The organism is Reichenbachiella sp., assembly GCF_033344935.1.
Classification (GTDB): Bacteria; Bacteroidota; Bacteroidia; order Cytophagales; family Cyclobacteriaceae; genus Reichenbachiella.
Genome location: NZ_JAWPMM010000001.1, coordinates 1364388 through 1595073, shown reverse-complemented (window position 1 = coordinate 1595073; position 230686 = coordinate 1364388). Strand labels below are relative to the sequence as shown.

General features: G+C 40.0%; 198 protein-coding genes and 4 tRNA genes (2 of these 202 only partly in view). 79 read left to right on the top strand and 123 right to left on the bottom strand.

The features are described 5' to 3' along the window. A protein-coding gene (locus R8N23_RS06865) for an acetyl-CoA hydrolase/transferase family protein (RefSeq protein ID WP_318170833.1) crosses the window boundary here: on the bottom strand, positions 1 to 1126 show its 5' portion. 152 nt of this gene lie to the left of the window's left edge; the window shows 1126 of its 1278 coding nt (coding positions 1–1126); it begins with the start codon at positions 1124 to 1126; its stop codon lies beyond the left edge, outside the window. A 221-nt stretch (positions 1127 to 1347) separates the two neighbouring features. Here R8N23_RS06865 and R8N23_RS06860 point away from each other — a divergent pair, with 221 nt between their 5' ends. The 3 genes from R8N23_RS06860 to R8N23_RS06850 are packed head-to-tail and all read left to right on the top strand — an operon-like array spanning position 1348 to position 4196. Next, entirely contained in the window at positions 1348 to 2763 is a 1416-nt protein-coding gene (locus tag R8N23_RS06860) for a pyridoxal phosphate-dependent decarboxylase family protein (RefSeq protein WP_318170832.1), read from the top strand. Positions 2764 to 2784: 21 nt separating this feature from the next. Next, a complete protein-coding gene (locus R8N23_RS06855) occupies positions 2785 to 3477 on the top strand; it encodes an NAD-dependent deacylase (RefSeq protein WP_318170831.1) in 693 nt (230 codons plus the stop codon). Further along, positions 3474 to 4196, top strand: coding sequence for a hypothetical protein (locus R8N23_RS06850; RefSeq protein WP_318170830.1), 723 nt, complete (start codon positions 3474 to 3476; stop codon positions 4194 to 4196). Before R8N23_RS06855 ends, R8N23_RS06850 begins: the two co-directional genes overlap by 4 nt. Positions 4197 to 4249: 53 nt before the next feature. Here R8N23_RS06850 and R8N23_RS06845 read toward each other — a convergent pair whose 3' ends face one another. Continuing rightward, positions 4250 to 5494: a cystathionine gamma-synthase family protein gene (locus tag R8N23_RS06845; RefSeq protein ID WP_318170829.1), complete on the bottom strand. Its 1245-nt coding sequence runs from the start codon at positions 5492 to 5494 to the stop codon at positions 4250 to 4252. A gap of 131 nt (positions 5495 to 5625) precedes the next feature. Between R8N23_RS06845 and R8N23_RS06840 the strand changes: the two genes are divergently transcribed. Further along, positions 5626 to 6105, top strand: a complete 480-nt coding sequence (locus R8N23_RS06840; RefSeq protein ID WP_318170828.1) for an Lrp/AsnC family transcriptional regulator — start codon at positions 5626 to 5628, stop codon at positions 6103 to 6105. 192 nt (positions 6106 to 6297) lie between these two features. Further along, positions 6298 to 7050, top strand: coding sequence for a hypothetical protein (locus R8N23_RS06835; protein WP_318170827.1), 753 nt, complete (start codon positions 6298 to 6300; stop codon positions 7048 to 7050). Here the strand turns inward: R8N23_RS06835 and moaA are convergent, their stop codons facing one another. Continuing rightward, positions 7051 to 8061, bottom strand: coding sequence for a GTP 3',8-cyclase MoaA (gene moaA, locus R8N23_RS06830; protein WP_318170826.1), 1011 nt, complete (start codon positions 8059 to 8061; stop codon positions 7051 to 7053). A gap of 101 nt (positions 8062 to 8162) precedes the next feature. Between moaA and R8N23_RS06825 the strand changes: the two genes are divergently transcribed. Continuing rightward, a complete protein-coding gene (locus tag R8N23_RS06825) occupies positions 8163 to 9653 on the top strand; it encodes a tetratricopeptide repeat protein (protein WP_318170825.1) in 1491 nt (496 codons plus the stop codon). Here R8N23_RS06825 and R8N23_RS06820 read toward each other — a convergent pair. From R8N23_RS06820 to R8N23_RS06800, 5 genes are all read right to left on the bottom strand, one after another. Further along, positions 9646 to 11265 carry a class I SAM-dependent methyltransferase gene (locus tag R8N23_RS06820; protein WP_318170824.1) on the bottom strand — a complete coding sequence of 540 codons (1620 nt, stop codon included), beginning with the start codon at positions 11263 to 11265 and terminating at the stop codon, positions 9646 to 9648. The two genes, R8N23_RS06825 and R8N23_RS06820, sit on opposite strands and share 8 nt — an antisense overlap. 28 nt (positions 11266 to 11293) lie before the next feature. Continuing rightward, the gene (locus R8N23_RS06815) at positions 11294 to 12823 is read right to left on the bottom strand and encodes a serine hydrolase (protein WP_318170823.1); all 1530 of its coding nucleotides are present in this window, start codon (positions 12821 to 12823) and stop codon (positions 11294 to 11296) included. A gap of 138 nt (positions 12824 to 12961) precedes the next feature. Then, on the bottom strand, positions 12962 to 14044 hold the full coding sequence (locus R8N23_RS06810) for a glycosyl hydrolase (protein WP_318170822.1): 1083 nt from the start codon (positions 14042 to 14044) through the stop codon (positions 12962 to 12964). A gap of 19 nt (positions 14045 to 14063) precedes the next feature. Then, on the bottom strand, positions 14064 to 14336 hold the full coding sequence (locus R8N23_RS06805; protein WP_318170821.1) for a MoaD/ThiS family protein: 273 nt from the start codon (positions 14334 to 14336) through the stop codon (positions 14064 to 14066). 212 nt (positions 14337 to 14548) lie between these two features. Beyond that, positions 14549 to 14983, bottom strand: a complete 435-nt coding sequence (locus R8N23_RS06800; protein WP_318170820.1) for a GNAT family N-acetyltransferase — start codon at positions 14981 to 14983, stop codon at positions 14549 to 14551. Positions 14984 to 15148: 165 nt separating this feature from the next. Between R8N23_RS06800 and R8N23_RS06795 the strand changes: the two genes are divergently transcribed. The 3 genes from R8N23_RS06795 to R8N23_RS06785 all read left to right on the top strand — a co-directional run bounded on the left by R8N23_RS06795 (position 15149) and on the right by R8N23_RS06785 (position 16897). Continuing rightward, the gene (locus R8N23_RS06795) at positions 15149 to 16138 is read left to right on the top strand and encodes a DUF805 domain-containing protein (protein ID WP_318170819.1); all 990 of its coding nucleotides are present in this window, start codon (positions 15149 to 15151) and stop codon (positions 16136 to 16138) included. 227 nt (positions 16139 to 16365) lie between these two features. Continuing rightward, positions 16366 to 16536 carry a hypothetical protein gene (locus tag R8N23_RS06790; protein ID WP_318170818.1) on the top strand — a complete coding sequence of 57 codons (171 nt, stop codon included), beginning with the start codon at positions 16366 to 16368 and terminating at the stop codon, positions 16534 to 16536. After that, positions 16523 to 16897, top strand: a complete 375-nt coding sequence (locus R8N23_RS06785; protein WP_318170817.1) for a type II toxin-antitoxin system VapC family toxin — start codon at positions 16523 to 16525, stop codon at positions 16895 to 16897. Before R8N23_RS06790 ends, R8N23_RS06785 begins: the two co-directional genes overlap by 14 nt. Positions 16898 to 16922: 25 nt before the next feature. On the opposite strand, the gene R8N23_RS06780 is transcribed toward R8N23_RS06785, so the two are convergent. The 3 genes from R8N23_RS06780 to R8N23_RS06770 form a co-directional block, all read right to left on the bottom strand. Continuing rightward, the gene (locus tag R8N23_RS06780; protein ID WP_318170816.1) at positions 16923 to 17510 is read right to left on the bottom strand and encodes a redoxin domain-containing protein; all 588 of its coding nucleotides are present in this window, start codon (positions 17508 to 17510) and stop codon (positions 16923 to 16925) included. 126 nt (positions 17511 to 17636) lie between these two features. Continuing rightward, on the bottom strand, positions 17637 to 20033 hold the full coding sequence (locus R8N23_RS06775; protein WP_318170815.1) for a TonB-dependent receptor plug domain-containing protein: 2397 nt from the start codon (positions 20031 to 20033) through the stop codon (positions 17637 to 17639). Between the two features lie 57 nt (positions 20034 to 20090). After that, complete coding sequence (locus R8N23_RS06770) at positions 20091 to 21041, bottom strand: ROK family protein (RefSeq protein ID WP_318170814.1); 951 nt, start codon at positions 21039 to 21041, stop codon at positions 20091 to 20093. Between the two features lie 175 nt (positions 21042 to 21216). Between R8N23_RS06770 and R8N23_RS06765 the strand changes: the two genes are divergently transcribed. Continuing rightward, positions 21217 to 22191: a YheT family hydrolase gene (locus R8N23_RS06765; RefSeq protein WP_318170813.1), complete on the top strand. Its 975-nt coding sequence runs from the start codon at positions 21217 to 21219 to the stop codon at positions 22189 to 22191. 2 nt (positions 22192 to 22193) lie between these two features. Here the strand turns inward: R8N23_RS06765 and R8N23_RS06760 are convergent, their stop codons facing one another. The 5 genes from R8N23_RS06760 to R8N23_RS06740 form a co-directional block, all read right to left on the bottom strand. Further along, positions 22194 to 23246 (bottom strand): alkane 1-monooxygenase, encoded by a 1053-nt coding sequence (locus tag R8N23_RS06760; protein ID WP_318170812.1) that lies wholly within the window; start codon positions 23244 to 23246, stop codon positions 22194 to 22196. A 55-nt stretch (positions 23247 to 23301) separates the two neighbouring features. Beyond that, positions 23302 to 23967 (bottom strand): porin family protein, encoded by a 666-nt coding sequence (locus R8N23_RS06755; RefSeq protein WP_318170811.1) that lies wholly within the window; start codon positions 23965 to 23967, stop codon positions 23302 to 23304. Between the two features lie 91 nt (positions 23968 to 24058). After that, positions 24059 to 24190 carry a 30S ribosomal protein THX gene (locus R8N23_RS06750; RefSeq protein ID WP_318170810.1) on the bottom strand — a complete coding sequence of 44 codons (132 nt, stop codon included), beginning with the start codon at positions 24188 to 24190 and terminating at the stop codon, positions 24059 to 24061. Positions 24191 to 24239: 49 nt separating this feature from the next. Further along, positions 24240 to 26300 carry a M13 family metallopeptidase gene (locus R8N23_RS06745; RefSeq protein ID WP_318170809.1) on the bottom strand — a complete coding sequence of 687 codons (2061 nt, stop codon included), beginning with the start codon at positions 26298 to 26300 and terminating at the stop codon, positions 24240 to 24242. Positions 26301 to 26461: 161 nt separating this feature from the next. Beyond that, complete coding sequence (locus tag R8N23_RS06740) at positions 26462 to 27760, bottom strand: sugar MFS transporter (RefSeq protein ID WP_318170808.1); 1299 nt, start codon at positions 27758 to 27760, stop codon at positions 26462 to 26464. Between the two features lie 237 nt (positions 27761 to 27997). Between R8N23_RS06740 and R8N23_RS06735 the strand changes: the two genes are divergently transcribed. The 3 genes from R8N23_RS06735 (at position 27998) to R8N23_RS06725 (ending at position 30389) form a co-directional block, all read left to right on the top strand. Next, positions 27998 to 28492, top strand: a complete 495-nt coding sequence (locus R8N23_RS06735; RefSeq protein WP_318170807.1) for an HAD-IIIA family hydrolase — start codon at positions 27998 to 28000, stop codon at positions 28490 to 28492. Between the two features lie 137 nt (positions 28493 to 28629). Continuing rightward, complete coding sequence (sucD, locus tag R8N23_RS06730; protein WP_318170806.1) at positions 28630 to 29502, top strand: succinate--CoA ligase subunit alpha; 873 nt, start codon at positions 28630 to 28632, stop codon at positions 29500 to 29502. 365 nt (positions 29503 to 29867) lie between these two features. After that, the gene (locus R8N23_RS06725; protein ID WP_318170805.1) at positions 29868 to 30389 is read left to right on the top strand and encodes an NAD(P)H-dependent oxidoreductase; all 522 of its coding nucleotides are present in this window, start codon (positions 29868 to 29870) and stop codon (positions 30387 to 30389) included. 105 nt (positions 30390 to 30494) lie between these two features. Here R8N23_RS06725 and ftsZ read toward each other — a convergent pair whose 3' ends face one another. The 14 genes from ftsZ to R8N23_RS06655 all read right to left on the bottom strand — a co-directional run bounded on the left by ftsZ (position 30495) and on the right by R8N23_RS06655 (position 51061). Then, positions 30495 to 32039 carry a cell division protein FtsZ gene (gene ftsZ / locus R8N23_RS06720; protein ID WP_318170804.1) on the bottom strand — a complete coding sequence of 515 codons (1545 nt, stop codon included), beginning with the start codon at positions 32037 to 32039 and terminating at the stop codon, positions 30495 to 30497. Between the two features lie 175 nt (positions 32040 to 32214). Continuing rightward, on the bottom strand, positions 32215 to 33525 hold the full coding sequence (gene ftsA, locus R8N23_RS06715; protein WP_318170803.1) for a cell division protein FtsA: 1311 nt from the start codon (positions 33523 to 33525) through the stop codon (positions 32215 to 32217). 8 nt (positions 33526 to 33533) lie between these two features. After that, on the bottom strand, positions 33534 to 34298 hold the full coding sequence (locus R8N23_RS06710; RefSeq protein WP_318170802.1) for a cell division protein FtsQ: 765 nt from the start codon (positions 34296 to 34298) through the stop codon (positions 33534 to 33536). Next, positions 34295 to 35677 (bottom strand): UDP-N-acetylmuramate--L-alanine ligase, encoded by a 1383-nt coding sequence (gene murC, locus R8N23_RS06705; RefSeq protein WP_318170801.1) that lies wholly within the window; start codon positions 35675 to 35677, stop codon positions 34295 to 34297. Before murC ends, R8N23_RS06710 begins: the two co-directional genes overlap by 4 nt. Next, positions 35674 to 36783, bottom strand: a complete 1110-nt coding sequence (murG, locus tag R8N23_RS06700; protein WP_318170800.1) for an undecaprenyldiphospho-muramoylpentapeptide beta-N-acetylglucosaminyltransferase — start codon at positions 36781 to 36783, stop codon at positions 35674 to 35676. The genes murC and murG overlap by 4 nt, the downstream gene beginning before the upstream one ends. Beyond that, entirely contained in the window at positions 36784 to 37947 is a 1164-nt protein-coding gene (locus tag R8N23_RS06695; RefSeq protein WP_318170799.1) for an FtsW/RodA/SpoVE family cell cycle protein, read from the bottom strand. Next, positions 37944 to 39320, bottom strand: coding sequence for a UDP-N-acetylmuramoyl-L-alanine--D-glutamate ligase (murD, locus tag R8N23_RS06690; RefSeq protein WP_318170798.1), 1377 nt, complete (start codon positions 39318 to 39320; stop codon positions 37944 to 37946). Before murD ends, R8N23_RS06695 begins: the two co-directional genes overlap by 4 nt. Beyond that, positions 39321 to 40535, bottom strand: a complete 1215-nt coding sequence (gene mraY / locus R8N23_RS06685; protein ID WP_318170797.1) for a phospho-N-acetylmuramoyl-pentapeptide-transferase — start codon at positions 40533 to 40535, stop codon at positions 39321 to 39323. A gap of 3 nt (positions 40536 to 40538) precedes the next feature. Next, positions 40539 to 42005: a UDP-N-acetylmuramoyl-L-alanyl-D-glutamate--2,6-diaminopimelate ligase gene (locus R8N23_RS06680; protein ID WP_318170796.1), complete on the bottom strand. Its 1467-nt coding sequence runs from the start codon at positions 42003 to 42005 to the stop codon at positions 40539 to 40541. After that, a complete protein-coding gene (locus R8N23_RS06675) occupies positions 42002 to 44098 on the bottom strand; it encodes a penicillin-binding protein (protein ID WP_318170795.1) in 2097 nt (698 codons plus the stop codon). The genes R8N23_RS06680 and R8N23_RS06675 overlap by 4 nt, the downstream gene beginning before the upstream one ends. Beyond that, a complete protein-coding gene (locus tag R8N23_RS06670; RefSeq protein ID WP_318170794.1) occupies positions 44095 to 44466 on the bottom strand; it encodes an FtsL-like putative cell division protein in 372 nt (123 codons plus the stop codon). The genes R8N23_RS06675 and R8N23_RS06670 overlap by 4 nt, the downstream gene beginning before the upstream one ends. A gap of 2 nt (positions 44467 to 44468) precedes the next feature. Further along, a complete protein-coding gene (gene rsmH, locus R8N23_RS06665) occupies positions 44469 to 45377 on the bottom strand; it encodes a 16S rRNA (cytosine(1402)-N(4))-methyltransferase RsmH (protein WP_318170793.1) in 909 nt (302 codons plus the stop codon). After that, positions 45374 to 45817: a division/cell wall cluster transcriptional repressor MraZ gene (gene mraZ, locus R8N23_RS06660; RefSeq protein ID WP_318170792.1), complete on the bottom strand. Its 444-nt coding sequence runs from the start codon at positions 45815 to 45817 to the stop codon at positions 45374 to 45376. Before mraZ ends, rsmH begins: the two co-directional genes overlap by 4 nt. A gap of 1200 nt (positions 45818 to 47017) precedes the next feature. Further along, positions 47018 to 51061: a hypothetical protein gene (locus R8N23_RS06655; RefSeq protein ID WP_318170791.1), complete on the bottom strand. Its 4044-nt coding sequence runs from the start codon at positions 51059 to 51061 to the stop codon at positions 47018 to 47020. An 80-nt stretch (positions 51062 to 51141) separates the two neighbouring features. On the opposite strand from R8N23_RS06655, the gene R8N23_RS06650 reads away from it, so the two are divergent. After that, complete coding sequence (locus tag R8N23_RS06650) at positions 51142 to 51285, top strand: hypothetical protein (RefSeq protein WP_318170790.1); 144 nt, start codon at positions 51142 to 51144, stop codon at positions 51283 to 51285. Between the two features lie 477 nt (positions 51286 to 51762). Here R8N23_RS06650 and R8N23_RS06645 read toward each other — a convergent pair whose 3' ends face one another. The 5 genes from R8N23_RS06645 to R8N23_RS06625 all read right to left on the bottom strand — a co-directional run bounded on the left by R8N23_RS06645 (position 51763) and on the right by R8N23_RS06625 (position 57529). Next, on the bottom strand, positions 51763 to 52380 hold the full coding sequence (locus tag R8N23_RS06645) for a hypothetical protein (protein WP_318170788.1): 618 nt from the start codon (positions 52378 to 52380) through the stop codon (positions 51763 to 51765). Positions 52381 to 52416: 36 nt separating this feature from the next. Next, entirely contained in the window at positions 52417 to 54210 is a 1794-nt protein-coding gene (locus R8N23_RS06640) for an ATP-dependent helicase (RefSeq protein ID WP_318170787.1), read from the bottom strand. Beyond that, a complete protein-coding gene (locus R8N23_RS06635; protein ID WP_318170786.1) occupies positions 54188 to 55987 on the bottom strand; it encodes an ATP-dependent nuclease in 1800 nt (599 codons plus the stop codon). The genes R8N23_RS06640 and R8N23_RS06635 overlap by 23 nt, the downstream gene beginning before the upstream one ends. Positions 55988 to 56143: 156 nt before the next feature. Next, positions 56144 to 56707 (bottom strand): recombinase family protein, encoded by a 564-nt coding sequence (locus tag R8N23_RS06630; RefSeq protein WP_318170785.1) that lies wholly within the window; start codon positions 56705 to 56707, stop codon positions 56144 to 56146. After that, a complete protein-coding gene (locus tag R8N23_RS06625) occupies positions 56708 to 57529 on the bottom strand; it encodes an RNase H family protein (protein ID WP_318170784.1) in 822 nt (273 codons plus the stop codon). Between the two features lie 302 nt (positions 57530 to 57831). Between R8N23_RS06625 and R8N23_RS06620 the strand changes: the two genes are divergently transcribed. Continuing rightward, positions 57832 to 58347: a hypothetical protein gene (locus R8N23_RS06620; RefSeq protein ID WP_318170783.1), complete on the top strand. Its 516-nt coding sequence runs from the start codon at positions 57832 to 57834 to the stop codon at positions 58345 to 58347. 281 nt (positions 58348 to 58628) lie between these two features. Continuing rightward, positions 58629 to 59255, top strand: a complete 627-nt coding sequence (locus R8N23_RS06615) for a hypothetical protein (protein ID WP_318170782.1) — start codon at positions 58629 to 58631, stop codon at positions 59253 to 59255. A gap of 77 nt (positions 59256 to 59332) precedes the next feature. Here the strand turns inward: R8N23_RS06615 and R8N23_RS06610 are convergent, their stop codons facing one another. Further along, positions 59333 to 59704: a helix-turn-helix transcriptional regulator gene (locus R8N23_RS06610; RefSeq protein WP_318170781.1), complete on the bottom strand. Its 372-nt coding sequence runs from the start codon at positions 59702 to 59704 to the stop codon at positions 59333 to 59335. A gap of 194 nt (positions 59705 to 59898) precedes the next feature. On the opposite strand from R8N23_RS06610, the gene R8N23_RS06605 reads away from it, so the two are divergent. From R8N23_RS06605 to R8N23_RS06595, 3 genes are all read left to right on the top strand, one after another. Then, entirely contained in the window at positions 59899 to 61809 is a 1911-nt protein-coding gene (locus R8N23_RS06605; RefSeq protein ID WP_318170780.1) for a Mu transposase C-terminal domain-containing protein, read from the top strand. Positions 61810 to 61821: 12 nt separating this feature from the next. After that, positions 61822 to 62502, top strand: a complete 681-nt coding sequence (locus R8N23_RS06600; protein ID WP_318170779.1) for an ATP-binding protein — start codon at positions 61822 to 61824, stop codon at positions 62500 to 62502. Positions 62503 to 62567: 65 nt separating this feature from the next. After that, positions 62568 to 63461 carry a hypothetical protein gene (locus R8N23_RS06595; protein WP_318170778.1) on the top strand — a complete coding sequence of 298 codons (894 nt, stop codon included), beginning with the start codon at positions 62568 to 62570 and terminating at the stop codon, positions 63459 to 63461. A 352-nt stretch (positions 63462 to 63813) separates the two neighbouring features. On the opposite strand, the gene R8N23_RS06590 is transcribed toward R8N23_RS06595, so the two are convergent. From R8N23_RS06590 to R8N23_RS06570, 5 genes are all read right to left on the bottom strand, one after another. After that, complete coding sequence (locus R8N23_RS06590; RefSeq protein WP_318170777.1) at positions 63814 to 64893, bottom strand: hypothetical protein; 1080 nt, start codon at positions 64891 to 64893, stop codon at positions 63814 to 63816. A 39-nt stretch (positions 64894 to 64932) separates the two neighbouring features. Further along, entirely contained in the window at positions 64933 to 65823 is an 891-nt protein-coding gene (locus tag R8N23_RS06585; RefSeq protein WP_318170776.1) for a carbohydrate kinase, read from the bottom strand. Further along, a complete protein-coding gene (locus tag R8N23_RS06580) occupies positions 65816 to 67201 on the bottom strand; it encodes an MFS transporter (protein WP_318170775.1) in 1386 nt (461 codons plus the stop codon). The genes R8N23_RS06585 and R8N23_RS06580 overlap by 8 nt, the downstream gene beginning before the upstream one ends. A gap of 29 nt (positions 67202 to 67230) precedes the next feature. Next, on the bottom strand, positions 67231 to 68694 hold the full coding sequence (gene gtfA, locus R8N23_RS06575) for a sucrose phosphorylase (protein WP_318170774.1): 1464 nt from the start codon (positions 68692 to 68694) through the stop codon (positions 67231 to 67233). Positions 68695 to 68804: 110 nt separating this feature from the next. After that, on the bottom strand, positions 68805 to 71483 hold the full coding sequence (locus R8N23_RS06570; protein WP_318170773.1) for a TonB-dependent receptor: 2679 nt from the start codon (positions 71481 to 71483) through the stop codon (positions 68805 to 68807). A 338-nt stretch (positions 71484 to 71821) separates the two neighbouring features. Here R8N23_RS06570 and R8N23_RS06565 point away from each other — a divergent pair, with 338 nt between their 5' ends. Together R8N23_RS06565 and R8N23_RS06560 are read left to right on the top strand one after the other, a co-directional pair. Then, positions 71822 to 72886: a LacI family DNA-binding transcriptional regulator gene (locus R8N23_RS06565; protein ID WP_318170772.1), complete on the top strand. Its 1065-nt coding sequence runs from the start codon at positions 71822 to 71824 to the stop codon at positions 72884 to 72886. A gap of 94 nt (positions 72887 to 72980) precedes the next feature. Next, a complete protein-coding gene (locus R8N23_RS06560; RefSeq protein ID WP_318170771.1) occupies positions 72981 to 74174 on the top strand; it encodes an IS4 family transposase in 1194 nt (397 codons plus the stop codon). 125 nt (positions 74175 to 74299) lie between these two features. On the opposite strand, the gene R8N23_RS06555 is transcribed toward R8N23_RS06560, so the two are convergent. Beyond that, positions 74300 to 75004 carry a Crp/Fnr family transcriptional regulator gene (locus R8N23_RS06555; protein ID WP_318170770.1) on the bottom strand — a complete coding sequence of 235 codons (705 nt, stop codon included), beginning with the start codon at positions 75002 to 75004 and terminating at the stop codon, positions 74300 to 74302. A 180-nt stretch (positions 75005 to 75184) separates the two neighbouring features. Between R8N23_RS06555 and R8N23_RS06550 the strand changes: the two genes are divergently transcribed. Both R8N23_RS06550 and can read left to right on the top strand, forming a co-directional pair. Further along, positions 75185 to 75697 carry a hypothetical protein gene (locus R8N23_RS06550; RefSeq protein ID WP_318170769.1) on the top strand — a complete coding sequence of 171 codons (513 nt, stop codon included), beginning with the start codon at positions 75185 to 75187 and terminating at the stop codon, positions 75695 to 75697. A 3-nt stretch (positions 75698 to 75700) separates the two neighbouring features. Then, positions 75701 to 76339: a carbonate dehydratase gene (can, locus tag R8N23_RS06545; RefSeq protein ID WP_318170768.1), complete on the top strand. Its 639-nt coding sequence runs from the start codon at positions 75701 to 75703 to the stop codon at positions 76337 to 76339. A gap of 293 nt (positions 76340 to 76632) precedes the next feature. Here the strand turns inward: can and R8N23_RS06540 are convergent, their stop codons facing one another. The 3 genes from R8N23_RS06540 to R8N23_RS06530 all read right to left on the bottom strand — a co-directional run bounded on the left by R8N23_RS06540 (position 76633) and on the right by R8N23_RS06530 (position 82599). Next, complete coding sequence (locus R8N23_RS06540) at positions 76633 to 77382, bottom strand: GIN domain-containing protein (protein ID WP_318170766.1); 750 nt, start codon at positions 77380 to 77382, stop codon at positions 76633 to 76635. A gap of 157 nt (positions 77383 to 77539) precedes the next feature. After that, complete coding sequence (locus R8N23_RS06535) at positions 77540 to 82045, bottom strand: PAS domain S-box protein (RefSeq protein WP_318170765.1); 4506 nt, start codon at positions 82043 to 82045, stop codon at positions 77540 to 77542. Positions 82046 to 82248: 203 nt separating this feature from the next. Beyond that, positions 82249 to 82599: a DUF2200 domain-containing protein gene (locus R8N23_RS06530; protein ID WP_318170764.1), complete on the bottom strand. Its 351-nt coding sequence runs from the start codon at positions 82597 to 82599 to the stop codon at positions 82249 to 82251. A 136-nt stretch (positions 82600 to 82735) separates the two neighbouring features. Between R8N23_RS06530 and R8N23_RS06525 the strand changes: the two genes are divergently transcribed. Beyond that, complete coding sequence (locus R8N23_RS06525) at positions 82736 to 82912, top strand: hypothetical protein (RefSeq protein WP_318170763.1); 177 nt, start codon at positions 82736 to 82738, stop codon at positions 82910 to 82912. A gap of 94 nt (positions 82913 to 83006) precedes the next feature. Here R8N23_RS06525 and R8N23_RS06520 read toward each other — a convergent pair whose 3' ends face one another. Genes R8N23_RS06520 through R8N23_RS06510 form a run of 3 tightly spaced genes read right to left on the bottom strand, consistent with a single transcriptional unit; the run spans position 83007 to position 85076 of the window. Then, positions 83007 to 84149: a deoxyribodipyrimidine photo-lyase gene (locus tag R8N23_RS06520; protein WP_318170762.1), complete on the bottom strand. Its 1143-nt coding sequence runs from the start codon at positions 84147 to 84149 to the stop codon at positions 83007 to 83009. Between the two features lie 43 nt (positions 84150 to 84192). After that, the gene (locus R8N23_RS06515; protein ID WP_318170761.1) at positions 84193 to 84360 is read right to left on the bottom strand and encodes a Lacal_2735 family protein; all 168 of its coding nucleotides are present in this window, start codon (positions 84358 to 84360) and stop codon (positions 84193 to 84195) included. A 17-nt stretch (positions 84361 to 84377) separates the two neighbouring features. Beyond that, positions 84378 to 85076, bottom strand: a complete 699-nt coding sequence (locus R8N23_RS06510) for an SDR family oxidoreductase (RefSeq protein ID WP_318170760.1) — start codon at positions 85074 to 85076, stop codon at positions 84378 to 84380. Positions 85077 to 85357: 281 nt separating this feature from the next. Here R8N23_RS06510 and R8N23_RS06505 point away from each other — a divergent pair, with 281 nt between their 5' ends. Then, positions 85358 to 87298, top strand: coding sequence for an ATP-binding protein (locus R8N23_RS06505; RefSeq protein WP_318170759.1), 1941 nt, complete (start codon positions 85358 to 85360; stop codon positions 87296 to 87298). A 69-nt stretch (positions 87299 to 87367) separates the two neighbouring features. Here R8N23_RS06505 and R8N23_RS06500 read toward each other — a convergent pair whose 3' ends face one another. The 9 genes from R8N23_RS06500 to R8N23_RS06460 all read right to left on the bottom strand — a co-directional run bounded on the left by R8N23_RS06500 (position 87368) and on the right by R8N23_RS06460 (position 94765). Continuing rightward, positions 87368 to 88303, bottom strand: coding sequence for a mechanosensitive ion channel family protein (locus tag R8N23_RS06500; RefSeq protein ID WP_318170758.1), 936 nt, complete (start codon positions 88301 to 88303; stop codon positions 87368 to 87370). A gap of 98 nt (positions 88304 to 88401) precedes the next feature. Then, entirely contained in the window at positions 88402 to 88662 is a 261-nt protein-coding gene (locus R8N23_RS06495) for a YtxH domain-containing protein (RefSeq protein ID WP_318170757.1), read from the bottom strand. A 67-nt stretch (positions 88663 to 88729) separates the two neighbouring features. After that, on the bottom strand, positions 88730 to 89245 hold the full coding sequence (locus R8N23_RS06490; protein ID WP_318170756.1) for a DNA starvation/stationary phase protection protein: 516 nt from the start codon (positions 89243 to 89245) through the stop codon (positions 88730 to 88732). A gap of 135 nt (positions 89246 to 89380) precedes the next feature. Beyond that, positions 89381 to 90832 carry an ATP-binding protein gene (locus R8N23_RS06485; protein ID WP_318170755.1) on the bottom strand — a complete coding sequence of 484 codons (1452 nt, stop codon included), beginning with the start codon at positions 90830 to 90832 and terminating at the stop codon, positions 89381 to 89383. A gap of 71 nt (positions 90833 to 90903) precedes the next feature. Next, the gene (locus R8N23_RS06480; protein ID WP_318170754.1) at positions 90904 to 92295 is read right to left on the bottom strand and encodes a sigma-54 dependent transcriptional regulator; all 1392 of its coding nucleotides are present in this window, start codon (positions 92293 to 92295) and stop codon (positions 90904 to 90906) included. 6 nt (positions 92296 to 92301) lie between these two features. Then, a complete protein-coding gene (locus R8N23_RS06475) occupies positions 92302 to 92664 on the bottom strand; it encodes a response regulator (protein ID WP_318170753.1) in 363 nt (120 codons plus the stop codon). Positions 92665 to 92743: 79 nt separating this feature from the next. Beyond that, the gene (locus R8N23_RS06470) at positions 92744 to 93208 is read right to left on the bottom strand and encodes a hypothetical protein (protein ID WP_318170752.1); all 465 of its coding nucleotides are present in this window, start codon (positions 93206 to 93208) and stop codon (positions 92744 to 92746) included. Positions 93209 to 93293: 85 nt separating this feature from the next. Continuing rightward, positions 93294 to 93725 carry a hypothetical protein gene (locus tag R8N23_RS06465; RefSeq protein ID WP_318170751.1) on the bottom strand — a complete coding sequence of 144 codons (432 nt, stop codon included), beginning with the start codon at positions 93723 to 93725 and terminating at the stop codon, positions 93294 to 93296. A 188-nt stretch (positions 93726 to 93913) separates the two neighbouring features. Further along, positions 93914 to 94765, bottom strand: coding sequence for a universal stress protein (locus R8N23_RS06460; RefSeq protein ID WP_318170750.1), 852 nt, complete (start codon positions 94763 to 94765; stop codon positions 93914 to 93916). A 254-nt stretch (positions 94766 to 95019) separates the two neighbouring features. On the opposite strand from R8N23_RS06460, the gene R8N23_RS06455 reads away from it, so the two are divergent. The 5 genes from R8N23_RS06455 (at position 95020) to ilvC (ending at position 99829) form a co-directional block, all read left to right on the top strand. Beyond that, the gene (locus tag R8N23_RS06455) at positions 95020 to 95427 is read left to right on the top strand and encodes a hypothetical protein (RefSeq protein ID WP_318170749.1); all 408 of its coding nucleotides are present in this window, start codon (positions 95020 to 95022) and stop codon (positions 95425 to 95427) included. Positions 95428 to 95467: 40 nt separating this feature from the next. After that, on the top strand, positions 95468 to 96721 hold the full coding sequence (locus tag R8N23_RS06450) for an ATP-binding cassette domain-containing protein (RefSeq protein ID WP_318170748.1): 1254 nt from the start codon (positions 95468 to 95470) through the stop codon (positions 96719 to 96721). A gap of 102 nt (positions 96722 to 96823) precedes the next feature. Continuing rightward, positions 96824 to 97228, top strand: a complete 405-nt coding sequence (locus tag R8N23_RS06445; protein ID WP_318170747.1) for an endonuclease domain-containing protein — start codon at positions 96824 to 96826, stop codon at positions 97226 to 97228. A gap of 37 nt (positions 97229 to 97265) precedes the next feature. Continuing rightward, a complete protein-coding gene (locus R8N23_RS06440) occupies positions 97266 to 98129 on the top strand; it encodes an AraC family transcriptional regulator (protein ID WP_318170746.1) in 864 nt (287 codons plus the stop codon). 218 nt (positions 98130 to 98347) lie between these two features. Continuing rightward, a complete protein-coding gene (gene ilvC / locus R8N23_RS06435; protein WP_318170745.1) occupies positions 98348 to 99829 on the top strand; it encodes a ketol-acid reductoisomerase in 1482 nt (493 codons plus the stop codon). A 63-nt stretch (positions 99830 to 99892) separates the two neighbouring features. Here the strand turns inward: ilvC and R8N23_RS06430 are convergent, their stop codons facing one another. From R8N23_RS06430 to R8N23_RS06415, 4 genes are read right to left on the bottom strand one after another with little or no spacing between them, the layout of a single operon-like run. Beyond that, positions 99893 to 102331 carry an ABC transporter permease gene (locus R8N23_RS06430; protein WP_318170744.1) on the bottom strand — a complete coding sequence of 813 codons (2439 nt, stop codon included), beginning with the start codon at positions 102329 to 102331 and terminating at the stop codon, positions 99893 to 99895. Between the two features lie 52 nt (positions 102332 to 102383). Beyond that, the gene (locus R8N23_RS06425; RefSeq protein ID WP_318170743.1) at positions 102384 to 104858 is read right to left on the bottom strand and encodes a TonB-dependent receptor plug domain-containing protein; all 2475 of its coding nucleotides are present in this window, start codon (positions 104856 to 104858) and stop codon (positions 102384 to 102386) included. A 28-nt stretch (positions 104859 to 104886) separates the two neighbouring features. Continuing rightward, on the bottom strand, positions 104887 to 105798 hold the full coding sequence (locus R8N23_RS06420) for a FecR family protein (RefSeq protein WP_318170742.1): 912 nt from the start codon (positions 105796 to 105798) through the stop codon (positions 104887 to 104889). A 55-nt stretch (positions 105799 to 105853) separates the two neighbouring features. Continuing rightward, positions 105854 to 106372 (bottom strand): sigma-70 family RNA polymerase sigma factor, encoded by a 519-nt coding sequence (locus R8N23_RS06415; protein WP_318170741.1) that lies wholly within the window; start codon positions 106370 to 106372, stop codon positions 105854 to 105856. An 80-nt stretch (positions 106373 to 106452) separates the two neighbouring features. On the opposite strand from R8N23_RS06415, the gene R8N23_RS06410 reads away from it, so the two are divergent. Next, the gene (locus R8N23_RS06410; protein WP_318170740.1) at positions 106453 to 107919 is read left to right on the top strand and encodes a DUF4382 domain-containing protein; all 1467 of its coding nucleotides are present in this window, start codon (positions 106453 to 106455) and stop codon (positions 107917 to 107919) included. 45 nt (positions 107920 to 107964) lie between these two features. After that, the gene (locus tag R8N23_RS06405) at positions 107965 to 108753 is read left to right on the top strand and encodes a DUF4382 domain-containing protein (protein WP_318170739.1); all 789 of its coding nucleotides are present in this window, start codon (positions 107965 to 107967) and stop codon (positions 108751 to 108753) included. Positions 108754 to 109027: 274 nt separating this feature from the next. Here the strand turns inward: R8N23_RS06405 and R8N23_RS06400 are convergent, their stop codons facing one another. Together R8N23_RS06400 and R8N23_RS06395 are read right to left on the bottom strand one after the other, a co-directional pair. Continuing rightward, positions 109028 to 111427: an ABC transporter permease gene (locus R8N23_RS06400; RefSeq protein ID WP_318170738.1), complete on the bottom strand. Its 2400-nt coding sequence runs from the start codon at positions 111425 to 111427 to the stop codon at positions 109028 to 109030. A 165-nt stretch (positions 111428 to 111592) separates the two neighbouring features. Further along, positions 111593 to 111751, bottom strand: a complete 159-nt coding sequence (locus R8N23_RS06395; protein WP_318170737.1) for a hypothetical protein — start codon at positions 111749 to 111751, stop codon at positions 111593 to 111595. 148 nt (positions 111752 to 111899) lie between these two features. Here R8N23_RS06395 and R8N23_RS06390 point away from each other — a divergent pair, with 148 nt between their 5' ends. From R8N23_RS06390 to R8N23_RS06360, 7 genes are all read left to right on the top strand, one after another. After that, positions 111900 to 114677, top strand: a complete 2778-nt coding sequence (locus R8N23_RS06390) for an ATP-binding protein (RefSeq protein WP_318170736.1) — start codon at positions 111900 to 111902, stop codon at positions 114675 to 114677. 20 nt (positions 114678 to 114697) lie between these two features. Next, positions 114698 to 115987 (top strand): MFS transporter, encoded by a 1290-nt coding sequence (locus tag R8N23_RS06385; RefSeq protein ID WP_318170735.1) that lies wholly within the window; start codon positions 114698 to 114700, stop codon positions 115985 to 115987. Next, positions 115984 to 117327, top strand: coding sequence for a 1-acyl-sn-glycerol-3-phosphate acyltransferase (locus tag R8N23_RS06380; protein ID WP_318170734.1), 1344 nt, complete (start codon positions 115984 to 115986; stop codon positions 117325 to 117327). The genes R8N23_RS06385 and R8N23_RS06380 overlap by 4 nt, the downstream gene beginning before the upstream one ends. A 4-nt stretch (positions 117328 to 117331) precedes the next feature. Then, complete coding sequence (gene arsC, locus R8N23_RS06375; protein ID WP_318170733.1) at positions 117332 to 117673, top strand: arsenate reductase (glutaredoxin); 342 nt, start codon at positions 117332 to 117334, stop codon at positions 117671 to 117673. Positions 117674 to 117881: 208 nt separating this feature from the next. Next, positions 117882 to 117968: transfer RNA gene (locus tag R8N23_RS06370), tRNA-Ser, on the top strand. A gap of 150 nt (positions 117969 to 118118) precedes the next feature. Beyond that, positions 118119 to 118192, top strand: a tRNA-Arg gene (locus R8N23_RS06365). A 37-nt stretch (positions 118193 to 118229) separates the two neighbouring features. Beyond that, positions 118230 to 118303: transfer RNA gene (locus R8N23_RS06360), tRNA-Pro, on the top strand. A 339-nt stretch (positions 118304 to 118642) separates the two neighbouring features. Here the strand turns inward: R8N23_RS06360 and R8N23_RS06355 are convergent. Continuing rightward, positions 118643 to 119110 (bottom strand): hypothetical protein, encoded by a 468-nt coding sequence (locus tag R8N23_RS06355; RefSeq protein ID WP_318170732.1) that lies wholly within the window; start codon positions 119108 to 119110, stop codon positions 118643 to 118645. Positions 119111 to 119307: 197 nt separating this feature from the next. Here R8N23_RS06355 and ffh point away from each other — a divergent pair, with 197 nt between their 5' ends. Both ffh and R8N23_RS06345 read left to right on the top strand, forming a co-directional pair. Continuing rightward, positions 119308 to 120636, top strand: coding sequence for a signal recognition particle protein (gene ffh, locus R8N23_RS06350; RefSeq protein WP_318170731.1), 1329 nt, complete (start codon positions 119308 to 119310; stop codon positions 120634 to 120636). A 3-nt stretch (positions 120637 to 120639) separates the two neighbouring features. Next, positions 120640 to 121326 (top strand): methyltransferase, encoded by a 687-nt coding sequence (locus tag R8N23_RS06345; RefSeq protein ID WP_318170730.1) that lies wholly within the window; start codon positions 120640 to 120642, stop codon positions 121324 to 121326. Here the strand turns inward: R8N23_RS06345 and R8N23_RS06340 are convergent. The 4 genes from R8N23_RS06340 to R8N23_RS06325 form a co-directional block, all read right to left on the bottom strand. After that, complete coding sequence (locus R8N23_RS06340) at positions 121313 to 122653, bottom strand: MATE family efflux transporter (protein ID WP_318170729.1); 1341 nt, start codon at positions 122651 to 122653, stop codon at positions 121313 to 121315. The two genes, R8N23_RS06345 and R8N23_RS06340, sit on opposite strands and share 14 nt — an antisense overlap. A gap of 36 nt (positions 122654 to 122689) precedes the next feature. Next, a complete protein-coding gene (locus R8N23_RS06335) occupies positions 122690 to 123253 on the bottom strand; it encodes an NUDIX hydrolase (protein WP_318170728.1) in 564 nt (187 codons plus the stop codon). 55 nt (positions 123254 to 123308) lie between these two features. After that, positions 123309 to 123914, bottom strand: coding sequence for a TIGR00645 family protein (locus R8N23_RS06330; RefSeq protein ID WP_318170727.1), 606 nt, complete (start codon positions 123912 to 123914; stop codon positions 123309 to 123311). 114 nt (positions 123915 to 124028) lie between these two features. Further along, complete coding sequence (locus R8N23_RS06325) at positions 124029 to 124460, bottom strand: RDD family protein (protein WP_318170726.1); 432 nt, start codon at positions 124458 to 124460, stop codon at positions 124029 to 124031. A 101-nt stretch (positions 124461 to 124561) separates the two neighbouring features. Between R8N23_RS06325 and R8N23_RS06320 the strand changes: the two genes are divergently transcribed. Both R8N23_RS06320 and R8N23_RS06315 read left to right on the top strand, forming a co-directional pair. After that, positions 124562 to 125575: an SRPBCC family protein gene (locus R8N23_RS06320; protein ID WP_318170725.1), complete on the top strand. Its 1014-nt coding sequence runs from the start codon at positions 124562 to 124564 to the stop codon at positions 125573 to 125575. Between the two features lie 184 nt (positions 125576 to 125759). Further along, positions 125760 to 127142, top strand: a complete 1383-nt coding sequence (locus R8N23_RS06315) for a sodium-dependent transporter (protein WP_318170724.1) — start codon at positions 125760 to 125762, stop codon at positions 127140 to 127142. Between the two features lies 1 nt (position 127143). Here the strand turns inward: R8N23_RS06315 and R8N23_RS06310 are convergent, their stop codons facing one another. From R8N23_RS06310 to R8N23_RS06300, 3 genes are all read right to left on the bottom strand, one after another. Continuing rightward, positions 127144 to 127998, bottom strand: a complete 855-nt coding sequence (locus R8N23_RS06310) for a transglutaminase-like domain-containing protein (RefSeq protein ID WP_318170723.1) — start codon at positions 127996 to 127998, stop codon at positions 127144 to 127146. Between the two features lie 101 nt (positions 127999 to 128099). Continuing rightward, positions 128100 to 129728, bottom strand: a complete 1629-nt coding sequence (locus tag R8N23_RS06305) for an acyl-CoA carboxylase subunit beta (protein WP_318170722.1) — start codon at positions 129726 to 129728, stop codon at positions 128100 to 128102. 78 nt (positions 129729 to 129806) lie between these two features. Then, positions 129807 to 130598 (bottom strand): DUF4344 domain-containing metallopeptidase, encoded by a 792-nt coding sequence (locus R8N23_RS06300; protein ID WP_318170721.1) that lies wholly within the window; start codon positions 130596 to 130598, stop codon positions 129807 to 129809. Positions 130599 to 130668: 70 nt separating this feature from the next. On the opposite strand from R8N23_RS06300, the gene R8N23_RS06295 reads away from it, so the two are divergent. The 4 genes from R8N23_RS06295 (at position 130669) to R8N23_RS06280 (ending at position 132606) form a co-directional block, all read left to right on the top strand. Then, positions 130669 to 131076 (top strand): thioesterase family protein, encoded by a 408-nt coding sequence (locus R8N23_RS06295; protein ID WP_318170720.1) that lies wholly within the window; start codon positions 130669 to 130671, stop codon positions 131074 to 131076. Beyond that, positions 131073 to 132035, top strand: a complete 963-nt coding sequence (locus R8N23_RS06290; RefSeq protein WP_318170719.1) for a YihY/virulence factor BrkB family protein — start codon at positions 131073 to 131075, stop codon at positions 132033 to 132035. Before R8N23_RS06295 ends, R8N23_RS06290 begins: the two co-directional genes overlap by 4 nt. Positions 132036 to 132272: 237 nt before the next feature. Next, positions 132273 to 132515: a GIY-YIG nuclease family protein gene (locus R8N23_RS06285; protein ID WP_318170718.1), complete on the top strand. Its 243-nt coding sequence runs from the start codon at positions 132273 to 132275 to the stop codon at positions 132513 to 132515. A 6-nt stretch (positions 132516 to 132521) separates the two neighbouring features. Then, positions 132522 to 132606: transfer RNA gene (locus tag R8N23_RS06280), tRNA-Ser, on the top strand. Between the two features lie 373 nt (positions 132607 to 132979). Here the strand turns inward: R8N23_RS06280 and R8N23_RS06275 are convergent. From R8N23_RS06275 to R8N23_RS06265, 3 genes are all read right to left on the bottom strand, one after another. Further along, complete coding sequence (locus tag R8N23_RS06275; RefSeq protein ID WP_318170717.1) at positions 132980 to 133429, bottom strand: SRPBCC domain-containing protein; 450 nt, start codon at positions 133427 to 133429, stop codon at positions 132980 to 132982. A gap of 20 nt (positions 133430 to 133449) precedes the next feature. Continuing rightward, positions 133450 to 133791, bottom strand: coding sequence for a YciI family protein (locus tag R8N23_RS06270; RefSeq protein ID WP_318170716.1), 342 nt, complete (start codon positions 133789 to 133791; stop codon positions 133450 to 133452). Positions 133792 to 134145: 354 nt separating this feature from the next. Next, a complete protein-coding gene (locus R8N23_RS06265; protein ID WP_318170715.1) occupies positions 134146 to 134961 on the bottom strand; it encodes a sigma-70 family RNA polymerase sigma factor in 816 nt (271 codons plus the stop codon). Between the two features lie 729 nt (positions 134962 to 135690). Between R8N23_RS06265 and R8N23_RS06260 the strand changes: the two genes are divergently transcribed. The 4 genes from R8N23_RS06260 to R8N23_RS06245 are packed head-to-tail and all read left to right on the top strand — an operon-like array spanning position 135691 to position 138968. Beyond that, complete coding sequence (locus tag R8N23_RS06260) at positions 135691 to 136083, top strand: MarR family winged helix-turn-helix transcriptional regulator (RefSeq protein ID WP_318170714.1); 393 nt, start codon at positions 135691 to 135693, stop codon at positions 136081 to 136083. A gap of 1 nt (position 136084) precedes the next feature. Continuing rightward, positions 136085 to 137035 carry an ornithine cyclodeaminase family protein gene (locus tag R8N23_RS06255; RefSeq protein ID WP_318170713.1) on the top strand — a complete coding sequence of 317 codons (951 nt, stop codon included), beginning with the start codon at positions 136085 to 136087 and terminating at the stop codon, positions 137033 to 137035. 9 nt (positions 137036 to 137044) lie between these two features. Beyond that, positions 137045 to 137593 (top strand): hypothetical protein, encoded by a 549-nt coding sequence (locus R8N23_RS06250; RefSeq protein ID WP_318170712.1) that lies wholly within the window; start codon positions 137045 to 137047, stop codon positions 137591 to 137593. Between the two features lie 43 nt (positions 137594 to 137636). After that, positions 137637 to 138968 carry an amidohydrolase family protein gene (locus tag R8N23_RS06245; protein WP_318170711.1) on the top strand — a complete coding sequence of 444 codons (1332 nt, stop codon included), beginning with the start codon at positions 137637 to 137639 and terminating at the stop codon, positions 138966 to 138968. A gap of 553 nt (positions 138969 to 139521) precedes the next feature. On the opposite strand, the gene R8N23_RS06240 is transcribed toward R8N23_RS06245, so the two are convergent. The 8 genes from R8N23_RS06240 to R8N23_RS06205 form a co-directional block, all read right to left on the bottom strand. Continuing rightward, complete coding sequence (locus tag R8N23_RS06240; protein ID WP_318170710.1) at positions 139522 to 139710, bottom strand: hypothetical protein; 189 nt, start codon at positions 139708 to 139710, stop codon at positions 139522 to 139524. 130 nt (positions 139711 to 139840) lie between these two features. Continuing rightward, the gene (locus tag R8N23_RS06235; protein WP_318170709.1) at positions 139841 to 140881 is read right to left on the bottom strand and encodes a DNA methyltransferase; all 1041 of its coding nucleotides are present in this window, start codon (positions 140879 to 140881) and stop codon (positions 139841 to 139843) included. A 519-nt stretch (positions 140882 to 141400) separates the two neighbouring features. Beyond that, positions 141401 to 142030 (bottom strand): NAD(P)H-dependent oxidoreductase, encoded by a 630-nt coding sequence (locus tag R8N23_RS06230; protein WP_318170708.1) that lies wholly within the window; start codon positions 142028 to 142030, stop codon positions 141401 to 141403. 4 nt (positions 142031 to 142034) lie between these two features. Next, positions 142035 to 142763, bottom strand: coding sequence for a GNAT family N-acetyltransferase (locus tag R8N23_RS06225; protein WP_318170707.1), 729 nt, complete (start codon positions 142761 to 142763; stop codon positions 142035 to 142037). Positions 142764 to 142765: 2 nt separating this feature from the next. Beyond that, positions 142766 to 143215, bottom strand: a complete 450-nt coding sequence (locus tag R8N23_RS06220; protein WP_318170706.1) for a DMT family transporter — start codon at positions 143213 to 143215, stop codon at positions 142766 to 142768. A 60-nt stretch (positions 143216 to 143275) separates the two neighbouring features. Further along, positions 143276 to 143869 (bottom strand): Crp/Fnr family transcriptional regulator, encoded by a 594-nt coding sequence (locus R8N23_RS06215; RefSeq protein WP_318170705.1) that lies wholly within the window; start codon positions 143867 to 143869, stop codon positions 143276 to 143278. A gap of 143 nt (positions 143870 to 144012) precedes the next feature. Then, positions 144013 to 144807 (bottom strand): class I SAM-dependent methyltransferase, encoded by a 795-nt coding sequence (locus R8N23_RS06210; RefSeq protein WP_318170704.1) that lies wholly within the window; start codon positions 144805 to 144807, stop codon positions 144013 to 144015. 82 nt (positions 144808 to 144889) lie between these two features. Continuing rightward, positions 144890 to 145939: an AI-2E family transporter gene (locus R8N23_RS06205; protein WP_318170703.1), complete on the bottom strand. Its 1050-nt coding sequence runs from the start codon at positions 145937 to 145939 to the stop codon at positions 144890 to 144892. Between the two features lie 195 nt (positions 145940 to 146134). On the opposite strand from R8N23_RS06205, the gene R8N23_RS06200 reads away from it, so the two are divergent. The 5 genes from R8N23_RS06200 (at position 146135) to R8N23_RS06180 (ending at position 151330) form a co-directional block, all read left to right on the top strand. Further along, positions 146135 to 146593 carry a (2Fe-2S)-binding protein gene (locus tag R8N23_RS06200; RefSeq protein WP_318170702.1) on the top strand — a complete coding sequence of 153 codons (459 nt, stop codon included), beginning with the start codon at positions 146135 to 146137 and terminating at the stop codon, positions 146591 to 146593. Between the two features lie 42 nt (positions 146594 to 146635). Then, positions 146636 to 148822 carry a xanthine dehydrogenase family protein molybdopterin-binding subunit gene (locus tag R8N23_RS06195; protein WP_318170701.1) on the top strand — a complete coding sequence of 729 codons (2187 nt, stop codon included), beginning with the start codon at positions 146636 to 146638 and terminating at the stop codon, positions 148820 to 148822. A 71-nt stretch (positions 148823 to 148893) separates the two neighbouring features. Further along, on the top strand, positions 148894 to 149430 hold the full coding sequence (locus R8N23_RS06190) for an RNA polymerase sigma factor (RefSeq protein ID WP_318170700.1): 537 nt from the start codon (positions 148894 to 148896) through the stop codon (positions 149428 to 149430). Continuing rightward, a complete protein-coding gene (locus R8N23_RS06185) occupies positions 149427 to 150221 on the top strand; it encodes an anti-sigma factor (RefSeq protein WP_318170699.1) in 795 nt (264 codons plus the stop codon). The genes R8N23_RS06190 and R8N23_RS06185 overlap by 4 nt, the downstream gene beginning before the upstream one ends. A gap of 20 nt (positions 150222 to 150241) precedes the next feature. Next, complete coding sequence (locus R8N23_RS06180; protein ID WP_318170698.1) at positions 150242 to 151330, top strand: hypothetical protein; 1089 nt, start codon at positions 150242 to 150244, stop codon at positions 151328 to 151330. 20 nt (positions 151331 to 151350) lie between these two features. Here the strand turns inward: R8N23_RS06180 and R8N23_RS06175 are convergent, their stop codons facing one another. From R8N23_RS06175 to R8N23_RS06120, 12 genes are all read right to left on the bottom strand, one after another. Then, entirely contained in the window at positions 151351 to 152451 is a 1101-nt protein-coding gene (locus R8N23_RS06175) for a hypothetical protein (RefSeq protein ID WP_318170697.1), read from the bottom strand. Positions 152452 to 152530: 79 nt separating this feature from the next. Beyond that, positions 152531 to 152872 (bottom strand): hypothetical protein, encoded by a 342-nt coding sequence (locus R8N23_RS06170; protein ID WP_318170696.1) that lies wholly within the window; start codon positions 152870 to 152872, stop codon positions 152531 to 152533. A 62-nt stretch (positions 152873 to 152934) separates the two neighbouring features. Further along, entirely contained in the window at positions 152935 to 153312 is a 378-nt protein-coding gene (locus tag R8N23_RS06165) for a hypothetical protein (RefSeq protein WP_318170695.1), read from the bottom strand. Positions 153313 to 153410: 98 nt separating this feature from the next. Then, positions 153411 to 153914: an SRPBCC domain-containing protein gene (locus R8N23_RS06160; RefSeq protein ID WP_318170694.1), complete on the bottom strand. Its 504-nt coding sequence runs from the start codon at positions 153912 to 153914 to the stop codon at positions 153411 to 153413. Next, positions 153904 to 154236 (bottom strand): metalloregulator ArsR/SmtB family transcription factor, encoded by a 333-nt coding sequence (locus tag R8N23_RS06155; RefSeq protein ID WP_318170693.1) that lies wholly within the window; start codon positions 154234 to 154236, stop codon positions 153904 to 153906. Before R8N23_RS06155 ends, R8N23_RS06160 begins: the two co-directional genes overlap by 11 nt. 106 nt (positions 154237 to 154342) lie before the next feature. After that, the gene (locus tag R8N23_RS06150) at positions 154343 to 155248 is read right to left on the bottom strand and encodes a haloalkane dehalogenase (protein ID WP_318170692.1); all 906 of its coding nucleotides are present in this window, start codon (positions 155246 to 155248) and stop codon (positions 154343 to 154345) included. A 71-nt stretch (positions 155249 to 155319) separates the two neighbouring features. Continuing rightward, on the bottom strand, positions 155320 to 155709 hold the full coding sequence (locus R8N23_RS06145) for a hypothetical protein (protein WP_318170691.1): 390 nt from the start codon (positions 155707 to 155709) through the stop codon (positions 155320 to 155322). A 58-nt stretch (positions 155710 to 155767) separates the two neighbouring features. Continuing rightward, positions 155768 to 158137 carry an outer membrane beta-barrel family protein gene (locus R8N23_RS06140; RefSeq protein WP_318170690.1) on the bottom strand — a complete coding sequence of 790 codons (2370 nt, stop codon included), beginning with the start codon at positions 158135 to 158137 and terminating at the stop codon, positions 155768 to 155770. Positions 158138 to 158266: 129 nt separating this feature from the next. Beyond that, positions 158267 to 158719, bottom strand: a complete 453-nt coding sequence (locus tag R8N23_RS06135) for a hypothetical protein (protein WP_318170689.1) — start codon at positions 158717 to 158719, stop codon at positions 158267 to 158269. 91 nt (positions 158720 to 158810) lie between these two features. Then, on the bottom strand, positions 158811 to 159821 hold the full coding sequence (locus R8N23_RS06130) for a Gfo/Idh/MocA family oxidoreductase (protein ID WP_318170688.1): 1011 nt from the start codon (positions 159819 to 159821) through the stop codon (positions 158811 to 158813). 43 nt (positions 159822 to 159864) lie between these two features. Then, the gene (locus R8N23_RS06125) at positions 159865 to 160407 is read right to left on the bottom strand and encodes a DUF4287 domain-containing protein (RefSeq protein WP_318170687.1); all 543 of its coding nucleotides are present in this window, start codon (positions 160405 to 160407) and stop codon (positions 159865 to 159867) included. A 71-nt stretch (positions 160408 to 160478) separates the two neighbouring features. Continuing rightward, positions 160479 to 162686 (bottom strand): TonB-dependent receptor, encoded by a 2208-nt coding sequence (locus R8N23_RS06120; RefSeq protein ID WP_318170686.1) that lies wholly within the window; start codon positions 162684 to 162686, stop codon positions 160479 to 160481. A gap of 156 nt (positions 162687 to 162842) precedes the next feature. Between R8N23_RS06120 and tpx the strand changes: the two genes are divergently transcribed. The 6 genes from tpx (at position 162843) to R8N23_RS06090 (ending at position 173821) form a co-directional block, all read left to right on the top strand. Beyond that, complete coding sequence (tpx, locus tag R8N23_RS06115) at positions 162843 to 163343, top strand: thiol peroxidase (RefSeq protein ID WP_318170685.1); 501 nt, start codon at positions 162843 to 162845, stop codon at positions 163341 to 163343. Between the two features lie 65 nt (positions 163344 to 163408). Continuing rightward, entirely contained in the window at positions 163409 to 166237 is a 2829-nt protein-coding gene (locus tag R8N23_RS06110) for a two-component regulator propeller domain-containing protein (RefSeq protein ID WP_318170684.1), read from the top strand. Positions 166238 to 166416: 179 nt separating this feature from the next. Then, on the top strand, positions 166417 to 169620 hold the full coding sequence (locus tag R8N23_RS06105) for a SusC/RagA family TonB-linked outer membrane protein (protein ID WP_318170683.1): 3204 nt from the start codon (positions 166417 to 166419) through the stop codon (positions 169618 to 169620). Between the two features lie 11 nt (positions 169621 to 169631). Further along, entirely contained in the window at positions 169632 to 171215 is a 1584-nt protein-coding gene (locus R8N23_RS06100) for a SusD/RagB family nutrient-binding outer membrane lipoprotein (RefSeq protein WP_318170682.1), read from the top strand. Between the two features lie 89 nt (positions 171216 to 171304). After that, on the top strand, positions 171305 to 172630 hold the full coding sequence (locus R8N23_RS06095; protein ID WP_318170681.1) for an aryl-sulfate sulfotransferase: 1326 nt from the start codon (positions 171305 to 171307) through the stop codon (positions 172628 to 172630). Continuing rightward, complete coding sequence (locus tag R8N23_RS06090) at positions 172631 to 173821, top strand: DUF5009 domain-containing protein (protein ID WP_318170680.1); 1191 nt, start codon at positions 172631 to 172633, stop codon at positions 173819 to 173821. Between the two features lie 162 nt (positions 173822 to 173983). Here the strand turns inward: R8N23_RS06090 and R8N23_RS06085 are convergent, their stop codons facing one another. The 3 genes from R8N23_RS06085 to R8N23_RS06075 form a co-directional block, all read right to left on the bottom strand. Next, positions 173984 to 175123, bottom strand: a complete 1140-nt coding sequence (locus R8N23_RS06085; RefSeq protein WP_318170679.1) for a DegT/DnrJ/EryC1/StrS family aminotransferase — start codon at positions 175121 to 175123, stop codon at positions 173984 to 173986. Then, positions 175124 to 175738: a sugar transferase gene (locus R8N23_RS06080; RefSeq protein ID WP_318170678.1), complete on the bottom strand. Its 615-nt coding sequence runs from the start codon at positions 175736 to 175738 to the stop codon at positions 175124 to 175126. It abuts the gene before it with no gap. Positions 175739 to 175947: 209 nt separating this feature from the next. Beyond that, a complete protein-coding gene (locus tag R8N23_RS06075) occupies positions 175948 to 177483 on the bottom strand; it encodes a beta-N-acetylhexosaminidase (protein WP_318170677.1) in 1536 nt (511 codons plus the stop codon). A 202-nt stretch (positions 177484 to 177685) separates the two neighbouring features. Between R8N23_RS06075 and R8N23_RS06070 the strand changes: the two genes are divergently transcribed. The 10 genes from R8N23_RS06070 (at position 177686) to R8N23_RS06025 (ending at position 188468) form a co-directional block, all read left to right on the top strand. Continuing rightward, positions 177686 to 178093 (top strand): DUF3052 domain-containing protein, encoded by a 408-nt coding sequence (locus tag R8N23_RS06070; protein ID WP_318170676.1) that lies wholly within the window; start codon positions 177686 to 177688, stop codon positions 178091 to 178093. A 226-nt stretch (positions 178094 to 178319) separates the two neighbouring features. After that, positions 178320 to 178928: a hypothetical protein gene (locus R8N23_RS06065; RefSeq protein ID WP_318170375.1), complete on the top strand. Its 609-nt coding sequence runs from the start codon at positions 178320 to 178322 to the stop codon at positions 178926 to 178928. A 185-nt stretch (positions 178929 to 179113) separates the two neighbouring features. Further along, positions 179114 to 179905, top strand: coding sequence for a class I SAM-dependent methyltransferase (locus tag R8N23_RS06060; protein WP_318170675.1), 792 nt, complete (start codon positions 179114 to 179116; stop codon positions 179903 to 179905). 158 nt (positions 179906 to 180063) lie between these two features. Then, positions 180064 to 180975, top strand: a complete 912-nt coding sequence (locus R8N23_RS06055) for a DUF1837 domain-containing protein (protein WP_318170674.1) — start codon at positions 180064 to 180066, stop codon at positions 180973 to 180975. After that, positions 180972 to 183548, top strand: coding sequence for a DEAD/DEAH box helicase (locus R8N23_RS06050; RefSeq protein ID WP_318170673.1), 2577 nt, complete (start codon positions 180972 to 180974; stop codon positions 183546 to 183548). Before R8N23_RS06055 ends, R8N23_RS06050 begins: the two co-directional genes overlap by 4 nt. 330 nt (positions 183549 to 183878) lie before the next feature. Further along, a complete protein-coding gene (locus tag R8N23_RS06045) occupies positions 183879 to 184505 on the top strand; it encodes a hypothetical protein (RefSeq protein ID WP_318170672.1) in 627 nt (208 codons plus the stop codon). An 847-nt stretch (positions 184506 to 185352) separates the two neighbouring features. Then, positions 185353 to 185604 carry a type II toxin-antitoxin system ParD family antitoxin gene (locus R8N23_RS06040; protein ID WP_318170671.1) on the top strand — a complete coding sequence of 84 codons (252 nt, stop codon included), beginning with the start codon at positions 185353 to 185355 and terminating at the stop codon, positions 185602 to 185604. Further along, on the top strand, positions 185597 to 185893 hold the full coding sequence (locus tag R8N23_RS06035) for a type II toxin-antitoxin system RelE/ParE family toxin (RefSeq protein WP_318170670.1): 297 nt from the start codon (positions 185597 to 185599) through the stop codon (positions 185891 to 185893). The genes R8N23_RS06040 and R8N23_RS06035 overlap by 8 nt, the downstream gene beginning before the upstream one ends. An 823-nt stretch (positions 185894 to 186716) precedes the next feature. Beyond that, complete coding sequence (locus tag R8N23_RS06030; protein ID WP_318170669.1) at positions 186717 to 187118, top strand: hypothetical protein; 402 nt, start codon at positions 186717 to 186719, stop codon at positions 187116 to 187118. 279 nt (positions 187119 to 187397) lie between these two features. Next, a complete protein-coding gene (locus tag R8N23_RS06025; protein WP_318170668.1) occupies positions 187398 to 188468 on the top strand; it encodes a helix-turn-helix transcriptional regulator in 1071 nt (356 codons plus the stop codon). 3 nt (positions 188469 to 188471) lie between these two features. Here the strand turns inward: R8N23_RS06025 and R8N23_RS06020 are convergent, their stop codons facing one another. Next, entirely contained in the window at positions 188472 to 189056 is a 585-nt protein-coding gene (locus tag R8N23_RS06020) for a C-type lectin domain-containing protein (protein ID WP_318170667.1), read from the bottom strand. A gap of 226 nt (positions 189057 to 189282) precedes the next feature. Between R8N23_RS06020 and R8N23_RS06015 the strand changes: the two genes are divergently transcribed. After that, positions 189283 to 192162 (top strand): DUF4157 domain-containing protein, encoded by a 2880-nt coding sequence (locus tag R8N23_RS06015; RefSeq protein WP_318170666.1) that lies wholly within the window; start codon positions 189283 to 189285, stop codon positions 192160 to 192162. A gap of 135 nt (positions 192163 to 192297) precedes the next feature. On the opposite strand, the gene R8N23_RS06010 is transcribed toward R8N23_RS06015, so the two are convergent. Then, positions 192298 to 194073 carry a TIR domain-containing protein gene (locus R8N23_RS06010; RefSeq protein WP_318170665.1) on the bottom strand — a complete coding sequence of 592 codons (1776 nt, stop codon included), beginning with the start codon at positions 194071 to 194073 and terminating at the stop codon, positions 192298 to 192300. 140 nt (positions 194074 to 194213) lie between these two features. Between R8N23_RS06010 and R8N23_RS06005 the strand changes: the two genes are divergently transcribed. Both R8N23_RS06005 and R8N23_RS06000 read left to right on the top strand, forming a co-directional pair. Beyond that, the gene (locus R8N23_RS06005) at positions 194214 to 194783 is read left to right on the top strand and encodes a peptidylprolyl isomerase (protein WP_318170664.1); all 570 of its coding nucleotides are present in this window, start codon (positions 194214 to 194216) and stop codon (positions 194781 to 194783) included. 76 nt (positions 194784 to 194859) lie between these two features. Beyond that, positions 194860 to 195807 carry a threonine/serine dehydratase gene (locus R8N23_RS06000; RefSeq protein ID WP_318170663.1) on the top strand — a complete coding sequence of 316 codons (948 nt, stop codon included), beginning with the start codon at positions 194860 to 194862 and terminating at the stop codon, positions 195805 to 195807. Here R8N23_RS06000 and R8N23_RS05995 read toward each other — a convergent pair. Then, positions 195786 to 196832: a UDP-glucose--hexose-1-phosphate uridylyltransferase gene (locus R8N23_RS05995; protein ID WP_318170662.1), complete on the bottom strand. Its 1047-nt coding sequence runs from the start codon at positions 196830 to 196832 to the stop codon at positions 195786 to 195788. The genes R8N23_RS06000 and R8N23_RS05995 overlap by 22 nt on opposite strands. Before the next feature lie 7 nt (positions 196833 to 196839). Then, positions 196840 to 198000, bottom strand: coding sequence for a galactokinase (locus tag R8N23_RS05990; protein WP_318170661.1), 1161 nt, complete (start codon positions 197998 to 198000; stop codon positions 196840 to 196842). A 95-nt stretch (positions 198001 to 198095) separates the two neighbouring features. Here R8N23_RS05990 and R8N23_RS05985 point away from each other — a divergent pair, with 95 nt between their 5' ends. Further along, complete coding sequence (locus R8N23_RS05985; protein WP_318170660.1) at positions 198096 to 198806, top strand: NUDIX hydrolase; 711 nt, start codon at positions 198096 to 198098, stop codon at positions 198804 to 198806. 8 nt (positions 198807 to 198814) lie between these two features. Here R8N23_RS05985 and R8N23_RS05980 read toward each other — a convergent pair whose 3' ends face one another. The 22 genes from R8N23_RS05980 to R8N23_RS05875 form a co-directional block, all read right to left on the bottom strand. After that, positions 198815 to 199177, bottom strand: a complete 363-nt coding sequence (locus tag R8N23_RS05980) for a response regulator (protein ID WP_318170659.1) — start codon at positions 199175 to 199177, stop codon at positions 198815 to 198817. 10 nt (positions 199178 to 199187) lie between these two features. Further along, positions 199188 to 200009 (bottom strand): protein-glutamate O-methyltransferase CheR, encoded by an 822-nt coding sequence (locus tag R8N23_RS05975; RefSeq protein WP_318170658.1) that lies wholly within the window; start codon positions 200007 to 200009, stop codon positions 199188 to 199190. A 35-nt stretch (positions 200010 to 200044) separates the two neighbouring features. Beyond that, a complete protein-coding gene (locus tag R8N23_RS05970; protein WP_318170657.1) occupies positions 200045 to 200674 on the bottom strand; it encodes a hypothetical protein in 630 nt (209 codons plus the stop codon). A 17-nt stretch (positions 200675 to 200691) separates the two neighbouring features. Further along, positions 200692 to 202488 (bottom strand): chemotaxis protein CheA, encoded by a 1797-nt coding sequence (locus R8N23_RS05965; RefSeq protein WP_318170656.1) that lies wholly within the window; start codon positions 202486 to 202488, stop codon positions 200692 to 200694. A 12-nt stretch (positions 202489 to 202500) separates the two neighbouring features. Next, positions 202501 to 203526: a chemotaxis-specific protein-glutamate methyltransferase CheB gene (gene cheB / locus R8N23_RS05960; protein ID WP_318170655.1), complete on the bottom strand. Its 1026-nt coding sequence runs from the start codon at positions 203524 to 203526 to the stop codon at positions 202501 to 202503. Position 203527: 1 nt separating this feature from the next. Next, positions 203528 to 204343: a chemotaxis protein CheW gene (locus R8N23_RS05955; RefSeq protein WP_318170654.1), complete on the bottom strand. Its 816-nt coding sequence runs from the start codon at positions 204341 to 204343 to the stop codon at positions 203528 to 203530. 20 nt (positions 204344 to 204363) lie between these two features. Next, positions 204364 to 205110: a ParA family protein gene (locus R8N23_RS05950; RefSeq protein ID WP_318170653.1), complete on the bottom strand. Its 747-nt coding sequence runs from the start codon at positions 205108 to 205110 to the stop codon at positions 204364 to 204366. Between the two features lie 14 nt (positions 205111 to 205124). Then, positions 205125 to 207635: a methyl-accepting chemotaxis protein gene (locus tag R8N23_RS05945; protein ID WP_318170652.1), complete on the bottom strand. Its 2511-nt coding sequence runs from the start codon at positions 207633 to 207635 to the stop codon at positions 205125 to 205127. A gap of 5 nt (positions 207636 to 207640) precedes the next feature. Continuing rightward, complete coding sequence (locus R8N23_RS05940) at positions 207641 to 210163, bottom strand: methyl-accepting chemotaxis protein (RefSeq protein WP_318170651.1); 2523 nt, start codon at positions 210161 to 210163, stop codon at positions 207641 to 207643. A gap of 31 nt (positions 210164 to 210194) precedes the next feature. Next, positions 210195 to 213557 (bottom strand): methyl-accepting chemotaxis protein, encoded by a 3363-nt coding sequence (locus R8N23_RS05935; RefSeq protein ID WP_318170650.1) that lies wholly within the window; start codon positions 213555 to 213557, stop codon positions 210195 to 210197. A 51-nt stretch (positions 213558 to 213608) separates the two neighbouring features. After that, a complete protein-coding gene (locus tag R8N23_RS05930; protein WP_318170649.1) occupies positions 213609 to 214265 on the bottom strand; it encodes a chemotaxis protein CheW in 657 nt (218 codons plus the stop codon). Positions 214266 to 214288: 23 nt separating this feature from the next. Further along, positions 214289 to 215557 (bottom strand): response regulator, encoded by a 1269-nt coding sequence (locus tag R8N23_RS05925; protein WP_318170648.1) that lies wholly within the window; start codon positions 215555 to 215557, stop codon positions 214289 to 214291. A gap of 13 nt (positions 215558 to 215570) precedes the next feature. Then, positions 215571 to 216905, bottom strand: a complete 1335-nt coding sequence (locus tag R8N23_RS05920) for an ATP-binding protein (RefSeq protein WP_318170647.1) — start codon at positions 216903 to 216905, stop codon at positions 215571 to 215573. Between the two features lie 215 nt (positions 216906 to 217120). Continuing rightward, complete coding sequence (locus tag R8N23_RS05915; protein ID WP_318170646.1) at positions 217121 to 217591, bottom strand: SiaC family regulatory phosphoprotein; 471 nt, start codon at positions 217589 to 217591, stop codon at positions 217121 to 217123. Positions 217592 to 217799: 208 nt separating this feature from the next. Then, a complete protein-coding gene (locus R8N23_RS05910; protein ID WP_318170645.1) occupies positions 217800 to 218408 on the bottom strand; it encodes a SiaB family protein kinase in 609 nt (202 codons plus the stop codon). 119 nt (positions 218409 to 218527) lie between these two features. Next, positions 218528 to 219115, bottom strand: coding sequence for a 3'-5' exonuclease (locus R8N23_RS05905; protein ID WP_318170644.1), 588 nt, complete (start codon positions 219113 to 219115; stop codon positions 218528 to 218530). Between the two features lie 7 nt (positions 219116 to 219122). Next, positions 219123 to 220574 carry a Na+/H+ antiporter NhaC gene (gene nhaC, locus R8N23_RS05900; protein WP_318170643.1) on the bottom strand — a complete coding sequence of 484 codons (1452 nt, stop codon included), beginning with the start codon at positions 220572 to 220574 and terminating at the stop codon, positions 219123 to 219125. Between the two features lie 184 nt (positions 220575 to 220758). Continuing rightward, positions 220759 to 221925: a proline dehydrogenase family protein gene (locus tag R8N23_RS05895; protein ID WP_318170642.1), complete on the bottom strand. Its 1167-nt coding sequence runs from the start codon at positions 221923 to 221925 to the stop codon at positions 220759 to 220761. Positions 221926 to 222048: 123 nt separating this feature from the next. Beyond that, complete coding sequence (locus R8N23_RS05890; protein WP_318170641.1) at positions 222049 to 225450, bottom strand: efflux RND transporter permease subunit; 3402 nt, start codon at positions 225448 to 225450, stop codon at positions 222049 to 222051. 23 nt (positions 225451 to 225473) lie between these two features. Then, positions 225474 to 226622 carry an efflux RND transporter periplasmic adaptor subunit gene (locus R8N23_RS05885; RefSeq protein ID WP_318170640.1) on the bottom strand — a complete coding sequence of 383 codons (1149 nt, stop codon included), beginning with the start codon at positions 226620 to 226622 and terminating at the stop codon, positions 225474 to 225476. A 19-nt stretch (positions 226623 to 226641) separates the two neighbouring features. Further along, the gene (locus R8N23_RS05880; protein WP_318170639.1) at positions 226642 to 228003 is read right to left on the bottom strand and encodes a TolC family protein; all 1362 of its coding nucleotides are present in this window, start codon (positions 228001 to 228003) and stop codon (positions 226642 to 226644) included. Beyond that, complete coding sequence (locus R8N23_RS05875; protein WP_318170638.1) at positions 227990 to 228616, bottom strand: TetR/AcrR family transcriptional regulator; 627 nt, start codon at positions 228614 to 228616, stop codon at positions 227990 to 227992. Before R8N23_RS05875 ends, R8N23_RS05880 begins: the two co-directional genes overlap by 14 nt. Before the next feature lie 107 nt (positions 228617 to 228723). Between R8N23_RS05875 and R8N23_RS05870 the strand changes: the two genes are divergently transcribed. The 3 genes from R8N23_RS05870 to purL all read left to right on the top strand — a co-directional run. Next, complete coding sequence (locus R8N23_RS05870) at positions 228724 to 229539, top strand: alpha/beta hydrolase (RefSeq protein ID WP_318170637.1); 816 nt, start codon at positions 228724 to 228726, stop codon at positions 229537 to 229539. Next, complete coding sequence (locus R8N23_RS05865) at positions 229499 to 230485, top strand: TonB family protein (RefSeq protein ID WP_318170636.1); 987 nt, start codon at positions 229499 to 229501, stop codon at positions 230483 to 230485. Before R8N23_RS05870 ends, R8N23_RS05865 begins: the two co-directional genes overlap by 41 nt. Before the next feature lie 90 nt (positions 230486 to 230575). After that, positions 230576 to 230686, top strand: the start of a protein-coding gene (purL, locus tag R8N23_RS05860; RefSeq protein ID WP_318170635.1) for a phosphoribosylformylglycinamidine synthase. It continues 3552 nt past the right edge of the window; 111 of the gene's 3663 nt are visible here — the first part of the coding sequence; the start codon lies at positions 230576 to 230578; its stop codon lies off the right edge, out of view.

Genomic DNA, 230686 nt, shown 5'->3' with positions numbered 1-230686 from the left:
CATTGGCTCTGGTCGATACCACACCAGCACCTACTTTCAAAGTCGGTACAATCTTAGACAACCCTTTGCTAGTAGCAGATGATAAGGCGATGATCGGTTTGCCACCTTCTGAATAAGATGCCCCACGGATAAAATCAATTTGTCCGCCTACACCTGAGTATTGCTTGGTGCCAATTGAATCTGCACAAACCTGACCAGTTAAGTCAATTTCTATGGCGCTATTAATGGAAGTCACTTTTGGATTTTTACGAATTACAGCCACGTCATTAGTGAATGCCACATCCATCATCATTACTCCGGGATTGCCATCTACGAAATCATAGAGTTTCTTGGTTCCCATAATAAAGGCCGATACTATTCGGTCTGGATAAAGCTTTTTCATTTCTCCGGTGATAATCCCCTTCTCAACCAACGGAATCACCCCATCCGAAAACATCTCGGTATGAATACCCAATTTTTTATGATTGGTTAAGCTGGACAAAACTGCATTTGGAATGGCCCCAATTCCCATTTGCAAGGTGGCACCGTCCTCAACCAAACCGGCCACATAATTACCAATTCGCTTTTCTATGTCGGTTGGTTCCGGAACATCAACACTATATATTGGACAATCATGCTCCACCAAAATATCAAAATTACTGATGTGCATCATGCCATCACCATAGGTTCTAGGCATGTTTGCGTTTACTTGAGCAATCACCAATTTGGCACAATCCACGGCGGTGTGAGAAGCATCTACTGATACCCCCAAAGAGCAATACCCATGTTTATCCGGTGGGGAAACTTGAACGAATGCCACATCCAATGGCAATGTCTCTCTGATCATTTTCGGAATCTCACTTAAAAAAACTGGAATGTAGTCGGCTATTCCATCCTGAGTCGCCCGACGTACGTTGGCCCCAACAAAGAACGATTTTACTCGAAAACTATTTCGATACTGCTCTTCCAGGTATTTGGCTTTACACTCGGTATGCAGATGTACGATTTCCACATTTTCCAAATCCGAAGCTCTATCGCAAAGTGCATCAATTAGAATTTGCGGGGCAGCCGCAACACTATGTATAAAGATTCTGTCATTCGATTTGACATATTCAAGGGCTTCTTTGGCAGACAAGTATTTGCTCATGATTGTTCGTTTTTTTTGTAAAAGTAAGTGAAGGCAGTTGGGTAAAACATGACGAGGGTCATTCATGCCATTCAATCATATCATTCTTAAGCATTAGCATATTCCAATAAAATTAGTTTTAAAGAGATAAAATTCTAATCCTGAAATTAAGAAAACAATTGTCGCTACTCTTTATTTTCTTTGAGGGAATAACCTAGCTGAATTCATATAAACAACATTTTATGTTAGACAACAAATCCTTCAGGGAGGAAGCACACAAACTAGTAGATTGGATGGCCGATTTTTATGAAAACATAGAATCCTATCCAGTAAAATCACAAGCCAAGCCAGGTGAAGTGATTAATCAGCTACCAGTCACACCTCCGGCTAAAGGTGAATCATTTGATCAAGTATTTAAGGATTTTGAATCCATCATACTTCCTGGAATGACCCAATGGCAAAGTCCAAAATTTCACGCTTACTTTCCCGCTAATTCGAGTTACCCGTCTGTGCTTGGAGAAATGCTTACTACCACCCTTGGCGCCCAATGTATGATTTGGGAAACTTCTCCTGCAGCCGCAGAATTGGAAGAACTCATGATCAATTGGCTCAAGCCTTTGATGAATATTCCTGAAAAGTGGACCGGATGCATCCAGGACACCGCCTCCACAGCCACCTTGGCTGCCATGATTTCAGCAAGAGAAAAAAAGACCAACTGGTCCATTAACCAAAATGGATTTGACAATCAAAAAATAAGATTCTACTGCTCTTCGGAAACTCACTCTTCTATTGACAAGGCAGTTAAAATACTAGGCACCGGCATGGAAAATCTGGTTAAAGTAGAAGTAGATGAAAACCTGGCGATCATTCCTTCTGCTCTTGAATCTGCTATTAAAAGTGACCTTGAAAATGGTTTCCTACCATGTGCCGTAGTCGCTGCTGTGGGTACCACTGGAACGCTAGCTATTGATCCAATTAGTGCCATTGGAGATATCTGTCAAAAATATAATATCTGGCTGCACATAGATGCAGCCTATGCCGGCACCGCACTGATGCTTCCAGAATACCATGAAATGATTTCTGGTATCGAGAAGGCCGACAGTTTTGTATTCAATCCGCATAAGTGGATGTTCACCAATTTTGATTGCACCGTGTATTTTATACAAGACGAGGAAGCTTTAATTAAGACTTTTGAAATTTTGCCTGAGTACCTAAAAACCAGCACTCGGGGCCAAGTAAAAGATTACAGAGATTGGGGTGTGCCGCTGGGCCGTAGATTCAGAGCGCTCAAACTTTGGTTCGTGATTCGAGATTTTGGAGTAGAAGGCATTCAAACCAGACTTAGAGAGCATATCAGCTATGCCCAGTGGTTTGCTGATCAAGTCAATGAACATCCAAATTTTGAAATAGTCATTGAGCCCAAATTGAATGTGGTTTGTTTTAGAATGATCACCACAGAACAAGCTGAAAAGCAATTGGATCAACTGAATGCGAATTTAGTAGCAGCTATTAATGGCTCTGGAGAAGCTTACTTGACACATACTAAAGTCAAAGGTAAGTATGCGCTTCGAATGGTCATTGGCCAGACATATGTTCAACGCAATCACATAGAAGAATCCTGGCAGCTGATCCAAACAAAAGCCAATGCCTTGCTTTAGTTATCTTTAACTCAAAAAAAGTTGAAAAAGATAGTTGTACTCACCGGTGCTGGCATAAGTGCCGAGTCTGGCATAAGAACCTTTCGCGACGCCGACGGGCTTTGGGAGGGTCATGATGTGATGGAAGTCGCCTCTCCACAAGGATGGGCGGCCAATCGTGATTTGGTGCTTGACTTTTACAATCAAAGAAGAAAACAAGCCCTAACAGCCGAACCCAACAAAGGACACTTGGCCCTTGCAGATTTGGAGAAGGACTTTGAAGTCACGATCGTCACTCAAAACGTAGACAACCTACATGAAAAGGCAGGGTCCTCTCATGTACTTCATCTGCATGGCGAATTATTCAAATCCAGAAGTACAGTGGATGAATCTTTAGTCTACAATATGAAGGGTTGGGAACTAAACGCTGGTGACAAGTGCGAAAAAGGATCACAGCTACGTCCTCACATTGTTTGGTTTGGCGAGATGGTGCCCATGATGGACGTAGCTATTGAAGAATCGATGTCAGCCGATATCTTCCTGGTAGTTGGCACCTCTTTGGCGGTATATCCAGCTGCTGGTCTTATACATCACACCAGGCCGAACATTCCTAAGTACCTTATAGATCCCAACATGCCACAGGTGGCGCATGAACCCAATCTGTTTTTGTTTGAGGAAAAAGGAGGAACAGGTGTGCCAAAAGTAGCTGAAATCTTGAGAGCAAGATACTTATGAATCAGGACAAAATCGTCACCCAAGAACTAGGCACTAAGCTCAAAGCTTCCATCATCAGCGCTCATCCCGAAGCTCGGCTAGATCAGCCGCTCTGGGCAATCAATTGGTTCGACTTAAAACGCGCTTGGCTCTATGAACTATACAACCAGATAGTTATTAGCCATGTGAGAAATATTGGCGCCTATCCTATTTTCAAAGGAAAACTTTGCAAAGTCATTCTGGAAAACGAGCGCTTAAAAAGGGATATGTTGCTCATTGTAAAGTATCCAAAAGCCTCTGCTTTTTTAGCCCTGATTGCCAACAAACTATTTCAAGTTAAAAGCATACTTAGAACCTCTTCTGTCAAACATTTCCAAATTGGCTTTATGGAAAAACTTAATTCAGAAGATCAAAAGCCATCCCATTCTAAATACACGGGTAAACTAAAATATCTAGTACATGTTTGCGAAGGAGGAAGCAAATCAGATATTCAGTCTCTTTTAGATTTTGCTGCCTCGCTAGAGGTCTTCCCATATTTTATCGGAAGCAAATCAGCGCTCATTGGCATTCAAAAAGAAAATCAAAAACTAAAAACTCTTGACTTTATGCTGAATCATGTGTTGGTTTTTAGCAGTTATGATAATGAAGGTCTAGAATCTTTCGTGGAGACAGACCTCTACCAACAGTTCATCCATAATAATAAATCAAACTTCGCCGGGCTCTATGAAAGAAAAATATGACTTCAGGACAACACCCCGAAGCCATCATTTTTGGGTTATGCTAAATCTAAATTTTATGTTAACGCTTGTTTCAAATCCCATATTAAATCCTTGGGGTTTTCCACTCCCACGGATAGTCTGATCAGGTTTTCTTTGATGCCTATTCTCAACTTCTCTTCTGGGTTTACTCCAGCATGAGTCATGGTAGCTGGATGCTGAATGAGTGACTCTGTACTTCCAAGACTCACAGCCAGCTTGATCAATTTTAAGCTATTTATGAACCGAAAGGCTTCCTTTTCGCCTCCTTCAATTTCAAATGAAATCATAGCGCCAGCGGAGCTGCATTGCCTTTGATATATTTCATGCTGCTCTGGATCATCTTCCTTCAAAAATCCCATGTAATAGACTTTCTTTATAGAATTATGATCATTTAAATAGTCGGCCACTTTAGACGCATTAAGTGCTTGCAGTTCCATTCTAGCCTTTAAAGTTTCTAAGCTTCGCATGAGTAACCACCCCGTCCAAGGCCCTGCCATATTACCCAGGAAAGTTCGAAGCCCTTTGATTCTAGTCATGTGCTCTTTGGAGCCGAGACAAGCTCCGGCGATCACATCGCTATGCCCACCTATGTATTTGGTGGCCGAGTAAAGAACGAAGTCAGCACCATGTTTTAACGGGTGCTGCCACAACGGCCCCATATAAGTATTATCCACTGCTAGATATACAGGCTGATCTTCTTTGGAATATTGATCTGCAATCTGTCGACACATATGCATATCTATCAAACTGTTGGTTGGGTTGGCAGGGGTTTCTATATAAATCATGGTCAGACGATCGGCGTGACCAGTGTCTTTGATTATTGTTTCAATTTCTTCCTTCGAGCTATCTGGATAAAATCCGACTACATGGATTCCAAACTTCGTCAATATTTGATTGATAAAATGATCGGTACCTCCATAAACCGGCGAGCTATAAAGCAACAGATCTCCCGGCTTTAAAAACTCCATCAGGCAGGTAGAAATGGCCGACATGCCGCTCTCGAAAACAGCACAATCCTCAGCACCATCCCATAGACACAATCTGTTTTCTAAAATTTCCAGGTCGGGATTGTTAAGTCGGCTGTAAATCAAACCTAACTTTTCTCCCTTTTCTTGTTCTCTTAAGCCATAAGCTACTTCAAAAAAGGCCTTGCCTTCTTCGGCTGAATTAAAAACAAAAGTGGACGTTTGAAAGATTGGGCACTTAATGGCTCCTTCTGATAATTTGGGATCATACCCATGAGACATCATCAGACTTTCAGGGCTAAACTGCTGTTTCATTGCTGTGTTTTACAACAATAATGATCGAAACATCTACCTAAATATTTAATCATAGTTTATTAATCTATAAATTGAATCATTAGCAGTAACCATTTCCATATCATAACTAAATATTACATTAAAAGAGAAAGATGATCATAGACAATACAGATATTCAAATATTAGAAATGCTACAGAATGATGCAAAAACCAAAATGAAGGACATTGCAAATGCGATAGGCATGACCATCACTCCTGTGTATGAAAGGATAAAAAAATTAGAACGAAATGGAATCATCGAAAACTATACCATCAGTGTGAATCCAAAAAACTTAGGTTACCAATTAGTAGCCTACTGCAGCGTCACATTAAAGGAGCACTCAAAAGATAATCTTAGAAAGTTTGAGGCTGGCATTCAAGACTTACATCAAGTTCTTGAATGCAATCACTTATCAGGAAATTTCGACTACCTACTCAAAGTGGTAGTTAGAAATATGGAGGACTATCAACTCTTTATTTCTAATCAATTAGCGGCTCTGGACAATATCGGACAAGTACAAAGTTACTTTGTGATGAAAGCCATCAAAGAGAGTATATTCTCCTGTAAAAATGCGCTCTCGGAGGATAAGTAAATTACCTAGAGAATAAAGCTTTTACCTAAAACCTATTCGGCATTATTCTTAATGCTGAATATTCAACTCATAACACCCTGATATTAAGGGAATTCTGCTTGCATATTTAAATTAATTTTTACAACTTACTAGGGTTAATGAGAAAAGTTAAAACTTAGATTGCCGCTCAGCAACTATCAACCAGAATCCACTATGTCACGAAATTTAGAATTACGTAGCACTTTCCAATTTTCCGGAGAAGGGCTAGGTACACTAGCCCAACCGCAGGAAAGCCAGTTGAATCCCAAATCACAGGCTTCCGAATCAACAGAACTTATCAACAAAAACAACTATGGCGTTGCTACTTTAATGAGTAAAGCCATTTTTTCTTCATTAGGACCTGAGATGCAAGAAATGACAGAGTCTTATTGCTCGAAGCGATTAGCCTCTGTGATCAACAAAGGGTTTGATCCAGCATCAAACCTGCTATCTGTTAGAGACGCTAAATCATCTCTTGAGCACTTTGAGTTTAATTCAGAGAATGCCTTTAATGCGGGAGTCACTTCTAAATTTTATTTGCGTGAAGGTGCGCATAAAGGCCATGTAATTTTACATGTTCCCGCTTTCGTTCCAGAGCAAGAGCTAAACATACCAAAAGACGCCACCAATTTTAAAATTTGTGCGCGTCTGATATCCGTTTCCGATTTTGAAAGAAATGGAGAACAAGTAGCTGTTTCAAACAAAGTTCAACATTCAAAGGTGGGTATATATGAAACTACTATGTTACCCGTATTGAGAATTCCAACTCAGCCTTTGACTGCCCAGTTAACTATACCAACAGGAGGGTCAATTCACAATGATGTTTCGGCCGTTTTGGTGCTAGGTATTAAATTCTATGCCTATGAGAATTCGAAATTCAGTTTCAAACCTGAACATGGGATGATGAAAATCATGACGGTACATTAATCAACCGCCGATCGACGACATAGATTCTGATATATTCTTGTCTACTTTTCGGTTGCGTTCAGCAGCGAAGCCATCCTTTTCTCTTTTTTGCACCGTAGCCACTAAGATCTCTCGGAGTTCATCATCTTTTTTATTGCTTCTAAGCAGGCTCTTTATATCCAATACCCCTTCATCATAAAGGCAATTCTTAATAGTACCTGTAGCGGTCAGACGTATTCGATTGCAAGCCCCACAGAATGTTCGAGAGAAAGCCGGAATGATTCCAATATTCCCTAAATGTCCCGCAACTTGATATAAGGTGGCTGGATTGCTAGGGTCAGAATCCAATTTTTTCAGGGAAGGAAAAGCCTTCGTAAGTTCCTTCAAAATACGCGTGTGACTCCAATTTTTCTGTGAAGCAGCCATTTCAGATCCATTAAACGGCATTTCTTCAATGAACCGAACGCTGATGTTTCGATCACTGGCCAGCTGAGCCATATCAATCACTTCATGAGTGTTTTTACCATGCATCACCACCATATTGATCTTAGTGTTAAATCCACGATGAGTTAGCCCCTCCAGTGTTTTCATCACGGTATCGAATTCATCCCTTCTGGTAATCTTGTGGAAATTTTCTCTATTCAAACTATCCAAGCTAAGATTTACCCCGTCTACCCCAATCTCTTTCATTTCATCGAGGTAGGGTGCTGTAAGCACCCCATTGGTAGTAATATGAACTGCTTCAATTCCTGCAATTCCTTTTAGGTTTCTCAACAGCGAGATGAAATTCTTTCTTAAAAATGGTTCTCCACCAGTGAGTCTGATTTTTTTAATTCCCAAAGAAGCGAATACCGTAGCCAACCGAATGATCTCTTCATAGGACAGCAGTTCTTTCTTTGGTAAATAGTCAATCCCCTCCGCCGGCATGCAATAAAAACAACGCAGATTGCATCGATCAGTCACCGCTATTCTGAGGTAATCAATCTCTCGATTCCATGAGTCTACCAGTTTGGTCATAGGAGAATTTGTCATTTATTGATATTTGATTGGAGTCAGCGATGTTGAGCTCAAAGATAAGACGGAATATCTATGAAATTGGTTGACTAGCTAATCTTCAATACTTATTTTTAGGGATGCGCCAAATCCTTTCCTTGTTTATCATAGGCCTTTTAGCCCACGAGCTACCGGCCCAGCAGCAGAAAATAGATAGCTTAGAAAAAGCTGCAGCTTCCTATCTGTTTCAAGACTCAGTGAAGGTCGATTTATACAATCTTATTGCCTTCGAAGTAATAAACACTAATCCAGATAAAGGAAGGAAATATGCCACACAAGGTTATGAACTAGCCAAACAGATAGGTTATCAAAACGGGTATGCACGAGGCCTAAACCTAGTGGGCAGTTCGCTGCTCACCATCGGAGAATACGACACAGCCCTAGAGTTCTATTTGGCCTCCTTGAAGGTATATGAGCAGTCGCAATATCAAATGGGCATTTTCATCACCTACAACAATATTGGTGAGCTGTACGAAAAAAAGTTTCAGTATAAAGAAGCATTACAATACCATAAAAAATCCTTAGCGCTAAAAAACAAACACCTGCGAGGTAGAAAACCAATTATGTCCTATGTCAATCTGGGACAGATTTACTATCGATTAAACTATCTCGATTCGGCCATTAACCATTTTCAAATTGGGGAACAAATGGCCAAGGAGGAAAACAGGCCTCGAGCTATTGCCTATGCGCAAACTGGCATCGGGAAAGTTTTGGCTAAACAAAAAGACTACACCTCAGCACTTACCTTTCTTAATCAAGCCAATGAGATTTATCAACAACGAGAAGACTATTTGGGCATGTCCGGAATTGCGTTGGAAAAAGCAAAAATTTCAATAGCTAATAATCAATTTGATCAATCCAAATTATTAGTAGAGGAAACTATCAAATTTGCTGACATAGTAAATGCCAAGGAACTCAAGCTAGAAGCACTGGCTCTGCAATACAAAACAGACTCTACTTTAAACGACTTTGAGGCCGCATTTCTCTCCATGAGAAAATTGCATAAACTCGCAAGCGAAATTTTTGATATTGCGAAAGAAAAACAACTGCAAACTATTCAGGCAAAATTCGAATTTGAGGAAAGTCAACGCTTGCAAGATGAGTTATTGAAAGAAAAAGAAACGAGTCAGAAGATAGTTAGATACCAAAGAACGATCATCGCAGGAATTGCCGTCATTTTACTCCTGATCAGTATCATCGCCATATTGTTTTACTATCAGGTAAAAAAACAAGCGCGTCTCAATCGACTACTTAAAGATAAAAACCGCGAAATCAAAGAGAAGGCGCTCGAGTTGGAAATTCTCAACAACAATCTTGAGCAAATTGTGGAAGAACGAACCAGTGTAATTCAAAAGAAAGACGTTAAACTCAAAGAATACTCCTTCTTAAATGCACACATAGTAAGAGGACCATTGGCTAACATCCTTGGACTCACCAAACTCCTCAAAGGTGATATGGAGGAAAATGAGAAAAGGGAAATGATTGATCACCTCTACTATTCTGCAGACAAGCTGGATGATGTACTTACCGACATCAAAAAGAAACTGGAAAAAGGGGAAATGATCAACTAGCTTGTTTTTCTTTGAACAAGTTGACGGTAACCGAAGCCAAATCTGAATTGGGAAATTTCCGAAATTGGTTTTTATCTGGATACAAACCTACCAATTCCAGAGACTTCAAAAATTCATCAATTTCCAGAATGTATTGATCAGAATAACCATGAGTGGCATCGTATGCCGTTACCGCAGACTTCCCCAAATTTTTCGCCACCAGCTCAGGGTCAACGGTGTGCAACTCGATCAATAGCAGTCCAAATTTCCTTACAAACGGAGCCCATTTCTGAAAATGCTCAACTAATGATGCTTGAACCAGGTTGTTGCTTTTTCTCACTCCCTGATAAGCAAAAGCTCCTTTGGAGTCACTCAATATATCACCTGAGTGGTTAGGTTCTTGCCAAATTCTGTTGTGATCCAAAAATGTCCTTACATTCAGTAGATCATTTAGTTCAATACCATAGTTGCCTTTCAAATCTTGCGCAAGCAAATCAGGCCTTCCAATATCTCCCCATATGACTTTTGCCCAGATGTCGGACTGCACAAGATTGGCCTTGGTTATTTTCAAAGCCGCTTGATTGTAGTCGACTCCCACGAGTGTCAAAGGATATTCATCTAACCTCCTACCTCGCTCAGTTTGTTGCTCAATCACGTCGAAAAGATGCTGAATAAAAGCGCCGTTTCCACAGCCCATATCCAAAATACCCTTGGGTTGATCCTCAATTCGCTGATTAAATATATCAACAATAATCTCGTCCACTACTTTAAAATAAGCCGCATGTGCTCCTCCACTTCCCCATACGTTCATTGCTCGATCTACATGTTTTTCTTCCTCACCAAATTCCGTAACAAGAATTTTGGCATTCCCAAAAATCAGCTCATCCAAATGTCTGAATGTTGGTATGTAAGATACGGTGACACCATAGGCACTAGCTCTTTTAGCATAAAACAAGCCTTTTTCTGTGAATTTATATGTTCCGCCATTTTCACTAAACCAACCCAAATGAGCAAACATATTTAGCAGTTTTGTGAAACTTTCTGGATCGTTGTGAAATTCTTCCGGCTTGAAACTGGCTTCCATAAAGTACTTATGAAACATCCCACTCATACCCAAATGGACGATTGTAGGCCCTAAAATAATTCCCTCTATATGAGTCAACATTTGATCCTGAATTTCTCTTTCGTATTCATTGGTCGGCTCAGGCAAATCGTACCTATTACAATAATTTTTAAAGATTTTCTCAAGAACAAGAAAAGGCTCCAACTCAAATTTTCTAGGATGAAATCTCTCAGAAAGCTTCAATAAATCAACTACTTCCTTGTAAATGGTAACCCATCGAAATGCTGGCTCGCTTTTTTCGTTGATGGTATAGCTAATCACATCATTTTTATTGTCTACAAACTGATTAATCCAACCTTGTGAACACAATATTCTCAAGGCTACATTGAGGTAACCTTCATTGGCATTGAATCGCTCCACAAGCTCTTTAAGTGTGCTAGATTTAGCTTCGAGTAAATAACTAAGCACACCTTTTTCGTGGAGGGCATATGCTGTGGGAGCAGTACCGATTCCATCCAAATGACGGAAGAGATTTGCTCTAAGTTGGGCTTGTTCGTTTTTGGGTATCATATATCAATGATACGCAAAAAATGAGAGATTAATCTACCCTGACCGGAATCAACTCTTCGAAGAAAATATCATCATTCGGCACATCAAATGTCATTCGTTCGATATTCAAATTGTTGTCCATGTTGAACTGTACAGTCCCGAAACTGAACCATGCGTGTTCTATATCCCAATCAATTTCCCAGACATCATAATGCCAATGTTTGAGTGTAGCTGAAAGTGCTTTGGCATTCGGGAAGTTTAATCGCAACTCTCCTTTTTCGAGCGTTACCTTGATATCGCCATAGATGTCTGCCTTGTAAGTCCCTGCATATTTGCTCAGGTCAAGCGAGGGCTTAGTACCTTTCACCCGTTTGGCCTTGCGCTCAGTAATTCTTGGATCTTCTTCCGTACTACCCATATAGCCCAAATACTTTTCAGACCAGTCCGGACCATCTACACCTAAAAATTGATCCAAAGCATAATAGGTTGCCGCCATCATAGGGCTTTTCATTCCATTCGTCAATACAATTACTCCTAGCTTTTGATTAGGCAACATATTGAAAGCGGTGAGCATACCGTCGTAACCTCCAGTGTGTCCTATTCTCAGGTTGTTGTGGTAATCACTAATCCCCCAACCTAAGCCGTACCCACTGAAATGACGACCAAAATCATTCGGCTTGGTATGATCCACTACAAAATTGTTGTGCGGTGTCCACATGAGGTTTCTTGAACGAGCGCTAAACAAAGTGTCATCTTCATATACACCATGATTCATATTTGTGATCATCCATTTAGAAAGGTCTTCCACACTAGAGATCAATCCTCCCAATGCTCCGATCTCTTCCCAATCCTCCCAAACTATAGGGATGTTTTTCTCGTCCGTTCGAGCGTGTGGCGTTGCATAGTTTCCAGTGGACACTAAGGCGCTTGGTCCCGTTAGGGTTCGATCCATCCCTAACGGCGTCAAGATTCTTTCTTTCACATTCTCTGACCAGCTTTTGCCCGTCACATTGCGAATAACTTCCCCAGCCGTGATGTACATGAGATTGGAGTAACCATACCCTGCTCTAAAGTCAAAATCCGGAGGTATATTTTTGATTCTAGCCAAAATTTCTTCATTGGTAAAATCGCTTTTGTACCAAATCACATCTCCACTGAAAGTCCCTAACCCTACCCTATGACTCAGTATATCTCTTATGGTGGTATGGGCAGTTACCCATGGATCGTACAGCTCAAATGCAGGATAATAATCTTTCACTTTTCCGTTCCAATCTAATTTCCCTTCTTCTACCAATTGGGCAATGATAGCTGCAGTGAATGCTTTCGAATTGGAGGCGATGGCATACAAAGTATTTTTATCTGGCGCCTCCTTTTTCCCTACTTCCTTGACCCCGTATCCTTTCGCAAAGACCAATTCACCATCTTTCACGATACCAATACTCATACTTGGCACATCCCAATCTTTGGTCATCTTTTCGAAGTAGGCATCAAGTGCCTTAAGATCAACATCCGTGGTTTGAGCAAAAGATTGGAGGCAAACGCAAAGGGCAATTGCCAATAAAAGGATGGGCTTTTTCATGTGTTTAATTTTAGTTCGACTCCAAATTATGAATAATGGTGACCAAAATCCAAATGAGTCGTGAGTTCAGGTATGTATACGGGATGAACGGTTGTCCTTCTGAGTATAAAATTGAAAGTAAGAAGCCAAAAGTTCAATTTATCCTGCTATCTCTACCGAGTAGACCATTGGTAAATCCGAAGAGAGTTGCTTCCAATTTTCTCCGAGATCATTGGAATAGTAAACATTACCTGTCGTCGTCCCGAAAACCAAACGGTCTCCAGAAATATCTAAACAGTGTCTATAAACAATATCGAAACAGTTCTCTTGTGGCAGCCCTGCTCTTTGCTCTTTCCAGGTTTTCCCTCCATCGTCTGTTCTGCAAACTACTAAGGCTTGATCGACAGCTACACGAATTTCGTCGCTGATGCCCGGTACTACCCAAGCTTGATCGGGATTATCATGCTTAATAGCTACGGCAAATCCAAAATTGGCTGGTCCTTCTTTTTGACTGACCTCTTTCCAGTTTTTCGCGCCATCTGTGGTTACAAATATGCCGCAGTGATTTTGCTGCCAAAGCACATCAGGATTAGTTGGGCATGCCTTGAGAATGTGTGGGTCCTGACCAATTTCAGAACTTGGGTCGGGTAGAAAATCTGCTTTCAACCCTTTGTTGGCAGATTGCCAGGTCTCCCCTGCATCAAAGGACTCAAATACGCCAGCACAACTCACAGCCACATAAATATGATTGGAGTCTCTTGGATCTACTACCACCGAATGAATACCTGGATTGTCGCGTCCGCCACCGAACCATTTTTCTCGTGAGGGGTGATTCCACAAGGATTCTACCAGCTGCCAGGTATCTCCGTTGTCGGTAGACTTAAAAAGCGCACCCGGATCAGTGCCTATGTACAATACACCCGGCTTATCCTTGCCTCCGTGTGACATGGCCCAAAGGTATTTCACCGCTGCCGGCACTCCTTCTTTTACCTCCATTCCTTCAGCGAACTTAGGCGCTTCTATTTCTTTCCAGTTTTTTCCTTGATCCGTACTTCGGTGCAACTTGCAACCCCAGTGCCCGTGATCCAAGCACGCCCACCAGGTATGGCTACGTTCGTCCACTAGCGTAAGTGATACGGGAATGCCCAAAAAGTGTGTAGACTGGTGACTCCATCCATCACCGTCCTGTTGGTAGATGATCAATCCTTTTCTTGTGCCGAGTAGTAAGTTAGCTTTTGACATGAGTTTAAGTTTTTTGGGTTTATCCGCCCGAAAGGGCCTGCATAATATAGATTTCGTCTGTAGGTTTTACAGCATCACTGAGTTTGATCCGATCCTGTATCAATTCGTCTCCTATAAAGATATTGACGTGCTTACGTAATTGCCCTTGTTCATCTACTACATAGTCCTTGAGCCCTTTGAATCTACTTTCTAGCTCATCCAATATTTCATTCAGGTCCAAAGACTCCAATTCTATCTCTGATAGTTCAGGATAAAATCGTTTGAGGTTCGCGGTAAATTTAATCGTAGGCATTTGTCAATTTGAATAAGTATAATCTGCTTCGGTATCTCAGCAAGACTATACAATTTAGTAAAAGACGAATGAAAGTTGAAATTTGGGACATGGGTTGTCTCTATCTAGTTGTCGGACGAATAAATATTTGATGGACATTGTTGTAAAGCAAACATTATAATACTCCTGAAGGCGAAAATTAAGCACCATTCGTCAGACCACTCAGTGGGTAACTACCGCAAACTCAAATGAAGAATAGGATACGGCTCGCCTTGTCCGTCGAGTGGTGATCGGCCAGCGATTTGAAAGCCCATGTAGAGATAAAAATCTACAGCCTGCTTGTTTTGCTCATTCACGTCCACTTTGGTGCAGTTCAACTCTTCGATGGCGTGAAGAAGCAAAGCCTTACCTACGCCCTTTCCTCTGGTCTCCGAATGGATAAAGAGCATTTCTATATCTGTGTCATGTATACCCAGAAAACCAAGTATTCGTCCTTCTTCCTTCACACCAAACAACTGTACCGCATCAAAATACTGATCCAAAATCAATGGTTTCAATTCCAGGATTCTAGACTCGGGTAGGAAGTCATGAGTAGCTCTGACTGACCCCTCCCACACTTCTATCATTTCTTGGTAATCGGACTTGTCTAATGGGCTAATAGTATACATGCTGCAATATTAAAAAAGATTATTTCTTTGTGAATAGCACGATGCAATGAAATAGATCTACGATCGTCACCTGTTTGAAGATTAAAAATCCATTAGATTTGAGTTAGACATAATTGATATGTAGCGAGTTATGTTACATATAACTACTTTGTGCTTCATAATATTATGACTAAATATTTCTGGAATCGAGGGAGAGTAAATCGGCAAGAATTTGGAATTATTTCCTTAATTCTATGGGTCCTCTTCCTTACAGTAGGATTGAATATAAACCCAGAATCAAATGCAATCATATATTTCTGCATATTCGTTTTTTACCTCTATTGTGCGTTGTGTGCTAAAAGGTATCATGATCTTAATAGATGGGGAATCAATGGTTATGTTTGGTTTCTAATTCCTATTCTCAACCTATTTTATTTATACGAACTTCACTTCAAAAAAGGCGATGACGTCATGAATAAATACGGACCTCCATCAAAATTCAACATTTTCACCTCAAAATCTGAATCACCAATTATAAGCCAAAAGGAAGATCTTCCTCTTAAAGTAATTATCACTGAGTCTGATTATTGTCATCTGATCAAATTCAATTATGGGCAAACTACGGTTGGTTATTACTCTGTAATTGATTGGTTAGTTAACACTGGGGATTATGTTGAAGAAGGCCAAGACATTATGAAAGTGGACTTTGGAACCAAGGGAAGAGGAATAGTTCACTCAATGAAAACAGGGTATATAGAAATACGGTTTAAAGCTTTCTTAAAATTCGTTGACGATGATTTTTTATACGCTATCTATAATTGCAAGGAGAACATACCAACTCCAAAACCCAAATCAGAAAGTTTAACTCAAGAACCTGAAAGTCTTCAGATTAAACCAACATCTAAAAAAGAAGCCTGTAGTGTTTACTTGATGCATGACACTGCAAATAATTTCTACAAAATAGGTGTTTCTAAAAAACCAAAATATCGAGAAAGTACCCTTCAAAGCGAAAAACCTACAGTTGATTTACTAATCGCCAAAGAATTTCCGAATAGAGATATTGCAACTAGTTTTGAGAAGGCTCTTCATGAAACATATAAATCTAAAAGACTAAGAGGCGAATGGTTTGAATTATCTCAACTAGAAGTAGATGATTTGTATAATTCCCTTAAATAAGGAAAGCACAACATCATACATTAAAACCTGCTTTTATCTACTAGAGCGGTGGTTTGAGCTTAGTCGAGCCCCGTTGAATCTTCGATTCAGTACATGAATAAGAAAAGGTATGTGCTCAATCACAGATTCGATTATATTCGTAAGGACAAAAACCACAAAACGAACATCGGATCGTTCTGCTTAACTGATTGCAGAACTCCGAATGCAATATTTCGTATATTTGGCCTATGGTAACAGTTATAAAGAAAGGCACACCGATACAAGAGCAACTCGAGAAGTTGAACGAAGTAGCATCTAAGAAAACTGAGGGTATTTCAGCCAGTAAGTACAGCGGGATTCTAAAGAAAAAAATAAACCCTATCAGTTACCAGTCAAACTCAAGAGATGAATGGGAATAGGCTCTTTGTAGACACCAATATTTTAATTTACCTTCTAAACGGAGACCCTGAAGTCACACAAATTCTTGACGGAAAACAACTCGCAATATCAATAATAACTGAGCTTGAGCTACTGGCGGTGCCAAACTTATCGAAGAAAGAGCAGTCCTTAATCGAGCAACTAATTAATGATTGCCAAGTCATAAACATCAGTTCTGGCATCAAAAAAGTAACCATAGAAATTAGAAAATCCAGAAGGTTAAAACTACCAGATGCTATTGTGGCAGCCTCTTCATTTTATAGCAAATTACCTTTGCTAACAGCAGATAAGGCATTTGAGAAAATTGACGAATTGGATGTCATCATTTACTCTGCTGAATAATTGATCATACTATACCGCCAAAAATCTAAACCACTGCTTTCCGATTCGTCACCCCCTCCTCTGCAAACTGAGTAATCAAATCCGTAGACAATTCGTCTGTTAGGTCGCGAGCATAATGAACGACTCGGATCACACCATTTTCATCGATCAAGAATTCTGCGGGGATCGTGCTGATCGATTCATTGTCCGCCATCCAATGCACGGGCAGACTCTTCAGTTTGGCCTTGATTGCCGTTTGAATCAAGGACATGAAATGACTTTTGGCTGATTTCAATGGTGAGTTTTCTACCCCGTACAGATTGTAATATTGCTTCTCAGGATCAGCGACCATAGGAATGGTGTGTATGTCTGTATGGTACTTGCTGGCCAGGAGTCTCATTTTAGTAGACTCAAAGAAGAAGACCATTTCCATGTTCTTTTCTTTGAGCTGAGCTTGAGCAGACTCCAACTTATTGACCCTTAGGTTGCAAAAAGGGCAGCCTGCATGCCTGAAAAACCCCACAAATACGCGCTTACCTCTATAGTTTCGAAGATTGATCCGATTCCCAAAAATATCCTCCACATCAAAATTGGGTGCTTTGATGTTTCCTCTCAGTGTAATACTTCTAGCCATAAGTCAATTAATTTTTCTGTCTTCTCAATATACCGCTTGTTGAACAAACGCGAGAGACATACGAAGCCAACCTGTCGAATGGATTTACGCCAAGCCGATAAATTCAGACATTTTTATAGGGATTGACTAAAAAGTATACCGCGCACTCAGTATGCCATTGATCCCCGGTGCGCTGATACCAGAAGAATAAGGGCGATAATGCTTGTCGAGAATATTCTCCAATGCTGCTGTCGCACTCAGCTTTTCACTGATCTGATAAGAGGACCGGATGTTCAAGGTATACCAAGCCAGAGCACCTTCTGCTGTATATAGATGAGTTTTGGCCTGCTCGCTCGGCGCTAAATCCTCCCAGGTTCTTTTACCTTGGAAATTAGTGTAACCCTCCAGCATCAGTTTTTTCGTTCGGTAGCTTAGAGATACATTCCCAAACAGTGGATTGGTATGACGCAAGGGCACGTGATCTACTTCGTCTTCGCCGTCATTGTTGTTCACTCGAGCCCTGAGTACCATGCGTTCGGTAAGTTTGGCCGACAGACCAATAGAATAGCCCCATAGGTAAGCCTCCCCTACATTAACCAAGGCCTCGACATCACTTTCGACGCCATCGTAAATAATTGTTGTCTGCCCATCGAAGGTAAATGGTCTTCGCACCATGGCATCTCTCAGCTGCGTGTAATACAAACTACCTTCGATGGTGATTCTATCTGCTATTTTCCAGTTGACTCCTGTCTCGTAGTTCAAGGTGTATTCTGGCGACAAATCTTCATTTGGCACGACCACGCTACCTGGCTCCGAGTCGAAGACCTTACCTACATCGTCTACATTAGGTGATCTAAATCCGCTAGAAAAAATCAGGTTCCATCGCAAGCTCTTCACAGGACTTACTACCAAGCCAAGCGAACCACTCAACGCGTCATTTTTCAGTTCGATCTCATCATATGGAAAATTGAAAAAGGATTTATCTTCAAATTCAGATACTAGATGTACATAAGTATACCGAAGGCCTCCAGTAAAAACTACGGCGTCACTTAAACGAGACTTTAAACTCCCATAAGCCGCTGCGGACGAATACTTGCTACCGCCATCCGGATAACGTGTAGAGGTAGGAGACACCACTTCGGTAGCTACGTCTTTTAGATAGGCCGAGGAATTTACGTCATTATAAAAAAGTTCAATTCCATAGTACAATTCACTTTTAGCTGATAGTTCTTTATCCAAGTCTACATTAAGTGCATACACGTTTACTTCCTCCGATCTGGATCGAAAGCTGGTGGATTGATACTTTCGATCATTGCGACTTTCTTTTACCCGCTGGTTAGAAAGAATCACTTTCGCACCGTCGTAGAAGAAGTTGGAACTGTAGTTCGAAAATGTGATGGCATTGAGCAAAAATTCCTGAGGGCCGTAGTACCATTCTGCATTAACCAGTACATCATTCTCATCTCTTTCTATCAGTCGATCATATCGAGGAATATCCGACGAAGTGGTGTAATACAATGTGTGCATCAATTCAGATTCCTTGGAAATCCTATAGCTCAGTTTGTTCATGATGTTATACTGATGGTAGCCGGAAAACCTTTGCATATTTACGTTGTCATTTTGAACTATGACATCTTGCCCATTGACTTGCTCTATGTATTCTAGTCTTTTCCCAAAATCAGGATAGTCAGACGGTCGATTGGCACCAGCCCTCAAGTCCTCATAATCCCCATAGGTAAGACCCAGTGTATTGCTCCATTTGTTATTTTGTACGTTGACATGGAAGTGGCTCGTTTTCTCAAGGTTGGCAGTAGAAAAACGCATCATCCCAACTCCATGGGCCTGTAGCGCTTTGCTATCTGTATAAGCCGGTCTAATGGTGTGAAAATCCATGACACCACCCAATGCATCACTCCCATATGCGGATGAACCTGGCCCAAATATCACTTCAGAACCTGACAACAAATTGGGATCCAGCATAATCACATTTTGCAGGTTACCCCCACGATAAATGGCATTATTGATCCGAATACCGTCTAATACAATCAGGACGGCATTGGCTGAGAATCCTCTGATCATCGGGCTTCCTCCTCCCATTTGGCTTTTCTGAACGAAAACCTGTCCAGACTGCCCCAGCATGTCAGCCGAAGTCTGCGGATTGTTTCTTTCGATTTGCTTGGCAGAGATCGTCAGTATTTCATTAGGTACTTCTTCTCTGTCCTGCTCCCATTTATTGGCGGATATCACTACTTCGTCGATTTCTATGATTTGCTCTGTGAGATATACCGTAGTATCTGCAGTGATTCCTGCCACCAGGACTGGCTTATAGGACGGATGATCAATAATCAATCTTTCGCTAGCCGCTTCTGCCTCTAGCCTTACCTGCCCTTGCGCATTGGTGGACAAAGTGCTTTTTGAATTCTGAGATAATATAGTCGCCTTCGCAATCCCAAGCTGAGTAGCCTTATCCAGAACAGTGAGCTGCTGCGAATAGGCAATAAACGAGAAAAGAAATAGTAAAATCAGCAGGGGTAATCTTGCCATCATAATTCATTGTAATTCCAGCCCGCTAAAAGCAAAAATTACGCCAAGCTTGTCTCCTTATTTTTTAGCTAATTCTTCCCATCCCAAAGCGCCAGCACCCAAAACCGCTGCATTTCTATCCATCAAGGAAGAAGGCAGTAGTTTTACTGTTTTCTTGAAAGGCTTGAACATGAATTTTTCCATGTAATAGATCGCAGGATCCATCAGATAATCTCCAGCGTTCACCAACCCGCCAAAAAGGAAAATGGCTTCAGGGCTCGTGTGCACCACAGTATCCGCCAATTTCTGACCAAATATCTGTCCGGTATATTCGAAGGCTTTAATAGCTATGTAATCGTGGTCTCTGGCCGCATTGGTGATCATCTCGGCAGTCATGTCATTGTAACTCACATCACGCAATACACTTGGACGAGTATAATCAGCCATCATTTTGAAAACGGTCTTTTTAATCCCGGTGGCAGATACGTAAGTTTCTAAACAACCTCTTCTGCCGCACCCACAATATCGACCGTCTGGATTTACACTCACATGACCGATCTCCCCTGCGAATCCACTATGGCCATAAACGACCTCACCATTCACTACAAAGCCACTGCCTAAACCAGTACCCAAAGTGAAAACCACAAAGTCTTTCATGCCTTGGGCTCCACCAAATTTCATTTCACCTATAGCGGCTGCACTGGCATCATTGGTCAAAATGGTAGGCAGATTAAAAATTTCCTGAATCAACTTCTGAAGCGGAACATCATCACCCCAGGTAATATTAGCGGCTTGTTTGATGGTGCCATCGAAGTGATTGGCATTGGGCGCCCCTACTCCTACTCCTATAACAGATTTCCCATCAAGCATAGGTAGTACTTGTTTTTTCAGTTCGCCCAAGAAAATATCAATCTTCTCATGAGCACGGGTGGCAAAAGAACCTTCGTTGCTGACTTTACCTTTTTTATCTACAAGGCCAAATTTGGTGTATGTACCCCCAATGTCAATTCCTAGAATATAATCCGCCATATTTTTTCCTTTAAGCTCTCAAAAATAGAGTATGATCAGATGACTAGAGTCAATAAAATATACTTTTTTAACCTAAAAACAGAAGATATCATCATGATGAATTAGTCAAACCGTTAATCCTCTTCTAATTTATTTGATATAGCTAACCAACTTTATATAAATTGTATTGAGAATTATGTCTATACTCGGTTACTCTTCATACAACTCCCCTCGGGATTTCTTTAAAAATGGCTATACACAGACCATCATCCCTAGCTTATTCAGAAAAATAAAAGGGGTCAAATATGATCGGGAGCGAATTGATACCCCCGATGGAGACTTTCTTGACTTAGACTGGATTCGCTCTGGATACGAAAGGTTAGTCATCATTTCACATGGTTTGGAAGGAAACTCTCACCGTCACTATGTAAAAAGTTGTGCTCGACATTTCAACCAAAATGAATACGATGTATTAGCGTGGAACTACAGATCATGTAGCGGTGAAATCAATAGAAACCTTCGGCTCTATCACCACGGAGATACAGAAGATCTGGAGCATGTCATCACTCATGCCATTGCTACCAGAAGATATAAGAAAATTGTATTGGTGGGCTTTTCAATGGGCGGCAGTACGACGTTGAAATATCTTGGAGAAAATGGGCCAAGTGTCCCCAAACACATCGTGGCGGCAGCCACTTTCTCCGTACCTTGCAACCTTTGGGACAGTGCCCATCAACTGACCTTTCGTGAAAACTGGTTTTTCAAACAGCGTTTTCTCAAAAAAATGATCAAGAAGGTCAAGCTAAAGCACCAACAATATCCCAAAGAGGTAAACATTGATGGAATTGATGATATCGTTTCTTTTGGGCAGTTTGACGAACGCTACACGGCCCCTCTTCATGGATTCAAAAATAGTCGGCATTTTTATAGAACCGCTACTTCCGACCTCAACTACCCAGGCATTCGACTACCCGCGTTGATTGTCAACGCAAAAAATGACCCATTACTTGGTGAAAAGTGCTATCCATACAAAGCTTGTAAGTATCATGAGTTTCTTCACCTAGAAACCCCGAGAGCTGGTGGCCATGTAGGTTTCTTTAAATTAGGTGCTAAAACTTCCTGGATGGATGAGCGCGCACTTGAGTTTTTTAAAGATTACGCCAGGTTATAGCCCTACGCTTCCGACCTAGACAGTTTTGCAATTTGCTTGTGCATGACCAAAAACCACAATGGCGGAACCATAGATAGTAACATCATACCAGGATAGCCTGTTGGCATTTGAGGGCTGGCTTCATGATGTCTCAATATTTGATATTTCCTGCTGGCCAGATAATGGTGATCGGAATGCCTCGAAAGCTCAAAAAGAAACAATCGGCCTAGCGTATGGTTTGAATTCCAGGAATGCCATGGCTGCACTCGCTCATACTGACCAGACTCTTTTTGGTTACGACTCAAACCGTAATGTTCGATATAGTTGACTGTTTCTAACTGAATGATACCTATTAGCGCTGCCGCTAAAAAGCACAACATAGGTAACCATCCGAACGCCCAATAAATCAATCCTAAGAATGCCAATTGAATCACTTGAAATCTTAGCATTTCATTCTGAAAGGAAATGGGCCCTAACCCTTTCTTTTTCAGTTGAGCGGCTTCTATTTTCCATGCTGAAATATATCCCATGATCATGGATCGAAACCAAAAGAAAAAGACCCACTCGCCATGTCGAGCAGAAGACGGATCTTCATGCGTAGATACATTTTTGTGATGGCCTCTATTATGCTCAATATTGAAATGCATATAGAGCGATGTCAACAACAGGGCTTTCGCCAGGAACTGTTCAAAGTTACTCTTTCTATGTCCCAGCTCGTGAGCCACATTAATCCCCAATGCCCCACAAGTGATCCCCATGGACAATATTCTTCCAGTCAATTCCAAACTGGTGCTTTCCATTACTCCAATCACTGAAACAAAATAATATAACAGAGCAAATTGAACTGGGACTACCAAATAAAGCAGGTAATCATAGACTCGATCCTTAGCCACCAACTCCTCTTCGGCTTTTTCTAAATTTTCTTTGCTTGACGAAAAAAAGAACTCAAACAAGGGGAGCATTACATAAACTAATGCCGCAGTACCAAAAGTCCACCAACCGGATGCATTAATAGAGAAATAGGCAACTATTGGAATAATAAAGACAATGGCATACTTAAGAAATCGAATATTCATAGCGTGAGTTGTTGTATGTATCACCCATAAATATAAAGCTGAGAAATGAAGATTCCTACAATTCGCCGAAGGAGAACATATAGGCTACTGAGAAACCAATCACAATGTTTTTAGAGGTATTAGGGATACCTGAGTTTAATGACTCAAATTCAAGCAGATCACTCAAACTATAAGAAACACTACTTTCCAAAAGCAAGGTGCCGAAATCAAAATCATAAAAAGCACCGACACCACCTCTAAAACCATAGCCCAGTTTATGATCTCTGGATTCATCGAAGGCATAGACATTGGCTTGGTAATCCGGCACTTCGCTCTGTGATGAGCTTGCCAAATATTCGAAGAAACATCCAGCATTGGCAAAGAAGTGCAACTTCTCCTTTCCTGTGTGGATGTTTACCAACAAGGGCAATTCGATATAGTTTAAATCCGTGACTAGATTGGGCGATCCATCGTCAAATTCCTGAGTCCATCCTTTTTGTGTGTAGATCAGCTCGGCTTGCAAGCCAATATGATTTCGGATATAATTCATCGCAATGATGCCGCCCTGAAATCCGCCATTCATTTTCGTATTGATGTCAGAACCAAAAAATGAGTGGAAGAAATAGGCCGTGGAAAGATTATACCCTCCCTTTAAGCCCACATAGGTTTTTCTCTGTGCATTCGCTTCAAAAACCAGCATTACACTCACAATCAGGAAGAAAAAGAAAATAGTTTTTTTCATTGGATTCAATCGAACCGCTAAATTATGAAAATGGATTGGAATTGTGAGTGGGATAAAAAAAATCCTGTCCCGATGGATATCGGGAACAGGATTATTTTTTCTTCTTGGCCTTAGACTTTGCTTTCGGGGCAACCTCGGCAACCTTCTTTTTATGAGGTCGACTGACTCCATAAGACCCTTTGCTTATCTTGCCTTTTCTTGTTTTTACATCTCCTTTACCCATATTAATCGTGGTTTTGTTGTAAAGGAAAATCTAAACCATTTTCAGAGTATTACCAAATATCAACTCGCTCTTCTTCGGATCTCCACAATGGATCTCCCTGCTTAATATCAAACGCTTCGTAGAATTCAGTCATACTAGATACAGGACCATTTACTCTAAACTTGCCAGGTGAGTGAGTATCCTGAATTAAAAGTTGCTGCTCAAGTTGAGGCCGATACTTGCCTCTCCATAAAGTAGCCTGTGACATGAAAAACCTTTGTTCTGGAGTCATTCCATCTATTTTTCCTGGTCTTCCGTTCTTTTCAAAATACATCTGCAAAGCGTCATAAGCAATCAGCATACCGCCAAGGTCTGCTATATTCTCCCCAAGTGTCAACTTACCATTCACATTAAGTGTGTCTTGCACTTCGAAACCATCGTACTGCTCGACCATTACTTGAGCTCTTCTTTCGAATTCCGCAGCATCATCTTCAGTCCACCAATCTTTCAGTTCACCTTCATGGTTATATTTACGACCGCTATCGTCGAATCCATGAGTGATTTCATGACCAATTACTGCGCCAATACCACCATAATTTACCGCATCATCTGCTTTGTAATTATAAAAAGGAGGCTGTAGAATACCAGCTGGGAATACAATCTCATTGGCAGGCGGGTTGTAATAGGCGTTCACTGCTGAAGCGGCCATATGCCACTCATCGGGATCAATAGGCTGACCTAGTTTGCCCCAGTTCAATCGATTATCAAATGCATTTGCATTCCATCTGTTTTGAATGTAATTATCTTTTGATATTTCAATGCTACTATAATCTTCCCACTCATCAGGGTATCCAATTTTCACCTTCAGTTTGGTCAATTTAGTATGCGCTTCTTTCTTAGTTTCCTCACTCATCCACGTCAGTTGATCAATTCGCTTGTGCATGGCATCTTTGATATTGTTCACCATTTCTAAGCATTTCTCTTTCGCCTCTGGAGGAAAAACTTCGTCTACATATAACTTGCTCAAGGCATCTCCCAAATTGCCATTGGTAGAGTTTACCATTCGCTTGGCTCTTGGTCTCATTTCCTGCTGACCTGATAACTGCTTATTGTAAAAATCAAAAGCTGCCATTACAAAGTCGTTCGACAGGTAAGCTGTATTTGGGCTGATAAATCTTACTTTCAAATAATCTTTGATGTCATCCAGTGCAGAGCCATCCACAACTTCGGACAACTGTGAGATGTACTCTAATTGATTCACATTGATTTCGCTGATTTCTTCAACTCCAATGCCTGCAAAAAATGACTTCCAGTCTAGCCAATTGCTATTCTCCTGCAATTCAGCCAATGATATTTTATTGTAAGTGGCCTCTGGGTTTCTTCTTTCAAGACGAGTCATTGAGTTTTTCGCCAGCTTAGACTCCAAAGCGAAAATGTTCTCAGCCTTAGTTGCAGCCACAGCAGAATCCTCTCCCACCAAAACAAACAACTTAGTGATATAGGCTTTATACCCTGCGATGATGTCTTGCCCCGTCTGGTCCTCTCTGAAATAATAATCACGATCTGGCAAGCCTAATCCTGATTGAGTCACATTCATGATGTAACTATCCGTCTGTTTGTCGTCTATGCCGACATATATATTAAACAAAGGCGTAACACTAATTTTCTGCAAAGAAGAAAGTACGTTTCCTAATTCATCTTTGCTCTGAAGCTGATCGATTTGGGCCAACATTGGTTTGAGTGGCTTTGCTCCTTGAGCTTCTATTCCTAGAGAGTCCATACCTGAAGCGTAGAAGTTAGCCGCCTTTATTTCATTCGAGTTCTCATCATGCAACTCTCCTTTGGTTGCTTCTTCCAACACAAAGCTGAGTACCTTCTCATTATATTCAAACAATTCATGGAAGCTACCCCATGCCGATCGGTCAGAAGGTATTTCTGTTTTGTCTAGCCAGCCACCATTGGCATATCTGTAAAAGTCATTGTTTGGTGCAACCGTTGTATCCCTGAGATTGAGATCGAGACTTACAACTTCTGATTCTTCTTGAGCAGAATCCTGTGTGGATTCACAGCTCACTAACAAGCCCGTAGATGCCATAGCACCCACCAGCAAGTAATTTTTGAGTTTTATCATATTAGTAGGTAATTAGTTCAAAACCTGCAAGGTAGAAAATTTGCATTGGAACAAGTCAAAAAATACATTAGTGGTTGAATTTTGCTGTACACAACAAAAAAAGCCGCCCCAATCTTCCATCAGGACGGCCATCTAACCCAAATTCTTAATATTAATTTCTTTTAGCTTTTCTTCAAGCCAATCTTATGCCCTGAAAATGCATAAAACAGAATAACAGCATAACATGGCAGAAGAATCCAATAACTTCCAGTGGCAGCTGTTGCTGCGGCGTCTGCAACCCCTTCCGCAGTCAATGCAACTTTTTTTGCGTCTTCTAATGCACCATATAAAGGAGGAATAATGGCACCTCCTGAGATGCCCATAACTAATAAGGCAGAAGCAGTTTTAGTGAACTTCCCTAATCCATTCAATGCAAGAGGCCATACCGCAGGCCATACCAGCGCATTGGCGATACCTAATGAAGCCACGAATAGTACTGAGGTGAAGCCGGATGTAAACAAAATACACAACGAAAACACAATTCCCAGTGCTGCACTGATCTTCAATGCTGTATCCTGACTGATATATTTTGGAATTAATACCACACCTAATAGATAGGTCAATATCATAGCTCCAAGCGTAAAGGAGGTGAAAAACTCTGCATTATCTAAACCCAGGGTTATTCCATATTTTATAATTGAATCGCCTGCAATTACCTCTGCACCAACATAAGTAAACAGTGTCAATACACCTAGCCACAAATGAGGGAATTGGAAGATGCTTGTTTTTGCCGCTCCAGAATCATCTGTCGCCTCAGACTCAGGCGCTTCAATATCTGGAAGTGGTGCCATATTAATCAATACGGCCAGTAAGGCAAGCACACTAGCGATAACGATATAAGGTGTTACCATACCTCCTGCCATTGTATTCAACAATGTCTCTTTTTCGGCTTCGCCAACTGAAGCTAATAATTCATTTTTTTCTTTTATTCCTGATAATAAGAGGGTTCCTAAGATAATTGAGCCTAACGCACCAGCCGCCTTATTGCAAATCCCCATAATGGAAATTCTTTTGGCAGCACTTTCCATTGGTCCTAAAATCGTGATATAAGGATTCACTGCTGTCTGCAATAAAGTCATACCGGCTCCTTGTATGAAAATACCAGTTAGGAATACAAAATACGTTCTTGAAGAGGCTGCAGGAATAAATACCAAAGCACCACCTGCCATAAGCAGTAATCCTAAAGACATACCTTTTTTATATCCTGTTTTCTGAAGAATAAATGAAGCGGGCAAAGCCATCACACAAAATGAAATGTAAGAAGCCGAGGCAACCAAAAAGGACTCTGCATCTGTTAATTCACAAATGGATTTCATAAAAGGAATTAATGCTCCATTCACCCATGTAACAAATCCCAAAGTGGCAAATAATCCTGCGACAATTGAGATAGGCACTATCATACTACCCTTTTGCTCTGACATATTCAATGTTTATAAATTCTTCAGTAATTACGGCATTTCATTACAAATGAGGGCCGTACACTCTTTTGAGTTTGCCAATATAGCAATAATTCTAAACGGTAAAACTTTTATGAAGCCTCACCTTTTGTTTTTTCGCTGAAGCGTATTAGTTAGTCTCTGAAAAGCAATAAAGGATTTGTTTGAATTGTCAATAATGCTCGTTTCTTTGTGCAGAATTTGTGAACCAAAAAACAAATAATGATCAACACAGAAAACATTAAAATGCTCGTGCTTGACGTGGACGGCACCATGACCGACGGGCGAATCAATGTAACCGAAGAAGGCCATCAATTCAAACAGTTTCATGCCAGAGATGGACTGGGTATTCGCATGCTTATTAAAAAAGGCATACGTGTAGGAATTGTTAGCCATAGTTTTTCTGGAGGCGCCATACAAGCCAGAGGGAAAATGTTAGGCATTTCTCATATCTACACTGGACTGGAAGAAAAGGATGAAATTCTCTCCAAATGGTGCGAAGAATTAGATTTAGAAATGAGCGAAATCGCTTTCATTGGTGATGACCTGAACGACATCCCGGCGATGAAAAAAGTGGGGATCTCTGCCTGTCCCGCCAACGCTGCCGATGAAGTCATTTCCTATGTGGACATGGTACTCACAAAAGACGGAGGAGATGGCTGTATCAGGGAGTTTATTGATAAATATATGTCAGTCACCTATACCAAAACGGCTTAATTTTTTGGATATAAGTTCAAAAAGAAATCTACTTCTCAAAAGGAAGTCAAATTATTAATTAATCAGAGGTGTCAACTCTGTCCTAACCTTTGGTTATGCCATATATTATCCTATTTTTGCACCAAAATTGAAATAGCATGAGCGTATTAGTAAATAAAGATTCAAAAATCATAGTTCAGGGCTTTACAGGCACTGAGGGTACCTTTCACGCAACGCAGATGATCGAGTACGGAAGTAATGTGGTAGGTGGTGTAACCCCAGGCAAGGGTGGTCAAAAACATCTTGACAAACCAGTTTTTAATACGGTAAAGGAAGCGGTAGACCAGGCTGGTGCTAATGTTTCAATTATTTTCGTTCCACCTGCATTTGCTGCTGATGCCATCATGGAAGCTGCTGATGCCGGCATTTCAGTTATCATCACTATCACAGAGGGTATTCCAGTGAAGGATATGGTAGCTGCTAAAAAATATTTAGAGAACAAAGACGTAACATTGATCGGACCTAACTGTCCTGGTGTAATTACTCCTGAAGAAGCTAAGGTGGGTATCATGCCTGGTTTTGTTTTCAAAAAAGGAAGAATCGGTATCGTCTCTAAGTCTGGTACTTTGACTTACGAAGCTGCTGACCAAGTAGTAAAAGCTGGATTGGGTATTTCTACCGCTATCGGCATTGGTGGTGATCCAATCATTGGTACATCTACCAAAGCTGCTGTTGAGTTACTCATGAACGACCCTGAAACTGATGCTATCGTTATGATCGGTGAAATCGGAGGAAACTACGAAGCTGAGGCTGCTCGTTGGATCAAGGCTCAAGGCAACCCTAAGCCGGTAGTTGGCTTTATCGCTGGACAAACTGCTCCAAAAGGTAAAAGAATGGGACATGCTGGTGCTATCATAGGTGGAGCTGACGATACAGCAGAAGCTAAAATGAAAATAATGGCTGAATGCGGTCTTCATGTAGTAAAATCACCTGCTGACATTGGAGAAACCATCGCAAAAGCGATCAGCTAATTCTAGCGATCAAACAATATAAAAAACAAGAAAGGCCTGAAAATTCAGGCCTTTCTTGTTTTTTCCTCCTCTTTGAACATTTTTTTGCCCACAAAAGACCTCATTACACAAAATTTTATACGGAGATAGGGGAAACCGTATCGTTGACTGTTAGCAAGTCATATTAAGTATTATTCGAGAAAGACCCGCGCCTTAGTCAAGTGTGGGTCTTTTGAGTTTAAGGCCTACACCTCTTATTTTGATATTACTACATTCGTTTATCGCAGACTAACTCAATCTCATTACTTTGAATTTGAGAGATTTGAATAATCATAGTATTTATCAAGACTTCCTTATCTTGCGGCTCAATTATTGAAAGAAGACCTATGATCACCATCATTAGCAGTACGAATCGAAAAAATTCAGTATCCAAAAAATTAGCGCATATCTATCAAGGTATTCTTGAAGAAAAGAAAATAAATACCGAAGTTATTTATTTAGATGAATTACCTGCTGATTTCACTGAGACTGCACTTTATGATCAATCTGGAAAAAATGAGATCTTCAATGTTTTCCGAGAGAAAATGGTCAAGGCAGAAAAAATGGTCTTTATCGTACCTGAATACAATGGCTCATTCCCGGGTGTTTTAAAAGCATTTATTGACGGGTTAGCCTTTCCTCATACATTTCGAGACAAGAAGGCCGCTTTGGTAGGCATATCGTCAGGGGTACAGGGCGCGGGATTGGCCCTGAGCCACCTAACAGATATTTTCAACTATTGCGGGACGCATGTGCTTGCTCAAAAGCCCAAACTATCCCGCATAGAAGAAAATTTGACAGAAAATAATCTTTCAGAATTGTATCACAGCCTGCTCGAAGAGCAAGTGGATAAATTATTAGACTTTTAGTATTGAAATCTAACATTCTATTTGTCTTTTCGACGTGAGGAGAAATCTTAATTTTCTTTTTAAGGCTAATGAGATTTCTCGCTTTGGCTCGAAATGACAAACAAATCAATCCGGTCTATCGTGTAAAAATTTATTGTTGCCCAACTGGCTCTCATCGTCCAAATTGTATTTGGATACTAAGCTTTCAGATGAAGCAGGCACATTTTTCAAATTGACCTTTTTACGCTGATAAGCAGGTACATCGAATTTTTCTTTGTAGCTATTCGCATCTATGGATTCATCATTATTGATGCCATCTAAGCGACGACGTCTTTCTTCCGACTGTTCCATAAGAAGTATTTTTTTGGAAGGCGGGTGAGCCATACCATCCAATTCTTCCAACGGCTCATCATAAGATACATTTTTCGATTCTTCGAACAATTGTCTCATTTCGATTTCGAATGGATCTTCCTCTTCTACCGCTTTAGGCTCTGATTCTTGAGCTCTTTCCGGTTTTTCGAATGAAAAAGATTTCATTTTCAACTGAAAATCTTCTTCGAAAGTATCCTCTTTTACTTCCTGAGGCTCACTGGTAAACAAGCTGGTCTGAACATCTTTCTCAAGGTCGAAAACCTTTCTAGACGGCTCTTCAGACAATCTATTTACTTGATTGGTTGAAGCAGACATTTCATCAGCTTCATTTTCGAACCCAGTAGCGATGATCGTTACTCGAATGCTATCGCCCAATTCAGGATCAACACCGTGACCAAAGATCACTTCCGCATCATCACCAGCCAATTCTTGCATAAAGTCCGTGATTTCAGTCAACTCGTCCATTTGGAGTTCGGCCTGATCCCCTGAGATGATAGAAAGCAAGATTTTCTCAGCTCCTTCGATATTTTGATTATTCAATAGTGGAGAATTGATAGCTTCCTCCGCCGCTCTTCTGGCTCTACTTTCACCAGAAGTCTCCGCAGATCCCATTACGGCTCCACCAGAGTCTTTCATTACGGTTTTAACATCTTCAAAATCGACGTTTACATAGCCAGGAACGGTAATAATCTCAGCAATACCTTTGGCAGCGGTAGTCAATACATTATCCGCTTGCGCAAAAGCCTGATTCACAGACAAGCTACCGAATGCTTCTGTCAATTTATCATTGAGAATCATCAGCACTGTATCGCAGTTGGCTTTTAATGAATCCACGCCTTCCATCGCTTGACGCATTTTTTTCTTTCCTTCGAACTTGAAAGGAACCGTCACGATACCTACTGTAAGAATGCCTAACTCTTTAGCCACTTGAGCGATGACCGGAGCTGCACCTGTACCGGTACCACCACCCATACCAGCGGTTACAAACACCATTTTGGTGTCTTCGCTAAGCATGTTTCTAATTTCTTCTTTGTTTTCTAGAGCTGCATTCTTTCCTTGTTCAGGATTGGCGCCAGCTCCCAGGCCTTCCGTCAAGTTTACTCCGATCTGGAGCTTGTTTGGAATTGGACTGGTATTCAGGGCTTGAGCATCCGTATTGCACACGATGAATTCTACACCGGTAATACCCTGATTATACATGTGGTTGACGGCATTACTACCGCCTCCGCCTACACCGATCACCTTGATGATCGATTTGTGGTGTGTAGGCAAATCAAATTTAAAACTACTTTCTGTCATGATGTGTTTTGTTTAATCTGTTTGAAATAGTCGACAAGCGACTACCTACTTTATTGTTTATTTTCTTTATTATTCTTTGGCATTTCGAAGCTCTGCTGAGAAATCTTAATGTCACTTTTTAACTTCATTGAGATTTCTCGTATTCACTCGAAATGACAAGTGATTTCGGTTCCTATTATCGAGCTGAACCGTCCTCAAAGTCGTCTATTAATATGCCTTTTGTTTTCTCCAAAATCTTTTTCAAGATGTTATCAGAGCCACCAGAAGGCTTTTTTCTCTTATCATAATCTTTCACTACAGAATCCTCCAGGAAGTATCTGTTGTCTCTGTCGTCCAGAGCTTTAAATCCACAAAGCACCAATCCAACAGAAGTTGCGAACATTGGGCTCTTGATAGTTTCTACTTTACTCTTGCCTAAATGTTCATTAGGGAAGCCTACTCGAGCATCTAGTCCAGTCATGTATTCAAACAACTGTTTGATAGACACCAACTGCGAACCACCACCTGTGATCACAATTCCTCCTGCTAGTCTGTTTTCATAGCCACTCGTTATGATTTTGGTATGAACCATCTCGATGATTTCTTCCATTCTGGCTTCGATTACTCTCGCCAAATTCTTTACAGAAATCTCTTTCGGGTCTCTGTTTTTCAATCCTGGAATAGAAACCACCTCATTTTCATTCGCCATTTCAGCCAACGCCTGACCAAATTTGGTTTTCAATATTTCCGCCTGATGATTCAACACATTACAGCCATCTTTGATGTCTGATGTGATGATATTACCTCCGAATGGTATCACAGAGGTATGACGGATGATGTTTTCATGGAAGATGGCGATGTCTGTAGTACCGCCTCCAATATCCACCAAGCATACGCCGGCTTCTTTTTCTTCGTCGCTAAGCACAGAAAGGCTCGATGCTAAAGGCTCAAGAATTAAGTTATCAATTTCCAAACCTGCTCTTCGTACACATTTGTTGATGTTTTGAATCGCATTGGTCTGGGCAGTGATCACATGGAAGTCTGCTTCCAAGCGAACGCCAGACATGCCCACCGGATCTTTAATCCCTTCTTCATAATCCACGATGTAGTCCTGCGGCATCACATGAATGATCTCGCTCCCAGGAGGAATCACGATCTTATACATGTCATTGGTCAATCGGTTTACATCTTCGATGGTAATCTCATCATCCGATGAATGTCTGATGATAGACCCATGATGCACAGAGCTCTTGATATGCTGACCTGCGATACCCACATTCACCACGCGAATGTCGATACCAGACTGCTCCTCAGCTTCTGCGACAGCTTTCTTAATCGCATTAATAGTTTTGTCGATATTGGTCACAATGCCGCGGATCACTCCGTCAGACACTGACTTACCCATACCAAGTACTTCGAGTTTACCGAACTCGTTTTTACGTCCAACAATCGCACAAATTTTAGTTGTACCGATGTCGAGACCTACAATGATTTCATTTGTTTCCATACCATTTATCATTTACAGACGATTTGATTCTTGAATTTGAGGTTGACCGACGCATAAGTGTTCCAGCCCTTGTAGGGTAGAATTTGCTTATAGAAGGTCATTAGTTTTCTAAATTTCTTTTCGATGTCTTCAGGTCTTCCGAAGATAATTTCTTGCTTAGTTACCTGTGGTTCTAAGACTACTTCCTGATTCTTTTCCACTCGGATAGCGGAGATTTGGGCGCTCCAAAATTTATCCTGACTGATAAATTTCAGAAGTTCAAAAATTTCCAACCCTTGCTGAGAATTCTTTATATTTTCTTCATTCACCCAATGATCCTTAGCCAAATGCATCAAAACCACTCTAGCCGTGTAGTGATCTGATTCCGGTAAAATATCTCCCTCCACTCCTATGTAATAATCAGGGCCATTGTTGACTATCACTCTGGCAATTGGGCGGTTTTGAGTAACCTCAATAGACATATTCCCTTCCAGGTCGATGTAGGCTTGTGCGTCGTTCACAAACTGATGTGACTCGATTCGGTGCTCTAGTTCCTTCAGATTAAGGCTACCAAAATCACTACTCAATAAGTAATCTTTGCCTCGATCGTTAATCAAGCCCAATACATCCTCTTGATTGATAAAATAGTTTTCGAACTGATTATCAATCAATATGTGCACATCATTGATGTAGCGATCGTTTTGACGAGAATTGGTAAATCCAATAATGATTGCCAAACCGAAAAGCACCAAGCCAATTTTAAAGGTCTTCCATATGTGAATCAGCCATTTCATTTCTTTTCCAACAGGTGTTTAATGGGTGAAACTAATGTGTCAATATTTCCAGCGCCGACTGTCAATAAAACTTCTGGTTTTTGACTCTCGAAGTAAGCCAGTACATCATCCTTGACATACCTTTCCACATTCTTAAGAGTCATTTTCTCTTTGATCATATCCGAAGACACACCTTCAATAGGCAGCTCTCTGGCCGGGTAGATATCCAACAAAATCACCTCATCAGCCATGGAGAGGCTCTCGGCAAAACCATCTACAAAATCACGGGTACGAGTGAACAAATGCGGCTGAAAAATGGTCGTGATCTTTTTGTTTGGATAGAGCGCCTTTACTGATTTCAATAGGGCTCTGATCTCTTCCGGATGATGTGCATAATCATCGATAAACACCAAATCATCAGCATTGATGATGTATTCGAATCTGCGCTTCACCCCTCGGTAGGAGTTGAGTCCTTCTATCAAAGCACCGTCGTTTTTCACAGACCCACTCACCGAGGCTAGCGCTGCAATCGCATTGGATACATTGTGATAGCCAGGTAGCGCCAGTTCGAAACCTTGGATGTTGCGATCTTCACTTTTATAACCAAAATTGAATTTGGCATCGGCAATATTTAGGTGGTCAACTGTAATGTCTCCACCCTGCAATCCATAAGTTTCAACCCCAATGTTTCCATTGGGATTGAGTTCCAATTCGTGTGCTACCTTTTCCTCAATAAATAGCTTTCCATTGGCTTTAATGTTTTTAATGAAGGCATTGAATGAATCCTTCAAAGAATCTTTTGAACCATAGATATCTAAATGATCTGCATCAGTCGCTGTAATAATGGCCACATCTGGATGCAGTGTTAAAAACGAGCGATCAAACTCATCGGCCTCTACTACCATCACATCATTATTGGTACCAATCAAAAGATTAGAATCATAGTTGGTCATGATGCCACCTACGAATGCTGAGCAGTCTACACCTGCTGATTTTAGCAAATGAGCGATCATCGAAGATGTGGTCGTCTTGCCATGTGTCCCAGCCACCGCAATCGTAAACTTCGACTCCGTGAGCATGCCTAGAACTTGAGATCTCTTGTATAGCTCATATCCATTTTCAATGAAAAATTGATACTCACCCAATTCTTTGGGAACAGCTGGCGTATAGATAATCAACGCACCCTCTTTTTCATTTTTTACCTTTTCAGGTATCAAATTGACATTGTCTTCAAAGTGTATGGCAATACCCTCTTCGATCAGCTTTTCAGTTAAAACCGTAGACGTTTTGTCATAACCAGTCACAGCAAAACCATTCGCTTGAAACCATCGTGCCAAGGCACTCATACCGATTCCTCCGATCCCAATAAAATAGACGCTATGTATGTGCTCTAGCTTCATTGGATCAAAGTGATTATTTCATGAGCAATATCTTTTGCGGCATTGGGTTTTGCCATTTCTTTAATGTTGGCACTTAGGTTCTTTTGCTGCTGCTCATTGCTAAGCAACTTCAGAGTCTCGCTGATCAGGTGCTCTCCTGCGTCTTCGTCGTGAATCATTTCTGCCGCCTCACGACTTACTAACGCCAATGCATTTTTGGTTTGGTGATCCTCAGATACATTTGGAGAAGGCACAAACAAAACCGGCTTGCCTACCAAACAAAGCTCAGAGATAGACAATGCTCCTGCTCTAGAAATGACTACATCTGCAGCTCCATAGGCCCGGTCCATTTCTTTGATAAAGGGTACAACTCTCAACTTCTCCGAATCGATATGAGCGGTACGCTCTTTCATCTCTTCGAAGTAGAATTTGCCAGTTTGCCAAAGAACTTGTACATCCTCAGCCAATAGTCTCTCCACTCCTTCTGCCAATGTATTGTTGATCGTACGAGCCCCGAGACTTCCCCCAATAATCAATACCGTTTTCTTATCACTTCTAAAACCGAAATGAGAAAGCCCCTCCAGTCTCACTTGGTCAGCATTCATGATATCTGTTCTAACAGGGTTGCCAGTTTCAATAATCTTTCTCTTATCAAAAAACCTATCCATGTCTGGATAAGCCACACAAATTTTATTAGCCTTACCAGCCAACAGTTTATTTGTTATTCCAGGATAAGAGTTTTGTTCCTGGATTAATGTTGGTATTCCTTTTTTATTAGCCGCAAAAAGCAACGGTCCGCTGGCATAGCCACCTACACCAACTACTACATCCGGTTTGAATTTTCTAAGCAAAGCAAAAGATTTCCAAACGCTAGAAAGCACCTTGAAAGGAAAGGATAAATTGCTTAATGACAAGCTTCTCTGCAATCCGCTGATCCACAACCCTACAATATCATATCCAGCCTCCGGTACCTTCTCCATTTCCATACGGCCTTTCGCTCCGACAAAAAGGATTTCAGTATCCGAATGGATTTCTTTAAAAGCATGAGCGATTGCAATCGCAGGGTAAATATGCCCTCCGGTTCCTCCTCCACTGATCATCAAACGATATGTTTTCTGCTCCTTCATTTATGCTAATGCTGCTTCTGAATCTTTTCTATATTCATTTGAACTTGACGTCCCCATTTCTTCTATCTCTCCTCTGCTCACACTGAGAATAATACCAATAGCCACTCCTACAAATAGCTGAGATGTACCCCCCATACTCACCAGTGGTAAAGTCAATCCTGTAATTGGTACTAAACCAACTGCCACAGCCATATTAACCATGGCCTGCATGACCAGCGCAAAGCTGAGTCCGGCTGAAAGCAAACCTCCATAGGTCCGCTCGCTAAGAGCAACTACTCTTGTGCCTCTATACAGTAAAGCGAGATATAAAAACAAAACCACCACTCCGCCTACTAAACCATACTCCTCTATGATGATGGCATAGATAAAATCAGAATAAGGATGGGGTAAAAAATTCTTCTGTTGGCTTTTGCCTGGAGCAAATCGTACGGTACCTCCATTGGCAATAGCAATAAATGACTGTTCAGCTTGAAATGGAATATCATCGTCTGACATGAATGATTCGATTCTGCTGATAGCCGTACCAGCACGCTGACCAATGGCCAAGGCGGCCGCTCCTGCAATGGCACCTACAAGCACCAACATGGCCAGGTACTTGACTGGCACACGACCAATAAACATAACAACCATACAAGTCACGAAGATCAGGGCTGCACTAGATAGGTTGGTCATGGCGATCAATCCACAGATCAACCCTATCCACAACAACATCGGAATCAACGACTCTTTGATGTTGTCTATATTTCCTTGACGCTTAGCTAGCATAGAAGCCAGCGTTACAATCAGCGCAAAATTGGCTAAATCTGAAGGCTGAAAGGCCTGATTGATAAATGGCACTGTAATCCAGCGAGATGCTTCGTTGATGTTTACTCCAAACTTCCAGGTGATAAACAGTAAAGGAACAGATACGTATAGGGCCAATTTCGAGAGCTTAGCATAATATCTATAATCGATCTTGTGTGCCACCCACATCGCAAACCAGCTCAATAGTACCAATGAGGTATGTTTGAACAGATAATGTTCGGTATTGCCTTCCATTTGGTTGTAAGCCAATGTGCCAGTCGCACTATATACCACCAAAATACTGAGCGCAGATAGAGCAATCACGATGAACCAAATCACTGGATCTCCATGTAGGTTTCTATGTGTCCAATCCTTGATCATGCCTTAACTACCTCCTTAATTTTTTTCAATTTCAAAACTTCCTCTCTGAATAAATCCCCTCGATGCTCATAGTTGTTGAACAGGTCGAAGCTGGCACAAGCAGGGGATAACAATACCACTTCACCTGGCTGAACCAACTCATTTGCTCTGGTTACTGCTTCTTCTGCACTCTTTACTTCAATGAGAATGGTGACATCATTTTTAAATTCATTCACCAGATGGGCATTATCGGTACCCAAGCAAATCAGTGTATTCACTTTGTTTTTCACCAAAGTTTTGATCTGCTCATAGTCATTGCCTTTGTTGACTCCTCCAGCAATCCAAACTACAGGTTTGGTCATCGCATCTAATGCGTAGTAAACCGCGTCTACATTGGTAGCTTTAGAATCATTGATATAAGGAATGTCCTGGATATAACCCACCAACTCCATGCGATGAGGTGCATTTTGGAAAGTTGACAACCCTTTCATGATATCGCTAAAAGGCACTTCAAGTTGAATAGCAGCTAAAACCGCCGCCATTTGGTTGTATTGATTGTGACGACCCAAGAGCGGTAAGTCCTCGATAGGCACAATTTGAATTAGTTTTTCACAATCAAAAATCAAATAGCCTTCGAGGAAATATGCTCCGTTACTGGTTTTTGATCTAGTGGTAATTTGAATTTTGTCGCAGGACAAATCATTTCGATCTACCCGTTTGGTAATCATCTCATCATCAGCATTGAAAATGAAATGAGCACCTTTTTTCATATTTTGAACCAAACGCCATTTGGCATCTGCATACAATTCCATGTCGTGATCATAGCGATCTAAATGATCTGGAGTGATATTCAGTATCACAGCTATATCAGGATTGAAATTGATAACTCCGTCTAGCTGAAAACTGCTTAGTTCCAAGACGATTACGTCTGGATTTTCATCCACCAACAAATCAGAGAAGCTATTGCCCACATTCCCAGCACTGGCTACATTCAAGCCTGCTTCTTTTAAAATATGTGTGGTTAAAAGGGTTGTAGTGGTTTTACCATTAGAACCGGTAATCCCAATAATTTTTGCCTCTGTATATCTACTCGCAAATTCTATTTCTGAGATAATAGCCTTTCCTGCCTTTTTGAGCTCCACAATAACTGTTGCAGTTTCAGGAATGCCTGGACTCTTGATGATCTCATCGTATTTCAACAACTCATCTAAAGTATGCGCTCCCTCTTCGAAACTGGCACCCAAGGACTCTATCAGTCTTTGTTTTTGAACAGGAATCGTTTTTGAATCTGATAGAAATGTCTTCAAACCATGCTTGGTAGCCAGACGCAATGCTCCCATGCCACTTTCGCCGCTGCCTAATATTGCTACGCTATGGTTTTTATTTGCTTTCAATTATCTCAGTTTCAAAGTCACTAGTGTAAGAATGGCCAACAGAATTCCTGTCGTCCAGAATCGAGTTACGATTTTAGTTTCGTGCACACCCTTCTTTTGGTAATGATGATGCAGTGGTGACATCAGGAATACTCTTCTGCCCTCACCATATTTCTTTTTGGTGTATTTGAAATAGCTCACCTGAATAATGACAGATAAGTTTTCTACCACGAAGATTCCGCACAATACCGGAATCAATAATTCTTTTCTAACCACCAAAGCCAAAACAGCAATCACTCCACCAATAGAAAGACTTCCGGTGTCACCCATAAATACTTGCGCTGGATAAGAATTGTACCACAGAAATCCGATACAAGCCCCCACAAAAGCAGTACAGAATATTACTAGTTCCCCAGAACCAGGGATGTACATGATGTTGAGGTATTCTGCAAAAATGAGATTACCAGATACGTAGGCCAGAATAGCCAACGTAATACCAATAATGGCCGATGTGCCTGCTGCCAGCCCATCTAACCCATCCGTGATATTGGCTCCGTTAGAAACAGAAGTCACAATAAAGATGACTGCGATGATGTATAAAATGTTGGTATAATCCTCCAAGAAGTCAGGCAACAACCATTTGTAGTTGAACTCATTATTCTTGACAAACGGAATAGTTGTGATGGTACTTTTTACATCCTGATAATCTTGCGATTCCACAATAGTGGTTTGCACCGTTTGATCCGAGTCACTAAAATCGCGAACGACAATATCCTGGTGAGTTACCATTACGATTCCCACAATTAGGCCGATACCTACTTGCCCTACAATTTTGAATTTTCCAGAAAGGCCTTCTTTGTTTTTCTTTTTGATCTTTAGATAATCATCCAAAAATCCTATCAACCCCATCCAAAGGGTAGTTACTAGCAAAAGGATCACATAGATATTATCCAACTTGGCTACCAACAAGGTTGGGATGACGATGGCACTGATAATAATGATACCACCCATGGTAGGCGTACCTTTTTTCTCCATTTGACCTTCAAGCCCCAGATCTCTGATGGATTCACCCATTTGCTGCTTTTGGAGCATTTTAATAAAGTGCTTGCCGAAGAAAATGGTAATGAGTAGCGAAAAGGCTATACCTAGACCAGCACGAAAGGAGATGTATTGAAATACACCAGCTCCAGCGAGGTTGAATTGTTGATCTAAATATTCGAATAAATAATATAGCATCGCTTAACTTCTAAACAGTTCTAACATTTCCTTCAAGATCTTGCGATCATCGAAAGGCATTTTCTTTCCTTTTATTTCTTGATAATCCTCGTGTCCCTTGCCAGCAACCAAAATAATGTCATGATCATTGGCTAAGGAACAAGCTGTTTTAATCGCTTCTTTTCTATCTGGGATGACCAATGTCTTTTTTACAAAAGATTTACCTACTCCCTTCATCATATCATCTAGAATATCTTTCGACTCCTCGTCTCTTGGATTGTCATCAGTGAATATGACTTTGTCGCTCCATTTTACAGCAATAGAGGCCATTACAGGTCTTTTGTCCTTGTCTCGATTGCCACCACAGCCTACTACTGTGATCACTTGCTCGTTGCCAGACCTGAATCCGTCTATGGTTTGAAGTACATTTTCTAATGCATCAGGTGTATGCGCATAGTCCACCAAAGCAATGATATCTGAGCTGGCCTGCACCACTTCAAAACGGCCCGGTGCCGGCTCCAAGCCAGAAAGCATCATGAGCACTTCTTCCCTATCCTCGTGCAGCAGTTCAGCCACCGCATAGGCTGCCAAGAGGTTGTAAGCATTAAACTTTCCTATCAATCTGAACCAAACACTTTGACCATTGATATCTAATTCAAGTCCCTGATAGCTGTTGGTCACTACTTTAGCCTTGTAATCGGTCATGAATTTCAAACCGAATGAATAGTTGGTCGCCTTGGTGTTTTGCAACATGATTTGCCCACGTTTATCGTCCAAATTCACTAGCGCAAAGGCCGAAGCGGGCAATTCATCAAAAAGTTTCTTTTTTGAGTTGATATAGTTTTCAAAAGTCGTGTGGTAATCCAAATGGTCATGACTGATATTCATGAACACCGCTCCATCAAATGAAAGCCCAGCAATTCGATTTTGATCTATGGCATGTGAGCTCACTTCCATAAATGCAAACTGACACTTCTCTTTAACCATTTTTGCCAAAAGCTCATTCAAGCTCAAAGCATCTGGTGTCGTGTGACTCGATGGGATAATATTGTCGTTGATCACATTTTCAACAGTGGATAGCATGCCCACATGGTAGCCTAATGATCTGAAAAGCTTGTATAATAAAGTGACGGTTGTGGTTTTACCATTCGTTCCGGTTACTCCCACTAACTTCAATTTATCCGATGGGTTACCATGATAATTTGAAGCAATGATCCCTAATGCGTGGCTCGAGTTCTTGGTAGCCACGAATGTCACTTCCTTAGAGGGTTCGAAAGGCATCTCCTCGCATACCACAGCAATGGCACCACTTTTTATCGCCTGATCAATGTACTCGTGACCATCCACTTGCGTACCTTTAACAGCCACAAATAGATCGCCTTTTTTAACTTTTCGAGAATCAAACTGCACACCGGTGACTTCCAATCCCATATCTCCTGCGACTGAGGTCAAATTCACTTTGTACAATATGTCCTTTAAGAGCATCTTCATCCTAGGGTAAGGTTTATTTCGTTGGCACTATTGGTATTTGACCCTGGCACAACTGACTGCTGAGTCACACGTCCATTTCCAGAGTAAGTCACTTTCAAATTTTTATTTTCCAGGAGATATAAGGCATCTCTCAAAGTCATACCACGTACATCTGGCACCACAGATTCTTTAGTATCCAATTTGGACCAGTCTATGGAGTTGTTGTTGATTCTGGCTTTCACCCAATCTGACTCTTCTTTCAAATGATTAGAAATACCGATGGTATTACAGATCAACGAAAGGTCTTCATGCTCACCAGCTCTAATCACTGGAAATATACCCTGTACTATTTCCTGCCCCTCAAAAGGATCATTCAACTCCATATCCAGAGCGTAGATCTTATCTGCGATTTCTTTGAAAACTGGCGCTGACACATCGCTACCATAGATTCTGTATTTCTTAGGATTGTCAATCACTACGATACAGCTGTATTTAGGCTTGTCTGCTGGAAAGTATCCTGCAAATGACGTGTAATACTTATTGATGTATCGACCGTTTTTGTTATGCTTGGCCGTACCCGTTTTACCAGCGATCTGATAATAAGAATCGCTAATATTTTGTGCTGTCCCTCGTTCTACCACACCTTCCAACATTTCTCTTACTTTATTCAAAGTGATTTGAGAACAGATTTTTTTATTGATCACTCTAGTTTCGAAAGTCTCGATGGTTTTGTCAGCAGACATCACATGTTTCACCAATATCGGCTGAATCATTTTCCCATTGTTCGCTACTGCATTATAAAGTGTCAACGTGTGTAGCGGCGTCATAGTCAGCTCGTAGCCATGCGACATCCAAGGCAATGAAATTCCACTCCATGTAGAATCAGCCGGGCTTTTGATGTAAGGTTTTCCTTCACCGATCAACTGAAAACCAAGCGGTTTAGTTAGACCCATACTGGTTAGGTAATTAATAAATGTCTGTGGCTTGTCTCCGAATTCCTCTTCAATCAATTTGGCGGTTCCGATGTTAGAAGACTTCTCAAATACCTGCTGAACAGTCAAAGTTCCATATCCTCCAGGCTTGTGATCTTTCATGACCTGATCGTAGAACTGCATGGTACCATCTCCAGTATAGACCGAGTCATTGAGCCCTACACTTGACTCTTCGAACAATGCGATCATACTGGCTAGCTTGAAAGTGGACCCCGGCTCTCTCGAGCCCTGGCTTCCTACAGCATAATTGTAGTTTTCGTAATAACCGCCTCCGTTTCTTTTACTCAGATTTGAAATGGCTTTGATTTCTCCGGTTTCCACTTCCATCACTACCACACAGCCATAATCTGCATCGTTGTGGGTCAAAGCTTTGAGCAAAGCAGATTCTGCTACATCTTGCAAATCGACATTGATAGTCGAAACGATGTCCAAACCATTTTGAGGTTTTACTTCAGTACCGTCATAAACTGGCTTCCAGGTGCCACCAGAGATTTTTTGATAAAGGGCTTTACCATTACGCCCCATGAGATCCTTGTTGAAGCTGTACTCCAATCCCACAACCCCTCGGTCGTCTTCATTGATGGTGCCAATGGTACGATAGCCTAAATAAGAAAAAGGTCGAAACCTCTTGTCCACCTTTTCAAATATTACCCCGCCTTTCATTCGCCCTTCTTCGAAGATAGGCCATTGGGACATCTGTTTTTTGGTTTGATAGTTGATTTCCTTTCGGTTGAGTGCCAGATATCGCCGTCCAGATTGCCGGGCATCTATGATCCGGCGTTTGTAATCGGTGGCGGAGTAGTCTCGAAACTGTCTCGCCAACCGTTGCGACAGCTCATCTATGCCATTATTAAATACCCGATCACTAGCCAGCGATGGATCAAAAGCTACTTTATAGAAGGGCAATGATGTAGCTAATAAACTACCATTATCAGAATAGATATTTCCTCGCGTAGCTTTTACATTTCTGTATTGCAAGCCAATGCTTTCGGCTTTCTTTTTCCACTTGCCACCATCCAGATTCTGGATTTCCACGATTTTATAAATAATAGCAAACGAAAAAAGTAGCGCTACCAAATAGGCTACCCGAACTCTGAGCAATATGTTTGATTTATGGCTCATTCCTGATGTTCGACTATTTTAAATGGAGGCTCAATGCTTTCTTTCAAACCCAGTGTCATGGCCTTTTTTGCCACTTCTGATTGCTTGCTGGTGTACATGTAATCTGCCTTGAGCGTGGTATAGTCTGCTCTAAGGTCTTCTACAGCCACGCGAAGTTTAGCTGCTTTTCTGATATTTTTTTCTGCGTAATGAAGATTGCCAATGTAGATGATACATAGCACGGTACTGAATAAAAACGGCATAAGAAACTGCACAGGAAGTCCTTTATCGAAGAATTTTTCGACGTTGATGAGGTTTTCAAGAAGAGAAAAAAAGCTCCTCCGACTTCCGCCGGCGCCCTGGGAGTGTTTGTAGGTGTTAGATGCCATGGTCAGATTTTTTCTGCTATTCTCAATTTTGCACTTCGTGCACGGTTGTTTTCATTTATTTCATTATCACTTGCCGTTACTGGTTTTCTTGTGATGGCTTGAAATGGTTTATCTACATTGCCATACAAATCCTTTTCTAGCTCACCATAAATCTTTCCTTTGTTTATAAAATTTTTGACCGGTCTGTCTTCCAACGAGTGGTACGACATAATCACCAGTCTTCCTTTTTCATTCAATACTTCTGCACTTTGCTCCAGCATCTCTTCCAATGCCTTCATTTCTTCATTCACCTCTATTCTTATCCCCTGAAAAACCTGAGCGAAATATCTATTCTCTTTTCTTCGAGGAGCAAATTTTCTCAGCACCTCAAGCAACTGCTCAATAGTCTTAAAAGGAGCCAAATGCCTTTCCGAGCACAGCGCTGCGGCTAAAGTCTTCGCATTTCGCACCTCTCCATATTGACCCAAAATTCTATGCAACTCACGTTCTTCGTAAGTGTTTAGAATTTCAGCAGCCGATATGCCTTGCTTCTGATTCATACGCATATCCAAAGGGCCGTCGAATCTTGTAGAGAATCCTCTCTCTGCGGTGTTGATCTGATGAGATGAAACACCCAAATCTCCCAAGATGCCGTCGACCTTCTTAACGCCATGCAGGCGCAAGTATTTTTTCAGGTTTCTGAAATTGGTTTGAACAAATGTGAAAGAACGATTGTCTATAGCTTCAGCATTCAATCGGGCTTCATCGTCCTGATCAAATGCATACAACTTCCCTTTCTCACCTAAGTGCTTTAGAATTTCTTTGGAATGGCCACCACCACCAAAAGTGATATCCACATAGATGCCGTCCGCTTTGATCGCCAACCCTTCAATACATTCTCTCAGCATTACGGGGTTGTGATATTCACTCATTCATCTAAAAATTTCTTGGCCAAATCCGAATATTCCTCATTGTCCTCAATCAAGTATTCTTCATACAAGCCAGGACTCCATATCTCTATCGTATTGCCTGCTCCTACTACCATCACGTTCTTTTCCAGTTTGGCATGGTCTATCCAGCCTTTAGGTATCAAAAAACGTCCAGCGCTGTCCAATTCGACAGGAGCTACACTACGAAAAAAGTTTCTTTTCAATTTTCTCTGGGCGGCATCAAAATCACTCAATGAAGCGAACTTATTGTGTATTTTCTTGTACTCCAGCATGGTGTACAAGACCAAGTTGGGATCAAATCCCTTCATGACAACGAGCTCATTGCCAGACACTTCGGGCAGATTGGCTTTAATCTTTGCAGGCAAAACCAATCTACCCTTAGCATCTAACTTACACTCATATTCGCTTGTAAAAAAAGCCATAGAGTTATAGAAAAATATAAACCACCGATACAAACTTAATCAAGTTTTGGAATTATTCACCACTTTCCTCCACTTTTTACCACAAGATGGAAAAAAATGAATTTTTATGGGTATTTCAGCTAAAAAAGGGCATAAAAAAGCCCCGGCCAAAAACCGGGGCACATGATGTTTGTAGCGGAGATTTGAAAATGTTATAAAAACTGACTAAAAATGTTATATGGATTGGGTTTAGGCCTCTACAGCCCTATTTGGATTGTTAACCTGAGATTGATTTGGATTTTATAATTTGAAATCAAATGGATTATTCCGTGGGCCCACGGAATAATTCGAGATTTGGCGCCTTTTGTATGCTATTTACTTAAAATGAAATAGAAAATTTATTAGATATCATATTTCATGTACACTTCCCCTCGTTTTTACGTACACTTTCCCCCACTCTCAATATCTAAACTCCTCAAAAACCCCATTCAATGTTCCTAATACGACCATAAAACGCATTTTTCTATAAAATGTACACTTCCCCACAATTTAAAAAAAGATGTGTTAGAGTAAGATCTACAATGCGTGCTGGCATTCTGGTTTGTTGATTTTTTAGCTTCAAGAGGAAATCAAGTGGTTTTTCCCATGTATACATGGGAAAAATGAAGATTTGTCGATTGTAGTTAATCTACTTGGAATGCGTGACTTTAAGATTATGAAGTAATTGTTCCTTCACTTGAGGCTAAGGAATGATGAATAATTTCTTACCCAAGGAGATAGTACGAGTATTCCAATTATACTAGTAACTGCGTTTCTCAGCCTTTAAATAACTGGTGTTCATATATCTATCAGCCCTATTTTGTGGAGTCAGCTGATCCGAACATTCTTCTTAACCCTACCTCTAACGCTTTATCAAAAGACACATTGTAGGCTTCAATGTCTTGGTCCCCAATAGTTGGTCTCAAGGATTGCATCCTTTTCTTAACTTTTTTATATAAGCGAAGCCTCTCATCTATTGACTTTGTTTTCATATGAAATTCATCAATAACTTGTTAGTGCAAGATTTGCACTAATTAACCAAGGTGGTAATCAAACATTAAACTACTTCCGTGGATAAACGAAAATAGTGGCATTTTATTTCAGCGTTGGTGGGGGAGGTGCCAACTATCAAATCAACATTATACGTAGATAAAATTTTTGTACCACTCATAATTTCAAAAACTACCCCACAAAGTAATTTACATTAACAAACACATGATAAATTACAGTTTCACTTTTATGAATAGATCGTGCAATTCTAATAGCAGAATTCTGATAATTAAATTCCAAAGTAACATCCTCAACCGTTTTAAATTCAAATCCACTTGGAAAGTCTGTATTAGGAATTATGGTACTGATATATTTTTTCCAATTCTTTTTAGACTTATTCCTAGGATTCAAATCATATACTAATATGATGAGATTTTCCTTTTGATGGTGGTAATTGAGTATCTTTTTTAAATGACTTTTTGCAGGAGCTGGAGTTCTATAGACAAAAGCTTCACATATACAAAACAGTTCTTTATTTGAATCATGAATAGGCAAGTCTCTTTCTCCTGGTTGCTTTTTTATTGTCTTGTTATTAGGATCAGAAAAAGCTCCTCTAGATTGCGCACCTATATACCAGCCCCATGTATTAATTCTTGAGTCCAAAGATAATTCAACTATATCGTTGTACTTGTCTTCACCTTTAATGTCAGATATAGAAACAACCTTGTCGAGCATTTTACTTGCTGCTATTGCTACTTCTTTAGTCAGAAATGCTCCAACAACCTTATTCCCATTTATATTTTCGGGAAATATCTCAATAAGCTTCGAGGGAGGGCTGTCAAATATTCTTTTGTAATATGCATTGAGTATGTGTATATCATTAATACCTCCAACTTTAACTCTAAGTGCTTTTATGAACTCAAATCCTTCATCTCCTAAAAATTGATGATAACGCTCAGCTTCTTCCAAAAGAATATTTGCCTGTTCAATCCAATTCCTTTCTATAAGACTTTCAACTTTTGAATCAAGAACATCTGGTAGCATTTGATATGGCATTTCCAATTCAGAAAAAACAGTATCTAATTCATTGTATTGTCTAATTTTTAGTAGTATGAAAAGCTTATTTGTCAAAAATACCGCCCCTAACTCGTCTTCTTCTAATTCTTTATGCTGCGAAGCATATACTTTCCATTCTTCTAGAGCTTCTTTATAAATTTTCGAATCATCATAAACTTTAGCCATGTTAATCTTTGCTGCCATCTGATTTAACGCAAAAACATGATATTGTGGATAATGCGTACTCAACTGACTGAATATGGCATGTGAAGATTCTGGATTATTTTCTAGCCTTATGAGAGCCCTGTAAAACTGCTTGTGATCACGATAAGATAATTCCCTTACCGAATGATTTGATATGCTTGGCTCTTTGATGTTATGCAGTTGGGATTCATCATTTTGGAAATAAGCCAAAAGCATTTTGGTCTGATAAAGTTGGACTTCATATTCTCTGTTTATGTTTGATATGTTCTTTTCCCAAAATTCTACTAATTGAATAATCTCTTTCTCCAATTTTGGATATTGGCTGATGTCCAGCAATACTTGTTGAATTTCAGGTGTCCATCGTTTCTTTAAGAATGCCTTAATATCTGATTCCTGAATCTTCTCTATGAGTTTTTGTTTAACTCCCACTGAAGTCACCCATTTGGCAATCGTTAATATTTTGACGATATCCTGTGTCTCAATGATTGCCTCAATGATCTGTTCCTTTTGTGAGAACCAGTTTAAAGCTCTCGCAACTTGCGGAAGCAACGCTTCTTTTTCGGATGTTCTAAATGCCCGTTCTTTGTTATAGTCGAATAGATCAACACGCCCTTCTTTCGGTAAATCTTTAATATGCCATTTTAAGTAATCAATAATCTGCCGTTCTACTTTTAATTTGATTTCCAAAATTTCATCTTTTTCAAAACCGTAAGGTATAATTGGTAATACTAATTGACGCAGGACTTGAAGCAATACACCTAAATGAGTTCTTAACTTATCAGCAGTAAAATGATTCTCTTTGTGATAGAATTCCGAAGTGGGGTCAAAATAAAAGCGAGGTTCAAGAAAACTATTCAGTTTCTGTTGTTTATAAATGAAGTAAATAGAATAAATCCATTCAATGTATTCTAGTCTTTCAATTTTCTCACTCCATAGGGGCAATCCTTTTTCTTCTCTTTTCTCTGAAAAATTGTATTTATTTACTTCAGTAACCTCAATACAACCGATGTAAAGTTTGAAAAAGGAATTGGTTAACGTATTGACATCTGAAGGCTTAATATTAAACTGACTTTTGTATTTCCAGTAAGTAGAGCATTTCATTAACCAAGTCAGCCCATCCCACTGAAGCATTGGAAAATTCACAGTTCCATTATTATATAGTGATTTGGATGGAAGGTTTATAAATAATTGTACCATCTCATTAAATAATTCGGGGAATAGAAACTGGTTACTTTCTCTGTGCACGCTTTCATTTTGTAGGGAGCAATCTTCAATCAAAGAAAGTACTGCTTTTTCTTTCTCCTCATTCTGTTTTCGGCTTAACTTTTTCGTATGTTTCTGCCGATTGTATGGTATATTATATTTTCGGGAATTAAGCTGTCTATAAATCTGAAAAATTAATAAGGAAGCTACACCATTCTGCACAACTAATCGAATTGTGAAAAGTGCTAACTCCAGTGATTTTGTCCATAGCTTTTTTGAAAATAATTCCTTCTCTTCTTTTGGGATGTGATCTTTGATCAGTTTATCAATAAACTGAAATGTCAAAGAAGTGTATTCATAGCGTTTTATCAGATATGGGATAAACTCTCTTCTACACATGATGACAAAGCATTTTATATCCCAAAGCAGGGTTGGCCTTGTAATTGATTTTTCGAGAAGAGCAAAAACTCTTTTATAATAATAAGTTATAGGATTGTCCTGAATCTCGGAATCTTCTCTCTCGAATTTATAATCATGAGCGATAATTACTTTAATTAAAAATGTAATCTCTTTTCTGGAATTTTGGCCCTGCAAATAAGTAGTATGAGCTTTTTTCTCCCAATTATCTAAGCTTTCGAACAATTCAAAATGATCTGTATTGTTCAGAGAAAAATCATCGTATTCTTCACGGCTCTGAAAAAGCAGTTGAATTTCTCTTGAACCAAATTCCCCATCGATACTAACCTTTCTGAATTCCTCATCTATTCCCTCCAAATCAGGTTCATTAATCACAAGGTTGCAAGCCGCGTCTAAAAATCTCTTTTTTGATTCATCAATAGAATAGGATAAAAAATCAGATGACCATTCCCAATAAAGTATTTGCCTGAGAAGTCTTTTCACTCTCTCTTGATCGTCAGAGAAGCCATTATCTTCAATTAATAATTGCCAGTAAAAAGCAGTAATTTGATTATTTAATGATGACCAATAACTAATCTTGACATTATGGAAATCTAAATAGTAGGATTCCTCCTTTTCTTGAAGAAGCTTTTGTTTAATAAGATTTTCAATTGAAGGTGTTTGGGTGTAGAATTGGCTGAAGGATTGATGTAAAGCTTGGAATTCGCCTTTATCAATCTTCAGCCCTTTATCCTCATATCTAATTATTCTTTCCTTGTATGCTGTAAGAAATTCAAAAACCTCCCAATGATCAAGATAAGGTTTGAAGTAAAAATTGATATTGGAAATGTCAATCTTGTCGTTAGATTCAGAAAGCCATTTTGATCTATACAAACCTTCATCACTTAAGGTCAAGTTATTGTCCTTCTCATACTTGTATCTGATTTGATCAAAATCCTTCTTGGATATTTTTTCCTTACCTTCATTGCCTTCATTAAATTCTTCTAGGAGGAATTTTAATTCACTCTTGAAATTTGATATTCCACTAAATGTGTGGCAAGCCGAAGATACGGTACCTGCGATTTTTATTTTTCCTAAAACATTTCTCAACCAATATTTTTGAAATAGGGCTTCTGTATCGATTTGTTTAAAACTTCTTTCTTCGTAGTTTTTTTTGAACAGGTTGAACTCTTTTAATGTAAGTTCTTGTTCCATGGGTTTTGCCAGGTGAATAGCTTTTGCAAAGAACAAGGCAGCGTTCCATTTAAAATTTTCTTCTAATGCCGCTTGATCTACATAATTAATACTTCTATTAATGGTATGGGTAGATATATAATTTTTTAATTCCTTGAACTTTTCCTCTTGATCATAATTCATATTCTAAAATAATTAGCATCGAAGTCTATCTGATTTATACAAATATTATTTTTACCTTTAATTAACCAAGTATTATCGTTATGACATACTCTCCAGACGAAGAATGGGACAATTCTGCTGATAATGAACCCATACCAAACCCTCCTTACATTCCTACTGATGATCCGGAAGAAAGAACAGAGCAAATTTTTCCGGATACTACCGATTTAGAAGATGTAGAATAAATAGACTTAATGGAATCAGATAGAGAGCAAAAGAAGCTACTGCCACCATATTTAGCCTGTGCCTATTCCTTTTCTTGTTCTGAAGAATTCGAAAATCATAGTCTCTACATTCATTAATAATAACACTAAGTTCTTCTAATTTTGGGTTGCCTAATTGATAAAACACAGTACTCATTAGTTTTTTTGAGGTAGTTCCGATTGTACTAATTGTGTACTTATAGATTCCAATTCCGGCAAAGAGTATAGCAACAAGAGCATGAACACAAAGAGCAATTGAATAGATTTCAAGTTCCGTCGATTTATCTTTTGAGGCAATCCAAGCTATATTTGAAGATAAGATGGATATAGAGATCACCATTATCATCCTTCCTCTAGACTGAATAATTTTCATGGTTTCAACCGTCTCAATAAGCTTTTTCTCCGATTGAGCAAGTATGAAATGGTAATGTTCTTTAGAGTATTTGTGCCAATTCTTTATCATTCCTGTGATTTTCCTTTTGAAATCAACTCTTCAGCTATTTTACGCTGCAGATTTGCCAATCTACTTGACAGAACCATGATAAGCGAAATTCCACTAATAAAAGCAGCTATAATTTTACTCGGTTCTTTTTTTACATTTACTTCATGTGCTTCCTGATTTCTAATAATTTTCAATAAGGATATGAGGTGAAAGTCTTCATTTGAAATTAAGCCCTGTTTATTTGCATATTCCAAATAGTTATGGAAAACCGGCTTCCCATTTTTTACCGTCAAAAATTCCTTAAAACCAGAATCATTTTTATAGAGCTTTTTGAGCAAGTTCTCGATAACCTTGGCCAATGCAGCTAATGCTTTGGTTTCTTGTTTAATATCTATGAGAGCAGATATACTTATCAATTCGTTTTTTATATCATTGTCTAATTCAGCATTACTGCTCACAAGCTCCTTTAACCTTCCTTTTATTTCCTCATCCAGGTTCTTGTTTTGATTTATTTCCTTTTCTAATTCAGACAGCTTAGTTAATATCTTTTTTCTATCAGAAACAAGCCAGAGAATAATTAATCCAGCAACAACCATGAAGCCAACGGTAAAATCCTTCCAACCTTTATTTGACATATCTTTAAGTTAAATTTCTAAAATAATGATATTTAATTAACCCTCATTTGAATCAATATTTAAACCAAAATATCTATTCCAGGTTTCAGAATCTTCATTAGGTACAGCAATCCACAAAAGTCTTTTAGGTCTGGAACAAGCCACATACACTAAACGCAACTCTTCTTTATCTTTTCTTTTTTTGGACTCATCAGGTTCATTGTAATCTGCTGCTATAAGAGTTGTGTAATTTTTTGTTGCTTTCTTCTTTAAAAATAATAGTACTGCATCAAAAGTTTGGCCTTTTACCGAATGAATTGTACCCATATTAAATGGTAATTCAGAACTCTCTTGTTTGTGAAATAACCCTTTGATTGGAACATTGGCTTTACCAGTATTAACTTCCAATTTATTATAGCCTTTTTGTTCAAGAATGGGATTTACTTCATTAATCCATTCAAGTAAATTTTTGCTATTTATATTTGGCAGTAGATTAACAAAGTCAAACAACTCTGAACGATATAATCTATAGCCCTTTTCACTCATTTGCGCCCTTAAATATGACATTGATATATATGCCAAATTTTGGTTTTTCAACTTGTAATATCCTTTTTCTAAAGGCCGTAATGATTCCTTAAACGCGCCATTTTCCATTAGATATTTACCATGTACAATATCTCGAGTATGAAAATGTTTGTTTTTCCAAGGATGATCGAATGAATCATCAGAAGCCAACCCAAAATATTCTTCGCCAAAACTTCTTCCTCTAAAAAGAACTGCTGCATCGCTAAGTTTTATACCTAACTCATTACACTTTTCAATGAAACTATTCTTTATTTCTTGCACATCATCAGCTGATTCATATCCTTTGACCTCGGGAATACAAGGGTCAGTTTTTACATCAGCAATTGAAACTGATTCAACTGAGCCTATTTGATTGAGTAATGAGCATATGTTATCAGAACTTCTACGATTTTCTTCCAATCCAATTCCAGAATAGTTTTCGTTTTCACATTTTTTGATAAAAAGTTCTGCATCTGCTGTATTCCACTCAAAAATGGCCTGATCAGGATCTCCCACAAATAGAATGTTTTCGATTTCAGACTCGTCCATCTTGTCAATTATTGACATTTGTATGTCGGTTGTGTCCTGCGCTTCATCTATAATTAGATGAGAATATTTATTAGAAAGGCTTTTAAGAATGACAGGATATTTATTCAGGAGTCCCAGTGAAAAGTAATTTGCATCCGCTTGGTTCACTTTTCCTTGTTTAAAATGATACCATTTAGAATCAATTATATCTGCGATTACCTTTTTATAATTTCTATCGGCTTTTCTTAGTTCTTTCCAACTAAAATGATAGCTACTTGCTGGTGCTAATGGAATAGGTTCATTGTTCACGTTAAAGGAAACCTTATCAAAATACTCGTTTGGTTCTCGGTATGTTACCCTTCCCGCATATCTTGTTCTTTGGGAAGTGTCAAACTCATACCATTGATTAAACTCAGTCCCAACTATTTCTGGTCTTGATTCGCACTCTAATAACAAATGTCCAAATGGAAGAAAAAGATGATGATTAATGAAAGCGTCAATGGTTCCTATAAAGTGAGGATAATCAAACGTATCTATACCATAATCCTCTTTAAGGCCTTTTTTAATTTCTTCTCCTGCAACTCGAGTAAATGAAATGACAGCAATTCCTTTGTGTCTGAAATCCTGCCCATGAAGGAGTTTTGCTAATCTTGCTGCAACTGAATATGTTTTTCCACTTCCAGGACAAGCTTTTACAACTATTCTGGATTCTTCAGAATCTACGATCTCCTTTTGTTTATCCGTTAGCTTGTTGAACATTTTCTTCTTCTAATCTTGTTACCCAACTAATAGCGTCCTTTATATATTCAGGAACCTCAAATCCTTCAACATCAGATAAAATATTTTGAAGTTCTAATGCAAAATCCCCCTTATCTCTATTTGAGTTAAGTTTTTCCCACAAAGAATCTGCTTCAAATTGATTCAACAAATCGGCAGTTTGCGGATGTAACCCCCGGTAAACAAACCTCATTACAGATTTATTCACGTCTGCACAATTGAAGAGATCAATTTCCAATGAATTTGGCGCAAGGCATACTTTTAAATTAGCAGCCGCAAATGTTTCTGCTTTTAAAGCTCTGTCAGACTTAGGTTTTCCCACTACTGGATCACTATCTGTAATTATAGAACACCGTGCTAATAACCTTTTCTTTTCATCTTCATTATTAAAAAGCTTTGCAAAATGTTCAAATGCAACTCCATTGATATTGACTATCTCAATACCATATTCATCTAAGTCGATATTTAAAAATTGTTTGGATAAAATTGGAAGCAACAATGCTTCGGCAATACCTTCTACAAGTATGACACCATTAGCAAAGAGTAACTGAGCTTTACTTGTATCTAAGAATTTCTTAAGGTGATTTCTATTTCTGATTGAAAAATCCTCAGTACTCAATACTGAAAAAATAAAAGGAGCTATTTTCTCTTCTTGTTTTTGTAGTACTGTTATGTTCTCCATATCTGATTTAGCTGTAATAGTAGGAGAATGTGAGGTAATGAATAATTGCACTCCAGTATCTTGCAATTTATTTAAATATGCGAAAAATGTGTTTTGATACTGAGGATGCAAATGGGCTTCTGGTTCTTCTACCAATAAAGCATTGTAAAGTTGCAATTCTTGGTCTTCACATCTATTAATCAAGTCCCCCAATACAACTGATGCGTAGATTAGATTATTCTCTCCTAACCCATTTTGATGAATCTCAAAATACTTCTGTTCACCGTTAAGTTCTGCATTATATACTGGTCGCTTTAATTCAATCCCTCTGACAACGTCAGAGTATTTACGTCCCAAATAATTCATCTTAATGTTCGGATACTTTGCAGAAATTCCAGTTCCTTTTAAATGGTCGTTCACTTTCTCATTACCTGTTTGTAATATTGATTCCCAATCACTTTCCTCACCTTCAAAAACCTGGTATAGTTCTGCTGCCAGTTGTTTCTTTTTTTCTTCATCTAATGGTATTTCCGCTCCACCCTTGCTATACTTTGTAAGCTCATTAAATAAATTTCCAACTTTGTTATTATAAGAATATGGTTTCAGGCTATAAACAGCATCTCTCAATGGGTCGAGATAGATAAAGAAAATTTCTTCCAAAGCTTCATAAGGTATCAATTGTCCCTCGTTGTCTCCTCCCCAAATTGTTCTTTTAAAAAAATTCCTTTTTCCTCTATGCACATATGAGTACTTTATATGAAACTGTATGGTTTGCTTCTCAGGGTCAGATTTGTCTTGAGATAAGAAATCGTAAAAGCATTGCTTTTCTCGAATTTCATCTTCAATTTCAAAAATGAAATCTAATTGAATCTCTGAGTTTTGTTCATTTGGATCATTTTTATTTATATGCAGATCAGTTTCCCGAATACTGATTGTATTATCTGGTTTTCCAAAGCCTAATCCTATTCGCAAAGCATCGATGATGGCAGACTTTCCTGAATTATTTTCACCAATCAAAATATTTACACCTTTTTGAAAGGTTAGCTCCATATACTTAATGGATCTGAAATTCGATATTATTAACTGAGAGAGATACATATTTTCAAGCTTATGTTCAGGTATAAGCTTGAAAAATTAGACGCGATCGCATGCATTTCAAGCCAATTTAAATAAACTCAAAATGCCTATTGTAATAAAGAGATTTGCTGATGAAAAGTCAATAAAAATGATATTTATAGTTTGTACCGTCCTTAACTACATGACCCCCTCATTCCTCAGGTACTGATAAAGCGTAGATCTGCTTATTTTAAGTGTCTCGGTAATTTCACTTATTGGTAGTTCTCTCTGATATAAAGTCACAGCTGCAGCAGCCTTATTCTTATCATATGATCCCCTGGGCCTGCCACCTTTCTTTCCCCTTGCGCGAGCAGCGGTTAATCCATCTTTGGTTCTTTCACTTAGCACCTGTACTTCCATGGCCTTAAGAATAGCAATGATTTGAAACACCGCCTCTCCCATAGCAGATGTGGTATCAAACACTCCTTCCCGGAGACTCTTGAATTGAATGCCTCTTTCCTTGAATTCGGATAATAAGTTTATGAGTTCTTTAGATGTACGCCCCAACCGGTCTAAACTATAGACCATTAGTATGTCACCTTCTCGAAGCTTACCAAGCAGCTCTTCAAGTTTGGGTTTCTTCTTACTTCTTCCGGAAAGCTTCTCGGAATAAACCTCTTTACATCCGGCCTTTTTCAAAGCGTCCACCTGAAGATCCAGACTTTGATCCTTTGTACTTACCCTTGCGTATCCGAATATCATCTATAATTTTTTAAAGGTTCTAAATATTTCTATATGATATCGATGAACTCTCTTTATACGGATTACAAATTGATTCCCACGATTCAACTTGGAAGCCAGAAGATCATCAACATACATCTTAAGTTTATTACCTTGATTTGAACCTTCGAATAATTCAGCCCAAACCTCCCACTGATCCTGAACAGGGTCCTTTCTGAATATGTTTACAACTAATTCATCTTTAGGATTCAATAACTTATAATTGAGTTCAGGTCCATTAAATTTCCGTCTGCCTATTTTTTCGCCCTTCTTTGAAAGAGAATCATTTTTTAGTCCTCCTTCATGTCCACCTTTCTTTGATAGTTTATCTGCTCTCTTGTTTTCTTTTCTTCTGCGCCATTCAATATCCACCCTGCCGCAAACTACATCAGACAATTTTTTCCGAGTCTTGTCAAGCTTATCAAGAAGGTCCTTATCCTTAATCGGCTTCCCTTCAAAGTTCTTCCATCCATTACTACGCCAATCTCTTATTGCATATGGATTGGTCAAAGAGTCTCCCTTAAGAGAAAACCTATCTGTAATAATCTTTACTGGACAACCCTTAAGGACTATTGGGTTCTGTTCTACTGCATTTATTACACCTTCCATAGCTCGAATTATAGCATAAATCTCTAATCTATGAATTGATGTTTTTGTAAAAACACCCTCATATTCCTCGATAATTTCTAAACCGCTAGATTCCGGGAATTCAATCCAAAAGCCTATGCCTCCAGGATTGCCCTTTTCTTTAGGTTTCATAGAACCATCACATCTCACATATATAGCATACGGGTTATATGACATTACTTAGATTGTTTAATCCTAACATGCCTGATTCGAGTTCGATTTAACGATCCTTTTTTCGAACTATCAATTTATTAGATATCCAATGTCCGGATTAAGTCTGCTAAGTTCGGAAAACTAGTTCGTTAAAACAAAGTTTGATTTAATTACACTCCAATGTTTTTTCAAACTCTATTTAAAGGTTTGAGAAGATGAATTACTTTCCGGTTTAATATATGAGATCACAATATTCTGGAACTCAAATAATCGTTTTTCCGAAACAATAAAAATTTCACATTACTTTACCTTTTTAAATTAAGAGTATGAAATTCAAACTGAAACATCTGAAAAATATCTATCGTGCTGTAATAATATTAGGTTTGCCAACTATGATTACCTACATGATCATGATGTATAATCTCCATTCTACTATCAAGAATAGCACCATTGAAAATTTAAATTCTCAAATTGAGTTGTTAGAAGAAACACAAGGCAAAAATACTCTTGCGAAAATACAGGCAATCAAAAAGCAATATGAGGAAGATATCGATGGTCTACAAGATTCAATATTAGCCGTCAATTCCTTGGCTGATAGTCTTGCTATTAAATTAGAATTTTTCAATCCTGATGATTCAAATACAGTGAATGTGTCTATTCAACAAATAAGACGTGCTACCATATTAATGCTAAAAGGCGAAAGGGATTCGATTATTGTTCAAATTCAAAACCAACGGATTGAAATTTTAAATGACATCATTCATAGATCAAAAGAGATTGAAGAGTTACAACAAAGTATTATTAATAATCAGCAAATATTATTAACAAAGGCTAACCTATAGAGGATATCTCTTTTCTTCGTATTAAACAGGCTTTTGATGGGACCGTCCCCAATTGCTTGCCCTTCTAACCATTGGACTGCATTTGGTTCTATGAATTGACCGAATTGTGATACAATAAAGAATACTTCTCATTCATATTGAATTACATGCCCCAACTTCGATGAAAATTATCACTCCCCTTCGAAAATTCAACTCATATATTGTTTTGTACTGAAATTTTATACGTCAACCTTTTCCACATTTTTTTTTGCTATCTTATGGTTTGACCATCTAACAATACCATGTTCACATTAGAAGAAATTGCTTTAGCTTATATACTTGGAATACTTTCTAATTTAACTGTTGACTATTATTTCCTGAAAAGAAGGAGAATTAGCAGACTTTATCTTTATTATTTAGAAAGGTTGGAGTTGCCAATTCCATTTAAAATTGACCAGGGGCAAAGACGAGCAATGTTCTGGCTTCCTACTTTTTTTACCACCTTAGTAACAATTGCACTTTTTTCATTAACATATACCCATCAACAGAATTCCTATAACATATCTACTCTGCACCACATTGGATCTTATCTTCCATCTATCAATATCAAATTGGGTTTACTATCTCCTCAACTTTGGTTGCTAGGATTAATATTAGGTTGTGGTCTAAGTTACCTAGGCCATTTTCTCAGTTGGCGTATATTTAATATTTTTCCTGAGAGGTTACGATCATTTAAATTGTGGATTCCCCTGAACATGATAATTGCGGTGATTCTTTTGATATGTTTTGGATCCCTGCTAGGAATTTTCATTTTTGGAACAAGTTTTTATACAAATATCACTTATGGCTTTACTATAGTCCTGATTGGCTTACTTTTAAGTTATTTGGGAGATGCGCAAAATACTCTTCAAAAGTCAAACCATATTTGAACTAACCAACAAACTTTTTCAGACGCTTTCATTTCCTATACCGAAAGCATTTATGTTAATATGAAATAACTACGATTCTAATACTCCCAACTTGGGGCTTCTGACTCTTTTAATTGATCTATAAGATGTGTCTTTTCACAATTGCCAAAAAAGCTGTCAATCAATAATAAAAATTCAGTCTTTTTGTAAGGTTTGAGCTGTTGCCACCTTCCAACTTTGGATTCAATTACTGCATCCAACTCTTGATAATATTCTTTATTGTAGAAAAAATAACCTCTGGGTAACCCGAGTGCTTTTATTATTTTCTCAATAACTGGGTATGTAGGTTGAGCTTTTTCGTCTTCATATTTAGTCAATTGTACATAAGATACCCCTGATCTTTCTGCCAATTCTTTTCTTGAAATCCTCTTCAAGGATCGCGCTTCTCTTAATAACAATCCAAAACTCATATCTATATATAAAGGTAAAAAAATAGCTGATCAAAGCCAATTTATCTATTCGTTCAGTTTAGCATTAATAAAATTTCACATTTACAAATTACGTAAAAATAAAAGTAATATTTTATTGTCTTAAAAGACATATAATATAATTTTTATTTATCCTATTGTTTACATATATTACCTTTAAGACAATTAAATTAATCATGGAGAGTAGATATACAGTTTCTCAACTTGTCTCTTTCGGCATTGATGAGCACATTGTTAGAAAAGGATTAAATGAGTTCTTTGAGAAAAACTCAAATTCCTGGATTGCTGAAAGAGACCATACTTCAAATGAATTTGTCATAGAGATTGACTCAATTCCAACTCAGATAATTAATCAGATTGGTAAAATCAACATAATTAATACAGACACCTTAGATCATGAAGACTTACTTTTCATTAATGATTTGGAGCTAGCATACAATGATTTCAATTTTAATTTCTCGAAATATCCTCAATATTCAGGGACAGATTTAATAAAAATTTCCAGAAAACATGCTATACTCAATACTACATGGCACTATAGATATAAAAAAAATTATCGACTAGACAAATTATTCAAAAACCTCAGAAATTTTAAAATTTCGTATTTCAGTAATATATCATCTCTCTCAAGAATATTAAACCGCTTAGAAGATGCCGCAAAAAAAAATATTCCTTTTGAAAAAATAATTGGACATAATAAAAAAGGAAAAGCTAGATCAAATAGATTAATCACTTTAGAAATAGAAACTGTCATTCACTTCTTACATGGTCAAGGACATAGTTGTAGACAGATAGCAAAGTTTTTAGAACAAAAATTCTTTGACAATAAAAGAAAAATTCATAAATCAACAATTCAATCTTACTTACCAAAATCAGTCAGAAACTTATATGGAATTGCTATTTATGGGGCAGACTGGTATAAGAAACATTTTCAAGATTACATCCTAAGACGCAAAACTAATTACAAGTTTCAAGTTGTAGAGGCTGATGGTTCTAGATTTCAAATACCCTTTTACGATGAAGAAAATGACAATGTAGTCTACGTTAAATTTTATGTAATTATTGATGTCTATTCAAATAAAATAGTTGGAGGATCATATGGATACACTGAAAATTCAGAAATGATCATAGGAGCATTCAGACAATTAATTGATAATCATTCAATAATTCCCTCATCAGTAGTAATTGATAAATCGTCTTCCCACATAGGCCATAATTTCTCTTCATTTATGATGAAAATCACAGAACGTCATGGCACGCTGTTCTTAGTACATGAACCAAATGAACCTCAAAGAAAAGGAACAATCGAAGTCTTTTTTAAAAATTTTCATTCTCAAATATGTTACCAAAATAAATATTATGCTGGTCTTGGCAATAGTGCTAAATCAGATTTCCATCGACTCAAAAAAGAAATTGTGAATGAAATTTATTCGAACAGACATAAACTAACTCTTCTCTCTAAAGCTAATGAACTTATAAGTTCCTATATCGCTAAATGGAATAATTTAGAGTTTGACTCCGAAAGCCCTAATAAAGTGTTTGAAAATGGAATACTATTGGATGCTCGAAGTATTTCGAAAGAGGAATTTGCATACCTATTTTGGCAAAGTGAAACAAGGTTTCTTGATCGGTCCAAAATTACACTCTCAGGAGTAGAGTATAGAATAAAGAACCTGGACCAAAAAATCATTCACAATCAGTCATATGTACAAGTTTATTATAATCCTGAGGATCCTGAAATTGCTTATCTATTCAATTTAGAAAATAAATTCATTAGTGAAGTTTATAAAAAACGGATAAACACCTATGATCCAAAACATCTTAGTTCAGAAGACAGAAAAGAAATATTTGATGTTAAGAATAGAAATAAAAGTGACAAACAGAAAATTCAAAAACGAATTTCCCTTAACTCTGATTACGCAAGAAAAATATTATCCAACTATCCTCAGATGCAATTAAATTCTTATCCGAGTAAAGAAGAAGAATCAGAGTTATACAACCAGATTATAAACAAAAGCTTAGCCTTTCAGGAAAATATACATGTTCAATCAGCCTCCATGAAGCTAGTAACATGTAAAAATAACTAAAGCAAACCTCTCATGGAAAATCCTAGACTTATTCAAACAAACAACCTAAAAAAAGGAATAGAACTACTAGATGAGGCAAAACTAGAGAATAAATTATACTACTTTGTAGGCGGTACCGGAATAGGAAAAACTACCATATTCAATTACTATCAAAGGACTCATCCAGATACTCTTGTAACAAATATCAAACCCGCCGAGCCTGCGAGTTATTTTTATGCAAAACTACTTTGTCAAATATCCGGAGAAGATTTCAGCTTAATTTTTAATAATTCTCAAAAAAGAATTCACAACTTCATAGAAGAAGCATCATTCGAAATACTTGAAAAAACTCAAATAAAGCTATTAATCATAGATGAAATTGGAAATTTTAAAAGACAATTCATTCCTTATTTACGCCAAATAAGTGATAACATAAGTCATAAATGCGGAATAATATTAGCTTCTCCTCCAGACTTTAAAGATAGACTCCTATATTGGTCAAATAAAGGCGTGCCAGGTATTTCAGAAGTCCTTACGAGAATAAATTACACGCATGAATTTCTTTCACCTTCTTTTGACGACATTCAAAAATTATGTGTTTCGTACAATATCTCTAGAAAAAAAGTCTGGCATTGGATATATCGTAATTCAGATAATATGCGAACTGCAATAAACTATATTATCGCCTACTTGAATGGAAGATTAGAAATTTGATTAAGGTTAACATAATTGAAGTATATGACCCAATTACAGAAAGGCCACTGTACATTGGACTGAGCATGAATTCATCTGTTCCTAAGGAGCTTAAGTACAATTACATCAACATTAACAAATTCATTACTCGAGCTGAGAATAAAAATTTAGAACTTAAGGTTCATATTCTAGACAGAGTTGAGCAATTTCAAACAAAATGGTGGCTGGAATTTTACAGAGGCCTTTATTCATCATGGAATTTGAAAATTGCTCCTGATTCAGAACCCGACATTCCTCCAACTTTGCTAATTGAGTACTTTAAAAAGGTGAGATTAAGCAAAACTAAAAACAACCACTTTTCCAAATTTGGAAAAACTCTATTATGCAGATCTGAAATTAAGAGATTCTTCAATAAATACATTCATTATCCATGGGATTATATTTTTGATGATAATTTCAAAACTCAAATTGAACCCATTTTTGAAACCTTGCTAGCGTTTTCTCTTGTATTTAATGATGGATATCCAATGACGTTACTTAATAAGTTTTCTATTTATCATTTCAATTCCACTGTTCCGCTTAGCCTTCAATATAAAATAAATCTTTGCCCTGAATCTGTAGTTTTCATTCAGACTCTTTGGAGAATTAGAGCATTTCGTAACTACAAAAAGAATTACACCTGGAAATTCATGAAAACTCAATACTTAGTATATTTTATTAATTCGCTTTTATTATTTGATGGAGTTGCAAGTCGCATTACAAGTGAAACACTAAATTTTAATTTCATTGATAATTTCTATTCCAAAAGTGGTCATTTCCCTGCAGAACATTTACAATATATTGGTATAAACAATCAAGAAGAGTTAATAAAGAGATTAGCAGATTTCAGGGTATGTATTGTCAAAGATCCCAGAAGTGTAAGAAAAAGACAGAAAGATCACATCGATCATTTTTTTAATCTAAATCTTGGCAAATTCTAACTTGCTCTGCCATCATTACTATTGGAGTACCAAATGTGTTTTTTTTATCATATAACATTTTTATTTCGTCAAATTCATTATATATAACATTTTCAAATCTCCGTTACATGTTTTTCTTGAAATCGAGCGATTTTGGTCTAAAATCTCAACCAAATCCTAAAAAGTAAAAAATGGTGGGGTAATGTGGTGGACTCTAATTTTACTCATCAATCCTCTGCCTTCTCCAAGATGCCGGAGCTTGTGGTATTTACTTTCAAGATCGGATTTCCTTTATAAATCCGAACCCTTTTTTAGCCACCCAAATTTTTACTTTTAACAGGTGAATAATTCAATACTCGAAAAGGTTAAAATATCAAGACTCCAAAAACTCCACCCTAAGGTCATCAAGATACAAGTAAAACACAGAGGAAAATGTTAGGCTAAGCCTATCTTCAGCTGCATCTGTATAGGGCGCAACACACAATAATCGGTTGTTTTGGAAATCTGTTCTTAGTACAGTTGCCCCAAACAAATGCTCTGACCCAAGGATTTTTTTACCTAATGAAATCCATGGCCCATCTAGCGATTCAGACTTATACATTCTAACTCCTTTATCAACTTCGCCATCAGATTGCCCTTCATATATACGGTTACAAGTTGAGATCATTAGATAAAATAAACCGCCTTCCTCATCATGTACGACTTTAGGCAACTCAAGCTGTGTGAATTCATTTCCATCTGGAACTATCATTGGCTTATGAAGCTTAGAAATCACATAAGAAGTCCCTTTTTTATAAAGCTCCGCACGGACCAACGCACTTTTTGCAGGAGCTATCTTACCGCCCCAAAACAGATTAACCTCAGCATTCTTATTCAGAAAAATAAAAGGATCTCTCCAGGCCATAATTGGGCCATTTTCATCGCCGTCATTACTCCCCAATAGATTTGGCTTACCTAGATAATACCCTTTACTGGTTATCTTTTTCCAATCTTTTCGAGGAGATGACAGTTCAAAATTTAAAATCTCATCTACCACATAACCGTCCTTTGAACTTGCTAAAGCTATGTTTTGAAGAAATTGATGTTTATCATCGACTTGCTCAAGAATGGTAAACGCAAATAACTTCTCCCCAGTAGGTAAACTAGATATTGAACCACTCCAAATATTACGGCTGTCGAAGAATTTAGCACATCTATCAATATTTAAAAAACAACCCTCATCCTTCCAGCTGATTCCATTGTTTTTTGAAGTAAAGTGTCTGATATGAAAAGGAAAATCATTCCTTTCAATTGGTTGGAGGGGTGTTCCATCTGGCTTTATTCTAGAAACAGATAAACAATACAAATGTATCGTATCGCCTTCTATATATGACCAAGCATCCCATAGGTAAAGCAATGGATGATTGATGCCATTTTCAAAAACATGAGTATGCGGTGAAGGTACATCCATCATTTCAATCACATTTCTACTAGCTACCTCGCTCATTTCAACTCAACTCAAAATATCAACTAATTCCTCACTATACTTCGGAATGGCTCCTGAGGATGAAGCCACAAAACCTCCTACTTTATTGGCTACCTCTATCGATTCATGAACATGACCAGTTCTCAAAAAAGTGGTAAGAAAGGCAGCACTGAAAGCATCACCAGCACCAACAGCGTCTGCTACTAGTACAGGCTCGCAAGGGACGTGCATTGATTGCCCCTCACTAAAAACATAGCAGCCACCACTTCCTGCTGTCATAATCACTACTTCAATTTGAGGATAAATGGATTGAATCAACTTCGCGAATATTTCAAAACCCATGTGCTTCTGGTATAAAAGAAAGCCCAGCACCTCTACTTCAACCTCATTCACCTTCAATATGGTAGCTGATTCTAGAGAGCTTTCAATAATTTCTTTATTATAGGTACCTTTCCTCAAATTGACATCGTAAAAAACAGTCTTGAATTTAAAATTTTCAAGTACGTATCTTAATGTTGACCTTGACCGCTCACTGCGCTGGGCTAAAGTCCCCAAATAAAAAGCCGATGCATGACTAAGCACCTCATGATCAATACCTTCTGCTGAAATAAAATCATAGGCTACGTCCTCTACAATGTTATACTCAGGTTGGCCTTGATATAACGAAACCTTTACCGTACCAGTAGGCTTTTCTTTTGAGCTTTGAATTTGACTAATTGAAACATTTTTAGCCTCAATTTCTTGGATGGCTTTTCTGCCCCATTCATCTTCACCGACGCATGAGATGATAGAAGCATCTGCCCCACATTGAACCGCATGGGCTGCAAAATTTAGTGGCGCACCGCCGAGATGATACTGCTCTCCTATTACATCCCACAGGATTTCTCCAAATGCTACAATTTTGAGTTTATCATCCATCGATATTAACTTTTGGTGAATCTTTGATAAACAAAGCAAAGATTCCACCGCCTATCAGACATATACCAGCCAGGGAAATCACTTTGATCGGATCTCCACCAAGCAGATCAAACAAAAAGAACTGCATCATAAAGATTTGAATGGCCATAGGTATCACAATGAACATATTGAAAATCCCCATATATACGCCCGTCTTATTCGCAGGAATCGCTCCTACTAATAACTTGTAAGGCATAGCCATGGCAGATGCCCAAGTGAGCCCTAATCCAATAGACAAAAGGTATATCTGCGTAAATGCTACTGTCTCACCAAATGGGTTCCATATGTAGAACAAAACCGCGGTATCGTTAAGAAACGGCATAGCGATTAATCCCAATCCGCCGATAGCCAGGCACAAGAAATGCACTCGCTTCGCACCCATATAGCGCGCAAGTGGTACTAATAAAAATGCGACAGAAAAGCAGATGATATTGTAAGTACCGTTGATTTCTCCTGTAAGAAGCTGGGCTGAGGCAAATGCATCTGTGCTGTGATCCATCGTGCCATATAAAGATTTAGAAAGCGCCAACGTGATGTACTGCCAATAGCAAAACATCCCGAACCAAGTCAAAAACTGAACTGGAATTAACTGTTTCATAGTGGCAGGCATCTCCTTCATGGCCTCAACTATTTCAATCAAGGTGCGACCCAGCAAGTTACCTTTACCTTTTTCTTCCTCAATTTTCTTAAGCTCTTCTTCTGAAGGTGGGTATTCTTTAGTGGTCAAAACAGAAAAAAGCACGGTAGCGATGGAAGCAAAAGCACCTATTCCAAAAGCCCAATAGGTGAATACAGGAATACCATTGCCCATTTTGTCTGACAAGGTCAGAATACCAACAGATACCAAAATAGCAGGCATAAAATTAGCCATCGTAGTGCCAAGACCTGTAAAGAAGCTTTGCATGAGAAATCCCAAAGAGTGCTGCTGTTTAGGAAGTTTGTCAGAAATAAATGCCCTATAGGGCTCCATAGCTATATTGTTGGCAGCATCTAAAATCCACAGCAATCCTGCCGCCATCCAAATGGTAGAAGAAAAGGGCATAGCAATCAAAGCTATACTTGCCAAAATAGCACCTATGAGAAAGAAAGGTTTTCTTCTACCAAATTTGGGTGACCAAGTACCATCACTGATTGCACCTATGATAGGCTGTACGACCAACCCTGTCACAGGGCCTGCCAGCCACAAGGCGGCCAAATCCTCTGGATTGGCGCCTAAGTAGCTATAGATGGCACTCATATTACTTTGCTGCAGTCCAAAGCTGAATTGGATTCCAAAAAATCCAAAATTCATATTCCAGATATTTCCGAATGACAGCTTTGGTTTATTTTGGATTTCCATAGTGATCATTTTTTGGTTGAATAATTTACTTAATCAAAGAGTAAAAAGTCTTCTTTCCCATTATTGTCGAAGGAAATAGACATTTGCTTTTTCTTCAGATTCACCAGTAGTTGAGACCAGGTACTTCCATCATCCCACTTGACAACCAATTCACCATCATTCGGAGTCAGTATCGAAAAATCACCTTCAAAAGACGGATGATTATTTCTGAAATTGATCAGTTTGATTAATCGCTTGACTACTTGCTTGTCTAACGCTTCTTCAATTTCTTCGAAACTAAAATAAGGACGATTGATGTCTCTATGGACATTAGTCTCGGTCATAAGCTCCATGTCGTTTTCGGCAGCCAAAAAACCACCATAGTAGACCTGAGGAATACCTGGAGAGAAAAACTGAATGGCCCTGGCGATCAAATAATCCTGATCATCTTTCCCGAGCGCCTCATAAAAAGAGCAATTGACTTGATAAATATCCAAGTTTGAACCACCCTCTCCCGAGGCCAATCTACTTTGATCATTGGATTTTTCATGAATCGATTCCACAAGAAAATCAACTTCATCATCTTCCAATAATCCAGGTAAATCACCTTGACGCGCCACATCCATGATCCCGATTCCGTCATGTGTATCGAGTACAGTCACGCAGTTTCTTGGGCTCATATCCAACCATTTTTTCAATTTCGCGGCTGTGCCTGTAGCAATGGCATGTAACACCAATGGAGGCAATGCAAAATCATAGACATAATCCACCTGCTTGGCTATTTCAATTTGTTGTTTGTAGTAAGCATGAATTTCAACCAGCGTCTTAATCCCTTTTGCTTTCGCCTTTTTCGAAAATTCATCAATAAAATCGAAGGTTTCTGGAATCATAAAACAAGAAGTCCCAGGTTTCTTGATGGCATAACCTGCGGCATCTAGCCGAATAGATTTAATGCCATTTTCTTCGAAGGTGTTTAATATTTTATCCAAATAGGCCACTCCCAATTCGTGTCTGACATCTATATCCAGCTGATTGCTGGTGAAGGTCGTCCAAAACGACTCTATCTCTCCATCTCCAATTTCAATTTCGGTAAACGGAAGATTAGGCCTAGGGCGATATATTTTTTTAATATCCCCTTCAGCGTTTCCATTTGGAAAAACCTTTTGCTTTGTTAAAAACAAATCATAGTAGGCCGATTGCTTTCCATTCAACTTCACATCTTCAAATTCTTTGGATTCGGCTGATATATGATTGACAATCAAATCAGCCATGATGTCAAAATCTTGTGATAGTAAGTTGATGTCAGACCATGTACCTATTCTTTGATCAGTCGTGCTGTGGTCTATAGGGTCATAGCCGGCGTCTGCTCCATCTATGGGGTAATAAAATGGCAACAAATGCATTCCTCCTTCAAAAACATCACTCAGATTACTTTTTAAAAAATTGTGCAAATCAGACACACCGCTTTTTCCCAATCGGTCAATATATGTGATCAATTGAACCTTATTTTTCATCGTTTTTCTTATTTATATAATCTTGAAGGGAAAAGGGGAAGGATGTACCTTCCCCCTTGTAGTCACTCAAAAATTACTACTCGCTCTCACTAATCTGTTGGATAGTATTATTAGAAGGTGAAAACCAAACTAGCTACAATAGACCTTCCTGAGATCGATCGTGCTCTTACATAATTGGTTTGACCTTCGGTAATAGAACCTTCTTCTGACTCTGTGATACCCATGGTGTTGGTTAAGTTGTTTGCATTGATTGAGAACGTCAATCCTTGAGACAACTGTGCAGTCACATAAGCATTTAGGATAGCATATCCAGGCATCACGAGCATGTTGTCATCTTGAGCATAGGCCTTAGTCTGACCGATCAAACTCAATCCTATTGAATGTCCGCCGCTCACTGTATAAGATGGTATCAAGTTATAGATCAATTTCGGCTGTCTTCTTGGCGTATTGCCTATGTTCGTATCCCCATCGTTGTCTACAATTTCTGCCTTCACAAAAGTGGCCATACCTCGTAGATCGAATCCGCCTGTGCTGTAGTTTCCTTCTAATTCCAGACCTAAAGATTTATAGTCATTGCTCAACACTCTCTGGGTAGTAGCCTCTACTCCAGCTTCTTCTTCTGTCTTCGCATAGAAGGCAGTCAGAAATATACCTCCTCGATCAAATCTTTGTTTGTAACCTGCTTCCATTTGCAACAATGAGTTTTTTGGAGCTCCGTTTTCCAAATATGGACCACCTTGGTGCCAAGTAGCTCTTTCTCCATTACCAACATAGCCTTGACTTACTCTTGCAAAAGCAGCACTGTTGTCAGACAATTTATAGTTACCACCGATAGAGTAAGAAGTGTAGTCGTAGTCGTAGTTCACCACTTTTGCATTGGCATTGTCCACTCTAGACACACTTTTCTCTGGTGCATCTATCACACCATTTCCATTTACATCCAGATTGGCAATTTGCTGACTTGGTGTCACCAAACCACTCACTTTTACTTTATCATATCTGATACTTGCGTCCAAACTCAAAGCTTCTGTGGCCTCTACACCAACACTTAAATAAGGAGCAGACACGTCATAGTTGGTATTGTATTTTCCTGTACAACAGTTGCCCCAAAGTGGTACACCGTAGTTTACTTGACCGTTAAAAGTCAAATCATTTCCACCTGCATTTACATTAAGTAACTCGGCATCTTCTTTTACTTCTAGTAGGTGTGTATTCCACAACCAAGCCATTTCTATGTTTTGATTCGCCTTGAAGAATCCAGCTGTAACTTCTACGCCATCAAATGACTTTGTCAATTTAGTATCGCTCATGATGTTGTTGAAGTTTTCTAACTCAACATCAAACATGTGAATTCTTTGTGCTAACCCATTGTCTGTATCAGTGATGGTCGTACCACTCGAGACTCTATTGATAGTATAAGGAAGCACTGCTCCTAATGCAGTGGTATCTCCATTGGATCTTAACATACCGCTTACTACATCATCAGTAGCACCTACTTCCGCAGTAAATGGCGCTACAAATCTTCCACCATTGAATGCCATTCTGGTATTACTAGAAACACTCCATCCGTTCCCTAGGTCGAATCCGAAAGATGCTCCAAAGGCATTAGTTTTAGAATGAATACCATCCGATACGCTTACATTTCTAGCATTACCGTCCGCTCCTAGTCCAAAATCTTGTTGCATAAATGGTGTTTGCAAACCATTCGACACGGCATCAAATCCAGATACAGAACTCCAGCTAGGATCAGCATTTGTTCCCGAAACTTGGATCGGCATCGGCATATAGGCCGCTGTTCTATCATTCAGCATTTTATAATACACTTTGGCATAGCCATTTTCAAAATTCTTGGTAACACTTGCTTTCAATTGCCCGCCTTTATTCACGGTATGATTAGCGTGTCTAGGCCCTTCTCCTTGTCTGAAAAATCCACCTACATGGAAGGTTACATCGTTGCCTATAGGCGCTCCATATTCAAAGTCTGTTCTGAAAGAATTGTAATCCAATCCAAATGATGTTCCGAAGCTTCCGCCCTGAGTTGAACCATCTTTTGATATGAAGTTGATGATACCGCCTGGGCCGTTACTTGTAGTAGTTGCTGCCGAACCACCTCGAATAGCTTCTACTCTTTTGATTGTCTGGTCTGCTCTGAGGTATTGATCTTGTGTATTGAAAGCAATATCGCCATACAACATGATTGGCAATCCTTCTTCTTGCAATTGTACATATCGTGATCCACCAGCAGATATTGGCACCCCACGAGCAGTGATGTTCGTATTACCATCACCCGCAGATGCTTCCACTTTAAAACCTGGTATAGTTCTAAATATTTCAGCTGTTGTCCTAGGTGCCGATTGAGAAATTTGCTCTGCATTTAGCGTAGTAATTGATACACTAGATTCTAGTTTCGATTTTGGATTAACCACACCTGTAACGACTACAGCGTCCAACTCAAGAATATCATCCACAAGGATAAAATCTATGGTTGTTGTCTGTCCATCTGTAACTGACACTTGTGCTTCCTGACTTGAATAACCGATGGAAGTAATTTCAAGCGTGTAACTACCTGCTTCAACATCTGTAATACTGTAAGCCCCTTCAATGTCCGTAGGAGACCCCTGAGTTGTGCCTTGTATCCTTACACTGGCACCAATTACTGCTTCCCCATTGGGGTCGCTTACTTTACCTGCGATAATTCCTTGAGCCAAAGTTGTACTTTGAACCGCCAAAAGCATAATAGCAATTAGCGCTGAATATCGGATCGTCTTATAAAGTAGATTTAGTTTCATGATTTTAGCTTTTACTTTTTATTTAAAAATTCATTCCATTTTCATTGCATAACCCAACACTTCTGCAACATCTTTTTTCATTTTTACTTTGCCTAAAAGTCTGGCCTTGGGCGTTCCATGAAGTGATCAAATCATCTAAAATCTAGGTGCACTTACGATTAAATCACAAGCCAAAAGAATGGGTAATTATTGACTAAAACAAGCCTTAAAATGAAGCCAGGCCAACGTAAACGATTACGTAACCGATTTCGTAAGCGAATAAAATTTTAATTTATAATCATTCTAAATAGTGATTACTAAATTTGTTAAACTCCCTATAATTGTGTTACTTGACTCTCATGAGAAGCCAGGTTACTTTAAAAGACATAGCAAAAATGTTGGGTGTAAGTGTACCGACAGTCTCTAGAGCACTGAAAGACTATCCTGACATTAGTAAAGAAACCAAGCAGAAAGTGCTAAACCTGGTAAAAGAGCTTAACTACACACCAAATCAATTTGCACTTAGCCTAAGAAAAAATAAATCGTTCACCATTGGCGTACTGATACCTGAGATAGTACATCACTTTTTTTCGACGGTGATCAGTGGCATTATGGAAGTGGCAGATGAAAAAGGATATAGTGTAATGCTCTTTCAATCTAACGAATCTCTGGAAAGAGAGTCAAGAGATGCCAAAGTCATGCTCAACGGCCGAGTAGATGGTTTGCTTATTTCACTTTCGAATGAAACTCAAAACCTAGATCATTTATCAGAATTTGAAAAAAATGATGTGCCAATCATTTATTTTGACAAAGTCCTGGCAGAAGCGAAAGGTTCTAAAGTGGTCGTTGATGATTTTAAAGGAGGCTATGACGCCACCCGACATTTGATAGATCAGGGCAATACCAACATCGCCTACATCAGAGGGCCACTCAAACCATTGAATTCAATCCAAAGGTTTAATGGTTTTAGACAAGCGCTTCAAGATGCTGGTTTACCATACAATGCAGACTTTATACGAGTCTGTAAAAAAGTATCCCAAGAAGAAGGATATGAGTTTACCATTGATTTGCTCAATCAAAAAACTCTTCCTGATAGCATCTTTGCGGCTACCGACAATGTAGCCATAGGTGTTATGCAAGCCATCAAAGAAAAAGGACTAAAAATACCAGGTGATATAGCTGTGGTTGGATTTAGTGATTGGAGAATGGCGGCTGCGGTAGAGCCACCCCTCACTTCAGTACGACAACCGGGGTTTGATATGGGTGTGTTAGCTGCTCAAACCTTATTCGATCAAATTGATAAGATTGAAAATGGTAAAACAATTATCCATATGACTCAAACGCTAGACACTGAATTAATCATTAGAAAGTCATCAGTCAAAACCCTTAATTCAATACAACAAACTAGTAAAGAGGTTACTTGAAGTCAATCCTGTCCAAGACGGATTTTCAGAAAAAGTGGCAAACCCACCGAAGTGGGTTAGATTTATTTAGCGATAAATAAAATCAATTGCCGATATGAATATGACACTTTTTGCTCAAATAGTTGGGCTACTTCCACGAGAAGATTTCGATAAATTAGTTGGACAGCATAATTCCAATAAGCATAGCAAAGGTCTGGATAGCTGGCATCAGCTAATTGCAATGGTATTTTGTCAATTTACCAAGTGTGAAGGGCTTCGTGATATTTGCAATGGACTAATGTCGGCACAAGGAAATTTAAATCACCTGGGCATCAGTCACCTAGTAAAACGATCTACTTTGAGCTATCAAAATACACATCGTAGTTGGGAGCTATTCAGAGATTTTTATCTCAAATGTAAGGAAAGGCTGTTTGAACAGGGTAATCGTAAAGACCGCAGGAAGTTAAGCAGGATAAAGGCGAAGATATTTATGTTAGATGCCAGTTTGATAGGTGTCTGCCTTAAAGTATTTGACTGGGCACATTACAGACAATGTAAGGGTGCGATGAAATTGCACATGCTCTTGGATTACGACAACTGCCGGCCTCAATATATGTATTTCACTGATGGAAGAAAGCATGAAGCTCCTGCTGCCAGGCAATTTAGCATGCCCAAAGGCAGTGTAGTAGTGGCAGACAGGGGTTTTCTTGACTTTAAACTCCTGCAACACTGGCATGAGCAGGGACTGAATTTTGTAGTCCGTTGTAGAGACGATGTGTCTTTGGAAACAATTGCCAGTTGTAGCAAAACAAAAATGCCAATTATGAAAGACGCCAAGATAAATTTGAGCCCAAATTCAAGAAAAGTGTATCAAAGGCCACTGCGCCTTGTAGAGATCTGGGATGAGGTGAATCAGAAAATTATCAGACTCTTAACCAATCAAAAGACTTGGACAGCACAAACCATCTCTGAGCTTTATAAACAGAGATGGTCAATAGAAATATTCTTTCGAGATATCAAAACTCATCTGAAAGTCAAAACCTTTATTGGTACAAGCCCAAATGCAGTATTGATCCAGCTATGGACCGCAATGCTGGCCATGCTGATCCTGAAATACCTTAAAATCAAGGCAAAATATAACTGGTCACTAGCTAATCTGATCAGCTTTATCAGAATCGCAATCCTATCTAAAATAGACTTGTTCAAATGGCTCAATCAGCCTTTCATCCCAGAAGGGTTTACATGCCCAGATGCCAGTCAACAACTATCATTCAATTTTATAAGGGAGATACCTCAAGAAAGTGGCTGAATATCGGAGGCTAAGGCCCGCATTACTACATATTCAAAACCACTTGGACAGGATTGACTTCGAGTAACCTCTTTACTTCTTTACTTCCAGCCTATGCCCCTCCCTGCAAGCCTAGGCGGACGGGACTATTCGCCAAGCAGATGTTTATTGATTTTCATGGGCATTTCGATTTTATCGATGAGGCCGGACAGATCAGACAAGAAAATTTTTTTATCTCTTATATTAATCAGGCCTGCATCCCTAAACTCCTTCAGCATTCTTCCTACACTCTCTCGGGTAGCTCCTATCAAATTGGATAAATCCTGACGCGACAATTCAATTCCTTGCCCATCATAGCGATTGTCTAATATCAAAAGAAAAAGTGCCAAACGAGGCATTTGTGCTTTTTGCGCCAGCACCGCAATGGTATTCGCCAATACCCCAAACTCATGCGCCATGTTTTGGATCATGGCTGATTTCATAGACGGGATGTCCTCCATTAACTGAAGTAGGTTTTCTTTGCTTATAAACCGGGCAGTCAGCGGCTCTAGTGCCTCACAAGAATCCTGGTACCGTTCATCGGATAATAGGGCATGATAGCCCAAAAAATCGCCTTTCTTATAGATGTAAAAAATTTGCTCCTGGTTGTCTATCACCTTCTTGTACTTCTTGGCCTTTCCTTCTGTGATATAAAATGCACCGGTTGGGATACCATCCTCATAAAACAACAGGTCTCCTCGTTTGAACGTGATGGTTTCAAAACATTCGATCACCTTTTCCTTTTGAGGTTTAGTCAAGCCACGAAGTAAGAAATCACTCTTGAAATCAAATTTTACAAGCAATTTTTTCATATCGAAGAATTTCTTACAAACAAACGGAATATGAAGAACGGAAAAAAATATCAGACCTAGTATTGTAGTGATATATATCCGTATATTTGTGACATATATCACGTTGTATTATTTCTCATTTAGCATTGGATCCGAATACACATTGCCCATGTGCGGATCCAATCTTTAATATAGTCCGATATGGAATTGCCAAAATTAAAGAAGCCACTTTTTATTGTATGCCCTGAATGTCATATTGAGCACTTAATAAAGAAAGAATTCGGTCATGACATTCTTTTCCTCAGTGCGCTGGGAGGAGAGTATTTATATGGCTCCATTGAAGAATATGAAGAGGTTTCACAGTTGATAGACCAAGAAAACGTCAATCAGGTTTACATAGTCAATTCTTGTGGCTGTACTTTTTTGGACGCCGTGATCTCAGGCAATCACTTCAAGGATACACCGGTTGAACAAACGCTGAACAACCTTTATTTTGATCACATAGAAGATTTACTACCTATCGAAGAGCACTCAGAAAGGATTCGAGTACTATCTGAGCTATTCATGAAAACTCAAGGCCAGAGACTGCTAAATTCTCCGTTTCTGGGCTCAAAGATCGAATCCGGCGAACTACAATGTGATGGCATTTTTATCGATGAGCATAAAGAATTGACTCCAATAGATTTATTAACTACTTCATCTAAACGTATCTAAACCATGAAAGCCTCGTATGAAAAATTGATCAAAGGAAATGAACAATGGGTGAAAGAAAAACTATCCCTGGACCCTAATTATTTTTCCAACCTGGCTAAAGGTCAAAAGCCTGAATTCTTATGGATTGGATGTTCGGACAGCCGAGTGCCCGCCAATGAAATCACCAAGACCGAATCTGGTGAAGTCTTTGTGCATCGAAACATTGCCAATCAGGTAATACACACTGACATCAATATGCTCAGCGTGTTGCAATATGCAGTTGAGTACCTCCACGTCAAGCACGTAATCGTGTGTGGACATTATGGATGTGGTGGAGTGAAAGCAGCTATGGATCATTCTTACGTGGGCTTAGTAGGCCGTTGGCTGGCTCACCTGAAGGACATCTATCAGAACAACAAGCATATACTGGATGAAATACCGGATGCAAACGAGCGTGAAAATAGGATGGTAGAACTCAACGTCATTGAGCAAGTTCATAATCTGGCAAAAACATCCTTTATTCAAAAAGCATGGAAAAACAGAGAGCTCGAAATCCATGGCTGGGTATATTCTTTGCACAACGGTAAGATTAAGGATCTGAATTGCAAATATGAAAGTATCGATCAGCTAGAACCCATCTATCGATTTTCCGGGTTGGATTAGCACAAAAATTACTTTTCGTCAAGACCTTTCCTGGCTGCGCGAAACCAACTTCCTCGTGAAGTGGAGGCCAATAAGTTACTATTGACAAATCTGCCCATAGAAGTAGATCACGAAACAGGTTCAAGAATGGGTGTGAAATTAAAGAGGCTGTCTCAAAAGCCAAGGAAACTGTCAGGCTGAGGTCCTCGAAGCCTTGCTGCTGACCGCAGGTGGACATTTCGAGTGCCTCAATGTGACAAAATTTGGGAGCATTGGGCTTTTGAGACAGCCTCTTTACTCCTCCTGTACTAATGTCATTGCTCCGCTTTTTCGACGGTGCCAGAGCTGGTGGCATTTACTTTCAGCTTCGGATCTCCCTTATAAATCACTTTTCCACCACTTACAACATTGGCTACTATCAAATCAGAAACAGAAACCTCGGCGCGGCCATTGCCATGCGCTTGCGCTGTTAGGGTTTTGCATTGTAGACCGTAGCCTTTGTACACGCCCGATGTATTCGAATTTACTTTTAGCGTTTCTGCTTTACCCGTAATCTCTAGTTTTCCTTTTCCGGAGGTGGTGACGTCTAATTTAGTCGCTTCCATGGCCAGTTGTACTTTTGCTGATCTACCTACGGACACGATTGCCGATTGGGTTTTAGCGGTCATATCTAGCTTAGCACCTGTCGTTGCTACTAATTTCAAACTACTGGCCGCTGGTACATCCTTCACACTGAGAGAGGACTTATTGCTGACGGTAATTCCTTCTATAGCACTCGCAGTATATATTTCGGCGCTAACAGATACCCCTTCTAGCTTCTTGGTGTTTTTAAATGTCAAAAGCAGCTCGCCGTCTACCATCTCAGAGGTGACATTATTCTCCTTAGTTCCATTAATGACCAGGACCACTTTATTGGAAGTACCCTTGAGCAACTCTGCCTGGATACCATAGTCTACGGACACGGCTTTAAATTCTCCTAATGCTCTCTCTACTTCCTGTTGAGCAAATAGTGGGGTGCTGCAGGAAGCGATAAGAAATGCGAATAATACGATGGTGTTTTTCATAATTAATAGAGGTTGATGTAAATAATTTTCTTGGCTAACGACAATCTAATCTAAATATTATACAATTTTAAAATCAACAGGGTTTTATTGAAGAGAGAACCACTTTAGATAATGATGAGCAAAACCCTTTTTAATTATGAATTAAGAGATTTAAAGCTTACGATTCTTGCGCTTCTTGGAGCTCCTTTAAAATTGATTGGCACTCTTTTTCAATCTTCTTGAGAAACGCACTTTTGCTACTCGCCTCTCCTGATGAGATTAGGTCAACTCCCTGATCAACCATCTGCTTGAATTCATCTACTTGCATAGTTGAAAAGGTGACCTGCATTTTATGGACTATGGTTTCTGCCCTTTTTACATCCATAGATTTGTATGCTTCAACAAACTCATTCTGAAACTCATTCATGCTATCTGCTGACAACTGCATCAACTTACTCTTAAAAATCTTGTCTCCTAGAGAGATTTGCTCAAATGCATCTCTAATATTCTTGGGGGTCTTATTTTCTAAAGGCGCAAGTGGAATTGCATCTTGAGATTCCAAGTCTAATGCAATGTGCTCGACTAACTTTGAGAACAACTCCTGCGGAGTAACTGGTTTGGTTATAAAATCATCCATTCCCACTTTTTTGGCTTTTATTCGGACCTCTTCCAGTACAGATGCTGTCAAAGCAAGAACAGGTAAAGATTTCTTTTTGGATTTGATCTTTTTAGCTGCATCGTATCCGTCTAAATTTGGCATCTGTAAATCCATGAGCACTAGATCGTAGTGATTGTTCAAAGCCTTCTCCACAGCAATCAATCCATCCGGCGCCTGCTCGGCTACCACACCCCATTGTGCCAGATATTTTTGAGCAATCATAAAATTTAGATCATTATCATCAGCGACGAGCACCTTTATATTAAAGGCTTCCAAATTTCTAAGCTCATTATTAGTAGAGTCAATTTGCTTCGTTTGTTTTTCGTCCCCTATAGGCAGGTTGATGTTGAAAGAAAAAGTAGATCCTTCCCCTAATTGACTGGTAAGCACTATTTGGCTATCCATTAAACTTAATAGCTTATTAGTGATAGAAAGTCCCAGACCTGTACCTCCATAGTTTCGGGTGGTGCTTTCCTCCTCTTGAGAAAACCTTTCAAATATCTTTTCGAAATTTTCTTTTGCTATTCCCTTTCCGGTATCTGATATGCTGATATTCAGGTCGACTTCTTTCTTTCGGGATTTGATGAATCTGGCAGCAAGCTTGACATGACCCTTTTGTGTAAATTTGATAGCATTAGAAACCAGGTTATTGATTACCTGACCAATTCGCACTGGATCTCCTTGAAAAACTTTTGGTAGTTGTTTGTCATAGTCTAATATTAGATCGAAACCTTTCTCCTTTGTCTTCAGCAGATTTGTTTGATGGATACTCGACATCAGGCTAAACAAATTAAAATCTGTTTTTTCAAGGGTTATTTTTCCAGCCTCAATTTTATTGTAATCGAGCACGTCATTGATGATAACCAATAAATTGTCTCCTGAAAATTTTAAAAGGTTCAGATTTTTAATCTGATCCGCTCGTGGGTTTTCGTTCAAAAGCAAATTGGTCAGTCCAATTATGCCATTAAGAGGTGTTCGAATTTCGTGACTCATCACGGATAAGAATTCGACCTTGGCTTGTGATGCTTTTTCTGCCTTCTCTTTCTCATTGATCAAATTACTGGTAATCCTTTGGCGAGATATTACCGACTCTACCCAATTGGCAAAAAGTAAAATAAAATCCTCATCTAGAGAATCGAAATTTTGTCTTCTTTTGTCTGGGGCCGAAAAATTAACAGTCCCATATTTCTCATTGTTTACCTGAATATGGTTTCCAATATAGGATTCAAGTTTGAATTGCTCATAACATGGGTGCGTTTTGTACTTGGACCTACTCATATCTGAAATGTACGTTACGCCATCATTTTGATAGGTGATATTGCAATAGGTCTCTTTGAATTTGAAAACTTGTCCTTTCTTAAGACCAGCTTCTGATGGAGCATAAAAATGTTTTACCGTATAATTATCCCCTTCGATCTTGCTTATAATTCCTATAGGCAAGTCCAAATATTGGCAAACTACTTCGATTCCTTTTTCTAGTAATTGATCATAATTCAAACTTGTCTCAGAGGCCAAATCATTGATCAATTGGAGACCCATCTGATATCTTTTTACCTTAGCTTCTTCTTCCTTTTTAGATGTAACATTACGAGAAGAGGTCTGAAAAGAAATCACCTCTTTGTTGTCGTTTAGAATGGGAGAAGCATGCGCCTCAAACCATAAATAATCACCACTCTTTTTTCGGAATCGATATTCTAAATTTGAAATAGATTTTCCAGCTCGAGCCATTTTATAGGCACCTTTTTTCAATTCATCCAAATCGTCTTTGTGGATAAACACTTCTGGGTTTTTCCCAATCAATTCTTCTTGATCATAGCCCAGCGCAGACTTTACGGAAGGAGAAATGTACTCGAATGACCCGTCCAAATGATGAAGACCAATCAAATCTTTCGAGTTTTCTGATACTAGCTCAAACAATTCAGCCTGATGTCTCAATTGATCCTGTAGATTTTTAATCTCTGATATGTTTTGTGCTACCGCTAACACTCGATACATTCCATTCTCATCAAAAAACATCTTGGTAGTTTGCCTTATCCAAATGGGATCAGATTTTGACTTTATTCTAAATTCATATCTGGTGACATCCGTCCTTTCATTCTCTTGCCGAGCATAAAAACGCTTTACAGCATCATTATCTTCTTCATACACTAGATTCAGATATTTCTTTCCAAGTAGTTCTTCATTGCTATATCCAGAAAGCGCCAAAGTAGGGGGATTGACATATAGATACCTTGCCTGATGATCGAGTTCGTAAATAATATCTTCTACATTTTCGAAAATATTCTTGTAATGAGCGTTGTTTATATTCGCCTCTCGAAGTGACTGTTCTACTTCCTTGAGTCTGGTAATATCTGTAGCCACACCGATATATCCATTAAGTGTGTTTTCACTACCTCTTAAGCCACTGACTGTTAATTGTACCGGAAATTTCGATCCATCCTTTCTTATATAAGTCCATTCTCGGGTTTCAAATCCACCTCTTGACGCTTTTTCAATGAAGACATCAATTCCTTCTATTTTCCTCCCTAACTCTTTGGACAATTCCTTTCCTCTTCGAATTACTTCTTGCCTATCGTGAATGATAGCTGGTGTTTCTTTCCCAACGACCTCTTCTGCCTTATATCCAAGTAAAATCTCAGCACCTTTACTAAAATCGGTGATGATGCCATCCAGATCTATAGCGATTGTAGAAACTAAACTAGAATTTAAAATAGATTGAGTCTTTTCATTAGAAATGATCAGCTCGTTTTCCAGGGCTTTGCTTTTGGAAATCTGCTCAACCAGATCTTCGTTCAATGACTTTATCCCTTGGTTCTTTTCTTTCAGCTCTTCATTGAGTTGTTTACGCCTTTTCGAGGTTCTCCAAAAGGAAAACAGAAAAATCAGCATCAAAGTAAGAACCGCCATAAGAGCATACGATTGCACTTTTTGAGCAGCAATCAACACTTCGTTTTTCTCCTCATTTATCTTTAGTACTCTATTCTCCTGATTTTGTCTTTCTAATTGAACGACATACAACAGGCTATCTAAGGCTCTAATTGCTTCAGAATTATTTAATTGATTGCCAATGTCTATGTATTTCCGCTGGTAAGCATACGCCTCCATACCTTCGCCTTGATCCGCGTGAATTTCAGCCAAGTAGAAATAGGCCTCCTTTTGAAATTCTAATAGATTTGAATGTTGTGAACGGGAAATAAACTCCTTCAATTGCTCTTCCGCGTCCTTATACATATCATTATAAAAAAGCGCTTTACCATACTGTAACAAGGCACGATTGATCAAGTCTTGATTTGCATATTTCATCGCTTCTTCCTTTGAAAGCCATGCTTGATCGACCGCCTTCTGGTATTGTCCAGCTCTGATATACAAAGCTGAAAGCCCTCTATACGTATTTACTGTAGTTGTAACATCTTGAGACTCCAGTGCTTTTTGCTTAGCTAAATCATAATGACTAAAAGCTTGATCCATGCTATCTAGGGTAGCATAGATTTGCGCCAGGTCTACGTGCGCATTTGCTTGAGATTTTTTATCAAAATATTTAATACGAATATCCAACCCTCGCTTTGTCGCCACAAGAGCCTCTCGATAATATCCTTGAGCAGAATACATTTCGCTGAGCCTTTTTAATCCATATGCGATGCCGTCTTGATCGTTGAGAGACTCGAAAATTTCCAATGCTTGTTTGCCATAGTCTATGGCTCTAGTATAATCGCCCTGATTGGAAAAAAATCGGCCTAAATTGTTCATTGAATGACCAAGTTGAATCGTATCCTTATGACTCTGGGCATACTGTCTTGCCTTTTCGTAATAATCGAAAGAAGCCAGACCGTCTCCTTTGTAATGGTAGGCAATACCTAAATAATTGTAATACTTCGCAATTCGATTGCTATCAGCAGTTTCTGACAACTTTTGAATAATCAATCGAGTAAAATAGAGGGTGCTATCAGGATAAATCTTCCTGAAATTCCATGCCAAGCTGTCCAAATATCCAACTTCCTCAGAGATGGCATTGACTTGCTTAGCCATCAAGATTCTGCCGCTACCCAATAGATTAAATAGTGAAAGAAATATTATAATAAGCCTACATAATTTTCTCTTGATGCTAAGCATTAGCACTAATATACAAAATTATTCTCCCTAAAAATTTCACATTGCTCCAAAGTAAAAAGCTCCGGAATGTGTTTTAAAACTTGAATGTGTTTCTATAAAACAGGATCTATTTAATGGGGTTATACCCTCAAAATCTTCTCCATCTTCTTGCCTCTGGCCAATTCATCGATGAGTTTGTCGAGGTAGCGGACTTCTTGCATGAGCGGCTCTTCGATGTCTTCTACTCGGATACCGCAGACTACCCCTTTGATTAGTTTTCTATTGGGATGGAGCTTTGGAGCTTCGGCGAAGAAAGTTTCGAAATTCGTTTTACTCTCGAGCACCTTTTCCAGGCCCTCCTGATCATATCCGGTTAGCCAGTAGATAATTTCATCTACTTCTGCTTTTGTACGCCCTTTTTTTTCTGCTTTGGTCACATAGTGCGGATAGACTCCAGCAAAGCTCATAGTATAGATGCGGTGTTTGGTCATTTAGCTGATAACTCGACTTATAGATGATTAAACTTAGTAAGGATTTATCAGCTAAACAATGTCTTAAATCAAAGCATCTTCTATTGAAGAAGAGCAAATCAAGTAGACGTAATACAAATCTTTATTATTTTGAGGCATGAAAAAGTCGGATAGAATATTTCTTATTGCAGCATTTGTCTCTTTTCTCCTTTCCGTTTCTTTATGGTTCAACGGTCAGAATGAGGCTGGGATTTTCGTAGGCCTTTGGGTGCCCTCTATTATATGCTGCGCCAATTACATCAAACTCATTGGAAAAAACGCTGACGACACATGATTATCACTAGCGAATTTATATTTATAGTGGGTGTTGTAGTTTTTAGCCTATGCGTTTACGCCGCGAATGTTGAACTTGGAAATAAGGATAAAACCTAAGCCCAGAATTCAACAAAGGAATGCTCTGGATCTAATTGCTTTTTTCGAGTAGCAATTTCTTCTATTAAATCTTCGTGATCTAATTGAGCAGCATCGTATTGTTTCCACAGATACATATTTAAGCTACTATCAAATTCTAATAATTGAGATTGAAAATACTCGTAACCAAAATATGCTGGAAGATTTAACACTTTCAGATAATAGAGCATGGTTAATTTTTTAGAAGTCAATGATATCACAGAAGTTTCTTTAAGCTTATGCATGATGGCATTAATCATGTCATTGTCTGTATTTCCTTCTATCCAATTTTCAACTTGAGCCACTTGATTAGATGATAAATCAACTTCATCAAATGTAACAGGCATAAGGTTTCGAATACTAGCCCTGATAAAATCCAAATTGACCAGCTGCTTGGTTAGAATCTTAAGGGCTTTTGCATCGAAAACAGTACTTATTGAGGCTTGATGCTTTACTGCTTCTATGAGTTCAGCAGGTGAAACTACCCCACTCGATAAATAAGGTAGAAACTTAGAGAAGTGATTATTCAATCTGGTTTTATAAGGATGTAATACAGGAACAGACTCCTTTTTCACATCATCCAAAATTTCCAAAACGCCTTCTGGAACCAGGGGGTCTGTTTCGGCTGACCGTAACTTCACACCCTTGATTTTAGTACAAAACTCATTAAAACTATATGGCAAGTTTCGAATAGGGAAGCTTAAATCCTGAAGATCAATCAAATAGTTTGAATCAAAATAATGGATGAATATGTTATTCTTTAACAGCATCAATTCCATTGACTCTAGTAGATTATTTAATGGAGATGTTGTATTTCGAGATATAAGAATTTGCTTACATCCGTGACTTACCAATACATCCACCAAAGCCTGCCTATGATCTTGATTGATAATGATTAACTCTTTATCCACCAAATAGAGTTTTCTCTTTAAGTATTCAATGCCACTCGAGATAAATTTTCTTTTGGTTAAGTTGATTTCAAAAAACTCGCAGGAATAAAATGAATCGTTGTAATCCAAATACACCGGAACGTAGTCTTTGCCTTGTGCGGTTACATAATCTAAAACAGGATGATCACTCAACCTTAGATCATTACTGAATAATACAAGTGACTTTTTCATATGGCAGTAGGGTTATGTCTTTCTAATAGGATTCAAAGCATGTTCATTGATCTTTGTCTAAATTTTCAATAGTAAAAAGCACTTTTTGTGCTTCTGCATATTTTTGATCACTTCTTGATCGATTAATAATCGAAAGCCTATGCGACTCGTTCAGCAACTGCGCATATTTCTCTTCTAATTTCTCTTTTTTACTCTTAAAAAATCCAAACATTTTTATAGTGGTTTAGTTTATAATTTAATTTTTGACAATCCGCCATCTACAGACAAAACCTGCCCAGTCACCCAACTACTGTCATCTGAAAGCAGAAAACCGACACTTTTCGCTATATCTTCAGCCTGTCCGATAGTTTGAAGTGGATGCCGTTTTTCATTATTTCTAACTTTCTCTGCCGAATTCAAAAACTTTTCAGTCAAAGGCGTATGGGTGATGGAAGGAGCAATGACATTCACGCGGATTTTCGGTGCAAATTCAGCAGCCAAGGAAACAGCCAAGCCTTCCAATGCTGACTTTGATGTGGATACCTGACTATGAAAATTGAATCCCAAAGATGCTGCTACACTCGAAAACAATACAATGCTTGAATGATCAGATTTTTGTAAACGTGCTAAAACTGCTTGAATCACTTTTATTGCTCCAATGACTTGCAATTCGAAATCCTCTCGAAAGCTCTGAGGAGAAAGACGGTTGAACGGGCCTACATTGACAGCACCAGGACAATAGACCAAGCCATCCAACTGATCTGGTAACCAAGAAAAATCCAATTCATCTTCCAACACATTCAACCTAAACCTGGATACATTCTCAATAGAATCCAGCTTCTCGTTGCTGTTATATGTACTGAAAATAGTGTGGCCAGAATCTGCCAGTAGCCGACTCGCCGCCAAACCGATTCCTGAAGTTCCACCGATGATCAAAATATTTTTCATTTGTTAAGTTTTTTCAAACTAACGCATGAAATATTTTTTTGTTCAGCTTTTTAATTATTTTCTTAGACATTAAAGACATTGAATTAAAATCTCTCATTATTCGATTCTCATTCTTTCAGACTCTTGTTGGCGTATTTTATAATTTGACTAAACAAAGAATTGGACGACAAGAGGACGTATTAGTACAATTCACAGTAGTTTTTGGAATAAGTACCGGAATGCTTTTTCAAATGACAAATCTTTAAGAATTTACTCTTGCTCATTTTCCTGAAAAACAACCTATGAAGAAACTGGTGATTCATATCCTCATTGCTATACTATGCTCAGGATATGGGTTCATAGATCAGTCCGATTCATTATTAATTAAACTCAAACAGAGCACATCAGATACGAACAAGGTCAAATTACTTGCCAAATTAGGGTTCGAGTACGCTTTCATTCATCTTGATTCCTCCAGACAATTTTCTGAGCAAGCCATCCATCTCGCAGATGAGATCAATTTCAGCAGAGGCAAAGCAGATGCACTGAATAACCTTGCTATTTCCTATGATATAGAAGGTAATCACGAAGTGGCCATCACCTACTTCTTGATGGCGCTGGATATTTACCAATCTTTGAAAGCCGAAGATGGCATGGCCAGAATATATAACAACTGTGGTATGGTCTATCAGAGTCTGGGAGACACAGCCAACTCGCTTGATTTTCACAAACGATCACTTCAAATTGAAAAGGAACTGGGAGACTCTTTGGGTATTGCCTACTCCATGACTCAGGTGGCCGCCTTGCACCTGCAGATGAAGGATTATGAGCGATCTCTTCCGCTCTATTTATCAGCATTGAGCATACTTCAATCTCAAAATGACATCCAAGGCTTAGCTTATGCCCATTGGGGTTTGGGTGAATTGTATATGGAAACGGGCGAATACAAATTAGCCCATACACATGCGAAAGAAGCCTTTTCTTATTTTGAAAATGAAGAAAATAAGAAAGGCATGTCTGAAACTTCATTGATTGTGGGTAAAACCTATTTAAATGAAAATCAAATCATTCAAGCTGAAGAATACCTGCTCAAAGCATTTGCTCTCAGTCAAGACCTCGGCACTCAAAATGTAACCTTAGAATGCCTGCTGAGCCTCACCGAATTGTACAAGGCCTTAAGCAACTATGAAGCAGCTCTTAGTTATCACGAAGATTACTCCAGATTGGAAGGTCAAATTCGAAAAAGTGAAATGACGAGCAACATCAAAGAAATAGAGTCCAACTACAATTTTGAACGACAGCAGCAGGAAATAGCCTTGTTGAATAAGGAAAACGCCTATCAAACCATCATAAGAAACATAGCCATAGGTGTATTGCTTGTGATCGCATGTCTACTTTTATTGTTGTATTGGGCGTATATGTCTAAAGCCAGAACGATGGAAGTTTTGGCCGATAAAAACGAGGAAATCATGCGTAAGAATGAGATCATCGAAAAAGAGAAACAAAACGCATTGATTGCGGCAAAGGCCAAAGCTGACTTTTTATCGGTGATGAGCCACGAAATTCGGACCCCCATGAATGTGGTCATTGGCTCCATTCATTTATTGCTGGAAGACAAGCCCAAACCACATCAGATTGAGACGCTCAACATGCTCAAGTTTTCTGCAGAAAACTTACTCACACTACTCAACGACATCCTTGATTTGAATAAACTGGAATCGGGAAAATTAGCATTGGAATCAACTTCATTTGATATCAACATGCTCGTCAGAGGTATTCGTGATGGGTTTGGTGAAGCCGCTAAGAAAAAAGGCATTGAACTGAAACTGGATATAGATAAGGATGTTCCACATCAACTGGTAGGCGATCCCGGCAGGCTGTCTCAGGTGCTGAACAACCTATTGAGCAATAGCGTCAAATTTACCGAAACAGGAATGGTCAAATTGAGTATTCAGACCATCAAAAAAGACAGTAAAAAAATCAAACTGAAATTTACAGTAGAAGACACAGGCATAGGAATAGAGCCAGAAAAACAACGAATAATATTCGACAAATTCATTCAAGTCGATTCTGAGACTACCCGTAAACATAGCGGCACTGGACTTGGTCTATCAATAACCAAACACATATTGAAGCTTTTCGGAAGTGAAATCAAATTGAAAAGTAAGCCGGGTAAAGGATCCAAATTCTCTTTCAAATTGAAATTCGCCACAGAACTCGTCTCTGAAAAAGACTACTCCTGAAGGGATAACAAATAGAAAACCCCAATCTTAGTCCGATCAGGGTTCCATTTTCATCACCTGTATAATCCTTTAATTTTCTTGTAACTCCTTGGCCTTACCATTTCTTGTCAAGCTTCCTGTATTCACAGTCATTTCCGACAAGGTCTTCCCTCCTCTAATTCCAAAATCCATCGTACGGATTGGGAATGGTATGGTAATATCATTGGCATCAAATGCTTTTTTCACGGCAATAATGGCATCACTTTGAGCTTTTAAATAACCAGGTTCATTTGGATAATGAACCCAAATCATCAATTTGAAATTGATAGAGCTATCACCAAACGCCGTGTAGTGTAGTTCGACTTCTTTGTTGGGCAATAAGTAGGGCAATTCTGATACCGCTTCAATGGCTACCTGTTTTACCTTCTCCAGATCGTCGGCATAAGAAACGCCCACCTCTAAATCAATCCTTCGATCAGAGGTTTTAGTATAATTCGTTACAGGCGATTGGAACACATCTTTATTTGGAATGATCACATGCAGGCCTTGAAAAGTTCTTAACATAGTCACTCGGAGATCTATTTTCTCCACCGTCCCCATAAAAGATTTGGTCTCAATAATGTCACCCAATTGAATAGGCTTTCTGAATGCTATCAAAACGCCTGAAATAAAATTGGCGGCAATGTCCTGAAAGGCAAAACCAAGTGCCAAACCAATAATACCAGCACCAGCCAATAGCGAGGTCACCGTCTGCTCTAAGTGCAACACATTTAGCGCTACCATCAAACCAATAGCTAGGGTGGTTAAATAAACCAGTGTAGTAAACAGACTATTGATTGCTTCTTTGGCTGAAAACCGAGCCATCAGTCTGTTGACCGCCATCTTCAACATTCGTGCGACGATATATGACACTACGAGTACAAATACTGCCACTACCATATTGGGCAGCAAGGCGGTGAGCGCCTCTAGCCAGCTGGATAGTTTTCCACTTAAAATTTCTATTGCTTTGTTCAAATTGAATTCCATTATAATGAGGGTTTAATAAACTAAAAAATGGCAGCGAGGATAGCTCCATGGCCTGAAATACGCTCTGGGTTTATCCTCGCTACTTAATTTTTTTCAGCTTACATCGTTGCTTTTTCAGCCACTTGATCAAGGATCTGTTTGCCTTGCGCTGATTTTTCCTTAATGGTTTTGTTCAATATTGTTTTGGCTTCGGCCAATTTCTGAGTCGCCGCCTTCTCCAAAGCATCTTTGTATTCTTTAGACTCATCTACCAACTTCTCTCTTGATTCTTTGCCACTCCTTGGCGCTGTCAAATATCCTGCTGCTAATCCTGCTCCTGCTCCTATTACAAATGATGCTATAAATTTTAACGCTTTCATGTTTATCTATTTTTAGTGAATAGCCCCAAAACCTTTGAGGCATTTATATTAAGTTTCTTGTTTTGGGTTATCCCTGGTGAGCAAAGGCGGTGAGCATCCAATGGTCTTTCTCCACTTGTTTCACATAGCCTTTCATCATTTCTTCGGTACCGCTGTCACCATTTTCAATAGCTACTTCTATTGTAGCAAACAAATGTTCCAATAGAATATGGTAATCTTTGATTATCTCCCTTACCATTTCCAGACCGGTGAGGTCTGTCCCTGATTCTTTAATTTCAGAGGTGTCAAGAAATTCTCTCAACGTACTCAGCGGCATCTGACCAAAAATCCTTATTCTTTCGGCGATCTCATCGATTATCACACTTGCCGTTTTGTACTGAACTTCAAACTTCTCATGGATATCGAAGAAGTCCCCACCTCGTACATTCCAATGAAAATTTCTGAGTTTCTGATAATGCACCGCATAGTTGGCCAACAGCTTATTCATGACATCTACAAGCTCTGCGGTTTCGAGCTTTGAATATCCAAGTGAGGCGTATGATTTCTTTTTCGGTTTTTGTATATCTAATATATTGTTATCCATAATCTTCTGATTTTATTGATTTACCAGAAGAGTTGCGAATAACGTACCAAGACCGCATGACGCTCTATGGCGTCTTTTTATTCATTTTCTTGGAGATTTATGAGGAGATCAATAAGAATTTGGGAAATATTTTCCTCACTCTGTCGAAAAACTAATGGTGAAAATTGTGCCTTTTCCGACTTCACTTTCGGCCTGGATGTTTCCTTTGTGACTTCGCACAATATTTTGAACAGTCGTCAGTCCCAATCCAGTTCCTTCTGTTTTACCGGTAAAGAATGGCTCGAACAACTTGCTCATGTCCTCTTTGCTCAGTCCCTTACCATTGTCTCGTACTTTTACCACTACCCGATCTCCGTCTAGCGAACTAGATACATGTAGTTCCCCATGATCCGGCTTCATGGCTTCGATCGCATTGATAAAGAGATTAAGCAAAGCAATATTCATTTGATCGGCATCCAATGCAATATCAGGCAGATCTTCTTGTAGATCCTCATGCAGCACCATGTTTTGCAAGTTCAGTCTATCTCTAACCAGGCCAATGGATTGATTAATAACGGCATTTACAGACTGCTTTACCAACTTCAAATCTTTGGGTTTTGAAGAATTAAGTAGATCTGTAATGAGTTGTCCAATTCGTTCGGAATTTCTTTTGATAATGGAAAAATAAAGATCTGCATCTTCTATCTCTTCAGTGACTTCATCCCTAAGTTGCTCTAACGCCAGCGTCAAATTGGTGAGTGGGTTTCGAACTTCATGCGCAATAGTTCTGGCGATTTTTCCTGTCATCGAAAGCTTTTCTGCTTGTACGAGTTCTTTATCCGCCAGTCGTCTTTTGGTCATATCCCTGATCACTCCGATGTAACTTTTCTCTTTGCTCTCTGGATCGATCAGCAAGACACAGTTGACAATACAAATCTTCTTATTACCCTCTGCATCGTGCATTTCGAGTTCGTACTCCTCCAGTCGTTTGTCATTGGTCAAGGTCTTTTTGAATCCTTTGTATTCCTGAGGATCCAATATCAAGTCTTTCAACGTAAGCTTGAGCAAAGCTTCTTCATTATATCTAAATAGCTCCAACAGCGAACTATTGACATCTAAAAATCGAAATTTGGCATCGGCCTGGAAAATGGCATCAATCGATTCTTCAAATAACTTTTGGTACTTTTTCTCCCTAGCCTCAACTTCTAAAATAGCCTCTTTCAGATCAGAAACATCCTGAAAAGTAACCGTAACACCATCTCCCATTTTTACAATGGCGATTTTGTACCACTTATCCGTATTGTTTCCTGAATAATGTTGTTCGAAGGTCTTTAGCTCACCAGATTCAACGACTTGCTTGTAGCTATCAAACAGGCCATCGGTTTTATTGTGAGGCAATACATCCAGCAGCTTATGGTCCAACAATTGCTTAGAATCAAATCCTAGAATTTCTTCGGCTACATCGTTGACAAACTGCCACTCAAAATCAGTGATTTCCTCATTGTTTCTTACCGCCTTGAGCGTCATGATACCATTAAAGGCGCTATCGAGAATACTTTTGAGTAGTCTTTCTACAGCGCCTTCATTCAATCCTTCGATCTGTTCCAATGCTTTTAAGTTAGATGTCTAAAAGATAAATTTCATCTTGACAGTAATTTAAGAAAACAACGTCCATTGTACTAAGCATCAATACCGTAGGCTCTCATTTTATTGTAGAGCGTTTTTCTATCCACACCGAGCAGTTCGGCTGTTTTACTTTTATTCTTGTTAGTTTTTTCCAGCACCAATAGGATGGCTTGCTTTTCGGCTTGTTCGGCCACGGCTTTCAAACTTGATGGGATACCACCGCTGAACACCATATCCATTTCATCATCTGCAGCCATAGGTGTAAGGATCTCTTGGGGTAAGCACTCTGCACCTATTTTATCTGTTGTGCAAAGTAAAACACCACGTTTAATGACATTTTTCAGCTCTCGCAAATTGCCTGGCCAGCTATAGGTTCTGAATATCTGAATGACATCAGGAGCAAATCCTTTTATATCTTTATTTAATTGCTGATTGGCCAATGTCAAAAAGTGCTGAGCGAATACTTCAATATCATCGGGGCGCTCTTTGAGTCCAGACAGTTCAATTTTAAATTCATTGAGTCGAAAGTAAATGTCCTCACGAAATTCGCCAGACTTTACTTTTTCTCTTAGGTTTTCATTGGTGGCCACCAAGACACGCACATCCACTGCTTTCTCTTCTGCACCTCCCACTTTTCGCACGACACGTTCTTGCAGCACCCGCAGCAGGTTGAGTTGATTTTCATAGCTCAAGTTTCCTATTTCATCCAGAAATAGCGTACCACCATTGGCTCTTTCGAAACAGCCTTTTTTATCCTGCACAGCTCCAGTAAATGCACCTTTCACGTGGCCAAATAATTCGCTGGCAGCTAATTCCATGGGCAAAGCACCACAGTCTACTGCCACGAAGGGCTTTTTATCTCTATGGCTTTTTTCGTGTATCGCTTTAGCCACATATTCTTTTCCGGTTCCCGTTTCGCCTTCAATCACCACAGACATATCGGTAGCTGCGATCAAGTCAATATGCTTGATGACAGCCTTCGCTTGATGACTGACTCCGGCTATGTAGTCTGTGGGCGAGACTACTTGTTTTTTAGGATTTTCTGACGCTGTATTTGATTCTGTTTGAGTAGTCGATTGTTGAGTTTTTGTACTCAAAGCTTGCTCGACAGTGACCAATATTTCATCTGGATAAAGCGGCTTGGTTACATAGTCATATGCTCCTTTTTTAAGTGCATCAACTGCCACTCTCACATCCGAATATCCCGTAATAATGATCACCTGAATGTCCGGACTAATTATCTTGATTTTTTGGAGAATCTCTAGTCCTGTGTAATCAGGCAACTTGAAATCACAGATTACCAAATCCACCTCATTAGCCTTTAGCCATTTGATAGCATCTTCGCCGTTGGGTTGGCTAAAGGCCTCGTAGCCCTTCTTTGTAAAATACTTTTTGAGCAATAGGCAAATATCAGGCTCATCATCAACTATGAGAATTTTTTTCATATAGGTTTATCTCGATTCTAGCCCTTGTATGGCTTCTATAATCTGGCTTTTGGTAAATGGTTTTTTGATGAATGAATGCACCTTTTCCTCTTCTACTCGCTGCATTTCATAAGCTCCATCATGCGCGCTAATCACGATTACACGCGCATGAGGCGATTGAGCGCGAATGAGTGGGATCAGGTCAAAACCGGTTCCATCCGGAAGGTTTAAATCAAGCAAGTATGCCTGATACTTTTCTTCCTGCACTTTGACCCTGGCTGCAGTTATTCTATTGACATGTTCAGCTTCCAACCCTTCTTTAGTCAGGATTCGAGAAACCATCAATCCAATGTCGTCTTCATCATCTACAATGAGGGCTCTGGCCTGCATCTCAGTTTATTTTGGTCATGTGTAATATATTTCTCAAGTTAGCTCAATATTGATGGAAGCCAAAGTAAAACCGCAACAGCTAGATCGCAGATTCTAATGAAAATATAGATTCAAAAACGGCTTTGGTATCTTCCAACTCATTAATGATGTCGGTTGTATCAGTAAGCTGACTCATTAATAATGCTTTGAGAAACTCATCATATTGGGCGTCTGTGATCAACTGCTTGTATAGTTTTTCAATCTTACTCTCTCTATCTAAACAATAATCCAAGATTTCAGTTTCCCAGCCTTGCAAAAGCAAATGATCTAGTTCAATTTCTAATTTGTCGTGCTCCGGTTTGACCATGACCAAAACCTCTAACATTAGTCTTTCGAAAGTTTCGTCATGCTGGTCTATGATCCCTTTGATGAATTTCATTTTCCGTTCTGCCAAAGTGATCAATTGATCTTTTGCGGGTTGATCAGACATGCGCAATGAAGACATGCGGTAGGTAATTTCTGCCAATTTTAGTTCTCCGATGAGTTGTTTGATTCTAATATCCATTTTTGTCATTCTTTATTAATTCACTTTTAAATAAATCAAAGAACCAAGCTCACCAAATGCTTGCTTGGTCCTCTTCACTGCTGGCTTAATTGATCAATTCTTCAGCTTCAAGTGTCAGGCTATCAATTTTTGCTTGATAGACAATCAACACTTCCTCTGACTCCTGTTTAATCTCATCCCAGCTTTCTGATGTTGATTCCGAGATCTCTACGAGTTCATTAGCCATATGAGTTCTTTGTTTTTTAAGTTTATCCAGCGTGGCCGTTAGTTCTTCTTTCGTCTCATCTGTTGCGCCTTCCAACTCATTGTCCAAACTGGATATTTTCTTATCCAAAGCCTCAATCGCATCGTTGTATTCGCCTTTTAGCTTTTTCTTGGCTGCCAACGCTTCTTCTTTCACTTCTTCCACAGCCTCTGCAGCTTCAGATTTGTTGTTGTTCGAAGAGCAACTGGCCAATGTGATGATCAGCACTAATGTTAAAAGATGAGTGTAATTATTACTATTTCTAAAATTCATATTCTATGTTGTATTTAAAACTTCAATCAAGAGGACTCTCCTCTTTCCTACAATTTGATTAATGAGTTGCCAAAATCATTCCTTTTGATAAAACAGCCTCCAAATAGCTCTAAACCTTAAATCGACTAATTAAAAGAGAATGAATTTCAACAATATCGTAATGGGTGGGGATATTTTTCCACACTAGATCAGACCTGTTCTACCAGGACTGGTACTTCTGTTTCGTGGATGACCTTTTCTGCCAGGCTTCCCTCGAAGAAGGTCCAGAAACTGGATTTTTGATACGTTTTCATCAAGATCAAACCTGGGTGGATTTTATCGACAACTTTCATAATGCCGTTTACCTCTCCTTTGTTTGAAACTATATGGATTCTAAAATTTCTGATCTTTAATGCTTTAACCAAAGCTGACATTTTAGGCAAAATATCTGCCTCGTTGAGCAGTTCGGTAGTATTGACATTTACAAAATGAATGGTCGCTCCGTGATTTTCCAATAATCGACACATGTCGTACAAACGGGTGGGTAATTCTGTACTTAAGTCAGTAGCAATCAACACATCGTCTAATGAAACGTCTGCATAATTAGATACTGCCAGTACTGGAATACCTGACTTTCGTATCATTTTTTCGGTATTGTTTCCAGAGAATTTCTCAATTAAATTGCTACTCCCAGAAGTACCCGATACAATCAAGTCTACTTTAATATCGTCTAATAAGTCATTCATCCCTGAATTGAGCGTATCACTTACTATATAGATCTGACCTCTCAAGTCTTCACTCAAATAGAGATCCATTTCCGTTTTCAGCTTTCTTAGCACATGGATCTTTTCGCGTTCCATTTGCTGTTCCTGCACTACTTTATTGACACTCATAGAATTGTCTCCAGGATATACCGGTGTAACCACTGGATGATAAGGAAGGAAATGCACAACGTGTACCTTGCCTTTAAATTTTGTCGCAAACTGATTGGCAGCCTTTAAACCTGCCACTGATTCTTTGGTAAAATCTATGGGAACTAATAAGTTTTTTATGTCTTTCATGATTGTGTCTTTAATGCTGTACTTCGCAGTGTACGTCTATTAAAGAAAAAATCAATCCAAGAGGCAAATAGGCCCCTACTAGCATTTTCAACAGATTTCTATAAACCAGTGTGTTCCATTCTCGACTCAATTGGGGAATATGCTCCACAGTCAGACTATATTATTGTTTGTCACTTGATAGCGGTTATCCGTCCGTCAACCCTTATTTAGGACCAAATTATTCCATACATTGAAAGTCCAACTATTCGAAAGAAATGAAAAATATTAAAAGCGTTTTAATTCCATTAGTTCTCTTTGTTTTATGCACAGGCTTTCGAAGCGAGGATAGATTAAAATTTTATTGGGGCGAAAAAGAGATCGCGTACACATCGGGTGTAAGCCTTACTGAAATCAATCAACCCAATAATGCAAATACATTGCGATATGTCATTCGTAAAGACTTGATTGAGGAACTTGGGTATCGAAATACTAAAGTAGAAATCAACCTTGTGAGAAGTGGGGTCAGCATTTATGCTCATCGATTCGACGATGTCCTATCTAACCAAACACTAAAAATTCAAAACATTTATTCTTCCTTGCGTGCGGGAGATACTATTCTGATCCAATTAAAAGGCGTAGAAGGTATTTTACCACAAATCATTGGGATCAAAATCAAAGCGTAGGGAGAATTTTCCATGATCCATGCATATTTGCATCAGACAAATGTCTGACTTTACTATGCAGCAAATCAATCACCTCTGGAATATAAAACTTTCGAAAGCGCCTGAACGCCAACCTTTGATCGCAGGACTGCTTGATAAAAGATACATAGAAAACTTGCAGTGGCTAGATGGTAAAAAAGTCGAAATACTTTCTCCTAAGACCATTCTTAGGTTTATAGATGAAGAACTGATCCATGACAATGACGCCATTCTGAAACAGAGTGGACAATTTCTACACTCGATGTCTTCTGGAGAACGCAAGCAAGCATTTCTACAATACACACTTTCGTTGAAGCCTGAAGTATTGGTACTGGATCACTTGTTGGACAATCTAGATATGGCTGCCCGAGAAAGAATTACAAACCAACTGGAAGCGCAATCGAAGAACTTCAGCATCATCAACATTTACTCACGCGACGATGATCATTTAGGCTTTTTGAAAGATTCTTTTCTTTATGAAAATGGTGCTATTTCAAAAAAGGAAAAACAAACACAAAGATCAAATACGACTAAAAACGAGCATCCGCTACCGCCTCCACTGCATGCCGTGTCTGAGCATGACAATCCATTGGTGGCATTTAACCAAGTGAGCGTATCCTACCTGGATAAATGCATCCTGAGCAACATCAGTTGGGTAATCAACAAAGGCCAATTCTGGCATCTATACGGCCCAAATGGCAGTGGCAAAACGACCCTGCTCACCATGATCACGGGCGACAACCCGAAGGCCTACGGGCAAGACATCAAACTCTTCGGCAAGCAAAAAGGCACAGGCGAAACCATCTGGGAGATCAAGCAAAAAGTGGGCTACTTCACCACCAACATGACCTTTCAATTCAAAAGAAGGCAAACGGTTCGTGATATGATTATCTCCGGTTTTTTTGATTCGGTCGGCCTCTATCATATTGCCTCCGATCAGCAAATCAAGTTAGCCAATGCTTGGTTAGACTTTATCGGACTGGCTCATCTGAATGAGAAACCGTTTATTGATTTGTCCATGTGCCACCAGCGCATGATCATGATTGCCAGAGCCATGGTGAAGCATCCGCCGCTGCTCATCCTAGACGAAGCCTCGGTAGACCTGGACGACGAAAGTGCCGCTCAAATGACCGATCTGATCAATCGCATCGCTCATGAGGGTGAAACCACCATCATCTATGTATCTCACAGACTGGAGCCCGGCCTCACGCCTACCAATAGTTTTGAGTTGATTCCGGGGGAGGAAGGGTCGACTGGATTGATGAGGGAAATCTAATTTCAGCATTTCAATTGTCAAATTGCCTTTTTCATTTTTGATTGGTAAATTCCTCAACCCTAGCCCTTCTCCCCGGGAGAAGGGAACACTAACCAACTTAAAATGAACAATCTACACAAAGGAGCAAGTAGCAAACTTTTTGAGTTTGCGAAGGCCAATCGAAAAAAACAGACGCCAGCCGAAAAGATACTATGGGATGCACTTCGGAATCGAAAGCTGGAAGGACACAAATTCAGGAGACAACATCCCATTTCTCAGTTTATCGCCGATTTTTATTGTCATGAATTCAAACTCATTGTTGAAGTAGATGGCGGCTATCACTCTGGACAGGAACAAGCAGAAATAGACAAAGGAAGAACACACGAACTTGAAGAGCTAGGAATAAAGGTCATCAGGTTCAAAAATGAAGATGTAATGAACGAACTGGAATGGGTGAAACTTAAGATTTTGCAGCAACTCAATCACGACGCTTCTCCATCGGAGAAGCAAGAAAAGTCCTCACCTTGAGGAGAGGATTTAGGTGTGGTGACTATCTTTACCCCACATGAAAGGCATACCCGTTTATAGTATTGAAAAATTTAAAGCAGGTGGAGAAAAACCCTACCAGGTGGAAGTATTCGATGCCAATCGCCACTTTGAGGTAGAATATCCGCATTGCCATGATTTTTTTGAGGTGCTATTCCTCACACGTGGCTCTGGCGTGCATATCATCGACAACAACAGCTACGACATTCAACCGCCCTGCATTTTCTTTCTCAGTCCGGGACAGGCGCACAAGTTGGAATTGTCTGAAGATGTAGCTGGATATATTTTTCTATTTACGGGTGAGTATTATTTGCTCGACAAGAGCAATCAGAATAAACTTTTGGAATACCCTTTCTTTTTCAATGTAAAACAGGACAACCCTCCCCTTTTGATCAAAGACCCGTCGGATCAGGCCTTTTTAGAGTCTCTGTTCAAAAAAGGCTGTGAAGAAATGAGCAAGCCGGATCAAGGAAGCTATGAGCTTTCTCATGCGCTGTTAGAATTGATCCTGTGTTCGTGTGAAAGGCTATACCCACCGGAGCACCTCGAAGGCGTAAAGCAAAAGGGACATGTGCTGGTCAAACGTTTTCGTGAATTGATCGAGGAAAAATACCAACAGAATCTCAGCATCAAAGACTACGCAGATTTGCTCAACGTCAGTGAAAACCATCTGACGCATCTAGTCAAAGAACGGACTTCTAAAACCTCAAAGGAGCTGATCCGGGAAAAACAAATCATTGAAATCAAGCGGTTATTGAAGTATTCGGACTATTCCATTACACAAATAGCCGATCATCTCAATTTCAAAGATCAGTCGTATTTCACTAAGTTTTTCAAGAAATCTGAAGGCATCACACCACTGAACTATCGAGAGAATCGTTGAAAAGTACCTAAACTTTTCATTTTTCCACCACAATAGTTGGCGAAAGCCCCATCATCTTTGTATTGTGAGAATTAGTACTGTCATTTCGCAAGGAGGAACGACTGGAGAAATCTCCTTAGTTATCAGCAGACTGCAAGAAGCTAAGAAGATCCCTTCGCAAGCCTTGTCGCTACGGGATGACTAAAGACCAAATAAAGCATTAAAAAACAAAAAAAGATATGGGAAATTATTTTAACACATTACCGCTAAGAGAGCAATTGAATCAATTGGGTCAGGCGGAATTTATGGATGGGTCTGAATTTGCAGACGGCGTAGAAGCGCTAAAAGGAAAGAAAATTGTAATTGTTGGTGCTGGTGCACAGGGATTAAATCAGGGATTGAACATGAGAGATTCTGGATTGGATATCTCTTATGCTTTGAGACAAGCAGCTATCGATGAGAAAAGAGCATCTTACGTGAATACAACAGAGGCTGGTTTCACTGTAGGCACTTACGAAGAATTGATTCCTTCGGCTGATTTGGTGATCAACCTGACGCCAGACAAGCAACACACCAACGTGGTATCTGCTGTGATGCCTTTGATGAAAAAAGGCGCTACGCTTTCTTACTCTCACGGATTCAACATCGTGGAAGAAGGCATGCAAATCAGAGAAGATTTGACCGTGATCATGGTGGCACCTAAGTCTCCAGGGTCAGAAGTAAGACAAGAATATTTAAGAGGATTTGGCGTACCAACCTTGATCGCTGTACACCCAGAAAATGACCCTCAGGGTAAAGGGTGGGCAGAAGCTAAGGCTTATGCTGCTGCTACTGGCGGACACAGAGCAGGATGTTTAAAATCGTCTTTCGTAGCTGAAGTAAAGTCGGATTTGATGGGTGAGCAAACGATCCTTTGTGGATTGTTGCAAACTGGATCTATCCTTTGCTTCGACAAAATGGTAGCTGAAGGTGTTGACGCTGGATGGGCTGCTAAATTCATCCAGTACGGATGGGAAGTAATCACAGAATCTTTGAAGCACGGTGGTGTGTCTGGTATGCTAGACAGACTTTCGAACCCGGCAAAAGTTAAGTGTTTCGAGATTTCTGAAGAGTTGAAGGACATCATGAGACCATTGTTTCAGAAACATCAGGACGACATCATGTCTGGAGAGTTTTCTTCTACAATGATGGCTGACTGGGCTAACGATGACAAAAACCTCCTAGGCTGGAGAGCAGCTACTGGCGAAACTGCTTTCGAAAAAACTGCTCCTGCAGACATCGACATCTCCGAGCAAGAGTACTATGACAAAGGCTTGTTGATGGTAGCTATGGTGAGAGCTGGTGTTGAGTTGGCTTACGAAACCATGACTGAAGCGGGTATCCAAGGTGCTTCTGCATACTACGAGTCGCTTCACGAAACGCCATTAATCGCCAACACGATTGCTAGAAAGAAATTATTCGAAATGAACCGAGTGATTTCTGATACGGCTGAGTACGGCTGTTACTTGTTCGATCATGCTTGTAAGCCTTTGTTGGCTGACTTCATGAAAACAGTTTCTACCAACATCATCGGTAAAGACTACAACGACGGTATCGACAATGGCGTGGACAATGTGACGTTGATTCAGATCAACGAAATATTGAGAAGCCACGACATCGAGTACGTAGGCGGTGAGCTAAGAGGCGCGATGACTGCCATGAAGCAGATTGCTTTAGGATAAGCTTTCGCTAAAAAATTAGTATTAAACCCCATAGGTTTTCAAAACCTATGGGGTTTTTCGTTTCTATTCCGACCGCAACGAATCCACTGGATTCGCCTTGGCTGTGGAGAAGGTTTGATAGCTGACGGTGAAAGTGGAAATAACGAGAAGCATCAGACCAGGAATAACAAACAGGTCGATATTCATGTCAATTTTGAATGCATAGTTGTTGAGCCAGTCGCTACCCCAGTACCAGACCGCAGGGAGTGCAAGTACATTCGCAATCAGTAGCAGGTACAGATATTCTTTCGACAATAGCATCATCAAATGGCCGATTTTCGCTCCCAGTACTTTTCTGATGCCGATTTCTTTCATTCTCAATGTGGCTGAGAATGACACCAAGGCAAACAAGCCTAGACAGGCAATGAAGATGGCTAGTGCAGAAAAAGCAGCAAACAGATTTCCGAATTGAAGGTCGGCTTGGTATTGGCGATTGAATGATTCGTCTAAAAAATGATAGCTGAACGGATCATTGGGAAAATTCTCTTGATAAGCTGTCTGAACCATCGCAAGTGTCTCCTGCATGTCATTAGTTTTCACGTTGGCTGAAAAAACCACATTATCAAATTGATGCAACGCGAATACCATGGGGTAATGCGCATCTTTTAGCGATTGCCAGTGAACGTCCGCTACCACACCTAAAATCCTTAATGTATCTCCTATGCTCACAATCAATTGCTCTTTCAAAGCTTGCTCCGCAGTCCCTAAATCAAAAGCTCGAACTGCCGCTTCGTTGATAATCAAACCATCTTCATAGGAGGTCATGTGCGATTCATATCCGCCTCCCGATACAAATTGCAGGTCGTAGGTATTTGCAAAGTGCGAGTCCGTAAAAACCACGTAGCCATTTTTATACGCCTCTCGAGGTGTTCCGAGTTTTCTGATTTCTCCTACCCAGCTAAATTTTTGCCCAGGAGTATGACTCGAACCTGAAACATCCATGATAGAATGATGAGCTGTCAGCTGATTTCTGAAATTTTTAAATTTTGACAATTGAATGTCACGATCCAATTTGAGCACCACTCGAGGTCCATTCACCACCAAGACCTCCTCCATGTTCACTCCTAAATCTTGATTCATCATATAGCTCGTTTGACGATGAACCACGTAAGTTCCAGATACCAGCAAAATGGAAATCATGAATTGAAAAACAATCAACCCCTTTCGGAAACTTGCGCTTCCTACAGAGGAATTATTTTTAGATCCCATCAAACCAATCGACTGAAACCCTGCCACCACAAAAGCAGGATACGCCCCAGCCAACAATGCCCCCAGTATAATCACCAAAGCATAAATCAACCAAAACTCAATGGAATAGAACAAGCTAAATGATAAGGTCTGGCCAATGAACTCGTTGAGAACTGGCAAGCATAAATGAGCCAAACCTAACGCTACCAAACCGCCTATCAGATTGTGCACTAGACTTTCGGTCATGAATTGCATTACCAATTGTCTTTTAAAAGCCCCAATGGATTTGCGTACGCCTATTTCCTTAATTCTTTTCAAAGATTGAGCGGTGGACAAATTAATATAATTGACCCAAGCGATAACCAGAATAAAAATCGCAATCAAGGCGTAAAATTGTATTTGTTGTTTGTTCCCACCATTATGCACCAGTTCGTCAGGAAAATCAGAATACAGATGTATATCAGATACGGCCTGCAAATAAATCTTCACTTGCTCCTCGTGCTGCAACAACTCTTCGCCAACTTGGTCCAAAATAATTTGATCAAATTTGGACTCCACTGATGATAGATTGGATTTACCATCGAGCTCAATGTATGTAGCAAAGCTGTACTGATCCCAGCCATTTCCTTCTCGATACATTCGCCAATTCGTTGTCAGGAATTCCATGGGCATCAAAAAATCAAACTGCAAATGGCTATTGGTTGGAATGGATGATAGAACAGAACTTACTGTAAATGAGCCACTTAACGACCCTCCATGAATTTCGATCTCCTTACCTATGGGGTCTACGTTTCCAAAATATCTCACAGCTATCTCTTCAGTTATGACTATATGATGAGATTCAGTAAGTGCATTTTTTGCGTTGCCGTATTTAAGAAGGAAGGTAAAGACGTCAAAAAAGGTGGAGTCCACATACCAGTAGTTGGCTCCTTGAAAAACTTTCTTCTTTCCCTTTGTAGTAAACACCAAATCCTCAAATGAATCATGGACACGTACCATATTTCTAATTTCTGGAATTGCATCCAACCCTAACGGACCTAAGTTTTCTTGCACACTAATGCCTCGGTCTATGATTTCACCTCCTCTAAAATCCTCTCGTGTCAATCGATAAATACTCTTCTCATGAAAATCATCAAAACTCATTTCAAAATGAATGTATTGATAGATCAGCAGGCAAACACCCATGCTGACGGCTAAACCTAGGATGTTAATAAAAGAAAAGACCTTGTTACGAGAGAGATTGCGTAGGGCAACTTTGAGGTAGTGGCTGAGCATGATTGATTGGTTTTTGGTTTAAACCTAAAACTAATCAATAATTAAGATTCTGTTAGAAGGTTATTCTAGCACTCACATTGGGAGTAAAACCTAGACCTCTCTCAATAATTTGAACTGGATGATCGTCTTCATCCAACAAATAATAGGCATTCACCTCATTATTATGATTGGTTATATTCCATAAGGAAAAACCCAATAGTCCCTTCGCTTTCTTTCCCAAGTCAAACTTGTACTTGGCAGACCAATCAAGCCGAAAATAATCGCTCAGATTAGAGCTATTCGGAAACTGATAGTTGAGCACACCATTTACCACAGGCACAGCCTCCTCCGGTGCTGTATATGGAGCGCCTGTATGCCAATTAAACCCGACAGAGCACTCGAATCTTTTACTGGAGTAGTTGATACCGCTACTTACAAAATGTCGAATATCTATGTTGCTAGGAAACTTCTCGGTAAGCAGTTCCTTAAACTCACTATAGTTTCTAGACAATGTATAACTCACCCAAGTGGATAGGTTATCAAACGTAACGTTGATCAAGGCATCCATTCCTGTCACCTCATACGCTCCTGGTGATCGAATCAACTCAAACTGATTTTGAAAAGATTGACTCGAGGTCACAATACCATCCACATATTTTTGATAGCCCTCCAAACTCATCAATATTTTATTGTAGGCGTATTGAATTCCTACAGAAGCTTGTTTACTCCGGACTATGGGAATATCATCATTGTTCGCCAAAACCCACCTTCGCTTTTCCACCCCGAGGAAGTCATTCTGCAAATCTATTATCTGAGTGGTGGTCTGGCTTTTATATTCGCCGGCCAGATCCACAGACCATTTTTCTGTTAGTTTATAGTTTAAAGTCAAGCGCGGCTCTAAGTAAAACCGATCCAATTGCTGATAGTAATTAGTCCTTAGTCCTGCTGTGAGACTCGTTTCTTTTGAGTCGGATACTAAATTGCTTTCTACGTACAACACATGGCTGTGCAGTACTTCTTTAATTTTTCTTGAAAAATTGGGGTTATCAATTTCATCCTGATTCGTTGCACCGATCTCATCAAAGTGATAGCCTGTGCTTAGTCGGATTTTGTCAGAAAAAGAGGCCTGTAGATCAAGTTTAACTCCCCAGTCCAACACTGTATTTTCCTGCTCCAACCTTTGATTATTGACAAGATCCGAATTTTGAGCTGATAATTGATACTTAGATAAGTATCCCGATAAAAGTGTATTTACCTTTTCTGTCCATATTTTGCGATAAGCAAAACCCGTCGCTGTACTCTGCTGATTGATAGCGCTTGATTTAGTTTGCATAGCACTTGAAACTATTGACTCTTGATAAGTCAAATCATCTGATACATTTAGCAGGCTAAAACTAACTTCATCTCTATCACTTATTTGGGTATTGATTTTCAAGCCTATATCATAGTAATCAAAATTCTGTACTTCGCCAACAAGAGAATCCGCTTGAGCATTAATAGACGATTCAATAGCACTGAAAGCTCTATCAAAGTATTTATCATAAGTCGGTGTCTGCAGCAAACTTGAAATTGATCTTCGGACAGACATGGACACAGAGGTCCTCTGAGAAACTGGAATATAGGCAACCATATCTGCGTTCAGTAAATTGAACCCTCCCGAAATTGATAGATTTTCGGGCACCTCATCATCAGTATCCACAGCAATTGTTCCGGACACAGCCTCTCCCAGCCGGGCGGTAGTTCCGTTTTTCGTAAGAGTGACATGATCTACGAAGTACGGGTTAAAAATAGATATCAAACCAAAGAAGTGCCCCGTTTGATACATACGAATACCATCCCACAGCATTAGATTTTGATCATTCGTGCCACCACGGACGTTGATGTCTGACACTGACTCAGCTGCACTAAAAATTCCAGGTAAGAACTGTAAGCTTTGAAATGCATCGGCATCAATCAAACCAGGCAAAACCTGCAACTGCGGACTATGGATAGCGTATTCGCCTTTAACATTTTTTTCGATGCCTTTGGCCATGTAGTTGAACACAGTTACCTCTTCTAAAGTAGCAATTTTGGGTTGCAACAGTAAAATCTCACAATCCGTCGTGCTTGCTTTCTCAATTTCTAGAATAGAGCTATTGTAACCAATATGGCTGATTTCAAGGTTTTGAGATACGCTTCCTAAAATCTCAAAGTAACCCAGTTCATTACTTACAGCCCTTAATGTGTCAGCAATTACCAATGCTTGTGAGATAGGTTCTTTGGATTCAGCATCTTTTAGATAGGCACAAAATTTTGTGACTACTTCAATGCGTTGGCTAATGGCATAAAATTGCTCATCAATTTGGTGAAACTTCAATGAAGTTTGGCTTTCTAGCCATTGCAGACTTTCATTAAGCGATTGCTCATTTGAGACAGGGTCAATAGTTACACCCAGGATATTTTCATCAAGATAAGAAAAGGTGATACCGAACTTATTCTCCAGACGTTTCAGTTCTTCAATCAAACTGACCGATGCATCCATCGATTGCGCCAACGAATTGTAATTCATCAACCCAATAAGAAAGACAATGAGAACTTTAGTTTTGCTTGATGTCACTAGATAATCTTACTTCCTGTCCAGCTACCTTAAAACCAATATTCAATGGTTTGGTAATGGACTCTAGTGCTAAAGTAAGATCAGAATGGGTGAATTTCCCACTAAAACTTCGTTGAGTGTTGATATTTTGATAAGAAATCGAAACACCATACTGACGTTCCAACTCTTTAATTACCTGTATATAGGGCTCCTTTTCAAATGAACTTGCCCCTTTCGTCCAGGATGGACGTGTTTTTTCATAAAACGCTATTTTTTGGCCTCGACCATCTATCATTCGATAAGCCTGCTGAGCGGTAAGCAAAAATTCTTCACCATCTACTTCTACCTTCACCAAACCTTCATAGCATTTTACTTCGAAAAAACCTTCTCTATCTTTTACATTAAAAGAAGTACCCAGAACGCTTACCTTACCCGACTGACTCACAATATCAAAACGAGATCCTTTGGTCACGGAGAAAAAAACCTCTCCTTCTAAAATTGCCTGTCTTTTTTCACTCCAACTGTCTTCATCGTAGGAAAGCTTAGATTCCGCATTGAGAATTACTTTGGTGTCATCAGGTAGGGATAATTCCATCTTGGTGGCTAACAGATCCACATCCGAAGAGTAAAAACTAGAAGTGATATACGCAACAAACCCTAATACCATGATGAAAATGGCCGCTATTTTGAGCCATACAAACGAACGATTGACGGGAGACTTTTTTGAATCAGATTTTTTATCTCTAAAAAAATCGTATTCCTTGTCTACATCGTATTCCTCAGCTCTAAACCGAGACAAAGCCTCAGACATACTCACATCAACCTCAAATTTTTTCGGTTGAGCAAACAATCTTTTTTCTTCATCAGACAAAGAGCTGTCCAGCCATTTTTTTATGTAATCTTCCTCTTTCATGCTTAGACTTACATGAGATATAACAGGTGTATATAAAAAATTCCTACCGGTAGTTTCATTTTATGCCTTCTACCTTGGTTTTCAAAATCGCAAGAGCCTTATAGATTCTTTTCTCTACTGCTTTTCTAGAGATACCCAACATTTCTGCTATCTCCTTATGTTTTTTACCTTCCACTCTATTGAGCATGAAGGTCACGCGCTGATCCTCGGTTAGGCTATTCAATGCATCCTGTAAACGATCTAGATATTCTTTTTCTTCAAGAAGGAACTGAGGAGATTCGGATGTATTGCTGCTTTTACCCTCGTTTTTATACTTCAAGATAGTCTTTTGTTTTGAGATTACATTGAGTGTGAGGTTATTAGCTACAGTAAAAAGATAGGATTTCGCCTTTTCTTCCTGAACATTCTTGCAATTATCCCATAATTTTAAGAAAGCTTCCTGAACTAAGTCCTTAGGATGACAGTCGGGTCCATACTTGTAATACAAAAAGTCATGCAAGTCCTTAGCATATTTCTTAAACAGAGAATGAAATAGCTCCTCATTACATATGCAATCTGACTTTGTGACTTTCATCGAAAAAATTATCTACGACTGGTAGGAATTTTACCCAGTCGTCTGTTTTATATCCGAGTCACAAAGATGACAACAATCGTATGATTTCAAAGATTCGAGTATTAATTTCAATTCTGACCTTGATGCTGGCCATTTTGGCCTGCCAGGAGGACTTACATGAAGTCAATCAATCTGCAGAGAGCAACATCTCTTTTGCTTCTGATCTGTCTGGTCTAATCTCTTCTGCCACTCTAAAGGACGGCTCATACGACAACATTCTAGACAATACTAGTGCGCTTTCGCTACAACTTCCTGTTGATGTCATCGCAAACGGACAAGCTCTTACGATTTCGTCTGAAGCTGATTTTGAAAATATACAGACCATCTATAACCAAGAAAGGTACTTACCAGACAGCATTCAGTTGGTATATCCCGTCAGAGGATATTTGTCTGACTACCGTGAGGTGATCTTAAATGACATCAACGAACTTGAAGCGGTTGTTGCACGATCTGTGGAAGGTGGTGACGACGAAGACATCGAATGCTATAGATTCAATTTTCCTCTTTCTATTGCTATCTACGACACCCAGAATCAAAGATCTAGTACTACCGGCGTTGATAGTGATCAGGAATTATATCAAGTATTTAATAGACTGAGTGCTGACCATCTCGCCTCTTTGTCCTATCCAATCAGCCTTACTTCCAGCGAAGGTGAAGTACAATCCATCTCATCCAACTTAGAACTAGAAAACCTACTCTCTTCTGCCATTTCATTGTGCGACGAAGGGGACGAAAAATACTATCAGCCTGAAGACTTTGTATTTAATACTTCTACCTTAAGAGTGAAAATGACCGATGCGCCATTTCCTTTTGAATTTGTTGTAGAGGCGAACGTTACTATTGACAAAATAGAACTTAAGACAGTGAACAAAGAAGAGGAGTTCATTCTTCTATCAGAAGAAGAAATGTCCTTCAATCTTCTTGACTTGACCAATGGGATCACAACTACGCTTGTAGACATGGAAATTCCTACTGGGTCTTATGACCAAATTCGAATGAGGGTGATTAAGTCTAGCGTCTTACTCACTGATGACAGAATATTTGATCTAAAAATTCCTAGTGGAGAACAATCTGGCATTAAAGTGAAATTTCCTTCTGCGCTAGAAATAGCAGAAGGAGAGGATAGCGAATTATTGTTGGATTTTGATGTCAGCCGATCCTTTAAGGCACAAGGAAATGTGAAAAACATATCGTCTATCAAGGGGTTCATTTTCACTCCAGTCATTAAAGCCACGCAGCCAAAAGAATCTGGCGAATTAACAGGACAAGTTACCGATATATCCAGTTCTCTTGCTATTGAAGGTGTGCAGCTTTCTGTCTTCGCTGCTGATACATTAAATACATCAACCTTCACGGATTCAGACGGTAATTACACAGTTATGGGGCTTTTACCCGGCACGTACTCCATTACCGCAGAACAAAATGACTACCTAGCTGAAACAGTAGAAAACATTGACATACAAATTGGAGAGAAAACCAAGGTCGATATTGAATTGATACTTGAATAAAAAATCACATAAACAGCTATTGGAAATTTAGTTGAAACAAAAAATATGAACACAATAAAAAATCTTTATTTACTAGCACTCTTGCCAATTATTATTCTTTCAAGTTGCAGCGACAACGGTGGGATGGCCAAAATTCAGGTGGCCTTGGTCGATGCACCGGCTAACTACGACGCAGTAAATATTGACTTCCAAGATGTTCAGATAAATGTCAGCTCAAAAGCGGATGATGAAGGCGGATGGCAGTCTTTAGAAAGTGCCGAACCTGGTGTGTATGACTTATTGTTGCTGACTAACGGTGAAGAACAATTTTTGGGTGAAATTGAGCTGCCAGAAGGGAAATTGGGTCAAGTTAGACTCATTCTTGGAGATGGAAACATACTCACTGTAGATGGTCAAGAAACACCACTAACGGTACCATCTGGGTCCCAAAGTGGATTAAAAATAAACGTTGATGCAGATATCCAAGCAGGCATCACATATAAGCTTGTACTTGATTTTGATGCGGCCAAGTCAGTGGTAAAAGCGGGCAATTCGGGGAAATACAACTTGAAGCCAGTAATCAGAGCACAAATGGAAGCTACAACTGGTGCGATCCACGGAACCATCAGTCCTGCTGAGACAGCAACGGTAGTATATGCGATTGTGGGGGAAGACAGTATTTCTTCTTACCCTGATGAAGAGGGAGAATTTTTAATCCGTGCGTTGGATGCTGGCACCTATACCATAAGTGCGGTACCTGCAGAAGAAAGCGGTTTTACAACAGTAGACGTTGAAGATATTGTGGTAACTATTGGAGAAACAGCTGAGGCTGGCACCATAGCGTTTACCAACTAAAAATATTTGCCTGAGCAGCAAACATTCAACGCAGTCGGCGTTGATTAAGTTGGGGATTCGACAATCCCCAACTTTAAGATTCTAAATGAAGCATCTACCTACTAATCTCCGAACAGGGTCTTGCAATCAGCTAAACTGAGATACTGAAATTAATCAGGTAATTGAACATTATTAGGTGTAAACATGAAGGTTTCGAGCTAACGCTTGGAACCTTTTTTATACAAAAAAGGCCTGGTAAATTCCAGACCTTAATTTGCTCATCAATCATTTTTCTTTATTCATATCGTAATGCAGTCACAGGGTTTACTTGGGCGAATTTGAATGTTCTTAAACTGGCTATAGTCAATGAGATTAGTACGATCATCAAAATTGGAGTGGAGAAAGTGATCACATCCATGGATTTATAGTGAGTAAATATCTCGGCTATGAGTCCATCAATTAAATAATATCCGAATGTCACCCCTAGTGATGAGGAAATAACCAAAAGGAGGAAATAGTCCTTGTTGATTAAGTACACAATACGACCAATACTACTACCTAGTACTTTCCTTACTCCAATCTCTTTAACTCGTTTCATCAAATTGATTGACACCAAGGTGTATAATCCCAGACATGAGAGAATGAAGGCTACAACACCCAAGAAACCAAAAATCATAGTGATATTATCATTGATTTCTCTGGCCTGACGAAGAAAATCGTCTTGAAAGAACCCATTAAATATTTTGGTTTGTATTCGGTCATTCCAATCAGACTCCAAATCATCGTAGACATTTCTTATCTTATCTACACTAGTACGAGCCACAACAAAGCTATTCGTTCCATCATCTTCAAAACGTAAGCTTTTCAACGTGATCCCCACTGGCTCAATCGGCGCCCAAAACCCATACATGTAGAAGTTTTTAATTACCCCAACCACAGTTAGTGTCGTCGTATCATTAATCGCTACTCTTTTTCCTACAGGATCAGTCCAGCCAAAGGCTTCCACAGCTTTTTCGTTTAGAATGATGGATGCATCACTATCCGAAGCTTCCAATTCTTTTAAGAAAGATCGTCCTTGTAATATTTCCAATCCCATAACCTCCAGATAACCAATCCCAACATCAATCATGTTGGCATCAACCTCGATATCTTCATTCAGTAGGGTGGCTCCATAATTACCTCTTCCAATATGATTTTTGGCACTAGCTACTGCTTCAATGTCTGGATTAGCCAGCATGGATGCCATAGTTTTTTGGTACTCATTGTCATTCAATACACTTACACCTAGCACCTGGGCACGATCATATCCCATATCTAAAGTATCCTGATAGCGGGCATTTTGTACAAACGCGACACTAGCAAACATGGCAATTACGGTAAAAGTGTATTGGCAAGCCAAAAGTATCTTAGTCAGTTTTCCAGACCCCCCAATGCTCAACGTGCCTCTAAGGATACTTACAGGATCATATTTACTGACATATAACGAAGGATAAAAACCAGCTAGCAGAGTGGTAAAAATCAATAAACCCACTAAGAAAATGTACAACATATAATCCTCTGAGAAGTTCATTTCCAGATCCATCCCTTCCCACATGGCACTATAAGCCGGCACCAAATACTGAGCTATAAGCAAGGACATGACAATGGCCAGAAAACATATGGTGAGATTTTCAGCCAAAAACTGAAGAATCAATTGTCTTCTGTTGCCTCCGAGCACTTTTCTTACGCCAATCTCTTTTAATCTCCTATTGGAAGTAGCAATGGCTGTATTGGTAAAATTGAAACAGGCAACCAATAAAATTAAAAGAGCCATCAGCTGTGGAGTAAGAGTAGCTGCGGCTGGAGCTGCATTTCTAAGGTTGTCCCATCTAATTTCTTGAGAAATCTGTGCATGGTTATTCATTGGGCTCAACACAAACTTAGTAACAGTAAAACCAGGATTGGCTTGATTCTGAATAGGTATATACTTATTCAGCTGAGATTCAATAGATGAAGCTTGCGACGGATCATTGAGATAGACAAAAGTGTTTTGAGCCATGGCCTCCCAGCTGCCTTTTACTCCATCATCGTACATTCGATATCTATTCTCGAAGTTAAGCAGCAATTCAAAATGAACAGATGAATTTTGAGGAGCCTTTTCGACCACCCCAGCAATGGTGAAATTGAAACTCATTCCTGTATCATCAAAAACAGTCAGCACTTTTCCTATGGGATCTTCATCGCCATAAAACTTGCTGGCATATTCTTGAGTAACAATGGCGTTTTCCAATTTATGATAGGCATCCAGATCGCCACTTATCAGGTTAAAAGTGAAAGATTCCAGAAATCCAGGGTCTACATAAGTGACGCTGGTATTGAATACTTTATCCAATTGAACATCTCTTGCAGTAAAGACGTGACTTTCATATCTAAAGACACGGTCCACTCCGACAACATCATTCATCACATTGTCTGCGATAGGAAAGGGTACCCTTCCATACTCTCTGATATCACCTTTGTCGTCTCTGACGCTGTGGACTTTGTAGATATTATCAATTTGCGCATGGCATTCATCGAAGGACCAATTGAATTTGGAATTGATGTACGCCACAATACAACAGGCCAGAGCTAACCCCAGCCCTACGATGTTGATTGAAACAAAAACTTTGTTTTTTAGAAGGTTACGAAGGGTGACCTTGAGATAATTTTTGAACATGAGAATTGAGTTTTGACTTTTGGTTTTTTATTAATGATGATATCCAACCCAAAAAAGTTGTATCCAAACAAAAAATAATCAAAACTTTTTTCTCCTTAATCAAGGAACTGCCAGATAACCGGTTCTAACACACAGAAATCCTACAGAATAAAACGAGGAGGCTTATCAGCTCGCTAGCAATAACAACACGGCAGCTATCACCATTAACCAAAATTTGTAGGCTGCCAAAAAAGGAATGATAATAAAATTGAGTTGCATCGCTACCATAAGCAATACGATTACAATGGCAATTAATTTTAAAGTAGACTTAGTACTTGCACTCATACTGATTGATTTTTTAGAATTGAACACCAATGTTAATGACTTTTTGAGAATAATAAAATCCGTCTTGACCAAGACCTTGAACTCTTATCATTTTTTATCCAAAATACACTAAATTCGAGGTTGCAATTGAGAAAAATTCAAGGTTGAAATGAAGAGGTCTCTGGTCATATTTGGATGGATGGTACTGCTTTGTCTATGGACAAACGCATCGTTGGCAGGTACTGCCCAATCCAAAAGAAGTATTGACAGCCTCAAGGACTCTCTCAACATATCCTCTGGCATCCAGCGAGCCGAAATATTAGCACAATTAAGTTGGCAATACCGAAATGTGAATTCAGACTCAGCACTCTATTTTGGTCAACAAGCTTACGAACTTTCGAAAAACTTCAACTACGAAAGTGGTATTATCAAAAGTCTCAATTTCCAAGGGGTGGCTTACCGAAATAAGAGTGACTATTCCAACGCATTCAAATATTTTGTCGAGGCACTGAAAGCAGCAGAAGATGCCCAAAACTTAGAACAGATTGGTTATTCTAATATCAATATTGGGAACATATACATCTATCAAACCAACTATGTAGGCGCTCTGGAGTATTTTGAAAAAGCATTGATTCCTGCTCAGGAGCTCAATGACCAAAACATGCTAGCTTATGTGTACCTGAACCTTGGACGTACCTATTCCCGAATGGACGAATATAGCCGAGCAGAAGACAACTACCTTAAAACTCGGGACATCCGTAGAAAGTTAAATGACCAGGAAGGGTTAGTGACTATTGCCGTGGATCTGGCTGAACTGACTATGAGAAAAGGAGATTTGGACAGGTCTTTGGAATACTTTCATGAATCCACCAATGCCATAAATCAAATCAAAAACAAAGGGGCATTGGCATTTAGCTTGTACAACATTGCTGTAATCCATCGACAAAAAGGAAATTTGGATTCTGCAGAGTTTTACTCAAGGAAAAGTCTGGAAGTAGCCAAAGCCAACAACCTTAAAAATGACATTCGCAAGATTCATGAAAACTTGTCGATCATAGCCGAAGGAAGAGGGGATTTCAAAAAAGCATTACATTATTTCAAACTGAATCAGGAAAACGAAGACTCCATTTTCAATGAACAGACAACTCGTACCATTGAAAGCTTGAAATCACAATATGAAGCTGAAAAAAAGGAAGCTGAGACTATGTTTCTACGAGAGATCGTAGAGCGCCAACAGACCATTATCATCCTCGCTGCTGCCGCCTCAGTTTTACTACTCATCATCGCGATCATTATATATATGAGAGCAGTAGAAAGAAGAAGATTAAACCAACAAATATCGGCTCAAGCCAGAAAACTAGAAGAATTGGATTTCGCCAAGTCCAGATTCTTTGCCAATATCTCACATGATTTAAGAAGCCCTTTGAGCTTGATATTAGGGAACTATGAGCAGATAAAACAAGATGGAGAGAGCTACTTAACCTCTGACTCCAAGCAAAATCTAGAAGTAGCAAACAAAAACGCTCAACGTTTACTTTTCCTTACGGACGAAATCAATGAGTTAACCAAATTAGAAGAAGGTAAAATAAAGTTAGACCTGAAAGATGTGCCAGTCAACTCATATCTTTCGACTCTGGTCGCTTTGTTTAAATCTTCTGCCGAATTCAAATCGGTAGACTTGAGTTTCGAATCTACCATACCAGAGCATGTAGCCATTTCAATTGACCCTAATCAGTTTGAAAAAATCATTTTCAATCTGATTACCAACGCCTTGAAGCACACGCATAAAGGAGATTCAGTTAGGGTCAAAGTTGAAACCCAATCCAATGATTTGACTATAAGCATCACAGATTCTGGTGAAGGCATTCCAGAAAGCAGTTTACCGTATTTATTCGATCGATACTACCAATCACCGAAGAACAATTATCATGTCTATGAAGGATTGGGGATTGGACTTTCTCTTGTAAAAGAATTGGTGGATGTACATGGCGGAAATATTCAGGTCAAATCAAAAGAGGGAGAAGGATCTACCTTTATTCTTTCTATGCCTTTCATGATGCTCGAACACCTGGAATCTCAAATTCCAGAGACCTCAGATTACATTCAAACCAAAAATAAACTTTGGAGTGAGTTGTGGGAAAAAACTTATAATCCTGATTCGAACATAGCATTATCCACAAATGGCACCGACAAACCAAAATTATTGTTGGTAGATGATCACCCAGAAGTACGAGAGTTTATTGCCAAACTCATTCACTCAGATTATCAGGTTACCGAAGCAGAAAATGGTGTAATGGCACTCAAAGTACTTAAAAACGAGTCGATTGACTTAGTCATTACAGACTTGATGATGCCTTGGATGGATGGTTTTGAGCTATTGGAGAAAATGCAAGAAAACGAACACTGGAAGTCTATTCCAGTGCTTGTGGTCTCAGCCAGAAACACCGCAGATGATCAGCTACAAGTGCTGACACGCGGTATCAACAACATCCTTCAAAAGCCCTTTAGCAAGGAAGACATTTTGCTAAGAATCAAGAATCTACTCAATCAGAAAGAACGTTGGATTAAGGAAAGTGGCAATACGATCCTTGTGAATGACAAACCATTGATCAATGACATTGAAAAGGAACTACTTGAAAAAGTAAAGAAATTGGTTATCGAGCAAATTGACAATCCAGACCTCACCGTCTTGGTGTTGGCCGATGCGATGGCTGCTAGTGAGCGTAAGGTGTATCGTATGATCAAGAAACTGACCGATTTGACTCCTCATGAATACATCAAAGAGATCAGATGGCACTATCTAGAAAACCTAATCAAGAGTAAGAGCCTCAAAAATCCTACGGAAGCCGCTAAAGCCATAGGCATGAAAAACGTGACCAATTTTAAGAAACAATTCCATAAAAGATTTAACCGCAGTATTGAAGAAATGATGGCCAAGAACGCTTAATTTTTTCTTATCTTCAGGCCATGATTCTAAATGACAAAAAGACGATCAACGCCTGGTGTTCTTATGACTGGGCCAATTCGGTGTATAACCTTATTGTAACCACAGCGATTTTCCCCATTTATTATAACGGTGCGACTAAAGCAGCTTTTGATGGCGACGTGGTTACTTTTTTCGGCTTCTCTATCAATAGCTCCGTACTTTACTCTTATGCTATTTCTTTCTCTTTTTTGATAGCAGTCATCCTCTATCCTATTCTTTCAGGTGTAGCTGATTATAGGGGCTCAAAAAAGGCATTCATGAGGTTCTTCACTTACCTCGGCTCTTTAGCTTGTATTGGCTTATACTTCTTTGAGGGAAGCAATATTGAATATGGTATTTTATTGGCCATTACGGCAAGTTTAGGTTATGCCTCTTCTGTTGTTTTTTACAATGCCTTCCTACCCGAAATTGCTTCAGAAGATCAAATGGACAGTGTGAGTGCCCGAGGTTTTTCAATGGGATATATTGGTAGCGTTTTACTCTTGATTGTCAGTTTAGTACTAGTCTCAATTCCTGAGACATTTGGGTTTGACGGCGCTGGAAGTGCTACAAGATTCGTGTTTTTATTAGTGGGGGTATGGTGGTTTGGCTTTGCACATATTGCATTCGCCGCACTCAAAGACAATCGCACCCATGGAAAAATAACAGGAGAAGTATTACGCTCAGGATTTAATGAACTTAAAAAGGTATTCAGAAGCCTCAAAGAAAACATCAACTCAATCCGCTTCTTGTATTCGTTCTTTTTCTACAGTATGGGGGTACAAACCGTCATGCTATTGGCTCCTCTATTTGCAGCAGAAGAAATTGGTATGGAATCCAGCGAAATGATAATTGTAATATTAATCATTCAGTTGGTTGCCGTAGGTGGGGCTTACTTGTTTGCCGCCATCTCTAACAAAAAAGGAAATAAAGCATCTATATCTCTAGCGATAGTCATCTGGTTTTCTATTTGCATCCTGGCTTATTTTATTGCTGACAAAACCGTGTTTTATGGACTCGCTGGATTATTAGGTTTGGTCATGGGAGGTATACAATCCATCTCTAGATCTACTTATTCTAAGCTGATCCCAGAAGGAACTAAAGACACCGCTTCGTATTTTAGTTTCTATGATGTAACAGAAAAATTTGCCATCGTATTGGGGACCATGGGCTTCGGATACATCCTTCAGCTCACTGGCACCATGCGCAATTCCATGCTTTTCATGGGCTTGTTTTTCGTCATTGGCTTTATCATCTTGTCAAGAGCAAAACTGAACAAAGGCACAGCTTGATTTACAATTTCCTTAAAATAGTAGTCAAAGTAGCCCTTCGGATATTTTTCCGTAAGGTATCTATTCATAAGGCCATCGAACTACCAACATCAGGCCCTTTGATCATTGTGGGCAATCACCCTAACACTTTTATGGACCCATTGATCTTGGCTACGCTTTTCAAGCAACGGGTGGGTTTTCTTGGCAATGCTTCAATTTTTGTCAACTCTGTAGTGAATGCCATATTCGCCTACTTTAGAGTCATTCCGGTTTATAGAGACAAAGACGTGGCTCCAGGAGAGAAGATAGACAATGAAAAAACCTTTCGAGATTGTTATAAATTCCTGGAAGGTAATAATTCATTGATGCTATTTCCTGAAGGAACTAGTTATCATGAATTAAAGCTACGCAAGATCAAAACTGGTGGAGCTAGAATCGCACTAAGTGCAGAACAGAAAAATGGTTTTGATTTAGGTGTTAAGATCATCCCCATTGGCCTTTACTATAGCAATCCTTCTAAGTTCAGAAGTAAAATCTACGTGAACACCGGAGACCTCATAGACGTCAAAGATTTTAAAGAAGCTTACGAAAAAGATGAAATCGCCGGGGTGCAAGCACTTACACAAAAAATAAGAGAGTCACTCGAAAGTCTTACAATTACTACCGAGGACAAAGAACAAGAAGATCTCTTCTTCAAAGTCAAAAGAATCTACAAGGATCAACTGGTTAAAAAACTCAACAGCAAAGAGCAGGAATTTGAGCTAACCAAAGAGATTGCCAATGCGATTCAGTATTTCAAAGTCACGTTTCCTAACAAATTTGATGCGATTAAAGAGAAAGTTGATCGATGCAGTCAGCTATTGGATGAATTTCAAACCACCGCCAATAGGACAAGACCACTTCAAAGCAGATTGAAAAAATTTGGCATATTGCTCTCAGGCTCATTCTATTTGATCGCTGGTTTTCCAATTTACCTATATGGTTTAATTCAAAATCTTCTTCCTTTCAGAGCGCCTTATTGGCTTGCCAAGAAATTCACCAAAGAAGTGGAATATTATGCCCCGATTATGATGAGTTTGGGTATCGTCATCTTTCCAGCTTACTATGCACTATCCTTTTATCTATTCGATACTAATTTTTCTGTTGATCCTGTTATTCTCAGTTTGTACTTCGCTTCTCTCCCACTATCCGGCTATTATGTACTTCACTACTACAATTTCTTCCGATCAGGTCTTTCATTTTTAAAAATCCACAATTTCATCGACCCGAAAAAGGACTTATTAAAGGAACTAGAAGAATTGAAAGTTTCTATTTTTGAAGAACTGGATCAAGCCAGAGACATTTATTTAAAAAGACTGTAATGCAATGACCAAAATATATCATAACCCAAGATGTACTAAGAGCAGGCAATCGTTGGCCCTTCTGGAAGAAAAAAATGAAGAGATTGAAATTGTTGAGTACCTCAAATCCAATCCAACTAAACAGGAGGTCACTGAACTTGTGAGTATGCTAGGCATCAAACCCCTTGAGTTGATACGCAAGGGGGAAAAAATTTACAAGGAAGAATTTAAAGGCAAAGAACTGAGCGATGAGGCATGGATAGAAGCCATGGTTTCTTATCCCATTCTGATTGAACGCCCCATAGTGGTAAAAAATGGAAAAGCCGCCATCGGTCGCCCGATTGAAAACGTAATTGAGATCCTATAAATCGTTATAAAAAGCCACTTCCTGAGCACATTCCCGCCGAAATTGAAATTATTTCAAATTTCTCAGGCTTTTTTTAAATACCCGTTGGAGTTCTAAAATATGTTATGCTATATTTGCATCTCGTTTTTGAGGAGCACCAAAAAAACGAGGGGAAAAACGTTCCGCAGAGATGAGATTTCGGTCCATTTCTAGTAGTTTGGTATCCACTGGAGAGGTGGGTGAGTGGCTGAAACCACATGTTTGCTAAACATGCGTGCGAGAAATCGTACCGGGGGTTCGAATCCCCCTCTCTCCGCATCATGAAGGCAGAAAGGATTTATTTCCTGAATGTCTTGAAATGCCACAAATGATCGATGGGATCACGAGAGGCAAAGCGCAGGGAGGTGCATATGAGTAATCCCCCTCTCTCCGCAAGAAGGAAGAAGAAGTCTTCCAGAATATTGATGGTCTGCTAGCTCAACTGGATAGAGCAACTGCCTTCTAAGCAGTAGGTTTCAGGTTCGAGTCCTGAGCGGATCACAAAGGCTGTCAATAATACCGGTGACAGTTTATAGTTCGGGATGTAGCGCAGTCCGGTAGCGCACCTGGTTTGGGACCAGGGGGTCCCAGGTTCGAATCCTGGTATCCCGACTTCTAAAAGCTCAGCATTTTGCTGGGCTTTTTTCGTTTACAGCCATTTCAGTTTTCCACCATCTATTTGATCACAAAGGCTTAAATAATACCGGTGACGATTTAAAGTTCGGAATGTATCATTCCATGACGGGCACAGTCCGGTAGTGCACGACTCACCGTCCGTCTGGTTTGGGACCAGGGGGTCCCAGCGGTGCGGCGTCCCGCTTCGAATCCGCTAGCCGCGCGCCTCGTATCCCGACACAAGAAAACCACTCAAATGAGTGGCTTTCTTTCGTTACACCAAAAACAAAAAAACCGAAGCTCTCACCTCGGTTTTTCATATATCAATTTATTTCACTATTCTATTTTTACCATATACACCGCAGCATCATCGTCGAGCGGCCTCCCATCTTCATAAGCCACCAATACACCATCTTCGAATATCCAGTATTCATCATCCCCCATTTGAAAAGAATCGGAATCGTCTATATATAATTCTCCTCTCCCATTGATGTACCATTCAGAGTACTCTACCTCTTCTTCCCCAAAGGCAGAAACATAAATTCTACATTCGTGATTATCTCTGAACTCCAGTTCAATGTCTATTTCATCAAGTATTCCCTCTACCAGATTACCGGTTGCCCTTAGAATTAACCTGGCAAAGGCATTGTCTTCATCGTCCAATTCCTGTTCGAAAACATCTTCATCCAAAGATATTTTCATTTTCCATACGCCTTCAAGGTCTCGTTCGCGTACTCTGCCGTTTTGCGCATCAGCTGATTGAAATCCTATCAACAAGCCAATTAGTATAATGAGTTTATTCATGAGTTTTTGATTTTTGGTTTCAGTATTATGTTATACAAGGTACAGTCTTTAGTATAATACTGAATGAAGAGATAAAAAGTTACAACGCCATGAAAAATTAATTTCCTGTTGAGGAAAGGAGAACATTCAATCATTCCCTTTCGATCATTGCAAGGGAATCATTAGCTTTGCGGAATAATTAATACGATTCAAGAATTATGTTTGATAATCTTAGTGTAAAGCTCGATAAGGCCTTCAAGACACTGAAGGGACAGGGAAGGATAACTGAAATTAACGTGGCAGCTACCGTCAAAGAAATTAGACGGGCATTAATTGACGCCGATGTTAACTTTAAAGTGGCAAAGGAAGTCACCGATTCCATCAAAGAAAAAGCACTGGGCCAGGATGTATTAATAGCAGTTTCTCCAGGACAATTATTGACAAAAATTGTTTCTGAAGAATTAACAGAATTAATGGGTGGTCGCAGTGAGGAAATCAACCTCAAAGGCGACCCTAATGTTATTTTGATTTCAGGACTACAAGGATCGGGTAAAACCACCTTCTCTGGAAAACTTGCTCGTCACCTTAAGACACAAAATAGAAACGTATTACTTGTAGCCTGTGATATTTACAGACCAGCTGCGATAGATCAGCTGAAAGTACTGGGTGAGCAAATCGAGGTCGACGTATATGCAGAACCTGAAAACAAGGACGCACTTAAGATTGCTAAAAACGCGCTGAAATACGCGAAGGAAAACAATAAAAAAACCATCATCGTCGATACAGCCGGTCGTCTCGCAGTAGATGAACAGATGATGAATGAAATAGAGGCACTGAAGAAAGCCCTGAATCCTGCGGAGACCCTATTTGTAGTGGATTCGATGACAGGTCAGGATGCTGTAAACACAGCAAAGACTTTCAACGACCGCCTGGACTTCAATGGTGTGGTATTGACCAAGTTAGATGGTGATACACGTGGTGGAGCTGCTCTAACGATTCGAAAGGTTGTTGACAAGCCAATCAAATTCATCAGTTCTGGTGAAAAGATGGATGCCTTGGATGTATTCCACCCGGATAGGATGGCCAACAGAATCCTGGGTATGGGTGATGTGGTTTCTTTGGTAGAGAAAGCACAAAACACATTCGACGAAGAAGAAGCTAAAAGAATTCAGAAAAAAATCCGAAAGAACCAATTCGGGTTTGATGATTTCCTCTCGCAGTTAGAGCAAATCAAGAAAATGGGTAACCTTAAGGATTTGATGGGTATGATACCCGGCGTAGGGAAAGCCATTAAAGATATTGACATTGACGATGATTCTTTGAAGCCTATTGAAGCGATCATTAAATCAATGACCATAAAGGAAAGAGAAGAGCCGGATTTGCTCAATGGCAGTAGAAAGCAGCGAATCGCTAAAGGCAGTGGCACTTCTATTCAGGAAGTCAATCAATTACTCAAACAGTTTGATCAGATGCGTAAAATGATGAAGACCATGAACAAAATGGGCGGAGCCAAAAGAGCGCTATCTGGAATGAACATGTTCAAATAGACATTGAAAGACGTACACGGCGAAGCCATATTTGACTTTTATAAAGGAGACCATTCGGTAGTCCTGAAAACCTACAACTCTTACGGTGAGCCTGAAGAAATGCCGGTAGAGGTATTCTTCAGAGATCATCAAGACTTTACCGATCTGGAAAATTTGGCCATTACTTCGTGTGAAGGCAAAATACTAGATGTAGGCGCAGGCGCAGGAGCCCACGCGCTTTTCATGCAGGCATTCGAAATGGATGCTACAGCGTTAGAAAATTCACCTGGATGTATAGAAACGCTACGTCACTCAGGCATGGTAAAAATCGTAGAAGAAGATTTTTTCGCTCATAAGGGAAAATACGACACACTTCTATTGCTCATGAACGGATTGGGTCTGGCCGGAAAGCTGGATGGACTCCCTTATTTTTTCAAACATTGCGAAAAGCTTTTAAATAAAGGGGGACAATTGATATTGGACTCTTCTGATATATCCTATCTGTATGAGGATGGTCTGGAAAAACCAGATCATTATTTCGGAGAGATTCAATACCAATACGAATACAAAGGAAAAAAAGGAGATTGGTTCGACTGGCTCTACGTAGATCAGGAGTTACTCATCAAGGAAACAGAAAGTTTAGGTTTGAAGACTGAAATTCTTCATACCGATGAATTCGACCAATACCTAGCCAAAATCACCGGTTTCTAAGAATATAACGCTTAGAGAGCACATGAAATCTGGTCAAGTGCAAAATAGCCGCGAGCGTAAGACCTATCAATAAGGCTACCCATATTCCTTTTGCACCCCATCCTAAATAAATACCAAACAGATAGCCTAAAGGGATCGCCATAAACCAATAAGCAAACAAAGTCACATAAGTAGGCACCTTTACATCGGCTATGCCTCTCAATACCCCCAATCCGACAGCCTGTACCCCATCTGAAATCTGAAAAAAAGCAGCAATAATCAGCAAGCTTCCAGCCATTTCAATCACTACCGGTTCATTGATGTACCAAGTCGGTAAATAGGTGTTACCAAATATAAATCCAGCCCCAAAAAAGGCCATCATGATAGCCGCCATGGCAAAGCAAGTCATACCAGCCGTTCGAAGTGTCGGGTAGTCTTTTCTGCCTAATTGATTGCCTGTACGAATGGCTCCGGCTGCTGATATACCAGTTGCAATCATATAGGTAATAGCAGAAAGGTTTAATGCGATCTGATGGGCCGCCAAAGCCTCTGCACCAATCCAACCTACCATTACAGCAGCCATGCTAAAGGCACCAATTTCGAATATGTACTGCAAACCTGAAGGAATCCCAATGTTTAGTATTCGACGCATCACAAATGGGCGTAATTTGATTTTTGACCAAAGCATGACGTATCTTCTCAATGGCTTATAGGTCATAACAAAGACCACCATGGCCACAGCCATGATCACTCTTGAAATCAAACTCGCCCATCCAGCTCCTATCAGTCCCAATTCTGGCATACCTAGCTCTCCATATATCAATCCATAATTGAAGAATACATTCAAAATATTACCGGACACTGAGATATACATTGCCTGCCGAGTCATTGAAAGCCCTTCTGCAAACTGCCGAAACGCTTGAAAAACCATGAGCGGCACCAAACTAAAAACTAGCGTATTGAAATAAGGCAAGGCACCAGCCAGTACTTCTGGGTCCTGATCCAACAGAAACAACGACTGCCCAACGACCAATCCCACCAACATCAAAACAACACCTAATGCCGAATTGAGATATACCCCATGTTTGAAGAACTTGGCACCCATTCGTTTATCATTGGCTCCATCCGCAGAAGCAATCAATGGCGTCATCCCATAAGAAACGCCAAGACCAAAAAGCATGATGACGGAAAACACGCTATTAGCCAATGACACCGAGGCCAAAGGCACTGTACCTAATCTGCCAACCATCATACTATCTGCCACAGCCACAAGAATGTGCCCCATCTGGCTGAGCATGACTGGATACGCCAAGGTAATATTTGTTCGAAAGTGTTCTTTTAGGGTCAAGGGTCTGGGGTTAATGTTTTATCTAATTGAAGCTTGTCAAAGCTTACCTTCATCAATCAATAGTTTCGTTTTCAACAAGCCTGCAATACTTAAGCTATCAGTGATTTCATTATTCATCACCAGCCTAACGGCATCCTCAAGCTTGAGTTTCCTGATTTTCAAATCTTCAGTTTCTTCAAACTCCGTTTCTCCCTGAGTTAACTCTCGAGCAACAAATACGAAACCTTCCTCATCGGTGGCAGAGTTGGAAGTATGTATGCGCAAGATGTTATCCCAACGCTTAGCAGAAAGGCCCGTTTCTTCTTTCAACTCTCTTTGAGCAGAAGACAATATATCATCTTCCAAAGGCCCACCTCCCATCGGAATTTCCCAGGAATACTCATCTAACGTATAACGATATTGGCCAACCAGCCAGGTATTCATTTCCTCATCTAGTGGGACTATGCCAATGGCCTTATTCTTAAAATGAACTTTCCCATAGATTCCTTCATTTCCAGAAGGGTTGAGTACTTGATGTTCCTCCACAGATATCCAGGGGTTGTTGTACACCTCTTTTCCTTCGATCTTTTTCCATGGATTTTGGGCCTTCTCGTTTTTCATAGCCATAAAAAAAGTCCCGATAAATCGGGACTTCAATTTTTTCAGTTAGAAAATATTAAACTTCCTCTTTATGCTCTTGTTCGTGATTCTCTCCATCCTCTTCTTCATCATGACCGTGGCCAGTTAATCCGTGAGGATAAGAATGAATGATTTTTTCAGTATATCCAAGTAACAGTGCGGAGAAGATGAATACCATGTGAATCACAATTTCAATGATAATTCCTTCAGATCCGGCTTTCTCTGCTGCCTCCCTGTAGTTTACGAATGTTTTCAATAATTGCACCCCAGAAATAGAAGCTAATGAAGTCGCTAACTTAATCTTCAGCATACCAGCATCAAGTCCTTCTAACCAAAGTGGCTTATCATCATGCATGTCTACATCAATCTTACTGGTAAAAATCGAGTAGCCTCCAATGGTCACCATTACTACAAGGTTCATTACCATCGAGATATCAACCAAGCTCAATAGCGTCAGCATCACTTTGGATTCAATGTCTCCACCAACTACCTGATGATACATGTGTGCTAGTTCTTGAAAGAACTTCCACATGTATAGAAATGCACCGATAATCAGGCCTCCATACATCGGGGCTTGCACCCATCTACTCCAAAAAATAAAACCTTCAAAGAAATTCTCAAATCTGTCAAAAAAACTTTTCATACCTGATCTATGCTAATGCGAGTTGGTTTTCGTACCGTTTAATAACAAGTGCTAAAATTAAAATTAATTTCCATACCGCACAGGGAATAAGTCACATTTTTTAGCTCCGCCGCACTAATTATGAGTTTTACCTAATTTCTTATCAAGATAACTCGTATCAACCACGTAAGTTTTGGCTAAAATGTCGTGCAAGCCTTTTCTATCTCTTCGAAAGTAGATCATAAAAAAACCGCCAAAAAATAGCATTAAAGACAGATATTTTGTGATAATTCGGAGTAAAGCCTGGCCCAAAGACAAACCCTCTCCTTGTTCATTAACTACTCGAAGATTGGCATATTTTTTCCCCAGCGTGGCTTGCCAACTCGAACTCTCCAATACCGCATGATACACACAAATAAACAAAAGAACAGCACACCAAAAAGCTACATTGTTCTCTAGCAAAAAGGACAACGGCACTAGCACCACTAGGAATACCAAAAAATCAATATTGAAAGCATAAAGCCGCTGAGGAAAAGTGGCAAATTTAGTATTTGAAGGTAAGCTCATAGAGTTAGTTAAAGAAATGAGAGGAAATGCGTGCCTTCCTCAAGTTTTGAACGGAAATCACATTTTAGTATCTTGTCCAAACAAAACTAAAACACTAAACTATGAAAATACTAAAAACCGCGCTTTTGGTAGTGGTCGTTTTACTGGCCCTACTCGCAATCATTGGGCTACTCATACCAAGCGAAGTAACCTTAGAAAGACAGACTACTGTCAATGCCAGCCCACAATCTGTTTATGAAGAAATTTCAAGTATGAAAAGATTCAACAAATGGTCTCCGTGGTTCCGAATCGACCCTGAAGGCACCACCTACAACTTTAGCGGCCCAGACTCTGGTGTGGGTAACAAAATGGAATGGGCAAGCGACCATGAAGAAGTAGGTACGGGATCTCAAGAAATTGTCGAAGCCGTTGAAGGACAGAAAATCAGATCCGAAATGTATTTCGGTGGATTTGACGATCCTGCTTATGCGAATTTAACATTGGAAGAAACTGATGGCGGCACTAAAGTAACCTGGACTTTCGAAGGGAATATGGGAAGCAATCCCATGTTTAAGCTCATGGGCTTAATGATGGAATCCATGTTGGGACCCACCTATGAAGAAGGCTTGGCCAATCTGAAGGAAAGAGTAGAATCCAAGCCATTATTCTCTGTTGAGATTAATGAAATTAATGTTGAGCCAATCAATTACCTAGCCATCAGAGAAACCTTTGATGTCACCAAACCAGAAACCATTGGCCCAAGAATGGGAGAACTTTATGGTCAGATATTAGGCTATATCAACGCCAATGGCGTCATGGGTGCCGGTCAACCGATGTCAGTATATGTAGACTATAGCGATACCGGCTGGACCGCAGACATCGCCATTCCAGTAGCAGATACTGGCGAGGTAAACGATGAAAATATCGTGGCCGGCCAAACAGTGTCAGGAAAAGTGGTACAAGGCATCCATATGGGTGACTATCACAAACTAGATGACACCCACAAGCAGCTACAAGCCTATATGCAGTTCAATGAACTAGAAGCTAACGGCAATGGGTATGAAGTCTATGTCACAGACCCAACGCAAGCGGATACCTCACAATGGAGAACCGAGGTTTTCTATCCAATTAAATAGTTAAATTGACCATAATCGCAAAGAGGCTGTTTCAAAAGTCTTGATTTCGTCATCACGAGTGCAACGAAATGATCTTAAAGTCCAAATACGGATCGTGTTATAAGATTGCTTCACTTTGTTCGCAATGACGGATAACTTTTGACACAGCCTCTTTTTTTTAATAACCTGACTAATATCAAACCACATGGCTGCAAGAGGAAATTTTTCAAGTAGAATAGGGTTCATAGCTGCTGCAGCAGGATCGGCGGTAGGACTCGGAAACATTTGGGGATTTCCTTATGAAGCGGGCGCAGGCGGTGGTGCCATTTTCGTATTGGTTTATTTATTCTTCTGCTTCGCCCTTTGTTTTCCAGTCATGCTCACCGAATTAGCCATTGGAAGAAAGTCTGGGCGAAATGCCGTAGGTGCTTTCGAAGCCCTGGGTCACAAAAAATGGAATTTCATTGGCAAACTAGGTGTCCTCAGCGGCGTCCTTATCCTTTCTTTCTATAATGTAATCGCTGGGTGGGCCTTTGGGTACACTTTCGAGATGGCCGCTGGAAATTTTGAGGTCACTGAACATTTTAGAGCTTATACTACTAACATTTTTGCCGTGGGGAGTTATGGCTTGCTGTTCATGATTGCAACAGCCTATATTGTATCCAAAGGAGTATCGGAAGGCATTGAGAAAGCGGCTAAAGTATTGATGCCCTCACTCATCATTATGATGTTCTCCCTGATCATTTATTCATTGTTTCTACCCAATGCGATGGCTGGAATCAAATTCTTTCTATTGCCTGATTTCAGCAAATTAACCTCTACTGTGGTATTCAACGCCATGGGGCAGGCCTTCTTCTCACTTTCTTTAGGCATGGGCACTTTCATTACTTATGGAAGTTACATCAAGAAAAATGACAATCTGATTGGATCAGCCGCTTTGATCACCTTAACCGATGTTGGCATAGCCATTACTGCAGGTTTGATGATCTTTCCTTTGATCGGATTCATCAGTGGCGGGTCACTTTCCGGGGTAGGACGAGGGCCAGAGCTTATATTCGTTACCCTCCCTCATATTTTCGGAGAAATAGGACCAACCGCTGGCGCCATTGTAGGCATGGTGTTTTTTCTTTTGCTCTGTTTTGCCGCCCTTACTTCCACCGTCTCCTTACTAGAAGTTCCAGTGTCTTATGTAGTTGATGAATTCAAACTTTCCAGAAAAAAGGCTGCCTGGCTGATGTCTGGGATCGTTTATCTTATAGGAATCCCATCTCTAATGGGCAATGGCTATTCTTCGTATTTTTCAGAATTTATCACTTATATCGGCGCTGATCAGCCTACCGACTTCCTCTCTTTTATAGTCAATATCGCAAATGATTCTTTTCTACCGTTAGGAGGTGCACTGATGGTATTTTTTGCTGTGCATATTTGGAAAAAGGAAAATATGGAGGCTGAAATAGCTGTGGGTTTCGAAAATTATGAAAACTCATGGGTTAGAAAGTATTTGCGATTCGTGATGCCCGTATTGCTTCCGGGTACACTCTTCATCATTTTCAGTATGATCGTATTATCTACTTTCTTCGGATTCTAACCTAGTAGCTCATTTCATCTACTGACTGAAGTAACATTTTAATGTCGTCAGCTTTTTTGTACTCGCCTAATTTTTCAAATGAAGAAATCAAATTGCGCAAAGCACGAGCGACAATATCAACATGACTACACGGCTGATAATAGATGTCGTTTTTCTCGAGTTTCAACTGATCGATGTAGTTATTGATATCATCCGTGGTAAAAATGATACCATTGTTAAACACATTGATATAAAACTGAGTATCCTCCGTCTTATAAGTTACTATGAATAGATTAGGTAAGTTCACCCCGTAGATCGGCATCTTAAGGCGCTGAGCCAATAGCATATAAACTACACAAAGACTCAGTGGATTGCCTCGTTTCGATTCTAATACCACATTGATCATCCCATTCGCTGGTGAATGAAAATTCTTGGCGTTTGGTCTAAACTTCATTTTGTTGAAAAAGACGTCATTGAGCACTTTGATCTGCTCCATGGGTGACAACTCTTCAGAAAACTCGCGCCAGGCATTGTGGTAGTACTGCTCGAACTTTCTGGTCAGATATTTCAAGTTGAGATCCGGGTATTGGTAGTTGGCGACCAGCATCATACCTTCCAATAGGTCTTCGGCACCACTCTCTTTCCAGGCTATCAGTTTCTCACTTAAAAGATCGTATTGCAGGTTATGAATGATATCCTCAATTTTTTCCCGAACTCGAGGAATAAGGCTATTATTCATCCATTCTTTTTCCAAAAAAGGAATCACATCAGTACCCAAAGAAATGAGTTTCTCTTCTACATGAACGAGAATTTCATGATCGTCATCTTCCAATAATGAGATCAATGCCTTAAGTTCTTTTTCGTTTATTTTCTCCAATGTTGTTGATTCAGAAACTGATAGACCAAAATAACAAGTTGTTAATTTAATATACGAAAAAAGGCACTCAATTCATACGGTCACTTGCAGATAATTTTGAATTAAGTCTGAATAACGCCAACATTAAATGGCTTCTCAATGGGTGCGTGATTGGCTGCTTCAATTCCAGCTGAAATGATCTTTCTGGTTTCCAAAGGATCTATCACGCCATCTACCCAAAGTCTTGAGGCCGCATAGTATGGGCTCAACTCTTCGTTGTACTTATCTGTGATTTCCGCTAAAAATTTCTTCTGATCTTCTTCAGACACCTCCTGCCCTTTGGCTTTCATCGCTGATACTTTGATTTGCAACAAAGTTTTGGAAGCCGAAGCACCACTCATTACTGCCAATTGAGAAGTTGGCCACGCATAGATCAATCTTGGGTCATAAGCCTTTCCACACATGGCATAGTTACCAGCCCCATACGAATTACCTAGGATGAATGTGAATTTAGGCACGACTGAATTGGCCATCGCATTCACCATCTTGGCTCCATCCTTTATGATCCCACCATGTTCTGACTTACTACCAACCATAAATCCGCTGACATCATGTAGAAAAACTAATGGGATTTTACGCTGATTACAGTTCATGATAAAACGAGCGGATTTGTCTGCAGAATCAGAGTAGATCACACCTCCCATTTGCATCTCGCCTTTTTTGGTTTTCACCACAGTACGTTGATTGGCCACAATACCGACGGCCCACCCGTCGATTCGACCATATCCGCAAACGATAGACTTTCCATAATCTGACTTGTATTCATCGAATTCGGAATCATCGGTCATACGCTTGATGATGTCGCGCATCTCATACGGTTTTACACGATCTACTGGCAACAGACCGTAAATTTCTTTTTCATCAAGCTTAGGCTTCTTTGGTTCCTCTCTATTGAAACCCGCTTTATCAAAGTCACCTATTTTATCAAATATTTTCTTAATGGCATCCAGGCAATCCTGATCCGAATCGTACTTATTATCGGTTACTCCAGAGATTTCACAGTGCGTAGAAGCGCCACCTAATGTTTCATTATCAATAGTCTCCCCAATGGCCGCTTTTACCAGATAACTTCCTGCTAAGAAAATCGAACCAGTTTTATCAACTATCATCGCTTCGTCTGACATGATCGGCAAGTAAGCACCGCCGGCCACACAACTACCCATAATGGCGGCCACCTGCACGATGCCCATAGAAGACATCATGGCATTGTTTCTAAACTGCCGACCGAAGTGTTCTTTGTCGGGGAAAATTTCGTTCTGCATGGGTAAATACACTCCGGCGCTGTCTACCAAATAGATGATCGGCAACCTGTTTTCCATGGCGATTTCCTGCGCCCGAAGGTTTTTCTTGGCAGTGATTGGGAACCACGCTCCAGCTTTCACAGTAGCGTCGTTGGCTACTACTACACATTGTCTGCCTTGCACATGGGCAATGCCCATCACTACACCACCAGAAGGACAACCGCCCTGCTCGGCATACATGCCGTCTCCTACAAATGCTCCGACTTCAACAAAGTCTTTAGGATCGTCGATCAAGTAGTCTATGCGCTCTCTGGCCGTCAACTTGCCTTTGGCATGTTGTGCTTCGATCTTCTTTTCTCCTCCTCCGAGCTTTACTTTTTTGAGCTTATTTTTCAACTGAGAAACCAGCTGTTTGTACTCGTCTTCGTTTTTGTTGAATTCTAGGTTCATGGGGTACGTTGTTTCCAACAAAAATAGAAAAACCAAACTTTTAGTTACCGTTTCCCGATACTTTTAAAGCACTGATAGTCAATTATTAAAAAAATCTTTCCGGACGTGATTCCGAAGATTTTCTTCCCAAAAGTCACTTCTTTCCAAATAATATTCTTGAGCTGAAATACTCAACCAATCCAAACTATCGACTTCCGGCTTTAACCTCAAATAAGATTTTTGAGCAAATCCATAGAGCAAGACGATCATTTTTTCATAACGCAGATCATCTGCAGGGTGAACCTTATAGTTTTCTTTAGCTATGCGAGTCGATTTAGACTTAAAGTGCAAAGCACTAATCATCACTATGTCCTTCCAATGACCGTCGTTTCTCCACAGCATGGATAGTACCGCAAATTCATCTGCAAGCAATTCTAAAGTCTTTCTATCGACTTGTGTACCTATTTTATACTGATCCATAATGGCATGTCCTATCTCATGCCAAAAAGTGAACATGACATTCTGATATACTCGGTTGACAAAAGCTTTCTTCGTTTGGGTCTTTGCCGGATAATCATAGACTTTTTGAAACAGAGATTCATAGCAAATCATTATCACGTGGTCATCAGGCAGATATCGAGAATCTATCGAACCACATTCGATCACCCTAATCTCAATATCATGATCCCAATTGTATAAATCCTGCAGATAGGCTACAGACTCGCCATACATCAAGCGATGATTAGATTTGAGTGCTTTATAAATTTCCTGATAACCAGCAGATTTTGGTTTTGAATAAATCACTGTGAGTCTCGCCGCAGCACAATGACCAAACAAACAACCATTCATCAAAACGAAAAGCAGCCATTTTATCCCACTATTTACTATCAAATTGTACACCTTTGTATAAGAAAAATGCAATATATTTCGGATTCGTTGAATGAAAACACCAGAAGCCTAAATGTTTGAAGCTCAAACGCAAACCAGAGTAAGGTACTCTGAAACTGATCAGATGAAGTATGTATACTATGGCAACTATGCCATGTATTATGAAATTGGAAGAGTAGAGACGCTTCGCCAGTTGGGATTTTCCTATAACGAAATGGAAAAAAGCGGCGTCATGATGCCAGTCATCAATATGCAAACTAACTATTTGCGGCCTGGAAAATATGATGAGCTACTCACCATAAAAATCAAAATCCCAACATTCCCAAAAACAAGAATTCTATTCGAATATGAAATTTTCAACGAAAATGAAGAATTGATCAATACCGGAGAAACGACGCTAGTTTTTGTAAATATGGAAAGCAACAGACCGTGCCGAGTCCCTGAACCACTTGCTAAGTTTTTGGAGCCCTATTTCTCATGAAAAGAAAAAACCTCCATAAGCACCTACTGTACTACGAGTGGTATCTCAACCTGATCAAAAAACTCAAATTGATCAAGCTGAACAAGCGACAAACCAACTTGTACAATACGCTTGATCTATTTTTTGAAAACACCGGCAAGCACGGATTGATTAACAAAGCCAACGGCGTAGCTTTCAGTTTTACCTTGGCGATTTTTCCGTCGATCATTTTCATTTTTACACTGATCCCATATATCCATTCGGTCATACCACATATTGGCGCAGAGAGTATTATGAACTTCCTGGCTACCGTTATGCCGAAGGCCATGTATGAAGCGGCTACTGGCACGATTCACGACATTGTAAGCAACAAGCGACAGGGATTGCTCTCTTTTGGTGCACTCCTCGCGCTCATACTTGCCACTAATGGCATGCATAGCTTGATGGCTACTTTTAATAGTATTTATAAAACGAACGATAAAAGAGGATTTTTTAGAACCAGAATTATAGCCACTGGCCTGACTCTGGTACTTTCTTCGGTGCTCTTCTTTTCAATCATTCTCATGGTCATAGGAAAGTTAGTACTCAACTATCTGTCCACAGAAGGGTTTATCACACAAGATTACATCATCTACTTACTTACGGCTTTGAAGTACATGGTCATTATTATTGCTTTTTTCATTGCGATTTCGACCATCTATTATTTTGCTCCGGCCATTCACGATCGCTGGACCTTTTTCTCTACAGGTGCGGTCTTCTCGGCTGTAGCTTGTGTAGCTACTTCTTATGCTTTTTCTTATTATATCAACAACTTTTCGAATTATAATAAGTTCTATGGTTCCCTTGGAATGTTGATTGCTTTGATGGTTTGGCTGTACTTGTTGTCGCTAATATTACTCGTAGGATTTGAATACAATGCCAGTGTAGATAGAGCCGTGGTATCAGACAAAATCGAGACAACTACATCAATTTTTGATTGATCGAAAATATTTTCGAACTCAGCCTTGTCAAAAAAAATTATTATTCTAAATTTGCACTCCCATTCAACGGAATGGAAATAATTACGACCTAGAGAAGTGCTATTTTTAGTGTTTCATATAATAAGTCGAAAATTATTTGACCAACACAGAGAAGTGGCAGAGTGGTCGTCGCATAGCGATCCCTTCGGGAAAAACCAGCGTGCCGCAAGGTACCGGGGATTGTAAAAGGAAAGAAAAATGTTCTTTACCTATATTTTGAAAATTGAGATTGACGGTAGTTATTATTGCGGTCATTCCAAAAATATTGAATCACGGCTTCAACGTCATAACAGCGGAAAAGTCAGATCAACAAAAGCCAAAAGACCTTGGATACTTCATTATCAAGAAGTGTTTGAAACAAAGTCTGAAGCTTATCGTCGCGAGATGTTTTTTAAATCAATCGACGGATACAATTTTCTCAAAAGTGAGAAAATTACATAACGACCTAGAGAAGTGGCAGAGTGGTCGAATGCACTGGTCTTGAAAACCAGCGTGCCGCAAGGTACCGGGGGTTCGAATCCCTCCTTCTCTGCAAGAGCCTTACACGAAAGTGTGAGGCTTTTTTTATGCGAATTATTGCTTAAGCACCAAACAATTAATATTACATACTAAAAGTCATTTCGTCGGGAGGTACGACCAGAGAAATCTCGTTAGCTGCAAGCAGCATCTAAATACCTTGACAAATCTCTGCTAGACCTTGAGAAGATTCCTCCGCATGGCTACGGAATGACTGAGCGGACAATAGATTACGCAAATATCTGAACAATACTCCCCCTCTTACAAAAGGGCCCTAATCGCTCAAAAAAGCAATACTTATCCGACTACAAAACATTACCCTAAGGTCAAAAAAAGCGGTTTGAAATCAATCCCAAACCGCTTTTTCATTTATACTGATATGAAAAGTTTTACTCCACCAAATTAGGCACTCCTTTTCCAGTCTCTAGATACTGCTTGAGGCTGGTAGCGATAAAATGAGTCCATCCTGCATCGCATATTTCGTAGCAGTTCAACTTTGGTGTAAGCCCTTGATGTTCAAAATCCAATTCAATAGAATCTCCATTCAAATCTTTAAAGGTGAACACGATTTCACTATGCAGCCATTCTTCCTCAATGTCTCTGAGATTAGAAAAATGGTGGTTCGCATAGATACATTTCCAACGCACTTCATTGAATTGATCTAGAATGGTCGCTTCAAAACGCCATTCCGTTTCTTCTTCAAAAAAGATCGAAAATTGATCGCCGATTTTAGAAATGGTAGCGTTACTATTACCCCACCAGTTTCTGATGCCAGTCGTCACGGCCTCATACGCTTGCACTTTGGTAGCTCGAATTTTAATTGTCTTATTGAAATTCATCCTTTTTTCATTAACTAGTCTTACATCATTTCCAATATCTCTCTGATCTCCAATTGCCAGCTGGCATCTTCGAAACGAGGGTCTTTCTTTAAAGTCTCGACCAGCATGTCTAGATCGTTGGCCTGAAGTATATAAAACCCAGCAATGTTTGTTTGATCTATAGTCTCTACAGTTGGCGAGGCTTTGCTACCAGAAAGCAGCGTACCGAAGGGCTGTAAGGGTTGTGCATCCAGCAAAAATCCCTTTTCTTTTAACTCACCCAGGTAAGCGCCTACTTTTTGAATGTGCTTTTGTTGGGTTTCTTCTGGAAGACTAAAAATTGATTCACCCTGCGGGTAAATGAATACCATAAATTTTTTCATTTTTTACGTTTTTAAGTTTGTACTATTTATTCTTTAGACTTCAGTACAATCAAAAACGGTTGTGAAAAATGAAATTTTATTGCTGATATCCGACTAAAATATTTTTTTACTAAAAACAACTCTTATATACTGAGAAAGCAGTTTTAAGTCCGAATCGAAAAACACACCCTAATAGCAGCACAAGTCCTCAACGTCATTTCTTCCTTACTTTTTTCCTTGACGAAAAAAGTAACAAAAAAGTCAAGAAGATTTAAAAGCCTTTCCCCTGGAGGCCATCTCCACCGCGCCAAATCTTCATTCCCACCCACCAATTCGCATGGGGTGGGTTATTTTTTTTCGGACACTACCAAATTTTTATAAGTCTTTACAGTCTGTATCTACTTTGGGGTAGGTCTTTCCGTTAGCGTGATCGGTTTGATTCAATAAGAAATCGTGGAGTTGGAAATTGCTGCTTTGCAAAGGGTCAATGCCATTGATCAAGGCCGTTCGCATGTTGTATAGCTTGGTGGCATTGGCTTGTTCTTTTGCTTTTACGAGTTCTAATGCTGCGATTTTTCTCTGGGTTTCTGCTTTAGAGTTTCCAGTATTGCTTAACTCCGAACACTTCCAGCAAGCGCCTGTTTTATGTATCAAGGTGCAGTCTTCATCAAACACCTGCTTCATGGTTTTTCGTGAGGTGAAAAGCATGTGTTTGACGCTGCCTAAGGACTTGTTCAGTACTTCTGCAATTTCATTTATCTTAAAATCATAGATATCTGCCATCATAATGGCAATGTGCCGCTCGAGTGGTAGGTATTTCATCACACAGGTAAAACAATAATCAATGTGGTTCTTGATTTCAAACTCATTCTTGAAATACACATCCATTACCTCTTCCTGCAATTCTGGAGCATTCTTGATGGATTGGCTGCAATTGTCTTGCGCATTTCGGGTCCATCTTTTTTGGGCTTTGAAATGGTCTTTGATTAGATTGCTCGCGATGGCAAACAGCCAGGTTTTGAAAGAAGACTTTTCCTGAAAGGAATGAATGTTTTTGTAGGCCTTGATGAAAATCTCCTGACTCAAATCTTCCACATCTTGCGTATTAGTCACCAGCCGATAGATGAATGATTTTAGCTTAGACTGGTTTTCCTTAAACAAACGATCAAACTCGGCGTCAGTAATTTTCATGGATTTGTTTTAATTTTCTTTTATGACTGTGTACGGGAAAGTGCTTACACAGATACTAAAAGCAGAAAGATAAGCGATCCATATACAACCACAAAAGCATGATTAGTTGCCCCTATTCATGGAGAATGATTGATTCACGTATGTACTGACCAGATTCCGAAAGTAGCGGCTGTGCTGATTCAGGCTCACCCACCTATGAAAAGTTGTCCGACGAATAGTTTTCTCGCATACTCCAGAGGAAGCACCGCCTTCAGTGATCAACCAAACCTTTTTTATGATTCGATTCGTCGGACAACTTTTCACGTCTCTAGGTGAATCATCTCCAACAAACCACAGGAGCTAGCCTTAACTACTTGCTTCAGTCGCATTTGGAAATACGACTGAACGGGAATAATTTAAAACTATCCTAAACGCTCTGTCCCCTTCTCTGCAAAAGCCTTACAAACTAAAAGTCATTTCGTCGGGAGGCACGACCAGAGAAATCTCCTTGGCTACAAGCAGCATGCAAATACCCAAACAAATCTCTTACTAGACCTTGAGGAGATTCCTCCGTATGGCTACGGAATGACTCGGTGGACAATAACTTATTCAGGCATCAGAATTGGCCTCCCCCAAAACAAAATCACTACAACTCACTTCATCTCATTCAATATTAGTTGTATATTACAACTATTAAACTCCTGCATTATCAAAAAAGAACAATACCATTCATCGTCCAGATTAATTAGTGTGGCTTCTCGGCTTTTGGCGAGTCGATTGGATGCCTCACTCTCTCGCCCGAACCTCAACATTACCGTAGAGCAATGGCGGATCTTATTCTATCTGTGGAATGAGGACGGTATCAACCAACAAGAACTAGCGAAACGAGCCAGCAAAGAGAAAAGCACCATCACCCGACAAATAGAGGGGCTGGTCAAAAAGAAACTAGTCATCAAACAAAAAGGCGGTACTGACAAAAGAGACAAGCTCATCTACCTTACTGAAAATGGGAAGAAAATTGAAACAGAAGCACTGAGTGTCGCATGGAACATCACTCAGGAAGCCGAAAAAGGAATTGAAGAAAGTGAGCTACAGATCTTTAAAAAAGTACTACAGCAAATCATAGAAAACGTGAAACTATAGCATGACCGATTTTTATTCTTCTGAACAAATTTCCCACCTCCTCTCCATGAAGGAATGCATCACCGTTATGAAGGAATTGTTTTCAATGGATAAAGATGAATTAATCAATCCATTGCGGTCAAAAATGGTGCTGCCTGAGCGACCTGTAGGTATCATGGGAATGATGCCTGCCTACATCCGTCCCTATCAACTCATGGGGATAAAAGTACTGAGCGTGTTTCCTGAAAATTATAAGCAAGGCCTCAGTTCGCATCAAGGCATCCTGCATCTATTCGAAACAAAAACAGGTCAACTACTAGCCAGCTTCGATGCAGATGAGATTACCGCCATCAGAACAGCAGCGGTCAGTGGACTGATGACAGACCTATTAGCCACAAAAAGTGCCACCCAGTTATGCCTGCTCGGCAGCGGCAAACAAGCAGAGATGCACTTGGCAGCTATTAGCGAAATAAGAACGATTCAAAATGTAACGGTCTGGAGCCAGGATAAATCCCACGCGGCGGCATTCTGTACCAAGGTCAGATCGAGATACAAGAATATCAATTTTAGCATTTGTGAGACCGTAGAGGCTGCCACCGCAGAAGCAGACATTATCTGCACGGTGACTGCTTCCCGCCATCCTATTTTGCAAAACCAAGCTTTGAAAGAAAATGTACATATCAATGCCGTTGGTGCCTGTACACCGGACGCCAGGGAACTGTCCTCTGAATTGGTATTACAGGGAGAGGTATACATAGATAATTATCTCGCTACCACGCATGAAGCCGGTGATTTGATTATTCCTGCTGCAGAAAAGGGTCTGGCCATAGAATCATTGATTAAGTCAGACATCCATGAACTATTAAAAGATCCGTCTTCAGACCATGCTTCCAAACTGACCATTTTCAAATCAGTGGGAGTGGCTATAGAAGACCTGGCAGCCGCTTACCATTGCTATAAGAAACTGAACTAAAAAAGAACGATGATAGAAGCATATTTAGATTTTGTAAAAAACTACCCGCTACTGTCCAGTGCAGTACAAATCGGGATACTTGGTACGATGGGTGAACTCCTCGCTGTTCGTATTCGAATGAAAAGATGGTATTTCTTTGGACCTGGACCTACAAAACTCCTTCTAAAGGCCATCATCTGGGCATTCCTTGGCGTTACCTTCAAATACGCATTTACTGGCTTCTTTGCTTTTATGGATGCTATTATTCTGAAGGAATGGTGGTTCCAATTGGAGAAAGGTTCTTTCTTTTATGCCCTGTCTGTGTCATTCTTTGCCAACATCATTTACGGCCCTGTCTTTGTCACTTTTCACAGATTTACGGATAACAAAATAGAGGGTAAAGAAATGGATTGGGCAAGCTTGCAAAAAGCCTGGTGGTCGCTGGTTTGGTTTTGGATCCCTGCGATGACCACCGTGTTTATTCTTCCCCCTCACTTGCGCATCGGCCTATTGTCACTTTGGAATATTGTCCTCGGTGCCATGCTAGGCTACTTCGCTGTGAAAGCTCAAAAAAATTAGCAAACCATTCCTGCCAATACTTAAATAATCAAATTCATTGATCATGAAAAATGTATTACTTCTTTCCCTCCTAACCACTGCGTTGCGCTTTTCAGCTCATGCTCAAACTGCTCCCGACCTTACTGACTCTACCGCCAACTTTGTGGTTTTGAAAAATGCGACCATCATTGATGCCGTGTCGGACACGGGAAAAAAGGGAAGCATTCTAATCAAGGATGAAAAAATAGAGACCGTGGACTACAACAATACATTAACCACTCCTAAAGGAGCCACCACATATGATCTTGAAGGAAAGTATATCATTCCTGGATTGATAGATGCTCACGTGCACATTACCCATGGCACCTTGAAAGAAGCTCAAGCCCATTTAAACACCGCCTTAAAAAAAGGAATTACCGGTGTAAGAGATATGGGCGGAGATGGTAGAATGCTCACTCTTTTACAGAAAAATATGAAAATTGGAGAGGATATCGGACCAGACGTTTTCTTCTCTACCATCATCGCCGGACCGGAATTTTTTGAACAAGACCCAAGACCGCAACAAGTGGCAAAAGGAGCCATCGCAGGAGAAGTATCCTGGTTACGAGCCATTACTGATGAATCTGATTTGAGACAAATTGTGGCGGAAGCCAAGGGAATAGGTGCCACTGCCATAAAAGTATATCTAAACGTAGATAAGGATTTGTTCAAGCAGGTGTCTGATGAAGCAAAAAATCAAGGATTAAAAGTGTGGTCCCATGCGGTTGTGCCTCCTACCAAAGCCATCGACATTACCAATGGAGGATCTGATGTGATGTCACATGCCGGTCATCTAGTCCAGTACGAATTTGTAAAAGGAGATATTAGAGGCAGGCATTCCTTTGAAAGTAGAGAAGAAGTAAAGGCCTATCGAAAAAAACTAAGTGATAAAAAGTGGGATGAGAACACCAAAGAGGTGAAGGAATTATTTACTGCTATGAAAAATAATAATAGCATTTTAGACGCTACTTTGTTCATTTACACCTTTGGCTTGGACCCTAAGGTGGAAGACAACGTAGATTCGACAAGTTATCATTTAGGAATGCAGACTGTAAAAACTGCTTACAAATACCAGGTGAAAATTGGTGCGGGATCAGATGAAATGATTTCTGAAGATGGCACCATCAATCTTCACAAAGAACTAGAACTATTGACCATCGCCGGGCTCTCCAATATTGATGCGCTCAGAGCCGCTACCATTATCAATGCAGAGGGATTAGGTGAAGAAAAAAACATGGGCACCATTGAAGCACAAAAATTAGCCAACTTGGTTATACTGAATAGCAATCCACTAGAGAATATCAGTAATACGCAAGACATCAAATACGTGTTTAAGAGAGGCAAGGTAATAGAGTAACTACCTATTGCTGAAAACATGATTTAATGCGGAGGCTAAACTCAAAGCCAAAGCATGATTAGCCGCCCCTATTAATCGAGAATGATTGATTCACGAATGTACGCTTAGCATTGGCGAGATTCCGAGAGGAGCTGCAGTGCTGATTCAGGCTCACCCACCTATGAGGAGTTGTCCGACGAATGGTTTTTTTCGCATACTCCAGAGGAAGCACCGCCTTCAGTGATCAACCAAACCTTTTTTATGATTCGATTCGTCGGACAACTTTTCACGTCTCTAGGTGAATCATCTCCAACAAACCACAGGGGCTAGCCTTAATTACTTGCTTCAGTCGTATTTGGAAATGCAACCTAGCGGGAATAATTTGAAATTATCCTCAACGCACTGTCCCCTTCTCTGCAAAAGCTTGACGTCCTTAAAGTCATTTCGTCGGGAGGCACGACCAGAGAAATCTCCTTAACTGCAAGCAGCATGTAAACACCTTGATAAATCTCTGCTAGAAATTGAGAAGATTCCTCCGCTAAGCTACGGAATGACTCGGTGGACAATACCTTATTCAGGTATCAAAACTAGGCGCTCCAACTTCTGCTCGATCGCAATTAAGCCCTAAGTCGGCAGTGTGCGCTGTAGGCGTCCGTTCGGAGTTGTCAGACGAATGGTTTTTTTCGCATACTCCAGAGGAAGCACCACCTTCGGTGGTCAACCAAACCTTTTTTATGATTCGATTCGTCGGACAACTTTTCACGCCGCTAGGTGAATCATCTCCAACAAACCTCAGGAGCTAGCCTTAACTACTTGCTTCAGTCGCATTTAAAATGCGACCGAGCGGGAATTATAGAAGAAAAATAAACTTATGAAAATTTCAAAGTTCTATTTCAAAAGTACTTATTGTATATAGTTTCACCCATTTTTCTATATTGACTTGATTTAAATTGTTTGAAATCAAATTTTCCTATGTCCGCTAGTTTTAATTTATAATAATGTGTTGTCGAAACTTTATTGTTCTGAATAAGTAACCTCAGTACATTTAAGATTCCATTAATAAAAGTGACGGACAACAAACCTTTCGGATTACTTGGGCTATAAGTTTTCCATTGTTCAACACTTAAATTTGTTTTTAGAGCAATTAATAAATCTCTGACTTTTTCCGTAGAGAATTCTACGTACTCATCCAAGAGTTCAAACTCTTTGTTATCCTTTTTCTTTAAATTATGTTTGTCTGGATGACTCCAAAGTGCGTAGATACTATCCTTCGCTTTTAAATCCTCAATCTTTATCAAAGGTCTCAATCCAAAACTAACGATTGATGCAGTTTTTATTTTACCTTTTTCGTACCAAAACTGTTCAATTAAATTTCCAAGTGGACCACTTTTGTTTAACCCTAACATTATTCTTTTTCCTATAGCGATAGTAGAAAAAGGACTAATCATAAGCTCGATTTCTTGTTGAACTTGAGATGGAACATTTTTCTGATTAGAATTAATTTCTAAAAAGAGATTTGCCTCAAATTTTCTTTGCATAAATCCATTCGTAGACCACGGAACTGTTTTATCTTTCTTCCAGATAATTACGTCTTGAAGGAGCCAACCAACTTCCTTTAACTTGTTAGACAGATCGAATGGCAGTGGAACAACTTGATTATTTCGTTTAAACGTGTCAATGATTATCCATAAAGTGCCATCTTCTTCAGTTATTTTATATACTCCTGCAAAAATTGACTGTAAGTCATTCAAATAGTCATCATAAGTTTGACCATATCCAACTTGATTATCAGAGTCATAATCCTTCATATCATAGTAAGGAGGTGACGTAATAGTAGTTGTAATCTTAGTTTCAGAAGATATTGTGTCTAAAATATTTCTGGCGTCTTTATTATGAATTACATTCAATAAATCTTCCTTATTTTTTAATCTCATTTATTCTAAATGACTTTTTTTCAAAATTCGCATAACAATCTGAGATTGCTACTTTGATAACTATATATCTTTTTTAAAAAGCCTAATTTAATTTCTCTCAGAAGTGCTGCGGTTAGGCCAGTCGATAGGCTTGAGTCTATCAATCGGCGGGATGAGTCTGGCTGCTGGACAGACTCATCACAAGTTTATCGAAAATAACAGCGAATAGCAAGGGGTAAGGCTGAGGAGAAGGGCTTAGAAAGGTCAAAAAACAGCTATGCGATCCGGACTGTGCGTCTCAACCATCACGAGCGGGTAGGGTGCAAATCTTTGTTCAGGGATCATTTGATAAGATTGCTTCTCTACGCGTCCCGCTACGCTCGCAATGACGGAAAAAATTATATAACAGCTTTCTATTTTACGTCATAGGATGAGATTACTTTAAAGTACGTACCCCAGGTCACTCGAAGCAATGACGGGATTGTTTTGACCACAGCCAGGAACCCCATGATTTCCATGGGGTTCCTAGTTTTTAGCCTACTACAAGTCTTCAAAAAGCAAATCCATGGGCTTTCGAACCTTTGCTTGATTTTGGGAAGTATCCTCTTGATCACGATAGCCTACAGTTCCAATGACACAGGCGGTTAAATTTTGCTCTTTCAGCTGGAGTATTTCATCGTAAGCTTCTGACTCAAACCCTTCCATCGGACAAACATCAATCCCCAAAGAAGCACCAGCTATCATTAAATTGCTCAAGGCCAAGTATGGTTGGTGTCCCATCCAAGTAGCGAGCTCTTCGGTAGATTGCTCCCCTAGTTTTGTTTTCATGAAACTACCGTAACCTTCCAATTGATCTAGCGCTACTTCACGCACTTGGGAGGTCAGCTTGATGTATTCATCCACATCCTTAGGGTCATATTCTTTGGGAATACAGAACACAAACAAGTGAGAGCAATCTGTGATTTGATTTTGGCCCCAGGATACGGGTTTCAGTTTTTCTCTAATAGCCGTGTCTTCGATGACAAGCACCTTATACAGTTGCAATCCATAAGAGGAAGGTGATAGTTGAATCGCTCTTTTCAAGTAAGTCAAATCCGCAGGGCTCACCTTCTTTTCTGAGTCAAATTTTTTGGTGGCATATCGCCATTCTAATTGATTAATTAAGTCCATGTTGTTATTGCTTTATTTTATAATTTCTCATAATAAATTGAGCAGAGAACCCTAGTTTCTCATACATTGATTTGGCCATCTCTGAGGCTTGAAGGGTGACTAGTTTAGCCCCTTGTTGGTAGCCTTGGTTCAAGGCATGGTGCATGGCTGCTTGGGCCACACCCTTTCCTCTCCCCTCTGGCACAACACCCAATCCATGGATGCCCAGGACTTCTCCTGTGGTATAGAGCATCATGGTGCCTATAGCTTGTTGCCCGGTGTATATATTGATAAATGAAATTTTACTAAGGTTGTCAAAAATGATGGCCGGACTGATTTCATAACCAAAGGCCTGCTGGAAGTTTTTGCTCCAAATCGCAGCGTCCTGTTCGTTAGCCACTTGTCGAAATTCCAGTTCGGTATTTTCTTCATAGGATCGAGTCAAATCCAGGGACATGCCATATTGAATGGATGCTGGCATGAAATAATCCTGAAGGGTCGAATCCAGATTTTTGTTACTGAGGTCGTCAAAATAAGAGAAGGTCAAAGGGTCTTTGCTGTTTTGAATCACGGCTACCATCTCTTGTAGCATAGATTCACTGAGTTCTGCCCCCGTCCATAACTTATTGGGCCAATGCGAACCAGAAACATAACAATAGCCCCAGGACTCCTGCTCAAAGTAGGTGCTGCGGGGTGCAGTCACCGCTTTCCACAGAGAGACCAGATTGTGAATATTAGATGCTGTACTTGTCATAATTATTTTGAGTTTATTAATATGATACCAATGACCATGGCGAATGCACCAAGCATCCGCTTGGTAGTCAGGGGCTCGATAGGAAGGCCTAACCAGCCGACTTTTCCGGCTATCATAGAAAACACCAGCTGTCCGCAAAGTCCTAAGGCAATCATTTTTGACAATCCCAACTTAGGAATCGTGTAGAAATAAAGCGAAATACCTAACACACTAAAAAGTCCACCGATACCCCATAGATACCAAGGGATCGAATGGATTTCGCGAGCACTCGGTGTGTCTTTGCCCGTGAGCACCACGAATATCCCGGCAAAAGCGATACTCGCCACCGAAGTGACCATTGCGGCCAATATGGGCTGCTTCAGAATACCACTCAGCTGTGTATTGAACCCGGCTTGAATGGCTAATGATACGCCACCTGAAAACGCCAATAAGTAAAGAATAAAAATTTTCATAAGACAAAAATCGAGAGGATCTTCGAGCATTGCCTTTACATATGTTGAGTGGGCTAAATTTTATTGAATTTTTTTTCGAATTCTACTCAGCTGGGTGGGTGTGATCCCCAGATGTGAGGCGATATGTACCAGTGGTATTCTTTTGTCCAACCCAGGATGGCTCGCCAACAATTCTTGATATCGAGCCGTAGCATCGGTCATCACGATATCGATTTCTCTTTTTTCTTTTTCGATCACCCAATTCTTTTCTAAATAGGCAATGTAGAAATTTTTGAAGTCAACGGACTCATTAATCAGCTGACGATAACGGACGTAATTGAAACTGATGATCTCACAATCTTCGATGGCTTCAAGCGCAAATCGAGAAGGTGTGTTGGTGAGGTAAGAAACTGTAGAGCCAACTAGGTTACCCTCTAGGAAAATGTTCTTGTTGTAGGTGTTGCCTTCGGTATCCAGGAAATAGGCGATAATTGCTCCGCGCTTAAGTATATAGACTTCCTTGGCAGTAGACCCTACTCTAAGTAAAAATTCATTTTTACTCAGCGTTTTAATCTTGGCCATAGCGTATAGTTCATCCAGTGTTTCCTGCTTGAGGGCATGATAATCGAGGAAAACTTGATCTATAAACGCTTGATATTCTTTAGTCAGTAGCATGTATGAATCTGAACTTGAATCAAATGAATCCACTAATAATTAGGATGATACCGTAAGATAATAGAATTGATTGGCTTCAAAAGACCCAACAATTACCATTTGCCAGACGACTCATTTCAAAAGGAATTGATCAATAACTTTCCTTAGTTCTTGATCATTTTTATTGAGTATAGGTAAGGTATTTTACTTCCATATTTCTCAAAGACCCACTTTCCTTTTTCTATTTCCACCATATGGTCGAAACAATTGTAAACTTGATATGGATACTCATTGAATGATTCCAATTGCAATCCGGCATTTCGCAGACTACTGATTACTTCACTAAGGCTATGGTTCCATTCGACATATTTTAAATTCTTTTTTTCTGTTTTCGAACCATCAGTATAAGATTCATCCGCAATGGATTCCATGGGTCCAGTCTTAAAGTACGACTCCTTGATTTTCATATCCTGATGATCCAATGTATAGATAAAAGGATGAAACTCAACGATGAAGAAAACTCCATTGGGTTTAAGAAATCGATGAACTAATTCAGCCCATTGGTCTAAATCCTCCAGCCAGTTTAGAACGCCATATGATGTATAGATAATGTCATATGCTCCTTCTAAATGTTTGTCCAAATCATATACATTGGAATTGATAAAGTTGGCAGGAATATTTAGTTCGGAAGATAAGTCCCTAGCTACTTGAATCGCTACATCAGAAAGGTCAACTCCAGTCACATTGGCCCCAAGTCGTGCTAGTGATAAGGTGTCCATTCCAAAATGGCACTGCAGATGCAGCAAATCTTTGCCAGACACATGGCCTAACCCTTCTAGTTCTATATGATTGAGTGACGAGGCTCCATTTTTAAAAGACTCGACATCATAAAAATCAGAGTCTACATGGGAAGGAGTGAACTCATTCCAGCTTTCTTTATTTAATTCAAAATAATTCATATTGGTGTTGTTAATGTTCATCATTGAACATGAAAATACCATTAGTCAATCGATGATGATGAAAATAGTCTCGCTGATTTTTTCAGCTTTTTTCATCCAACAAGACCTTGGCTTCCTGCTCGGTACCGAGAAAAATGGCGATTGCCCTGGTTTTAGGATTATGGTCTAAAATAATTTTAATAATCATGGTCAGAGGAACGGACAAAAACATACCGATGGTTCCTAGAACAAACCCCCAAAAGATCAATGCAAAAAATATGACAAAAGTTGAAAGGCCTAAACCCTTTCCCATGACCTTTGGTTCCACCACATTTCCTACCACTATATTGACTACTAAAAATATGATCATGGTCCATACTGCTCCCCCTACGCCTAGTTGAACTAGAGAAAACAATAAGGCAGGCAAGGCGGCTAGAATCGAGCCAATATTTGGAATGTAATTCAGTAAAAAGGCCATCAATGCCCACAGAATGGCATAGTCTACGCCTACAATCAAAAGAGCCACCCATATCAGCAATCCTGTAAGCAGACTGGTCATGGTTTTGATACTTAAATAGTGGCGAATACTTCCAACCATTTTTTCAATATAACCTTGAGTACTTCCTTTATCCAGGACAACCGCTGAGATTTTGATCACGACCCCATCCGCTTCCAGCAGAAGAAATAGGACGAGAAAAAAGATCGTAAATGCATTGCCCATAAAACCTCCCAGTTGCCCTAAAAAAGTAGCTGTGAGCCCCATTATTTTTCCTGGATCCAACTGCTTGGCAAGCATGCCAGAGTTTAAACTAAATCCTCTTGCATTCAGCACCTCAAACAAAGAATTTCTTATTTGCCTTAAGTTGTTGGCATATATTGGTGCATCATTGGAGAATGAAGACAATGATTTTCCAATCAAACCTCCAAAAAACAAGAATAAAGTTGTGATAAAAAGCAACACAAGGGCTATGGCTGCTCCTTGAGGAACCTTCTTTGACTGTAGCCAACGGATTGGCTGAATACAGATAATACCAATAAAAAATGCCAGCAGCAATTGTGTGATTAATGTTTGGGCGTACATCACACCAGCTATAATGATGATAAACGAAGCCGTAGTCAGGGCTGGGTTGGAATAGTTTTTATTAGTAGTCATAGGCTGAAGATAGTTTAATTCTGAATTGAAAAAAAAGTTCATAGGTACTGGAATATCTTTTCATCTGATTCAAACTGCTATTCATCAAGAGCAAAAAGTAACAATTGATACTCTTCGTAATTTATAGCATACTACAACGCTAGCATAACATCAAAGTAATTGGATGGCACCGCCAATTCAAGTAAATTTATATCTATGGCTCAATTCACTTTAAACATTAACAACAATACCCACCAAGTAGATGTGTCTCCGGACACTCCATTACTTTGGGTATTGAGAGATCACATCGATCTTGTAGGCACCAAATTCGGTTGTGGCATTGGACAATGCGGCGCATGTACCGTGCATTTAGATGGGACAGCGACCCGGTCCTGCTTATTGCCCATCTCAAGTATCGGGGACAAATCGATCACCACGATCGAAGGACTTTCTGAAAATGGAGATCACCCGGTACAAAAAGCATGGATCGAACACGACGTAGCCCAATGCGGCTATTGCCAATCAGGTCAAATTATGACTGCAGCCTCGCTTCTGGAGCGAAATGCAAATCCTTCAGATGAGGATATCGCGCAAGCCATGAATGGCAATATTTGTCGATGTGGAACATACACACGGATCAAGGCAGCGATACAAACAGCTTCCAAAGAGGTTTAACCCTTTCCATTTCTTCTTTTCTTCATTCAAACCTTGAATACCATGACTCTGATCAAAACAAAATATAACAGACGCTCTTTCTTAAAAGTATCCTCCGCAGCCAGTGGCGGACTGATACTTGGTTTCAGTTGGCTGGCCTCTTGCACCCCAACCTCCAACCAACTCAAAAGTATGCCGGAGGAATGGTTTGACATCAACGCATTCCTTAAAATAGGAGACAATGGCATTGTTACCATCATGTCACCCAATCCTGAAATAGGCCAAAACGTGAAAACTTCGATGCCTATGATCGTGGCAGAAGAACTAGATGTGGATTGGAAAGATGTAGTGGTAGAGCAAGCGGGATATGACAGTCAAAAATATGTACGCCAAATAGCTGGAGGCAGTCAGTCTATCCGACATGGATGGCAGGGCCTCAGAATGGCTGGAGCAACGGCCAGAAGAATGCTTTTGGAAGCAGCCAGCAAAAAATGGAACGTGCCTGTCAGTGAATTGAAAACTGAAAACGGCATCATTAGTGATGGAGCAGGTCAAACGATTAGCTACGGTGAAATTGCCTCAGCTGCAGCCAATATCACTGTACCAGAAGAAGTGGATCTCAAAGACCCTAAAGATTTCAAAATTATCGGTCAGCCGACAAAAAATGTGGATGGCCCAAAACTGATCAAAGGAGAACCTCTTTTTGGTTTGGACTACAAAAAAGAAGGGATGCTCATTGCCATGATGGTCCACCCGCCAGCTTTTGGCATGAAATTACAATCTATTGACGATACCGAAGCCCGATCCATGCCTGGGATCAAAGACATCTTTGCCATCAACTCACTTCCAGAAGGAACAGAAAAACAATGGTCTGATGTGAATGCCTTTCCGGATTTAGCCGTGGTGGTGGGTAATTCCACTTGGGAGGTTTTGGCAGCGAAAAAGAAGCTCAAAGTAGCATGGGAAAAAGTATCTGACGGTGAAAACACTACAGATCACTTTAAGCAGCTATCAGACCTGGTCGACCAAGTAGAAGCTGGGGAAGACAAAAGAATAGACGGCAATCCGGCGCAAGCCTTCAAATCTGCCAGCAAAGTACTAAGCCAAAAATATGGAGCGCCATTTTTAGCACACAATACTATGGAGCCCATGAATTTCTTTGCTCATGTGACTGCAGATAAAGCAGAGCTCGTTGGCCCTATCCAAACGCCTCAGTTTCTACACAAAACTTTAGTAAGTGTGCTGGGATTGCCTGAAGACAAAATCTCGATCATGATGACCCGAATGGGTGGTGGTTTTGGAAGAAGGCTCTATGGAAACTTTGCTGTAGAAGCTGCGGTGATCTCCCAAAAAGTAAATGCTCCAGTAAAACTGGTCTACACCAGAGAAGACGACATGACCCAAGGGACTTATCGCCCTGCCTATCAGGTGAAATATGAGGCCGCTTTAGATAAAGAAAATAAGCTTACTGGATTCAAAGTGCGCGGTGCCGGGATTGATGGAAGCCCTGTTTTCGATAATCGTTTTCCGGCTGGGGCGGTTGACAATTATTTAGCAGAAGATCAAATCCTCAAATCCAATATCTCAGTAGGCGCCTGGCGTGCACCGATGTCGAATTTTATCGCCTTTGCCGAACAATCCTTTTTAGATGAAGTAGCTGAAGAGGTAGGCAAAGATCCTATCGACTTCCGATTGGAATTATTCGATCGAGCCATAGCCAATCCGGTTGGAGAAAACAATGACTACGACCCGAAGCGATATGCTGGCGTTTTGAAGCTAGTCAGAGAAAAATCTAATTGGGGGCAAGCTACTCCCGGTATATCTAGAGGAGTTTCTGCCTATTACTGTCACAACTCCTATGTCGCACAAGTAGTCGACATCAAAATGGAAAACAATCTGCCGAAAATCCAAAAGGTATGGTGTGCCATCGACTGCGGTATTGTGGTCAATCCTGAAGGAGCAAGAAACCAGGTAGAAGGCGGCATCATCGATGGTATTGGTCATGCCATGTACAGTCAGATGACTTTCACCGATGGGAAACCAGATCAGAGCAACTTCAACAAGTACAAGCTCATGCGTCACCAGGAAGCTCCTCAGGAGATAGAGATATTCTTCGTACAAAACGGAATTGACCCAACGGGACTGGGCGAACCATCCCTACCACCAGTTGCTGCGGCCTTGGCTAATGCGATTTATGCGGCTACGGGCAAGCGGGTAAGACAACAGCCTTTTGTTGAAAATTTAGGGTAGAAATAGGACAATCATATTCATAAAAAAATCACTATCTTTTCGCTACCAACACAAACGCATTAGAAAGCAAATTGCAAATCCAGGAATCGGAATTGGTTCGTCTGCTTATCGCTAAAGACGAAAAAGGCTTTGAGTACTTGTACACCAACTACTCATCGGCTTTGTATGGTGTAGTTTCCAGAATCGTAATCGATCAGGACATTGCTGACGAAGTGCTGCAAGATGCCTTTCTAAAAATTTATCAAAAGATTGATGCCTTTGACGCAGCTAAGGGCAAACTATTTACCTGGATGCTGAATCTCTCACGTAATTTGGCGATCGACAAACTACGTTCGAAAGAAATGAGTCAGCGCCGCAAATCCGATCAGGTAGGTGATGCCGTATATAAACTGGATCGTGAAAGCACACCTTCTCAAGAAGATCGAATTGGGGTAAAAGAGTTGTTGGACCAGTTGGATGAAAATCAGAGGCAGGTGATGGACTTAGTTTATTTTGGTGGATTTACACAAGCCGAGGCGGCAGAAGAATTGAACCTTCCCCTAGGTACCGTAAAAACCAGGGTGCGTTCGGCTTTAATTTATTTTAGAAAAACATTAGACGTCAGATGAATATCGAGGAATACATATCGTCCGGTATTTTAGAGCTCTACGCACTAGGCGAGCTCTCTGGGTCTGAAAAGGCCGAGGTGGAGCAAATGTGCGAAGCACATGAGGAAGTCCGAGTAGAGCTGGCCCTGATAGAGTCTACTATGGGCGTGCTTGCTCAGCATTTGGCCACCGCTCCTCGTCCAGCATTGAAAGATCAAATCAAATCTCAATTGGACTTAAAATCCTCTGAAGCCAAGGAAATTCAAATGCCTGTCAAGCAAACCGAAAAGCCGTTCAGTCTGGCCATAGCCGCTTCTATCACTATTGCTATATTGACTTCAGGACTGGCCTTCTACTTCTACAGTCAATGGCAGTCGGCAGAAGATCAATTGGCGGTGATGATTGCTCAAAATCAGGAGGTGGCCGACAACTATCGATTTGTTAATAAAAAATTAGAAAGCCTGGAAACAGATGTGGAGATATTGGGCAACCCGAATTTTGCACGAGTAGCTATGAATGGCACTGAAAATTCACCGGGATCTTTAGCCACTGTATTCTGGAATAGCAATACACAAGATGTCTACCTAAAAATTCAAAACCTTAAGGATTTGACTCAGGATCAGCAGTATCAACTCTGGGCCATAGTGGATGGCGTTCCCGTGGACATGGGTGTATTTGACAATGGGTCTGATTTATTGAAAATGAAATCTGTGGCAGCCGCAGCTGCTTTTGCTGTAACCATTGAACCTCGAGGCGGAAGCAAAGACCCAAGCCTGGAGACCATGCAAGTAGTGGGCACAACAGAAGTTTAACCTTCTTTTTTTAGTTAGTCATGACCAAATTCGTACTACCTATTTTCTGCTTTTTCACCTTTTCCTTTCAGTCGTTGGCTCAACATGATTTTGACGACCTCTATGAATCTAATGCCACATTTAAAGACTACATAGAGTCCAATATGGCGGATTACCAGTTATTTGGAAAGGAATCTGTTCTGGAAATAGAAATCAAATCTGATTTCAAAAAACTCAACAGCAAAAAAGATACTTCAAAATATCAGAAAGCCGTGATCAAATATGCTTTCAATGATACGGTGACCATACATAGAAAAATAGGCATTAAGGCTAGAGGCAACTTCAGAAGAGCAAATTGTAATTACCCTCCGCTCAAATTGAACTTCCCCAAAAAGAAGGTGAAACTTGACATGCTCAAATCGTTCGACAAAATGAAAATGGTGGGTAACTGTCAGTCAGGCTCGACTTACGAGCAATATTTACTCTCTGAGTATTATGTCTACAAAATGCTAAACATTCTGACTGATTCCAGTTTCCGTGTCCGACTAATCAAAGTGAATTACTATGATACAGGCAAAAAAAGAGGAAAAGTAGAATCTCAGAGATACGCCTTTATCATAGAACCAACCAAGGCCATGGCCGATCGACTGGCTCGTCATATAGACGAGAACACAAGTTTCCATTATGGACAGTTTCCTCCGGAAAACAGACATTTGGTAACCCTGTTCAACTATATGATTGGCAATACTGACTTTTCTATTTTAGCTCGGCACAATATGAAAACCATTATGCCCAACGAGGAGTCAAATTATATCCTTCCACTAGCAATTCCCTACGATTTTGACTACTGTGGGATGGTGGACCCTCCATATGCCATACCAGCAGACATACTTCCTATTGATGATATTACCCAACGACTCTTCAGAGGGCCATGCGAACCATTTGAAGACTATCAGCCTACGCTGGCCAAATTCCAATCAAATAAGAACCAGTTGTATGATTTGATAGGTAGTTCTACTCTTCTCAACAAAAGCACCAAACAGCGTATGACAGGCTACCTGGATTCGTTCTATGAAATTGTTGATGACGAAAAAAGATTAAAAAAGGAGCTCACTGTCAATTGCAAGTAGCTCCCAATTTCTCTTTTCATCTACTTAATTTTAATTCCATCCATATCCTTTATGCGGCCTGTGACCAGCCAGCCTCCAAAGCTTTCGGATACGGCCAAGAGCAAAGTGTTCTTACCTTTCTTCAGATCTAAATAGACACCATCGAACAACCCTATGGTACCCAAATATCTATAGTCTCTGGATCGCCAAAAGTTCGTCCCCTTGTAAATCGGTTTACCATTGAGAATGGTGACCACTCGATCACTATAGCCAAATTCAAAATACTTGAGTTGGTCTTTATCCGACTGAATTGTCACTTTGGCAAACACTGTTTCACCAGGCTCACCATTATACAAGTTTTGAACCCTTGATATATTGGCAGCAGTACCTTCTTCGACTTTCACAGACCTTTCCCACTTCCTGGCTTCAATTACAGCGGGTATTTTCGACGGGTCTTCCAATAGCTTCTCTTCAAACATATCTGAGATTTCCCATTCCGGAATTAAACCTTCTATTGGCTTTCTTGGTATCGGATTGAAATTTTTAATCTCTGTAGCATTCGGATCAACTTTGACATTGGCAATGTGCAACCCCGTTACTCTACCCCCTCTGAGGATAATGCTTCCTGGCTTTACTGGCATGGTCAATTCCCAAGAAAGGTTAGGCTCGTCTGCATAGTCCAGATACACCTGAGCTCGTTTGCCATTGACCACTACCTTCACGTGCGTCCAGCCCTCATAATTGAAGGTATGAGCAAAAGAATATCGTTCTCCGAACATCAGTTGCCACGGGGTAAGGTTATTGACTAATGGAGCCGCTTGTGTGGCGTCTTCCAGACCCGAAAGGTGAAGTCTCATAAAGAACTGCTCTCCATTGACACCGTCGCTTCGGAAATAGACCCCCGGGTAGCACCTTTCTTCTTTCAAGAAGATATCATATTCGATGGTACCATTCAAAAACTGCGTATTCTTGAGCGTCATAGCACCAATTAAATAGGCTGATTTTTTCCCTTTGTACTCTTCAATCACATATCCGCGACCCTGGAAATCCCAGGTATTGGTGTCAATGGGGATAATTTCCTGTGCTGATAGTTGAGTGAAGAATGATGTAATAGTGAGTAGTAATAAGATTGTCTTTTTCATCGCATTTTATTTTGGTTACCACAAAATAGAACCAACGATAAAAAGTCAACTAACCAATCCTGTTCAAGTTGGTACAATCCTATTCAGCGCTATTTCCTTTGCGCAATTGAATAGCAAAGGCTGCCAATGACATTAAGGCCGCTACGAGCCAGGCGTATTGAATGTATTGTTTGCCAGCTAGTGTGTAATCCCATGAAATGGATCCTGCTACTACTACATTCATCAGCAAAATCAAAAGATTGACGATGTGCCGCCTATGACTTTTCCTGGTTCCAATAAGTATGGCCATGTTGCAAGCCCCTGCGACAATCTGAATAGCTCCAAAAATCACCTTGCCCTCTCCTAATAATCCCGCTCCTCCCAGGAAAAACAAAATCCCATTAACGACAAAAACAATGGTGGAAAGTTTGTGCTTATTCATAGACTTTGAGTGTTAATAACTATAGCTGATACCGAGTAACGGTAATTTAGTCATTAACCTATCTATTTCCTTTCTAATAACCCTTTATAATGGAACCAATTTCGATAAGCCAAGAACAGGTTGGACAACATGACAAACAAGGCTATAGCCAATCCCTCTGGAGCTAAAAAAGAATGCACCCCTAGAATATTGACAGAGATCGGGAAGATAACAACCGTAGCCAAAGGCACGAACCTGCCTGTAAGAAAGGCAAGTCCACAAATCAGTTCCAAAGCTTTTACAGTTGGCATGATATACCCTGCGGCCATCAGACCTTCATTGAAAATTTTCATGTTACCGGTTAATTCGGGCTCAGGTACGAGATCCAAAAAATACGTCCCCGAAGCAAATACAAATAAAAGTCCAAGCAGTACTCGGATAATGATAGTTGCAGTTTTCATAATGATTATTGTTAGTTGTTAAAACTTAGAATCAAAAACTCTTCATGAGTGTAAGTTCACACCACTTCGAAAAACGGTAGTCTCTTTTTCCTACAATTCTAACTCTCTAATTTCAATAAGAGTTCATCCAATTTTTCGAGCGTTGCATTCATTCCATCTTCCATACCCATATTAATCACCGTCTCTAAATCTTCCAGAGAATTATAGGTAACCACAGTCTCCACCAACGAATTTTCTTCTTTGTCCAAAAAACTTACTCTCCATTTGGCACTCGGTAGCTCCTTGTTAATCTCTCCAGCTTCATTGCAAAATGCGTCCTGTGAAGTATAATAGTCGATAGGTACGATAGTCTCGTATGAGGTCCAGCCCCAATATTCTGTGCCGTTAGGCTCAACCATTGCATAGTGCCAATGTCCTCCCTCACTGAAATTCATGGACTTTGTTTTTGTAGTCAATGGTTTGGGGGCAAACCATTGATCAAGCAACTCACTTTTTGTATAGCAGTCCCAAACCAATTGGCGCCCTGCGGCAAATTCGCGTTTGATAGTTAGCGTGTTTTTCGTCTTGTCGACGAGAAAATCAAATTGTAATTCACTTCTCATTTTGTGATTTCTTAATGGTTAATAATAAATTGTCCAGCTGATTAAATCGACTCTCCCAAATTTTCCTAAACTGTTCCAGCCATTGGTCGATGTCTTTCATTTTTTCCACTTCCAGTTGGTAATGAATTTCTCGACCTTCTTGGTAGGATTTTATGAGTTCACACTCATTCAAAATTTGGAGATGTTTCGAAATGGTCGGCCGAGCCGCATCAAAATTTCCAGCAATAGCTCCAGCCGTCATAGTCTGAGAGGCCAGCAACACCAATATCGCTCTTCTGGTGGGGTCGGCAATCGCCTGAAAGGGGTCTCTTCTTAATTTCATTTGATTTAATATGTAGCTATTTGACTACACAAGTATATATGAAGTCATTTGGCTACGCAAATATTTAGCGGATTTTTTTCTTAAAAGTGATGTACGCTGTCTTAATTCAATCTTTAGATGTATTTGCCTTATAGAATTGTGTGATCAAATCAGCCAGTTCCTCTCCTTTTTCTTCTTGTATGAAATGACCGGCATGTAATATTTGATGCTTCTGATTTTTAGCTCCCGGAATTAGTTTTTGAAATACGGCTTCGGCTCCTTTCATGATCCGGTCCTCGTCTCCAAAAATGGTGAGAAAAGGTTTCTCCCATTGCATCAGCTTTTCCCAGGCCTGTTGATTGTTCTTAGCTTCCTTATCATCCTCATGGATGGGAACCAACGTAGGGAAAACTCTAGCCCCCGCTTTGTATTCTTCCGAAGGAAACGGCGCATTGTAAGCTGCAATTACCTCCTCAGCAAGTGGCTGTACAGTCCCCATATCGAGCACCTTTCCAATATCGAAGTCTGGCGAATGCTGTGAGAATTCTCGCCACTGCATAAAACTATCGGGCATCGGGATATTTCCAGTAGGCAGCGCGGTATTTGAGGCCACTACTCGGCTGAATCGATCACCCAAAACAGTAATCAATCTCAATCCTAGTAACCCTCCCCAATCCTGACAAAAAAGTGTAATTTCATTTAGATCCAACTGCTCAATAAATGTTGTGAGCCAGTCCAAATGATTTTGGTAACTATAGGCTTGCTTATCGACCCATTTGTCTGATTTTCCGAACCCAATCAAATCCGGCGCGATTACTCGAAAGTTGTGCTCAACTAAACCGGGAATCATTTTGCGGTATAGATAAGACCAGCTCGGCTCGCCATGTAGCAGTAAGACTACCGGTCCATCCTTTGGACCTTCCTCTACATAGTGCATCCTCAGGTCTTCTTCTACTTCTAAGTAATGTGGATCGAAAGGATAATCTTTAAGGTGGCTAAATCGCTCATCCGGTGTGCTTACTATTTTGCCCATATAGAAAGTTGAAGTAGTAGTTCTAGTAATTTACAACTTCCCGTCACCACTTACAAAAGGTATCCAAGGCGTTAATCAACGTGGATTGACCTTTTCCACTCGAAGGCTACCAATACAAAAATCACAATCAATTCACCGATAAAATAGGCTATGCCTAAAGGTGTAAGCACCTGATAAAGACTGACAACCAAGAAAATGGTATAGAGGCAATAGCAGAAATTAGCCATAGCAATGACTTTCAGGAATGGTCGCCAGTTTTCTGGCAATCGCCAAAAGCAAAAAAATGAATAGGCTGCAAAAAAACAGGCTGTAATAGCCAGTTTTTGAAGGATTAATGTAGGCATACCAATCAGCGGTTCTAATGCCGTGAGCACAAGCCCCAATAGGACTGCGGACACTACAGCGCCACAAGCATCTAGTAAAAAAACTTTCTTTGGATTCAGGTTAAGGTTAAGTAACATGGGATAGGTATTATCATTTTTTGGATGTACCCAAATATACAACACGCTGTAAAATAACCTAACGTCTTCTACCTGAATAAGTCATCGCCTCTCCTTTACCAAAACCATAGCTAAATCCGAGGGTAAAGAATCGGCCGCGTAATGATCGGTCGTAAAGATTATATTCCGGCTGATTCACAAAACTCTCTTGTATTCTGGAGGCAAATACATCTCGTACGCTCACATTGATTACACCCTTGCCCTTCAGTATTTTCTTCCTGGCGCCCATATCCAAAAATGCCATATCAGACACATGGCCTTGCACGGTCTCATAGGCTCCTCTATAGTTACCTACTACCTCAATGTCCAGATCATGTGGGAGTTTCAATTTCGTGGTCAGTTTTGTAGTCCACTGATCAGCAGTGAAGTCGAAAATTTGCCCCTCCAATTCTCCATTTCTTACAAAGTAATTGTAGTTAAAATCCGCATTGAAAGAAAGCCATTTCAAGGGTTCATATTGCGCATTTACTTCTAATCCTGTGGCATTGTTAGTTCCGATGTTTTCGGGGCGGGTGATATTTACATTGTCTTCAAAGTACGAAATGCGCTCGATAACACCAGTGGTATATCTATGGTACACAGAAGTACTCAGGGATATTACGTCTTGATTATAAACCGCTCCCACCTCATAGGAATCAGTATATTCAGGCAATAGATCAGGGTTTCCTTGCCTGATGTTATAGTTATTTCTTATGTTGAAAAATGGATTTAGGTCCCAAAGCCTTGGACGGTAGATCCTGCGAGAATACCCGCCCTGAAAAGAGATATTTTCTTTCACCTTATACGAGGCATGAACCGTCGGAAAAAAATTCGTGTAATTTTGATGATTCTTTTCCCCTGTATTCGCTAGTAGTGTATTGAGTTCCGTGTTTTCCACTCGCAATCCTAGTTTCAACCCCCAGTTTTTCTTTTCATAAGACATCGTACCATACAAACCCAACACATCTTGATTGTATTCAAAATCATTGGTTTGTGTTGAGTCAATGACATAAATCCCATTTTCCAAATTGCGAACAGCGTAGTCGTTTCCTACATCATTGAGCAAGTACTGTCCGCCTGTCTCCAGGGTAAAACCATCAGCGAATGGTTTGGTGTAGTCCAGTTTGAAAGTGTATTTCCCTTCATCAAAAGTTGTTTCTGTTTTTTGTTGGGCATCTTGATTTTCATTTCCTCCCGTTGTTTCATCCAAAAAATCTGAAGATTGGGACTTTCCAAAAAAGCTTCCCGTAGCAGACACCAACAGATCGTGGTCTTTGTGATCTTCAAAATCCCTTTTGTACTGAAGGTCAAATTGATACTTAGGATTGGTAGCTTCCGTTTCTTCGGTTCTATTCCACTGGGATACGACCTGACCCGTACCATCTACCATCGAGAAATCTGTATTAGACGGCTGGTCCTCTATTTCCAATGCATAGTTTCCCGACAGCGTAATCACATTTCGATCATTGATGTGATAGTCTGTCCCCAGGATCACATTATAGAACTTCTCATTTCTAAATTCCTCCCCTTCTGAGTAGATAATAGTATCAGTAACCAAATCCTGATTGTAAGCTGTTTTATCTCTTGGAAGCTCCCTATAGCCTACTCCAAACTGTGAGAATAGATTAAATTTCTCTGTTCGGTAATTTAAACTAAAACCGATACTATGGTTGTGAGGCACGCCTGCATTGATAGAAACCGAACCATTCGTTCCTTTCTTTTCTTCTTTTTTCAACACGATGTTGATGATGCCAGACGTTCCCTCTGCTTCGTATTTGGCAGAAGGGTTGGTAATTACTTCCACACTTTCGATCATATCTGCGGTGATAGACCCTAAGGCATTACCATCGTTGCTGGCTGTGAGAATCGACGGCTTACCGTCGATAAGAATTTGCACACCAGTACTTCCACGCAAACTCACCTGACCTTCAATATTCACATTCACCGAAGGAACGTTGGTCAACACATCCAATGCGCTGGCCCCTGCGACGCTTAGATCAGAGCCTACATTAAAAACTCTTTTGTCAATTCTAAACTCTGTCTGAGATTTCTCTCCTTCCACTACGATTTCTTCAAGTTGTTTACTGTCGCTTTTTAAGGCCACTTCGCCCAAATCCACACGGTTGTTTATAATTTGAAAATCACGAATTATCTTCTTTTCAAACCCAATAAAACTAATCTCAATTTCAAACTCCTTTTCTGTGGTGTTGATGGCAAAGGCTCCTTCTAAGGAAGTTGTTGAGCCAGTGATTGGCTTTTTAGTTTCCAGATCGATAATAGCCACCGTAGCAAATTCAACTGGGGTGTTGCTTCCACTTTCTACTACTTTGCCCACGATCTGTGTTCGTGTTTGAGCATAAGCTGCCACTGAGGCTAAGGCAAATAAGGTAATGAGTGTTGACCGAGTCATTAGAACTTCTAGATTTTATGTTGTAGTGCAAAACACAGCTAAATTCTGAGAATAAGCCAATCTAATCTTTGAACGACAAGACTTTTGGTATGAACGACAAGCTAAGAATCTATTCTTCAGGTATACGATCTACAAACCATGATCTTCATGAAGCTTTTTCACTACCTCTTTTAGAGAAGAATGCTCAATTTTTTCTGTCACGGTAAACTTTCCAGAGGTGATCTCACCTATCACTTCCATCACACATATTACTTCATCATCTAATACAAAAGCAAAATTTTTACCTGTATAAATTTTGGACATGATGGCTAATTTCTTTTTAGCTTCATCGGACATGGTGATGGAAAATTTTCTTATGCCAAGCAATGCGTTTTCTTCTAATGGGCCTACCTCTTTAAACTCTTCAATACCAATTAGTGGATGATCCAGAACACAGACGTTGATCTTCGTGTTGGCTAGTTTTAGTTCACTATAATAGCAGCGTTCCTCTTCCACTTCTAAATAAAGACCATTCGCATTTTTCTGTGCGTAGCCCAGAGTCGGAATAAGTGAGAGAAGAAGTACTTTGATAATTGTGTTCATATAAGTTGGATTCATTACGCTATAGCACAAACTATTAGGCTAATATTTAGACTTCAATTTACATTTCATTTATCGTGATCTTCATTTGAGCCTAGGACTCCAATATCTCCAGCTGCTCTATAATTTCCTCTTGTTTGACCGGGTACATCTTCCCAAACTTTATAGATTGATATACATCCTCGAATAGATTCATATACGTCGAAGGCTCTGCAGGCACTCGCTCTTGAGTTTTAACACCCTTCTTATCCACTGTAGTAAGTATGCCTTGGTTTTCTATGAGTTCTACACCATAGTCTTTATCATCCGGTTTCATACCTTCTGACAGCTGCTTCTCTTGAACGTCTGTCCGGTGTTTGGTATAAGATCCCAGGGTGCCATGAAGAATAAAAGCTGGCTGAGGATCCGCCACTAACAAGCTGGTAGAAACAAAAACCTGAAGCCCACTAGGATAGGATAATAGTATGGTGGCAAAATCATCCACCTGTGTTTGTGGCCGAAAATGACCTACTCGTTTTTCCCAATGCGCCGGCTTTCCAAAAATCGATAGTGACTGATCCAAAATATGAGGACCTAAATCATAAAGCAATCCTGCGCCAGGTCCTGGAATTTCTTTGGCTTTCTTCTCACCTATACCATATTTATAGCGATCAAACCTAATATGTGCTTCCACCAATTCTCCCAACTTACCATAATTCAGTACTTGTTTTACGGACTGAAAATCCGAATCGTAGCGCCTATTATGGTAAGGGAAAACCTGAACGTCATTTTTCTTTGCTTCTTCATAAAGCTGCTTGGCTTCTAGCGAAGTAGTAGCAAATGGCTTTTCAACCAATACATGCTTTTTTGCCTGAATGGCCCTGAGGGCAAAGTCAAAGTGAGTAGCGTTAGGTGTATTTACTACAATCAATTCTATTGTATCATCTGCCAAAATTTCATCTACCGAATCGTAACTCCTGATGCTGGGGTATTTAGTAGCTGCCTGTTTTTTAGTTCGCTCAACTACTGCAGACAACTCGAAGCCATGATGTAGATCCAAAAAAGGAGCATGAAAGATTTGGCCTGACATGCCAAAAGATAATATTCCAGTTCTAATTTCACTCATCATTCGAATATAGGGATTGATTATCTATTGAGCACAATAGTATTTATACAGACTGCTCATAAGCTTCTTGAATCCATCCCTTTAGCTCTTCATCAATCTCTGAAACTTCAGAAATCATCACACGATGGGTGCACATCGTTCCAAAAGGACCTGAGTCGCCCAGTCGATCTTCTACTGATTTGTCCTTTAATTTAAATCCAAGATCGATTCTGCTCTTTGTTGCAGGTTTGATCAAAACAAATTGACGTTTTCTAATGATACTTACACTTCCCTTCTTAGGTGTGATGGTAATATCATTGCCAAGCGACTGGAGATGGTTGATCAAAGTCTCATAAATGGGAATCAAAGCTTCCTTGCCTTTGTATTGCGTTTCTACCAAATCTTCCGAAGATCGATTTTCTTCTTTCGAAAGCAGAACAATAGTGTTTGCGAACCCATGGGTTACTCCATGCTCAGTTTTCAAATATTTCACGGCTTCGCCATGTTTTTCAAAGGCTTCTTTTGTCAGTATTTTCTTCCATTCATCCAAGGACTTGCCTGTCTTCTCAGGCATATTGTCTATCATGGTTTTTAGTGCTTGATCCATGGCATAATTTTTTAGATGTAAACTAAATATAATTGAAATAGAATTCTGGTGCCATGTCGGCGAGAGTTCACTTAAAAATTAACCTTAATAAATGCACGAAGTGAGAAGGGAGTCCCAGGTGTAAAATGAATTTCTTCGACCGATGTGGGTTCATTTTGCATACGAGATTCTGTGGCAAATTGAGTTTCATTCCACTCGGTATTGAATAGGTTTTCTATGTTCACTCCAAAAGTGTAATTCTTCATTTGGTAGCCTACATTCATGTCCACTACCGTGTATCCAGATGCAACTATCGAGTTATCTTCATTGGCTGGGCGATCTGCCATATATCTATAACGTATGCCCCCGTAAAACCCTAGCGATCTGGCAACTCCCAATCCGCCAGAGGCAGTTAATCCTGGTGCCAACGGCACATAATTTTGACCTTCCGGGTCGTTCACACTTCGCGCATGGGTGTAGTTCACATCTTGGTTGAAAAATAACCAAGGCGTCAACTGATACCTATAGCTCACATCCACTCCATATCGATGAGTCTCACCACCACGTTCCACGATTCCAGCATCTCCTACATACAGCAGTTCCTGCTCCAAATCAAGTGACCAGAAAGCTACATTTAGGAACGATTTAGTCGTTGGCTTCAATATGAAGCCCAAATCATATCCAAAAGCCCTGGGTAATATAATGTCTGTTTCACCAGTAGTAATCGCTCGAGAGTCGTTGGAGTGAAAACCGAATCCACTTTTGAAATATAGCTGCATACTGCTGGAATGATTGTACAGCATGTTCAGTTTTGGACTGGCAATTCCTTGAGACTCGAAGTATTGCCTGCCAGCCAATCCATCGTCATAATTGAACTTGAAATAATCGTAGCGCACCATCGGACTCACAAGCCATTTGCCCATTTCAATATCCCATTGTGCATAGGCTGATAGGTTGGTTTCATTGATATCTCCAAACTGGATTTGTTCCAAAGTGGTCACTCTATTGGCAGTGTGAGACAGTTCGATATCTTCTACAATATCATTTCTAATGCTCCCACCAATTTTCAGAAAACTCTCAACCCTTCCCAAGTCAAAACTTCTATTGTACTCACTAGTAGCCATCATAATTTGACGATTTTCTTTCTGTCTAATCTGATCACCATTTATCGAATCTTCTAGAAAGAAGGTAAAATTAGAATACAGCTCAAAATCATAAAATCCGTAATACAATTGATTACTAATAAATGAACGATCGTCTATAGTTTTGATGTAATCTAGCTTCAGGTTGGATCTGCCAGTACTTCCTCCCTCGGTATCATCTATCGCTCCAAATCTGGTGATCTGTCCCGATTCTACTGCTCTTTGCGGGATTTGACCAGAGGCCGTCCAGCTACTGGTGAAGTGAGAAAACTGCAAGCCGATTCTATCCTCCCCCAACTGCGCATTGTACTTTCCCATCAGGTTGATGCGACTGAAATTTTGAGCACTTTCAAATGGACCGTCTGATAAATTGTATGCTGTAGCTAGGTAAGCGGATTGTTTTTTGTCGTTGAGCAAATTGAATAATCCGACCGTTCTAAAGGAATTGAATTGTCCACCCTCTACTTGAATTGAGCTGGCATCCAGACTCGATTTAGTTCTGATATTGGCATAACCTGCCGTTGTAAAATTGCCCTTACTAGCATTATAAGGTCCCTTACCGAAGTTGATATCCTGAATCAATTCGGGAATGAGGAAATGCAAATCGGAATAGCCCTGACCGTGAGCATGAGATACCATATTTACCGGCATGCCATCTACCGTCATATTGAAGTCCGTACCATGATCGATGTCGAATCCTCTTAGAAAAATCTGCTCGGCTTTTCCTCCACCAGCATGCTGACCAATCATCAGTCCGGGTACGGTTCTTAGCACCTGCTGAGAAGATGTGACCGGCGAAGTATTAAGGTCGATTTTAGTCAATGCCTGAATCGCATTCAAATCTGGCGTGACGGTGAGTTCACTAAGCTCAACCACGTGCTCCGCCAATTCTATTTCTAGTTTTCCTTTCAAATCTGATACCACCAGCTGCTGGGTTTTGAAACCAATATAGCTTACTGAAAGTGTATCCCCGAGCCCCACTACTTCTAGATGAAATCTGCCCAATTCATCACTATGTGCATGACTGCCTTTCGTTACATTGGTCACATAAGCGCCAGGCAAAGCATCATGCTGCAGGTCAGTAATCACACCACTGATTTTCTGAGCAAAGGCCCAACTATTCACAAACACCAAAACAAGTAGACAAATTGACCTCATGATCTTTATTTAACTAATTTTTATTAAATCCTTTTCATTGATACAAACGAGGAGGCACCCGGTTTACCCTACCTCATTTTTTTGAAGTTCTGGCAAAATTAGCTCCATGGTTGCTAGCCACTACTTATATTTACTAAAGAAAATAAACATCTAACTATGGCTACTATTACACTAAAAGGCAATCCCATCAATACTATTGGCTCGCTGCCAGCAAACGGCACACAAGCACCAGATTTTGATTTGATAAAAAACGATCTTTCACATATCTCTCTTGCTGACTATAAAGGGTCAAGAGTGATTTTGAACATATTCCCAAGTATTGATACTGGCATCTGCGCTGCCTCAGTGCGTACATTCAATGAAAAAGCAGCAGGCTTGGCTAACACAAAAATTCTTTGCGTTTCGCGGGATTTACCTTTCGCACAAGCGAGATTCTGTGGAGCAGAAGGGATCGATAGTGTCGAAACTGTTTCTGATTTTGCAAGCGGAAAATTCGGGAAAGATTATCAGGTAACCATTGCGGATGGCCCCATGGCGAACCTTCATTCTAGAGCCATTGTAATACTAGATGAAGAGCATAAAGTCATTTATTCTGAACAAGTACCTGAAATCGTTCAGGACCCTGATTTCGAAAAGGCACTGGCTGCTTTGGCATAATTAGCCAAATCAGCTAAATTTCAGGGTAATTTCCTCTAGCCCAAACGGAAATTGAATAAGCGTTTATGAGAAATTGCCCTGAAAAAGTATACCTTCTGGTATTTACCGTTTGGACTATTTGCTGTTCGTCTGTGCATGCGCAGAACTTCCCTGTCGGCTTACCCGAGATTAAGAACTATACTTCCAAAGATTACCAATGGCATCCTAAGAACTTCCAGATCGTTCAAGGAAACAATGACCTCATCTACATTGGAAACAGCTATGGCATCCTAGAATTTGATGGAAAAATGTGGCGAAAAATTTTGCTACCCAATGGACTAGATGGTCACACTTTAAATGTCGATCGAAAGGGAAATATTTGTATTGGTGCATTCAACGAATTTGGGCAGCTTGTACACAAAAACACGGGGGATTCCTACTACGAATCTCTTGTTGACTTCGAAGAATCCATAGGAGAAGTTACTGGCATTTGGACTTCAGACTTTGAAACGATTGTAGCCACTCAAACCGCCATTTACCAGTACAAAGATCATTCGTTAGACCTGCTTTTTAACATTCCTAAGGGCCTCACATTCGTTGAGGTCAAGAACAGAAGTTTGTATTACCAATCGGACAAAGTGCTTACTGTTTTCGACCTGGGGAATCGACAGGTCAACAAACAACTAAGGCAAGAGCAAATCGTAATTGGAATCATAAGGAATTACATCATCACACAGAACGGAGACTTTATATCTCTTTCATCTGGATCCAAAGAATCTGCCAATTCCCTTCCTCCTGAATTTGAAATATCCAAAGTCGTTGGCTTACAATCTCATCATATCGCATTAGCCAGTCAAAACCAGGGTCTTGTCATCTTAGATGAAAATTTGAAATTTCTTCATCACATCAACAGCCAGCACGGGCTTCTTTCTGACAATATTTTTGATCTGCATGAAGATAGAGAAGGCAACCTATGGCTAGCCCTGGATAATGGTATTAGTTACATTATACTGAATACACCATTTACTCACTATGGTATTTCTAATGGTATACGAGGAATGGGCTATGCCTCTGCGGTACACGATAGTCGTCTTTATCTAGGCACAAGTCAAGGCGTTTTCGTGCACAAATCTCAAAGCGAGTTTGAGCCCCTCAAGGGAACAGAAGGACAGGTTTATGAATTTAAATCAATGGATGATCAATTATTTATTGCTCACGAAGAAGGCCTATTTGTATTAGAAAATGGAAGTCTCGAACTTATTTTTGATCAATATAAAGTATGGACGATTAAAACAGTTCCCAATCAAAAAGGGCTTTTACTCATAGGAACAGAACACGGACTTTATATGATTGAACCGGATTCAAAAAAAGTCAACCTATTGGAAACATTTGACGAGTCCAGCCGAGTGGTTGCCTTCGATGGGGATCAACACCTTTGGGTCTGCCATGGCAATAAAGGACTTTTTAGAATGTCTCTTGACTTTGAAAAAATGAAGGTTCAAAACATCGAGTTCTACTCCGAAAAGGATGGGAATTTGCCCACCTATATTTCCTTTGTAAGCCAATCAAAAAAAGGACTCCTATTCTCCGGAGAAAATGGCATATATCAATTCGACCCTTCAAACAAGACTTTCCAACTCAATCAGGAAATCAGTTCATTTCTTAAACACAATTTCTATGTCGATAAGATCGTTGAAGGCACCTTTCAAAGTCTTTGGATCATTCAGGACAACAAAATCACCAAACTCGACCCACTCGATAATGGTAGTTACACATTACTCCCTGAGAATATCATCACCGAACTCAATGGAAATCTGGTAGGTAGCTATGAATATTTACATGTATATGACAGCAACAATGTGGTGATCGGTACCCAAGAGGGTTTTGCCCATTTCAATGTGAATGCTAATATTAACTATCGCATCAACAACCAAAACAACAAAAAACAGACACTGATTCGAGAGGTCAAATTTGAACAAACAGATTCGAGTTGGCTTGCTCCTACCAAAGCTTCTCCATCACTTTCATTATCTCATAATTTCAACAACGTTACTTTCACCTATGCCTCTGGCTATTACCAATCCCGAGAACAAATCAAATTCAGCTTCTATTTAGAAAATAAGAATGATAAAAGCCAACCCAATTGGTCGGATTGGCATGAGTCCAATCAAAACAGTTTTAAAAATCTGGTACCAGGCAAATATGTCTTCCATGTGCGCTCCAGAGGAGATTTATTCAAATATTCGGAACACAGTTCCTATCCCTTCATTATTCAAAGCCCATGGTATGCCACGCGGTTAAGCGGCATTCTTTATACTTTAATTATCATTTTCATTGGTGTTTTGATATACAAAGTCCGCGTGGCTAAAATCAAACAAGAAAAACAAGAAGCACTACTTAAAAAAGACGAGGAACTCGAACAGCAAAAGCTTTTAGCCGAGACTGAAAAAATAAAACTCATCAATGATCGACTCAAGGAAAAAGTGCTTCTTAAAAACAAAGAGCTTGGAAGTGTAGCTTTGGAAATCACAAAGAAAAATGAGTTTCTAAGCCAACTAAAAAAAGGACTAACCCAAATTGCCTCATCCGTAACCAAAGATGCTGAGCAGAAAATAAAGAGGTCTATAAGAAGTATCGACCAAAACATGCGATCTGACAACAACTGGGAAAGGTTCGAGATGTACTTTGACGAGAGTCATCAGGATTTCATCAAGAAGCTAAAAGAGAAGCAGCCTGACCTCACTAAGTCATCGATCAATCTTTGTGCATTTATCAAACTTGACTTATCCACGAAAGAGATTGCCTCACTGATGAATATCTCTGTAAGTGGTGTGGAGAAACGTCGATATCGCCTCCGTAAAAAGCTAAACCTAAACTCAGACACCAATCTCCAGGCTTTTCTTGAGTCCATTTAAGGACTTCGACAAATTTCCCAAAACAACCAATCAAGTCATTGATATACTGATCATTACAAATAAAGTGTCCTGTTTTTGTCTAGGCAAAATTCAAAAAGAAGGTGCCTTTTGTCCAGTCCCATTTTTTCTATTCATAGAGATAGTTTGATTCCTTCGAAGCAAACAAAAATTATAATACTATGAATAAACTTTACAATGCACTTCTATCGTGCTTGTTACTTTGCTCCACGCTGTCCGCCATGGGACAAGGAAACAAAGTATCCGGCACGGTAACTGGCGCTGAAGATGGTACACCACTGATTGGTGTTACCATTCTTGGTAGCTCAGGATCCGGAACCGTCACAGACATAGACGGGAATTACTCGTTAATCGCAGCGCCGAATGAAACATTACAGTTTTCATACATTGGTTATTTAGCTCAGTCCATTGAAGTTGGAAACAGATCCACCCTCGACGTGGCCATGCAACCGGACTTACAACAACTTGATGAAATAGTTGTTACTGCCCTGGGAATCGAAAGGGATAAAAAAGCCCTCGGCTACTCCATTACAGAAGTAGGCAGTGAAAACATTGCAAGAAACGGTGAAATCAATGCTGTCAATTCATTAGCAGGAAAGGTAGCTGGGATCAATATTTCCACTACTACAGCGGGACCATCTGGGTCTTCACGAGTGATTATCAGAGGAATCAGCGAGATCGATGGGAGCAATCAGCCACTTTATGTGATCGACGGAGTACCCGTAGACAACGGTACTTTAGGACAAGCCACTCAAAATGGTGGATTTGATTTGGGGGATGGTTTATCTGATATTAACCCTGATGACATAGAGTCTATCTCCGTCCTCAAAGGTGCTTCAGCAGCAGCTCTGTACGGTTCCCGTGCACTCAATGGTGTAATTCTTGTAACTACCAAAAAAGGATCTAAAAGCGGCAAAGGCTGGTCGATTGATTTCAACAGCACAGTTACTTTAGATAAAATTTCTACCAAACTCGACGAACGTCAGCAGGTGTATGGTCAGGGTTCAAATGGTGCCTTACCTGAATCGATTGACAGAGCCAGAAATATCACTTCTTCCTGGGGAGCACCATTAGACCCAGCACTGACCGTTACTCAAGTGGATGGCACTGACAGACCCTATGGACTGGTAGAAAACAATATCCAAGGATTATTCGATACAGGCGTAACCTACAACAATACGCTAGCCTTATCAGGAGGAAATGAAAACGCTAACGTCAGACTATCCTTCACTGATATCGATAACTCAGACATCCTACCCAACAGTGGATTGGATCGCCAAAACGCCACTTTGAGAGCCTATTCAAAATTGGGCAAGCATGTGGAAGTAGATGGCAAACTATCGTACATCACTGAAAAAGTAAACAATCGTCCTGCACTGACTGACGAAGTCACCAATATCGGAAATGGTATCATTGGTTTGGCACCGAATTTTGATCAGGCCTGGCTGGAAACTTACAAAAATGACGATGGTACATATCTGGACTACACTGGCAATATCTATAGAGCCAATCCTTATTGGACGATCAACGAGACTTACAACAATAGTGAGAAAGACCGTATCCTAGGTTTTGGGTCTATAAAAGTCAATTTCACGGACTGGTTGTCCTTGAAGGTAAGAAGTGGTTTAGATTATTTTACATTCAATCACCACGAGTTCTACAACAAATACACACCGACCAAAGAAGGTGGTCAAATGGTAGATCTTACTACCACCTTGAAAGAAACCAACAATGATTTCTTGCTTTCTGCTAATAGAGACCTATCTGATGATATTAGCATGAGCTTAAGTGCTGGGGGTAATTTAATGCATAGCAAAGCCTCTTCTACCAGAATAAGCGGGTCCGAAATAATCATTGAAGGGGTAGATGGTTTAAATAACTTTCAAAACATTGTGGTGACACCAAGCGGAGCCGAGAAAAAAGTGAATTCATTATATGGATTTGCTAGCTTCTCTTTTAAAAACTATCTATATCTAGACTTGACCGGAAGAAATGATTGGTTTTCTACGCTACCTTCCAAAAACAGATCACAATTTTACCCATCAGTTTCGGCTAGTTTCATCCTTTCGGATGCGGTGGACTTAGGGTTGGATGCCTTGAGCTTTTTCAAGATTAGAGCTTCTTATGCGGAAGTCGGGGGGGACGCTGCCCCATACCAATTGGCTAACACTTACTCTTTGACTGGCCTGTCCCACCTAGGTGTACCTTTGGCAGAAATTTCCGGGAATCAGATCAGCAACCCTGATTTGAAACCTGAAAGAACAAATTCCATAGAATTGGGTACTGACATCAGATTCTTCGAAGGCAGAGTTGGGCTGGACTTCGCCTATTATACAACAACCACAGACGACTTGATCTTCAATGCTCCAGTTGGTGAGACCACAGGCTACAGATCAGCTATAGTAAACTCTGGTCAGTTAAAAAATGAAGGTATTGAGTTGTTGCTAAACACTACGCCTTTGAAATTAGCTAATGGCTTACAATGGGATTTGTCTTTGAACTTTGCGAAGAACAAAACCACAGTAGAATCCTTACACCCAGATATTCCAGTAATCACAATTGCCGATGCGAGATGGGCTGGAGTAAAAATTATCGCAGAAGAAGGTTCTGAATTCGGACTAATCACTGGGCGAGGTTTCTTAAGAGATGACGAAGGAAATATCATCCATGGTGCAGACGGGATGCCTCGTTTGACAGAAGAGCCTATTGAACTAGGAAGCACACTACCAGACTGGACAGCAGGAGCGATTACCACACTTTCTTACAAAGGCATCTCTCTCAAGGCTTCATTCGATGTGAGAATGGGCGGAGACATTTTTGCAGTTACTAATATGACTATGTACGGCTCTGGTGCTCATCCTGAAACGTTGGAAGGTAGAGAGGGTTGGAACGATTACGCACAGCGTAATAGAGACGCTCAGGATGCTTGGGTTGACGCTGGCAATGCACCAGAAGATTTCGTCAATCTACCAATCGACGGTGGATACATAGGCCACGGAGTAAAGGAAACAGCAGCTTCGACAGACGACAATCCTGAATACGAAGCCAACGACCAAATCGTGAATCCTGCTGACTATTGGAACTTTGTTTCCAGTAACGTACCGGAAAAATTTGTCTATGACGCGAGCTACATCAAACTAAGAGATCTATCTCTTGCCTATTCTTTACCTGTTAGTATTCTGGACAAGACGCCCTTCACCAATGTGAGATTTGCCGTGATCGGCAGAAACCTGTGGACACTGTACAAAAATGTACCAAACATTGACCCTGAATCAACCTACAACAATGGCAATGGTCAAGGATTAGAATATGGTTCGTTGCCTACCAGAAGGCATTATGGCTTCACACTTAATGTTTCATTCTAAAAACAGCAATCATGAAAATATTTAATATAAAATACCTACTGCTCCTGGCAGTTTTAAGCTGGTCTTGCACTGATGATTTCGATGAGATCAACAAAGACCCAAATGCTTACAATGAGTTAGATCCAAGCTTTCAATTGGCTAAAGTGCAATTAGACCTTTCGGGTAAAAGAGAAGAAACCTGGAGATACGATTTGGGAATAGCTTCATCGATGATCCAACACTTCAGTGGTTCCTGGTGGTGCCAGCATGGTGCTCAGTACCGTGTAGTAGAGCAAAGCCATTGGTACTCACTTTGGGAAGAATCTTATCCAAGAGATGCTAAAAACATCCAGAGCATTATTGATGCCACAGCTGACGATCCTGAAATGGTAAATATTAATTCTGCTGCCAGAATTATGAAAGTTTTGATCTATTCCAAGATCACAGACCTGTATGGCGATATCCCATATTCACAAGCGGTGAAAGGGTTTACAGAAGGGATTCTTACTCCTGCTTATGATAAGCAAGCAGACATCTATGCCGATTTCTTTAAGGAGCTGGATGAAGCTGTAGCTGCTTTTGATGATTCGAAAGAAACCATGTCGAGTGATCTGTTTTTTGGAGGAGATGTGGAGAAATGGAGAAGATTTGGAAATTCATTGAGATTGAGATTAGGGTTGAGATTGACGAAAGTGGATATCGCAGAAGCTGAAACTCAGGTGAGAGCGGCTATAGCAGGAGGCCTTATGCAAAGCAATGATGATAATGCTATCATGCTGCATAGCGATTTTTCTTATTCTACCAATGAGAATCGTGGTAATGGCCGGTCACAAGTATTTAACGCATCTGCAAACTCTGAAGGGTTTCGTTTGACAAATACTTTAGTTGACTTCTTGAAAGACACAGGTGACCCACGTCTTTTCATCTATGGAGGAACCTACACCGCACCAAAAGGAGACCCTAGCCGTCTGGATGTAACCGAACATCTGCAAGAGGGAATCGTACATGGGGCACTTTGGTGGAATCTATGGTCCGACTATGGAGATTTGTATGATGGAAGCGGTGCTTATGTAGCTTATATCGCTCATGTAAACAAGTACATGCAGCCAAGCGATTACATCACTTCAAATGCCGCTCCCTACTTTCATTTGACTTACGCGGAAGTGGAAATGTTCCTGACCGAAGCGGCAGCCAGAGGCTGGACTTCTGATGCAGCGACCCACTGGGAGAATGGAGTAAGAGCTGGGATGCAACATGTAAGTATGTACCCTGGTGCACCTGCGATCACTGAAACTCAGATAACTGATTTCCTGGCAGCGAATCCTTTACCTGCTGCTACTGATGATCAAATTCGCGTAGCCAATGAGCAACTTTGGGTGATTTACTTTATGAACGGGACAGAAGCATATGCCAACTATAGAAGATCTGGATATCCTGAATTGGTGCCATTTACTAATGTAGAATGGTATTACAGTGGTACTGATGGCGTGATGCCAAGAAGATTCTTCTATCCGGAATTTGAGTCTCAAAACAATCCGGACAATTACGCAAATGCCATCAGTAGAATCGGTGGTACTAATAATATGATGACACCAGTTTGGTGGGATAAACAATAACATTAACGCTTATTCATAGACTTAGAAGGGTTCTGTAATAGATTTTAGCATGCTCTTTTGCAGACCTTTCTTTGTACTTTTTTCAATCCATGAATAGAAAAATACTAGAAATGCTAGTGGGAATTTGCCTTCTCGCTTCATGCTCAGATAGTGACACAACATCATTACCTGAAATTGAAGCGATGCGGGTAAATATCTACCCATCTATCGGCAAGACAGCCAAATTAACCGTCTCATTAAGTCAACCCCATGAGGCGTATTTGGATTATTGGGAAACAGAAAACACAGCTTCGATAAAGACCATACACCTCCCAATCTCAGAAAATGCGGAGCAAACCGCTTTGCTCACTCAACTAAAAGAAAATACAACCTATAGCTATCTCGTCAGATTTGGCGAAGAATCCGTAGAATCAAACGAAATTCAAGCCTTCCAAACCCCAGCTCGTCTAGATGCAGTTGATCTTTTTTATGACGAATCAAAAAATCAAATAGACACTGACCTGGAGGGTCATTTCCTCTTTCATAAAACCGGGCATCCATCAGTAATTCTTTTGGTAGATGGTAGCGGACAAGTGGTATGGTATCGCACCTCTCCCAACATGATAAAGGTAGCCAACCTCACCCATCACAATACGATCCTTACCATCGAAAGCACAACAGATCAGGGCTTCTCCGATGGAGACAGAATACTGGAAACCAATCTGGCAGGAGATACCCTCCTCTTACTGTCCTATGGTGAAAATGATTTTAACAAAATTCCACATCACGACCTATTTCTAACAGATGAAAACCATGTGGCCTACCTCACCCAAGAGTTCCAAGATGAGTTTAGTGGTGACGGTATTTTGGTACTTGACCGCAGCGGTCAGAAAGTATGGGAATGGACTTCCTTTTCTGAAATAGCCAAACCAGATCTGGCTACATACGTCCAACCGTGGGGCAATTCGCTGGTAGAAGACGAAACAGCCTACTACGTTTCGTTTCGTGCCCTTTCTCAGATTTGGAAAATCAACAAACAAAGCCATCAGGTCGATTGGAAATTGGGTGCAACAGGTAACTTTCAATTGTTAGACGATTCAAAGTTTTTGTTCCAGCATTTTGCTCATTTCAACTCCTCAGGCGATCTGATGCTATTCGATAATGGGGCTTCGGATAATCGACCATTTTCACGTATCTTGTCGCTTGGTTTGACTGACGAGAATCAAACCATCTCACCCAAAATTAACATTCAACTGCCAGCGGAATATTTCTCTCCGTTTATGGGTAGTGCCCAGCAGTTGAATACCGAAGAATTCTTAGTCTGTAGTGCGACCAATGGTATTATACTCGGTATAAATCAATCCGGTCAGATCAATTGGCAACTCACTGCACAGGACAGGATGTATCGTTGTGTTTATATTGAAAATTTATTTTAAATGACAATCAAGGAAAATTTGTACAATGGGCGCATCGTCTCTATCGATGCTTTTAGGGGGATTACCATATTGGTAATGATTTTTGTGAATGAGCTGGCGGGGGTGTCCGAGGTACCCCAATGGATGAAACACATGCCAGCGGATGCCGATGCCATGACCTTCGTCGATCTGGTTTTTCCGGCCTTCCTTTTTATCGTCGGAATGTCTGTCCCCTTCGCATTCAATGCACGATTGGTGAAAGGCGATCGTCCATTGGTGATTTGGAAACATACGCTCAAAAGATCACTGGCGCTGATCATCATGGGCTTGTTTATGGTGAATGCTGAATACGGTTACAACCGAGCCCAAATGCTTATCAGTCCGGCTCTTTGGGCATTTTTCGCGTATTCACTTCCCATTCCCATTTGGAATAAATACACTAAAGACTTCTCTTCGCTCTGGAAAAACATACTCCAATACGGGGGCATGTTGGGGTTTGTGGCACTTTACTTTCTTTATGTACAAGACACTGGTGAGATCGGTATGACCCCAAAATGGTGGGGCATCCTAGGGCTCATTGGCTGGGCTTATTTGTTTACTGCAGTTTTCTACTGGTTTACTAATGGCAATCTCAAAGCTATGATTGCCTTCTTTGTGATCAGTGTAGTGGCCAACTGCATCAACCAAACGGAAGGTCTCATCATCACTGAATTAAGCGCGTTCAAATTTATAGCAGGACACCTTACCCATGCAACCTTGGTAGCAGCTGGCGTCATTATTTCACTTTTCTTTTTTGATGGTAAAAGTAAAGCAGACCTCAACTGGCGAGTGGTTGGGTTTGGGTTGCTATTCTTTCTGGCTGGCTATCTGTTGAGACCCTATTACGAGGTCTCAAAAATCAGAGGCACGCCTTCCTGGACATTGTACTCTGCCGGACTGTGCACCTTCATCTACTACGCTTTGTACTGGCTGATGGAAGTAAAAAAGAAAACCAACTGGAGTGAATTCTTCATGCCTGCAGCGGCCAACCCACTTTTGATTTACATCCTACCGGGTATCATTATTTATTTCAACCTATCCATAGGGCTGCGAATCATACCTGAGTATTTCGACAGTGGAATACCAGGCATTTTGTGGTGTGCAGTCTTCTCGGTCATCATGCTATACCTGATGAAAGTTTTCAACAAACTAAATATCCGATTGCACTTATAGGGATTAAGATTCCCTATTCAAATAACAAAATATCCAATTGGTCGTAAACGTAACATTGTAATAACAGGCAACGAAACTGTTGTTTGTAACTTACCCAAGAAAAATGGGAGTCTAAGCCCATTTATCATGCCTTTTAATGCCGCTGCCTTCGGGCAGGGGCATTTATTTTGATGAAAACAATTCTTTGACTATCCCAACGATCCGTAGTTGGTCATCTTCAGACAAACTACTGCCCGAAGGCAGACACAATCCCTTTTCAAATAAGCGCTCAGAAAAGCCATCTCCATAATAAGGATAGGAATCAAATACTGGTTGCAAATGCATCGGTTTCCAAAATGGTCGCGCCTCAATGTTGTGCTCTGCAAGCTTGGTTCTCACGCTTTCTGTTGTAACTCCACTGGATTGTTCCGGATCAATTAACATCGTAGTCAGCCAATGATTCGAAAAATAATCCGAAGTCGGTTCACTCAAAAACTGCACTCCAGGCAATGAATCCAAATGCTTTCTATAAAACTGATTCACTGTTCTTCGTTTCGATACGCGCTCTTCTATCACCTGCATTTGTCCACGGCCAATACCGGCCAAAACATTACTCAATCGATAATTATAGCCAATTTCAGTATGTTGATAATGGGGCGCTTCATCTCTGGCCTGAGTAGCCAAATGAATAGCTCGATCAATCCAATCTTTATTGTTTGAAACCAATGCGCCACCACCCGAGGTAGTAATAATTTTATTCCCGTTGAAAGAGTAAATCCCAAGGTCACCGAATGTCCCCAGCATTATACCCTTGTACTTGCTTCCAAATGCCTCTGAGGCATCTTCGATCAAAGGAATATCATATTTTCGGGCAATGGACAGTATATCTTCCACTTTTCCTGGCATGCCATAGATATGCACAAAAATGATGGCCTTAGGCTTTTTTCCTGCTGCTATCCTATCGGAAATGGCCTCTTCGAGAAATTCAGGAGATAGGTTCCAGCTTTCCGGTTCACTTTCTACCAATACCGGTGTGGCCTTCTGATAGATTATAGGGTTGATGGTTGCCGCAAAGGTGAAAGTAGAAGCGATCACTTCATCACCCTGCTGCACACCCAAAAGAATCAAAGCCAAATGAATGGCCGCCGTTCCTGAAGACAATGCCGCACAATTTCTACTACCTGTATAATCGCAAATAGCATTTTCAAATTCATCTACATTGGGTCCTATTGGAGCTATCCAATTGGAATCAAATGCCTCATTCATGTATTTTTTCTCTTCACCGCTCATGTGAGGAGGCGACAGATATATTCTCTTATTCATCTACTGGACGGTTCCCTTAAACTTTTCCATGGTCACAAAACTGCCTGAAGAAATCCCTTCTCTTAGTACTACCTTTTTCAAGGTCAACAAAAGTATTTTTAAATCCAACCAGAAACTGACATGATCGACATACCACAAATCCAACTGAAATCGCTTTTCCCAATCGACGGCATTTCTTCCATTCACCTGAGCCCAGCCGGTTATTCCAGGGAGCACCTCATGGCGTTTTTTCTGTTCTTCATTATATAGGGGCAAGTATTCCTCTAGCAAAGGTCTGGGACCAACCAAACTCATTTCTCCTTTGATCACATGGAGGAGTTGAGGAATTTCATCCAAAGAAGTCTTTCGAAGCCATTGCCCTATGGGTGTAATTCTTTGGTCGTCCGACAGGAGATTTCTTGTGCCATCCATGGCCTTATTCATGGTTCTAAATTTCACCATTCGAAACGTCCGACCGCCTTTACCCGGCCTGCTCTGAATAAAAAAGGGGTTTGAAAAGGACTCTAACAGCAATAGCCCCATAATTGTTAATCCGATAGGAAATAACAAAACAAACAATATCAAAGCGATGATCTTGTCTATGAGTGGTTTGATATAGTTGCAGTAGATAGTCAATAGTTCGCACCTAAATAGCGGTCGTATTTATTGCGAACGAATTTAGCCACAATTGCCTAAACCTGAGATGAACAATAGGTATATCGACTCAAATCGATACACCTTATCAATAATTTAAGGTCAAGTTGAACCCTAAGATTTAAAGACTAAACATAAATGTCAGGCTGAGCCAAGTCGAAGCCCATCTTTGTTTAGTCTTTTCGTTATTATCAATTAATAGAATCTTTCTTCTCCCAGTCTACTACTGGTGAACGGTAGAAGTCTATTCCTTCTGATTCGAAACGCAGAGCCTGAGCGGCCAAGCGAACGCGATACGTTTCCCAATTTCTGATCGACTGAGGTGACCAGCCAATCTCTGCATACCCTAATAGTCGAGGAAATACCAAATACTCGATATCCTCCATATTTTCCACAGTCTCTGTCCAAAGGGGTGCTTCTATACCATAAATCAACTCGGAGGGCACCGTAGCATTCACGGAGTCAGGATCCCAATTATATGCCTGATCCACTTCTATCAACGCCGCCCAATCATACCCAATGCGACTGGTGCTGTCATACTTCATATCCATATAGGCCAGCTTAGCTGGGGATAGTATGATTCTGTTGCCATTTTCGGCGGCTTTGGAAGCATTGCCTGCACTGTTCCACTGCTGCACAACACTTTCTTTTTCTATTTCGCCTTGAGCGATTTCGTCCCAGCCCATCATAGTTTTGCCATACTTGGATACAATTTTCTGCGCCCGATTGATGAAATAGATAAAATCTTCTTTCTCCGTGGCGTGACTCTCGTCACCACCAATATGAATAAATGGCCCCGGTGTAATCGCCGCGAGCTCTTTGACTACCGCATCTACAAACTCATAAGTAGCTTCATTGTCCGTACACAAGGTACTAAAGCCCACTTTGGTTCCTGTGTATAATTCGCCCACCTTGCCATCGCAATTCAACTCCGGGTAAGAAGCCAGCGCCGCTTGTGTGTGACCCGGCAAATCGATCTCCGGAACAATAGTGATAAACCGATCTGCTGCGTATTGCACAATGTCCTGATACTGCTCCTGGGTGTAGAAGCCGCCGGCACCTCCTCCCACTTCAGTCGAAGCACCAATAGCAGTCAATGCTGGTTTGGATTTGATTTCAATTCGCCAACCCTGATCATCGGTCAGGTGCAAATGCAGCACATTAAATTTGTAGGCCGCGATGAAATCGATGTATCTCTTCACATCTTCCACACCAAAGAAATGTCTGGACACATCCAGCATAGAACCCCGGTAGGCATATCTCGGATAGTCACGAATAGTGCCCGTAGGTATTTCGATAGGTCTCTCATCCGATAGCGGTATCAATTGCAACAAAGTTTGCAATCCATGAAACACCCCACCCGAATGATTCGCTGATAGCAAAATCTGATCATCAGAGATATTCATTACATATCCTTCCTCCCCCAGTTGCTCATCATTGGCATCCAGAGACAATACGATATCAGCCTTTTGATCAGTAGTCAATTTCATTCCTGGTTGGGCTTTTATCAAATACTCGGCTGGGCCTTGTAAGGAAGCATCAGCTATTTGAATAGTAGCCGCCCTCGCCAATTGGAATCTATCGCCAGTGCCAGCAATCTCCACTGGATGAGGGATAAGTGTGTGATCTGCAAGATTGGTAGGTGGTTTGGTTTCGCAACTCGTGACCAGTAATAAGGCACCCAGGACTAAACCCAAGACATAGGCATACTTCGATTCTAAATTCATAAATTCGATTCGTTTTAATTAATAAGAAAATTAGAACTAGAAGTTTTGGAGTGGGAGTAAAAATCGAAATACGCTTTTGTATTTTGATTTTCAGACTTTAAATATCGGTCATTTATATGAAAAAAATGAGTGATATCATTTTTTCTACTAGTGTCTCCCGGTGATTTCTTGTTATCTTTAAGATTCACTCTACCGATCTACAATGACCGCGGGATACTCCTCCACACCTTTAGCCAAAAAGCTTGGTATCAGATCAGCTTTCAAAGTGCATCTGGTCAACGAACCAGCGCACTATCATAGCCTGTTCTCTGACTGGCCTGAACTGGTGGAAAAAGTAGATACACCAGACAAGGAATCTCTAGATTTCATTCATGTGTTTTGTAAAGAAGAAAAAGATCTGAAAGAAGCCGCCGAGCATATCCCTCTGCTCAAGAAAAACGGGATCCTTTGGGTGAGCTGGATAAAGCTTTCTTCTAAGCTCCCCTCCTGCTTCAAAGAAAACCACATCCGAGACTACATGCTAAATGCCGGTCTGGTAGATGTAAAAGTCGCCGCCATAGATGCCGACTGGAGTGGACTGAAGTTTATGTATCGACTGAAGGATCGCTAAGTGATTTTGGAATCCTTTTCAGAATCAATTATTATTGTTAAGCAGCCCTTCTGAGAAAAATCAAAGTTTAGTATGTAACAAATAAGCTCCCCTGAAAATCGGGGTAGTTGAAAGGTAAATAACAGTCATACTGTGATCGTTTATTTCAATATTTAGGAGATAACGATCATATGCCAAAGGCATCCCTTTGGGAAAGGTGCCGTTATTTACAAGTTACCCAGCATATATGAAGAACTTAATCATAGCAATCCAAATAATTATCTTGGTCTCTTGTACTTCTAAGTCAGAGATATTAACTGAAAACGGCAAAATCAAAGACGGAACGTTCTATTGCGATAAGTTTGATTGGGAAATAGATATTCCAGAAGGTTACACTATCACCAGCTTACAAGAAAAAGAAGATCTTGAGGAACTAGGATATGATGCTATGAAAACCGAAGTTCCAGAGGGATATGAAGTGCGTGAAAATAGACCACACCTAATTGGTTTTGAAATTGATGAATTCAACTCCTTTTCATCTTCGCTTGAACCATTCGGATCAACCAAGATGTCAATGGAAGAACACCAGAAATTCGTATCTGATCTTCTAAAAAAGACATACAACGAGCTAGAAGGAGTCAAATTTGAACAAGAACTTTCGACCGAAAACATTGGTCAGAGAAAATTCTATAATATCAAAACAAAGCTATTCAACCAGAAGACTGATGAATTAATATTGACACAAGTAATTCTTAATACCAAAATTGGTGCAGATCTATTCAGTTCATCAATAAACTATAAGTCTGAGGATGTCTTCGAGACTCTTTACAATAACTTCAAAAAATCATTGAATTAAAACGCTGGGTAACAAATGCTATGAATGAATGGGGTTTTATTGGTCAGGATATTTTCGTGGGTATTGGAAAGCCCGCCACAAGTTTTATTTTTAAATCAAAGCGTGGCTATGTGCGAGAAGAGAGGTTAGTGCTTTCTAATCCCCACTCATCATAGCTGAGCGTTACCTGCAAGCTGAAAAAAACGATGGAAGTTAAATACGACAAAATAGGAATTGATTACAATCTGACCCGAAAAGCGGATAATTATTTGACCGAACAATTACTTCATCATTTACAACCGACCAAAAAAGGAAAATACTTGGATATTGGTTGCGGAACAGGAAATTACACAAGTGAACTTCAAAAAAATGGATATGATTTCATTGGTATTGACCCTTCCGAATTAATGTTGGAGAAAGCAAAACTTAAAAACAACAGAATCGATTGGAAAGTCGGTTACGCAGAAAATACCGGACTTCCAGAAAGTTTTGTGGACGGAATAATCGGTTCTTTGACAATACATCATTGGACTGATTTAACAAATGGATTTTCAGAGCTGAATAAAGTCTTAAAACCAAACGGTAGAATTGTGATTTTCACATCAACACCTGAACAAATGAAAGGTTATTGGCTCAATCATTATTTCCCAAAAATGCTTTCCGACTCAATAATTCAAATGCCAACTTTGGAAAAAGTAAAAAAAGCTATGAAAGATAGTGGAATTGAATTCTTGGAGACGCACAGATATTTTATAAAGCCTGACTTGGAAGACCAATTTTTGTATTGTGGAAAACAAAACCCTGAACTTTACTTTGACGAGCAAATTAGACACGGAATTTCTTCATTTTCATCCTTATCAAACCGAACGGAAGTGGAGAATGGATTATCGGAATTAAGAAAAGATATCGATAGTGGAAAAATTGAAGAAATAATAAAATCCTATGAAAATGATTTGGGAGATTATTTATACGTAATAGGAAAAAAAGCCAGCAGGTAACAATGGCTATAAGTAATTGCTTGTTCTCGCCTACTTCTGAAAATCCTCGCGGATTTTCAGTTTGGTGTGTACTTGCAAAGTTAAGTGCTAAACTACGCAACTACTCATAGCCGAGACCGTTGTGCCTCATTGAATAGAACACATAGTACGAAACATTAATGGATTTTAAACCGAGCATAAGCGAAAAATTCTTAGACCTCTTTTACAAAGAGATTGAATGTGATATTCCTGATACTAATTCAAAACTCAACCTGCATATTCTTAGAATTGAGAATAACCAGTTTTGTTATGATGAACTGATTGATCAGCTGGGAGAAAGTATGATTCCTTTTGCCCTTTCACGTAAGGAAATACTGGATTTAAAAAGCAGTGGTAAAATTTATGGCTTGGTAAAAAAAGCGTCCAGAAAATTTAGAGAACATACTGTCAATGACGGAGAAGCAGGGGAACTGCTTCTGTTTTCATTTCTTGAAGCACATCTTAAAGCACCTAAAATTCTGACAAAATTAGAAATCAAACTTTCGTCAAACGATTATGCTAAAGGTTCAGATGGCATTCATTTACTTGAATTAGCACCAAAAAACTATCAGCTCATTTTTGGAGAATCAAAACTATATCAAGAACTGACAACATCATTGACGAAAGCATTTGAATCAATCCATGATTTTCGAACAAGAAAAAAGAATAACATCCATGATGAAATTGGCTTGATCAATTCGCAATTATGTAAAGAGGCATTTGATGAAGACCTTTATCAATTTTTAAAATCTGTTATCATGCCAAAGGCTAGCGATACCGACCCTATTGAAAAGAACAATGCCTTTGCCATTTTCGCTGGTTTTGAGATTGACCCAACCGATGAAGAAAAACGGTTGAGCAACGATAAATTTTTGGCTTTGATTAAGTCCAAAATAAAAGACGAAGTAGAGGGCAAAATGAGCCACATCAAAAAGAAGATTGATGAATTCGAACTATTCAGTTACACGTTCTACGTTTATGTTTTTCCATTCATGAAACTGGATGAAACGCGAAAAGAAATCATCAAAAAAATAACAAGAGCTGAAGAATGATAGAACGCTTAGCCAATGATGTTTTGCAAGATGAATACTTTATTAAGCTCAATAATAAAGCGGCAAAACTATTGGCTAATAATTTATTTTCGGAAAATGGTAGAAGTATAAAATTGACCGAAAAGGAATTGAATGACACGCTTCGCTTTGCCGATATACTTTCAAATTCCAAAAACCCAAAAGCAAGAAACAAAGCCTACCAACTTATCACCCTGCTCAATGAGGATTACAAAGCAAATCCTTATTACCAGACCTTCTCACATTCTGTATTGGCAAAATTGGGCAACTTTCCCGGAATTGAGTTTTTGCAGAATGAAAACAACAGTTCTGAATTACCCTTTGACAGGGAACTTGAAAAGAAGGTCAAGGAGTTTATACAAGCCGTTCCCGATACCGAAGATTTAATTTTTACCGATTCACAATTTGAACTATATAAGAAGATTAGCGGCTCGAAACATTTTAGCTTTTCAGGCCCGACTTCAATGGGCAAATCGTTTATCATTAAATCCTTTATTAGAAAAGTAGTAGGCAACAAACCGCCTGAGAATATTGTCATCATGGTTCCGACTAGGGCTTTGATTAACCAGTTTTCTATAGACCTCAACAAAGAACTCAAAGAGGTTTTGGATCATTACAACTACTCTGTAGTTACCAACTCCAATGTTTCTGAGTTACCATCAACAGAACATCACTATATTTTTGTGCTAACTCCTGAAAGGCTTTTGAGTTATCTATCCCAAAAAAATAATCCTCCCATTGCTTATTTATTCATAGATGAAGCGCATAAACTGGCAGCAGAAAAAGACAGTCGAGCAGTAACCGCATATTCAGCCATTTCAAAGGCACTAAGGAGAAATCCCAACCTTAATTTATATTTCTCTTCTCCTAATGTTTCGAATCCTGAAGTCTTTCTGAAATTATTTAAGAAAGACGAAAAGCAATTTTTTAGAACCATAGAAACACCAGTTTCACAAAATCTGTTTTTTGTTGATTTGGTTGAAAAGAAGGTCACCCATTACTTGGATGATGGTCATTATTTATTTGAACCCTTAATCGTAACAAAGTCAGAAACGATTTATGATTTGCTTTCTGCAATAGGTGACGATGAAAGCAACATTGTGTATTGTAGTTCAAGATTTGATGCAGTTGATAAAGCTTCCAAACTATTTGAGCGAAATAAAGACAAACAGATTGAAGTTTCCAGAACCGTAAAAAAGGTTATTCGCCAAATCAAATCTTACATCCATAAAGATTACTTCTTGGGCGAGTTTCTGAATAGGGGGATTGGCTATCACTATGGTAATCTTCCGCAAATAATAAGAAACAAAGTTGAAGGACTTTTTAAAGAGCGTGAAATCAACTTCGTGTTTTGTACTTCGACCCTTTTAGAGGGTGTAAATCTGCCTGCTAAAAATGTTTTTATCCTAAATAACAGGGTACATGGAAATTCATTTTTTAAGCCAATCGACTTTTGGAATCTAGCTGGCAGAGCAGGTCGCTTAAAATTAGAATTATCCGGAAATATTATCTGTCTGAAAGAAACTGAAAAAGAGTGGAAAAAACATGAGGATCTTTTGGCAAAAGAAATCGATATTAAACTGAACCCCTCAGTTGAAAGTTATATTGATAAAAGACTAAAGAAGATTGAACAAATTCTTCAAGAAAAACCTGATGTAAAATTTGAGTCAGGTATAATGAAAGAGATTTTAGAATATATAGCTAATATCATCAATATAGATACTCTTGAGATTCAACGAAGTAACTATAGAAGTGAAATTATCCAAAAACTGATTGCTGAAAATAAGGAAGCAATAATTGAATTAGCAAAAGAGAAAACAACCAAAGTAGAAGTTCCTTCTAGCGTATTAAATACTAATAATTCAATCAAACTAAATATTCAGAATGAGGTCTTTATTGCTTTGAAAAAGCAAGCCAAGAATCCATCTGCCATCAAATTGCCAAGCAGGGTTACTTATGAAATATGCCAAGAATGGCTTCATAAATGCTACTCAATGTTTCATTGGTCAACAGAGGAAAAACGATTCAAATCTGAAAAGCAACTTGACTATTATGCTGTCCTGATGAATCAATGGATCAATGGAATATCATTGAGCCAAATCATCAATGAATCTATTGCTTATTACATCCGCAAAGGCAGCACATTGATGGTCGGTTATAAAAATGGGAAACCAACTTATGAGGTGTTCGACAATAGTAAACAACATATCAATGTTCTTATTGGTAACATCATCGATGATATTGAAAGTGTTCTTCGATTTCTTTTCGAAAAATACTTCAATAACTACTATGCCATGCTTGTAGAAATTTTGGGAGAAGATAATGCAGGTGTAAACTGGGCAACATTTTTAGAATATGGAACACAAAACACTATCGTAATCGCTTTACAGAATTATGGACTTTCAAGACACACAGCAGACTATATTTTTAAGAAATATAAAGACTGCTTAAAAATTGAAGGTGACAAACTCATTGAAATCAATATTAAGAGATTAAAGAGTAGATTAAACAAAGAAGAAATAGAATATGATGAAATCAGTTCGATTCTTTTCTAAACAAATAAATAAAACAAGGAAGGCACAACAATCGCTATAAAAACATGCCCTTCGGGACACGTTTCATAGCGGAGCCGTTGTAGAGTATTGATGCAAACTACAATCAATAATTGTTAAAAGATATGGGAGTTGTTTTAACTATTTTGTTAATAATAATATTTGGAATTCCGATCTTAAGCGGAATTATTCCAATCATATTTTTCCCATTGAACCTTCTATTCAGTTCAGAATCAAGTTTTGGAGAAAGGCTCCTAGGTTTGGCTCTTTTGGCAGGTGAAATTTGGCTTCTAATAGTAATTATTCGTTTTCTTTATGGATTAGAACCAACATATGGATAAATCAGTTCTTTTTGTCACTAGCTTAATAAACTGGACAATTCTGTCCGGTATATTTCTTGGTTTTATAGTCATCATCAAGAAATTCTTACCAACACATCAAGAAAACGAGGATGAAGTAATCCCAATTAAGCTTTTGGGCGTCAAGATTCCGATTTTGTATTATTCTTTGGCCATAGTTGTTTGGACGGTTATTCATCTATTTTTCACGTTACAACTAAGATCCACTATAAGTAATGTAGATATATCCGAAAAAGAAAATATATGGAATAGCGTAACTGGACATGGAGGAATAGTATTCTTAAACATGCAACCTCGAAAACTTGTTGAGGGCGGTGGGCCTTTTGGAATTGATGTTTATCAAGCTGAAAGCTTTGATTTAACATTTATTGCATTGATAGTCTTTGTACTAATTACTTTTTTCAGCCTCATATTAAGCCTAATTCCCACTATAAAGAAATTTGAAGATCGGATTAAGACTAATAAGTATCTAAAATCAAGAGTTTTCAAATACCTTCCTCTACAACTGATTTTATTCATTTCCGCTCTTTTGTGTCTAATGAACTATTTGATTGGCAGTGAATGGATAAAAATACTTTCCAGTCTTAAAGGACTTCAATAAAAACACTCTACAATCGAGTAGACGCCCCACCAGCGATAACTGATGGGGTGCGTCTCTTGCCATAGGCATCACTTCAGGGCACACCACCAGATCCTTCCTTCGTCAGGACAGGCCAAGCGGTTCTGGTATACGGCGGTTCGTAAAGCATAATGTATCGCTCTTTACACCGACACATCTTTCCGCTACTTTTAAGCATAGGCTATACCAAGGTATTCCTATGCGAATTTTCGCTTCACAATACGTTCGGTCCTTCCCAATCTTGTGAGGTCTCCGTCTAATCCTTTGCGGTGACAGCTCTTTGCTAATTGGTACTATGACCTCGGCTGACTTCTCAGTCCCAACTCGTGGAATCCGAGATCTCCCCAGGTAAGAGCATATTCCTTCACCCAATATCCACTGGATCTACCTGCAAGGTACTTGGTGGTTACTCACCCTTTGGACGTCAGTATGATGTGCTACCTCATCCGATCCTACCGGCCTCTGTATCCAGTCGCCCGGCGACCCGGTCCTGTTCGTTGGAACCGGGCTTTGCAGTCTCGCTTCCTTCAGTGTAAACCTCACGGTAAACCAGCTTGCGACTTGCTAGTGCTTCGGGACACGACTCCCGCACACAAGGGACTTGGATTTCTCCGCACCCTCTGGAATAATTTTGGTATCTTAGATACCAGATGCCCATGCCGGGCACACACAGATGCTAAAAATCCATAGGCTTGTGAGCTACTTGCAAAGAGCATTTGAATCCGATATTTTTAATGAAATTAACAAATGGTCAGCCTACGAGTTTTAGCTGATCGTTATATGGAAGGAGTGATCTTGTATATTATACCATTTATTGGTACTTTTGAGTATGAGTAAGAACACATCCATATCGCTAGGGAACTATTTCGATGAATTTGTTCAACATAGCATTTCAAACGGTAGATACAAGAACGTGAGTGAAGTTATTCGAGCTGGACTCAGGCTACTTGAAGAAGAAGAAAGAAAAGTCAACGCCCTAAAGTCGGCTATTCAAAAAGGGCTGGAGAGCCCAAGAGTAGAAAGCTTTGACTTTGATCAACACCTATCGTCACTGAAAGCTAATCGAGTAAAAAATGGCTAGACTCGTTTTGAGGCAGGAAGCCATCAATGACCTTACCGATATTTGGGAATACACCTCTGAAACATGGTCTGAAAACCAAGCAGATAAATACTATCAAGCAATTAAGTCAGCTTGTATAGACATTTCGAACAAACCCAGCCTTGGCAAAACATATGAGGAAATATCATCCAAAGTTTTAGGCTACAGTATTAACAAACATATTATTTTTTATCATGAGGCCTCAGCAGATGAAATTGAAGTAGTAAGAATCCTACACGAAAGAATGGATTTGAAGCGTCACCTGAAATAAATCCATATAATCGAGTAGACGGCCCCACCAGCGATAACTGATGGGGTGCGCCTCTTGCCATAGGCATCCCTTCGGGGCACACCACCAGATCCTTCCTTCGTCAGGACAGGCCAAGCGGTTCTGGTATACGGCGGTTCGTAAAGCATAATGTATCGCTCTTTACACCGACACATCTTTCCGCTACTTTTAAGCATAGGCTATACCAAGGTATTCCTATGCGAATTTTCGCTTCACAATACGTTCGGTCCTTCCCAATCTTGTGAGGTCTCCGTCTAATCCTTTGCGGTGACAGCTCTTTGCTAATTGGTACTATGACCTCGGCTGACTTCTCAGTTCCCAACTCGTGGAATCCGAGATCTCCCCAGATAAGAGCATATTCCTTCACCCAATATCCACTGGATCTACCTGAAGGGTACTTGGTGGTTACCCACCCTTTGGACGTCAGTATGATGTGCTACCTCATCCGACCTGTACAGCCTCTGTATCCAGTCGCCCGGCGACCCGGTCCTATTCGTTGGAACCGGGCTTTGCAGTCTCGCTTCCTTCACTGCATACCTCACGGTAAACCAGCTTGCGACTTGCTAGTGCTTCGGGACACGACTCCCGCACACAAGGGACTTACACCCTCTGGAATAATTTGGTATCTTCGATACCAGATGCCCATGCTGGGCACACACAATGTATATACAAAATAGGCGAAATAGTAGTAAACTCAACGGTTGTAGCCCGCTTGAAAATCGTTTCAGTTTGATAGGTTTGAAGCCCGCAATCATCTACTATGCATATACTGAAAGTGTGTCATAGAAATGAAACAATTAGAATAATGAAATCAGGAACCGCAATAAAAATAATACTATCCATAGTAGTTGCTTTAACTATATTTCACTTTAGTATTCTCTTTAAAATAATTCCTTACGAAATAACTTGGGGAGGGCGCTTGAAAACTGATTCTGAAATGTACGTTTTCGAATTGATTTCTATCGTAATTAATCTCTTGTTAGGCACTACACTGCTCATCAAGGGAAACTACCTAAAACCGATAATTCGTTTAAGTGTTGTGAACGTAATACTCTGGATATTTCTCATCCTTTTTGGGTTGAATACAATTGGAAATTTATTCGCAGAAACGGCTTTAGAAAAATCCTTTTCAATACTCACACTGGCTTTATCAATTCTAATTTGGATAGTATTAAAAGCAAAAGATAACGAGCACACAATCGAGTAGACGGCTGACGGTCTTTCGACCACCAGTGTGCCTCTCACACCACCCCTTGGTCGTAGATTAAGCGCCAGCGGTTCTACGACCAAGCTTGAGAAAGGGCGTCCGCCCGAATGATACATCAAGGGAAATTTTTTCAATCTGATCTTGATCAATCGGGTCCACTATTTGTTTTGGGTCTTAGCGGACGCTACAGTCCAGGGAAAGAAACATTTCCACACATCAAAGACCTCCAAACAAGTTAAAAAATGGGATTACCAAGTATACGGTTTTTGACTTTTTAAAATGTTGTACAAAAAAGTCGGAAAAATATACTTTATGGAAGCCTTGCCTAAACTACTGATCAATCTCAATGTTATCTTCTTTGCTTTGCTACTAGGAGCTGCTCTGATCCAGAAGGGTAAGTTTCACCAAAAATTCACTTTTTTGGGTTGGTATTTTTTTAGTTGGGGTTTTTATGTGATCTCAAACATCCTGACCACACTACAAAACGGCGACATCTTATGGATTCGGAATTTTACTTTTCAAGGCATGTGGTTTTGGGGTCCGTTAATTTATCTGTTTGCGTTAGCCAATTCAAATATTAATGTTTCAGAAAAAAGGATGAAGCGGATCATCTATCCAGTGGTTGTTCTATCAATTATATCAATATTCAATGAATTCGCTTTTGTGGAATGGTTGAACCAGCACTGGAAGCCTTACTTTCAAGCCATTATGGTGTATCAACTATACTATATTTGGAAAGCTATCCAATGCTTTAGAGGGCACCAATCAGTAGAGGGTATGCGTCTATGGGAGTCCCTGCTTATCTATGGATGCTTAGCTGTGGTAGTCATTCGAATTGTTATTACCATCCTTCTTTATTTTGATCCAATCGATAATCAGACCTATCTGGTTTTCTTTGGGATAATCAGCGGATCAGTAGTTGGTTATTTGGCTTTTCTCTTGATACTCACAGTCATTAAGTCTGCTCATTTCCCTAAAAATGGTGGTAGCCGATTAGACAATGATCCGGTGTATAAGCTGATCCTTAACGAGGTAGACAACTTCATGCAAAATGCCAAGCTGTTTAAGAAATCCGATTTGAGTATCAATTCACTTGGCGATTTAACTAATCATAAACCCTATTTGATTTCAAAAGCAATAAACACCGTCAATCAGAAGTCATTTTTTGAATATGTAAATGACTATCGAATAAATTATGTCTTAGAAGAGTTGAGCGAACAAAACCCTGCCAAGCACACCATCGAACAGATCATGTACTCGGCAGGGTTTAATTCAAGATCTTCTTTCTATACTGAGTTTAAGAAACGTACCGGGGTGACACCCCTCAAGTATCAAAAACTTGCAGATTAATTTTTAGTATTCGATAAGAAAGTAAAGCCTGTTGGAATCGCGCAAATCATTCCATTCTCCAGCCACACCTAATGGCCAATCGGTAAGTGCGAACCCTAAGGCATCTTGATTTCCCTCAAAATCATCAGGCTCATCACCCCAGTTGTTATATAGCCCTCCGACAGTCGCGCCATCGGCTAATCCTTGCCAAAACTGAGTGCCACTACCAGCATTGCTTCCATCCCACATCCATTTCCCTTCCGTGCCCATATCATTTCCTCCGATCCATACATAAGAAGCTCCTCCTCCATCGCTAGCCGTGGTTCTTGTCAGCGTTATTCCCGCATTCTTCGAGAGTTCTGTGAACAGGGTGTTTTGCTCTTCTTGTGAATTAATTTCAGCTAAGTACCCTCCATTTTCTTTAGCGTACGCTGCGGCCTCCTTCCATGACATCTTCTCTAGAATCACCTCGTACTCAGTTTCGTTATACGTAAAAGAATAGCTTTCTATAGTAGAATTTCCATCATCTTGTTGTTCGCTCTCGTCATCATCAGAGCATGAAATCATTGCCATTAAAAGCGCCATTGTAATAAGTCGTAAATTGTTCATAGTCATAGTTATTATTGTTTTTTTGAACAATTTTAGCTTCGAGATCCTTCGTCTCAGTTCGTTTTTGGAAACTCGAACAAATAATATTTCGTTTTTTTAAGAGCTGAATCGAGCGGCAGAGCTTCATAGTATATGAAAGACACTGAGCTTCATTATTGAATCTGGGTAATTAATTAAAAGAATAGGGTAACATTTAAGTATTTTGGGTATAAAGCAAAAAGTATATTTGAATACTTACGCTGACAATACTAAAGAGAACAAACGCCAATCGGTGCCTGCAGCCGATTCTAAAGTGAAGCACGTTAGAGAGCCTACTTTTCAGTTTACGGATAATAGACCTGAAGCTGTAGCTCAAAGGAAACTGCAAGAGATCGCTAAGAATAAAGTGACTCAATTCCAAGCGACAACTGACAACCAATCCAGTAGGCAACGACAACCAATCCAAAAAAATAAGAACAATACTGGTTTACCTGATAATTTAAAAATAGGAATAGAAAAGCTTTCGGGTTACTCCATGAGTGATGTAAAAGTGCATATTAACTCTGCAAAACCTGCCCAACTACAAGCGCATGCTTTCGCTCAGGGAACTGACATCCATTTAGGGCCTGGTCAAAAAAAACATCTCCCTCATGAAGCTTGGCATGTAGTTCAACAAAAGCAAGGAAGAGTGAAGCCCACAATTCAAACGAAAAGTGGTGTGCATATTAATAATGATACTGGTTTGGAAAAAGAGGCGGATGTCATGGGAGAAAAGGCTTCGAATTTATCCAACGAAAACAATACTGCTGGCCATCTGACTAGCAAAACAGCACCTCAGGGTTCAAGTGTAGCCCAGTTGATGCCACCGAAGAAAAAAAGCGAAAAAAAAGGAGGCGGAGGTGGTGGAAGCACACCTGCCTGGTCCACAGCGCAAGAGTTAGTGACTTGGGCTGAAGCTGAGGCGAGAAAAATGAGGTTGCCTGCTTCCATGGCAGACACTTTAATTAACGTTCAGATTGGAAAGAGAGCCGGATCAATGTCTCCTGAAGATGAAGCCAGGCTGAAGGCAGAGGTAAAGCAAATTAGACAGGCATCGGCTGAGACTGCTGCCGCCGCCGCCATTGCGGCTATAACTCCCGATAGTCTGGCGACAGAAGCGATGCGCAGGTTTCGACATATGTGTAAGGTGGTACATCACAAACCAAATCCCGCTTTGATTAAATCTGTGGGACCACCGGAACATGCAGGAAATCTACAAGCAGCCGCTGCACGAACCGATAGAATTGCATATGTGGCAAATTTGATCACCACGCCAACCGACCTTGCTGCTGTGCTTAAGCGATACAGCGAATTGGTGACGCCTGAAATTCCTTTTGCTATGGTTATTGGTTTGAATCTGTTAGAGTCTGTTCATGGTACGGGAGCTGAGCAGCTACTTGCATGCAAACTTCCCTCCGTAGTGCCGTTTCCCGTTACGGTTATTCGGTATACCTGGGGGATGAATTGGGGAGAGGATCAGGGACTGGATGAAGTCAAGGAGTGTATGAATGAGCAATTGGCGTTCATTAAGGAAAAGGCGGCAGATAATGATAGGCTGTTAGCAGAGGCTTCAGTAGTTTTTAACCAGCGTGTTCATCAATATGAAAAGAGCTTCATAGGAGGAGCTAGCAACGCAATTCCCTACGGGTTGCTTCGAACCAAATTACTAGAGTCTCCGGAAAATCGTAGATGTGTGGATGAATTTCATGCACATGGCAAGCACGTGTATATTTTTAACTCGGATGCGGATGCACCCTCATTTCGTACCTCCGAACAGCAAAAAGGAGTTAAAAGAACTTTGCTACAGGGTTATTCGGATGAACTGGAAAAAGCCGGTCATCCAGAACTGATGGTGGGAGGATACCGATTTGATGAAAAAACAGCACATGGAGGTGGTGATTTGGATATGAACATTCCCGAACATAGACTCACGTTGTTGGCCAATCAGTTGGATGCGCAGTTTCGTATGATGATTCATTCCATCAATTCAGAATTGATTTATCCTACCGAACCAAATATGGTTTTCTTGGCTGCAAGACCAGGCAAACCAACTGCTTTGAGCATGATGACCGGAATGGAGGATACTCACAGTCGCCGCATACCTTCTTGGGGAACGGCAAAACGAGAAGGAGTTGACCTAAGAAACACTATTCGCCAGGTCCATGAAAAAGAAAAAGTAACTACCTACAGACCAAATCTGGCCACACCTACAGATAGTGGCCGTTTTCAGGTGAAACCCGCCAGTAAAACACATTCCGTTCGAGCTTTTTTAGCTTCGCAGATTGAGGCAATGTTTGAGGAAGAGCAAACCTACATAACGAAACTCGCTGTAATGATCAGTAGTTCAGGTATGTCCCGGCAACATGTGAAAGTAGATGCGGACCAAATCAAGATCCCACTTTGTCGGGCATTGATGAATCCACATGACATCGAACCAGCACAAGCTCCTGCCACTATGAAAGCAGAAACGCCCGATGAAATCAACAAACTTCTCGACCACGGATTAATGAGGTGGTTTATTTTTGAAAATCGCGGGCAACTGATGAAGATTCATCAGGAAATCATTCATCAGTTTATGTTTATGTGTCAAAATGAAGGATCGGCAGCAGCAACTTCCCAAAGTAGCGAAACAGCAACTGCCATTGTTGGAGGAAAACAAGCGCAAGGAGGGAGTCCCTCCATCACGGCTGGCAGAGCAGAGCTCAGCCATGATGATGCCATTCATGCCGGTGGGTTCATTTTTCGTGCCAATACAGCTGGTATTCGAGATGGTGGGGAGTGCTTGTGGGACAGTTTGATTCATCAGGGAATAGAGAAGGCTCGATTAGAAGCAGCCGCAGCGGCAGTCGGTCTCACATTTGATCAGCATGTTGATTGGGTAGATATTAAAAAACTAATTGACAAAATCAACATAACCCTTCCGGCGGGTGTAGCAAAATATGGGGTGACCCTTTATATTGCCGAGTATGGGCATGAAGCAACACCTTTGCGATTAAATTTGTGCGAGGGCGGAACAGTACAAATTAATCTTGCACTCTTCGGTTCGTCGGAAGAACTGTCGGGACATTATGTACCACCGAGCAGCTAACCATATATCCACAATACAGGTAGTCACTAAGCTATGAAACTAGTAAACCTGTAACTCAATCTAAACATAATTCAAACGCAGTTCAGCGTATACGTTATATTCAATTATTATATTAGACCAGCATATACTAAAGTTTTACTGCACCTCCCAAAGCCTAGCCGTACGATCGCTGGAACCGGTTAGGATTTTGCTACCATCTGGGGTAAAAGCCACATCATTGATTTGGCCTTTGTGTTTGGTGTATCTTCGGAGCTCTTTGCCATTGAGGGTCCAAAGGATAGCCGTGTGATCGGCTGATGCGGTGACTACCTTTTGGCCATCCGGAGAGAAGGCCACTGCATTGACAGGTTTGGTATGACCGATAAGCTTCTTGTTTTTACGGTCTTTCAGTCTCCAGATTCTGGCCGTCTTGTCCTTAGAACCAGTAATGATAAACTTACCATCTGGAGAAAAAGCCACGGAAGTCACCCAATGAATGTGGCCAGAAAACTCAGCGACCATATTGCCCTTCATGTCCCACATGCGAGCGGTATGATCATTGGAAGCTGTCAGTATATGTTTGCCATCTGGTGAGAAGGCTACTGCGTTGACCCACTCTCTGTGTCCTTGAAAAGATTGCACGAAAGTGCCATCCAGTTTATACAATCTGGCTGTTTTGTCGAAGGAAGCCGTCGCCAGATATTCTCCATCAGGAGAGAAAGTCACATCGCTCACATGAAACGTGTGTCCGTTGAATTCACGAAGCATACGTCCATTGACATCATACAATTTGGCCGTTTTATCCCAAGAGCCAGTAGCCATACGATTACCATTGGGTGAAAAAGCGACAGAGGTCAACCAGTCGGTGTGCCCTTTGAGTTCTTCGATCAGGTTACCATTCAGATCCCAGAGCCAGGCGGTATTGTCCCAGCCCTTGGTGAGAATACGTCGGCCATTAGGTGCCACAGCCACACTCAGCACTTCTTTGGGTGCAGAGAAGGTTTGTAGCAGATAACTAGGCTCCACTGGTTTTGCCTTAGCTACGACTTTGGGTCTCGTGCGTTCGGTAATGATTTTTTCAGCTTCGTTGGCAAACTTGCCATTAGGCGAAAGCCTGAGGTACACCTTGTAACTTACCACCGTGTTTTCTTCACTGGCTTCCTGCCAGGCTGCTTCATCCTTCAGTTCAGCGATTCGGGCAAAAGCCGCATCCTTATACGTCCCCTTAGGGTTTTCCTGGATGTAGGCTTCCAAAACTGCCACTGAATTAGCGATTAGTGCCTTTTCCCAACTTTCAGCCTCGTGCAGACTATCTACTTTGAATGCAGCCGTTCGAACGTGTTTTCCCTCTGGGTAGAGTTTTAAATATGCCTTGTACCCTTCGCTTTTGTTTTCAGATAGGTACATTTCCCAGTCCCTGGCTTCCTGGGTTTTATTTTTATACTGAATGGACAAAATAAAAGTACTCCATACGACCAAAAGCATAACAGACACAAAGGTGACCAGATTCCTAAATGTCTTATCTCTGGTTTTTTGTGGCGGATGACCAATCAGGTCATAAATATCGCTTAACAGAATTCGAATGTTCTTATCGGCAGTATCACCATTCCAATGCGACAGATTGGTATAGTTATCTGATGGTAAGGGGTGCTCCTTCTGTACCTCGTCGTAGGTCAGAGAAACCAGATTTTTCTTCTTCACCCCTAGCTGAGCCTGCTCCAAAATGATTTCATTATTGATGGCATTCGGAGACCAGAGTACAATGATACAATCTGCGCCTTTCAAAGCAGATTGGATTTGAGCGTCAAAATGTTCGTCATCAGCAATGGCAGACTCCCACCAAACCGACCAGCCAAACTCGTCGAGCACCTCTGCCAATTGGCGGGCCCGGCGTTTGTCTTCTGGAATATAGCTAATGAATATTTCGCTCAAGGTCAAGAAGTTGTATTCTAAAATTGAATATAAAGATTAATTAGGATAATTACTGAGCAATTTAGCATCTGAGGCCAAAACAAATAAATATTATCACTTATCTTTTCGTTAGAAAAAAACCAACTTTTATCATAAAAGATATGCGACTAACCTTTGCTCTTTGTTTACTTTCCCTATTCCAGATTCGATGCGTCGAAAAAACTACCCAATGCAAAATAGAAACCTCACTCGGAGCAATCGAAGTAGAACTGTATCCGGAAAAAGCGCCTAACACCGTAGCGAATTTCTTGAAGTATGTGGATGCCGGTTTGTATGCGAATTCCAGCTTTTTTCGGACTTGCACACCCGAAAACGAAGCAGAACGAGACGTTCGAATAGAAGTCATACAGGGCGGAGATCTGCCAACAGAAAAAGAAATGGACCCTGTAGCCATTGAAACCACCGAGCAAACCGGATTACTACACAAAGATGGCACATTGTCCATGGCCAGAGACACGCCCAATTCAGCCACTTGCAGTTTTTTCATATGCATCGGTGAGCAGCCTTCGCTGGATTTTGGTGGAGCCAGAAATCCGGATGGGCAGGGCTTTGCGGCCTTTGGTCAGGTAACCAAAGGCATGGATGTAGTAAAAAAGATCCAGGAGCAAGAGGAAGACGATCAATACCTGATTGAACCCATTAAAATCCTTAACATCACAAGAATTGATTAATTGGATCAATTCTTTTCAAGGTTATTGAGGTAGGTTCAAGTTTATAACCTTCAATTTTGAGGTTTACTCAATAACTATGATCAAACCCACAGACATCCTCAAAGCCAAGGAAAGAATTGCACCATATATCAGGGAAACACCAGTAGAATACGCTCAGGCACTTCAGCAAGAATTTGGAATAAACGTACACTTCAAATTGGAAAACTTGCAAGTATCTGGAAGTTTCAAGCCAAGAGGTGGATTCAATAAGATACTCAAGAATCCTACAGAAGAGTTTGTTGCCCCTACTGCCGGCGGGCATGGGGTCGGTTTGTCCTATGCAGCAAACCAATTAGGAGCCAAAGTACATATCCTGATGCCTAAGACTGCCGACAGCGATCGAATCAAAGATATTGAAGCCAATGGGGCGGCCATCCAATTTTTTGATACTGTGCCTGAAGCTCGAGCCAAAGCTAAGGCGCTAGAAGCGGCTAACAATTATGTTTTTGTTTCGGCTTTCAACGATACTGAAATGGTAGAAGGCGGCGGAACGATCGCCGTAGAATTGCTAGAGCAGTTACCAAATATGGATTGTCTGGTCTGTGGCGTCGGTGGCGGTGGATATATCGCCGGCATGGGTATTTTGTTGAAAGCTATCAACCCTGACATTAAAATCTATGGGGTACAACAAGAAAATGCGCCTTTTTTAGCGGAGTGGTTTAAACACAAAACATATCCTAAAGAGTTGATCATGCAACCTTCTATTGCCGAGGGAATTGGCGCCGAAGTTGAAGAAGATTCCATCACCTGGCCTTACATTGAAGAATTGGTAGACGACTTTTTCGTAGTCAGCGAAGAGGAAATTCGGGACAGTTTGTTGTGGTTACTCAAAGCGCACAAGCATTATGTAGAACCTTCAGCTGTAGTCGGATTAGCTGCCATTAGAAAGTATCCAGAACATTTTAAAAAATTCAAATCTGTGTGCACCATCCTGACAGGGCGAAACATGTCATTCGACAAGTTTCAATCCATTCTGGATAAGTAGTGCATTTCAGATTGCTCCTTGATTCGCTGAGCTGCAAACTCTGGTGTAATGTCGCGCTGTGGGTTGCCTAGCATTTCATACCCAACCATAAACTTCTTGACAGTGGCAGATCTAAGCAACGGTGGATAAAAAGTCATATGCCATTGCCATTCTTCATGAGGTACTCCATCGTATGGTGCCTGATGAATTCCAGCAGAATAAGGAAAAGACGTCTCGAATAAGTTGTCGTATTTAATGGTTAAATAGCGATAAGCTTCTGCCAATGCCACTCGTTCCTCATCATTCATTCCGATGATTCTGGACATTTTTCTTTTAGGAATAATCATTGCCTCGTAAGGCCATACCGCCCAAAACGGCACCAGTACCACCATATGATCATTTTCGAAGATGATTCTTTCCTGTAATTCTGTTTCCTGAGACAAATAGTCCAACAGCAAGTTGCCTCCTGTTTTTTCAAAATAAGCCAATTGTTGCGCTTGCTTTTTGGCTGGCTCCACAGGTACAGATTCTTGCGCCCAGATTTGCCCATGCGGATGAGGATTAGAGCATCCCATTACAGCCCCTTTATTTTCAAAAATCTGAATGTGATTGATAAAATCTAATGCACCAATTTCATGGCACTGATCGATCCACAAATCTACGACTAGTTTAATTTGACCTGTTTCCATTTCGGGTATGGTCAAATCATGACGAGGAGAAAAACAGATCACTTTACAAAGCCCTCGTTCGCTCTTGGACTGCATCAATCCATTTTCTACTCCGCCGGATGGAATGTCCGATTGCAAGGCGGCAAAATCATTGGTGAAGGCGAAAACATCTTTGTAATCTGGATTGAGCTCGCCTCCTATCCGTTCATTAGTCGGACATAGGTAACATTTGTCGTCATACTCCGGTCGTCGATCCACCGACAACTTCTCTACTTGTCCTTGCCAGGGTCTTTTGGAACGGTGCGGCGATACTTGCACCCATTCGCCAGTCAATATATTCAATCGCCTGTGCGAGTGATCGTTTGCATTAAATTTCATTTGACTTTTATTTTAACCGTCCTACTCCGTCCGCTATCGCTACGCGATATACTTTGGCATCTATTCCAAGCGCCTTTTTATAGCCATCTACTACCTGACTAATAACCTTATCTACTTTATCCTTCCTAATCAAATTGATGGTGCATCCGCCAAAGCCCCCGCCCATCATTCGTCCACCGATATGTCCTTCACAGTTTGTCGCAATTTCAATAAGTGTATCCAGCTCCTTACAACTGACTTCATAATCTTTACTTAGTCCATGATGCGTTTCGAGCATAATTTGCCCTACTTTTTCTATCTCACCAGCCTGCAAGGCCTCGCATACGGCTTGTACTCTAATATTCTCTTCAATCGCATACTTGCATCTGCGATAGACCACTTCTTCCATGGAGGCTTGTGCTTCTGCCAAATCCTCCAAATTAGCCTCTCTTAATGAGGTGATATCAGGGTTCACAGATTGAAGTGCTTTCACTCCCTCTTCGCATTGGGCCCGACGAATGTTGTACTGAGAATCGGCCAAATTATGTTTGACATTGGAATCAAATAGCACCAGGTCGTATGCTTTGAAGTCAGCCGGGTAGTATTCGAACTCTAGGCTTCTGCAGTCCAGTCGAACCACATGACCATCCTTGCCCATGCAACTAGCAAACTGATCCATAATGCCACACTTGACGCCTGCAAACTTGTGCTCTGCAGCCTGACCCATTTTAGCCAGATCCATTTTCGGAATATTTAGATCAAATAAGTCTATCAAAGCCTGACCGAAACCACATTCTAAAGCTGCGGAAGACGAGAGCCCTGATCCCATGGGAATGTCGCTGGTAAACATCAAATTGAATCCTTCTAATTGATGACCAGCCATTTGCAACTGATCAATCACGCCCAGAAAATAATTAACCCAACCTTGATCCACGGGAGCTAAAGCCTCCTTGATATTAAAGAAATAAGATTCGTCTAGATCAATCGAGATGAGCTTCGATTGATCAGATCCGCTCTTTTGAATAAACACATAAACAGCTAAATCAATGGCTGCTGGCAAAACAAATCCATCATTATAGTCCGTATGCTCTCCAATAATGTTGATTCTACCGGGTGCTCGAAATATTTCAGGTTCAGACCCAAAGGCCTCTACAAATCTGTCTTTTATATCCTCCCTCTTTTGTACCATAATGCTCGATAATTATAAACGTAAATTTAACGTTTATAAATTGAATTGCAACCGTATTACATACATTTATTATTTTAGCAACAAATCTGAAATCAATGACTGACGAAAGCACCTCAACTTATATTGTTGCTCAGCCCATACTGGTGGCTGTAGATAATGTAATTTTTGGATTTGATACTGAAGAGGAAAAACTAAAAGTATTACTATTCAAAAGGAAAATTGAGCCTTTTGCTGGTCAATGGTCCTTGGTGGGAAGTTTCATTCAGCCCGAGGAATCGGCAGTTACTGCTGCCTCAAGGATACTGACAGATTTCACTGGTTTGGAAAGTGTATATCTCGAACAACTTCATACCTACAGTGCCATAGACCGTGACCCGGAAGATCGTGTGATTTCCATAGCTTACTACAGTCTAATTCAACTCCAAAAGTACAGAAAGGACTTGGTCGCCACCCACGATGCTGGGTGGTTTGAAGTCAACAACATCCCTGAAGTTGTCGTTGATCACAATCAAATCATCTCAGATGCACTAACCAAACTTCAGGATAATGCACGGAGAAAACCAGTGGGGTTTAATTTATTGCCCCCTAAGTTCACCCTTCCTCAACTGTTCAAACTTTATCAGGAGATTTATCAGAAGGAGATTGATGACAGAAATTTTCGCAAGAAAATACTTGCAACAGGCCTACTGGAAAAGCTGGATACCAAAGACAAGACAGCTTCCAAAAAAGGTGCTTTCCACTATCAGTTCAATAAAACAAAATATCAGGAACTAGAAACCGAAGGCTACGATATTCTATTTCATTGATATTTCGATCAGTTGACCACTCTGTTAACCACTGCTATAAGATCTTCCGATGTAAATGGCTTCACAATGTATTCAGAGGCACCCAAATCTATCCCTTCGTTGATCACAGACTGCTGACCTACCGCACTCACCATGATCACTTTTGAGCTAATGCCCTGATCTTTAAAAACTTTCAAGATATCTGTTCCTATCATATCAGGAAGGATATTATCTAGTGTAATCAAATCAGGAGAAAGCTCCATGGCCAAATCAATAGCCGTCTCTCCATTAGGCGCTTCGCCTACAACTTCATACCCTTCGGCTTTTAGGGTATCCTTGATCAAAGTACGCATGTACATTGAGTCATCCACTATCAATACTTTTTTGCTCATCGCTATATGGTTAAATTTTCTTCTTCTTATAAATTCTGGTCTTTACATCAAATACCTCGAACAGTACCTTACCAGCATCAGGCATAATATCATAATAGCCAATGACTAAAAATCCATCATCATTTAAGCTCTTATGAAATAATTCGAGTACTTGTATTTTTAGCTTTTCATCGAAATAAATCATCACATTTCGACAAAAAATAATATCGTGTTTAGTTACCATGCCATCATGAACCAGATTATGCCTTTCAAAAGTCACATGGCTTTTGTAAGCTGGCTTTATAGTCGCATGAAATTCATTGAAATCGAAAAAGTCTGCCATCTTTCTATTCGGATAAAAAGAAAGAAATGGTTTGAGGTACTGTTCTAATATGATCAAGGAATAGTCCCCTGCCTTGGCCTTTTTTAGTGCTCTATCACTCAAGTCGGTGGCTAATGCTCTGGTCTTATGTAGGAAGCCCTTTTCTTCAAGCACAATAGCCATAGTATATACCTCTTCTCCGGTAGAACATCCTGCATGCCAAACATTAAGTCTTGGTTTGGTCTTATAGTGATCTAATATTTTTTCCTTAATCACTATCCAAGCATCTGGATTTCTAAACAGTTCAGTAAGGTTAACCAATAAGTCATCGATACCTCTTTCAAAAAATTCTTTGTCCTTAATGATTTTTGACCACAACTCAAGCATTGAAGTCATTTTGTGCTTCATCATCAGACGCACAATACTTCTCTTCAAGGATTTTTTTTCATAATTCGTGAAATCCAATCCGTACCTGTTTTTCAAGGCTTGCATCAAAGCATCTAATTCTTCATCTGATATGCTATCTATCACTATTGCTGTGGTTTACGTACCGTTTATTTCATTGATTAAGTTAACTCCTTCGCCAATACATTTTCTGCATTGTCTTTGACCTTGTCTATAAAATTTTCCTGAAGCAACCAAACAAACTCGGGTTGTACATCCAAGTCAGGAATTCCAAAAACTGCTCTAAACTCTACTTTAGAATTGTAAACTACTGATTCTGCCTTAATATACTTATTAACTTCATCCGCTTGCATCACATGCAACGAAGGTACATTGCCGTAAATTTCTAAATCCAAAAAATTGGCCAATTGAGTGACCACTGCCCCTGCCACCATGTTATCAATTTCGGTCAAAAACTCAAGCTTCATCAGTCGTGTCTCCGGATTGTTGTTCATCAAAACTTCCTCAGGCAATCCTGCACTTTGGATTTTTTGAACCTCCTCCTCAGAAAAGATCAAGTGGCAAAACCCCTTGAGGTCTCCGACTAGTTCAGTTTTAAGCAGATGTACTTTGCCTGTTGTCTTAGTACAATACTGTGGCACTTCACCTAATTGTTCCAGAGGAGCGTCTATGCTTTTGAGGCTCGCCTCAGTGCCTAATATGCTCCGAAATGCGAGAGCTGCTTTTGACAGTCCAAACTCAAGTAGTTTGTTGGTAGCGCTGTTTTCTCTTTCTGACAAATTATTAAACATGGTTTATGAGTTTATATCTAGTTTTCGCTTTCTACAGTTTTTTGGGCTAATGTTTTGAACATTAAATCTGAAATGGTGGTCACATCAATCACGAGACAGACCTTTCCATTCCCCAGTATAGTGGTACCGCTCAATAACTTGGTTTTCTCCAATGGGCGTACCATCGATTTTTCAATAATTTCTTTTTGTTGCAACAGACGATCTACCACAACACCCAGCAGTTTTCCCGCATAGGAAAGAACAATTACATCTAGCTTGGCATCTTCCTCAATCTCTTCAAAAGACTGATGCAAAACCCCTTCCTTCTGGCAGTCAGCCAAATTCTCCAAGTTGATAATATCCTTTAAGAATATAATAGGGATGGTTTGATCCAGATACTGTGCCATCAGTCCATCGGTAATCAGATGAATTTCGCTTTTTGCCAATGAAATAACAGCCTCGGTATAGGAGAGTGCCACTGCATACTCTTGCTCTTCAAGCGCAAATAAAAGTGCTCCTTTGAGTGCCATAGAAGAAGGCAAGTTGAGCTTAATCGTGGTACCCATCCCAACTTCGGTATCCACATTGATCTGCCCTCCAATAGACTCTGCGGCCTTTTTCACCACGTCCATACCTACACCTCTACCTGAGATCTCGGTTATCTTTTCTGCATTGGAAAAGCCAGGCTCGAAGATGTACATTATCACTTCCTCATCGGATAAGTGTTGTGCCAATTCTTTGCTGGCCAATCCCTTCTCTACAATTTTTCTTCGAATGATATTGGCATCTATGCCATTGCCATCATCAGCCACTTCAATAACTACGTTGTCTTTTTCATAATGAGCACTCAATATAATTGTACCCTTATCTGGTTTGCCTTTAGCCTTTCTGCCCTCACTTTTTTCAATCCCATGACTCACCGCGTTTCGGACTAAATGAATCATGGCATCACTCATGATCTTGAGAATGTTTCTATCAATTTCGCATTCGGTACCTTGAAGCACCAGCCCTACATTTTTATTTTCAATAGAGGCCACATCCCGTACAATCCGATGGAACTTGTTAAACAAAAAGCCCACGGTTACCATTCTGGCATTCATCACCCCATACTGCAAGTCTGAAGTGATTCGCTGCAAACCTTCAAATTCTGTGGTTCGCTTGCCATCCACACTATTGAGGGTAATTAATCTATCTCTTTCAATAATGAGCTGCCCCACCATGGTCATCAACTCATCCATTTTTTTGACTGGGATCTGAATCACATCTGTAAAGGTGATTTCAGACTTCATCGCCTGCGGGTTTTTTGAAGTATCTCCTGTAGGAACTAATACTTCCTCTTGGGGGCTATCCAGCTCTTCTTTGTTAGTTTCCTCAGCTACTGGTGCAGGATTTGCTTCTCCCGCAGGCTCAGGTGCCTTGGTATCTTGACCTGCTTTGGTATCAGCTACTTTTTGATGCTTCTCCAGCAGAACAAACAATTTCGTTTTAATACCTAAATAAGATACTCGCTGACCAGTTTTCAACGCATCAATCAGCGCACCCAGCTTGTCATTGGCTTTAAAAAGGCTGTCAAAAAGGTCTTTATTGAGCGACATCGTGCCCTGTTGCACAGAACCCATTACATCCTCCATCACATGAGTAAGCGCCGCAATATCGTCGAATCCCATACCCATTGCATTACCTTTCAAAGTATGCACGATTCGGAAAATCGAATTGATCGCATTGAATTCTGTATGATCATTCTCAAGATCAGTAAACAGACGATTCAACTCCTCAAAATTCTCCAGCGCCTCGGCGTGAAAGAGTTCCTTGTATTCTTCTTCTTTCGACTTCAACTTTCTCCTTTTTTATAAACTACTGACTATAAAACTACCTATCTCCTTGATATCGATTGACTTGTCAATCGCACCACATTGCACCGCTGCCTTTGGCATTCCATAAATAATGCTCGACTTTTCATTTTGTGCAATAGTGTAACCTCCGGCCTCTTTTATGGCCTTCATTCCTTCTACTCCATCCTTGCCCATTCCTGTGAGAATGACACCCAGGGTACGCGCTCCAAAAACTTTCGCTGCAGAGAGCATAATTGAGTTGATAGATGGATTGTTATATTCTTTGAACTGCTGATCTGTAAAATCAACCTTGCATCTTTTTCCTTTTTTTATCAATACCATGTTAGCATTGCCAGGAGCGATAATTACGTTACCCGCGGTTGGCTCCATGTTTTTAGTTCCGACTACCACATTGAGCGGGCTGAGCTTATTCAACCGTTTTACAAATGGCGCAATAAAATTGGTCGGCATATGCTGGCCGATAACCACCGGAACATTGAGGTTCGAAGGCAACGACACGATTATTTCTTCCAAGGCACTTGGACCTCCGGTAGACGCGCCAATCACAATTAGGTCGAACCGGCTATTCTCATCAAATGTATGCTGATGAGTGTTTTTGTTATTAGGCTTTACTGCCATGGGCTTCGCCCGAGTCACACTCCGAATCTTCTGAATAAGCTCAGTTTCAATCAAACGCATTTTGGCATTTCCTCGAGAGGGTTTGTTGAGATAATCCACCGCACCTTCCTGAAGCGCATCAAAAATCGGCTGAAGATTGGTATTACCCACAGAGCTCAAAATCAAAATCGGTAGCGGATTATCCTTCATGATGTTTTTCACCGCATAGATGCCATCATACTCTCCCATGTTCATATCAAGAAGCAGTACGTCAGGCTGAAGCTCCTTCACTTTAGCTACAGCATCCTTTCCATCCACAGCAGCTCCAACGACCTGCATGCCCTCATTTTCAGACAAAATATCTGAAATAAGGAGGCGCATAAAACCTGAATCGTCCGCTATGAGTACTCTTGTGTCTTTCATTCTAGTTGCCGTCTTCTACCGACTCTGCAATAACTCTTACTTCGTCACTTTCAATTAATTCAATAATATCTAACAGGATGATCATCCCTTCTTCCTGTTTGATTAGCCCTTTGATAAAAGTCTCATCCAAAACTGTATTGCTCATGATACCTGAAGAACTCTCAATAATATCTCCTTGCACTTTGAGCGTGGTAGGCACTTCGCTGACCAAAATCCCGACTCTGAAGCGCTCATTTTTAATTACCAGCGTAAATGTCTTTTCACTAATTTCCTCTGATTTAAACAATTCAAACTTGTCCTCTAAATCCATAATCACCATCACAGACCCTCTGATGTTGGCTACACCCTTCATGAATTTTGGTGCTCTTGGCAATTTTGAGATGGTAGGAGCCGGAACAATTTCTTTTACCTTATCTATCTCCAGTGCATATCTCTCTCCTCCCAACTTAAAAACTATCAACTGAACACTTTGTCCACGTAGGTTCAAAATATCCTGATCATACTTAGCCTTGAGTCTCTTTCGTTCCTCCATTTCTTCCTTGGTTAGGAAGTTGGCAGGCAGTACTCTTTTGGCGGTGTTTAGTTTCGGACTTTCAACAATTTCTTGCTCAACCACTGGCGTCTCCACTTTTTCTACCACACCTTGTTCAACCACCGGAGGCTTCACTACCTTTTGAACAACCTTCTTCTTCGGTTTAGATGTACTTTTCTTTGCTGGCTTTGCAGCCGGCTTATTTTTGGCCTTCACAGCTTTTGTTTCCTTCTTTGGTTTGGAAGGAATCAACTTATCTTTCTTAACGTTCTTACCTAAAGCCATCAGCTCTCAATCGTTTATTATCACTTTGATTTCAATATTTCATTCGCAAAATCCATGTAGTCTTTTGCTCCATTAGAAGTAGGCGCATAGCTTATCAGGCTTTCGCCAAAAGAAGGCGCCTCGCTTGCTCTCACATTTGTTCTGATACGAGAATTGAAAATTTTAAAATTATAATTCTCTTCTATGTGCTCATAAATCTCTCTACTCAATTTTCTTCTACTATCAACCATCACCGGCAGTAGTCCTAGTATCTCTAAATTCTCATTGAGTACCTCTTTGATTTGATTGATCGTAGAGATAATCTGATCCAACCCTTGTAGGCTCAACACTTCCATTTGTAATGGAACTATTACCCACTTGGCTGCATTCAGTGCATTGATGGTCAATAGAGATAGTGATGGCGGGCAATCGATTAATACATAGTCGTACTCTTCCGTGTTCGCCAATATTTTTTTCAAAATTGACTCTCGAGCCAGCTCACCAGCAATATTAATCTCTACATCTGCCAGATCGATCTGCGCCGGAGCTACATCCAATCCTTCGGTAGAAACCAATATGTCCTGAAAATCTACTTCTCCCATAATCACCTGACCAATAGACTTTTCTATTTCCAGTATACCTAGCGAATAGCTTAGATTTCCCTGCGCATCTAAATCAACAAGCAGTACTTTCTTCCCCTTTTTAGCCAAAGCACACCCCAGATTGACCGTAGTTGTGGTCTTGCCTGTTCCGCCTTTTTGGTTTACTATCGCAATTATTTTGGTCATTAGATCAGTTGATTTTAATTAACATTTTCTTTGGTAAGTACAAACTTGCTTATCCCACTTTTGAGCTCCTCTGCGACTTTAGCCAGCTGCTGTGATTTTTCTGTGTACCCCATCATTCCTGAAGACAATTCCGTTGCAGAGCTTGCCACCTCCTCAGTACCCGCTGCGGTCTCTTCGGCAATCACCACGACATTTTCAGTAATAGCTACCACCGCATTGATGTCCTTAACTTGCAGCTTTGTAGCCTCCAATATTTCTTGTGAGTGGCGGAAAGTTCTATCTGATGTATCAGAAATTTCTTTGAATACTTCAGACGCTTCTTTTGAGGCTTGCTCGCCATTCTTTACACTCTCACTCATGATGCCAATCACCTTAGCGGCTTCTGTCGTATCAGCCTGCACATCATTGACCAGCTTTTCAATTTCCTTGGCTGAGTTTCGAGAATCTTCTGCGAGCTTTCGAATCTCCTCCGCTACAACGGCAAAACCTCGCCCTGCGTCACCTGCCTGTGCGGCCTCAATAGCTGCATTCAAGGCTAGTAAATTTGTTTGAGAAGCTATTTCCGTAATCACACTCAGTACTCTTGTGATTTCAGCCGAACGTTCGGTAAGCACCTGAATAGAATGATGAGTCTTGGAAGAATATTCTGATATATCCACCATATTGAACACCACCTTATTCACCATGTCCATCCCCTTCTCACTGCTTGCCACTCCTAACTTAGCTGCGTCATTGATGTTCTCGGCACGTTCACCCATTTCATTGGAAGATCTCAGAATGCCCTCAACCAGATTTGAGGATTCATCTACCTTGGACACCTGAGTCTGAGCACCATTGCTCATCTCAGAAATAGCAGAAGCTATCTCTCTGGTATTGGTGTTCATCTCTTCGCTAACTACACTCATCTCAGCCGATGACTCATCTACAAAATTCGCATTCTTGGAAATGCTTTGCAGCAGGTCTGTCAAACTATCCAAGGCCTTATTTAGATTACCCGAAAGGCGGGCAATATCTCCATGTGCTTGCTCATTAAATCTTTCAGTCAGATCTCCTTCTGCCATGGCGTTCACAATCGTATTTACTCGCATCACAGGAGTAGAAACTGATTGCAGCAAATTATTTACAGATTCGCTTAAATCTTTCCATCCACCTTGTTGACCTTCAGTTTTAATCCTTGCGCTTAGATTCCCTGCATTTCCAGCTTCCTCCACTACTTCTTTCACCTCATCCAAGACATTTTTAAGGCTATCACGCATTTTGAGTAAAGAATGCCCTAGAATATCCTGTTCACTTGCTACTTTATAATTGGAATCTAAATTGCCTTCTCCAATTTCTTTAGAGAATTCAGCTTTCTTACTCAATTCATCAACTAATACATTCACCGAACTAGCCATTTCGCCTAATTCATCTTCAGTATCAACAATTAGTTTCTTATCCCGATTCAAATCTCCAAGAGCTAGGTCTTTGAGCAAATCATTAGACTTCTCAATGGAGGAAATAATTTGATTAGCTATTCTCCAAATCACCATAGACAGTAGAATCAAACCAATGAGTCCAACTATGATTGTTATTTTAAATGTGGCATTAAAAGACTTTGTTATTTCTGATACAGGCACTACTGTACCCACAGCCCATGGAGCCGATGACCTACCAATAGGAATAGGTGCCAAAGAGATATATACTTCTTCGTCGTATATAGGGTCATGGCTATAAAATGAGGTAAACCCTCCGCTTCTAACTGAATCTTTCATATCAAAATTTACTTCAAATCCTAAGGTGTCTAGCAGATGACTTCTGATATCTTTATTTGGGTGTGCTACAATGGCTCCGTTGTTAGAAACTAAGAAAGCATACCCTTTGTCAAAATCATTGAACGTAGTCATGTCTTCATAATCCTCTAATGACAAATCAGAGCCTATAAGGCCGGCAAATTTGCCATCGATAATGATCGAAGCATTTTGCGATATTCCTAAAACTTGATTCTTCTCTCCCTCATCATAGCTGGCATAAAAATATGGTTCTGTAATACCTTCATCCATGTTGACTTTATGACGATAATAAATACCATTCAAATCATCTCCTTCGAGATTTACAAAATCAACATCTTCCAATATCTGACCATCCTTGATATAATAGGTGAATCTTTGTCTGCCATGAGACTTTTGCCATTCTGGATCTATAGTTTCGAGTTCCCAGCTCAACCAAGTACCGTCATAATCCGGGTAGTTCTTTAAGATGTTTACTAAAAGCTCCTTCTGCAGTTGCTCTCGCTGATCCTTTGGCATAAAGGCATAACTTTTAATAATGTCTGCCATCGATCTGGAAACAGCCACGCCTTCATCCAATTTGGCTTTGATATCATTAGCTTTTTGCAAGGCAAGCGAATTGGCTAATTTATTCGCTTCGGTGATCGCATTTTGGCGAAGCGTGATACTTACATAGCTTAGTGTTACCACGTAAATAGCTAATGAAATGCCCAATATAAAGAGCATCATTTTTCGTCGTATGGCTATTTTCTTTAACATCTAGATTAACTATTTGATAGAATAAACTTTTTCAATCGCTCTTTCAATTCATTGGCCACATCAGCCAGTTTCTGGGACTTCTCTGAATATCCAGTCATCCCAGATGATAACTCCGTAGCTGAGCTTGCTACTTGTTCGGTGCCTGCAGCCGTTTCTTCTGCTATTACTACTACATTTTCTGTTATCGCCACTACCTCGTTGATATCTTTCACTTGAGACTTTGTGGCCTGAAGAATTTCCTGAGAATGACTGAAGGTTTTATCAGACGTTTCTGCAATTTCTTTGAATACTTCAGAGGCTTCCTTGGAGGCCTGTTCTCCATTCTTCACACTGCTTCCCATGATTTCAATGACTTTTGCTGCTTCAGTCGTATCCGTCTGAACGCCACTGACCAGTTTTTCAATCTCTTTCGCTGAGTTTCTTGAGTCTTCTGCCAATTTTCTGATTTCTTCTGCCACAACGGCAAACCCACGTCCGGCATCTCCGGCCTGTGCTGCTTCGATAGCTGCATTAAGAGCCAATAAGTTTGTTTGCGAGGCAATCTCCGTGATTACTCCCAGTACTCTTGTAATTTCCGTGGATCTTTCTGTAAGTACCTGAATCGACTCTTGTGTCTTGGTAGAATACTCGGAAATGTCAGTCATGTTAAACACCACCTTATTGATCATCTCCAACCCTTTTTCGCTGCTGCTGACACCTTTTTTAGCGGCCTCATTAATGGTCTCGGCACGGTCTCCCATTTCAGTAGACGATCTCAAAATACCTTCTACTAAATTAGATGATTCATCTACTTTGCTGACCTGAGTCTGAGCTCCATTACTCATTTCTGATATGGCAGAAGCTATTTCCCGGGTATTGGTATTCATCTCTTCGCTCACCACTCGCATTTCGGCAGATGATTCGTCTATTACCTCCGCATTTTCAGCAATGCTTTTCAACAAATCATTCAAGCTATCCAATGCCTTATTAAGGTTATTGGACAATCGCTCCATATCTCCATGGGCTTCTTCAGAAAACCTTTGAGAAAGGTCACCTTCAGCCATGGCATTAACAATTTGATTTACCACCATTACGGGAGTAGAGATGGAACTCAATAGATTATTAACAGATTCTGCCAAATCCTTCCACCCACCTTGCTTTCCTTCCGTATTTATTCGAGCACTCAGATCACCATCGGCACCTGCCCTTCTCACCACAGCGTTGGTATCATCTAACACATTCTTCAAATTGTCCCGCATTTTCAAAAGTGAGAGGCCAAGGCTGTCCTGATTACTAGCCACCTCGAAATTTGAATCCAGATTTCCCTTACCAACTTCTATAGAAAAAACTGCTTTTTTATTCAACTCATCTACCAATACATTGACAGAATTAGCCATTTGGCCCAGCTCATCATTTGATTTTACAACCAGTTTTTTATTTTGATCCAGGTTACCCATGGCCAAATTTTTAAGCAAGCTGTTTGAGCTTTCAATTGAGGTAGTTATTCCATTTGAAATTCTTAAAATTACCAGCGTAAGTAAAATCAACCCAATACCCCCAACAAGAAGAGTAATCTGAAAAGTCGTATTAAAAGGTGCCGTGATTTCAGACACAGGAACAATAGTCACAGCAGACCAAGGAAAATCCGTTTGACCAATAAATATAGGTGCAAATGAAACATAAACATCCTCACCAAATGAGTCATCGTATACCGTAAAAGATTTAGGTTTCCCTTCTTTTATAAGAGATTTGATTTCATTCAGATCGACTCTCTTTGTAAAACTTAAGGTATCGATAGGGAGAGAAAAATTTTCAACATTTTGATGGGCAATGATCACACCTTCATGGGATAATAAAAATGCATAGCCCCTATCAAAGAAATCAATCTCTGACATCGACTGAAATGCTTCGAGTGTCATATCTGTACCGATGACACCACTAAATTCACCATCTACCACAATAGCACAGCTAGGAGATACACCCAAAAGAGAATCTGCGGTGGCGTCTGTATAATTATAGTCCTGATACCAATAAGGCTCTGAAAGTGTCTCTACAATGTTGTCGTTGTACTTTATTTTATGATAAAGCCCACCTTCGGGATCCGCGTCTAGATTGGCCAACTCTCGCGATGAGAAAATTTGATTGTCACGCTGATAAAAATTAATTCTTTCTCTGCCATGCGATTTGACCCACGTCGGGTCAATGGCTGACAATTCCCAACTCATCCAGGTGGCTGCATATTTTGGATACTTTTTCAAAATTTCAACCATTAGATTTTCTCTCAGGCTATCTCTAAGCGGATTTTGCATTTTGGTATACCCTTGAACAACTATTGCCATATCCCGAGCCACCGCCATGTCTTCATTCAAGATGGCCTTTATTTCATTGGCTTTCTGAGTAGCGAAGGTATCAGCTAGTCTCTTCGCTTCTACTATCGCCTTTTCCCTCAAATTAAAACCGATATAGCTTAAAGTAATGACATAAATTACCACCGTCATCCCTAGGATGAAACCCAACATCTTTTTCCTAACCGTAATATTCTTCATCATAATTCTCATTTTGGTGATCTACAAACCTGTTTTAGATTTCCAGAACCATGCCTGGGAATTTTTCTTGTAACTCAGCGATATATTCTTTTGCTTTTACTTTTTGTTCTTCTACTTCATTTTGAATCACCAATAGACCCCAATCCTCAAACTCTGGAATCAAAATGGGCACCTTCCTAATGAACCAGTATTTTACATCATTTTGTAGTTTCACTTTCTCTAAGCTAATCACTGGTACACGTGAAGCCACAAGCTCCCCTTCTTTCTCCTTTATCTTTTCAGCAAACTCTTTGTCATAAAAGTCAAAATCACTCTTTCCTATAATTTCTGATGGTGGACAACCAAAGTCTTTCGCAACAGCATCATTGACCAGATAGATCACACCATTCGGGTCTTTGAGGGCAATTTTATAATCAACTAAATTGAGTATATCACCGAAGAGATCATTTTGTTTTTTGATCATTGCCAAATGCTCCTGCATTTGTTGCTGACGAATTTCTCCTTCCCGCTTAGTGGCTATTTTGATTTGTGTAATATCCCTAGTGATACCATATGTACCTATGGTGTTTCCATCTTTATCCTTCAGTGGTAATTTGGTAGTTGAAACATATACTGTATCACCATCTTTTTTGTCCACCTCTTCTTCTAGGTTCAAAATAGGCTCCCCAGTCTTAATGATTCTTTGTTCATCATCGAAGGCTCTTTGCGCATGCTCTCCGAAGTAATCAAAATCGCTTTTCCCAATAAGTTCTCGAGGGTTGTCAAGTCCCATTTGCTTAGCATGCGACATACTATTTCTGATGAATTTAGACTCCAAATCTTTAAAATAAATGGTATCAGGCATATAGTCTAGCAAAGCATCCAATAACATTTTTTCATGTTCAAATGCCTCTCTCATTTTGAATATAGCCGTGTTTTCGCTGGCTGTACCTGAGAGCTTCACCATGCTCACTCCATCCTTCAATGTTTCTGCCACCACAGCCAGACTTTGCGTCTTTTCATTGAAAAGCTCCATACCAGAAGACAATTCTGTCGCAGAACTAGCCACCTGCTCAGTTCCTGCAGCAGTTTCCTCAGCAATAACTACTATTGATTCAGTGAGAGACACTACTTCATTGATATCTCCGATTTGCAATTTCGTATCGTTAAGAATTTCTTCTGAGTAATCAAGATTAGCTGTTGCTGAATCTAATATTTGCTTAAATACATCAGAAGCTTCACTAGAGGCCTCACTACCATTTTTTACGCTGGCATTCATGATTTCAATTACATCCGCAGCTTCTTTAGTATCCTTCTGAACTCCACTTACCAACAATTCAATCTCTTTGGCTGAGGTTCTGGAGTCTTCGGCCAATTTTCGAATTTCTTCAGCTACCACAGCAAACCCTCTACCAGCATCGCCTGCTTGAGCGGCTTCAATCGCGGCATTAAGCGCTAATAAGTTAGTTTGTGAAGCGATTTCTGTAATCACACCAAGCACACGGGTAATTTCTTTAGACCGTTCGGTCAATACCTTAATCGAATCTTGAGTTTTTGATGAATAGGCCGAAATATCATCCATATTGAAAACGACCTTGTTCATCATCTCTAATCCTTTACCACTTCTTTCCGCAACATTTTTTGCTGAATTGTTGATGGTTTCAGCTTTACTGGCCATTTCATTAGAAGAACTCAATATCCCTTCTATCAAAGTAGACGACTCATCCACTTTAGACACTTGGTTCTGAGCACCGTTGCTCATTTGAGCAATAGCAGAGGCTATTTCAGAAGTATTAGTTCGCATCTCTTCAGTGGTCACCTTCATCTCTGCGGATGCTTCGTCGACCACTCCAGAACTCATAGAAATCTGATGCAAAAGCCCATCTATATTATCCAAGGCCAGATTAAAATTATCTGCCATTTCTTTGATCTCTCCTTTTACATCATCTTCATATCGCTTAGTGAGATCTCCATCAGCCATGGCTCTTATGATTCTGTTGAGTGTAATCAATGGAGCTACAAATGAACCCAACAAATTATTTATGGAGGCACTTAATTCAAACCATGCGCCTTGCTTCCCTTCTTCTTCTACTCTTGTACTAAAGTTACCATCCTCCGCAGCATCTCTAATTACTCCATTCGTCTCATTAATCACGATTTGAAGATTATCTCTCATCTTCATGAGTGAGGTACCAAGGACGTCATTGTCGCTAGCTACTTCAAAAGGAGCATCCAAATTTCCTTCCCCTATCTCTCGCGAGAAGTCCGCCTTTTTACTTAATTGAGTAATTAAATGGTTCAGTGAACCTTGCATTTCTCCAATCTCGTCACCAGTTTCAATCTCAATGTTAAGCGAATGGTCAAGGTTGCCATAGGAAAGTTCTTTCATGGCATGATTGGTTGCCTTGATCCGATTCGTAAATCGACCAGCTATATTCCAAATGATAAAGCCCAAAAGGACAAAACCTATAATTCCCGCACTAATTAAAAAGTTTAAGGCAGTCATATAAGTATTTCCAATTTCATCCAACGGCAAAACAGTACCTACCGACCACGGCAATGATGCTCGATTTAACTCAATCGGTGCAAACGAAACGTAAACCTCTTCCCCTGTGTCTTTATTAATTGTGGTGTAAGACACAAATTGTCCTTTGGCAATGCTTTCAAGGACACCAAATTCTTCCTGATGATATGGTAATTCTTTCACAGACCTGGTAATCATTTCTTTCTTACCATTGGATGCAATCATACCACTGTTGGCTATTAAATACGAAGATCCCTGTTTGTGCTTGGAGTCTTCAATAGCCTTTGAGTATACCGATACATCATAGTCCGTACCAACCAAGCCAATAAAGCGATTATTTTTAACTACAGGAATACAGGGTGAGGTAATCAATTTTTCATTGGTCATGCCGTTCTCGTAGTCTTCACTTATATATGGCTCAGACATTTCTTCATTCAAATCCGACTTCAACCTATAATAATCACCAACTAAATTGGTCCCGTCGGTATCCAAGGTCTCTATAGTTTCTTGAATTTGACCATCCTTCCAGAAATAAGTGATACGTTGACGGCCATAAGGTAGTGACCAATCCGGATCAATTGCGCTTAGCTCCCAGTTCATCCATATGGCATCATAATCAGAATACTTTTGGAGAAAGCTGGTCATCAAAGATTTTTGCATGGAGTACCTTGTCTCTGCAGGTAGATCAGCATAATCACCTAATGTAATGGCTAAGGAACGAGCCACAGATATATCCTCCTGCATGCGAGCATTTACATTATTGGCTTTCTGTAAGGCATCCGAATCTGCCAGCTTAATAGCTTCCTTCTTCGATTCCTCTTTTAATCTGGACCCTACATAACTGAAAATCCCAATATATAATAAGGCCGCAGCACCCATTATATAAAGCAACATCTTCTGCCTTATTTTTAATTTCCTTAGTGTCTCCATGCTACTTTGCTTCGTTCATTCTTGGTCACCATCGACCATTTCTAAAACGTCGATGAGTACTATCATTCTGTTGTCCTTTTTTACCACACCATTGATGAAATTTTGCTCCGCATTGGTTTTTCTCATCACATCTGCCGTACTATCTATTTGACTTTCGGGTATCATTAGCGTTTCGGGTACCTGGCTAGAGGCTACGGCCACTTTAATCTCTTCGCTTTTGATTACAATAACATACTTGATATAATCTGCTTCCTGCTCTTTCTTTCTTCCAAATTTCTTAGCCAAATCTATTACGGCCAATACGTTGCCCCTCACGTTTGCCACGCCAAGGATATAAGGTTTGGTTTGTGGAACTGGTGAAATAGGTGGCACTGGCACCACTTCTTTTATTTGTCCAATTTCAAAAGCGTATTCCTCCTGACCTACAGGAAAGACGACTAGCATCCTGCTATCTTCTTCCAGCTGCTGGACAGCCTCTAAATCATGATTGAGTTGATTCAAAGATTGCGTTTGACTTTTTGGCGTTGGTGCTACTGCCGATTTTTCCTTCATCACTTCTTTCTGTACCACAGATTCTTCCAATTTCTCGTCTTTGATTTCTTCATTAGAAGAAGTCTCTTTGTTGTTTCCCTTTTTAAGATTTTTACCTATTGCCATTTTCTCTTTACTCAAATATTTATTGATTAGGTTAGTTCCTAAAAACGGACGCCCACCAAACTTTTGTACTTGTATTCATGTAGCAGCTTGGCTTGCATGATCATTGGAAACTTATGTAGTTCTTCAAGCAACAACTGCGTACTTAGTAAGGCTGAGTTGCTTTCTGATTTTTTTGTACTATCGTCAATTACATTATTAGAAATGAAATACAACTCACTCACTTCAAAAGTATCGAACTGAAGCACATTCACATCCGGCTCTACACCTGGGATAAGCGGTGCTATGTTCCCAGAAAGCGTTTTAAACTCACCGCTTTTGCTAAATGAATAAAGGTTATGATTGGCCCCTCCAAATAGCAGCGATTCATCTTGCTTATCATAAACCAACAAGGCAATATCTATGGAGCAGATATTTTCGTCGTATTTCTTACCAAAAAACCTGTTCTGAATTCTCGTAGATAAACTGGAAAGAATTTCTTTAGGATCAAAAACTCTATCCTTATACATCAACTCCATCAGCGTTGCACAAATAAATGTATTAAGCGTCAGTGCATGAATTACTCCAGAATTGGTATTAAAGGAAGTAATGAGCACTTTATCCGCTACTTCTCCAAACCAATAGCCATTATGGTTTACTCTATTGTGTTCATACAATACAAAAGCATCATCCAAATACAGCTTTAGTTCTTCTTGTCTAGGCAAAAGTGATTCTCTGAGCGAAACATTGAATTCTATGACCTGGTCCATATTGACCGTTGACATCATATTCTTTCTAGCTTCTACAGACTTAATAATCTCCTTTTTCAGTTCTTGCTTGCTAAGCTTCGTTGGTGCCGATGCCTGTGGCTTCTTTTCTGCAGGAATTGCCGCTGGAGGCGGTTCCTCCACATCCTCGGTTGGGTTCCTCAACTCAAGCGCCTTGTCAAATTCTTCTTTTAGATCTTCTTGATTCCAAGGTTTCACGAGAAATCGATCCAAACCTACCTCCTTATCCACTCTAATGATCTCGTCTTCATCACTGAAGCCGGTCATGATCATTCTCACAATGTTTGGGTACATCGGAACAATCTTGATGAGCAATTCAACTCCCGTCATACCGGGCATTCGCTGATCAGACATGATGAGATCTATCTGATTATCTTCTAAAATTTTGATTGCATCACTTCCGGATTCAGCCGTGAATACATTGTAATGTCTTTTAAAGGCGCGCTGAAATATGCGCAGATTAACCTCTTCATCATCCACATAAAGGATATTGAATCGTTTTACTTCTTCGTCTTTATAAGTTCTATTTAGTACTCCTTCCACAATTACAATTAAGTTATGCTAAAGCTGAATCCATTGATTTATTTACTTTCCGTAGCTTCTTTGGTAGTGTAATCACAAACTCCGTTCCTTTGCCCTCTTCGCTTTCTACGGTGATTGAACCATTATGCTTCTCAATTATACCGTAGGTAATGGCTAGTCCTAACCCCGTGCCTTTACCCACTTCTTTGGTAGTGAAAAATGGATCAAAAATTTTCTTGACAGTATCTTCCGACATCCCTTTGCCATTGTCCCGGATAGAAATCCTAACCTTGTCCTCATCAAGTTCTTCGGTCTTCACATTGATCGTACCTTTGAAGTCTATGGCATCACAGGCATTGCCGATGAGATTAACCAGCGCTTGGTTCAACTGCCCGGGTAAACATTTGATTGGTGCAATATTGGTATCAAAGTCCTTAAGCACTTTGGCCTTTTTCTTATATTTTGGCTTGAGAATTACAATGGCATTTTCGACCACTTGGTTAAGATCAGCTTCTTTAATTTCAACTTCATCATGGCGCGCAAAAACTCTCAATCCATTTACAATTTCTGTAATTCTTGTAGTACCATATTCCACATCATCTAATGACTCTTCTGTTGAAGTTTGAAGATCATTAAAATGGTGATCATCTTCTCTCTGTATTTTGTAATATTTTTTTATCTCTTCCAGGCTCTCTAATTCACATATGCGCTTGTAGTTTTCAATAAACACATTGAGTTGTTTGAAATTGTCTTTCAAAGTATTCACTCCATTAGCTACAAAGTTTACTGGATTGTTAATTTCATGTGCGATCCCAGCCGTTAGCTGACCAAGGGAGGACATTTTTTCTGACTGCAGAAGTAATGCTTGAGTTTTTTCTAGCGTCTTGCTGGTTTCTTCAAGTTCTTCTCTTGCCGCTTGCTGCTCGGACAACTTTTCTTTGATTTTGGAGAGCTCTTTATACTTAGCCACCAGCTTATCATATTCTTTGGCAAAGACTTGCTTCATCTCCTTTTTCTGACTCACCGTCTTTTGATAAGCCTGCTGGAGCTTATTTACGTGCGCTTCTTTTGTTTTTAGCTGGCGATGAAAATCGTTGAGTTGAAGGTCTTTAGTAAAAGCCTCTTTTCGCAAAGTAGAAATGTAATAATAAGCCCCGCCTGAAACACCGAGCAATACCACTACAAGTAGAATAGTAACAGCACTCGAGGGATTTTGTGAAACCGGTTGATCTTCATTCTCCTGAGTAATTGTGAGGTTAGGTAGACTGAAAGCGAGACCAGACATCTGTAGGTTAGCCTTTACTTCAGAGGTATTCAAACCACAAAGTAGGATCATAGCAACTACAAAAAAAACAAACTTTCTTTTCATACTCTGTTTCATGCCGACACCAGACATCGGCCCTATTGATTGTTGTTAAAAAATTCGGTCTTATTGGTTTTTTCTAATATACATGATTCTACAATTAAATGATAACTTTCAAATCATTTAGAAAGGGATATATTGTCTATATCAACCTTCTCCCTTCCTTAATAAGAAATCCATTTATAAACCAAAAATGAGAACAGAATATTAAGAACCTTATCTTACGATGCCTGACGCAACTGATCCTTGATTTTGAATACTTCGACAAACTTAAATGGATGGCTGTAGTGTTCGCTTATTTCACGTCCGATCTCAAGGATATTTGTCCTGTTTTTTTCATAATACCAAGTGATATTAAGCGGTCTTTTTTCCGAAGAAAGTGAAATTAACTTTTTTATAAGGATGTGGAGATATGTGCTTGAGTCTTCGATATTCTTGAGTGCGAAGTTGACATTGATGGCCTTAAGCTCATCATTGTCTAAGGCAGGCAAATGGCTAAAAACATGTCCATAAAAGCTCAACGGGTCATCAGGCATAGAATTTCCACGGAGTTCTAGCTCACCATTTCCTGGTCGGAAATTAACCGATGGGGTTGTACCTGTGGGTCTTATAAAATATCCATCCATTACCGTATTCGAACTATTCTTAATTCTTATTTTATTAAAATGGTCTATAATTATTCTAAGATTCAATATTAGAGATTATTATACCGCATTTCAATACGTTTTTGTACCTAAATTTCATATTAGGTAAAACCGCTTATCGCATTATTGAGCTCATTATTAGCCCAATATGGCAGGGTTTTCTATAATAATTTAATGAATTTCTTGATGAAATGAAAGTGAACTTTCGTGGCTGAGAATTGAATAGACGTGGAATCCGACAAATTGTACTAAATCCCTAGGCGTCTTCCTTTCTGATTCGAATGGTTAGAATGAAAAAACAATGCTCTGCATCTAATGGCTCAAAATAATATTCGTACTCTGTTCCTGTTCTTTTTTTGATATCAATAAATCCTAAACCAGCACCACCCTTTTCTGAAATGGTTGTGTTCTCCATCGTGGTTTTGTGCAGCGCCCTTAGCTCTTCTTTGTCCAAGGAATTCACACGGTCTAGAATATCACGAAGTCTTACTGCATTATCAAGGGAAATTTGATTGCCTGTCGTTACATAATACTCATAGTCATTATCTCCGATCAGGAAAATCCCATCTTTCGCCAATCCATCTTCCAAACTATCAGAAGCGTACTCAGCCGTACTGTCCGCATGCTTACAAATATTCTGTAACGCTTCAATCATCACGTGATATACCCGTCGAGATACTTTTTTATCCTCTTTTTTATCGGTCATATCTTCCTCGGTCATGGCAGTAATCCCATTGATTGTATTTTGGGTAATCTTACCGAGATAGACAATATTCACATCAGAGCCTTCCATCAAATCTCTGAAGGCCACAATATTTTTAAGGTGATTCAGTTGATTGGTCTGCTTTTTTCTAAGATTATTCATGCGCTGTTTGATTCAATTGAGAAGGGCGTCGAGCCCAAGACGCTGCCTAGCAATAAATATAGAAATATTTTAGCTAGTAGAATTGCAATGGATTCTGAAAATATTGGTAAATATTCGCTTTAGTTCGACTTCGCTTGAATTTCCATCATTTTTCTATAGATATCAAGACATATCCAGGCGTCTGTAGCCGCATAGCTAATTTGAGATTCGGTCAGCACCTCGTTCTCCCAATTAGATACCTGTTGGCTCTTTGAAATCCTATGGTTCATAAACATACCGGCATAATTCCTGGCACCAATACTTTCAAATCCGAGTTTGGCTCCAAGCTCATTGAGGTCTACAAATGCATGAGGTTTGAATTTTCTCAGTTTTTGCAAGTCCTTGATATCATCCCTTATGCCTATACCTACAATCTTGATTTTTGGATCCTCGAAGAGGCTTACGATTTCTTCCGAAAGGCTGATTTTATTCAATCTGAATAAAAATGCCATATCGGGTAATGACAACTGTAATAAGGCTACAGGATAAGATTCACCTTTTCTAAAAGCCGGTTTTGTTTCCGTATCAAATCCTAATATTTTGGCCTTTTTACAAGCTTCAACCGCTTTTTTTACTTGACTTTCTTTGTCGATTATTTGATACTCCCCTTCATATTTCATCAATGGAAGTGCGTTTACTTCCTGCTTCGTAATCTTCCTAATCTTCATTCAAATTTTATTTTTTGTCACTCAGTTTTCGAATCTTAATTTTTAAATATCCGAATAATATAGTCATAAAAGGGCTAATGATATTGAAAAAACAATAGGGAGCAAAGGCCAACACGCCCACACCCAAGACACTGGAATGATAAGCACCACAGGTATTCCAAGGTACAAGTACGGATGTTACAGTACCTGAATCTTCTAAAGTTCGACTCAAATTTTCAGGAGCAAGATCCTTTTCTTTATACAAGTCAGCATACATTCTGCCTGGCACTACGATGGCCAAATATTGATCTGAGGCTGTGGCGTTGAAAAACATACAGGTACCTGCAGTAGAAGCAATCAATGCGCCACTAGACTCTATTCTTTTCATTATGGCTTGTGCAATCACTCTGAGCATTCCTGCTCCTTCCATCACTCCGCCAAACATCATAGCGGACATGATGAGCCATATCGTATTGAGCATTTTGTACATACCTCCTGAGCTTAGCAACTCGTTGACCATTTCGTTGGAAGTAGTCACACCTACATGTCCATAGAGGGCTTTCATCACTCCTACAAACATGGTTTTCCAGTAAGCGCCAGAATAACCTGACACCTCACTAATCACTTCTCTCTGAAAAATGAGCGCAAACAAAATTCCCAGTAAAGTCCCTACCATTAAGGCCGGAAATGCCGGTACTTTTTTAACAATAAGTATAATCACCACAACCGGAACAATAAACAACCATCCCGATATATAAAACTTAGAGGATATAGCTTCAAGTACCTCACCCGTATTTACGCTTGCCTCTGCAGTTGTATTGAAAAAACCCATAATCAGAAAGATGACCAACGTAATGGAAATGGAGGGAAAAGTAGTGTAAACCATATATCGAATATGGGTAAACAAGTCCGTCCCAGCCATAGCTGGGGCGAGGTTTGTAGTATCTGATAGCGGAGACATTTTATCACCAAAATATGCTCCTGAGAGAATAGCTCCTGCAACAATACCTTCATGAATTCCCATAGCTTGACCGATCCCTATGAGGGCAATACCCACTGTAGCGGCTGTAGTCCATGAACTTCCAGTGGCCATAGACACAATCGCACAAACTACACAAGCTGCAAAAAGAAATATGGTTGGGTTCAATATTTGAAGTCCGTAGTAAATCATGGCAGGAACCACTCCACTTATCAACCAGCTACCGGCTAATGACCCGATCATCAACAAAATCAAAATGGAGCCCATGGCCGAAGTGATACTCTTCACCATGGATTTTTCAATATCCTTCCATTTATATCCCAGACGCGAAGCCAGTATGGCCGCTACCATAGCAGAAAGTATCAAAACAATCTGATTGGAACCGGACAGGGCGTCATCTCCAAAGATGGAAACATTGACAGATAAAAAAACTATGAGGAATATTATAGGTATGAATGCCTCAATAAGCGAAGGCTCTCTCTTCTCACTGCTTGTACTCATTCGCTAGCGCATTTTTGGTATTAAAAACTCGGAAGTTAATCATTTTTAATCAACCAAAAAGCTGCGGTTAGAAATTACCGATTAAAATAATCCCGGATGGTAATATTGTATTAGTCCAAAGATCTGATCTGAGATCTATACACAGGAATCTTAGGACTTTTTTAGAAAAAATATTGGAATGGGATTAAGCGCTCTTTCTCCTCTTGATTTCTTTTTTTACCAAAGTAAATTCCCGACTACTTTGGCCTGCAATGGAAGTGTTCTCTTCGGCGCGTCGCATCAAATAGGGTAATACTTTGGCTACCGGGCCGTATGGCACATATTTAGCCACATTGTATCCTTCATTCGCTAGTGTATAAGAAAGATTATCGCTCATTCCATAAAGTTGAGCGAAATAGACTTTAGGATCTGCTTTAGCAATTCCGTGATGGTCCATCAATTCAGCCGTTAGCTTACAGCTATTTTCATTGTGCGTACCCACGCATAAATAAATATCATTGATGTACTCAATACAGTAAGTTACCGCTGCGTCATAGTCTTTATCTGAAGCTGCTTTGTTCGGCTGGATCGGATCTTCGTATCCTTTTTCTTTTGCTCGGTCTCTTTCCTTTTCCATGTATGCACCACGCACCAACTTCGCCCCGACCTTGAAATCCTTGTCTAATCCCAACTGATGCGCGTCCTTTAGATTTTGCAATGAGGCCGTTCGGTACATCTGATAGGTATTAAAAATGTACACTGTCTCCTTATTATACTTTTCCATCATGGCATATACCACCTCATCGATTACATCCTGAATCCAGGTTTCCTCTGCATCGATAAACAAGTATTTCTTCACTTCCACTGCTTTTGCACAGATCTGATTTACTCTTTCGAGAAAAACAGCATATCTATTTTCTTCATCCGCTGACATTGCAGAGCCACTCTGCTTCTTGGCCAACAATTTAAATTCGGTAAATCCAGTAAGCTTCATCACCCCAGTAGGGATATGGTCGGTTGTAGCGGCTAACTCCAAAGAACGAATGATCTCATCGCGATTGGCATCAAAAACTTTTTCAGAATCTTCGCCTTCTACAGAATAGTCCAGAATTGTACGAATATGTGAAGCACCCAACTTCTCAACTGTTCCTTTTGAATCTTCTAATGACTCACCTCCACAAAATTGCGCAAAGATTGTTTTTTTGATCATCCACTTGATGGGCAAGTGAATCTTTAGCGCAAAAACAGTCATCCAAATCCCAATCCTTGCGATTACAGGGTTGTTCATCGAAAGAAAAAGGAAGTGCATTCTTTTCAAATCAAAATTCGACTTGTCTGCGAATGCCACTTGGGTGTCATCGAAGTTTATCATTGGTCAATAATTGTTGCTCATTTTTTGGACGGCAAATATATGCACGAATTCCAATTAAAAAGATACAAAAAAAGCGAGACCTTTTGCAAGATCTCGCTTCTATTGCCTTTAACTCATAGGATATTAACTTATCCCTAGTTTCCTATTCAGTTTTGCAAAGAACAAGTACATCACCGGCACGATAAACAGCGTCAGGAATGTCGCGAAAGTCAAACCGAAAATGATCGTCCAGGACATAGGCCCCCAGAAGGCAACATTATCACCTCCTAAGTAGAAGTCTGCATCCAAAGAGGCAAAGAAGTTGATGAAGTCAATATTGATCCCCACCGCCAATGGGATCAAACCAAGAATGGTTGTAATCGCAGTCAATAATACAGGTCTCAAACGTGTGGCACCTGCAGTAGCAATGGCACTGATGATATCGCTCATTTCCAGCTTGTCCACTCCTTTGTCGGCTCTCAATTGATTTCTACTCAACTCGATAAAATCAATCAATACGATGGCATTGTTCACCACAATTCCCGCTAAGGAAATAATCCCAATCATGGTCATAATGACTACGAAATTCATTTGGAAAACAACTAGTCCTAAGAACACACCAATGGTACTCAACACTACAGACATCATGATTATGAACGGAGTAGTAATCTTGTTGAACTGTGATACGATAATCAGGAAGATCATGAATACAGCTATCAACAATGCCTTACTCAAGAAAGCCATTTCTTTGGCTTGCTTTTCTTGCTCTCCACCAAATCTAAACTCGTAGCCTATTGGCATTTTGAAATCACTCAATAAGGCCTTGATCTGATCATTGATCAAAGTGGCATTATAGCCACTCACCACGTTCGAGGTAAGTGTTGCCACTCGATTTAAATCTTTTCTTCGGATCGAACCATAAGTCGAGCTCAAATCGGCTGTAGCTACAGAAGAGATAGGAACACTCACAATCTTACCATTAGACTGATTTCTATAAACGATGCTCTTATTCATCAAGGCATCGATGTCATATCTGTACTTTTCAGCCAGCCTCACCTGAATTTCATAATCATCTTCTCCTCGTTTGTATTTAGAAACTTCTTTCCCGAATAGCGCCGTACGAATTTCCATAGCTATTCCTTGCGTAGATAGACCAAACCTTCTAGCCTTTTCTCGGTCAATATCAACTACTAATTCTGGCTTTCCAGTCTCCAAATCAGATTTCAATTTCTCAATACCCTCTATTCCAGATTTGTTGATAAAGCTCTTCATCTGCTCAGACAAATCGATCAAGGTAGCAAAATCGTCTCCGATGATTTCGATACTGATAGGTTTACCTACCGGAGGGCCATCACTATTTTGATCCACAGTAACTGCCACACCTGGATAACCCGACATGGACGATCTGATTTTGTCCAAAATTTCATTTGTTGAAACACCATTTCTTTCTCTGAACTCAACAAAGTTGACTGTAATCCGTGCCTTATTCGGCGTATCACTTTGCCCAAATGAAGATTGATCCATCGGGTCGGAAGCTCCTGCGCCCACGTTGACAGTGATCGACTCTACAACTTCACCATAAGGCTTGACGAGTACCGCCACTTTCTTTTCGAGCTTAGAGGTAAATGCATTGGTTGTCTCTACATCTGTACCAATTGGATACTCCACAAACACATTCACATATTTCGGTGGTGTTTTAGGGAAGAATTCAACATTTGGAGGAAAGACATTCATCAAAGCCACAGAGAAAAATAATAATCCTACGGTTCCCCAGAAGAACACATAAGGCATCCATCCTGCTAAAGCAAATTGCATAGACTTCTTGTACACTCCTTCTAACCAAGGCAAAAACGATCTTTGGAATTTCCTGGAAATAGGAATTAGCACAAACACGTTTAATAGAATAACCAAACCAAACGCGATAGATAATCTGCCTATAGGTGCTATGTCTGTGAACAGTAGCAAAAGACCCAATCCCAAGGCAATGCCAAAGTAGATAAAAATCTTCTTTTTATCCGCAGGCTTGCCGTCGTCCAACTTCATGAATGCGGTAATCAAAACAGGATTGATAACTAATGCCACAAACAAAGAAGAGCCTAAAGTCACCATCAGAGTAATCGGCAAAAACTTCATAAACTCACCCATGATACCCGGCCAGAAAGCCAAAGGTAAGAATGCAGCCAAAGTCGTAGCTGTGGAAGCAATAATTGGCCAAGCCACTTCACCCACACCCCTTTTGGTCGCTTCATATGCCGATAGACCTTGCTCTCTCAATCGATAAACATTTTCCACGACCACAATACCATTGTCCACCAACATACCCAGTGCCATGATCAAAGAGAACAGCACCATCATATTGATCGTGATGCCGAACATTCCCAAAATCATAAATGCCATGAACATCGAAAGTGGAATGGCTACCCCAACGAACAGCGCATTTCTAGTGCCCAAGAAAAATAGCAGTACAAGAACCACTAGCAACACCCCAGAAATAATATTATTTTCCAAACTACTCACCATGTCTCTGGTTTGCTGAGACTGGTCATTGGTTTTGGTCACTTCCATGCCCTCAGGGAATCTGTTAGCTTTGAAGTCAGCGATGATCTCGTCGATTTTATCCGTAGCGATCAACAAATTCTCTCCACTTCTTTTTACAATGTCGAGCATCACAACAGGCTTACCATTGAGGCGAGCATAATTCTGCTTTTCTTTGTAGTCGAATTCTACTTCAGCAATATCTCCTAAGTATACAATATTGCCTTTTTCATGTTTAACCACTACTTTGAGCAGATCCTTTGGGTCTTTGAATTCGCCCACCACACGGATCGAACGACGTATATCTCCTTCTTTCAAGTTTCCTCCAGAAAGTGTGATATTCTCCGCACGGATGGCGTTTTCGATGTCCCCAAAGTTCACCAAACGGGCTTCCATTTGATATGGATCCACATTTACCCGAACTTCTTTCTCGTCGACCCCTCGAATATCCACTTTAGAAATTTGACTAATCTTTTCAATTTCATCTTCCAGATCTTCTGCGTAGTCATTCAGCTCTTCGATGCTAAAATTTCCAGACAGGTTAATATTCAAAACTGGGAACTCCGAAAAGTTCATTTCGAATATATTCGGATCTTTTTCCAGATCACTAGGCAATTCAGGCTTTGCTTTATCTACAGCATCTTTCACTTTAGTCAAAGCATCTTCGATCAAAGTCGTAGAAGTAAACTCCACAATGATGGTAGAATAATCCTGAACAGAAGTGGATCGGATTTCCTCCACAGCGGAAATGGTATTAAGCTCTTTCTCAATGGGCCTGGTGATCAAATTTTCCATATCAACCGGGGAATTACCTGGGTGTGGCGTACCGATATAAACCTTTGGTTGTCGAATCTCAGGAAAACTCTCCTTTGGTAAGTTGATATACGTCGAAATGCCCATCAAGACAATCAAAGCACTCAATACCAACACGGTAGTTCTGTTGTTGATCGAGAGTGTGGTCAGCCCAAACTCCTTCTCTATTTGTTTATTTTTTACATTGCTATCAGCCATGTCAATTACTTTTGAGTTTAAGATTATTTGGCAGGTTTATCCTCTTTGATACTAACTATCACCCCTTCGGATAGCTCACGGAAACCTTTATTGGCCAGTCTTTGATTGGCTTTCAATCCAGATTTGATTTCTGTCTCGTTGTTGTAAGTCACGCCTGTCTCCACATACACTTTCTTCGCCACCAGATTACTTCCTTCCTTAACGATTTCGAATACAAATGACCCTTTATTGTCTTTTTGAATCAACTGAGTGGGCACAACTAAAGCCTGTTCATTTTGGTAGTCTCTAAGGTTGAGCACAACCACCTGATTGGGCTTGACAGGAAAATCAAGTGTTGGTAAATACACTTCCATTTCGAAAGTACGATTCTGGCTATTGATCACTTGACCAACAGAGGACACTTGACTTACCATTTTCTTATCCTGAGATGGGAAATACACATCCACTTGATCGGCCTTTTTGAATTTGCCAATGAATCGTTCAGACACATCCGAACTGATGTGCACGTCGTTAGGATTAACAATTCTCACCAATGGCATTCCTGGCTGTGCCATCTCCCCCACTTTAGCATCCATCGCATCTATTGTCCCTGAAAAAGGAGCCAATATTCTAGTCTGACTGAGTTGAGATTGAGCTGTTGCTAACTTTCTCTCTAAAGACTCTCTATTGTTTTTAGCCTGGAGATATTGAACTTCAGTACCAATATTTTGTTTCCATAGGTTTTCTTGCTTATCAGCCATTATCGTGGCTAATTCAAGAGCTGTTTCCAATTCTGCAATATTGTTGTTTATAATATCACTATCCAGAGAAAACAACAATTGCCCTTTCTTCACATTCTGTCCGGCAATGACATTTGCGCTTTCTATTTTCCCGGGAACTTGAGGACTAACAGTCACATTGGTTCTTGATTCTACCGCACCCCTTACCTCGATTTTGTGTTCGAAATATCTCGGGACCACATCCAGCACCGTAATCAAAGTTTTATTGACTGTGACTTTTCCGTACGCTGGATCTTCTTTTCTGATTTCCTCTTCGAGGGCCACTACTTGACCTTTGAGGTCTTGAATTTGAGTTTTCAATTCCTCAACTTCTGCTTTCTTAGTTTCCAAATCGCTCGAACATCCAACGGCAAATACAAGGATCAATGGAATGATATATGTTAATTTTTTCATTTTTAAAGAGGTTATTAGCTTAGAGCAAAATGCCATAGGCTTTTTGCAGGTCAATTTTTGAGATGAGCGCATCGTAGAGCGCATTGTAATAGTTTATTTGTGCTTGTTTGAAGGTAGCATCAGCATCGATCACTTCGATGTTTGACCCCACGCCTTCATTGTATTTAATTTTAGCCACTTCGTAGACTTCTTGAGACAATTCCATGTTTTCTCTTTGTGCTTGCATCATTTCAATTTGTCTGTTGTACGAAGTCAGCGCCTGTTCTATTTCTACATCAATATTATTTTCCAATAGATTCAAGGAATAATCGATTTGCTGGGCTTGTAATTGCCTTTGTTGCACCTGGCGGCGTTTCCTCATGCCATCAAAAATGGGCACACTAGCACGCAGCCCTATGGCTCCATTCCCAAACCAGTCATCTGAAAACACCGCATCTAAGGAGGTGTTACCCGTATTTCTACCGTAGTTGGCTACGAGATCAATTTTTGGATAGTATTTGGCTCTTACATTTTTTATATCTAGTTGCTTGAGTTCTTTCCTGATGTTCATCTGAGAATACTCAATTCTTTGTTCATAGGTAAAGTCCTTGATAGTCTCAAAATTGAAATAATCTATCGTTTGAATTTCAGTTGTTAATATCAATGGTGTGTTAGGCTTCAATCCCATTTGGAATTTTAGAATAGATTCAGATAAATCAACAATTTGTTGATAGTTATCCTTTTCAACCTTCACATTGTTAAACTGTACTTTGACTCTATTTACATCAATTTTTTCAGCAAATCCGTTCTGGTACATCACCTCTGTTTCTTGCAACAAAGAATCCAATCGAGAATAATTTCGTTCCACTAAGGCCAATCGCTCCACATTCACTAAAACTCCGAAATAGGCTTTAGACACCGCCTCTGCGATATCAATCTTCGTTTTGATGTGATCCTTTCTAGAGAGCTGGGTAAAGGTCTTCGCTGCCTCAAGTCCAATAAAAAACGAACCATCAAACACCATCTGCGTCAAACCAAAATCAAAACCGGATGTATACGGTATCCCAAATTCCAGAGCAACAGCCTCACCGTCTGGTACACCAGGAGGAAAACCATTTGAAGATTCTACAATCGTTTGCTGAATTTTGTAATTATGCATCAAACTGGCATTTGCATTCACCTGTGGCAATCCATCGGCAAGAATTTCACCCACCTGCTTGTCGGCTATTTCTTCTTCCAGCCTAGCATTTTTCACCTGCTGATTGTTTTCTAACGCATAATCAATCGCCTCTTCTAAGGAGACGCTCATCGACTCGGGGTTTTGGCCCATGCTCACCTGGTGAACAGCCACAAAACCCATTGTAAGTAGTAGTAAAAGTATTGGTTGTTTAATTACTCTCATAAGATTTAGCATCTATCAAGCTATCATATAGTTCTAGACCTTTTACGGTCATTAGTCCATGTACAAAATGATCAAATAAGGTCATTTGTACTTCAGTAAAATCAAATTTGTCTCTTGGAAATATTTTTTCATCAAAGCTTAGCTCTATGGATTCAACACGAAAAGTGGATATTATTTCAGCATCCAATTCAGGTCTAAAATACCCCTCACTTTTCCCTCTTGCTATGACATCCAAAATGGTATTTTTAATAAAAACATTCTTGTACTCCAACCACAGCGCCCATGCACTTGGGTGATACTTTTGTATGTCAAAAAGCATCGAAGGGTTAATTTCCTTAACATGTTCACGAATACAATGTGAAAGTTTGAACAATTCATCAATTGCGTTTTCAGCAGTAGACTTCACGGTCGCCATCTCTGATCGCTCTCGATCTATATGCCCTTTGGTTATTAGAGTCACCAATTCATCCTTATCCTTAAAAAACTGATAAATCGTCTTTTTAGAAATAGAAAGTTCTCTTGCAATGTCATCCATAGACACGCTTCGTACTCCATATTTATTAAAGAGTGCTTCAGTGTTTTCTAATATTTTCTCCTTTGTATTGTTAATCATTGTACCGCAAAGAAACTATGGAAACTTTATGATTACTAAAAGTTTCCGAAGTTTCTACGAACAAAATCAATATTTGTTCGAATTTTTCTGGTATTTTTTTGTCCGCAATGAACCATTCGCCCAAACTATACATTCACTCTCAATCAATTCAACTGGAATACGCGTGCTCCGGTAACGGAGAAAAAACACTGATTTGCTTTCATGGATTTGGGCAAAACTTAATGGTATTCAATGACTTATCGAGTGGATTAGTCGATCATCAGGTGGTAAGCGTCAATTTGTTTTATCACGGAAAGAGTGTACGACAGGGCGGCTCCAAATATTTACTTCAAGAGGAATGGAAAAATATTTTTGCTGGGTTTCTTAATCACTTGAATATTGATCGCTTTTCAGTTTTGGGATACAGCTTAGGAGGTAGATATACTTCTAGTACATTAAAATCTTTCGAAAATCGCATTGACCATTGCCTGTTGATTGCTCCCGATGGTATTGTGAAACGTAGTTCCTATGAGTTTGCCACTTTCCCTTTGGGTTCGGAGCAGCTATTTGGTTTCTTCATGAGAAACCCTAAGCCGTTTTTCATTTTTCTGGATCTGTTGGAAAAGACCAAAATGTTTAATCAATGGACGATAGATTTTTCTCGTACTCAGCTACAGGACAAGGATCAGCGAATGAGAGTCTATCATTCATGGATCACCTTACGCAAGTTTAGAATGCGACAAGCCGAACTCATCGAGCGTATAAACACTGGGAATTTTAAGACTACAGTAATTTTCGGAAAATACGACAAAATCATTCAACCTGAGCGACATTTCTATTTCTTAAACCAAATACCACAAGCGAAAGTCATTATCTTAGACACAGGACACACCAAACTTTTGAATGAATCATTTGTGGAAGTATCTAATGCGCTCAATAGCTAACAATATTTTCAAAACCTTCGTCTTTTGCTTCTTACTCCATGGAGCTTGTCTAGCACAACCTACACAAACACTTTATTTCGATAAAGCAGGTCAGCCCGTTGATCAAAGTATAGCCTATTATTCAGCTACAGGTGTAATTCCTAATGACAAAAATTACTTCATTGGAAAAGTCACTGAAAAATTCACTTCCAATGGAAAAACGAAAGCCAAAAAAACATATGACGAAAGCGGCCAACAAATTGGAATAGGCGTAGAATATTATGAAAATGGCCAGGTTAAAGAAAAATATCAATTAAAAAATGGACACATATTTGGCGGCTACGTCTTCTGGTATCCAAATGGAGTGAAAGCATTAGAACGAGAATACACTGGGTATTCCACAGCCACGGAAATAAATCATCGCACTTACAATGCCTGGGACTCCTTAGGTAATCAATTAGTCAAAGATGGTATGGGAAACCTAATTGAATATCGTGCTGACTTAAGCATTTCAGCCAAGGGCAAAATATATAAAGGCATGCGAAGCGGAACGTGGAAGGGCTACTATCCTAACGGCCATTCATTCTATACCGAAAAATACAAAGGAGGTGAATTAATCAGCGGCACCAGCACGAAACTGGATAGTACTAAACACAGCTACACACAAATCAATACACTACCCTCTCCTACTATGGGCTTCCCAAAGTATTATGAAAAACTGACTAAAGAAATGCGATACCCAAAGAGTGCTAAAAAGATTGGTCTGCAGGGCACTGTCCATATCGCCTATACTATCGATAAAAACGGCCGAGTAGCGGATTATTATATAATTAAAGGGTTGAGCCCAGACTGTAACCAGGAAGCCTTGAGAATTTTCGAAGAAACTTCGGTGGAGTGGATTCCTGGGACATCCCGAGGCAACCCACAATCCTTCATTCTTTCTCTCCCAGTTTCTTTCAAATTATAGTAAAAGAAAAATCCACAATAATACTATATCCCATACCCAACTTTTGAGCCAATCATCTTACTTTTGCGGCTGATAAACAGTCCTTCTTCGATGATCTTTATATTCAAGAAAAATCCCACCACCTACTATCTTTTAAAATCAAAATCCGATCTAGACGCTGCTAGCATAGAAAAGCTCCAATGGCTTTTTGGTAATGCAGAG

Excerpts from the sequence above, each read along its gene's own strand:
- R8N23_RS06595 (WP_318170778.1), top strand. The coding sequence starts at position 62,568 with ATGAATTCATCTGTTCCTAAGGAGCTTAAGTACAATTACATCAACATT.
- R8N23_RS06250 (WP_318170712.1), top strand. The coding sequence starts at position 137,045 with ATGATAGAAGCATATTTAGATTTTGTAAAAAACTACCCGCTACTGTCC.
- R8N23_RS06335 (WP_318170728.1), bottom strand. The coding sequence starts at position 123,253 with ATGAAAAACGAGAAGGCCCAAAATCCATGGAAAAAGATCGAAGGAAAA.
- R8N23_RS06385 (WP_318170735.1), top strand. The coding sequence starts at position 114,698 with ATGATTCTAAATGACAAAAAGACGATCAACGCCTGGTGTTCTTATGAC.
- R8N23_RS06200 (WP_318170702.1), top strand. The coding sequence starts at position 146,135 with ATGGCTCAATTCACTTTAAACATTAACAACAATACCCACCAAGTAGAT.
- R8N23_RS06105 (WP_318170683.1), top strand. The coding sequence starts at position 166,417 with ATGAATAAACTTTACAATGCACTTCTATCGTGCTTGTTACTTTGCTCC.
- R8N23_RS06020 (WP_318170667.1), bottom strand. The coding sequence starts at position 189,056 with ATGAACAATTTACGACTTATTACAATGGCGCTTTTAATGGCAATGATT.
- murC (WP_318170801.1), bottom strand. The coding sequence starts at position 35,677 with ATGAAGCTAGAGCACATACATAGCGTCTATTTTATTGGGATCGGAGGA.
- R8N23_RS06515 (WP_318170761.1), bottom strand. The coding sequence starts at position 84,360 with ATGTTTGGATTTTTTAAGAGTAAAAAAGAGAAATTAGAAGAGAAATAT.
- R8N23_RS06095 (WP_318170681.1), top strand. The coding sequence starts at position 171,305 with ATGAATAGAAAAATACTAGAAATGCTAGTGGGAATTTGCCTTCTCGCT.
- R8N23_RS05890 (WP_318170641.1), bottom strand. The coding sequence starts at position 225,450 with ATGGCTGATAGCAATGTAAAAAATAAACAAATAGAGAAGGAGTTTGGG.
- R8N23_RS06175 (WP_318170697.1), bottom strand. The coding sequence starts at position 152,451 with ATGAAAAAGACAATCTTATTACTACTCACTATTACATCATTCTTCACT.
- R8N23_RS06185 (WP_318170699.1), top strand. The coding sequence starts at position 149,427 with ATGAATATCGAGGAATACATATCGTCCGGTATTTTAGAGCTCTACGCA.
- R8N23_RS05985 (WP_318170660.1), top strand. The coding sequence starts at position 198,096 with ATGACTGACGAAAGCACCTCAACTTATATTGTTGCTCAGCCCATACTG.
- R8N23_RS06670 (WP_318170794.1), bottom strand. The coding sequence starts at position 44,466 with ATGGCATCTAACACCTACAAACACTCCCAGGGCGCCGGCGGAAGTCGG.
- R8N23_RS06235 (WP_318170709.1), bottom strand. The coding sequence starts at position 140,881 with ATGAGATTAAAAAATAAGGAAGATTTATTGAATGTAATTCATAATAAA.
- R8N23_RS06735 (WP_318170807.1), top strand. The coding sequence starts at position 27,998 with ATGATCAACACAGAAAACATTAAAATGCTCGTGCTTGACGTGGACGGC.
- R8N23_RS06655 (WP_318170791.1), bottom strand. The coding sequence starts at position 51,061 with ATGAATTATGATCAAGAGGAAAAGTTCAAGGAATTAAAAAATTATATA.
- R8N23_RS06570 (WP_318170773.1), bottom strand. The coding sequence starts at position 71,483 with ATGAAACTAAATCTACTTTATAAGACGATCCGATATTCAGCGCTAATT.
- R8N23_RS06420 (WP_318170742.1), bottom strand. The coding sequence starts at position 105,798 with ATGAAAGAGGAAGATTACATAAAAAAATGGCTGGACAGCTCTTTGTCT.
- R8N23_RS06395 (WP_318170737.1), bottom strand. The coding sequence starts at position 111,751 with ATGAGTGCAAGTACTAAGTCTACTTTAAAATTAATTGCCATTGTAATC.
- R8N23_RS06820 (WP_318170824.1), bottom strand. The coding sequence starts at position 11,265 with ATGATACCCAAAAACGAACAAGCCCAACTTAGAGCAAATCTCTTCCGT.
- R8N23_RS06070 (WP_318170676.1), top strand. The coding sequence starts at position 177,686 with ATGACCGCGGGATACTCCTCCACACCTTTAGCCAAAAAGCTTGGTATC.
- R8N23_RS05895 (WP_318170642.1), bottom strand. The coding sequence starts at position 221,925 with ATGATAAACTTCGATGACACCCAAGTGGCATTCGCAGACAAGTCGAAT.
- R8N23_RS06220 (WP_318170706.1), bottom strand. The coding sequence starts at position 143,215 with ATGAAAATTTTTATTCTTTACTTATTGGCGTTTTCAGGTGGCGTATCA.
- R8N23_RS05990 (WP_318170661.1), bottom strand. The coding sequence starts at position 198,000 with ATGGTACAAAAGAGGGAGGATATAAAAGACAGATTTGTAGAGGCCTTT.
- R8N23_RS06265 (WP_318170715.1), bottom strand. The coding sequence starts at position 134,961 with ATGAAAATTACTGACGCCGAGTTTGATCGTTTGTTTAAGGAAAACCAG.
- R8N23_RS05955 (WP_318170654.1), bottom strand. The coding sequence starts at position 204,343 with ATGGCTTTAGGTAAGAACGTTAAGAAAGATAAGTTGATTCCTTCCAAA.
- R8N23_RS06580 (WP_318170775.1), bottom strand. The coding sequence starts at position 67,201 with ATGGAAATCCAAAATAAACCAAAGCTGTCATTCGGAAATATCTGGAAT.
- R8N23_RS06125 (WP_318170687.1), bottom strand. The coding sequence starts at position 160,407 with ATGGATCAAGCACTAAAAACCATGATAGACAATATGCCTGAGAAGACA.
- R8N23_RS06840 (WP_318170828.1), top strand. The coding sequence starts at position 5,626 with ATGATCATAGACAATACAGATATTCAAATATTAGAAATGCTACAGAAT.
- R8N23_RS06430 (WP_318170744.1), bottom strand. The coding sequence starts at position 102,331 with ATGCTCAGCCACTACCTCAAAGTTGCCCTACGCAATCTCTCTCGTAAC.
- R8N23_RS06585 (WP_318170776.1), bottom strand. The coding sequence starts at position 65,823 with ATGGATGATAAACTCAAAATTGTAGCATTTGGAGAAATCCTGTGGGAT.
- tpx (WP_318170685.1), top strand. The coding sequence starts at position 162,843 with ATGGCTACTATTACACTAAAAGGCAATCCCATCAATACTATTGGCTCG.
- R8N23_RS06270 (WP_318170716.1), bottom strand. The coding sequence starts at position 133,791 with ATGAAAAAATTTATGGTATTCATTTACCCGCAGGGTGAATCAATTTTT.
- R8N23_RS06035 (WP_318170670.1), top strand. The coding sequence starts at position 185,597 with ATGGCTAGACTCGTTTTGAGGCAGGAAGCCATCAATGACCTTACCGAT.
- R8N23_RS06130 (WP_318170688.1), bottom strand. The coding sequence starts at position 159,821 with ATGAGTGAAATTAGAACTGGAATATTATCTTTTGGCATGTCAGGCCAA.
- R8N23_RS06755 (WP_318170811.1), bottom strand. The coding sequence starts at position 23,967 with ATGAAAAAAACTATTTTCTTTTTCTTCCTGATTGTGAGTGTAATGCTG.
- R8N23_RS06565 (WP_318170772.1), top strand. The coding sequence starts at position 71,822 with ATGAGAAGCCAGGTTACTTTAAAAGACATAGCAAAAATGTTGGGTGTA.
- R8N23_RS05935 (WP_318170650.1), bottom strand. The coding sequence starts at position 213,557 with ATGTTGCTTTATATAATGGGTGCTGCGGCCTTATTATATATTGGGATT.
- R8N23_RS06165 (WP_318170695.1), bottom strand. The coding sequence starts at position 153,312 with ATGAAAACTGCAACTATCATTATCCGAGTACTGCTTGGACTTTTATTT.
- R8N23_RS06000 (WP_318170663.1), top strand. The coding sequence starts at position 194,860 with ATGATCAAACCCACAGACATCCTCAAAGCCAAGGAAAGAATTGCACCA.
- R8N23_RS06025 (WP_318170668.1), top strand. The coding sequence starts at position 187,398 with ATGTTGTACAAAAAAGTCGGAAAAATATACTTTATGGAAGCCTTGCCT.
- R8N23_RS06065 (WP_318170375.1), top strand. The coding sequence starts at position 178,320 with ATGAAGAACTTAATCATAGCAATCCAAATAATTATCTTGGTCTCTTGT.
- ftsZ (WP_318170804.1), bottom strand. The coding sequence starts at position 32,039 with ATGACAGAAAGTAGTTTTAAATTTGATTTGCCTACACACCACAAATCG.
- R8N23_RS06400 (WP_318170738.1), bottom strand. The coding sequence starts at position 111,427 with ATGTTCAAAAATTATCTCAAGGTCACCCTTCGTAACCTTCTAAAAAAC.
- R8N23_RS06315 (WP_318170724.1), top strand. The coding sequence starts at position 125,760 with ATGGCTGCAAGAGGAAATTTTTCAAGTAGAATAGGGTTCATAGCTGCT.
- R8N23_RS06835 (WP_318170827.1), top strand. The coding sequence starts at position 6,298 with ATGTCACGAAATTTAGAATTACGTAGCACTTTCCAATTTTCCGGAGAA.
- R8N23_RS06180 (WP_318170698.1), top strand. The coding sequence starts at position 150,242 with ATGACCAAATTCGTACTACCTATTTTCTGCTTTTTCACCTTTTCCTTT.
- R8N23_RS06415 (WP_318170741.1), bottom strand. The coding sequence starts at position 106,372 with ATGAAAGTCACAAAGTCAGATTGCATATGTAATGAGGAGCTATTTCAT.
- R8N23_RS06480 (WP_318170754.1), bottom strand. The coding sequence starts at position 92,295 with ATGAAAAAAATTCTCATAGTTGATGATGAGCCTGATATTTGCCTATTG.
- rsmH (WP_318170793.1), bottom strand. The coding sequence starts at position 45,377 with ATGAGTGAATATCACAACCCCGTAATGCTGAGAGAATGTATTGAAGGG.
- R8N23_RS06100 (WP_318170682.1), top strand. The coding sequence starts at position 169,632 with ATGAAAATATTTAATATAAAATACCTACTGCTCCTGGCAGTTTTAAGC.
- R8N23_RS06465 (WP_318170751.1), bottom strand. The coding sequence starts at position 93,725 with ATGAATTTTAGAAATAGTAATAATTACACTCATCTTTTAACATTAGTG.
- R8N23_RS06825 (WP_318170825.1), top strand. The coding sequence starts at position 8,163 with ATGCGCCAAATCCTTTCCTTGTTTATCATAGGCCTTTTAGCCCACGAG.
- R8N23_RS05980 (WP_318170659.1), bottom strand. The coding sequence starts at position 199,177 with ATGAGCAAAAAAGTATTGATAGTGGATGACTCAATGTACATGCGTACT.
- R8N23_RS05920 (WP_318170647.1), bottom strand. The coding sequence starts at position 216,905 with ATGAAAAGAAAGTTTGTTTTTTTTGTAGTTGCTATGATCCTACTTTGT.
- mraZ (WP_318170792.1), bottom strand. The coding sequence starts at position 45,817 with ATGGCTTTTTTTACAAGCGAATATGAGTGTAAGTTAGATGCTAAGGGT.
- ffh (WP_318170731.1), top strand. The coding sequence starts at position 119,308 with ATGTTTGATAATCTTAGTGTAAAGCTCGATAAGGCCTTCAAGACACTG.
- R8N23_RS06490 (WP_318170756.1), bottom strand. The coding sequence starts at position 89,245 with ATGGATAACAATATATTAGATATACAAAAACCGAAAAAGAAATCATAC.
- R8N23_RS05910 (WP_318170645.1), bottom strand. The coding sequence starts at position 218,408 with ATGAATAATCTTAGAAAAAAGCAGACCAATCAACTGAATCACCTTAAA.
- cheB (WP_318170655.1), bottom strand. The coding sequence starts at position 203,526 with ATGAAAGACACAAGAGTACTCATAGCGGACGATTCAGGTTTTATGCGC.
- can (WP_318170768.1), top strand. The coding sequence starts at position 75,701 with ATGAAAGCCTCGTATGAAAAATTGATCAAAGGAAATGAACAATGGGTG.
- R8N23_RS06790 (WP_318170818.1), top strand. The coding sequence starts at position 16,366 with ATGGTAACAGTTATAAAGAAAGGCACACCGATACAAGAGCAACTCGAG.
- R8N23_RS05950 (WP_318170653.1), bottom strand. The coding sequence starts at position 205,110 with ATGACCAAAATAATTGCGATAGTAAACCAAAAAGGCGGAACAGGCAAG.
- R8N23_RS06560 (WP_318170771.1), top strand. The coding sequence starts at position 72,981 with ATGAATATGACACTTTTTGCTCAAATAGTTGGGCTACTTCCACGAGAA.
- murG (WP_318170800.1), bottom strand. The coding sequence starts at position 36,783 with ATGAAGGAGCAGAAAACATATCGTTTGATGATCAGTGGAGGAGGAACC.
- R8N23_RS06860 (WP_318170832.1), top strand. The coding sequence starts at position 1,348 with ATGTTAGACAACAAATCCTTCAGGGAGGAAGCACACAAACTAGTAGAT.
- R8N23_RS06505 (WP_318170759.1), top strand. The coding sequence starts at position 85,358 with ATGAAGAAACTGGTGATTCATATCCTCATTGCTATACTATGCTCAGGA.
- R8N23_RS06195 (WP_318170701.1), top strand. The coding sequence starts at position 146,636 with ATGACTCTGATCAAAACAAAATATAACAGACGCTCTTTCTTAAAAGTA.
- R8N23_RS06845 (WP_318170829.1), bottom strand. The coding sequence starts at position 5,494 with ATGAAACAGCAGTTTAGCCCTGAAAGTCTGATGATGTCTCATGGGTAT.
- R8N23_RS06055 (WP_318170674.1), top strand. The coding sequence starts at position 180,064 with ATGGATTTTAAACCGAGCATAAGCGAAAAATTCTTAGACCTCTTTTAC.
- nhaC (WP_318170643.1), bottom strand. The coding sequence starts at position 220,574 with ATGAGTACAAGCAGTGAGAAGAGAGAGCCTTCGCTTATTGAGGCATTC.
- R8N23_RS06815 (WP_318170823.1), bottom strand. The coding sequence starts at position 12,823 with ATGAAAAAGCCCATCCTTTTATTGGCAATTGCCCTTTGCGTTTGCCTC.
- R8N23_RS06725 (WP_318170805.1), top strand. The coding sequence starts at position 29,868 with ATGATCACCATCATTAGCAGTACGAATCGAAAAAATTCAGTATCCAAA.
- R8N23_RS06290 (WP_318170719.1), top strand. The coding sequence starts at position 131,073 with ATGAAAAGAAAAAACCTCCATAAGCACCTACTGTACTACGAGTGGTAT.
- R8N23_RS06805 (WP_318170821.1), bottom strand. The coding sequence starts at position 14,336 with ATGCCTACGATTAAATTTACCGCGAACCTCAAACGATTTTATCCTGAA.
- R8N23_RS06285 (WP_318170718.1), top strand. The coding sequence starts at position 132,273 with ATGTTCTTTACCTATATTTTGAAAATTGAGATTGACGGTAGTTATTAT.
- R8N23_RS06205 (WP_318170703.1), bottom strand. The coding sequence starts at position 145,939 with ATGACTACTAATAAAAACTATTCCAACCCAGCCCTGACTACGGCTTCG.
- R8N23_RS06535 (WP_318170765.1), bottom strand. The coding sequence starts at position 82,045 with ATGGCTAAGCAAGTCAATGCCATCTCTGAGGAAGTTGGATATTTGGAC.
- R8N23_RS06120 (WP_318170686.1), bottom strand. The coding sequence starts at position 162,686 with ATGAGGTCAATTTGTCTACTTGTTTTGGTGTTTGTGAATAGTTGGGCC.
- R8N23_RS06225 (WP_318170707.1), bottom strand. The coding sequence starts at position 142,763 with ATGACAAGTACAGCATCTAATATTCACAATCTGGTCTCTCTGTGGAAA.
- R8N23_RS06440 (WP_318170746.1), top strand. The coding sequence starts at position 97,266 with ATGAAAGGCATACCCGTTTATAGTATTGAAAAATTTAAAGCAGGTGGA.
- R8N23_RS06145 (WP_318170691.1), bottom strand. The coding sequence starts at position 155,709 with ATGTTACTTAACCTTAACCTGAATCCAAAGAAAGTTTTTTTACTAGAT.
- R8N23_RS06810 (WP_318170822.1), bottom strand. The coding sequence starts at position 14,044 with ATGTCAAAAGCTAACTTACTACTCGGCACAAGAAAAGGATTGATCATC.
- R8N23_RS06215 (WP_318170705.1), bottom strand. The coding sequence starts at position 143,869 with ATGCTACTGACTAAAGAATATCAAGCGTTTATAGATCAAGTTTTCCTC.
- R8N23_RS06530 (WP_318170764.1), bottom strand. The coding sequence starts at position 82,599 with ATGACCAAACACCGCATCTATACTATGAGCTTTGCTGGAGTCTATCCG.
- R8N23_RS06850 (WP_318170830.1), top strand. The coding sequence starts at position 3,474 with ATGAATCAGGACAAAATCGTCACCCAAGAACTAGGCACTAAGCTCAAA.
- R8N23_RS05940 (WP_318170651.1), bottom strand. The coding sequence starts at position 210,163 with ATGATGAAGAATATTACGGTTAGGAAAAAGATGTTGGGTTTCATCCTA.
- R8N23_RS06760 (WP_318170812.1), bottom strand. The coding sequence starts at position 23,246 with ATGAATATTCGATTTCTTAAGTATGCCATTGTCTTTATTATTCCAATA.
- R8N23_RS06060 (WP_318170675.1), top strand. The coding sequence starts at position 179,114 with ATGGAAGTTAAATACGACAAAATAGGAATTGATTACAATCTGACCCGA.
- R8N23_RS06445 (WP_318170747.1), top strand. The coding sequence starts at position 96,824 with ATGAACAATCTACACAAAGGAGCAAGTAGCAAACTTTTTGAGTTTGCG.
- R8N23_RS06510 (WP_318170760.1), bottom strand. The coding sequence starts at position 85,076 with ATGAAAAATATTTTGATCATCGGTGGAACTTCAGGAATCGGTTTGGCG.
- R8N23_RS06450 (WP_318170748.1), top strand. The coding sequence starts at position 95,468 with ATGTCTGACTTTACTATGCAGCAAATCAATCACCTCTGGAATATAAAA.
- R8N23_RS06140 (WP_318170690.1), bottom strand. The coding sequence starts at position 158,137 with ATGACTCGGTCAACACTCATTACCTTATTTGCCTTAGCCTCAGTGGCA.
- R8N23_RS05995 (WP_318170662.1), bottom strand. The coding sequence starts at position 196,832 with ATGAAATTTAATGCAAACGATCACTCGCACAGGCGATTGAATATATTG.
- R8N23_RS06775 (WP_318170815.1), bottom strand. The coding sequence starts at position 20,033 with ATGGCAAGATTACCCCTGCTGATTTTACTATTTCTTTTCTCGTTTATT.
- R8N23_RS06155 (WP_318170693.1), bottom strand. The coding sequence starts at position 154,236 with ATGAAATTAAGAAGAGACCCCTTTCAGGCGATTGCCGACCCCACCAGA.
- R8N23_RS05885 (WP_318170640.1), bottom strand. The coding sequence starts at position 226,622 with ATGAAAAAATTAACATATATCATTCCATTGATCCTTGTATTTGCCGTT.
- R8N23_RS06610 (WP_318170781.1), bottom strand. The coding sequence starts at position 59,704 with ATGAGTTTTGGATTGTTATTAAGAGAAGCGCGATCCTTGAAGAGGATT.
- R8N23_RS06150 (WP_318170692.1), bottom strand. The coding sequence starts at position 155,248 with ATGGGCAAAATAGTAAGCACACCGGATGAGCGATTTAGCCACCTTAAA.
- R8N23_RS06090 (WP_318170680.1), top strand. The coding sequence starts at position 172,631 with ATGACAATCAAGGAAAATTTGTACAATGGGCGCATCGTCTCTATCGAT.
- R8N23_RS06540 (WP_318170766.1), bottom strand. The coding sequence starts at position 77,382 with ATGAAAAACACCATCGTATTATTCGCATTTCTTATCGCTTCCTGCAGC.
- R8N23_RS06630 (WP_318170785.1), bottom strand. The coding sequence starts at position 56,707 with ATGATATTCGGATACGCAAGGGTAAGTACAAAGGATCAAAGTCTGGAT.
- R8N23_RS06675 (WP_318170795.1), bottom strand. The coding sequence starts at position 44,098 with ATGAGCCATAAATCAAACATATTGCTCAGAGTTCGGGTAGCCTATTTG.
- R8N23_RS06425 (WP_318170743.1), bottom strand. The coding sequence starts at position 104,858 with ATGAATTACAATTCGTTGGCGCAATCGATGGATGCATCGGTCAGTTTG.
- R8N23_RS06330 (WP_318170727.1), bottom strand. The coding sequence starts at position 123,914 with ATGAAAAGTTTTTTTGACAGATTTGAGAATTTCTTTGAAGGTTTTATT.
- R8N23_RS06210 (WP_318170704.1), bottom strand. The coding sequence starts at position 144,807 with ATGAATTATTTTGAATTAAATAAAGAAAGCTGGAATGAGTTCACTCCT.
- R8N23_RS05870 (WP_318170637.1), top strand. The coding sequence starts at position 228,724 with ATGAACCATTCGCCCAAACTATACATTCACTCTCAATCAATTCAACTG.
- R8N23_RS06040 (WP_318170671.1), top strand. The coding sequence starts at position 185,353 with ATGAGTAAGAACACATCCATATCGCTAGGGAACTATTTCGATGAATTT.
- R8N23_RS06135 (WP_318170689.1), bottom strand. The coding sequence starts at position 158,719 with ATGAACACAATTATCAAAGTACTTCTTCTCTCACTTATTCCGACTCTG.
- R8N23_RS06230 (WP_318170708.1), bottom strand. The coding sequence starts at position 142,030 with ATGGACTTAATTAATCAATTAGAATGGCGATATGCCACCAAAAAATTT.
- R8N23_RS06325 (WP_318170726.1), bottom strand. The coding sequence starts at position 124,460 with ATGAGCTTACCTTCAAATACTAAATTTGCCACTTTTCCTCAGCGGCTT.
- R8N23_RS06050 (WP_318170673.1), top strand. The coding sequence starts at position 180,972 with ATGATAGAACGCTTAGCCAATGATGTTTTGCAAGATGAATACTTTATT.
- R8N23_RS06245 (WP_318170711.1), top strand. The coding sequence starts at position 137,637 with ATGAAAAATGTATTACTTCTTTCCCTCCTAACCACTGCGTTGCGCTTT.
- R8N23_RS06635 (WP_318170786.1), bottom strand. The coding sequence starts at position 55,987 with ATGTATCTCTCTCAGTTAATAATATCGAATTTCAGATCCATTAAGTAT.
- R8N23_RS06470 (WP_318170752.1), bottom strand. The coding sequence starts at position 93,208 with ATGGATATTAGAATCAAACAACTCATCGGAGAACTAAAATTGGCAGAA.
- R8N23_RS06795 (WP_318170819.1), top strand. The coding sequence starts at position 15,149 with ATGACTAAATATTTCTGGAATCGAGGGAGAGTAAATCGGCAAGAATTT.
- R8N23_RS06625 (WP_318170784.1), bottom strand. The coding sequence starts at position 57,529 with ATGTCATATAACCCGTATGCTATATATGTGAGATGTGATGGTTCTATG.
- R8N23_RS06750 (WP_318170810.1), bottom strand. The coding sequence starts at position 24,190 with ATGGGTAAAGGAGATGTAAAAACAAGAAAAGGCAAGATAAGCAAAGGG.
- R8N23_RS06405 (WP_318170739.1), top strand. The coding sequence starts at position 107,965 with ATGAACACAATAAAAAATCTTTATTTACTAGCACTCTTGCCAATTATT.
- ftsA (WP_318170803.1), bottom strand. The coding sequence starts at position 33,525 with ATGGAAACAAATGAAATCATTGTAGGTCTCGACATCGGTACAACTAAA.
- R8N23_RS05880 (WP_318170639.1), bottom strand. The coding sequence starts at position 228,003 with ATGAGAGTAATTAAACAACCAATACTTTTACTACTACTTACAATGGGT.
- R8N23_RS06295 (WP_318170720.1), top strand. The coding sequence starts at position 130,669 with ATGTTTGAAGCTCAAACGCAAACCAGAGTAAGGTACTCTGAAACTGAT.
- R8N23_RS06555 (WP_318170770.1), bottom strand. The coding sequence starts at position 75,004 with ATGAAAAAATTGCTTGTAAAATTTGATTTCAAGAGTGATTTCTTACTT.
- arsC (WP_318170733.1), top strand. The coding sequence starts at position 117,332 with ATGACCAAAATATATCATAACCCAAGATGTACTAAGAGCAGGCAATCG.
- R8N23_RS06275 (WP_318170717.1), bottom strand. The coding sequence starts at position 133,429 with ATGAATTTCAATAAGACAATTAAAATTCGAGCTACCAAAGTGCAAGCG.
- R8N23_RS06600 (WP_318170779.1), top strand. The coding sequence starts at position 61,822 with ATGGAAAATCCTAGACTTATTCAAACAAACAACCTAAAAAAAGGAATA.
- R8N23_RS06695 (WP_318170799.1), bottom strand. The coding sequence starts at position 37,947 with ATGATCAAGGATTGGACACATAGAAACCTACATGGAGATCCAGTGATT.
- R8N23_RS06085 (WP_318170679.1), bottom strand. The coding sequence starts at position 175,123 with ATGAATAAGAGAATATATCTGTCGCCTCCTCACATGAGCGGTGAAGAG.
- R8N23_RS06005 (WP_318170664.1), top strand. The coding sequence starts at position 194,214 with ATGCGACTAACCTTTGCTCTTTGTTTACTTTCCCTATTCCAGATTCGA.
- R8N23_RS06605 (WP_318170780.1), top strand. The coding sequence starts at position 59,899 with ATGGAGAGTAGATATACAGTTTCTCAACTTGTCTCTTTCGGCATTGAT.
- R8N23_RS06765 (WP_318170813.1), top strand. The coding sequence starts at position 21,217 with ATGTCTATACTCGGTTACTCTTCATACAACTCCCCTCGGGATTTCTTT.
- mraY (WP_318170797.1), bottom strand. The coding sequence starts at position 40,535 with ATGCTATATTATTTATTCGAATATTTAGATCAACAATTCAACCTCGCT.
- R8N23_RS06745 (WP_318170809.1), bottom strand. The coding sequence starts at position 26,300 with ATGATAAAACTCAAAAATTACTTGCTGGTGGGTGCTATGGCATCTACG.
- R8N23_RS06410 (WP_318170740.1), top strand. The coding sequence starts at position 106,453 with ATGATTTCAAAGATTCGAGTATTAATTTCAATTCTGACCTTGATGCTG.
- R8N23_RS06615 (WP_318170782.1), top strand. The coding sequence starts at position 58,629 with ATGTTCACATTAGAAGAAATTGCTTTAGCTTATATACTTGGAATACTT.
- R8N23_RS06500 (WP_318170758.1), bottom strand. The coding sequence starts at position 88,303 with ATGGAATTCAATTTGAACAAAGCAATAGAAATTTTAAGTGGAAAACTA.
- R8N23_RS06255 (WP_318170713.1), top strand. The coding sequence starts at position 136,085 with ATGACCGATTTTTATTCTTCTGAACAAATTTCCCACCTCCTCTCCATG.
- R8N23_RS06495 (WP_318170757.1), bottom strand. The coding sequence starts at position 88,662 with ATGAAAGCGTTAAAATTTATAGCATCATTTGTAATAGGAGCAGGAGCA.
- R8N23_RS06390 (WP_318170736.1), top strand. The coding sequence starts at position 111,900 with ATGAAGAGGTCTCTGGTCATATTTGGATGGATGGTACTGCTTTGTCTA.
- R8N23_RS06800 (WP_318170820.1), bottom strand. The coding sequence starts at position 14,983 with ATGTATACTATTAGCCCATTAGACAAGTCCGATTACCAAGAAATGATA.
- moaA (WP_318170826.1), bottom strand. The coding sequence starts at position 8,061 with ATGACAAATTCTCCTATGACCAAACTGGTAGACTCATGGAATCGAGAG.
- R8N23_RS06460 (WP_318170750.1), bottom strand. The coding sequence starts at position 94,765 with ATGAAAGACATAAAAAACTTATTAGTTCCCATAGATTTTACCAAAGAA.
- R8N23_RS06770 (WP_318170814.1), bottom strand. The coding sequence starts at position 21,041 with ATGGCGGATTATATTCTAGGAATTGACATTGGGGGTACATACACCAAA.
- R8N23_RS06785 (WP_318170817.1), top strand. The coding sequence starts at position 16,523 with ATGAATGGGAATAGGCTCTTTGTAGACACCAATATTTTAATTTACCTT.
- R8N23_RS06475 (WP_318170753.1), bottom strand. The coding sequence starts at position 92,664 with ATGCAGGCCAGAGCCCTCATTGTAGATGATGAAGACGACATTGGATTG.
- R8N23_RS06740 (WP_318170808.1), bottom strand. The coding sequence starts at position 27,760 with ATGTCAGAGCAAAAGGGTAGTATGATAGTGCCTATCTCAATTGTCGCA.
- R8N23_RS06030 (WP_318170669.1), top strand. The coding sequence starts at position 186,717 with ATGAAATCAGGAACCGCAATAAAAATAATACTATCCATAGTAGTTGCT.
- R8N23_RS06305 (WP_318170722.1), bottom strand. The coding sequence starts at position 129,728 with ATGAACCTAGAATTCAACAAAAACGAAGACGAGTACAAACAGCTGGTT.
- R8N23_RS06525 (WP_318170763.1), top strand. The coding sequence starts at position 82,736 with ATGAAAAAGTCGGATAGAATATTTCTTATTGCAGCATTTGTCTCTTTT.
- R8N23_RS06640 (WP_318170787.1), bottom strand. The coding sequence starts at position 54,210 with ATGTTCAACAAGCTAACGGATAAACAAAAGGAGATCGTAGATTCTGAA.
- R8N23_RS06170 (WP_318170696.1), bottom strand. The coding sequence starts at position 152,872 with ATGAATAAGCACAAACTTTCCACCATTGTTTTTGTCGTTAATGGGATT.
- R8N23_RS06550 (WP_318170769.1), top strand. The coding sequence starts at position 75,185 with ATGGAATTGCCAAAATTAAAGAAGCCACTTTTTATTGTATGCCCTGAA.
- R8N23_RS06650 (WP_318170790.1), top strand. The coding sequence starts at position 51,142 with ATGACATACTCTCCAGACGAAGAATGGGACAATTCTGCTGATAATGAA.
- R8N23_RS05970 (WP_318170657.1), bottom strand. The coding sequence starts at position 200,674 with ATGTTTAATAATTTGTCAGAAAGAGAAAACAGCGCTACCAACAAACTA.
- R8N23_RS06320 (WP_318170725.1), top strand. The coding sequence starts at position 124,562 with ATGAAAATACTAAAAACCGCGCTTTTGGTAGTGGTCGTTTTACTGGCC.
- sucD (WP_318170806.1), top strand. The coding sequence starts at position 28,630 with ATGAGCGTATTAGTAAATAAAGATTCAAAAATCATAGTTCAGGGCTTT.
- R8N23_RS06780 (WP_318170816.1), bottom strand. The coding sequence starts at position 17,510 with ATGGCTAGAAGTATTACACTGAGAGGAAACATCAAAGCACCCAATTTT.
- R8N23_RS06620 (WP_318170783.1), top strand. The coding sequence starts at position 57,832 with ATGAAATTCAAACTGAAACATCTGAAAAATATCTATCGTGCTGTAATA.
- R8N23_RS06645 (WP_318170788.1), bottom strand. The coding sequence starts at position 52,380 with ATGTCAAATAAAGGTTGGAAGGATTTTACCGTTGGCTTCATGGTTGTT.
- R8N23_RS05865 (WP_318170636.1), top strand. The coding sequence starts at position 229,499 with ATGAATCATTTGTGGAAGTATCTAATGCGCTCAATAGCTAACAATATT.
- R8N23_RS06455 (WP_318170749.1), top strand. The coding sequence starts at position 95,020 with ATGAAAAATATTAAAAGCGTTTTAATTCCATTAGTTCTCTTTGTTTTA.
- gtfA (WP_318170774.1), bottom strand. The coding sequence starts at position 68,694 with ATGAAAAATAAGGTTCAATTGATCACATATATTGACCGATTGGGAAAA.
- R8N23_RS06160 (WP_318170694.1), bottom strand. The coding sequence starts at position 153,914 with ATGAGAAGTGAATTACAATTTGATTTTCTCGTCGACAAGACGAAAAAC.
- R8N23_RS06110 (WP_318170684.1), top strand. The coding sequence starts at position 163,409 with ATGAGAAATTGCCCTGAAAAAGTATACCTTCTGGTATTTACCGTTTGG.
- R8N23_RS06355 (WP_318170732.1), bottom strand. The coding sequence starts at position 119,110 with ATGAATAAACTCATTATACTAATTGGCTTGTTGATAGGATTTCAATCA.
- R8N23_RS06680 (WP_318170796.1), bottom strand. The coding sequence starts at position 42,005 with ATGAAGATGCTCTTAAAGGACATATTGTACAAAGTGAATTTGACCTCA.
- R8N23_RS06075 (WP_318170677.1), bottom strand. The coding sequence starts at position 177,483 with ATGAATTTAGAATCGAAGTATGCCTATGTCTTGGGTTTAGTCCTGGGT.
- ilvC (WP_318170745.1), top strand. The coding sequence starts at position 98,348 with ATGGGAAATTATTTTAACACATTACCGCTAAGAGAGCAATTGAATCAA.
- R8N23_RS06710 (WP_318170802.1), bottom strand. The coding sequence starts at position 34,298 with ATGAAATGGCTGATTCACATATGGAAGACCTTTAAAATTGGCTTGGTG.
- R8N23_RS05945 (WP_318170652.1), bottom strand. The coding sequence starts at position 207,635 with ATGTTAAAGAAAATAGCCATACGACGAAAAATGATGCTCTTTATATTG.
- R8N23_RS06045 (WP_318170672.1), top strand. The coding sequence starts at position 183,879 with ATGGATAAATCAGTTCTTTTTGTCACTAGCTTAATAAACTGGACAATT.
- R8N23_RS05905 (WP_318170644.1), bottom strand. The coding sequence starts at position 219,115 with ATGAAGATTAGGAAGATTACGAAGCAGGAAGTAAACGCACTTCCATTG.
- R8N23_RS06590 (WP_318170777.1), bottom strand. The coding sequence starts at position 64,893 with ATGATGGATGTACCTTCACCGCATACTCATGTTTTTGAAAATGGCATC.
- R8N23_RS06520 (WP_318170762.1), bottom strand. The coding sequence starts at position 84,149 with ATGAAAAAGTCACTTGTATTATTCAGTAATGATCTAAGGTTGAGTGAT.
- R8N23_RS05875 (WP_318170638.1), bottom strand. The coding sequence starts at position 228,616 with ATGATTAACAATACAAAGGAGAAAATATTAGAAAACACTGAAGCACTC.